Origin of the sequence: Microbispora sp. H10836 (genome assembly GCF_012999525.1) — a bacterium.
In the GTDB taxonomy this organism is placed as follows: Bacteria; Actinomycetota; Actinomycetes; order Streptosporangiales; family Streptosporangiaceae; genus Microbispora.
Genome location: NZ_JABBWU010000008.1, coordinates 1 through 230686, shown reverse-complemented (window position 1 = coordinate 230686; position 230686 = coordinate 1). Strand labels below are relative to the sequence as shown.

206 protein-coding genes and 1 other RNA gene (1 of these 207 cut by a window edge) are annotated in these 230686 nt (G+C 71.3%); 100 read left to right on the top strand and 107 right to left on the bottom strand.

The window, feature by feature from the left end:
- Window positions 1–443, top strand: the final stretch of a protein-coding gene (locus HHX30_RS17360; RefSeq protein ID WP_169982992.1) for a LacI family DNA-binding transcriptional regulator. Its footprint begins 553 nt before the window's first position; 443 of the gene's 996 nt are visible here — the last part of the coding sequence; the start codon falls outside the window, past its left edge; it ends in the stop codon at window positions 441–443.
- Window positions 444–470: 27 nt separating this feature from the next.
- Here HHX30_RS17360 and HHX30_RS17355 read toward each other — a convergent pair whose 3' ends face one another.
- Window positions 471–809 carry a rhodanese-like domain-containing protein gene (locus HHX30_RS17355; protein WP_169982991.1) on the bottom strand — a complete coding sequence of 113 codons (339 nt, stop codon included), beginning with the start codon at window positions 807–809 and terminating at the stop codon, window positions 471–473.
- 96 nt (window positions 810–905) lie between these two features.
- Here HHX30_RS17355 and HHX30_RS17350 point away from each other — a divergent pair, with 96 nt between their 5' ends.
- The 4 genes from HHX30_RS17350 (at window position 906) to HHX30_RS42725 (ending at window position 4776) form a co-directional block, all read left to right on the top strand.
- The gene (locus tag HHX30_RS17350) at window positions 906–1484 is read left to right on the top strand and encodes a TetR/AcrR family transcriptional regulator (protein WP_169982990.1); all 579 of its coding nucleotides are present in this window, start codon (window positions 906–908) and stop codon (window positions 1482–1484) included.
- A 244-nt stretch (window positions 1485–1728) separates the two neighbouring features.
- Window positions 1729–1998 (top strand): hypothetical protein, encoded by a 270-nt coding sequence (locus tag HHX30_RS17345; protein ID WP_169982989.1) that lies wholly within the window; start codon window positions 1729–1731, stop codon window positions 1996–1998.
- Window positions 1999–2388: 390 nt separating this feature from the next.
- Window positions 2389–3717 carry a S8 family serine peptidase gene (locus tag HHX30_RS17340; RefSeq protein WP_169982988.1) on the top strand — a complete coding sequence of 443 codons (1329 nt, stop codon included), beginning with the start codon at window positions 2389–2391 and terminating at the stop codon, window positions 3715–3717.
- Window positions 3718–3732: 15 nt separating this feature from the next.
- Window positions 3733–4776, top strand: a complete 1044-nt coding sequence (locus tag HHX30_RS42725; protein WP_283246799.1) for a hypothetical protein — start codon at window positions 3733–3735, stop codon at window positions 4774–4776.
- A gap of 151 nt (window positions 4777–4927) precedes the next feature.
- On the opposite strand, the gene HHX30_RS17330 is transcribed toward HHX30_RS42725, so the two are convergent.
- The 3 genes from HHX30_RS17330 to HHX30_RS17320 are packed head-to-tail and all read right to left on the bottom strand — an operon-like array spanning window position 4928 to window position 7692.
- Window positions 4928–6124, bottom strand: a complete 1197-nt coding sequence (locus HHX30_RS17330) for a hypothetical protein (protein WP_169982987.1) — start codon at window positions 6122–6124, stop codon at window positions 4928–4930.
- Between the two features lie 2 nt (window positions 6125–6126).
- A complete protein-coding gene (locus HHX30_RS17325) occupies window positions 6127–6513 on the bottom strand; it encodes a Rid family detoxifying hydrolase (RefSeq protein WP_169982986.1) in 387 nt (128 codons plus the stop codon).
- A gap of 18 nt (window positions 6514–6531) precedes the next feature.
- The gene (locus tag HHX30_RS17320) at window positions 6532–7692 is read right to left on the bottom strand and encodes an alanine racemase (protein ID WP_211592167.1); all 1161 of its coding nucleotides are present in this window, start codon (window positions 7690–7692) and stop codon (window positions 6532–6534) included.
- 419 nt (window positions 7693–8111) lie between these two features.
- Between HHX30_RS17320 and HHX30_RS17315 the strand changes: the two genes are divergently transcribed.
- Together HHX30_RS17315 and HHX30_RS17310 are read left to right on the top strand one after the other, a co-directional pair.
- A complete protein-coding gene (locus HHX30_RS17315) occupies window positions 8112–8753 on the top strand; it encodes a tetratricopeptide repeat protein (RefSeq protein ID WP_169982984.1) in 642 nt (213 codons plus the stop codon).
- A gap of 266 nt (window positions 8754–9019) precedes the next feature.
- Window positions 9020–9892 (top strand): alpha/beta fold hydrolase, encoded by an 873-nt coding sequence (locus HHX30_RS17310; protein ID WP_169982983.1) that lies wholly within the window; start codon window positions 9020–9022, stop codon window positions 9890–9892.
- Between the two features lie 100 nt (window positions 9893–9992).
- Here HHX30_RS17310 and HHX30_RS17305 read toward each other — a convergent pair whose 3' ends face one another.
- The 3 genes from HHX30_RS17305 to HHX30_RS17290 are packed head-to-tail and all read right to left on the bottom strand — an operon-like array spanning window position 9993 to window position 16129.
- Entirely contained in the window at window positions 9993–11534 is a 1542-nt protein-coding gene (locus HHX30_RS17305) for an amidohydrolase family protein (RefSeq protein ID WP_169982982.1), read from the bottom strand.
- A 13-nt stretch (window positions 11535–11547) separates the two neighbouring features.
- On the bottom strand, window positions 11548–15411 hold the full coding sequence (locus HHX30_RS40680) for a DUF4153 domain-containing protein (RefSeq protein ID WP_211592132.1): 3864 nt from the start codon (window positions 15409–15411) through the stop codon (window positions 11548–11550).
- Window positions 15412–15439: 28 nt separating this feature from the next.
- A complete protein-coding gene (locus HHX30_RS17290) occupies window positions 15440–16129 on the bottom strand; it encodes a response regulator transcription factor (protein WP_169982981.1) in 690 nt (229 codons plus the stop codon).
- Between the two features lie 97 nt (window positions 16130–16226).
- Here HHX30_RS17290 and HHX30_RS17285 point away from each other — a divergent pair, with 97 nt between their 5' ends.
- From HHX30_RS17285 to HHX30_RS17275, 3 genes are all read left to right on the top strand, one after another.
- Window positions 16227–17111 (top strand): arylamine N-acetyltransferase, encoded by an 885-nt coding sequence (locus HHX30_RS17285; RefSeq protein WP_311922515.1) that lies wholly within the window; start codon window positions 16227–16229, stop codon window positions 17109–17111.
- Between the two features lie 151 nt (window positions 17112–17262).
- A complete protein-coding gene (locus tag HHX30_RS17280; RefSeq protein ID WP_249350140.1) occupies window positions 17263–17856 on the top strand; it encodes a hemerythrin domain-containing protein in 594 nt (197 codons plus the stop codon).
- A gap of 394 nt (window positions 17857–18250) precedes the next feature.
- Complete coding sequence (locus HHX30_RS17275) at window positions 18251–18445, top strand: hypothetical protein (RefSeq protein ID WP_169982980.1); 195 nt, start codon at window positions 18251–18253, stop codon at window positions 18443–18445.
- A gap of 190 nt (window positions 18446–18635) precedes the next feature.
- On the opposite strand, the gene HHX30_RS17270 is transcribed toward HHX30_RS17275, so the two are convergent.
- Together HHX30_RS17270 and HHX30_RS17265 are read right to left on the bottom strand one after the other, a co-directional pair.
- Window positions 18636–18947 carry a DUF3817 domain-containing protein gene (locus tag HHX30_RS17270; protein ID WP_169982979.1) on the bottom strand — a complete coding sequence of 104 codons (312 nt, stop codon included), beginning with the start codon at window positions 18945–18947 and terminating at the stop codon, window positions 18636–18638.
- 84 nt (window positions 18948–19031) lie between these two features.
- Window positions 19032–19835 (bottom strand): SURF1 family protein, encoded by an 804-nt coding sequence (locus tag HHX30_RS17265; RefSeq protein ID WP_169982978.1) that lies wholly within the window; start codon window positions 19833–19835, stop codon window positions 19032–19034.
- 150 nt (window positions 19836–19985) lie between these two features.
- Here HHX30_RS17265 and HHX30_RS17260 point away from each other — a divergent pair, with 150 nt between their 5' ends.
- Entirely contained in the window at window positions 19986–20159 is a 174-nt protein-coding gene (locus HHX30_RS17260) for a hypothetical protein (protein ID WP_169982977.1), read from the top strand.
- Between the two features lie 293 nt (window positions 20160–20452).
- Window positions 20453–21916 carry an NAD(P)/FAD-dependent oxidoreductase gene (locus HHX30_RS17255; protein WP_169982976.1) on the top strand — a complete coding sequence of 488 codons (1464 nt, stop codon included), beginning with the start codon at window positions 20453–20455 and terminating at the stop codon, window positions 21914–21916.
- A 17-nt stretch (window positions 21917–21933) separates the two neighbouring features.
- Here HHX30_RS17255 and ggt read toward each other — a convergent pair whose 3' ends face one another.
- Window positions 21934–23709, bottom strand: a complete 1776-nt coding sequence (gene ggt / locus HHX30_RS17250; protein ID WP_169982975.1) for a gamma-glutamyltransferase — start codon at window positions 23707–23709, stop codon at window positions 21934–21936.
- Between the two features lie 308 nt (window positions 23710–24017).
- On the opposite strand from ggt, the gene HHX30_RS17245 reads away from it, so the two are divergent.
- Both HHX30_RS17245 and HHX30_RS17240 read left to right on the top strand, forming a co-directional pair.
- Window positions 24018–25175 carry a sensor histidine kinase gene (locus HHX30_RS17245; protein ID WP_311922514.1) on the top strand — a complete coding sequence of 386 codons (1158 nt, stop codon included), beginning with the start codon at window positions 24018–24020 and terminating at the stop codon, window positions 25173–25175.
- A complete protein-coding gene (locus tag HHX30_RS17240; RefSeq protein WP_169982974.1) occupies window positions 25172–25834 on the top strand; it encodes a response regulator transcription factor in 663 nt (220 codons plus the stop codon). The genes HHX30_RS17245 and HHX30_RS17240 overlap by 4 nt, the downstream gene beginning before the upstream one ends.
- On the opposite strand, the gene HHX30_RS17235 is transcribed toward HHX30_RS17240, so the two are convergent.
- The gene (locus HHX30_RS17235) at window positions 25829–26275 is read right to left on the bottom strand and encodes a MarR family winged helix-turn-helix transcriptional regulator (RefSeq protein ID WP_169982973.1); all 447 of its coding nucleotides are present in this window, start codon (window positions 26273–26275) and stop codon (window positions 25829–25831) included. The two genes, HHX30_RS17240 and HHX30_RS17235, sit on opposite strands and share 6 nt — an antisense overlap.
- A gap of 115 nt (window positions 26276–26390) precedes the next feature.
- On the opposite strand from HHX30_RS17235, the gene HHX30_RS17230 reads away from it, so the two are divergent.
- Window positions 26391–27305 carry an alpha/beta hydrolase gene (locus HHX30_RS17230; protein ID WP_169982972.1) on the top strand — a complete coding sequence of 305 codons (915 nt, stop codon included), beginning with the start codon at window positions 26391–26393 and terminating at the stop codon, window positions 27303–27305.
- A gap of 146 nt (window positions 27306–27451) precedes the next feature.
- Here the strand turns inward: HHX30_RS17230 and HHX30_RS17225 are convergent, their stop codons facing one another.
- The 3 genes from HHX30_RS17225 to HHX30_RS17215 are packed head-to-tail and all read right to left on the bottom strand — an operon-like array spanning window position 27452 to window position 30245.
- A complete protein-coding gene (locus tag HHX30_RS17225; protein ID WP_169982971.1) occupies window positions 27452–28270 on the bottom strand; it encodes a MerR family transcriptional regulator in 819 nt (272 codons plus the stop codon).
- Between the two features lie 21 nt (window positions 28271–28291).
- The gene (locus tag HHX30_RS17220; RefSeq protein WP_169982970.1) at window positions 28292–29581 is read right to left on the bottom strand and encodes an anhydro-N-acetylmuramic acid kinase; all 1290 of its coding nucleotides are present in this window, start codon (window positions 29579–29581) and stop codon (window positions 28292–28294) included.
- A 19-nt stretch (window positions 29582–29600) separates the two neighbouring features.
- Window positions 29601–30245, bottom strand: coding sequence for a TetR/AcrR family transcriptional regulator (locus tag HHX30_RS17215; RefSeq protein WP_169982969.1), 645 nt, complete (start codon window positions 30243–30245; stop codon window positions 29601–29603).
- 82 nt (window positions 30246–30327) lie between these two features.
- Between HHX30_RS17215 and HHX30_RS17210 the strand changes: the two genes are divergently transcribed.
- Complete coding sequence (locus HHX30_RS17210) at window positions 30328–31041, top strand: carboxymuconolactone decarboxylase family protein (RefSeq protein ID WP_311922513.1); 714 nt, start codon at window positions 30328–30330, stop codon at window positions 31039–31041.
- Between the two features lie 72 nt (window positions 31042–31113).
- On the opposite strand, the gene HHX30_RS17205 is transcribed toward HHX30_RS17210, so the two are convergent.
- Window positions 31114–31986, bottom strand: a complete 873-nt coding sequence (locus HHX30_RS17205; protein WP_169982967.1) for an aldo/keto reductase family oxidoreductase — start codon at window positions 31984–31986, stop codon at window positions 31114–31116.
- A 132-nt stretch (window positions 31987–32118) separates the two neighbouring features.
- On the opposite strand from HHX30_RS17205, the gene HHX30_RS17200 reads away from it, so the two are divergent.
- Entirely contained in the window at window positions 32119–32562 is a 444-nt protein-coding gene (locus HHX30_RS17200) for a helix-turn-helix domain-containing protein (RefSeq protein WP_169982966.1), read from the top strand.
- A gap of 161 nt (window positions 32563–32723) precedes the next feature.
- Here the strand turns inward: HHX30_RS17200 and HHX30_RS17195 are convergent, their stop codons facing one another.
- Window positions 32724–34280: a glycoside hydrolase family 10 protein gene (locus HHX30_RS17195; protein ID WP_211592130.1), complete on the bottom strand. Its 1557-nt coding sequence runs from the start codon at window positions 34278–34280 to the stop codon at window positions 32724–32726.
- A 243-nt stretch (window positions 34281–34523) separates the two neighbouring features.
- On the opposite strand from HHX30_RS17195, the gene HHX30_RS17190 reads away from it, so the two are divergent.
- Entirely contained in the window at window positions 34524–35423 is a 900-nt protein-coding gene (locus HHX30_RS17190) for a MurR/RpiR family transcriptional regulator (RefSeq protein ID WP_169982965.1), read from the top strand.
- Between the two features lie 100 nt (window positions 35424–35523).
- Here the strand turns inward: HHX30_RS17190 and murQ are convergent, their stop codons facing one another.
- The 6 genes from murQ to HHX30_RS17160 form a co-directional block, all read right to left on the bottom strand.
- On the bottom strand, window positions 35524–36492 hold the full coding sequence (gene murQ, locus HHX30_RS17185) for an N-acetylmuramic acid 6-phosphate etherase (RefSeq protein ID WP_249350139.1): 969 nt from the start codon (window positions 36490–36492) through the stop codon (window positions 35524–35526).
- A 44-nt stretch (window positions 36493–36536) separates the two neighbouring features.
- Window positions 36537–37589 (bottom strand): ABC transporter ATP-binding protein, encoded by a 1053-nt coding sequence (locus HHX30_RS17180; protein WP_169982964.1) that lies wholly within the window; start codon window positions 37587–37589, stop codon window positions 36537–36539.
- Window positions 37586–38617 (bottom strand): ABC transporter ATP-binding protein, encoded by a 1032-nt coding sequence (locus HHX30_RS17175; protein WP_311922512.1) that lies wholly within the window; start codon window positions 38615–38617, stop codon window positions 37586–37588. The genes HHX30_RS17180 and HHX30_RS17175 overlap by 4 nt, the downstream gene beginning before the upstream one ends.
- A gap of 2 nt (window positions 38618–38619) precedes the next feature.
- Window positions 38620–39522 (bottom strand): ABC transporter permease, encoded by a 903-nt coding sequence (locus tag HHX30_RS17170; protein ID WP_169982962.1) that lies wholly within the window; start codon window positions 39520–39522, stop codon window positions 38620–38622.
- Window positions 39523–39625: 103 nt separating this feature from the next.
- Window positions 39626–40633, bottom strand: coding sequence for an ABC transporter permease (locus HHX30_RS17165; protein ID WP_311922511.1), 1008 nt, complete (start codon window positions 40631–40633; stop codon window positions 39626–39628).
- Window positions 40634–40636: 3 nt separating this feature from the next.
- Complete coding sequence (locus HHX30_RS17160) at window positions 40637–42451, bottom strand: ABC transporter substrate-binding protein (RefSeq protein WP_169982961.1); 1815 nt, start codon at window positions 42449–42451, stop codon at window positions 40637–40639.
- A 256-nt stretch (window positions 42452–42707) separates the two neighbouring features.
- On the opposite strand from HHX30_RS17160, the gene HHX30_RS43270 reads away from it, so the two are divergent.
- From HHX30_RS43270 to HHX30_RS17145, 3 genes are read left to right on the top strand one after another with little or no spacing between them, the layout of a single operon-like run.
- Window positions 42708–42908, top strand: a complete 201-nt coding sequence (locus HHX30_RS43270) for a hypothetical protein (protein ID WP_143737724.1) — start codon at window positions 42708–42710, stop codon at window positions 42906–42908.
- A 2-nt stretch (window positions 42909–42910) separates the two neighbouring features.
- Window positions 42911–44047 carry a sulfite exporter TauE/SafE family protein gene (locus HHX30_RS17150; protein ID WP_169982960.1) on the top strand — a complete coding sequence of 379 codons (1137 nt, stop codon included), beginning with the start codon at window positions 42911–42913 and terminating at the stop codon, window positions 44045–44047.
- 59 nt (window positions 44048–44106) lie between these two features.
- The gene (locus HHX30_RS17145; RefSeq protein ID WP_169982959.1) at window positions 44107–45594 is read left to right on the top strand and encodes an SEL1-like repeat protein; all 1488 of its coding nucleotides are present in this window, start codon (window positions 44107–44109) and stop codon (window positions 45592–45594) included.
- Window positions 45595–45661: 67 nt separating this feature from the next.
- On the opposite strand, the gene ald is transcribed toward HHX30_RS17145, so the two are convergent.
- A complete protein-coding gene (ald, locus tag HHX30_RS17140; RefSeq protein WP_169982958.1) occupies window positions 45662–46777 on the bottom strand; it encodes an alanine dehydrogenase in 1116 nt (371 codons plus the stop codon).
- 67 nt (window positions 46778–46844) lie between these two features.
- On the bottom strand, window positions 46845–48227 hold the full coding sequence (locus HHX30_RS17135) for an aspartate aminotransferase family protein (RefSeq protein WP_169982957.1): 1383 nt from the start codon (window positions 48225–48227) through the stop codon (window positions 46845–46847).
- Window positions 48228–48473: 246 nt separating this feature from the next.
- Here HHX30_RS17135 and HHX30_RS17130 point away from each other — a divergent pair, with 246 nt between their 5' ends.
- Complete coding sequence (locus HHX30_RS17130; RefSeq protein WP_169982956.1) at window positions 48474–49826, top strand: M20/M25/M40 family metallo-hydrolase; 1353 nt, start codon at window positions 48474–48476, stop codon at window positions 49824–49826.
- A gap of 264 nt (window positions 49827–50090) precedes the next feature.
- Here the strand turns inward: HHX30_RS17130 and HHX30_RS17125 are convergent, their stop codons facing one another.
- Window positions 50091–51380, bottom strand: coding sequence for a pectate lyase (locus HHX30_RS17125; RefSeq protein ID WP_249350137.1), 1290 nt, complete (start codon window positions 51378–51380; stop codon window positions 50091–50093).
- Window positions 51381–51803: 423 nt separating this feature from the next.
- Here HHX30_RS17125 and HHX30_RS17120 point away from each other — a divergent pair, with 423 nt between their 5' ends.
- Genes HHX30_RS17120 through HHX30_RS17110 form a run of 3 tightly spaced genes read left to right on the top strand, consistent with a single transcriptional unit; the run spans window position 51804 to window position 55599 of the window.
- Complete coding sequence (locus tag HHX30_RS17120) at window positions 51804–52631, top strand: ATP-binding cassette domain-containing protein (protein ID WP_169982954.1); 828 nt, start codon at window positions 51804–51806, stop codon at window positions 52629–52631.
- Window positions 52628–54976, top strand: coding sequence for a YhgE/Pip domain-containing protein (locus tag HHX30_RS17115; RefSeq protein ID WP_169982953.1), 2349 nt, complete (start codon window positions 52628–52630; stop codon window positions 54974–54976). The genes HHX30_RS17120 and HHX30_RS17115 overlap by 4 nt, the downstream gene beginning before the upstream one ends.
- Window positions 54973–55599 carry a TetR/AcrR family transcriptional regulator gene (locus HHX30_RS17110; RefSeq protein ID WP_169982952.1) on the top strand — a complete coding sequence of 209 codons (627 nt, stop codon included), beginning with the start codon at window positions 54973–54975 and terminating at the stop codon, window positions 55597–55599. The genes HHX30_RS17115 and HHX30_RS17110 overlap by 4 nt, the downstream gene beginning before the upstream one ends.
- A gap of 124 nt (window positions 55600–55723) precedes the next feature.
- Here the strand turns inward: HHX30_RS17110 and HHX30_RS41690 are convergent, their stop codons facing one another.
- Window positions 55724–56197, bottom strand: a complete 474-nt coding sequence (locus HHX30_RS41690) for a hypothetical protein (protein ID WP_249350135.1) — start codon at window positions 56195–56197, stop codon at window positions 55724–55726.
- Between the two features lie 166 nt (window positions 56198–56363).
- On the opposite strand from HHX30_RS41690, the gene HHX30_RS17100 reads away from it, so the two are divergent.
- Entirely contained in the window at window positions 56364–58190 is a 1827-nt protein-coding gene (locus tag HHX30_RS17100) for a substrate-binding and VWA domain-containing protein (RefSeq protein ID WP_311922510.1), read from the top strand.
- A 16-nt stretch (window positions 58191–58206) separates the two neighbouring features.
- Window positions 58207–58959 (top strand): hypothetical protein, encoded by a 753-nt coding sequence (locus HHX30_RS17095; RefSeq protein WP_169982950.1) that lies wholly within the window; start codon window positions 58207–58209, stop codon window positions 58957–58959.
- A gap of 9 nt (window positions 58960–58968) precedes the next feature.
- On the opposite strand, the gene HHX30_RS17090 is transcribed toward HHX30_RS17095, so the two are convergent.
- From HHX30_RS17090 to HHX30_RS17075, 4 genes are read right to left on the bottom strand one after another with little or no spacing between them, the layout of a single operon-like run.
- Window positions 58969–59346, bottom strand: a complete 378-nt coding sequence (locus HHX30_RS17090; RefSeq protein ID WP_169982949.1) for a hypothetical protein — start codon at window positions 59344–59346, stop codon at window positions 58969–58971.
- The gene (locus HHX30_RS17085) at window positions 59340–59882 is read right to left on the bottom strand and encodes a thioesterase family protein (RefSeq protein ID WP_169982948.1); all 543 of its coding nucleotides are present in this window, start codon (window positions 59880–59882) and stop codon (window positions 59340–59342) included. The genes HHX30_RS17090 and HHX30_RS17085 overlap by 7 nt, the downstream gene beginning before the upstream one ends.
- Window position 59883: 1 nt before the next feature.
- The gene (locus tag HHX30_RS17080; protein WP_169982947.1) at window positions 59884–60516 is read right to left on the bottom strand and encodes a TetR/AcrR family transcriptional regulator; all 633 of its coding nucleotides are present in this window, start codon (window positions 60514–60516) and stop codon (window positions 59884–59886) included.
- A 33-nt stretch (window positions 60517–60549) separates the two neighbouring features.
- Window positions 60550–61500 (bottom strand): threonine/serine dehydratase, encoded by a 951-nt coding sequence (locus HHX30_RS17075; protein WP_169982946.1) that lies wholly within the window; start codon window positions 61498–61500, stop codon window positions 60550–60552.
- 75 nt (window positions 61501–61575) lie between these two features.
- Here HHX30_RS17075 and HHX30_RS17070 point away from each other — a divergent pair, with 75 nt between their 5' ends.
- Both HHX30_RS17070 and HHX30_RS17065 read left to right on the top strand, forming a co-directional pair.
- Window positions 61576–62454 (top strand): LysR family transcriptional regulator, encoded by an 879-nt coding sequence (locus HHX30_RS17070; protein WP_169982945.1) that lies wholly within the window; start codon window positions 61576–61578, stop codon window positions 62452–62454.
- An 88-nt stretch (window positions 62455–62542) separates the two neighbouring features.
- A complete protein-coding gene (locus HHX30_RS17065; protein WP_169982944.1) occupies window positions 62543–63649 on the top strand; it encodes an ABC transporter substrate-binding protein in 1107 nt (368 codons plus the stop codon).
- 82 nt (window positions 63650–63731) lie between these two features.
- Here the strand turns inward: HHX30_RS17065 and HHX30_RS17060 are convergent, their stop codons facing one another.
- The gene (locus tag HHX30_RS17060) at window positions 63732–64556 is read right to left on the bottom strand and encodes a cellulose binding domain-containing protein (protein WP_169982943.1); all 825 of its coding nucleotides are present in this window, start codon (window positions 64554–64556) and stop codon (window positions 63732–63734) included.
- 278 nt (window positions 64557–64834) lie between these two features.
- Here HHX30_RS17060 and HHX30_RS17055 point away from each other — a divergent pair, with 278 nt between their 5' ends.
- The gene (locus HHX30_RS17055; protein ID WP_169982942.1) at window positions 64835–66019 is read left to right on the top strand and encodes a hypothetical protein; all 1185 of its coding nucleotides are present in this window, start codon (window positions 64835–64837) and stop codon (window positions 66017–66019) included.
- On the opposite strand, the gene HHX30_RS17050 is transcribed toward HHX30_RS17055, so the two are convergent.
- Window positions 65989–66264 carry a helix-turn-helix domain-containing protein gene (locus tag HHX30_RS17050; RefSeq protein ID WP_169982941.1) on the bottom strand — a complete coding sequence of 92 codons (276 nt, stop codon included), beginning with the start codon at window positions 66262–66264 and terminating at the stop codon, window positions 65989–65991. The genes HHX30_RS17055 and HHX30_RS17050 overlap by 31 nt on opposite strands.
- 54 nt (window positions 66265–66318) lie before the next feature.
- On the opposite strand from HHX30_RS17050, the gene map reads away from it, so the two are divergent.
- The 4 genes from map (at window position 66319) to HHX30_RS17030 (ending at window position 69573) form a co-directional block, all read left to right on the top strand.
- On the top strand, window positions 66319–67086 hold the full coding sequence (gene map / locus HHX30_RS17045) for a type I methionyl aminopeptidase (RefSeq protein ID WP_169982940.1): 768 nt from the start codon (window positions 66319–66321) through the stop codon (window positions 67084–67086).
- Window positions 67087–67142: 56 nt separating this feature from the next.
- A complete protein-coding gene (locus HHX30_RS17040) occupies window positions 67143–67781 on the top strand; it encodes a LysE family translocator (protein ID WP_169982939.1) in 639 nt (212 codons plus the stop codon).
- Window positions 67782–67861: 80 nt separating this feature from the next.
- A complete protein-coding gene (locus HHX30_RS17035) occupies window positions 67862–68575 on the top strand; it encodes a VC0807 family protein (RefSeq protein ID WP_211592128.1) in 714 nt (237 codons plus the stop codon).
- A complete protein-coding gene (locus tag HHX30_RS17030; RefSeq protein WP_169982938.1) occupies window positions 68572–69573 on the top strand; it encodes a hypothetical protein in 1002 nt (333 codons plus the stop codon). Before HHX30_RS17035 ends, HHX30_RS17030 begins: the two co-directional genes overlap by 4 nt.
- Here HHX30_RS17030 and HHX30_RS17025 read toward each other — a convergent pair.
- The 5 genes from HHX30_RS17025 to HHX30_RS17005 are packed head-to-tail and all read right to left on the bottom strand — an operon-like array spanning window position 69546 to window position 75829.
- Entirely contained in the window at window positions 69546–71156 is a 1611-nt protein-coding gene (locus HHX30_RS17025; RefSeq protein ID WP_169982937.1) for an acyl-CoA synthetase, read from the bottom strand. The two genes, HHX30_RS17030 and HHX30_RS17025, sit on opposite strands and share 28 nt — an antisense overlap.
- Before the next feature lie 18 nt (window positions 71157–71174).
- Window positions 71175–72323 carry a thiolase domain-containing protein gene (locus HHX30_RS17020; RefSeq protein ID WP_169982936.1) on the bottom strand — a complete coding sequence of 383 codons (1149 nt, stop codon included), beginning with the start codon at window positions 72321–72323 and terminating at the stop codon, window positions 71175–71177.
- Between the two features lie 8 nt (window positions 72324–72331).
- The gene (locus HHX30_RS17015) at window positions 72332–73372 is read right to left on the bottom strand and encodes a thiolase domain-containing protein (RefSeq protein ID WP_169982935.1); all 1041 of its coding nucleotides are present in this window, start codon (window positions 73370–73372) and stop codon (window positions 72332–72334) included.
- Window positions 73372–74292, bottom strand: coding sequence for a Zn-ribbon domain-containing OB-fold protein (locus tag HHX30_RS17010; protein WP_169982934.1), 921 nt, complete (start codon window positions 74290–74292; stop codon window positions 73372–73374). Before HHX30_RS17010 ends, HHX30_RS17015 begins: the two co-directional genes overlap by 1 nt.
- Complete coding sequence (locus HHX30_RS17005) at window positions 74282–75829, bottom strand: acyl-CoA synthetase (RefSeq protein WP_169982933.1); 1548 nt, start codon at window positions 75827–75829, stop codon at window positions 74282–74284. The genes HHX30_RS17010 and HHX30_RS17005 overlap by 11 nt, the downstream gene beginning before the upstream one ends.
- A gap of 207 nt (window positions 75830–76036) precedes the next feature.
- On the opposite strand from HHX30_RS17005, the gene HHX30_RS17000 reads away from it, so the two are divergent.
- The gene (locus HHX30_RS17000) at window positions 76037–76852 is read left to right on the top strand and encodes a crotonase/enoyl-CoA hydratase family protein (RefSeq protein ID WP_311922508.1); all 816 of its coding nucleotides are present in this window, start codon (window positions 76037–76039) and stop codon (window positions 76850–76852) included.
- A 4-nt stretch (window positions 76853–76856) separates the two neighbouring features.
- Here the strand turns inward: HHX30_RS17000 and HHX30_RS16995 are convergent, their stop codons facing one another.
- Together HHX30_RS16995 and HHX30_RS16990 are read right to left on the bottom strand one after the other, a co-directional pair.
- Window positions 76857–78080, bottom strand: a complete 1224-nt coding sequence (locus HHX30_RS16995; RefSeq protein WP_249350134.1) for a damage-control phosphatase ARMT1 family protein — start codon at window positions 78078–78080, stop codon at window positions 76857–76859.
- 47 nt (window positions 78081–78127) lie between these two features.
- A complete protein-coding gene (locus HHX30_RS16990; protein ID WP_169982931.1) occupies window positions 78128–79243 on the bottom strand; it encodes a nitronate monooxygenase family protein in 1116 nt (371 codons plus the stop codon).
- Between the two features lie 229 nt (window positions 79244–79472).
- On the opposite strand from HHX30_RS16990, the gene HHX30_RS16985 reads away from it, so the two are divergent.
- Both HHX30_RS16985 and HHX30_RS16980 read left to right on the top strand, forming a co-directional pair.
- The gene (locus tag HHX30_RS16985; RefSeq protein ID WP_169982930.1) at window positions 79473–80435 is read left to right on the top strand and encodes a LysR family transcriptional regulator; all 963 of its coding nucleotides are present in this window, start codon (window positions 79473–79475) and stop codon (window positions 80433–80435) included.
- A gap of 272 nt (window positions 80436–80707) precedes the next feature.
- Complete coding sequence (locus HHX30_RS16980; RefSeq protein WP_169982929.1) at window positions 80708–81862, top strand: S1 family peptidase; 1155 nt, start codon at window positions 80708–80710, stop codon at window positions 81860–81862.
- A gap of 43 nt (window positions 81863–81905) precedes the next feature.
- On the opposite strand, the gene HHX30_RS16975 is transcribed toward HHX30_RS16980, so the two are convergent.
- Genes HHX30_RS16975 through HHX30_RS16960 form a run of 4 tightly spaced genes read right to left on the bottom strand, consistent with a single transcriptional unit; the run spans window position 81906 to window position 85915 of the window.
- On the bottom strand, window positions 81906–82706 hold the full coding sequence (locus HHX30_RS16975) for an SDR family NAD(P)-dependent oxidoreductase (RefSeq protein WP_169982928.1): 801 nt from the start codon (window positions 82704–82706) through the stop codon (window positions 81906–81908).
- A 10-nt stretch (window positions 82707–82716) separates the two neighbouring features.
- The gene (locus tag HHX30_RS16970) at window positions 82717–84054 is read right to left on the bottom strand and encodes an FAD-binding oxidoreductase (protein WP_169982927.1); all 1338 of its coding nucleotides are present in this window, start codon (window positions 84052–84054) and stop codon (window positions 82717–82719) included.
- Entirely contained in the window at window positions 84051–84965 is a 915-nt protein-coding gene (locus HHX30_RS16965; RefSeq protein WP_169983064.1) for a decaprenyl-phosphate phosphoribosyltransferase, read from the bottom strand. Before HHX30_RS16965 ends, HHX30_RS16970 begins: the two co-directional genes overlap by 4 nt.
- Before the next feature lie 50 nt (window positions 84966–85015).
- A complete protein-coding gene (locus HHX30_RS16960) occupies window positions 85016–85915 on the bottom strand; it encodes a DUF3068 domain-containing protein (protein WP_249350133.1) in 900 nt (299 codons plus the stop codon).
- 212 nt (window positions 85916–86127) lie between these two features.
- Here HHX30_RS16960 and HHX30_RS16955 point away from each other — a divergent pair, with 212 nt between their 5' ends.
- Both HHX30_RS16955 and HHX30_RS16950 read left to right on the top strand, forming a co-directional pair.
- Window positions 86128–87381, top strand: coding sequence for an acyltransferase (locus tag HHX30_RS16955; protein ID WP_311922506.1), 1254 nt, complete (start codon window positions 86128–86130; stop codon window positions 87379–87381).
- A gap of 1901 nt (window positions 87382–89282) precedes the next feature.
- Window positions 89283–90053, top strand: coding sequence for a bifunctional 2-polyprenyl-6-hydroxyphenol methylase/3-demethylubiquinol 3-O-methyltransferase UbiG (locus tag HHX30_RS16950; RefSeq protein WP_169982925.1), 771 nt, complete (start codon window positions 89283–89285; stop codon window positions 90051–90053).
- Here HHX30_RS16950 and HHX30_RS16945 read toward each other — a convergent pair.
- From HHX30_RS16945 to HHX30_RS16925, 6 genes are all read right to left on the bottom strand, one after another.
- Complete coding sequence (locus HHX30_RS16945; protein ID WP_169982924.1) at window positions 89994–90977, bottom strand: DUF3068 domain-containing protein; 984 nt, start codon at window positions 90975–90977, stop codon at window positions 89994–89996. The genes HHX30_RS16950 and HHX30_RS16945 overlap by 60 nt on opposite strands.
- On the bottom strand, window positions 90974–95119 hold the full coding sequence (locus tag HHX30_RS16940) for an alpha-(1->3)-arabinofuranosyltransferase (RefSeq protein WP_311922505.1): 4146 nt from the start codon (window positions 95117–95119) through the stop codon (window positions 90974–90976). Before HHX30_RS16940 ends, HHX30_RS16945 begins: the two co-directional genes overlap by 4 nt.
- An 8-nt stretch (window positions 95120–95127) precedes the next feature.
- Window positions 95128–96414, bottom strand: a complete 1287-nt coding sequence (locus HHX30_RS16935) for a glycosyltransferase family 4 protein (protein ID WP_169982923.1) — start codon at window positions 96412–96414, stop codon at window positions 95128–95130.
- 184 nt (window positions 96415–96598) lie between these two features.
- On the bottom strand, window positions 96599–96730 hold the full coding sequence (locus tag HHX30_RS42720; protein WP_256862666.1) for a hypothetical protein: 132 nt from the start codon (window positions 96728–96730) through the stop codon (window positions 96599–96601).
- Window positions 96731–96867: 137 nt separating this feature from the next.
- On the bottom strand, window positions 96868–98475 hold the full coding sequence (locus tag HHX30_RS16930; RefSeq protein WP_169982922.1) for a hypothetical protein: 1608 nt from the start codon (window positions 98473–98475) through the stop codon (window positions 96868–96870).
- A 140-nt stretch (window positions 98476–98615) separates the two neighbouring features.
- On the bottom strand, window positions 98616–100823 hold the full coding sequence (locus HHX30_RS16925) for an acyl-CoA dehydrogenase (protein ID WP_169982921.1): 2208 nt from the start codon (window positions 100821–100823) through the stop codon (window positions 98616–98618).
- Window positions 100824–100992: 169 nt separating this feature from the next.
- Between HHX30_RS16925 and HHX30_RS16920 the strand changes: the two genes are divergently transcribed.
- Together HHX30_RS16920 and HHX30_RS16915 are read left to right on the top strand one after the other, a co-directional pair.
- Entirely contained in the window at window positions 100993–102081 is a 1089-nt protein-coding gene (locus tag HHX30_RS16920) for a S1C family serine protease (protein ID WP_169982920.1), read from the top strand.
- A 78-nt stretch (window positions 102082–102159) separates the two neighbouring features.
- The gene (locus HHX30_RS16915; protein ID WP_211592126.1) at window positions 102160–103200 is read left to right on the top strand and encodes an adenosine deaminase; all 1041 of its coding nucleotides are present in this window, start codon (window positions 102160–102162) and stop codon (window positions 103198–103200) included.
- Window positions 103201–103302: 102 nt separating this feature from the next.
- Here HHX30_RS16915 and HHX30_RS16910 read toward each other — a convergent pair whose 3' ends face one another.
- From HHX30_RS16910 to ftsE, 9 genes are all read right to left on the bottom strand, one after another.
- The gene (locus tag HHX30_RS16910; protein WP_169982919.1) at window positions 103303–103719 is read right to left on the bottom strand and encodes a VOC family protein; all 417 of its coding nucleotides are present in this window, start codon (window positions 103717–103719) and stop codon (window positions 103303–103305) included.
- Window positions 103720–103822: 103 nt separating this feature from the next.
- A complete protein-coding gene (locus tag HHX30_RS40675) occupies window positions 103823–104068 on the bottom strand; it encodes a hypothetical protein (protein ID WP_211592125.1) in 246 nt (81 codons plus the stop codon).
- Window positions 104049–104246, bottom strand: a complete 198-nt coding sequence (locus tag HHX30_RS40670; RefSeq protein WP_211592124.1) for a hypothetical protein — start codon at window positions 104244–104246, stop codon at window positions 104049–104051. Before HHX30_RS40670 ends, HHX30_RS40675 begins: the two co-directional genes overlap by 20 nt.
- 133 nt (window positions 104247–104379) lie before the next feature.
- Entirely contained in the window at window positions 104380–104934 is a 555-nt protein-coding gene (locus HHX30_RS41685; RefSeq protein ID WP_311922503.1) for a UTRA domain-containing protein, read from the bottom strand.
- A gap of 289 nt (window positions 104935–105223) precedes the next feature.
- Window positions 105224–105609, bottom strand: a transfer-messenger RNA (tmRNA) gene (gene ssrA, locus HHX30_RS16895).
- A 325-nt stretch (window positions 105610–105934) separates the two neighbouring features.
- A complete protein-coding gene (locus tag HHX30_RS16890; protein WP_169982917.1) occupies window positions 105935–107842 on the bottom strand; it encodes a penicillin-binding transpeptidase domain-containing protein in 1908 nt (635 codons plus the stop codon).
- A gap of 3 nt (window positions 107843–107845) precedes the next feature.
- The gene (smpB, locus tag HHX30_RS16885; RefSeq protein ID WP_169982916.1) at window positions 107846–108328 is read right to left on the bottom strand and encodes an SsrA-binding protein SmpB; all 483 of its coding nucleotides are present in this window, start codon (window positions 108326–108328) and stop codon (window positions 107846–107848) included.
- A gap of 56 nt (window positions 108329–108384) precedes the next feature.
- The gene (gene ftsX / locus HHX30_RS16880; protein WP_169982915.1) at window positions 108385–109284 is read right to left on the bottom strand and encodes a permease-like cell division protein FtsX; all 900 of its coding nucleotides are present in this window, start codon (window positions 109282–109284) and stop codon (window positions 108385–108387) included.
- A gap of 14 nt (window positions 109285–109298) precedes the next feature.
- Entirely contained in the window at window positions 109299–109988 is a 690-nt protein-coding gene (gene ftsE, locus HHX30_RS16875; RefSeq protein ID WP_079315626.1) for a cell division ATP-binding protein FtsE, read from the bottom strand.
- Window positions 109989–110167: 179 nt separating this feature from the next.
- On the opposite strand from ftsE, the gene HHX30_RS16870 reads away from it, so the two are divergent.
- Complete coding sequence (locus tag HHX30_RS16870; protein WP_169982914.1) at window positions 110168–110356, top strand: hypothetical protein; 189 nt, start codon at window positions 110168–110170, stop codon at window positions 110354–110356.
- 5 nt (window positions 110357–110361) lie between these two features.
- Here HHX30_RS16870 and prfB read toward each other — a convergent pair whose 3' ends face one another.
- A complete protein-coding gene (gene prfB / locus HHX30_RS16865) occupies window positions 110362–111483 on the bottom strand; it encodes a peptide chain release factor 2 (RefSeq protein WP_169982913.1) in 1122 nt (373 codons plus the stop codon).
- Between the two features lie 83 nt (window positions 111484–111566).
- Between prfB and HHX30_RS16860 the strand changes: the two genes are divergently transcribed.
- On the top strand, window positions 111567–112643 hold the full coding sequence (locus tag HHX30_RS16860) for a hypothetical protein (RefSeq protein ID WP_169982912.1): 1077 nt from the start codon (window positions 111567–111569) through the stop codon (window positions 112641–112643).
- A gap of 12 nt (window positions 112644–112655) precedes the next feature.
- Here HHX30_RS16860 and HHX30_RS16855 read toward each other — a convergent pair whose 3' ends face one another.
- Together HHX30_RS16855 and HHX30_RS16850 are read right to left on the bottom strand one after the other, a co-directional pair.
- Window positions 112656–117599, bottom strand: coding sequence for an NAD-glutamate dehydrogenase (locus HHX30_RS16855; protein WP_169982911.1), 4944 nt, complete (start codon window positions 117597–117599; stop codon window positions 112656–112658).
- Window positions 117600–117625: 26 nt separating this feature from the next.
- A complete protein-coding gene (locus HHX30_RS16850; RefSeq protein WP_169982910.1) occupies window positions 117626–118447 on the bottom strand; it encodes a tryptophan 2,3-dioxygenase in 822 nt (273 codons plus the stop codon).
- A 288-nt stretch (window positions 118448–118735) separates the two neighbouring features.
- Between HHX30_RS16850 and HHX30_RS16845 the strand changes: the two genes are divergently transcribed.
- The gene (locus HHX30_RS16845; RefSeq protein WP_169982909.1) at window positions 118736–119317 is read left to right on the top strand and encodes a hypothetical protein; all 582 of its coding nucleotides are present in this window, start codon (window positions 118736–118738) and stop codon (window positions 119315–119317) included.
- On the top strand, window positions 119314–121569 hold the full coding sequence (locus HHX30_RS16840; RefSeq protein WP_311922499.1) for a bifunctional polysaccharide deacetylase/glycosyltransferase family 2 protein: 2256 nt from the start codon (window positions 119314–119316) through the stop codon (window positions 121567–121569). The genes HHX30_RS16845 and HHX30_RS16840 overlap by 4 nt, the downstream gene beginning before the upstream one ends.
- A gap of 93 nt (window positions 121570–121662) precedes the next feature.
- On the opposite strand, the gene HHX30_RS16835 is transcribed toward HHX30_RS16840, so the two are convergent.
- Window positions 121663–122064 carry a DoxX family protein gene (locus HHX30_RS16835; protein WP_211592123.1) on the bottom strand — a complete coding sequence of 134 codons (402 nt, stop codon included), beginning with the start codon at window positions 122062–122064 and terminating at the stop codon, window positions 121663–121665.
- Between the two features lie 64 nt (window positions 122065–122128).
- Between HHX30_RS16835 and HHX30_RS16830 the strand changes: the two genes are divergently transcribed.
- From HHX30_RS16830 to HHX30_RS16815, 4 genes are all read left to right on the top strand, one after another.
- Complete coding sequence (locus HHX30_RS16830) at window positions 122129–122737, top strand: TetR/AcrR family transcriptional regulator (RefSeq protein ID WP_169982908.1); 609 nt, start codon at window positions 122129–122131, stop codon at window positions 122735–122737.
- Between the two features lie 82 nt (window positions 122738–122819).
- Window positions 122820–124445 (top strand): FAD-dependent monooxygenase, encoded by a 1626-nt coding sequence (locus HHX30_RS16825; RefSeq protein WP_169982907.1) that lies wholly within the window; start codon window positions 122820–122822, stop codon window positions 124443–124445.
- A gap of 127 nt (window positions 124446–124572) precedes the next feature.
- On the top strand, window positions 124573–124800 hold the full coding sequence (locus HHX30_RS16820; protein WP_169982906.1) for a ferredoxin: 228 nt from the start codon (window positions 124573–124575) through the stop codon (window positions 124798–124800).
- Between the two features lie 75 nt (window positions 124801–124875).
- Window positions 124876–126336 (top strand): FAD-binding oxidoreductase, encoded by a 1461-nt coding sequence (locus tag HHX30_RS16815; RefSeq protein WP_169982905.1) that lies wholly within the window; start codon window positions 124876–124878, stop codon window positions 126334–126336.
- Between the two features lie 18 nt (window positions 126337–126354).
- Here the strand turns inward: HHX30_RS16815 and HHX30_RS16810 are convergent, their stop codons facing one another.
- Window positions 126355–126690: a transposase gene (locus HHX30_RS16810; RefSeq protein ID WP_211592155.1), complete on the bottom strand. Its 336-nt coding sequence runs from the start codon at window positions 126688–126690 to the stop codon at window positions 126355–126357.
- A gap of 94 nt (window positions 126691–126784) precedes the next feature.
- Between HHX30_RS16810 and HHX30_RS16805 the strand changes: the two genes are divergently transcribed.
- Genes HHX30_RS16805 through HHX30_RS16790 form a run of 4 tightly spaced genes read left to right on the top strand, consistent with a single transcriptional unit; the run spans window position 126785 to window position 130949 of the window.
- Entirely contained in the window at window positions 126785–127432 is a 648-nt protein-coding gene (locus HHX30_RS16805) for a hypothetical protein (protein ID WP_169982904.1), read from the top strand.
- 3 nt (window positions 127433–127435) lie between these two features.
- Window positions 127436–128089: an ABC transporter ATP-binding protein gene (locus HHX30_RS16800; RefSeq protein ID WP_169982903.1), complete on the top strand. Its 654-nt coding sequence runs from the start codon at window positions 127436–127438 to the stop codon at window positions 128087–128089.
- A 35-nt stretch (window positions 128090–128124) separates the two neighbouring features.
- On the top strand, window positions 128125–128889 hold the full coding sequence (locus tag HHX30_RS16795; protein ID WP_169982902.1) for an ABC transporter permease: 765 nt from the start codon (window positions 128125–128127) through the stop codon (window positions 128887–128889).
- Window positions 128886–130949: a polyprenyl synthetase family protein gene (locus tag HHX30_RS16790; protein WP_169982901.1), complete on the top strand. Its 2064-nt coding sequence runs from the start codon at window positions 128886–128888 to the stop codon at window positions 130947–130949. Before HHX30_RS16795 ends, HHX30_RS16790 begins: the two co-directional genes overlap by 4 nt.
- Before the next feature lie 31 nt (window positions 130950–130980).
- On the opposite strand, the gene HHX30_RS16785 is transcribed toward HHX30_RS16790, so the two are convergent.
- A complete protein-coding gene (locus HHX30_RS16785; RefSeq protein WP_169982900.1) occupies window positions 130981–131703 on the bottom strand; it encodes a TetR/AcrR family transcriptional regulator in 723 nt (240 codons plus the stop codon).
- 84 nt (window positions 131704–131787) lie between these two features.
- On the opposite strand from HHX30_RS16785, the gene HHX30_RS16780 reads away from it, so the two are divergent.
- A complete protein-coding gene (locus HHX30_RS16780) occupies window positions 131788–132627 on the top strand; it encodes an NAD(P)H-binding protein (protein ID WP_169982899.1) in 840 nt (279 codons plus the stop codon).
- 87 nt (window positions 132628–132714) lie between these two features.
- Here HHX30_RS16780 and soxR read toward each other — a convergent pair whose 3' ends face one another.
- Window positions 132715–133179 carry a redox-sensitive transcriptional activator SoxR gene (gene soxR / locus HHX30_RS16775; RefSeq protein WP_169982898.1) on the bottom strand — a complete coding sequence of 155 codons (465 nt, stop codon included), beginning with the start codon at window positions 133177–133179 and terminating at the stop codon, window positions 132715–132717.
- A gap of 54 nt (window positions 133180–133233) precedes the next feature.
- Between soxR and HHX30_RS16770 the strand changes: the two genes are divergently transcribed.
- The 5 genes from HHX30_RS16770 (at window position 133234) to HHX30_RS16750 (ending at window position 138099) form a co-directional block, all read left to right on the top strand.
- Entirely contained in the window at window positions 133234–134727 is a 1494-nt protein-coding gene (locus HHX30_RS16770) for an MFS transporter (RefSeq protein ID WP_169982897.1), read from the top strand.
- 163 nt (window positions 134728–134890) lie between these two features.
- Window positions 134891–135598 carry an N-acetyltransferase gene (locus HHX30_RS16765; RefSeq protein ID WP_211592122.1) on the top strand — a complete coding sequence of 236 codons (708 nt, stop codon included), beginning with the start codon at window positions 134891–134893 and terminating at the stop codon, window positions 135596–135598.
- 97 nt (window positions 135599–135695) lie between these two features.
- Window positions 135696–136127 carry a hypothetical protein gene (locus HHX30_RS16760; RefSeq protein WP_169982895.1) on the top strand — a complete coding sequence of 144 codons (432 nt, stop codon included), beginning with the start codon at window positions 135696–135698 and terminating at the stop codon, window positions 136125–136127.
- On the top strand, window positions 136124–137752 hold the full coding sequence (locus tag HHX30_RS16755) for a hypothetical protein (RefSeq protein ID WP_169982894.1): 1629 nt from the start codon (window positions 136124–136126) through the stop codon (window positions 137750–137752). The genes HHX30_RS16760 and HHX30_RS16755 overlap by 4 nt, the downstream gene beginning before the upstream one ends.
- A gap of 209 nt (window positions 137753–137961) precedes the next feature.
- Window positions 137962–138099, top strand: a complete 138-nt coding sequence (locus HHX30_RS16750; RefSeq protein WP_169982893.1) for a hypothetical protein — start codon at window positions 137962–137964, stop codon at window positions 138097–138099.
- Window positions 138100–138194: 95 nt separating this feature from the next.
- Here the strand turns inward: HHX30_RS16750 and HHX30_RS16745 are convergent, their stop codons facing one another.
- The gene (locus HHX30_RS16745) at window positions 138195–138872 is read right to left on the bottom strand and encodes a TetR/AcrR family transcriptional regulator (protein ID WP_169982892.1); all 678 of its coding nucleotides are present in this window, start codon (window positions 138870–138872) and stop codon (window positions 138195–138197) included.
- Between the two features lie 102 nt (window positions 138873–138974).
- Here HHX30_RS16745 and HHX30_RS16740 point away from each other — a divergent pair, with 102 nt between their 5' ends.
- The 3 genes from HHX30_RS16740 (at window position 138975) to HHX30_RS16730 (ending at window position 142989) form a co-directional block, all read left to right on the top strand.
- Window positions 138975–139952, top strand: a complete 978-nt coding sequence (locus HHX30_RS16740; RefSeq protein ID WP_169982891.1) for an NAD(P)-dependent alcohol dehydrogenase — start codon at window positions 138975–138977, stop codon at window positions 139950–139952.
- 236 nt (window positions 139953–140188) lie between these two features.
- Window positions 140189–142210, top strand: coding sequence for a glycoside hydrolase family 6 protein (locus HHX30_RS16735; RefSeq protein WP_169982890.1), 2022 nt, complete (start codon window positions 140189–140191; stop codon window positions 142208–142210).
- 89 nt (window positions 142211–142299) lie between these two features.
- Window positions 142300–142989, top strand: coding sequence for an alpha/beta hydrolase (locus HHX30_RS16730; protein WP_169982889.1), 690 nt, complete (start codon window positions 142300–142302; stop codon window positions 142987–142989).
- 35 nt (window positions 142990–143024) lie between these two features.
- Here HHX30_RS16730 and HHX30_RS16725 read toward each other — a convergent pair whose 3' ends face one another.
- Both HHX30_RS16725 and HHX30_RS16720 read right to left on the bottom strand, forming a co-directional pair.
- On the bottom strand, window positions 143025–143654 hold the full coding sequence (locus tag HHX30_RS16725; protein ID WP_169982888.1) for a TetR/AcrR family transcriptional regulator: 630 nt from the start codon (window positions 143652–143654) through the stop codon (window positions 143025–143027).
- A 93-nt stretch (window positions 143655–143747) separates the two neighbouring features.
- The gene (locus tag HHX30_RS16720) at window positions 143748–144944 is read right to left on the bottom strand and encodes an RNA-guided endonuclease TnpB family protein (RefSeq protein ID WP_169982887.1); all 1197 of its coding nucleotides are present in this window, start codon (window positions 144942–144944) and stop codon (window positions 143748–143750) included.
- A 22-nt stretch (window positions 144945–144966) separates the two neighbouring features.
- On the opposite strand from HHX30_RS16720, the gene tnpA reads away from it, so the two are divergent.
- Window positions 144967–145416 (top strand): IS200/IS605 family transposase, encoded by a 450-nt coding sequence (gene tnpA, locus HHX30_RS43725; RefSeq protein WP_396704256.1) that lies wholly within the window; start codon window positions 144967–144969, stop codon window positions 145414–145416.
- Here tnpA and HHX30_RS16710 read toward each other — a convergent pair.
- Both HHX30_RS16710 and HHX30_RS16705 read right to left on the bottom strand, forming a co-directional pair.
- Window positions 145362–146036, bottom strand: coding sequence for a DUF4166 domain-containing protein (locus HHX30_RS16710; protein WP_169982885.1), 675 nt, complete (start codon window positions 146034–146036; stop codon window positions 145362–145364). The genes tnpA and HHX30_RS16710 overlap by 55 nt on opposite strands.
- Complete coding sequence (locus tag HHX30_RS16705) at window positions 146033–146716, bottom strand: hypothetical protein (RefSeq protein ID WP_311922494.1); 684 nt, start codon at window positions 146714–146716, stop codon at window positions 146033–146035. Before HHX30_RS16705 ends, HHX30_RS16710 begins: the two co-directional genes overlap by 4 nt.
- Before the next feature lie 334 nt (window positions 146717–147050).
- On the opposite strand from HHX30_RS16705, the gene HHX30_RS16700 reads away from it, so the two are divergent.
- Genes HHX30_RS16700 through HHX30_RS16690 form a run of 3 tightly spaced genes read left to right on the top strand, consistent with a single transcriptional unit; the run spans window position 147051 to window position 151929 of the window.
- Window positions 147051–149573: an ATP-binding protein gene (locus HHX30_RS16700; RefSeq protein WP_169982884.1), complete on the top strand. Its 2523-nt coding sequence runs from the start codon at window positions 147051–147053 to the stop codon at window positions 149571–149573.
- Window positions 149573–151330 carry a DEAD/DEAH box helicase family protein gene (locus tag HHX30_RS16695; protein WP_169983058.1) on the top strand — a complete coding sequence of 586 codons (1758 nt, stop codon included), beginning with the start codon at window positions 149573–149575 and terminating at the stop codon, window positions 151328–151330. The genes HHX30_RS16700 and HHX30_RS16695 overlap by 1 nt, the downstream gene beginning before the upstream one ends.
- 29 nt (window positions 151331–151359) lie before the next feature.
- A complete protein-coding gene (locus HHX30_RS16690; protein ID WP_169982883.1) occupies window positions 151360–151929 on the top strand; it encodes a hypothetical protein in 570 nt (189 codons plus the stop codon).
- Window positions 151930–151961: 32 nt separating this feature from the next.
- On the opposite strand, the gene HHX30_RS16685 is transcribed toward HHX30_RS16690, so the two are convergent.
- A complete protein-coding gene (locus HHX30_RS16685; RefSeq protein ID WP_311922492.1) occupies window positions 151962–152456 on the bottom strand; it encodes a very short patch repair endonuclease in 495 nt (164 codons plus the stop codon).
- A gap of 88 nt (window positions 152457–152544) precedes the next feature.
- Between HHX30_RS16685 and HHX30_RS16680 the strand changes: the two genes are divergently transcribed.
- Both HHX30_RS16680 and HHX30_RS16675 read left to right on the top strand, forming a co-directional pair.
- On the top strand, window positions 152545–153816 hold the full coding sequence (locus tag HHX30_RS16680) for a DNA (cytosine-5-)-methyltransferase (RefSeq protein WP_311922491.1): 1272 nt from the start codon (window positions 152545–152547) through the stop codon (window positions 153814–153816).
- Window positions 153817–154036: 220 nt separating this feature from the next.
- On the top strand, window positions 154037–154957 hold the full coding sequence (locus HHX30_RS16675) for an NgoMIV family type II restriction endonuclease (RefSeq protein WP_169982881.1): 921 nt from the start codon (window positions 154037–154039) through the stop codon (window positions 154955–154957).
- On the opposite strand, the gene HHX30_RS16670 is transcribed toward HHX30_RS16675, so the two are convergent.
- On the bottom strand, window positions 154947–155594 hold the full coding sequence (locus HHX30_RS16670) for a 2'-5' RNA ligase family protein (protein WP_169982880.1): 648 nt from the start codon (window positions 155592–155594) through the stop codon (window positions 154947–154949). The two genes, HHX30_RS16675 and HHX30_RS16670, sit on opposite strands and share 11 nt — an antisense overlap.
- Window positions 155591–156850: a helix-turn-helix domain-containing protein gene (locus tag HHX30_RS16665; RefSeq protein WP_169982879.1), complete on the bottom strand. Its 1260-nt coding sequence runs from the start codon at window positions 156848–156850 to the stop codon at window positions 155591–155593. Before HHX30_RS16665 ends, HHX30_RS16670 begins: the two co-directional genes overlap by 4 nt.
- 147 nt (window positions 156851–156997) lie before the next feature.
- Here HHX30_RS16665 and HHX30_RS16660 point away from each other — a divergent pair, with 147 nt between their 5' ends.
- The 5 genes from HHX30_RS16660 (at window position 156998) to HHX30_RS16640 (ending at window position 158687) form a co-directional block, all read left to right on the top strand.
- On the top strand, window positions 156998–157207 hold the full coding sequence (locus HHX30_RS16660) for a hypothetical protein (protein ID WP_169982820.1): 210 nt from the start codon (window positions 156998–157000) through the stop codon (window positions 157205–157207).
- A gap of 19 nt (window positions 157208–157226) precedes the next feature.
- Window positions 157227–157484 (top strand): hypothetical protein, encoded by a 258-nt coding sequence (locus HHX30_RS16655; protein WP_311922489.1) that lies wholly within the window; start codon window positions 157227–157229, stop codon window positions 157482–157484.
- A 54-nt stretch (window positions 157485–157538) separates the two neighbouring features.
- Window positions 157539–157751 carry a DUF397 domain-containing protein gene (locus HHX30_RS41680; protein WP_169982877.1) on the top strand — a complete coding sequence of 71 codons (213 nt, stop codon included), beginning with the start codon at window positions 157539–157541 and terminating at the stop codon, window positions 157749–157751.
- 61 nt (window positions 157752–157812) lie between these two features.
- Complete coding sequence (locus tag HHX30_RS16645; protein WP_169982876.1) at window positions 157813–158232, top strand: hypothetical protein; 420 nt, start codon at window positions 157813–157815, stop codon at window positions 158230–158232.
- 173 nt (window positions 158233–158405) lie between these two features.
- A complete protein-coding gene (locus HHX30_RS16640; protein WP_169982875.1) occupies window positions 158406–158687 on the top strand; it encodes a Fe-S cluster assembly protein HesB in 282 nt (93 codons plus the stop codon).
- Between the two features lie 118 nt (window positions 158688–158805).
- On the opposite strand, the gene HHX30_RS16635 is transcribed toward HHX30_RS16640, so the two are convergent.
- Window positions 158806–159561 carry an SDR family NAD(P)-dependent oxidoreductase gene (locus tag HHX30_RS16635; protein ID WP_169982874.1) on the bottom strand — a complete coding sequence of 252 codons (756 nt, stop codon included), beginning with the start codon at window positions 159559–159561 and terminating at the stop codon, window positions 158806–158808.
- 144 nt (window positions 159562–159705) lie between these two features.
- Between HHX30_RS16635 and HHX30_RS16630 the strand changes: the two genes are divergently transcribed.
- The gene (locus tag HHX30_RS16630) at window positions 159706–160566 is read left to right on the top strand and encodes a helix-turn-helix domain-containing protein (protein ID WP_169982873.1); all 861 of its coding nucleotides are present in this window, start codon (window positions 159706–159708) and stop codon (window positions 160564–160566) included.
- Between the two features lie 425 nt (window positions 160567–160991).
- Here HHX30_RS16630 and HHX30_RS16625 read toward each other — a convergent pair whose 3' ends face one another.
- The 3 genes from HHX30_RS16625 to HHX30_RS16615 form a co-directional block, all read right to left on the bottom strand.
- On the bottom strand, window positions 160992–161405 hold the full coding sequence (locus HHX30_RS16625) for a prevent-host-death protein (protein ID WP_169982872.1): 414 nt from the start codon (window positions 161403–161405) through the stop codon (window positions 160992–160994).
- 88 nt (window positions 161406–161493) lie between these two features.
- Entirely contained in the window at window positions 161494–162306 is an 813-nt protein-coding gene (locus HHX30_RS16620; protein WP_169982871.1) for an alpha/beta fold hydrolase, read from the bottom strand.
- A gap of 9 nt (window positions 162307–162315) precedes the next feature.
- A complete protein-coding gene (locus HHX30_RS16615) occupies window positions 162316–162879 on the bottom strand; it encodes a GNAT family N-acetyltransferase (protein WP_169982870.1) in 564 nt (187 codons plus the stop codon).
- Window positions 162880–163079: 200 nt separating this feature from the next.
- Between HHX30_RS16615 and HHX30_RS16610 the strand changes: the two genes are divergently transcribed.
- Window positions 163080–163775: a DUF4328 domain-containing protein gene (locus HHX30_RS16610; RefSeq protein WP_169982869.1), complete on the top strand. Its 696-nt coding sequence runs from the start codon at window positions 163080–163082 to the stop codon at window positions 163773–163775.
- Between the two features lie 3 nt (window positions 163776–163778).
- Here the strand turns inward: HHX30_RS16610 and HHX30_RS16605 are convergent, their stop codons facing one another.
- From HHX30_RS16605 to HHX30_RS16595, 3 genes are read right to left on the bottom strand one after another with little or no spacing between them, the layout of a single operon-like run.
- Window positions 163779–164384, bottom strand: a complete 606-nt coding sequence (locus HHX30_RS16605; protein ID WP_169982868.1) for a response regulator transcription factor — start codon at window positions 164382–164384, stop codon at window positions 163779–163781.
- Complete coding sequence (locus HHX30_RS16600) at window positions 164381–165841, bottom strand: histidine kinase (protein ID WP_211592119.1); 1461 nt, start codon at window positions 165839–165841, stop codon at window positions 164381–164383. Before HHX30_RS16600 ends, HHX30_RS16605 begins: the two co-directional genes overlap by 4 nt.
- Entirely contained in the window at window positions 165838–166572 is a 735-nt protein-coding gene (locus HHX30_RS16595; RefSeq protein ID WP_169982867.1) for an ABC transporter ATP-binding protein, read from the bottom strand. The genes HHX30_RS16600 and HHX30_RS16595 overlap by 4 nt, the downstream gene beginning before the upstream one ends.
- Before the next feature lie 293 nt (window positions 166573–166865).
- Between HHX30_RS16595 and HHX30_RS16590 the strand changes: the two genes are divergently transcribed.
- The 4 genes from HHX30_RS16590 (at window position 166866) to HHX30_RS16575 (ending at window position 170811) form a co-directional block, all read left to right on the top strand.
- Window positions 166866–168194, top strand: coding sequence for an endo-1,4-beta-xylanase (locus HHX30_RS16590; protein WP_169982866.1), 1329 nt, complete (start codon window positions 166866–166868; stop codon window positions 168192–168194).
- A gap of 97 nt (window positions 168195–168291) precedes the next feature.
- Window positions 168292–169290, top strand: coding sequence for an ATP-binding cassette domain-containing protein (locus HHX30_RS16585; RefSeq protein WP_169982865.1), 999 nt, complete (start codon window positions 168292–168294; stop codon window positions 169288–169290).
- Entirely contained in the window at window positions 169287–170132 is an 846-nt protein-coding gene (locus HHX30_RS16580; RefSeq protein WP_169982864.1) for an ABC transporter permease, read from the top strand. The genes HHX30_RS16585 and HHX30_RS16580 overlap by 4 nt, the downstream gene beginning before the upstream one ends.
- A 229-nt stretch (window positions 170133–170361) precedes the next feature.
- A complete protein-coding gene (locus tag HHX30_RS16575) occupies window positions 170362–170811 on the top strand; it encodes a hypothetical protein (protein WP_169982863.1) in 450 nt (149 codons plus the stop codon).
- Between the two features lie 13 nt (window positions 170812–170824).
- Here HHX30_RS16575 and HHX30_RS16570 read toward each other — a convergent pair whose 3' ends face one another.
- The 3 genes from HHX30_RS16570 to HHX30_RS16560 form a co-directional block, all read right to left on the bottom strand.
- Entirely contained in the window at window positions 170825–174019 is a 3195-nt protein-coding gene (locus tag HHX30_RS16570) for an AAA family ATPase (protein ID WP_169982862.1), read from the bottom strand.
- Between the two features lie 61 nt (window positions 174020–174080).
- On the bottom strand, window positions 174081–174872 hold the full coding sequence (locus tag HHX30_RS16565) for an alpha/beta fold hydrolase (protein WP_169982861.1): 792 nt from the start codon (window positions 174870–174872) through the stop codon (window positions 174081–174083).
- Window positions 174873–174893: 21 nt separating this feature from the next.
- Window positions 174894–175538 (bottom strand): dihydrofolate reductase family protein, encoded by a 645-nt coding sequence (locus tag HHX30_RS16560; RefSeq protein ID WP_169982860.1) that lies wholly within the window; start codon window positions 175536–175538, stop codon window positions 174894–174896.
- A 98-nt stretch (window positions 175539–175636) separates the two neighbouring features.
- On the opposite strand from HHX30_RS16560, the gene HHX30_RS16555 reads away from it, so the two are divergent.
- The 4 genes from HHX30_RS16555 to HHX30_RS16540 all read left to right on the top strand — a co-directional run bounded on the left by HHX30_RS16555 (window position 175637) and on the right by HHX30_RS16540 (window position 177563).
- Window positions 175637–176134 carry a helix-turn-helix domain-containing protein gene (locus HHX30_RS16555; protein ID WP_169982859.1) on the top strand — a complete coding sequence of 166 codons (498 nt, stop codon included), beginning with the start codon at window positions 175637–175639 and terminating at the stop codon, window positions 176132–176134.
- Between the two features lie 18 nt (window positions 176135–176152).
- The gene (locus HHX30_RS16550; protein WP_311922487.1) at window positions 176153–176830 is read left to right on the top strand and encodes a cyclase family protein; all 678 of its coding nucleotides are present in this window, start codon (window positions 176153–176155) and stop codon (window positions 176828–176830) included.
- Between the two features lie 105 nt (window positions 176831–176935).
- Window positions 176936–177193 (top strand): type II toxin-antitoxin system Phd/YefM family antitoxin, encoded by a 258-nt coding sequence (locus HHX30_RS16545; protein WP_169982858.1) that lies wholly within the window; start codon window positions 176936–176938, stop codon window positions 177191–177193.
- Window positions 177165–177563 (top strand): type II toxin-antitoxin system VapC family toxin, encoded by a 399-nt coding sequence (locus HHX30_RS16540; RefSeq protein WP_283246797.1) that lies wholly within the window; start codon window positions 177165–177167, stop codon window positions 177561–177563. Before HHX30_RS16545 ends, HHX30_RS16540 begins: the two co-directional genes overlap by 29 nt.
- 122 nt (window positions 177564–177685) lie before the next feature.
- On the opposite strand, the gene HHX30_RS16535 is transcribed toward HHX30_RS16540, so the two are convergent.
- The 3 genes from HHX30_RS16535 to HHX30_RS16525 all read right to left on the bottom strand — a co-directional run bounded on the left by HHX30_RS16535 (window position 177686) and on the right by HHX30_RS16525 (window position 181517).
- On the bottom strand, window positions 177686–179599 hold the full coding sequence (locus HHX30_RS16535) for an acetoacetate--CoA ligase (protein WP_169982857.1): 1914 nt from the start codon (window positions 179597–179599) through the stop codon (window positions 177686–177688).
- A gap of 62 nt (window positions 179600–179661) precedes the next feature.
- On the bottom strand, window positions 179662–180561 hold the full coding sequence (locus HHX30_RS16530) for a serine hydrolase (protein ID WP_169982856.1): 900 nt from the start codon (window positions 180559–180561) through the stop codon (window positions 179662–179664).
- An 8-nt stretch (window positions 180562–180569) separates the two neighbouring features.
- Entirely contained in the window at window positions 180570–181517 is a 948-nt protein-coding gene (locus tag HHX30_RS16525) for a LysR family transcriptional regulator (protein ID WP_169982855.1), read from the bottom strand.
- A 108-nt stretch (window positions 181518–181625) separates the two neighbouring features.
- Here HHX30_RS16525 and HHX30_RS16520 point away from each other — a divergent pair, with 108 nt between their 5' ends.
- Window positions 181626–183173, top strand: a complete 1548-nt coding sequence (locus HHX30_RS16520) for a penicillin-binding transpeptidase domain-containing protein (RefSeq protein WP_169982854.1) — start codon at window positions 181626–181628, stop codon at window positions 183171–183173.
- A 6-nt stretch (window positions 183174–183179) separates the two neighbouring features.
- On the opposite strand, the gene HHX30_RS16515 is transcribed toward HHX30_RS16520, so the two are convergent.
- Both HHX30_RS16515 and HHX30_RS16510 read right to left on the bottom strand, forming a co-directional pair.
- Window positions 183180–184667: an SMP-30/gluconolactonase/LRE family protein gene (locus tag HHX30_RS16515; protein ID WP_211592116.1), complete on the bottom strand. Its 1488-nt coding sequence runs from the start codon at window positions 184665–184667 to the stop codon at window positions 183180–183182.
- Window positions 184668–185124: 457 nt separating this feature from the next.
- Window positions 185125–185844: a haloacid dehalogenase-like hydrolase gene (locus tag HHX30_RS16510; RefSeq protein ID WP_169983053.1), complete on the bottom strand. Its 720-nt coding sequence runs from the start codon at window positions 185842–185844 to the stop codon at window positions 185125–185127.
- Window positions 185845–186263: 419 nt separating this feature from the next.
- On the opposite strand from HHX30_RS16510, the gene HHX30_RS43265 reads away from it, so the two are divergent.
- From HHX30_RS43265 to HHX30_RS16495, 3 genes are all read left to right on the top strand, one after another.
- Window positions 186264–190403, top strand: a complete 4140-nt coding sequence (locus HHX30_RS43265; RefSeq protein WP_169982853.1) for a LamG-like jellyroll fold domain-containing protein — start codon at window positions 186264–186266, stop codon at window positions 190401–190403.
- 66 nt (window positions 190404–190469) lie between these two features.
- Entirely contained in the window at window positions 190470–196802 is a 6333-nt protein-coding gene (locus HHX30_RS16500) for an RHS repeat-associated core domain-containing protein (RefSeq protein WP_169982852.1), read from the top strand.
- Window positions 196795–197244 carry a hypothetical protein gene (locus tag HHX30_RS16495; protein WP_169982851.1) on the top strand — a complete coding sequence of 150 codons (450 nt, stop codon included), beginning with the start codon at window positions 196795–196797 and terminating at the stop codon, window positions 197242–197244. The genes HHX30_RS16500 and HHX30_RS16495 overlap by 8 nt, the downstream gene beginning before the upstream one ends.
- A gap of 74 nt (window positions 197245–197318) precedes the next feature.
- On the opposite strand, the gene HHX30_RS16490 is transcribed toward HHX30_RS16495, so the two are convergent.
- The 10 genes from HHX30_RS16490 to HHX30_RS16445 all read right to left on the bottom strand — a co-directional run bounded on the left by HHX30_RS16490 (window position 197319) and on the right by HHX30_RS16445 (window position 205154).
- Window positions 197319–197951 carry an HAD family hydrolase gene (locus HHX30_RS16490; protein ID WP_169982850.1) on the bottom strand — a complete coding sequence of 211 codons (633 nt, stop codon included), beginning with the start codon at window positions 197949–197951 and terminating at the stop codon, window positions 197319–197321.
- A 51-nt stretch (window positions 197952–198002) separates the two neighbouring features.
- Window positions 198003–198509 (bottom strand): DUF6912 family protein, encoded by a 507-nt coding sequence (locus HHX30_RS16485; protein ID WP_169982849.1) that lies wholly within the window; start codon window positions 198507–198509, stop codon window positions 198003–198005.
- A 38-nt stretch (window positions 198510–198547) separates the two neighbouring features.
- Entirely contained in the window at window positions 198548–199219 is a 672-nt protein-coding gene (locus tag HHX30_RS16480) for an HAD family phosphatase (protein WP_169982848.1), read from the bottom strand.
- 55 nt (window positions 199220–199274) lie between these two features.
- Window positions 199275–200603, bottom strand: a complete 1329-nt coding sequence (locus HHX30_RS16475; protein ID WP_311922486.1) for a glycoside hydrolase family 3 protein — start codon at window positions 200601–200603, stop codon at window positions 199275–199277.
- A 59-nt stretch (window positions 200604–200662) separates the two neighbouring features.
- On the bottom strand, window positions 200663–202408 hold the full coding sequence (gene ptsP / locus HHX30_RS16470; RefSeq protein WP_169982847.1) for a phosphoenolpyruvate--protein phosphotransferase: 1746 nt from the start codon (window positions 202406–202408) through the stop codon (window positions 200663–200665).
- 5 nt (window positions 202409–202413) lie between these two features.
- Window positions 202414–202671: an HPr family phosphocarrier protein gene (locus tag HHX30_RS16465; RefSeq protein ID WP_169982846.1), complete on the bottom strand. Its 258-nt coding sequence runs from the start codon at window positions 202669–202671 to the stop codon at window positions 202414–202416.
- Window positions 202672–202695: 24 nt separating this feature from the next.
- Window positions 202696–203331 (bottom strand): HAD family phosphatase, encoded by a 636-nt coding sequence (locus tag HHX30_RS16460; RefSeq protein ID WP_169982845.1) that lies wholly within the window; start codon window positions 203329–203331, stop codon window positions 202696–202698.
- A gap of 6 nt (window positions 203332–203337) precedes the next feature.
- A complete protein-coding gene (locus HHX30_RS16455; protein WP_169982844.1) occupies window positions 203338–203784 on the bottom strand; it encodes a PTS glucose transporter subunit IIA in 447 nt (148 codons plus the stop codon).
- A gap of 80 nt (window positions 203785–203864) precedes the next feature.
- A complete protein-coding gene (locus HHX30_RS16450) occupies window positions 203865–204101 on the bottom strand; it encodes a glucose PTS transporter subunit EIIB (RefSeq protein ID WP_169982843.1) in 237 nt (78 codons plus the stop codon).
- 18 nt (window positions 204102–204119) lie between these two features.
- A complete protein-coding gene (locus HHX30_RS16445; protein ID WP_169982842.1) occupies window positions 204120–205154 on the bottom strand; it encodes an SIS domain-containing protein in 1035 nt (344 codons plus the stop codon).
- A gap of 153 nt (window positions 205155–205307) precedes the next feature.
- On the opposite strand from HHX30_RS16445, the gene HHX30_RS16440 reads away from it, so the two are divergent.
- The 3 genes from HHX30_RS16440 (at window position 205308) to HHX30_RS16430 (ending at window position 208128) form a co-directional block, all read left to right on the top strand.
- Window positions 205308–206048, top strand: a complete 741-nt coding sequence (locus tag HHX30_RS16440) for a GntR family transcriptional regulator (protein ID WP_169982841.1) — start codon at window positions 205308–205310, stop codon at window positions 206046–206048.
- A gap of 28 nt (window positions 206049–206076) precedes the next feature.
- Window positions 206077–207411, top strand: coding sequence for a PTS transporter subunit EIIC (locus HHX30_RS16435; protein ID WP_169982840.1), 1335 nt, complete (start codon window positions 206077–206079; stop codon window positions 207409–207411).
- 261 nt (window positions 207412–207672) lie between these two features.
- A complete protein-coding gene (locus HHX30_RS16430) occupies window positions 207673–208128 on the top strand; it encodes an Rv3235 family protein (RefSeq protein WP_169982839.1) in 456 nt (151 codons plus the stop codon).
- Window positions 208129–208193: 65 nt separating this feature from the next.
- Here HHX30_RS16430 and secA read toward each other — a convergent pair whose 3' ends face one another.
- Window positions 208194–210995 (bottom strand): preprotein translocase subunit SecA, encoded by a 2802-nt coding sequence (gene secA, locus HHX30_RS16425; RefSeq protein ID WP_169982838.1) that lies wholly within the window; start codon window positions 210993–210995, stop codon window positions 208194–208196.
- A 219-nt stretch (window positions 210996–211214) separates the two neighbouring features.
- On the opposite strand from secA, the gene HHX30_RS16420 reads away from it, so the two are divergent.
- Both HHX30_RS16420 and HHX30_RS16415 read left to right on the top strand, forming a co-directional pair.
- Window positions 211215–211487 carry an HGxxPAAW family protein gene (locus tag HHX30_RS16420; protein ID WP_169982837.1) on the top strand — a complete coding sequence of 91 codons (273 nt, stop codon included), beginning with the start codon at window positions 211215–211217 and terminating at the stop codon, window positions 211485–211487.
- Window positions 211488–211556: 69 nt separating this feature from the next.
- Window positions 211557–212810 (top strand): DNA glycosylase AlkZ-like family protein, encoded by a 1254-nt coding sequence (locus HHX30_RS16415; protein WP_311922485.1) that lies wholly within the window; start codon window positions 211557–211559, stop codon window positions 212808–212810.
- Window positions 212811–212862: 52 nt separating this feature from the next.
- Here the strand turns inward: HHX30_RS16415 and HHX30_RS16410 are convergent, their stop codons facing one another.
- The 6 genes from HHX30_RS16410 to mtrA all read right to left on the bottom strand — a co-directional run bounded on the left by HHX30_RS16410 (window position 212863) and on the right by mtrA (window position 219892).
- Window positions 212863–213567: a response regulator transcription factor gene (locus tag HHX30_RS16410; RefSeq protein WP_169982836.1), complete on the bottom strand. Its 705-nt coding sequence runs from the start codon at window positions 213565–213567 to the stop codon at window positions 212863–212865.
- 162 nt (window positions 213568–213729) lie between these two features.
- Window positions 213730–214398: a ribosome hibernation-promoting factor, HPF/YfiA family gene (gene hpf / locus HHX30_RS16405; protein WP_169982835.1), complete on the bottom strand. Its 669-nt coding sequence runs from the start codon at window positions 214396–214398 to the stop codon at window positions 213730–213732.
- 527 nt (window positions 214399–214925) lie between these two features.
- Complete coding sequence (locus HHX30_RS16400; RefSeq protein WP_169982834.1) at window positions 214926–215648, bottom strand: ComF family protein; 723 nt, start codon at window positions 215646–215648, stop codon at window positions 214926–214928.
- A 44-nt stretch (window positions 215649–215692) separates the two neighbouring features.
- On the bottom strand, window positions 215693–217459 hold the full coding sequence (locus tag HHX30_RS16395; RefSeq protein WP_169982833.1) for an LpqB family beta-propeller domain-containing protein: 1767 nt from the start codon (window positions 217457–217459) through the stop codon (window positions 215693–215695).
- Entirely contained in the window at window positions 217449–219197 is a 1749-nt protein-coding gene (mtrB, locus tag HHX30_RS16390) for an MtrAB system histidine kinase MtrB (RefSeq protein ID WP_169982832.1), read from the bottom strand. Before mtrB ends, HHX30_RS16395 begins: the two co-directional genes overlap by 11 nt.
- Window positions 219198–219214: 17 nt before the next feature.
- Entirely contained in the window at window positions 219215–219892 is a 678-nt protein-coding gene (gene mtrA, locus HHX30_RS16385; protein ID WP_030509347.1) for an MtrAB system response regulator MtrA, read from the bottom strand.
- Window positions 219893–220175: 283 nt separating this feature from the next.
- Between mtrA and HHX30_RS16380 the strand changes: the two genes are divergently transcribed.
- From HHX30_RS16380 to HHX30_RS16360, 5 genes are read left to right on the top strand one after another with little or no spacing between them, the layout of a single operon-like run.
- On the top strand, window positions 220176–221477 hold the full coding sequence (locus HHX30_RS16380; RefSeq protein WP_169982831.1) for a glycerophosphoryl diester phosphodiesterase membrane domain-containing protein: 1302 nt from the start codon (window positions 220176–220178) through the stop codon (window positions 221475–221477).
- Complete coding sequence (locus HHX30_RS16375; RefSeq protein ID WP_169982830.1) at window positions 221474–222112, top strand: DUF4129 domain-containing protein; 639 nt, start codon at window positions 221474–221476, stop codon at window positions 222110–222112. Before HHX30_RS16380 ends, HHX30_RS16375 begins: the two co-directional genes overlap by 4 nt.
- A complete protein-coding gene (locus HHX30_RS16370; protein WP_169982829.1) occupies window positions 222109–223248 on the top strand; it encodes a DUF4350 domain-containing protein in 1140 nt (379 codons plus the stop codon). The genes HHX30_RS16375 and HHX30_RS16370 overlap by 4 nt, the downstream gene beginning before the upstream one ends.
- The gene (locus tag HHX30_RS16365) at window positions 223245–224204 is read left to right on the top strand and encodes a MoxR family ATPase (RefSeq protein WP_169982828.1); all 960 of its coding nucleotides are present in this window, start codon (window positions 223245–223247) and stop codon (window positions 224202–224204) included. Before HHX30_RS16370 ends, HHX30_RS16365 begins: the two co-directional genes overlap by 4 nt.
- A gap of 7 nt (window positions 224205–224211) precedes the next feature.
- Window positions 224212–225537, top strand: coding sequence for a DUF58 domain-containing protein (locus HHX30_RS16360; RefSeq protein WP_169982827.1), 1326 nt, complete (start codon window positions 224212–224214; stop codon window positions 225535–225537).
- Window positions 225538–225600: 63 nt separating this feature from the next.
- Here the strand turns inward: HHX30_RS16360 and HHX30_RS16355 are convergent, their stop codons facing one another.
- Window positions 225601–226593: a stage II sporulation protein M gene (locus HHX30_RS16355; protein ID WP_169982826.1), complete on the bottom strand. Its 993-nt coding sequence runs from the start codon at window positions 226591–226593 to the stop codon at window positions 225601–225603.
- Window positions 226594–226655: 62 nt separating this feature from the next.
- Here HHX30_RS16355 and HHX30_RS16350 point away from each other — a divergent pair, with 62 nt between their 5' ends.
- Window positions 226656–227585 (top strand): RDD family protein, encoded by a 930-nt coding sequence (locus HHX30_RS16350; protein WP_169982825.1) that lies wholly within the window; start codon window positions 226656–226658, stop codon window positions 227583–227585.
- A gap of 192 nt (window positions 227586–227777) precedes the next feature.
- On the opposite strand, the gene HHX30_RS16345 is transcribed toward HHX30_RS16350, so the two are convergent.
- Complete coding sequence (locus tag HHX30_RS16345; protein WP_169982824.1) at window positions 227778–229193, bottom strand: LVIVD repeat-containing protein; 1416 nt, start codon at window positions 229191–229193, stop codon at window positions 227778–227780.
- Between the two features lie 173 nt (window positions 229194–229366).
- Here HHX30_RS16345 and HHX30_RS16340 point away from each other — a divergent pair, with 173 nt between their 5' ends.
- Complete coding sequence (locus tag HHX30_RS16340; protein WP_169982823.1) at window positions 229367–229993, top strand: DUF305 domain-containing protein; 627 nt, start codon at window positions 229367–229369, stop codon at window positions 229991–229993.
- A gap of 194 nt (window positions 229994–230187) precedes the next feature.
- Window positions 230188–230686 (top strand): hypothetical protein (locus tag HHX30_RS16335; protein ID WP_169982822.1); only part of this gene is annotated, 499 nt, incomplete at its 3' end.

Sequence of the window (230686 nt, the reverse complement as noted above, 5' to 3'; positions counted from 1 at the left end):
GCATCGCCACGATCGCCGGGCCGCAGGACATGATCGGCGGCCAGGACCGGCTCACGGGCTACCGTGACGCCCTGCGCGAGTCCGACCGGCGGTCGATCGTCGCCGTCGGCGACTTCACCCGGGAGTCCGGCGCCGTCGCGATGCGTCATCTGCTGCAGGACGACCCGAACCTGGACGCCGTCTTCGTCGCCAACGACCTCATGGCCATCGGGGCGCTGCAGACCCTGCGTCAGGCGGGCCGCCGGGTGCCGGACGACGTGGCGGTCGTCGGGTTCGACGACATCGAGGCGGCCCGCTACACCGAGCCCCCGCTGACCACGATCAGGCACCCGATCATCGAGCAGGCCGCCGCGATGGTCCGGCTGCTGCTGGGGCTGTTCCAGGGCGGCCCGGCGGACCCCGTGATCCTCCCGACCGAACTCGTCGTCCGGGGCTCCGCCTGAGCGATCCCGGTGGTCAGGACGCCGTGGTCAGGACGCCGTGGTCAGCGACTCGACCGGCAGACCGGCCTCGACCCAGTCCTGGATGCCCTCCCGGTACTTGCGCACGTCGGTGTACCCGAGCGCGGTCAGCCGGTTGGCCACGGCCTGACTGTTGGCGCAGGACGGGTTCGAGCAGTAGGTGACGATCGGCGCGTTCTTGTCCGGCAGCAGTTCCGCGGCCCGCTCGGCGACCTCGGACTCCGTCAGCGGGATCGCGCCCGGAAGGTGCTGCCGGGCGTAGTAGTCGCCGCCGAGCGCGTCGACGACGGTGACGGCGCCCGCGTCGATGGCGGCCTTGAGCTCGTCCCTGCCGATGAGAGCGGTCATTGCGTCCTCCAATTAACTGGACTACAGTCCGTTTGCGTGAACACTCCGGAAATTACCGGACCGCAGTCCGGTTCGTCAAGAGACCTCACCTCCCTGATGGCGGACCCGCCCCGCGAGCGCGCGGACGCGGCCCGCAACCGGCGACGGGTGCTGGAGGCGGCGGCGAGGCTGTTCCGCGAGCACGGAGTCGAAGCGGTCTCGATGGACGCGGTGGCGGCGGAGGCCGGGGTGGGCAAGGGCACGCTGTTCCGTCGGTTCGGGGACAAGTCGGGACTCGCGGCGGCCCTGCTCGACGACAAGGAACGGGAACTGCAGGAGCGCATCCTGTCCGGGCCGCCGCCGCTGGGGCCCGGCGCCTCACCCGCCGACCGGGTGCGCGCGTTCGTGGCGGCCTACGCCGGCTATCTCTTCGGGCACCTCGACCTGCTGCGCGTGTCGGAGACCGCGAGCCCGGGCGCCCGCTATCGGATCGGCGCCTACCGTTTCTGGCACCGCCACCTGGCGATCCTGCTGGCCGAGGCGCGACCGGACGCGGACGCCGACTACCTCGCCCACGCGCTGCTCGCCCCGCTCGCGGCCGAGCACGTCACCGCCGTGCTGCGGGAGTGCGACGCCGCGCGGGTCGCGGCCGGCCTCGCCGTCCTCGCGGACGCCCTGGTCGCCGACCGGCCGTAACACCCGGGGCACCGGCCGCCGGCCGGCCCGGTCCTCGCCGGGAGCCGGACCGGGCCAGACCCGAGCGATCCATGGTGCCGGCAGAGCAAGCGTGTGATCGCGGCGGCCTGCTCGGAGATGACCCCTGCGACAAGGCGCCTGTGGCACCCTTGCTCACACAAAGCTGTGCCCCGGCTGCGTACCGTAGCAGAGGCAACACCGGGGCTTATGTCACTCACAGTAGCACAGGGGGCACGAGCGCGAAATGGAAGAGGCCGAGGCCATACAGCTGCGGGAGGTGCTGTCGATCGCTCGTATCGCCGAGTACGAGGCACGATGCGACGGACAGACCATGGCCGCGCTGCGCCTGCACTGCTGGAACACGGAGATCTGCGCGGCCTTCTACGGCCCACTGCAGTACCTGGAGGTCGCGCTACGCAGCGTCCTCAGCCGCGAGTTGGTGAGGCTGTTCCAGCGGGCCGGCCGGTGGGAGGATGCCGACCTGCACTTCGGTGGCTCAGCACAAGATCGGTGAGGTGCGCGATCAACTGCGCAGGATGCCGCGCAACAAGATCGCTCACCACCGCCCGATCTACCACCGCCATCTGCGGGCCGATCGCCACACCATACTGCAGCGCCTCGGCCCTGCAGCGCCTCGGCTACATCGACGCCGGGCTCGCCAGCCGGATCGACCGGTACATCAGGGTCCCCGCCGTCCTTCCCGGCCGCCCGTGACCTTCGAGCGGAAAATCCACACCGTCGGGATTGCTCGCAAATCGCGGCATACAGCCTCTTTGGCCCTTTCGGCTCCTCCTACCACTATGAATCAAACGGGCCGAAGTATTACGTGTCACTCGCCGAGAACCCCGCCTGCGCCGACGCATCATGAACGCGCTGGATATCACGTTACGGCGTAGGAGGGCGCGTGGAGTCCAACATTCCATTGTGGCGAACGAGGACGGTATTCGCCATTGCGCTGGTCACTCTTCTATGGGTGCTGACACCGGCTTGGACAGCAGCAGCGCGATCAGGCAGGGCGCCCTCGAAATGGGTCGTGACACTGAAGAGTTCTGTCGTCAGCGCAACAGCGGTCGCGCAAGAACATGCTCGGCTCTACGGCATCAAGGTGACCCGGGTGTATGACGCCGCCGTTGGCAGCGCAGCCTTGAAGGGGTACGCGGCGGACGCCGACGAGGCACAGGTGGCGGGCATCCGCACAGATGCGAGGGTCAAGTCCGTCGAACCTGACGCTATCGTCCAACAAGGATCCATCGAAGCTCCTTCTCGACGAGGCGATTGGTCGACAAAACCATCGCTGTTCCGAGGGGACCCGCTGCGTGCGGAACAATGGGGTGTTTTCAGGGTTCATGCGAGCACGAGAACGTTGGTGCCCGCTCCAGCGACAGTAGGTGTGGCAGTTGTCGACGGTGGCATACAGATGGGCCATCCGGATCTGCCGAACGTGAAAGGCTGGGTGAACTTCTCTTCAAGTCCGACTGCCGATGATCGCAGCGGCCACGGCACCCACGTGGCCGGAATCATTGGCGCGGCGAACAACGGGGTCGGCGTTGTCGGGGTTGCCCCCGGCACGCCCCTGTGGTCCGTCAAGGTATTCGATGACTATGGAGTCTCATGGTTGTCTCAGCTCATCGCTGGACTTGAGTGGGTGGCGGAGAACGCAAGGGCGAAAGGGATAAAGGTTGCCAACATGAGTTTTGGCATTCGCAACGTTGATTACCCTGCAGAGCGAGACGCCATCCGCCTTCTCATCGCCGCGGGGGTTATCCCTGTAGCGGCCGCCATGAACTCCGGGGAAGCAACGCCGTGGTACCCTGCCGCCTACCCGGATGTCATCTCTGTCGCTGCGACGGACGAGAGTGACCAAAGGGCATTTTTCTCGAATTACGGCGCCGATTGGGTTGATATCGCCGCCCCCGGACTGCCCATTCTGTCCACTTGGGTAGAAAACGGCTACGCCGAAAATTTTGGCACAAGTATGGCCGCGCCATTTGTGGCCGGCACGGTTGCACTATGCCTTACCTCTCACGTCTGCAAGGACCCGAGCCAGGTCCTGCCCAGGATCGGACAGGACTCCAAGAACATCCCAGGCGTCGGCGTCCTGTACCGCTACGGGCTGGTTCAGGCGGACCGTTACTGGCTCGGCAAGTATCCGGCGGAGTGGCAAGGGCTGGGAGGGGCGAGCGAAACGGCATTGCTTCAGTTGCGCTCACCGGGCGTGCGTTTCCACATTTGACGAACAGCGGTAGACATGATCCAGCTTCAATCGAACTGCAAAAGCGAAAAAACAAAGGGTGGCGACTTGTCCGACTCGCCCAGTGCGCTGCAACTCTGCACAATTGGCGCGTTCACCATGAGTGCCGTCTTGACCGGCGTGGTCTCGGCCGTGCCTGCCGATGCGGCCGCGGATGGGTTGTCCACATCCAGCCGCTTGAGCCACATGGACCACGCGACCTCTCCCACACCGAATCCCTCCGGAAGCAAGAACAATCATGGGCGGAACAAAGCGGGTAACAAGAACAAGATCAAGCAAAAGCAGCATCAGCGTGGACATCAGGACCAGCATCAGCACCTGCTGCGGGATCTCACCCACGTATTGACACCGGTCCAGCAGGCCTCGACGGACTCAAGGGCGCTGCCCTACAACTGGCAGGCCGCAGACGGGAAGACACTCAGTTGGACCGACCAGCGCGGTACGGCGAACAGTCAGGCATTGGGGCAGCAGGGCTCGAAGAACGGAGTCGGGCCACAGGTCGCGAACGGACAGGAGTCGCATTCTCCGATGCGCCCTTCAGGCTCCGAAAAGGACAAGGAGTCGCAGGGTACGCCAGGGCCTGCCGGGCCGCCCGGCGCACGCGGATCACAGGGACCCGCCGGGCCGCAGGGTCCGGCAGGCCCTCGCGGACCACAAGGTCCCGCAGGCCCGGAGAGCCAGGCGTCATCGCTCGATTCGACCTACGTGCCGCTGGCCGCCTCTGCGGACTTTCCCGGGCGAACCTTCGCCGTCGCCGTGAATGACGGTGTCCCGTCGGTCTACGACCCTCGGGCTGCCGCTGGACGGAGGTGGCAAAGCCTGAGAAGGGTACCCGGAGGTCTCAACGGTCGCGTGCTGAGCATCACCGCGAGCGGCGAGGTCACCACGGCGGCTGTCAGCCAGATGAGGATCAAGGCGCGGACGAGCGCAGGCATCCATGAGACGGTGTGCCAGGTGGAGACCGGAGCGGGAGTGCCGGTGTCGTTTCCTGCCACAGGCGACCTGACCAACTGCACAGCATGGTCGCCTCTCCCGAACTGACACACCATCGCTAACGAGTACGCCCATGTAGACGGCATCGCCGGGGTAACCAGTTTGCCACCCGCCACACCTGACCGCGCCGACGGCCACCGGCAGCGCGGTCAGGTGTGGCGGGCGGGTGACCGGCGCGTCGAGCGCTCCGGCTCCGGTGTCAGGCGAGCGCCTCGGTGATGCGGCCGAGCGCGTCGAAGGGCGCCAGGCCGTACGCGGAGAAGTCGACGGCCCCGGCCCCCGCCGTACGGGCGGCGCGGACCTTGGCGGCCAGCCGGTCGGCGGAGTCGGTGTCCGGGGCGCCGGGGCGCAGCACGACCCTCAGCTCGGGGTTCTTGCCCACCGACCGGCGGTAGGCCGCGACGTCGTCGGCCACCCGGGCGGAGTCCCTGGCGTACCCGAGGACCGCGAACGACGGGACCAGGTCGCCGAGCGCCACCAGGTCGATCCCGAGCTGCCAGGAGTCGTGCGCGGCCAGACCGGCCGAGGGCAGTCCGTGGGCCTGGCCCTTGACCGCGCCCGTCGCGTCCGTGAACGTCAGCCGTGCGCCTTCGGCCCTCACGGCCGCCGCCACCTCGCCGACCAGCGACGTGACGCTCTCGGAGCGGGCCCGCGCGTACGCCACCGCCTCCGGGCCCGCGTAGGCCGTCAGCGCCGCCCGCGTGACCTCGCCCTCCGCGGGAGGATCGCCGTCGAGCACGCCTGCGACGATCCTGGCGCACTCCTGCCTGGCCACCTCGGCGTTCACCCCGAGGTCGGCGGCCCGGCGCATGCAGTGGGCGCAGAAGCACAGGCCGAACAGGAAGGCGTCCATCGGGCCTAGCGCCACGAAGCACCGATCGCTTGAGAAGGGCCCGAAGTGCAGCGACTCCGCGACGACCGTGTCCACCCCCTGCCGCGCGACGGCCCGCGCCAGCGCCACCGCGTACGCCCGCACGTCGGGGTGCGAGGGGCACAGGTCGGCCGGGGAGCCGTGGTCGCCGAAGCAGTTCTCCACGGTCACGTCCGGGCAGGCCAGGCCGAGCGTGGCGTTGCGCAGGAACACCGTCCAGCCGTGCAGCCGCATCCCCCGGTCCGCGCAGGCCCGGCGCAGCTCGTCGAGGGGCCGGTCCTCCGCTCCCGGTTGCACGGGCGGGGTCAGGCGCAGCCCGCCGAACAGGTCGTCCGGCGGGGGGAAGTGGACGCCGTCGCGGCGCAGCGTCAGCCGCGAGGCGCCGTGCGGGGTCACATCCCTGGCCTGGTGGTAGGCCGCGGCCACCGCGACGCCTCGCACGCCGTACGCCGAGGCCCGGTCGAGCAGCCCGCGCACGCCCTCCGCGCGCAGGTCCTCGACGAAGACGTACAGGGCGCTGTCCATCGTCAACGGCCCGTGTACGCCACGAAGTCGATCTCGACGAGGATGTCCAGGAGATCGGAGCCCACGGTGGTGCGCACCGGGTAGGGCCGGGTGAAGTAGGTCTGGTAGGCCTCGTTGAACGCGGCGAAGTCCTCCTTCACATGCTGCAGGTGGACCGTCGCCTTCACCACGTCGTCGAACGTCAGGCCGTGAGCCTCAAGCACGGCCCCCAGGTTGCGCATGGTCCGGTGTGTCTGGGCCGCCACGTCGTCGCCCACGACCTCGCCGGTCCGCGGGTCCAGCGGGCCCATCCCGGAGGTGTAGAGGAAGTCGCCCACCACCACGCCCTGCGAGTACGGCCCGACCGGCGGGGCGCCCTCGGCCGTACGGATCTCCTGCTTGCCAGCCATAGTCACCGCTCCGGAAGATCAGAAATACGTATTGATCAAATCAATCACGACGTCGTCGTCGTCCACCACGGGGATGACGCGCCACTTGTCGAAAGCCGTGCACGGATGGGAGAGCCCGAACGACACCAGGTCTCCCGGGCGCAGTCCGGCTTCGCCGCTGAGATAGGCGTGCTGGTCCCACAGCTTGACGACCGTCACCCCGGCCAGCGGCTCGGCCGGTTCCTCGCCCCCACCGCGCCGCACGGCCTTCGGCGAAGGCAGGTGCAGGTCGTACGGCACGTCCCGCTTGCCCATGCCGACCAGCACGAGGCCGGGCTCCGGCACGGACAGGACCTGGGCCCAGACCTCCAGCGCCGGCCGCAGTTCGCCCGTCAGCCGGTTGTACGGCGTGGTCTCGCGGTAGAAGCCGTCGTCGTGGGCGATGTAGGCGCCGCTGCGCAGCACCACGGTCGCGCCGAGCTCCGCGGTCAGCGGCGCGAGCTCCTCGGCCACCAGGTCGAACCACGAGCTTCCCCCGGCGGAGACCACCAGGGGACCGGCCACCCGCGGCGCCAGTGCCCGCGCCGCGCGCGCCAGGTCGCGCAGGTACGCGCGGACCTCGTCGGCCGTCCGCAGGGTGCCCTCGTATCCGGCGACCCCGGCCAGTTCGGTCCCCGGCGCCTCGCGCAACGCCCCGGCCACCTCGAGCAGCTCGTCCTGACCGCGGCAGCCGGTCCTGCCGCCCGGGTGGCCCAGCTCGACCAGCACCCGGAACGGCAGCTCGCCGGCCGTCTCGTCGAGCACGCGCACGCCCTCGATCGAGTCGGCGTAGCAGAGGAACTCGAAGCGGCCGATCTCGCCGGCCAGCAGGCGCAGGGCGCCCCGGTCGAGGATCTCGTTGGCCAGCAGCACACGGGGGACGCCGAAGGAGCGGTGGACGAGCACCTGGCTCGCCGTGGCGGCGGTGACCCCCCAGGCTCCGGCGTCGAGCTGGGCCCGGACGAGCTGGGGCGACATCGTGGTCTTGGCGTGTGGCGCGAGGGCGAGCCCGTGCCGGCCGGCGAAGTCGGCGAGCGTCGCGATGTTGTGGTCGAGGGCCGAGCGCCTCGCCACCATGACCGGCCAGGTGAACGAGCCGTCGAACAGGGAGTGCCCCGCCGCGGCGAACTCCCGTCCGCTGCCCGGCTCGCCCGGCCACAGGAAACCACGCGTACGCGCGTCGACGACGATCTCCGGGAGCTCCCGCGGCCGCGCCGTGTCCTGCTCGGACTGCTCGGACTGCTCGGACTGCTCGGACTGCTCGGAGTGCTTGGAGCGCTCGGGGTGCTCCGAGGAGTGCTGCGGGGCGCGCTCCGGGGGGCCGTCCGCGAAACCCACGCCGCCCCCTCGCTGTCCCGGTTCAGACCACCTCGTGGATCGTACTGGACCACGCCTGCGGTGGCGGACTCCGCGCCGTCTCCGCGCCGTCACCGCGCCGTCTCCGCGCCGTCACCGGGCCGTCACCGGGCCGTCCGGAGCAGCGGCGCACGAACTGGAACGCGCCGAATCGTCGTAGGGGATCGCTACAGTGCCGTCCGGCAGTGCGCACGAGTTCCGCGACGATCACGGATGGGACCGAAATGAGCGAGGATCCACGACTCGCACGGGCCGGCGCTCTCTATGAGCAGGCGGTCTTCGGCGGCGACGCCTCGGGTCTTCCCGAGGCCGAACGGGGGTTGGACGCAGTGGAGGCCGACCTCGCCCTGGCCCGCGGCCGGGTCGCCCATGCGCGGTTCCTGGAGGACCGCGAGGAGGACCCCCGCGAGCTCGAGCTGTTCGAGCGGGCCGCCGATCTCTACCGGCGGCTCGGCGACGTACGCGGCGAGGGCGAGGCGCTCTTCTGGGTCGGCTGTTTCCACCAGGTCGTGCGGCGTGACGACGAGGCGGCCGGGGCTCCGTTGCGGCGGTCGCACGAGCTCGCGGCGGCGGCCGGCGACACGCTGACGATGTCCTACGCGCTCAGGCATCTGGGCATCGCCGAGCACGTGGCCGGGCGGCTGGAGGCGGCGCGGGAACGGCTGGAGGAGTCGGTGCGGCTGCGCCGGGAGATCGGTTTCCTGCCGGGTGTCGCCGCCAACCTGGTCGGGCTGGCCCACATCGCCGCCGCGGAGAACCGCCGGGACCACGCCATGCGGCTGCTCGACGAGGCGGCCGACCTCGCGGAGGCGAGCGGGGCCCGGGGCATCGCCCGGCACGTGGAACAGGCGCGCACCGCCCTGTGAGCACGGACCTGTGACCACGGACCTGTGACCACGGACCTGTGACCACGGACCTGTGACCACGGGCCGGCCGGACGGCCCGGCGGCCGGTGGGTCGCGCCGCACGCCGGGCGGTCCCGCCGAATGACCATCGTTCGATGACATGTTCGAGATAAGGTGTGATGGCCGTCACAGGGGAGTCCGACCGGGCCCATCCCCAGCGCCGGCGGGCTTCACGTTCCGCAGGCGGATCGAGCAGACAGATCACCCGTGTCGAGGAGGAACCACCCATGACCGAGCCCAAGACCTACACCCTCGAGGTGCCCGGCTGCGTTCTGCACTACGACGTGCGCGAGGCCGAGGAAACGACGGAGCCGGCTCTGCTGCTGATCGGATCACCGATGGACGCCGCCGGATTCGCCGCCCTGGCGCGGCACTTCCCGGACCGTACGGTGGTGACCTACGACCCGCGCGGGAGCGGGCGGAGCACGCGGACCGGCGACGCCGGGGAGTCGACGCCCGAACTGCACGCCGACGACCTGCACCGGCTGATCGACGCGGTCGGAGGCGGACCGGTGGACATCTTCGCCAGCAGCGGAGGCGCGGTCAACAGCCTCGCGCTGGTGACCCGGCATCCGGAGCAGGTGCGCACGCTCGTGGCGCACGAGCCCCCGACCGCCCAGGTGCTGCCGGACCGGGAGCAGGCGCTGGCCGCCGTGGCCGACATCCGCCGGACGTACGACCGGGAGGGTTTCGGCCCGGCGATGGTGAAGTTCTTCGCGATCGTGGGTCACCAGGGCGAGATCCCGGCGGACTTCGCCGACCAGCCCCGGCCGAACCCGGCCGAGTTCGGGCTGCCGGCGGAGGACGACGGTTCGCGGGACGACGTGATGTTCGCGCAGAACCTGATCACCTGCACGCACTACGAGCCCGACTTCGAGGCGCTGCGCGCGGCCCCGACCCGCGTCGTCCTCGGCGTGGGCATCGAGTCGGAGGGACAGCTGGCCAGCCGCGCGGGCACGGCGATCGCCGAGCGGCTCGGCGGCAAGCCCGTGACCTTCCCGAGCAACCACGGCGGGTTCCTCGACGACACGTACGGCGTGCCGGGCGACCCGGACAACTTCGCCGTCACGCTGCGCCAGGTCCTGACCGAGCAGGCGTAGGCGGCCACGCTGCGCCAGGTCCTCACCGAGCAGGCGCAGGCGACCCAGGAGCGCAGGCGGCCACGCTGCGCCGGGTTCTCGTCGAGCAGGCGTAGACGGCTCAGGGGCGCAGGGCGCGGCCGGGGGTGGCCCCGGTGAGTGCGCCGCCGCGCAGCACCGGCACGCCGCCGACGAGCACGTCGTCCACGCCCACGGCGAGCGACCGGGGCTCGTCGTAGGTCGCCGTGTCCGCCACCGTGGCCGGGTCGACGACGATCAGGTCCGCGACCTGGCCGGCACGTACGAGGCCGCGGTCGGGCAGCCGGAAGCGGCGCGCCGGGTGGGAGGCCAGGTGCACGGCGGCCTGTTCCCAGGTGAGGTCGCCGAGCTCGCGCACGTGCCGGCCGAGGTAGCGGGCGAACGCGCCGAAGCCGCGCGGGTGCGGATGGCCGCCCACGTAGATGCCGTCGGAGCCGCCGGTGTGGGCGGGGTGGCGCATGACCGCCCGCACCGACTCCTCCCCCGCCGGTCCCTCGTCGGGGCGCGCCCGCACGCAGCCCGCCTCGAGCCGGGTCTCGGCCAGCAGCACCCGGCAGAACTCCGCCGCCGTCGCGCCGTACTCCGCCGCGGCGGCGGGCAGGGTCATCCCCTCGGCCCACTCGAAGCCGGGGGCGTGCGAGAGCGTGATACGCGGCCACAGGTCGTCGCGATCCGCCCACTCCGCGGCGAGACGTTCGCGTTCCGAGGACAGCATCGCCACGGCCCGGCCGGGATCGGCGGCGGGCACCCACGGCGGCAGCGTCACCATCGCCAGGATCGTGCTGGCGCGCAGGTAGGGATAGGTGTCGAAGGTCAGGTCGACGTCCTGCCGCCGGGCGTCCTCGACCAGCGGCAGCAGGGTGGACGCCGGGCCGTGGAGATGCGAGACGTGCACGGCCGCCCCGGACCGCCGGGCGATCTCCACGACCTCCGCCACCCCCACCGGAGCCGACGCCCCGTAGGCGCGCATGTGGGTCACGTACGGCAGGCCGCCCAGCGGCGCGCACAAGGCGGCCAGCTCGGCGGCGTCGGCGTACCGGCCGGGGGCGTACTCCAGGCCCGACGACAGGCCGGCCGCCCCTTCGGACAGGCCGGTCTCGACCCTGCGGAGCATGGACCGCGTCTCATCCTCGTCCGCGGCCCGCTCCGCGGGACCCATCACGTCGAACCGGATCGTCGCGTGCGGGAGCAGGTAGACGGTGTTGAGCGCGGTCCTGCCGTCGTATCCGGCGAGCAGGTCGGCGACGCTCACCGGCCCGTCCACGTGCGGGTGCGCGCCGTTGACCGCCGCGAAGTAGCGGCTCGCGTACGCGAAGGCGGCCGGGGTGGTGGCCGGTGCGAACGACAGGCCGTCCTGCCCGAGCACGAAGGTCGTGACCCCCTGCCGCAGCGCGGCGTGCTGCACGAGAGGGTCGAACACGACGGCGTCGCCGTGCGCGTGGCAGTCGACGAGCCCCGGCAGCACGTGCCTGCCCGCCGCGTCGATCCGGACACGGGCCTCGGCCGGGTCGAGGCGGCCCACCGCCTCGACCCGGCCCCCGCGCACGCCGACGTCGGCGCGGAACGCGGGGGCTCCGGTCCCGTCCACGACACGGCCGCCGCTGATCAGCACATCGAAGGTCACGTTCCCGATTAGATCAGTCGTACGGTCCGGGCACACGCGACGAAGCGGGGCAGTCGTCGGGCCGCACGACGGGCCTGCGCTCCAGCACCTCACGGGCGCGGGCGCGGGCGAGGTTCCAGCCGTTCCAGGGGTCCGGCTCGCGGAGGCCGTTGACCGCGACCACGTCGCTCAGCACGCAGCTGCGGTCCGGTTCGGGCAGGCGGTCCAGGATCGGCACGGCCTCCGCCCCGAGATCGCCCAGGTAGCCGTGGTCGAGCCGCTCGACGCCCCGGATCGTGAGCTGGGTCTCGGCCACCCGCGCGTCGGGGTCCCAGACCGCGAACGCCAGCAGCGACACCCCGGTGAGCAGCACGAGCCCCCGGAAGAACCAGGACGTGCCGCCGCCGAACAGCCGCACCGCCCCGGCCGCGAGCACCAGCACGAACACCGCGCCGAGCCACCAGATCGTCGCCACCACCGAGGCCCGCAGCCGCGACAGGCCGTACGCGTCGGTGTAGAGGCCGATGCGATGCAGCGCCGAGGCGAGGATGACCAGCGTGAACGCGCACAGCAGGCCGAGCAGCACGGCGAGCACCCAGCGGTCGGCCCGGCCGCGCAGGCGCAGCAGGGCGACCGCGGCGGCCACGACGCCGAGCACGAAGAGACTGACCGTGACGAGTTCGAAGAAGCCCGACCTCGCGTACTCCGCGTAGGTGAGCCCCGCCGTCGACAGCACCCTGCGGCTTCCGCCGAACAGCACCGTGATCTGCACGGTCACGAACGCCGCGAACAGCAGGTTCAGCCCGGCCAGCGGGATCACCCACACCTGGCGCCCGAGGGACATCCGCAGGTCGGGCGCGGCGGGCTCGGCCACCGGGCGCAGGCCCACCAGCACCGCCGCCGCGGCCAGCACCGCGAACACGCAGAACACGAAGACCCGGTACGGCAGGCTCTGCGCCCATTCCGGCGTCCGCAGCAGGTCGCTGAGGAAGGCCGAGAAGACGGCGTCGGCGGAGGAGAACAGCAGGCCGAAGACGGCCAGCAGCACGACGGTCACGGCGGCGCTGACCAGCGTGGGCAGCATCCGCCGCCGCCGCGCCAGGGTACGGATCGGCCCGGCCAGGAACCACGGCGTCGGCAGCGCCGCGAGCGCCACCGAGATCCCTCCCCTGATCACGGCGAGCCAGCCCCGGCCACCGCCCGACAGCGCGAGGGATCCCACTCCGAACGCGGCCAGCAGCACCGGCCCGACCAGCCACTCGGCGTCGCGGAAGAGCGCCACGGAGACCAGCGCGTACGCCAGGAGGCCGAAGGCCAGGGTCCACGGGGTGACCCGGCCGCGGCGGAGCGGCAGCACCGCGGGGAACGCCGCCGCCCCCAACGCGACCGCCGTCAGTACGAGGCCCAGCCCCGCCGACGTGTAGGGCAGGGTCACGGCGGCGACCAGGCCCGCCGCGGCGGCGGCCGGTAGCAGCCAGCGGGGGGCCTCCGGCAGGTCCGGCCTCGGGAACAGCGGCGGCGGCACGTAGGCGGGCGGCGGGGGATACCGCCCCGGCGCGTGCGCGCCGGGCACGGGGGGCACCGGCGGCATGGACGGCGTGAACGGCATTGACGGCACGGACGCCTCCGGGGAGACCTGCCGCGGCTGCGCGTGCCCCTGGACACGCGGGCCCGCCGGGTTCTCCGGAGGAGTGCCCCCCGGCGTGGCGGGAACCGGAGGCGGCGAGACGCTCACGCTGTGGACGGCCGCGGCCACGGTGGGGACGGACGATCCCGGTGGCCCCGGACGCGAACCGGGTTCGGTGCTCATGGTGACCGCCACCGGCACGGATGCCCCCTCGGGGGAACCGGACGCCGGCACGGCGGAACCGGACACGGTGCCTGTCGCGGGCGTGGGCCGGGTGGTGTACCACGGCGGCGGGGGCGCGCTCGCGGCCGTCGCCGCGGCCCGCCGGGCCGTCGACGAGCCGCGCGCCGCTCCCACGATCGCCCCGACGGCGGTGAACAGCGCCAAAGAGACGATGCCCAGGCTCCCCACGCCGAGGAAGACCGGGGCGATCAGCCCGGCGAGGAATCCCGCGAACATGCCGACGCCCGCCCCGAGAGCCGCCCGCGCCACCTGCCCGGCAGGGTCGTAGGGCACCCCGGCCCGCGGTGCGAACACCTGCCCCGGCACACCGGCGCCTCCGGCCGATGGAACCGGGTACGGCTGGTCCGCCCGGGTGCGGACGAGTCCCTGCCGCCGGGGATCCTCCCGGTCCTCGCCGCCGTCGCTGCCGGCGATGCCGTCCGGGGAGATGCCGAGGTCCCCCGCCCGATCGTGACCGGTCTCCGCGGTCCCGGTCCGCCGAGGCGGAGCCGGGGCCTCGCGGGAGGGCTCGAAGCTCTCCACCTGCCGCTCCCCGGATCGCCCATCACCGTCGGCGGTCACGGGCGAGGACGGCCACGCGTCCTCGCCCCGCGTGCCGAGGGCGTCCCCGTCACCCGTGCCGTCGCCGGAGGGGCGGTGCTCCCCTGCGCCGAGGTGACCGGCTTCGGCGCGTCCGGGCGGCGAAGAGACGCCGGCGGCCCGGAGAGGCTCCGGGCTCTCCGTGTGGCCGGCCTCGGGGCGCTCGTCCTCCTCGGCTCGCGCCCGGCCACCACGGGTTGCTTCGTGGGGGTGACCGTCCGCGTCTTCGCTTCCGGATGACCCTCCGGCCGCGGTGGCGCCGGCCCGGGCCGGGCCGATCCCGGCGGCTGCGGGTGAACCGACGACGTCGCCGTCGTGTCGTCCGGCGGTGTGACCTCCGCCCGCCTCGATTTCCATGTTCCCCCTTCGTTCGCCGACGTGGACGGGTCCGTCCACGCTCTCCCCCGCCGCCGGCTCCCCCTGACGCGGCAGCGCCACGACCATCCGGCACCCCGGGGCCGTCCCCCGGCCTCTCCCCGCGGGCCGTCTCGCGACCGGGAGCGGGTCCGCCACCGAGATCGACCCGCCGTGCAGCTCGACGATCTCCTTGGCGATGGCCAGCCCGAGCCCGGCCCCGCCCGCGTCGGCGGCCCGCCCGGCGTCGAGGCGCGAGAAGCGCTCGAACACCCGGGCCCGCTCCGCCGGCGGGATGCCGGGGCCCTCGTCGGTGACGCCGATCTCCAGATTCGGCCCGGCGGCCCGCGCCTCCACCCGGACCGTGCCGCCGGACGGGCTGTGCCGTACGGCGTTGTCGAGCAGGTTGGCCAGCACCTGGGCGAGCAGGGCCGCGTCGGCCGACAGCGCCGTCCCCGGTGGGACGGCGCTCACCACCGTCACGTCGTCGCGCGCGAGAGCCGCCTCCGAGACGGCCTGGCGGCACAGCGACGCCAGGTCCAGCTCCTCCGGCTCGATCAGCCGCGCCCCCGAGTCGAGCCGCGACAGGTCGAGGAGCTGGGCCACCAGGCGGCCGAGCCGCTGCGTCTGGGCGAGGGCCGTGCCCAGGGTGTCGAGGTCGGGCGGCGTGACGCCGTCCACGACGTTCTCCAGCACGGCCTGCAGGCCGGTGATGGGCGTGCGCAGCTCGTGGCTGACGTTGGCCACCAGCTCGCGCCGTTGCCGGTCGACCTCGGCGAGGTCGGCCGCCATGGCGTTGAACGCCCGTGCCAGCTCCCCCACCTCGTCGCGGGACGTCGCCGTCACGCGCAGGCCGTACCGGCCCTTGGCGATCGTCTGCGCGGCGGCGGCCATCTCGCGCAGCGGCCGGATCATGCCGCGGGCGAGGAGCTGCACCATGATCAGCGCGAGCACGACGGCGATCGCGATCCTGAGATCCCTGGACAGGCCGGAGTTGATGCCGACCTCGTTGACGACGAACGCCGCGACCACGGCGAGCACGATCACGATGCCGAGCTTGACCTTGATCCGGCCGAGGAAGTCGAGCGGCCTCATCGCCTGGCTTTCTCCGTTGCGGTGCGCGTCACGGACGGACGAGCGCGTATCCAACACCATGGACGGTACGGACGACCTCCGGGCCGAGCTTGCGGCGCAGCGCGCGGACGTGGCTGTCCACGGTCCGGGTCGCGGCGGCCTCGGAGAAGCCCCAGATGTCCGACAGCAGCCGCTCGCGCTCGAATACGTGGCCGGGCCGCTCGGCGAGACGCCGCAGCAGGTCGAACTCGGTCCGGGTGAGCTGGGCCTCGGTCCCCCGGACGAACACGCGGCGCTCGGCCGTGTTGATCTCGACGTCGCCGATCCTGATCACCGTGTCCTCGTGGGCCAGCAGGCTCGCCCGCTCCACCCGCCGCAGCAGCGCGTGGATCCTCGCGACGAGCTCCCGCATGCTGAACGGCTTCGTGATGTAGTCGTCGGCGCCCACGCCCAGACCGACCAGCACATCGGTCTCCTCGCCGAGCGCGGTGAGCATGAGCACCGGAACCGGCCGGGCCGCCTGCATCCTGCGGCACACCTCGAGCCCGTCCAGGCCCGGCAGCAGCCGGTCGAGGACGACGACGTCGGGCTCCGCCTTCGCGTAGGCCGCGAGCGCCGCCTCGCCGTCGCTCACGACGCGGACGTCGAAGCCCTCCGCCACGAGCCGGAGCCGTACGGCGTTGGCGATGGTGTCGTCGTCCTCGACGACGAGGACACGGCGTTGCTGCGGGGTTGCCATGCACGGAAGCGTAGATCCCCCCTGTGCAGAGCTGCCGTCCGGAAATGTGCAGATCCCGTGCACCGGAAACGTCGGCCGCCCGCGCTAGCGTGGCCATGTGGATCGGACGCTGCATGCGGAGGACTACCTGCGACGGCTCGGCCTGCGGTCGAGCGGCCCGCCGAGTGCTGAGGAGCTGTTCCGGCTCCAGGCGGCGCACGTCGAGCGGGTTCCGTACGAGAACCTGGAGATCTGGCTGGGCCGGCCGACCACGATCGACCCGGCCGAGTCGTGGCGGCGGATCATGCGCGGACGCGGCGGATACTGCTGCCACCTGAACGGCGCGTTCTCGGTGCTCCTGCGGCTGCTGGGCTACGCGGTCACGCCGCACTTCGGCGGCGTCCAGGGCACGCCCGAGGAGCCCGCCGGGGCCACGGGCAACCACCTGGCCCTGACGGTGAGCGGCCTGCCGACGGACGCCAATCCCGGCGGGCGGTGGCTGGTCGACGCCGGGCTGGGCGACGCGATCCACGAGCCGATCCCGCTGGTCGAGGGCGTCTACCGGCAGGGCCCGTTCCGGTACGCCCTGCGCCGGTCGGAGGCCGAGCCGGGCGGCTGGCGGTTCGACCACGATCCGCGCGGCAGCTTCAGCGGCATGGACTTCCGTCCGGGACCGACGGAGATGGGCGCCTTCCAGACCACACACGAATGGCTGTCCACATCCCCCGAGTCGGGATTCGTCCGGGTCGCGTCCGTGCAGCGGCGCGACGCGGCCGGGGTCGACCTGCTCAGGGGGCTCGTGCTCACGCGCGTCGGTCTCCCGCCCACCGGAGGCGGGCCGGACGCCTCGGTGACGCTGGAGCGCCGGGAGGACTACTTCGCCGCGCTCTCGGACGTCTACGGCATGACGCTGGACGACGTCTCCGCCGCGGAGAAGGACGCGCTGTGGTCCCGGCTACTCGCCGCCCACGAGGAGTGGCTGGCCGCCCGGCAGTCCGCCTGAGCCGGGGACGGCGCCCCGCCCGCACGATCCACGCCGGGTGCGCGCCCGTCCCACAAGGCCGTGTCAAGCGCCCTCGCGCACCGAATCCGCAGGTCATGGGTTTCGCTCCCGGGTTACGGGTAGCCCCGATATGACCAGGAAGGAGGCGCTAATGGACCGCCAGTCAAGGCCGGAGACCATGCGGGAGAACGACGTGATCGATCTCCTGATCCACCAGCACGCTCTCATCCGGGAGCTGTTCGACGAGGTCGACAGGTGCCAAGGGGAGGAGCGCAAGGAGGCCTTCAGCCGCCTCGTCCGCCTGCTCGCCGTTCACGAGACGGCGGAGGAGGAGATCGTCCACCCCTACGCGCGGCGCAAGCTGGTCGGCGGCGACACGATCGTGGACAACCGTCTGCAGGAGGAGGAAGAGGCGAAGGAACTGCTCAGCCGCCTCGACGACATGGACGTGACGACGGCGGAGTTCTCCCGGGAACTGGAGAGACTGCGGGCCGCCGTGTTCGCCCACGCCGCCGCCGAGGAGCGCTACGAGTTCTCCGAGCTCAAGGCGAGCACGTCGGAGGCCGAGCGCAAGGCCATGGGCGTGGGCGTCAAGGCCGTCGAGGCGATGGCACCCACGCACCCGCACCCCGGGGTCGAGTCGGCGACCGCGAACATCCTGATCGGGACGCCGATCGCGATCATGGATCGTGCCCGCGACCTGATCCGCAAGGCGATGGGCAAGCAGGAGTCCGGCGAAGGCTGATTTCCGGGCGTTCCGCCGCAGGGGGCGCGGCGGAACCGCCGGGGCCGGGGTCCGTGCCTCCGGACCGGAATCCCGGCCCACGTGAGTGCGCGGCCGGGGCCGTCCGGGGCGCGCCCTCTGCACCGACCCGCGCCGCGGCGCCGGATGGGAGACGATCAGTCCTTCCCCGGCGCCGCGGCGCGGTCGCCTCAGCGGGGGGCCAGGGCCGATGCTCCGGTCGCCACGGCCCGGGACCACCACACGCGGCACGCCTCGGCGACGGCGTCGTTCGACGGACGACGAGGCCGTGCGTTTCCTCCCGGCGGCCGTTCGCGGAACTCGGCCCGGACTTCGGACGTTCTCCCAGCGACGCGGGACGACGCCCCGCGCGGGACCCGACACGAAAGGCCTGACGATGTCGCCACTGGGCAAGTACTACGTGGGCGCGGCGGTGGTGGCCGTGCTGGTCTTCATCCTTCCGGTGCCGGCGCTCCTGGCCTGGCTGATCGCGATCGGCGCGCTGGGAGCGCCGATCGTCGCCTACTTCATGCTGGACGAGTCACAGCGGGCACGGCTGCGGCGCATCCGCCGGCGCCAGATCGGCGGCTGAGCGGCCTGTCCCACTGAGCAACTGTTCTACTGGGCAGCTGTTCTACTGGGCGGCTGCTCTACTGAGCGGCCTGCTCCAGACCTCGCGCACACCCCCGGCCGGGCGCCGTCACGGCGCCCGGCCGGTCGCGTTCAGGAGCCGGTGTTCAACGAGCCGGTGTCCAACGAGCCGGTGTCCAACGAGGCGGCGCTCACGAGGCGGTCGCGATCCTCCTGCGGACCCGGTCGGTGACGTTCCGCTCCAGGACGAACGACAGAAACGGGATCGTGCCCGCGACGAGCACGAGCAACAGGTAGCCGACCGACCAGCGGGCCTTGATCAGGCCCAGGTTGATCGCGGCCACCAGATAGACCATGTACAGGAAGCCGTGGATCGGCCCGACGACCGCGACCATCGTGTTGTTGTCGAAACCGTACTTGACGACCATGCCGGCACACAGCACGAGCAGCATCACGCCGACGATGTAGGCCATGACGCGGTAGAAGTTGAGCGCGGATTCCACGTCGATCAATACCTCTGCTGGGTGCTGGGGAAACGGTCACCACACGATATCCGTGCGAGGCGGCGGTCCGGGCTCCAGGGCCCGTCAGGCCTCGGCGTGCGCGGCGGGCCCGGCCGGCTCCGCCTCCCGCCGCTCCTCCCGGTTCCGCCGCCCGCGCAGGGCATCGCGGACGAAGTGGAACCACATGTACACGGCGAACAGCGCGAAGATCCACCACTGGAGGGCGTAAGCCAGGTTCCGCCAGGTGAAGCCGCCGCCCTGGGTCGGCGCGGACACGGCCACCGGCGTCGCGCGGGACGGCGGCTCCTGGGCGGTCACGACGACGAACCCGTCCCGCACCCGCGCGTCCGGCCACACGTTGATCAGCTCCGCCGTCGACACGGTCGCCACCTGGCCGCGCGGCAGGTTGCCGCTGCGCATCACGTCGTCGGTCTGCTCGGCCGGCCGCAGCCGTCCGGTCACCGTGACGGCGCCCTCGGGCACGGCCGCGGCGGGGTCGGCCGCCGTCGCGACCCAGCCGCGTACGACGGGGACGACCGTGCCGTCGGCGAGCCGCAGCGGGGTGAGCAGCCAGAATCCGCCCCCCCGGGCCGCCCTGCCGCCGGGGGCGTCGACGTCGGCGACCCGATCGGCCACCAGCAACTGGTTCGCGGCGTCGAAGGTCCCCGTGGCGGTCACTTTGCGGCTGATCGCGGCACCGCTGACGTGCCGGCCCACCTGGGTCAGTTCGGTGACGGCGACGGGCGCCGGGTCGGGGGCCCGCCGTGGGGCGCCCGACGCCTCGAAGACGCCGAGTTGCCAGCGGCCGAGGAAGGTGAAGGACACGAGCACCCCGATGACCAGCAGGTGCAGGGCCACCAGCCGGGGAGCCAGGAGGGTGCGGAGCATGGATACAACGCTATCCGCCGGTCGCACCGGTCCGGTATTCGCGCCGGTGTCACGGGCGACGGCGAGGAGGAGCCGCAAGTCAGCGCCACCAGAGGGCAAAATCCGACAAATCACAGCCGGGGCACATCGTGTGTCGCTAGAGTCTTGGTCATGTCCGACCCTCAGATCGACCCGGCCGGAAACACCCAGGCTTTCCGTGCCTTCGCGCAGCAGCAGGACACGGCGGCTTCCAGCGAGCAGCCGTCCCGCCTGCCGATTTGGATCGCCGTCGGCGCGGCGGTCGTCGTGATCCTCGCTGTGGTGGCCTACCTCCTGGTTCGCTGACATACCTGTACCAGCCGCCGACGACCGCGCCCGTCGGCGGCTTTGTCATGCCCGCGCGCCCCATCCAGGCGAACGGCCGGCCCGAAAACCGCCCGATGCGGCGTAAGGTGACGGAGAGCCACAAACGTCCCCACAACGGCCAAGTGCCTTCTCCGGCCGTCACCGGATAGGCGCCACCACCGCGGGCTTAAGCCGGACTGTGCTGCTGGACTGTGTTGCTGGGCTGTGCTGCTAGACCCCGGCGTATGGACGCGAATATATTGGACGAAGTTCCAATAGGACGGGGAGGACGCATGCCCAGTCCGGGCGTCACGATCATCGGTTCCGGGTTCGCCGGGCTCTGCATGGCCATCAAGCTGAAGGAGGCCGGCTACCACGACTTCGTGATCCTGGAGAAGGCCGGCGAGCTCGGCGGCACCTGGCGGGACAACACCTATCCCGGTTGCGCCTGCGACGTCCCCTCGCCGCTGTACTCCTTCTCGTTCGAGCTCAACCACGGCTGGTCGCGGCTGTTCTCCCCTCAGGAGGAGATCTGGGACTACATGCGGGCCTGCGCCCGCAAGTACGGCCTGGAGCCCCACCTGCGGTTCGGCACCGAGGTCTGCGGGCTGGAGTACGACGACGAGCGGGCCCTGTGGCGAGTGTCGACCGGCGACGGGGAGACCTTCGAGACCCACGCCGTCGTGTCCGGCATCGGCGCCCTGCACGTGCCGTCGCTCCCCGAGATCCCCGGCCGTGAGCGCTTCACCGGCACCGCGTTCCACTCCGCCCGGTGGGACCACTCCGCGGACCTGAACGGCAGGCGCGTCGCGGTCGTCGGCACCGGCGCGTCGGCGGTCCAGTTCGTCCCGGTCGTCGCCGAGCAGGCGAGCCGGCTCACCGTCTTCCAGCGCACCCCGCCGTGGATCCAGCCCAAGCCGGACCTGCCGATCGACGGGCGGCTGAAGCGGGCCATGGAGACGCCGGTCGGCGCCCGCCTGCTGCGCGACGCCGTCTACTGGCTGCTGGAGACCCGGGCCGTGGGCTTCACGATCAGCCCCCGGCTGATGAAGGCCCACCAGGCGTTGGCCGAGCGGCACCTGGCCCGGCAGGTGCCCGACCCCGCGCTGCGCGCGAAGCTGACGCCCGACTACACCATCGGCTGCAAGCGCATCCTGCAGTCCAGCGACTACTATCCCGCGCTGACCAGGGACAACGTCGAGCTGATCACCGACCGGATCACCGAGATCAGGGAGCGGTCGGTCGTGGACGCCGCGGGGCGCGAGCACGAGGTCGACGTGATCGTGTACGGCACGGGCTTCCGGGTGGTCGACTCCCTCAACGAGCAGCGGATCGTCGGCAGGAGCGGCGTCAAGATCCAGGACGCGTGGCGCGACGGCATCGAGGCCTACCACGGCGTCACCACCGCCGGCTTCCCCAACCTGTTCTTCCTGCTCGGCCCCAACACCGGCCTCGCGCACACCTCGGTCGTCTTCATGATCGAATCGCAGGTCCGGTACGTCATGGACTGCCTGCGGCTGCTGTCGAAGACCAAGGCGAAGGCCCTGGACGTACGGCCGTCGGCGCAGCGGGCCTACAACGACCGCCTGCAGCGGCGGCTCGACCGGCTGGTCTGGAGCGAGGGCGGCTGCACCAGCTGGTATCTGGACGAGCACGGCAAGAACCGCACGCTCTGGCCTGGCTTCACCTTCGAGTACTGGGCACGCACCCGGAAGGTGAAGCCGGAGGCCTACGAGCTCATCGGCGCCCGAGGCTGACTAGAGGGCTGACCTGATCAGCGACGTGTGCTGACCACGAGGGCGCTGCCTCCGCCGCGCCGCGCGGGCTCGGCGACCGCCTGGACACGGCCGTTCCGCAGGAACTCCAGGCCGGTCGCCGCGCCGATCTCCCCCGCCGGCGGCCCGGGGACGTCCGTCAGCGTGTGACCGAGCGCGGTCAGCTCCGCGCCGTACCGCTCGGTGAACGCGGGCTCGGCCTGGGTGGCGGCGGTGTTGCGCTGCGAGGCGCGGGGCGCGGCCACGGCCTCCGGGAGCGACATGCCGAAGTCGAGCCGGTTCACCAGGATCTGCAGCACGGTCGTGATGATCGTCGCGCCGCCGGGTGAGCCGACGGCGAGCAGCGGCCTGCCGTCCTTGAGCACGATGGTGGGGGCCATGGACGACCTCGGGCGCTTGCCGGGCGCGGGCAGGTTCGGGTCGCCCGGCGCCGGGCCGAAGGTGAAGTCGGTCAGCTCGTTGTTGAGCAGGATGCCCCGGCCGGGCACCACGATGCCGCTGCCGCCCGTCTGCTCGATCGTGATGTTGTAGGCCGCCACGTCGCCCCAGCGGTCGGTCACCACGAGGTGGGTGGTCTCCGGCCCCTCCTTCTTCTCCTCGGGCGCCGAGGCCGCCGGAGCCGCGGAGGCGCACGAGGAGTAGGACCCGTCGGGCGACCCGGGCGCGGCGGGGTGCGCCATCGCCCGCGGGCCGGTCAGGCAGGCGCGCTCCTTGGCGAACCCGTCGGAGAGCAGCTGATCCAGCGGCACGTCCACGTACGCCGGGTCGCCGACGTAGGCGTTGCGGTCGGCGAAGGCGAGCCGGGACGCCTCCAGGTATTCGTGCAGGCCGACCTTCGGGAGGGCCTCCAGGATCTTCAGCGCCTCCCCCACGGTCGATCCGCCGGACGACGGCGGCGCCATGCCGTACACGTCGAGGCCCTTGTACGTGACCTTGGTGGGCGGCCGTTCGAGCGCCCGGTAAGCCGTAAGGTCGGAGACCTCCATCAGGCCGGTCCTGACGTTCCTGGCGGCCCCCTGGCGCACCGGCGGCTTCTTCACCGTGGCGACGATCTCCTGCCCGAGCGCGCCGCCGTACAACCAGGCCGGGCCGCGGATGCCCAGCTCACGGTAGGTGCGCGCGAGGTCGGGGTTACGGAAGACCGAGCCGACCGGCGGCGGCTGCCCGCCCGGCAGGTAGAGCGAGGCGGTCGAGGTGAAGTCGGCGAAGCGGCCGGCGTTCTGCTGCGTCTGGTCGTGGAACGTCTGGTCGACGACGAAGCCCTTCTCGGCGATCTCGATCGCGGGGCGCAGCGCCTGCCGCAGCGGCATCGTGCCGTACCGGCGCAGCGCCATGTCCCACTGCGCCACGCTGCCCGGGACGCCGACCGACAGCCCGCTGGTGACGGCCTCGTCGAACGGGATGCCCTCGAACGCCGTCGAGGTCATCGCCCGCGGGGCGGTCTCCCGCCCGTCGATCGTGGTCACCTTCCGCCTGCGGGCGTCGTAGTAGACGATGAAGCCGCCCCCGGCCAGCCCGGCCGAGTAGGGCTCGGTCACGCCCAGCGCCGCCGCCCCCGCCACCGCCGCGTCCATCGCGTTGCCGCCCTGGCGCAGCACCGAGAGCGCGGCCTTGCTCGCGTCGAGGTCCACGGTCGCCACGGCCCCGCCGTACCCTTCCGCGACCGGCCGCTTGACCTCCTGCGGAGGTGGAGGATGCACGTCGGCCCGGGCGGGCGGGGCGAGGAGGCCCGCCAGCGTGACCAGTCCCAGCGAAGTGACGACGACGCTCCTCATGCCTGGCACCTCCACCACACGCGCGATCAGTCCAGCATGACTCACGGAGGTCAGAATCGCTGCGAGATTGTCCGCATTTGGACGTCCGGCCACTGCGCGGCCGGCCTGAGGAACGGGACTGAGGAGTGAGCGGGGAAACGAGCCGCCGTTCGCGGGAATGATGTTCGTCTCGCAGTGCCGACCACGATGAGGCAGGGCGACGGGCGACACGGGGAGACCAGGCGAGCGGAACATACTCCGTCCGTCGTACGACCGACTGCGGCGGCCGGCGGATGCGGCCGCCTGCGGCGATGGCCTAGCGTGCGGGTGTGCGCCCCGGTTCCGCGTTGTATCACCGCATCGATCCCGTCCTGCCGGTCATCGTCGGGATCGCCCAGGTGTTCCTGTCGATGGGCGCCCAATACTGGCAGCTGCGCAATCCCGACCTCGGGCGGGTGCCGCTGACATGGTGGGGTTACGCGCTGCTGCTGGTGGGGGCGTTCGCGATCGCGCTGCGCCGCCGGTACCCGGTCGCCGCGCTGACCGTCACGCTGACGGCGACCTCGGTCTACATGCTGTTCGACTACGCGTACGGGCCCGTGTTCCTCAGCCCGATCATCGTGATTTTCAACGCGGTGCTGTCCGGGCACCGCCGCGCGGCGTGGCTGTCGTCGACGGCGTTCTTCCTGTTCGTGGTCGCCTACGCCACCTGGCTCATCCCCCATCAGGCGAGTCTCTTCCACCACACCGCCGTCGCGGCGTACCTGCTGCTCACGCTGACCGTCGCGGAGTTCTACCGCGTGCGCCGCGAGCGCCTCGCCGAACGCGAGCGGGTCGAGCGGGAGGAGGCCAGGCGGCAGGCGAGCGAGGAACGACTGACCATGGCCCAGGAGCTGCACGACGTGCTCGCCCACAACATCTCGCTGATCCACGTCCAGGCGTCCACCGCACTGCACCTGCTGGACGACCACCCCGAGCAGGCCCGCACCGCGCTGAGCACGATCAAGCAGGCGTCCAAGGACGTGCTGACCGAGATGCGCGGCGTGCTCGACCTGCTCAGGGACGGCGCGCCGCGCTCCCCCACCGCCGGGATGGCCCACCTGGCCGACCTGACCGGGCGCAGCGGCCTGCCGGTCACGCTGGAGGTCGCCGGGCGGGAACGCCCGCTGCCCGCGAGCGTCGACCGGGCCGGCTACCGGATCGTCCAGGAGTCGCTGACGAACGTCTCGCGCCACGCGCCCGGTTCGCGGGTGACCGTCCGCGTCGCGTACGCGCCGGAGGAGCTGGTCGTGGCGGTCGAGGACGACGGCGCGGGCGCGGCACGGGCCGAGACAAGCCTGGGCGGCGGCAACGGCATCCCCGGCATGCGGGAGCGGGCCGCCGCGCTCGGTGGGTCGCTGACGGCCGGCCCCCGGCCGGGCGGCGGCTTCCAGGTGCAGGCCCGCCTCCCCCTCCCCCCATCCGCCGGACAGAAGGAGCCGAATTGATACGCGTCCTGCTCGCCGACGACCAGGCGCTGGTACGGGCCGGGTTCCGGGCCCTGCTCGACGCGCAGGAGGGCATGACCGTCGTGGGCGAGGCCGGGGACGGCGAGCAGGCCGTCCAGCTCACCCGGGACCTGCGCCCCGACGTCGTGCTGATGGACATCCGCATGCCCGGCACCGACGGACTCACGGCCACCCGCCGCATCGGGGACGACCCCGCCCTCACCGACGTGAAGATCGTCATGCTCACCACGTTCGAGCTGGACGAGTACGTCTTTGAGGCCCTGCGCGGCGGCGCGAGCGGCTTCCTGGTCAAGGACACCGAGCCGGCCGAGCTGATCCAGGCCGTCCGGGTGGTGGCCTCCGGCGACGCGCTGCTGTCCCCCGGCGTGACGCGCAGGCTCATCGCCGAGTACGTCGCCCGCGCCAAGGAGCCGGGCATCGCGACCAGCCTCGACGCGCTGACCGATCGGGAGCGGGAGGTGCTCGCGCTCGTGGGCACCGGCATGACGAACGACGAGATCGCCACCCGGCTCTACATGTCCCCGGCGACGGCCAAGACCCACGTGAGCCGGACGATGACCAAGCTCCACGCCCGCGACCGGGCCCAGCTCGTGGTCATCGCGTACGAGTCGGGCCTGGTCAAGCCCGGCTGGCTATGAGGACCCGTCCTGAGGGCGCTCCTCCAGCACCGCGCGCAGGGCGGCGAGCGTCACGGCGGTCCGGGCGAGGTCGGCGGCGGGGACGGTGGCCGTGCGGGCGGCCAGCTCGTCCGCGACGGTGGGGCGTGCGGCGGCCAGGATCCGTGCGCCCTCCGGCGTGAGGCTGAGCACGGAGGACCGCCGGTCCTCCGGATGTGCCGCACGCACGCACCAGCCCGCGCTCTCGAGCCGGTCGACCGCCTTGCTCACGGCACCGACGGTGATGCCCACCTCGCGCACGATGTCGAGCACCCGGCACCCGGGGCGGCGGTCGATGATCTCCAGGAACTCGAACTGACCCAGGCTGACGCCGTGCTCGGCGCGCAGCCGGTCGCTCACCGCGTTGTACAGCCGGGTCTCCACGCGGACGAGGTCGACGAACAGGCGAGTGACATCCGTCACAGATACCGCTTTCATGGATTCCAAGGAATCATCTTCTCTGGAATCAGGTTGAGGGGTCACACAAGTGCATTACAAGTAATGCATTCTCTCACCCTCGATCCCCATGGAGGTCCGGATGACCCGCAAGCAGCGTGAGGCCGTCGACGCCCTGCACCGCAACGCTCCCGTCCACCCGAACCCGACGCTGGCGGAGCAGCGCGCCGGATTCGCCGGCGCCCTGTCCCGGCCCCGGCCCGACGACGTCGCGGTGCGCGAGACGGTGCTCGGCGGCCGTCCCGCGCTCGACCTGACACCGGCCACCGCCACCGGTCGCGGGCGGCTGCTCTATCTCCACGGAGGCGGCTACGTCGTGGGGTCGCCCGGCACGCACACGGGGATCACCGCCCAGTTGGCGTCTCGTGCCCGGCTGCGCACGACGTCGCTGGACTACCGGCTGGCCCCCGAACACCCCTTCCCCGCAGCGGTGGACGACGGTCTCGCCGCCTACCGGGCACTGCTCGACGAGGGCGTACGACCGGAGGAACTGGTGCTCGCCGGAGACTCCGCCGGTGGCGGGCTCGCCGTCGCCACCCTGGTCGCGGCCCGCGACGCCGGCCTGCCTCAGCCGGCGGGCGCGGTCGTCTTCTCCCCGTGGGTCGATCTGACACTCGGCGGGCAGAGCATGAGCACGAAGAAGGAGGCCGACCCGATCTTCACCCCGGAGGCGATCCAGGCGTTCGCCACCCACTACCTGGCCGGCCAGGACCCCGCCCACCCACTGGCGAGTCCCGTGTTCGCCGACCTGCGGGGCCTGTCCCCGTTGCTGGTACAGGCCGGCTCGAACGAACTCCTGCTGGACGACGCCGTCCGGCTCGCCGCACGCGCCGCCGCGGACGACGTGGACGTCACGCTGCGGGTCTGGGCGCAGGTGCCGCACGTGTTCCAGAACCACTTCGGCCACCTCGACGAGGCCGACGAGGCGCTCGACGAGGCCGCCCGCTTCCTGTCCGTACGGGTGGAGGCCGGGCACGAGACACCTGGAGTGGGCTGACGTCCGGGCCCGACGGCGCCGCAGCGGGCCGCCGGGGCGCGCGGACCGGCGGTTCCACCGGCCCGCGGCGGCCCGGGCCGGCGGAACCGAGGGGGTGGCCTCGATCCGCGCCGACGTACGTGGAAGGCGGCCTTCACGTGGCCCTTCTAGCCGGCGAGCGGCTCCTGGAGTTCGGTGACCCACCGGGCGGGGTCCTCCCCGGCCTCCAGGTAGAGCTCCCTGGCGTACCCGGCGGAGCGGTCACCGCCGTCGGCGATCCACTGCGCCAGCGTCTGCGCGGTCGGGAGGACGTCGTCCATCGGCCCCCGGTGCACGATCGTGGCCGCCCGTTCGATCGCGGGCAGGTCCACGACCGCGAAGTCGTGACCGTCCTCCGGCGCCACCGCGACCGGCATCGCGGCGTGCGCGAGGATGCCGTCGCCGCCGGGGACGTCCTCGTAGTAGGCGATCCCCGGCCCCACCGGGGTCACCCCGGCCTCGGCCAGCCTGCGGCACAACTCGTCGAACAGCGGACCCACGACCGGGCTGATGTCCTCGGGCTCGTAGCTGCGCGCCACGGCGCTCAGCTCGGCCACCCGGACGGCCGGGATGCGCTTGACCACCACGTCGTCGGTGTTCATGTGTCCCTCACTCTCGATCGTCCGGAGCCTCGCCTCGACCTGGGCCAGCCGTGCCGTCGCGGCGGCCATCGCCGCCTCCAGCTCCGCCTGCCGCAACCGCAGCATCCCCCGCAGTTCCTCGGCGCTCACCCGCTCGTCCAGGACTTCCCGCACCTGGCGGAGCGTGAAGCCCAGGTCCTTGAGCGCGGTGATCCGGTTGAGCCGGGCGAGCTGGCCCGCCTCGTAGAACCGGTAGCCGCTCGCGGGATCGACGTGGGCCGGGCGGAGCAGCCCGATCGCGTCGTAGTGGCGCAGCATGCGGACCGACACGCGGCCGTGCCTGGCGAAGTCTCCGATGGTGAACATGGTGTGGCCGATTCCAGCGCCTCACACCGTGTCAGGGTCAACAGTGCCCATGCGGATGCTCCGAGGCGGCGCGTCCAGCGGTCCGGGCAGCCGCAACGGGCCGCGCCCGGGGGTGATCGTGCCGAGCACCCGCGATCCGGACGCGCCGGTGCAGGCGGGCACCGTGCCGGGCAGGCCGTGCGCGGTCAGCCAGCCGAGGTAGGAGAACGCGATCGCCTCCTTCGCGTCCGAGGGCACGCCGAGGTCGTCGCTCGGCAGCAGCCGCGCACCTGCGACCCGCTCGCGTAGGGCGCGCATCAGGGCCGGGTTGCGCACCCCGCCGCCGGACACGACCACCGTGCCGAGCCGGTGCCGCCGGATCTCGGCCGCGACCGTCTCGGCGGTGAGCGCCGCGAGCGTCGCCAGCAGATCCGGCAGCCCCAGCGCGTACGGCCCGGCCACCCGTTCCAGGTAGCCCGCGTGGAACAGCTCCTTGCCCGTCGTCTTGGGCGGCGCCCGGTGGTAGTAGGGCTCGGCGAGCAACTCGGCCAGCAGCCCCTCGTGCACCCTCCCCGCCGCCGCCAGCCTGCCGTCCTCGTCGTACGGCCTGCCGGTGGCGTCGAGCACCGCCGCGTCCAGCAGCGCCGAGGCCGGGCCGGTGTCGTAGGCGAGCGGCGGCTCGCCGGCCGTGGGAGCCACAGTGAGGTTGGCGATGCCGCCGAGGTTGAGGGCGCCCGCGCGACCGGGCGAAGCAGCCGGCCCGCGCGATCCGGGCAGCCCCCGCGGCCCCTGCGGCTCAGGGGGTTCGGTGGGCTCGTGCAGATCAGGGGGTTCCGGCGGCTCGAGCGAGCCGTGCGGCTCGGAGGGCTCGCGCAATCCGGCGAGCAGCGGCAGGTCGAAGGCGGACACGAGCGGCGCGCCCTGTCCTCCGGCCGCCACGTCGCGCACCCGCAGGTCCGACACGACCGGGACGCCGAGACGTTCGGCTATCCAGGCGGGCTGGCCGAGCTGGAGCGTCCCGCGCACACGCCCCTCCTCGACCCAGTGATACAGCGTCTGCCCGTGCGAGCAGACGAGGTCGGCGGCCGGGCAGCCCGCCGCCGCCTCGGCGAACGCCTGTCCGACGAGCGTGTCGAGACGGCAGACCTCACCCATGTCCGTACGGTTCGGCGGCAGCGCGGCGACGATCGCGGCCCGCAGGCCGGGCGGGTACGGCACCGTGCCGGTGTGCTCCACGACGCCGGTGAGCAGGTCGCCGTCCGCCGACCAGCGGACGAGTGCGCAGTCGATCCCGTCGTGGGAGGTCCCCGAGATCAGCCCGAGCACGCGCATGCCCACCTCGCGAGAACTGCTAGCCGGCTCTCGGCGGAAGGCCGACGAGCTTGGTGAGGAATCGGTCGATCTGCTCCTCCGCGGGCGGCCAGGGCAGGTCGGGCTCGTTGATCCGCTGCGACAACATGCCGTTCACGGCGGTGCGCAGGTCGATGGCGACCGTGGCGGCGTCGTCGCGCGGGACGATCCCGGCGTCCATGCAGCGCTGGACCGCCTCCGTGGTCCTGGCCACCAGCACCTCCTTGAACGGCATGCCGAGCCGGCGGTGGACCGCGCTCTCGTGCAGCACCTTGTACAGGCCCGGATGTTCGTGTGCCCAGGCGGCCTGCGCGAGGATGCGCGCCCGCAGCCGCCCCGCGGGGTCCTCCTGCGCCGCGTCGGCCTCGTCGCCGGCCCGCACCAGTTCCTCGTGGCAGCGCCGCAGCACCGCGAGCACGAGCGCGTCACGGTCGGGAAAGTGCAGGTAGACCGAGGTGGCCGCGATCGACACCTCGCGCGCCACGGCCCGCAGCGACAGCGCCTCGTCGTCGGCGAGGTCGTCGAGCATCCGCATGGCCGCCGCGACGATCTCCTCGCGCAGCCGCTCGCCCTGCCCGCGCGCGTTCGGACGGCGGCGGGCGGCGGGAGTCGGGGGCCCGGTTGTCGGAGTCGGGGTGGCTTCCATGACCGGCCCATTGTACGAGGAGGGTCATCACGCTACAGTCGTAGCGCTACAGCCGTTCACAAAGGGAGCGAATCCTGTGTCCGTGGAAACTCCGACCGACTTCGACGTGATCACCGGGCTGGACCCGGTGTTCGCCCAGATGGCCGCCGCCAGCGTCGGGCACTGCTGGGCGGTGCCCGAGCTGTCCGACCGCGAGAAGGTCTTCCTGGCCCTGGTGGCGGACGTCTGCCAGCCGGCCCTCGGCCTGCCGTTCGAGACGCACGTCCGCGAGGGCCTGCGGCGCGGCCTGTCCACCGCGGACATGCGGGCGCTGCTGCGCCTGATCTCCTACGACAGCGGGTACGCCGCCGCGCTGGCCGCACTGGAGCGGCTCACCGAGATCGAGGCCGCGGCCGGGCTGCCCCGCCCGGACGCCGAGTCACTGCCCCGGGAACTGGTGGAGACCGGCCCCGGCGCCGCGCCGACCCCGCTGCCCGAGCCGGTGCGTGCCGAGCTGAGCGGGCTCGACCCGTACTTCCTGGAGTACTTCGACCTGCAGTCGCGCATGCGGGGTGTCCAGGGGCCGGGCACGTTGAGCGTCCGCGAGCGGGCGTTCATGACGATGAGCGTCGACGTGCACTACCAGACGCTGGACGAGACGTTCCGCATCCACGTGGGCCGCGCCCTCGGGGCCGGCGCGTCACACGAGGACGTGCGCGCCGTGCTGCGCTTCAACGCGCAGTTCGGGGCGACACGGGCATGGCAGGCGTGGAAGGCGCTCAACGCCTGCCTCGCCGAGCCCGCTCCCGCCCGCTGATCCCGTACGCCCCGGCCCGCACCGCCTGACCGTACGGGCCGGCAGAACGGGCGCGACCGATAGAGCGGGCTCTCAGCGGCCGATCTTGTCCAGTTCGGCGAGGTCCTCGTCGGAGAGCGAGAGTCCCGCGCCTGCGACGTTCTCGCGCAGGTGCGCCACCGACGAGGTGCCGGGGATCAGCAGGATGTTCGGCGACCGCCGCAGCAGCCAGGCCAGGGCGACGGACATCGGCGTCGCGTCCAGCCGGGCCGCCACGGCCGACAGCGCCGAGGACTGCAGCGGGCTGAAGCCGCCGAGCGGGAAGAAGGGCACGTAGGCGATGCCCTGCTCGGCGAGCTCGTCGATCAGCTCGCCGTCCTGACGGTGGGCGAGGTTGTACATGTTCTGCACGCACACGATCGGCGCGATCGAGCGTGCCTCGGCGACCTGCTCCGCCGTCGCGTTGCTGACGCCGAGGTGGCGGATCAGGCCCTGCCGCTGAAGGTCGACGAGCGTCTCGAACGCCTCGGCGAGCGAGCCGGGCCGGGGGCCCTGGGCGTCGCCGAGCCGGAGGTTGACCACGTCCAGCGTCTGGAGGCCGAGAGCTTCGAGGTTCTCGTGGACGGCGCGGCGCAGGTCTTCGGGCCGGCGGGCCGGGGGCCAGCCTCCCTGCTCGTCGCGGATCGCGCCGACCTTGGTCACGATGTGCAGCGAGTCGGAGTACGGGTGCAGCGCTTCCCGGATCAGCTGGTTGGTGACGCGCGGCCCGTAGGCGTCGGCGGTGTCGATATGGGTGATGCCGATGTCGACGGCCTCGCGCAGGACGGCCAGCGCGCCGTCACGATCGGCGGGCGGGCCCATGACCCCGGGGCCGGCGAGCTGCATGGCGCCGTAGCCGAACCGGGTGACGGTCAGGTCGCCCAGAGTCCAGGTGCCGCCGGGAAGCGAAATGGAGAGCGTGCTCATGCCTCTGTCTTTCGTGGTGAGCGGAATGGTGGTGCCTCTCGGCCCCCCTGCTGCAGTATGGATAGGCAACTTCCTGACGGGAAGTACGCACTTCGGAGTGCGTAGGGCACCCCCGGGTTAGAGGAGCGGTCGATGGCGACGATGACGGCGGCCCAGAAGAGGGAGCAGGCCAAGGCGGAATATGACGCTTTCCTGGCGGCGTGTCCAAGCCGCAAGCTGCTCGACCGAATCTCCGACAAATGGGTCACGCTGGTCCTGGCCGCGCTGGGCGGCGACAGCGCGCGTCAGCGAGGCGCCGACTGCGGCGGTGAGCCCCGGCCGATGCGCTACTCCGAACTGTCCCGCCTGCTCGCCGGCGTCAGCCAGAAGATGCTCACCCAGACGCTGCGCTCCCTTGAGCGTGACGGTCTGATCACGCGCACCGCGACGCCGACCGTGCCCGTCACGGTCACCTACGAGCTGACCGACCTCGGTCTGTCTCTGCACCAGATGATGCGCGGCCTCAAAACCTGGGCCGAGGCGCACATGGACGACGTGCTCGCCAACCGGGCGACGTACGACACCCGCACGGCCTGACAGCCCGTACACCGCCCGGCAGTCCGGACACCGCCTGACAGCCCGGACACCGTCTGCCGGGAGCCGTGGCGCGCCGAGCCGCACGCCCCGCCCAGGGCGCCCCGACCCGTGGGCCCCGCTCAGGGCGCCCTCCTCAATTCACCCTGCTCGGTGCACCCTGCTCAATTCACCCTGCGTTCGCGGCTCGGCTCGCTCTGCCGGGACGCCCGGTCCACCGCCGTGACGTGGTAACGGTGGCCGGGCGCGCCGTCGGGGTCCACCCAGCGGACGTGCCTGCCCGCGGGCACGACGGCGACCAGGTGCGCCGCGTCGGCGAAGTCCTGCCGGCGGGCGGGCCGGTCGAACCGGAAGACGGCGAACTGGAACGGGGCGCGGGGTCCCGTCGCCTCGACGTGCAACTCCACGCCCCCGCTCACGCGCCGGGCCGAGGCGAGCACGGGACGGCGCGGCGGCTCGCCGCCCGCGAGTCTGGGCAGCAGCGGCGCGAGCGCGGGCCGCGTGTAGTGCCCGCTCACGACCGCGCTGATCGAGCCGAGCCGGTCGTCGCGGACGTCGGCCGCGTTGTACCAGATGTCTCCCCCGACCTCCGGATGGTCCCGGTTGAGCGTGAGGTGCCGGGCGAGCTCGTCCGGCTGGAACCACTCGGCGGGCTGCCCCGCCGTCCCCGCCTTGTACGCCGCCTGGCCGATCCACAGCTGCACCCCGGTGCCGGCGGCCACGTCGGACCACCAGGGGACGAGCTTGGCGTAGTCGGCGTTCGACTGGCCGATGTACCAGTAGAGCTGCGGCGCGACGTAGTCGAGCCAGCCCTTCTTCACCCAGCCCCGGGTGTCGGCGTGCAGGTTGTCGTACGACTGGCCGCCGCTGGTGTCGGAGCCGAGGGGGTCGGTGGCCTTGTTGCGCCAGATGCCCGAAGGGCCGATGCCCCAGATCACCTCGGGCTTGGCCCGCCGCACACGCCGCTGCATCTCCCGGACGAGCAGGTCGACGTTGTTCCGCCGCCAGGCGGCCAGGTCGGGGAAGCCCGCGCCGTACGCCGCATAGGCCGCGCTGTCGTCGAACGCCGTGGTGTTGACCGGGTAGAAGTAGTCGTCGAAGTGCACACCGTCGATGTCGTAACGGGTGACGGCGTCCATCATCGCGTCCTGCACGAACGCGCGGACCTCGGGGATGCCGGGGTTGTAGTAGAGCTTGCCGCCGTACGGGACGATCCACTCGGGGTGGCGGCGGCCGGGGTGATCCGGATGCAGCGCGGCCGGGTCCGCCTGCATCGACACGCGGTACGGGTTGAACCAGGCGTGGAACGCGAGCCCTCGCCGGTGGGCGGCCTCGACGGCGAAGCCCAGCGGGTCGTAGCCCGGGTCCTGCCCCTGGACGCCGGTCAGATACTGCGACCACGGCTCGTACGGCGACGGCCAGAAGGCGTCGGCCGTCGGCCTGATCTGCACGAACACCGAGTTGAGCCGGCGCGCCACGGCCAGGTCGAGCCAGGCCGCGAGCTCGGCCTGCTGCCGCTCGGGCGTCAGCCCCGGCTTGGACGGCCAGTTGATGTTGACGACCGAGGCGATCCACATGCCGCGCATCTGACGCAGCGGCGGGACGTACCCGGCGGGCGAGGCGGAAGCGGGGGATGCGGCGAGGGCGGGCAGCGGGACGCTCGCCGCCGCGGCGGCGAGGGCCAGGCCGCGCAGCATGGAACGCCGGGAGGGGGAGCTCAATCGGACCTCCGAAAGCCGGGGGGATGCGGCGATCACGACACTGGCAGAAACTTACTTTCAGATCAATGCCGATAAAAGAAAGTGTCATAGACGTGTAATCTGCCCCAGGAGGTCCTCGTTGGAGACGCGCCAGACGTGCCGGTCACGTCGCACATGTCTCGACATGTGGACTTCTGATCCCGTTGTCCCGCGCCGGCGGGCGGGTGGATCTAAGCTGATCGCGCAATGGAGAGGCTGCAGGTGATGAACGAGAACGAGGGCGCCGCACCGGTCAACCCGATCGCGACGGTGCGTGCGGTGCTGCCCTCGCTCACCCCCGCCGCCCAGACCATCGCGCGTCTCATCCTCGACGACCCCGCCATGGTGGCCCGCAGCACGATCACGGAGATCAGCGCGGTCTCGGGGATCAGCGAGGCGACGATCGTGCGGACCGCACGGGCGCTGGGCTTCGCCGGCTACTCACAGCTGCGGTTCGCGCTGGCCGCGGCCGTGGCCAGGGACACCCCCGAACGGCTCGTGCCGGGCGACCTCGCCCCGGACGACCCCCTGACCGACGTCATCGCCAAGGTCACCCGGGCCGAGTCGCAGGCGCTCGCCGACACGGCGGCGCAGCTCAGTCCCGAAGGGCTCGGCGCGGTGGTGGACGCCGTCGCCGGCGCCCGCCGCGTGGACGTGTACGGCGTGGGCGCCTCCGGTCTCGTCGCGGCCGACATGGCGCAGAAGCTCATGCGGATCGGGCTGCCCGGCCACTACTTCACCGACGCGCATCTCGCGCTCACCAGCGCCGCGCTGCTGCGCGAGGGGGACGTCGCCGTCGGGGTGAGCTGCACCGGCGAGACACCCGACGTGCTCGGCCCGGCACGGGTCGCCCGCAAGGCCGGTGCGACGGTCGTGGCGATCACCAACAATCCGCGCTCGTCGCTGGCCGGGATCGCCGGCCACGTCCTGGTCTCCGCCGGTCGCGAGACGGCGTTCCGGCCGGGCGCGCTGGCCAGCCGGATCAGCCAGCTCCTCATCGTCGACTGCGTGTTCGTCGGCGTCGCGCAGCGCACGTTCGACACCTCCGACGCCGCCTTACGGGCGACCCGCGACGCGCTCGCCGACTACCTCGGCGACGCCCACCGCCGCGTCCGTAGCGCCTGACCACTCCGCGAGCGCCCGGCCGGCCCGCCCACGGCCAGGCCCCGACCGCCCGCTCCCCCGCCCGGCCGGCAGGCCCCTCCTGGCGGAAGGCCGGAGCTCGTCAGGCGGCGCCGCCCGCATGGCGGGCGGCCTCCAGCCGGTCGCCGTTGGCCCGCAGAAGCGCGCGGGCGTCGTCAGGGCCGAGGTCGTGCTCGATCATCAGCACCGCCGCCTTGATGTTCCAGTCCGCCGCCTCCAGCGCGGCCCGCGCGGCGGCGGGCCCGGCGCCGGTGAGGTCGCCGACGATCCGCGTCGCCCGGCGCGCGAGCTTCGCGTTCACCGCCGAGACCTCGATCATGGTGTTCCCGTACGTCCGGCCGAGCCGGATCATCGCGATCGTGGAGATCATGTTGAGCACGAGCTTCTGGGCGGTCCCCGCCTTGAGCCGGGTCGAGCCGGCCACCACTTCGGGGCCGACGACCACCTCGATCGGATGTTCGGCCCGCTCCGACAGCGGCGACCCCGGATTGCACGACAGGCTCACGGTCAGCGCCCCGCGGCGGGCGGCCTCGCCCAGCGCGCCGAGCACGAACGGCGCCCGGCCGCTGGCGGAGATCCCCACGAGCGAGTCGAGCGGGCCCAGGGCCCGGTCGGCGACGGCCGCCATTCCTCCGTCGTGGTCGTCCTCGGCACCCTCGATCGACCGGGTCAGCGCGGCCTCGCCGCCCGCGATGACGCCCTGCACGAGCTCGGGGTCGGTGCCGAAGGTCGGCGGGCACTCCGACGCGTCGAGGACGCCGAGCCTGCCGGACGTCCCCGCGCCCACGTAGAAGAGGCGTCCGCCCCCGCCCATCCGGGCGACGATGGCGTCGACGGCGGCCGAGACGGCCGGGATGGCCCTGGCCACCGCGCCGGGCACCGTGGCGTCGGCCGCGTTCATCAGCCGGGCGATCTCCTCGGTCGGCAGCCGGTCGATCTCGCGATAACGCGGATCACTCTGCTCGGTGAACAGCTCGCTCTGCTCGGTGAAGAGCTGCTCGGTGTACATCTCGCGCTGCTCGGTGGACAGGCCCGCCAGTGGGTCAGTCATCTCGTCCCCGTCGTTGGAATCCGTCTCCCTCGTGCCGCCCGGGCTCACCGGTGGCTCACCGGCACGGCGACCACACTGCGGCGTTCGGGATGGAAGCAGGCGTGCCGCTGCGGCGTGCCGCCGTCGTGGCCGAGCACGGGCCGCTCCCGCTCACACCGCTCCGTACGGAACGGGCAGCGCGGCGCGAACAGGCAGCCCCCCGTGTGGTCGCTCGGGCGGCCGCCCGGGTGGCCGCTCGTGTCGTCGCTTGGGTGGTCTCCCGACGCCTCCACCGGCACGACCCGCTGCTCGCCCGGCGACTCCAGCCCGTGCAGCACCGGAATGGCCGACAGCAGCGCCTGGGTGTAGGGATGCACCGGCGCCGAGATGACGGTCTCGACCGGGCCGCGCTCGACCACCTGGCCGCGGTAGATGACGTACAGCTCGCCGTCCGTGCCGATGTAGCGGGCGGTCGCCACGTCGTGGGTGATGAACAGCACGCTCACCCCGAGCCGCTCGCGCAGGTCCTTCAGCAGCGCGAGGATGCCCAGGCGCAGCGACACGTCGATCATCGAGACGGCCTCGTCGGCGACCAGGACCTCGGGATCGACGGTCAGCGCGCGGGCGATCACCACGCGCTGGCGCATGCCGCCGGACAACTGGTGGGGATAGCGCGGCAGCACGTAGCCCGGGTCGAGCCCGACCATGCCGAGCAGTTCCCCGGCCCGCTCGTCCGCCCACGCGCGCGGCCGGCCCGTCTGCCGCGCCCGCAGCGCGAGCGGCGCGGCCAGCGCCTGGTGGATGGTGCGCGTCGGGTTCAGCGCGGAGTACGGGTCCTGGTGGACGAGCTGGACCCGGCGGAAGTACGGCTGCCGCCGCCGGTGGCTCAGCGACGACATCGCCACGCCGTCGATGACGATCTCGCCCGCGTCGCAGGTCTCCAGCCCGGCGATGATCCGGCCGAGAGTGGTCTTGCCGCAGCCCGACTCGCCGATGAACGAGACGGCCCCGCCCTTCGGGATCGCGAAGTCCACGCCGCGCAGCGCCGGGACCTCCCGCGCGCCGAGCACGCCGCCGCGCTGCCGGAACGTCTTCGTGATGCCGGTCCCGCCGATCATGCCTGGTCCTCTCCCGTCGCGGCGGCCACGGCCCGCCTGTCCCCCTCGTCGTCCCGTACGGCATGGCAGGCCGCCCACCGGGAGCCCCGGGTGACGACGGGCGGGCTGCCGGTCTCGCACACGTCCATGCGCAGCGGGCAGCGGTCGCGGAACACGCACCCGTCGGCCGGGACGTCGGCCAGCGTCGGCGGGCGGCCCGGCAGGGCCCGCGCCTCGCCGATGTCGCCGACCAGGCGCGGGATGGCCCCGAGCAGCCCCCGCATGTACGGGTGGCGCGGCCCGGCGAGCACCTCGCGGGTCGGGCCGTGCTCGACCACGCGTCCGCCGTACATGACGGCGAGCCGGTCGGCGACCTCGGCGACCACCCCGAGGTCGTGGGTGATGACGAGCGTGGTGAGCCCGCGCTCGGCGTGCACCTCGCGGACGATCCGCAGGATCGTCGCCTGGGTGATCATGTCGAGGGCGGTCGTGGGCTCGTCCAGCACGACGAGGCGGGCGTTCAGCACCAGGGCCAGCATGATGCCGACCCGCTGGCGCATGCCGCCGGACAGTTCGTGCTGGTAGGAGTCGAGCACCCGGGCGCCGTCCAGGCCCATCCGGCCGAGCAGGCCCCGGGCGTCGGCCAGCAGGCCGCGCATGTCCTCGACGCCGTGCGAGCGCCCCAGGTCGAGCACCTGCTTGCCGACCGTCTTCAGCGGGTTGAGGGAGTTCTGCGCCGCCTGGAAGACGTACCCGACGTGCCGGCCCCGGGCCCGCCGCAACCCCTCGCCACCGAGCGCCACGACGTCGCCGAGGCCGTCGATCTCGACGCTGCCCGCCGCGATCCTGCCGGGCGGCTGGACGGCGTTGAGCAGCGACAGCGCGAGCGTGGACTTGCCAGAACCCGACTCGCCGACCACGCCGGTGATCGTGCCGGGCGCCAGATCGAGATCGACGCCGGACACCGCCGGGAGCTCTCCCGCCGGGGTGCGGTAGACCACGGTCAGCCCGCGGATCCGCACACCGGGAGGACCCTGCTCGGAGGCCACGTTCACTCCTCCCGCAGCCGGGGGTTGAAGATCTCGTCCATCGCGTCCACGATCAGCACGATGCCGAGCGTGAGCAGCAGGATCGCCAGCAGCGGCGCCAGCAGGTACGGCAGCGCGGCCGTCGTGGTCAGCGCGCCGCCGCCGAAGACGGCGAGGTTGAGCATGACCCCCCAGTTGTTCGCCTCGAACGGCAGCACACCCAGGAAGAACAGGCCCACCTGCGCGTAGACCGCGCCGGTCACCGCGATGAGCGCGTTCATCGCGATGTACGGGGCCATGCCGGGCAGCAGCTCCCTGCCGACGATGTGCGTGGTGGACAGGCCGAGCCCCCGGGCGGCCTCGATGAACCCGCGCTCGCGCAGCGACAGCGTCTGCGCCCGCACGGCCCGGGCCACGCCGCCCCAGCCGAGCAGCCCGAGCACCAGGCCCATCTCGACGGCGCCGGTGAACTTCCACACCGTCGACAGCACCAGCAGCAGCGGCAGGCCGGGGATCGTGAGCTTCATGTCGGTGAACCGCATGAGCACGGTGTCCCAGCGGCCCCGCCGGAACCCCGCGAACAGCCCGATGCCCGCGCCGACCACGACCGTGATGACGGCCGTCACGACGGCGGTCAGCAGGACGTACCGGGTTCCGGTCACGACGAGGGCGAGCACGTCCGTGCCCTCGAAGTCCGTGCCGAACGGATGCCGCAGGCTCGGCGAGGCGTAGAGCGCGCTCGTGTCGCGGGGCAGCGGGTCGGGGTAGAGCAGCGGCCCGAAGATCCCCATGAACGCGAACACCACGAGGATGACCGCCCCGGCCATCCGGCTCGGCTTGCGCCGCATGACCCGCCAGACACCCCGCCAGAAGTTGCGCCGCACGGCCGCGGCGGCGCCCGTCTCCGGCACGATCGTGCTCGTCATGCGACCCCCTCGCCTGGCGGCTCGGCGCGACGTCGTGCCGGAGGCGCGCAGGTGACCCTGACGGGCAGCTCGCTGTGTTCACTGATTCGCTCGCTTCGCTCGCTCATGCCGTCTCCCCTCCACTGCGCACCCGGGGGTCGATGACCGTGTAGAGCAGGTCGGCGGCGATGTTCGCGACGACGACCGCCGTCGTGATGAGCAGGAACGCCCCGCCCATCAGGGAATAGTCGCGGTTGTTGACGCTGTCGATCAGCATCAGCCCCAGGCCGGGATAGTTGAAGATGCGCTCGATGAAGATCGCGCCGCCGAAGAGCAGGCCCAGCGAGAGCGCCAGGATCGTGAACAGCGGCAGGATCGCGTTGCGCGCGACGTAGCGGAAGATGATCGACCGTTTCATGCCGCGCAGCTCGGCCGCCAGGATGAAGTCGTCGCCGAGCACCGTGACCACGCTCGACTTCATCGCGAGGATCCACCCGCCGTAACCGGCCAGCGCGTACGTGACGACCGGCAGGGTGGCGTGCTCGACCAGCGAGCCGATGTAGTCGGCGGTGAAGCCGGGATCGATCACGATGTCGGCCGTGCCCCCTGCCGGAAGGATCGGGATCAGCGTGGTGAAGATCGCTCCCAGCAGCAGCGCCAGCACGTACTGCGGGACGCCGTGCAGCAGGGATCCGGAGATCGCGAGGAGGTCGCCGAGCACGCCGGTCCGTTTGATCGCGGCGTAGACGCCCATGACGACGCCGGCGAGGAAGCTCAGCAGCGTCCCGGCGAGCACCGGGATCACGGTCCACTTGGCCGCCGAGAACAACACGGTCGACACCCCGGCGCCGGGCACGGACAGCGACTGCCCGAGGTCGAGGTGGGCCAGGCCGCCCATGTAGTCGAGGTACTGCTCCCACAGGCCGCCCTTCGGCGTGAAGCCGTACAACGCCTCGACCGCGCGCTGGGCGGCGTCGGGGGCCATGCCCTGCTCGACGAGCTTCTGGTAGCGCGCCGCGAGCGGATCGCCGGGGACGCTCCTGATGATCAGAAAACTGATCGTCGTGACGACCAGGATCATGACGAGCCCGCGGGCCACATGGCCCGCGAGCCGCCGGAGGAGAACCGTCACGGACTACTGCTTCTTCTTGATCAGGCCGAGCTGGATCCAGACGCCGGAGGGCTGGCGCAGCAGGTCGCTCTCGTCCTCGGGGAAGCCGGTGAAGCGGTTGGTGTTGACGAACTGGGTGTTCACGTAGTCCCACAGCTGGATGACCGGGAGGTCCTGGTTGGCCGCCTTGGCGAGCTTGGCGATGACCGCCTTCTGCTCGTCGCCGCTGACGCTGTTGAGCTGGGCGGTCAGCTCGCCGGGGTTGACCGTGCCGACACCGTCGACGTCGATCGTCTCCGGGCCGCCCATCCAGTTGCCGTCCTTGCCGGGCGCCGAGTGCTTGACCTTGCCGCCGAGGATGTTCCAGCCGTTGGATGTGCCGTACAGGCGCTGGAAGATGTTGTACGGCGCGGGGCCGAGCGCGATGAGCCAGAAGCCGAGGTCGTACTTGCCCTCGGAGAGCTCGGACAGGTAGAGCGGATAGTCGGCGGTGGTCACCACCTCGGCGTCGACGCCGGCCGCGGTGAGCTGGCTGGTGATGGCCTTGGCCGCGGAGACCCAGTCGGAGAACGGCGCCGGGATGTGGATCGTCACCTTCCAGGGCTTGCCGTCGGGCAGCGCCCACTTGCCGTCCTTCTTCTGCAGACCGGCCTCCGTGAACTCCTTGTCGGCCTTGGCCGGGTCCAGTTTGTACGGCTCCAGCGCGTCGAGTCCGGCGCCGAGCCACTCCCTGGCGGCCTTCTGGTGGATGCCCGAGGTGGTCACGGCCGCCGTGCCGCCCTCCGGCGAGGCGATCCGCGTGACCTCCTCACGGTTGACCAGGGAGGCCAGCCCGCGCCGCACGTGCACGTTGTCGTACGGCTTCTTCGCCTGGTTGAACGCCAGCGAGACGGCCACCGGGGAGTAGCCCTTGATGACCTGGTTGCCGGGCGTCGCCTTGATGCGCGTCATCACGTCGGCGGGCACCGCGGTGAACGGGGCGTTGTCGAGCGTGCCGGAGGTCAGGTAGTTCCAGATCTGCTCGTTCCCGGTGGTGTTGAGCAGCTTGAGCTGGTCGGGTGCGACGTTGGCGGCGTTGTAGAAGTTCGTGTTCTTCACCAGCAGCGCCTCGCCGGGGTTCATCCGCTTGAGGACGAACGGCCCGGCCGACACGTCCTGAGGCGGGGCGAACGCGAGCACCTTCTCCGACAGCGCCTTGATCTGCCCGCGCGCCGCCTCCGCCTCCGGGCCGTCGCCGCGGGCGGCCTTGAGCATGTCCCAGAAGTCGGCGGGGACGACGCTCTGCCACACGTGCTGGGGCACCACGAAGGCGTCCATGACCCCGCGCACGAACGTGACGCTGGGGTTCTTCATGTCCTGGGTGATCTTGATGGTCGTGTCGTCGACGACTTCGACGTCCGAGGCGGCGCCGGCCGCGCCGGGATCGACCGCGAAGGCGGTGCTGCCCTGGGTGTAGGCCAGCGCGATGGAGAACTTCACGTCATCGGCGGTGACGGGCTGCCCGTCGGACCACTTGTTGCCCGGCTGCAGGTGCAGGGTGATGGAGGAGTTGTCCGGCGCGATGTCCCAGCTCGCCGCGATGCCCGGATAGAACTGGTTCGGGTCGGTGAGGGTGTTCTTCGCCCAGGCGATCCTCATCGCGTTGTAGCCCCAGAACGCGTTGCCCTTGGGGTTCCACGGGTTGATCGGCGCGTTGACGTCGAGCGACGGCTTGTTGATATCCACCGTGGTGTAGACGCCGCCACCGCCGCCTGTGGAGTTCCCGTTCGTGCCGCCGCCGCTGCATGCCGCGACGGCCGCGAGGCTGAGCAACGCCGCGATCGCTGTCAGACGTTTCATTGACCGCTCCGGGGGGTTGTTCTGATGCGGATCTTGTCCGGACCTTAAGCACGGACCCACAGGCGGGTCAATAATCTGCAAAACTCGTGAGGGTTCTGCAACTTTCCTTCATTCGGGTCACGGCGAAACCGAGCACCGCGACCGCCCGCCGGGAGTGGCGGACTTCTCTCCGGCCGGTCAGCGAACTGTTACTGGTCGCCTCCACGCGATCACATTACGTTGCGAGCAAAGGCCCCGCCGTACGAGGAGGACTGGCGTGAAGTCCATCGCCCGATTTTGTGGCAACTGCAGCTGCGGCTGCCCCGAGCTGTTCGTGGACGCCTCCGCCCCGGCCGAGCGTCAGGTCGTCATCACCGACGACTTCGGCCAGAAGGTGGAGATGAGCCTCGACCAGCTCGGCTCGCTCGTGGAGGCGGCGAAGACCGGCGCGCTGGACGACCTCGCGCTCACCGGCTGACCGTGAACCCGGCCGCCCTGTTCGCCGGGGGCCTCGCCGCCGGCCTCGCCGCGGGCACGGCGTCGTGCGCCGCCGTCCAGGGCGGCCTTCTCATCGGCCTCGTCTCCGGGAACGCCTCCGGGAACGCGGCCGGCCCGTCCCGTGCCCTCCCGCCGGTGGCCGCGTTCCTGACCGGCAGACTCGCCGCCCATACCGCCCTCGGAGCGTTGCTCGGGCTGGCTGGCGCGGCGGTCCAGGTCGGCCCGGGCACCCGGGCGGCGCTGCTCGTCGCCGCCGGAACCGTGGTGGTCGTCCTCGCCGTACGGATGCTCCGCCGGCGTCACGAGGCGGGCTGCGCACCGGCGAGGAAAGTGCCCGCACGCACCCCGGGCGGGCGGCCTCCACCGGACCACGCGTCCGTCGGCATCGGGCACGACTGCGCGCCGCGCGCCGCACCCGGCCGCGCGGCCTCCGCCGCTTGCGGGACCGCATCTCCCGGTACGGCCGCCCCGCTGAAGAGCACGCGGGGCGGCACTCGCTCCCCCACTCTCGTACGGGCGGCCGGGCTGGGCGCGGCCACGATCTTCGTTCCCTGCGGCGTCACGGTCGGCATGGAGGTCGTGGCCGTCTCCATGGGTTCCGCGTCCGGGGGCGCGGCCGTGCTCGCGGGGCTCGCCCTCGGCACCGCTCCCGCCTTCGCCGCCCTCGGGCTGCTGGTGCGCACGCTCGCCTCGACCCGGCTGGCCGCCCTGGCGGGGATCGCGGCCCTGGCCGCCGGCCTCTTCACCGTCGGCTCCGGCCTGCGGCTCGGCGGCTGGCTGCCGGACTTCTCCCAGGCGCAGTTCGGCTCCCCCGCCGCCGCCGCGGGACGCGCCCTCACCGGGACCGACGGCGTCCAGCGGCTCACGGTCTGGGCGACCGCCGAGGGTTTCCGGCCCGGCATCGCGGTCGCCGCCGCCGGGCGGCCCGTCGAGATCGCCTTCAGGACGAGGGACAACCGGGGCTGCACGCGCACGCTCGCGATCGACGACCGCGACGTCGTGCTCCCCGTGACCGGCGAGCGCGTGGTGCGGCTCGCGGCCCGTCCGGAGGGGCGGCTGCGCTACGCCTGCGGGATGGGAATGTACGTGGGCTTCGTCAGGTTCGAGCGCGTCCCATGACACCAACGTCTTACCAATAACCCTCCGTGACGACTCGGTTACGTGTCACCCTGTCTCCCATGACACTAGTGGGAGCGACGGAGGCGACCGCGTGGCCCGGGATACCGGTCCCGCGTACCCCTGAACTTCTGGACCCGGCCGAGGCGAACCTGCTCGACAGGGCCCGCGACGGCGACCGTGACGCGGCGCACCGGCTGGGCCGGCTGTGCGCGGAGCGCGACGACCGACTGGGCGCCCGGCACTGGTGGGAACGGGCGGCGCGGGCGGGCAACGTCGACAGCGCCTACAACCTGGGGCTGTGGCACCGCACGCACGGGACGACCGAGGAGGCCATCGGCTGGTTCGAGCTGGCCGCGGCCACCGGCGACGCGGACGCGGCGACGAACCTGGCCTCGCTGCTGCTGGAGCGGCGCGGCGACACCGACGCGGCGCGCACGTGGTTCGAGCGGGCGGCCGAGGACGGCTCCCGCCACGCGGCCCGGCGACTGGCCCTGCTGTGCGAGGACCAGGGCGACGGCATGGGCGCCCGGCGCTGGCACTTCAGGGCGGCCGTGGACGGCGACCTGCGCTCGGCCCACGACCTGGGCTTCCTGGGCTACGCCGCGGGCGACGAGGCCGAGGCGCTGCACTGGTGGGAGTACGCGGCACGCGGCGGCCACGCGGAGGCCGCCTATCACATGGCTCTGCTCCTGCACACGGCCCGCGACGAGAAGGGCGCCGAGGCGTTCTACCGGCTGGCCGCCCGCGCCGACCACCCCGGGGCCGCCTTCCGCCTCGGCGACCTGGCGCTGGGCCGGGGTGACTTATCCACCGCGCGTGCCTGCTTCGAGCGGGCGGCGCGGACCGGGCGGCCCGACGCGCGGCGGATGGCCGGCCTCGTCTGCGCCCGGATGGACGACAGGCAGGCGGCCGCCCACTGGTACGAGCGGGCCGCGGCCGACGACCCCGAGGCCGCCTTCCGCCTCGGGCTGCTGCTCGTCGCGGAGCACAACGACCTGAAGGGCGGGCGCCACTGGTTCAGGCGGGCGGCCGAATTCGGGCACCACGGCGCGATGGTCGAACTGCGGACACTGCTGCCCCTGCTCGGCGCGTCCCCGGACGCCGAGGACTGCCTGCTCGACCCGCCCCCGCCCCACTGGAACCGGCCCGCGGAGCCCGGGCAGGCCGCGCGCGCCGAACTCGCCGTGGCGGCGGCGCGCAGGCGCGGCGATTCGGCGGCGGAGCCCGCGGACCTGGTCGAGATCCTCGGCACGTGGGATCTGGTCACCGGAGACCTGGTCACTGGGAACCTGGCCGCCGGGAACCCGCTCATGAGCGATCCGGCCGCCGGCGGCCTGCCGGACGCGGACGAGACCGGTCCGGCGGACACCGTGGGGCGGCTCGCCCGGGCGAGCGGACTGCACCGGGCCGCCATCGAGCATCTCGGCCTGGTGCGCGCCACGCTGCTGCGGCCGGGCACGGCCCCCTGGCCCACTCCGGCCGAGGTCGAGCATGTGCTCGGCACCGCGAGGGACCTGCGCAGACGCCTCGATCTCGGTCGTACCTGACAAATCACGCCACGTTCGCGACGGGCAGCGCTTGCCAGCACTCCCGCGCTGATCCCCCACGTGTCGGTCAGGCGGCGAGGATCTCCGCGACCGGCGTGTACGACAGGTCGTGCGCCGCCGCGACCGGCTCGTTGGTGAGCACGCCGGCGTGGGTGTTGAGGCCGAGGCCGAGCGCCTCGTCGCCGCGCAGCGCGTCCTTCCAGCCCCTGTCGGCGATCTTGACGACGTAGGGCAGGGTGGCGTTCGTCAACGCGAAGGTGGAGGTGTTGGCCACCGAGCCCGGCATGTTGGCCACGCAGTAGAACACCGACTCGTGCACCGGGAACGTCGGGGCGTCGTGCGTGGTCGGGCGGGAGTCCTCGAAGCAGCCGCCCTGGTCGATGGCGATGTCGACGAGCACCGAGCCCGGCTTCATGCGGGAGACCAGGTCGTTGGAGACCAGCGTCGGGGCCTTGGCGCCCGGGATGAGCACGGCGCCGACGACCAGGTCGGCCTCCAGCACGGCCCGCTCGATCGCGTACGACGTGGAGACCAGCGTCTTCAGCCGGCCCTGGTAGATGGCGTCGATGAAGCGCAGCCGGTCGATGTTGACGTCGAGGATCGTCACGTCCGCGCCCATGCCGACGGCGACCTGCGCCGCGTTGAGGCCGGAGACGCCGCCGCCGATCACGACGACCTTGGCGGGGGCGACGCCGGGCACGCCGCCGGGGAGCACGCCGCGGCCGCCGTTGAAGCGCATCAGGTTGTACGCGCCGACCTGGGGCGCGAGCCGGCCCGCGACCTCCGACATCGGGGCCAGCAGCGGCAGCCCGTTGCCGACCTGGACGGTCTCGTACGCGATGGCGGTGGTGCCGGCGGCGAGCAGCGCGTCGGTGCAGGGCCGGGAGGCGGCCAGGTGGAGGTAGGTGAACAGGATCTGGTCCGCGCGGAGACGGTGGTACTCCTCCGCGACCGGCTCCTTGACCTTGAGGATCATCTCGGACTCGGCCCACACCTCGTCGGCGCCCTCGACGACCTTGGCGCCGGCCGCGAGGTACTCCTCGTCGGTGATGGAGGAGCCGAGGCCGGCGCCGCGCTGGACGCCGACCTCGTGACCGTGACGGACGAGCTCGTGGACGCCGGCCGGTGTGGCGGCGACGCGGTACTCGTGATTCTTGACCTCGGCGGGCACGCCGATCTTCATGAGTTGTGTCCTTTCAGGCGGTCACTCGTCACGGTCGCCCCCTACCCGGCCGAACGAGCTCCACGGTCTACAGGCGGGCCCACGCCTCGGTGAGCACCGAACGGAGAATCGACTCGATCTCGTCGAACTCCTTGGGGCCGCAGATCAGCGGCGGGGCGAGCTGCACGACCGGGTCCCCACGGTCGTCCGCCCGGCAGTACAGGCCGGCGTCGTACAGCGCCTTCGAGAGGAAGCCGCGCAGCAGGCGCTCCGACTCCTCCTCGTTGAAGGTCTGCTTGGTGGACTTGTCCTTGACCAGCTCGATTCCGTAGAAGTAGCCCGAGCCGCGGACGTCGCCGACGATCGGCAGGTCCAGCAGCCGGTCGAGAGTGGCCTTGAACACCGGCTCGTTGGCCGTGACGTGCTCGATCAGGCCCTCCCTCTCGAAGATGTCGAGGTTGGCCAGGGCGACGGCGGCCGACACCGGGTGGCCGCCGAAGGTGTAGCCGTGCGCGAAGGTCTCGGTGCCGTTCTTGAACGGCTCGAACAGCCGCTCCGAGGCGATCATCGCGCCAATGGGCGAGTAACCGCTGGTCAGACCCTTGGCGCAGGTGATGATGTCCGGCAGGTAGTCGAACTTCTGGCCGCCGAACATCGTGCCCAGGCGGCCGAAGGCGCAGATGACCTCGTCCGACACGAGCAGCACGTCGTGGGCGTCGCAGATCTCACGCAGCCGCTGGAAGTATCCGGGGGGCGGCGGGAAGCAGCCGCCGGCGTTCTGCACCGGCTCGACGAAGACGGCGGCCACGGTGTCCGGGCCCTCCATCTCGATGGCCTTGCCGACCTGGTCGGCGGCCCAGCGGCCGAACGCCTCGGGGTCCTTTTCCAGGCCGGGGAAGCCGGAGATCTCGTCGGCGCGGTAGAGGTTCGTGTTGGGGGCCTTGATCGCACCGGGCACCAGCGGCTCGAAGACCTGCTTGAGCGCCGGGATGCCGGTGATCGACAGTGCGCCCTGCGGGGTGCCGTGGTAGGCGATGGACCGGCTGACGACCTTGGTCTTCAGCGGCTTGCCCTTGATCTTGTAGTACTGCTTGGCCAGCTTCCAGGCCGACTCGACGGCCTCGCCGCCGCCGGTGGTGAAGAAGACGCGGTTGAGGTCGCCGGGGGTGAGCTCCGCGAGCCGCGCGGCCAGCTCGGCCGCCTTCGGGTGCGCGTACGACCACAGCGGGAAGAACGCGAGCTCCTGGGCCTGCTTGGCGGCGGCCTCGGCCAGCTCGGCGCGGCCGTGGCCGACCTGGACCACGAACAGTCCGGCGAGGCCGTCGAGATACCGCTTGCCGTGGATGTCGTAGATGTAGGCGCCCTCGCCGCGCACGATCATGGGCACCTCCCCTCCCTCGTAGGAGGAGTGGCGCGTGAAGTGCATCCAGAGATTGTCCTGTGCGGCCTTGAGTACGTCGGGGCGCGTCATCGCAACCTTCCCTCAGGTGATCCGTCGCTGGGGACAGTTTGCATGCCACTTCGGCGTTTTGCCAAGTGATTACGTGGCTGCACTGTGGAAGAAGTTCGGATTCCGCTACATCGACATGTAACAGCAACGAAATCCGTCAAGGTAGATTGAGGCCGACCAGACGTGGAAGATGGGCCCGCCGGACCGTGTGGTCAAATGGGGTCCACCGAACGCCGGGAAGATCCACGCACATCCGGGGAGAACGCCGTGACACCTGAGGAGATCGAGCGCGCCGTCGAGGAGGGCATGCCGCAGACGGTCGAGGATCTCAAGCGCCTGGCCGCCATCCCGTCCGTCGCGTTCCCCGGCCACTCCGAGGCCCCGGTCCTGGAGGCCGCCGCGCTCGTCGAGCGACTGCTGCGCGCCGCCGGTCTCCCGCACGTCCGGCAGATTCCCATCGAGGGCAGTTTCCCCGCCGTGTTCGCCGAGGCGCCCGCGCCGGACGGGGCCCCGACCGTGCTGCTCTACGCGCACTACGACGTCCAGCCCGCCGGCGACCTCGCCCTGTGGCGCACCCCGCCGTTCGAGCCCACGATCGTCGACGGGATCATGTACGGCCGGGGCACGGCCGACGACAAGAGCGGCGTCATCACCCACGTGGCCGCGCTGCGCGCCTTCAACGGCCGGTTCCCGGTCGGCGTGAAGGTCATCATCGAGGGCCAGGAGGAGTACGCCGGCGAGCGTCTGGAGGCGTTCGTCGAGGCCAACCCCGACCTGCTGCACGCCGACGCCATGGTCATCGCCGACGTCGGCAACCCCGAGGTGGGCGACCCCGCGCTCACCACGTCGCTGCGCGGCATGGCCGCGTTCACCGTGGAGGTCCGCACGCTCGCCGAGGCCGTGCACAGCGGCGCGTTCGGCGGCGCCGCGCCCGACGCGCTGGCCGCGCTCATGCGCATGCTGACCGCCCTGCACGACGACCAGGGGAACGTCCGGGTGCCCGGCCTCGAACCGGGGACCTTCCCCGGCGTGGCGCCGTCCGAGGAGGAGTTCCGCTCGCTCGCCGGGGTGCTCGACGGCGTCTCGCTGGTCGGGGACGGCTCGCTCTCCGACCGGCTCTGGGCGTCGTACGCGATCACGGTGACCGGGCTGGACGTGCCGACCGTGACCGGCGCGATCAACGCGGTGCAGGCGGTGGCCCGGGCCCGCGTCACGATCCGCATCCCCGCGAGCGGGAACGCCAGGCAGGCGCTGAACGACGTGACGGCCTTCCTGGAGAAGGTCGCGCCGTGGGGGGTCGAGGTCTCCTTCGGCGACTTCGTCAGCGGCTCCGGCTTCCAGATCGAGCCGGGCGGCCCGGCCATGAACGCCGCGGAGCGGGCGCTGGAGCGCGCCTTCGGCCGGGCGCCGCGCCAGGTCGGCCAGGGCGGCTCGATCCCGCTGGTGGCGGCCCTCGCCCGGCAGTTCCCCAAGGCCGAGATCCTGCTGTACGGCGCCGAGGACGACGGCGCCTCGATCCACGCCCCGAACGAGCGGGTCGTGCTGGAGGAGCTGCGCCGCGTCGTCACGACCGAGGCCCTCTTCCTCGCCGACTACGGCGGCTGGCACGGCGCGGCCTGAGCCGCCGCGCCGGCTCGGGGCGCCGGAGGCGCGGCAATTCAACCACGAGGGGCGCGGCCGTGGTCTGGACTGAGGAGCGCGCGGGAGCGAAGCGACAAGCGCGACGAGGGAAGCGTTCACCGCGCGCCTCCGGCACGACCAGCGGCATTGAAGCGCCCCGAGCCGCCGCGCCGGAGGCGCGGCAATTCAACGCAGAAGGCCCGGTGGCTGGGGGGACCACCGGGCCTTCCGTTCGTTCCCGCCTGCGCGCGGTGCGCGGGGCGGTTACCTGTAGGTGATGTCGGAGGAGTTGTAGAGGCAGTTCGTACCGTCGGGGCCCTCACCGATCTTGGAGGGCTCGCTGCCCTTCGGCACGCCCTTGTACTTCTCGCAGATCACGATCTTGTGGCTGGAGTCGTTCACGATCGTGATGTTGGAGAAGCGCGCGGTGTCGCCCCAGTTGGTGTTGATGCCGGCCAGCGTCTTGCCGGGGGTGGTCGCCACGATGTTCGACATCTGGACGTGACGCTGGTAGGAGTTCGTGCAGTTGCCGCAGGCGCGGTAGAGCTTGCCGAAGTCCTGCACCTGGAAGTTCTTGATGATCATGGTGCCGGGGCCGTTGTGCTGGAACACCTTGTCGGATGCGCTCTTCGCCCCGCCGCCGTCGATGGTCATGACCTGGGACGACGAACTGCCCAGCAGGGTGGCGGCGTCCTCGCCGACGTCCTCCCACCAGACGTTCTGCAGCGTGCAGCTACCCAGGCAGTGGATGCCGTCGGCGCCGGGCGAACCGATGATCACGTTCCTGAGCGTCGCGCCGTTGGCCAGCTCGAAGATCGGCTTCTGGCTCTCGCTCTGCCCGCCGTCACCCATGTCGCCGCTGGCGTAGTAGCGCTTCAGGCCGCCGTCGAGGGTGCCGGAGACACTGATCGTGCTGGTGACCGCCTGCGAGCCCTGCGGGCTGGGCCAGCCCGACGGCGGCGTCGGGTTGGTCGTGGGGGTCTTGGTCGGTGTGGCGGTGGGAGTCGACGACGGCTGGGACCCGGCCGACTGGAGGGTCCACTGCTTGGTGGCCGCCGAGTCGCAGGAGTTCTGCTGCACCAGTGCGCCTGAGGACGTGGAGTTGTCCTTGGTGTTCAGGCACTTGTCGCTGTTGGCGTTGACGACCCGGTAGTTGGAGCCCGAGGCGACCAGTTCCCAGGTCTGCGACGAGGAGCCGGTGCACGACTCCTGCTGGACGGCCTTGCCCGCGGAGGTGGAGGCGCCGGCGACCCCGGCGCACTTGCCGCTGTTGCCGGCGGCCAGGCGGAAGCCGCTGCCCTGGGCCGACAGGTTCCAGGTCTGGTTGCTCGCGCCGTTGCAGCTGGAGAGAGTGAGCTGCACGCCGTCGGAGCCGCTGCTGCCGGGAACGGTGAGGCACAGGCCGCTGGCGCCGTTCACGATCCGATAGGCACCCGCACCGGGCCCCGCACTGGGCGCCGCGTTGGAGACGCCGGTGAAGACGCCGCCGACCAGGGCGGCGACCCCGACGACGGTGCCGATCACCCCGACTCCGGTTCTGGTACTCCTTCTCAAAACCGAGCTCCTCGCAGATCGTGCAGGACCCCTGACCGAGGCCGTGGCGCGTGGGCCACTCCTGATCCCGCTGGGGGGCAATTCATGAATGTGAACAACATCCATGAACCCGAACGCGGCCTAAGTTACGGACCACGGGAACCCGGGTCAATGCTCCGTGTCGGAGAGTTGACGGCCCGATTCGGGCACCCGCCGGTTTGGCCAGGTGAGAGCCGAAGCGCCGAGGTCTCCTCGGTGAAATTTTCATGAAACACCTGCGCCGGGCGAGTGTCTCGCGAGCGTGGGCGGCACCCGCGAGGGCCGGTCACGGCCGGCCGGGCCTCACCTCGTGTAGGTGAAATCACACCGTGCCGGGACACAGGGCGGCGATCCCTCGGCGTTACTGTTTTGTACCGACTGGTCAGTGCAAAGAATGGAGCAGACGTGGATGCCCAGCGGACCGTGGATGCCACACCCGCTGCCGGAGCTCCCGCCACACCGTCCGGCGGCATCTCCGGCGGTGCTTCCGGCGGTGCTTCCGGCGGTGCTTCCGGCGGTGTCTTCGCGGGTGTCGAAGTGGTGGCGCGGGAGCTGGGCGTTCGGGGTGGTCACGGCTGGGTCTACCGGCACATCTCACTGCACGCGGCTCCCGGGACGCTCACCATCGTCACAGGTGAGGCGGGCAGCGGCCGTACGAGTCTGCTGCTCACCCTCGCGGGGCGGATGAAGCCCACCGAGGGGACGCTCACCGTGGGCGGCCTGGTGGCACCCCGCAGGATCGGGCAGGTGGCCGCCCTCGGGCTCTTCCCGCAGGTGAACCCCTTCGACGACGCCCTGTCCGTGCGGGAGCACCTGCGGGAGCGGCTGCGCCCGCACGGGTTCCTGTGGCGCAGGCGGCACCCCGGCGCCGCGCGGTCGGCCCTCGCCCACGCCGGGCTCGATCCGGGCGCGCTGCCGCACGGCGATCGGACGCTGGCCAGAGAACTGACCCGTGACCAGGCGGTCCGGCTGGGCGTGGCGCTCGCGCTGCTCGACCAGCCGGGCCTGCTCCTCGTCGACGACGCCGGCACCGGCATTCCCGCGGGCAGGCGCCACGCGTTGTGGGACACGCTCCGCGGCCTGGCCGACGAGGGCCTCACGGTCGTCGCGGCGTGCACCGATGCCGAGGAGGCGGCCGGCGTGGCCACCACGCTGCTGCCGCTGCCCGTCGAGCGGGTGGCGGCGCGCCGCGACGACGCCCGTCAGGACGCCGAGGAAGGGACACGCCGATGAGGGCCTCCCTCCCCGGCCGGTTCGAACTGCGCAGGTTCATGCGCTCGCGGCTCACCAGGGCCGCACTGGTGGCCGTCGTGATGTTGCCCCTGCTGTACGCCGGGCTGTACCTGTGGTCGTTCTGGGATCCGCAGGCGAACCTGAGCCGCGTACCCGTGGCCCTCGTGGTGGAGGACCGTCCGGCCACCGTCGCCGGCGCCACGGGAGGCCCGCCGAGCACGGTGGACGCCGGCCGCGAGCTAGCCGCCGAGCTGGAGGAGCGCAGGGTCTTCGCCTGGCACCGGGTCGGCGCGGCCGAGGCCGACAGTGGCGTCCGCGAGGGGCGTTACTACCTGTCGCTCACGATCCCGGCCGACTTCAGCGCCGACCTCGCCTCGCCCTCCGGTGACGGCGCACCGCACCCGGCCCGGCTCGGCGTACGGGTGGACACCGGGCGCAGCTACATCATGGGGACGATCTCGGACGCCGTGTTCCGCGAGGTCAAGGAGGCGGCCGGGCACAGCGCGGTCAAGGACTACCTCGACCAGATCTTCCTGTCCTTCGGCGAGCTGCACGACAAGACCGCCCAGGCGGCCGACGGCGCCGACCGGCTCCACGACGGGGCCGCCGCCGCGAGCGACGGCGCCGCCTCACTGGCCAAGGGGCTGGGGTCCGCGCAGGACGCGACGGGCCGGCTGTCCTCCGGGGCCGACACCCTGTACGGCGGGTCGAAGCAGCTGACGAGCGGGCTGCACCAGGCAAGGAGCGGCTCGGCCTCCTTGTCCGCCGGCCTGTCGAAGGCGGCCTCCGGCGCGGCCGACCTGCGCGAGGGCCTGTCCGCGCTCGACAAGGGGGCGGCCAAGCTGGCAGAGGGCAACCGCGAGGCCTACCGCCAGGTGCACGCCCTGTCTGCGGCCGTCAACCGCGCGGCCGACACGTACGTCCCCGTGCTGGAGCAGAACGGCGACCGCATCCGGCGTGCCGCGCTCACCCTCGCGGAGGGCGCCGACGGCTTCGCCGACGCGCTCGACGGCCTGCCCCGGGAGGTGCGGAGCTCGGCCGGCACGGCGCGGCAGGACCTGCGTGCCGTCGACCGCTGGCTGGACGCCCATCCCGACGCCGACCCCGAGCTGCGCGCGCTGGTGCAACGGGCCGCGGGGTCGGCCGGCGACCTCGCGTCGGCCGCCGGACGGCTGCAGGACCGCCTCGGCACCCAGGAGGGCAAGCTCGACGACCTCGCCCGTACGGCGCGGACGGTGGCGGAGGACGCCCGTGAGCTGGCCGCCGCCGCACCCGGCCTCGGCACCGCCCTGGACGACGCCCGCGACAAGTTCAACGAGCTGGACAAGGGTCTCAGGCGACTGGCCGACGGAGCGTCCGGCCTCCGCGACGGCGCGGGCAAGGCATCGAACGGAGCCTCCACACTGTCGCGCGGCCTCGGCACGCTGAACGCGGGCGCGCGCGGCCTGTCCACCGGCCTGGCCAGGCTCGACAACGGAGCGAACAGCCTCACCACGGGCCTCGCCTCTCTCGCCTCCGGCGCGGGCACGCTCGACAACGGCATCGGCACGCTGCGGCGTGGGGCCGGAAAGCTCGACTCCGGGCTGGTCAAGCTCACCGACGGCTCGGGCGAACTGGCCGGCGAGCTCGGCGACGGGGCGTCCCAGATCCCCGACTACGGAGCCGGGGAACGCGACAGCCGTACGGACATGATGAGCGACCCCGTCCGGCTCGCCACCGAGGTGGACAACGAGGTGCCCAACTACGGGACCGGATTCGCGCCGTTCTTCGTGCCGCTGGCGCTGTGGGTCGGCGCGATGGTGACGTACATGGTGCTGCGGCCGGTCAACCCGCGGCTGCTCGCCGGGTCGGCGCCCGCCTGGCGCACGGCGCTCGCGGGCTGGTTGCCGGGTCTCGCGATGGGGACGCTCCAGGTGGCGGTGCTGCTCGCCGTGCTGCGCTTCGGGCTCGGGCTGCGGGCCGGCAGCTGGCCGGGTGTGGCGGCCTTCCTCGTGCTCGTGACCGCGGCGTTCCTCGCGATCGTGCAGGCGGTCAACGCGCTGCTCGGGCCGCCCGGACGGGTCGCGGTGCTGGCCCTGCTCATGCTGCAGCTCACCTCGTCGGCGGGCACCTATCCCATCGAGACCTCCCCCGGCTTCTTCCAGGTGATCTCGCCGTGGCTGCCCATGAGCTGGGTGGTGTCGGCGATGCGCCGGCTCATCAGCGGCGGCGACACCGTCGTGGTGTGGCAGGCTTGCGGCGTGCTGTCCGCGTTCGTCGCCCTCGGTCTCGCGCTCACCGTGCTCGCCGTCCACCGCGGCCGCACCTGGTCGATGCGCCGCCTCAAGCCGGAGCTGGCGCTGTGAGCCGCCCAGCGGACGGCCCAGCGGACGGCCCGGCGAAGGACCAGGGCGGCAGGCGTGCCGAGACGCGGCAGCGGCTGTACCGGGCCGCGGCCGACCTCATCGCCGAGCAGGGCTTCGCCGCCACGACCGTCGACGCGATCGCCGAACGCGCCGGAGTGGCCAAGGGCACCGTCTTCTACAACTTCGGCAGCAAGGAAGCGCTGTTCGCCGGGCTGCTCGACCACGGGATCGAGCGGCTCGCCGACGCCCTCGCCGAGGCCGCGCGCGGTCCCGCCGCCTCGCCGGTCGCCGTGCTCGACGCGCTCATGCTCGCCCAGCTCCGCTTCTTCGACGAGTACGGGCCCTTCGCCCGGGTGCTGCTGGCCGAGTTGTGGCGGGCGGCGTGGCAGGACGCCGTCCTGCGGCTGCGTACGAGCGTGCTCGCGATGTACGAGCGCGTTCTCGCGGACGCGGTGGAGGCCGGCGAGCTGCGCCCGGGGTTCGACACCGGCACCGCCGCCACGGCCGTCTTCGGCATGGTGCTCACCGTCGCCATCGAACGCCGTGCCCTGCGTCCCGACCAGCCGGTCGAGGACGTCCACGCCACCCTCGCCGAGCTCGTCCACCGCCGCATCTCGCCCTGAACGGGCGCGGGGAGAAGGGCGCGGGATCATCCGCCCCGTCGGCGTGGGCCGAACGCCGGTCGCGCCAGCGCTGAGCCCGCTCGGCCACTCCCAAGGGCCCCCGGCATTCGCGGAGGCGGGGACCTCAGGAGAAAAGGTCGTCCACGGACTTCGCCGTTGCCGCCCGGCGGATCCACTTCTCCAGCAGATGCAGGTCGGAGCATCGGCTGATCCGCTCACGCGCTTCGGAAGGAATGTCCAGGCCCCGGGCGTCGAGCACGGCGAGGATCGCCTCGATCTCGCCCTCCGCGCGGCCCTCTTGGCGACCCTGTTCCAGACCTTGTTCCAGGCCCTTGTTCACCCATTCGGAGAAATAACGGTCACCGATGACCTTCTCGTAGTCGGCTGACGCTGTCATCAAGAGCTCCTTCAGTCGCTCGCCCGCTACAGCAGGTATCCGGCCGAACACGTAGTTCAGTTGCGTGGCGTCCACCGCCTCTGCCGTGGCCATGGCGAACTGGGGCGGATTGATGCCGCCGACCGCGCGCAGCAGCTCCACGGCGGCGGCGGGCCGATCGTGGAAGAAGTCGACGGTCTGCTGATGGATGAGCTTCGGCACGGGGTGAACTTTACTTAATGTGTTCGAGTCGTTACGGAGAATCATCGGAATCTGTGGATGGCGTGGGAACGGGGCTGATGCGTTAGCGAGACGAGATGATCGGCAACTAACGTGAACCGCCGTTCGTCGGGATGAATACAGACATCCCGGAGCAATGGAGGAGATCGTGTACCCCCCACCGCAGCAGAAGCGCCGTCGCAGCGTGGCTCCGTTCATCGTCGCGGTCGTCTTCGCGGGAGCGCTCATCGTCGGGTTGAAGCTGCTGTTCGGCGGGGTGTCCGGCGGCGGGAACGCCGGTGACGACCAGGGTGGGAACGCGACCAGACGCGCCTGCGACGACAACGGGATCACGCTGACCATCGCCGCCTCCAGCGAGAAGGCCGAACTGCTGCGCACGATGGCCAACGGCTACAACGGCCACAAGGTGGACGGGCAGTGCGTGGACGTGGTCGTGAACTCCAAGGCGTCCGGCGGGGCGATGCAGGCCCTGGCGCGCGGCTGGGACGAGCGGCAGGACGGCCCGAAGCCGGACGTGTGGACGCCGGCGAGCACCGGCTGGATCACCCTCCTGCGGCAGCGCGTCGAGGGCGGCGACCAGGCGTCCCCGGTGTCCGCGGACAACCCGACGATCGCCATGTCTCCACTGGTCATCGCGATGCCCAAGCCCATGGCCCAGGCGCTCGGCTGGCCGTCGAAGAAGGTCGGCTGGTCCGACATCCTGGACCTGGCCAACGACCCGAAGGGCTGGGCGAGATACGACCACCCGGAATGGGGGCAGTTCCGTCTCGGCAAGACGAACCCGAACTTCTCCACTTCGGGCCTGAACGCGACCGTCGGGGCGTACTTCGCGGCCACCGGCCTGTCGGGCGACCTGACGGAACGGGACGTCGCCGCGGCGAAGACGCGTGACTTCGTCAAGGGGGTCGAGCGGTCCATCGTCCACTACGGCGACACCACCCTGACCTTCCTGTCCAACCTCCAGCACGCCGACGACTCCGGGACGGCCATGTCGTACATCTCCGCCGTGACGGTGGAGGAGAAGTCGGTGTGGGACTACAACCAGGGCAACCCGACGGGCGACCCCAAGACGCTCGGCGACCACGCCAAGCCGAAGGTTCCGCTGGTGGCGATCTACCCCAAGGAGGGCACGCTCTTCTCCGACCATCCGTACGCCGTGTTGTCCTGGGCGGACGCCACGAAGAAGGCCGCGGCGGCGGACTTCCTGAAGTACCTCCAGGCGCCCGAGCGGCAGCGGGAGTTCGAGAAGTACGCCTTCCGGTCCTTCGACAACAAGCCGGGCGCCCTCGTCACGACCGCCAACGGCCTCGACCCCAAGCAGCCGGCCACCACTCTCAGCACGCCGACTCCGCAGGTGCTCGACCGGATCCTTGCCAGCTGGGCCGAGCTGCGCAAGCCCGCCAACGTACTGATGGTGATGGACGTCTCCGGCTCGATGGGCGCCGACGTCGCGGGCACCGGCAAGACCAAGCTCGACCTCGCCAAGCAGGCCGCGATCAACGCGCTGCCGCAGTTCGGCCCGAACGACCGCGTCGGCCTGTGGCTGTTCAGCCTCAAGCAGGACGGCGACAAGGACTACCGCGAGCTCGTTCCCCTGGGCACGAACAACCAGTCGCGGCTCAAGAGCCGCATCAACGGCCTCATTCCCAGCGGCGGCACGGGGCTGTACGACACGGCACTCGCGTCGTACCAGCACGTGATGCGGCACCAGAGCGGCGAGGCGATCAACGCGGTCGTGTTCCTGACCGACGGCAAGAACGAGGACAACAACTCCATCTCGCTCGAGAACCTGCTGCCCGAACTGCGCAAGGAGGCGGGGCAGGAGACCGTGCGGATGTTCACCATCGCGTACGGCGCCGACGCCGACCTCGGCGTCCTGCGGCAGATCTCGCAGACCACCGACGCGGCGGCCTACGATTCGCGCAAGCCGGGGAGCATCGACGAGGTGTTCACCGCCGTGATCTCCAACTTCTGACCGGGAGCCCCTGCCTGTGTCCCGCTTCACCGACGAACTGCGCGATCCCTGGGCGCTGCTCCTGGGCGCCACAGCCGCCGGCGCGGCCTGGGCCGTCAACCTCCCCCCGGCGGGCGCGGCCGTCGCCGGGGTGGGGGTGTGGCTCATCAAGGCGTTCGCCTCCGCCTGGCAGGCCGCGGGGGGCGAGAGCCGTACGGAACCCGAGGCCCCGCCGGTCGCGCGCGGCAGCGTGGAGGAGGCGTGGCTGCGGCGGGCGGAGCAGGCCGCCGCGTCCTTCGCCGACCTGGCCGCCTCGATGCGCGGGCAGATCCTGCTCGACCGGATCGCCGCCATGCGCCCGCAGGTGGACGACACCGTCGCGACCCTGCGGCGACTGGCCGGGCACGCCACCGTCACCGGCTCGGCGCTGGCCCGCTTCGACCCCCGGTTCCTGGAGCAGGAACGCGCACGGCTCACGCAGGCCCGGCGGACGGCCCGGCAGGAGGTCGCGGGCGAGCTCGACCGGTCGATCGCCGCCCTGGACGCCCAGCGCGAGGTGTACGACCGGTTGTCGGGCGCGCGGGAGCGGGTGCTGGCCCGGCTGCAGTCGGGCGCCATCAGCCTGGAGGGCCTGGTCGCCCGGGCCGTCGAGATCTCCGCCATGACCGCGACCGCCGACGGCGCGGGCGGCGGCGCCCGGGCGCTTGACGACCTGACCTCGGAGCTCGAACTCACCCGGCAGAGCCTGCACGAGGTCGAGGAGGCCACCCGCAACGACCTCGGCCCCTGATCGCCCCGCTCAGGCGGAGGACGCGGTCGCGGCGTGCCACAGGCCGGCTCTGTCCAGTTCGCCGACCTGCCAGGTGCGGGAACGGAGCGTGCCCCGATGCCGGTAGTCGCGCATGATCTCGACGTGCGCACGCAGCCGTACGAACTCCCGGAGGTCGCTCTCCCCGCGCCACACCGACAGCGAACCGACCCGGCGGCCGCGGAGGTCCGCCCACAACCACATGCCGACCGCGCCGGGCAGCGACGGCCACAGGCGGCCCAGCGACAGGCCGCGCCGCGCGATGCCGGGCAGGTCGAGCATCCGGTCCATCCGGAAGTCCGTCAGCGCGGCCACCAGTGGTCCCCGCTGCTCCGCGTCGGGCCCGGCGATCCAGCGCGACCTCAGCACGGCGTCGCCTCCGCGAGCACCGCGGGCGCCGTCTTCAGCAGGGGCGCTGCGGCGACGCGGATCTCGTCACTGAACGGCGCCGGCCGGAAAGTGGCCGGATCCAGGTTGACGTTGACGCGGTAGCCCTCGGCGTGCACGGTGGCTTGATCCGGGGCTTGATCCGGGGCCTGGTCCGGGGCGCGGTCGGCGGACAGCACGCGGAAGCCGTACACCCCGCCGTCCGGGGCGCGGTCGGCGGACAGCACGCGGAAGCCGTACACCCCGCTGGTGCGCCCCATCCGCTCCAGCCAGAAGTGCACCAGCCGCTCGCCCGGCTCCGCGATGGGCGCGTGGTAGGTCACCTTGAACTCGCGTACGGCCATGAGCACGTCGGGGAATGCCGACCTGGCGGGGTCGGGCGCCCAGCCGAGCCGGTGCCAGTACGCCCCGATGGCCCGCTCGACGAGCACGGCGTAGCGCGAGTTGTGCAGCAGCCCCATCGCGTCGAGGTCGTCGAAGTGCACCTGGACGGGCTCGTAAACGCCACCTGCGGTCATGTCAGTCCTCCGGGAGAAGCGCGGGGTCGGAGCAGAGCGCACGCAGGCGCTGCAGCACGCCACGGCGGGCGTGAACGAGGGCCTGCGCCCCGTCGTACAACCGGGAGTGGATGATCACCATCTCGCCGAGCGCGTCGATCTCGTAGGCCAGCTGGGCCGGATCGACGGCGCCGTCCACTTCGCCCAGCGTCACGGCCTCCGCGACCAGCCGGCGGATCAGCCCCTGCCACTCGCGCATGGCCCGCGCGAGCCGGTCGCGGACGGCTCCGGGGCGATCGTCGAACTCGGCCTGCACGGCGAAGAAGAAACACCCGCCGGGCAGCACACCGGCGCCGTAGAAAGCCAGCCGTGCCTCGTGCAGCGTGAACAGGCGCCGCACGCCCGCGGGAGCGCGCAGCGCGGGCCCCACAACCTGCTCGGTCCACTGCCGGGCGGCCCACTCCACGGCGTCGAGTTGCAGTTGCTCCTTGTCCCGCCAGTGGGCGAAGAGCCCGGACTTGCTGACGCCGGTCGCCGTCGCCAGCCGCCCGAGGGAGAGCCCGTCCAGCCCTTCGACCGAGGCCAGCTCCACCGCCTGCCGGAGGATCGTCTCGCGGCTGCGCAACCCGCGCAGCCGCCGGCCGTCTTGTGTCACTCGCCCAAACTATAAGACCGATCGGTCGGTCGTCTAGTCGGCCGAGGCGAGGAGACGGGAGAGTTCGGCCGGGCCCGCGTTGCCGCCCGTGCAGACGACGGCGACCTTCCGCCCGGCGAACTCCTCGCGCCGGGCCAGCAGCCCGGCGAGGGCGGCGGCCCCCGCGCCTTCGGCCAGGGTGTGGGCCTCGGTGAGCAGCAGGCGCTGGGCCCGCAGGATGTCGTCGTCGTCCACCAGGACGAAGTCGGTCAGCCCGTCCCGCATCACGGCCTGCGGGGTCGCGAACGCCGACCCGGTCGCGAGCCCCTCCACGACGGTCTTCACGGGCCGGGTCACGAGCTCTCCCAAGCGCCAGGAGTCGTACGCGGCCGGGGCCTGGGCCGACTGGACGGCGATCACCCGGCAGCCCGGCGCGAGCGCGGCGGCGGCGAGGCACGCGGCGGCGGCCCCGCTGCCGCTGCCCACGGGCACGAACACCGCCTCCAGGTCCGGCCGGGCGGTGAACATCTCGACGTAGAGCGTGCCCACCCCCGCCAGGATGTCCGGCTCGTCGGCCGGGCTGATCAGCCTGCGCCCGGCTTCGGCGGCGAAGACCCGCGCGTGCTCCCCGGTCTCCACCATCGTCGCGCCCCGGACCTCGACGGCCGCCCCGAGCGCCTCGACCGCCGCGACCTTGGCGGGGTTCGGGTTCTCCGGCATCAGGACCGCGCAGGGCACGCCGTACAGGCGGCAGGCGTACGCGATGGACTGCGCGTGGTTGCCGGTCGAGTAGGCGACGACCCCGCGGGCGCGGTCGGCCATGCGGGCCAGCAGCGCGATGCCGCCGCGGACCTTGAACGCCCCCGTCGGCTGGACGTTCTCGTGCTTGACGTGGACCTCGGCGCCGACGGCCGCGTCGAGCACGGGATAGGACCACATGGGAGTTTCGGGCAGGTGGGGGGCGATGAGCCGCCGAGCGTCCAGGATGTCGCGGATGTTCGTCATAGCTCCAGCCTGGCCCGCGGCCCGACAATAGGTCCAACTGAAGTTTTCAGGCGAATCCATAGACGGGATCGATGAATGCCGCTCGACGTCGTACGCCTGCGGGTTCTCGTGGCCGTGGCCCGGACCGGCACGGTGACCGCGGCGGCGCGGGAGCTGCACTACTCGCAGCCCTCCGTGAGCCACCACCTCGCCCGGCTGGAGGCGGAGACGGGCGCGAAGCTGGTGCAGCGGGTGGGCCGCGGCATCCGCCTCACCGAGGCCGGCCGCCTGCTCGCCGAGCGCGGCGCGGAGATCCTCGGCCGGCTCGACGCGGCGTCCGCGGAACTGTCCGCGCACGTCGGGCTGCGGGCCGGGCGCGTACGGCTGGCCGCGTTCCCCTCGGCCCTCGGCACGTTCGTCCCGGCCGCCGCCGCGCGGCTCGCGCAGGACCATCCGGGGCTGGACCTGCGGCTGATGGAGGCCGAGCCGCCCGAGGCACTGCGCCTGCTCCGGGCCGGCCGGGTGGACGTCGCCGTGGTCTTCCGCTACGGCGAGACCGCTCCCGAGGACGACGGCGTCCGCCTGGTCCACCTGCTCGACGACCCGAGTCTCCTCGTCACCCCCGCGGCGTACGACGATGCCGGGGACCTGGCGGCGTACGCGGACGGGCCGTGGATCGCGGGGTGCGAGCGGTGCCGCGCGCACCTGCTCGCACTGTGCGCCGAGGCGGGCTTCGAGCCGCGTGTCTCGTTCACCACGGACGACTACGTGGCCATGCAGGCCATGGTCGCGGCAGGGCTGGGCGTGGCACTCCTCCCCCGGCTGGCGCTGGCGGCCCACCGCCACCCGGACGTGCGGGTGTCCGAGCTGCCGGGATCGGACCGCCGGGTCTACGCCGCGACGTACGGCGAGCCGCCCGACCCGCCCGCCACCACGGCCCTGGTCGCCGCGCTCCTGTCCCGCAGAGACGCGTGATAGGCCCGCCGATGATCTACCACCTGACCCGACGGTGGGCCCGCGATACTTCGATCGTCCCGACACGTCGTAGAGGAGACACCGACACATGAACACGCCCCCATCGCCGCCCAGGGTGGAGCGGACCGACCGATCATCCGTCCGGATCGGCGTTCTCGTCCCGCTGACCCGGCCCGGCTGGGTCGAGGCGGGGCGGCACCTGCTCGCCGGGCTCGAGCTGGCCGCCGGCGACGTCAACGACACCGGTGGGATCGCCGGAAGACCGCTCGATCTGGTGGTCCGGGACACGGCGGCCGATCCGCACAGGGCCGCGGCGGCCGTGGACGAACTGGCTCACCTGGGCGTGGCCGCCCTGGCGGGGGAGTATCACAGCGTCGTCGCCCGCGCCGCCGCCGCCAGGGCCGACGCCCTCGGCCTGCCGTTCCTCTGCTCGTCGGCGGTTCTCGACGCGCTCACAGAACGGCCGACGCGATGGGTCGCGCGCCTGGCCCCGGCGCAGTCCCATGGCTGGCGGATGTACGCGGACTTCCTCCTCGGCGCGGGCCACGGCCGAATCGCCGTAGCCGCCGACTCGAGTGTCTACTGGGCGTCCGGGGCCCGCATCCTGCGGGACCACCTCGCTCCACGGGGCGGCACCGTCATCGAACTCGACGTGCGCGCGCTCACCCCCGCGGCCGTGTGCGACGAACTCGCCACCAGTGGCGCGACGGCCCTCCTTCTTCTGGCCGGCCACCCGGAGCCGGCCGTGTCGATCGTCAGGTCGGTCCGCCGCGACCGGCGCCTGACCGAGATCATGATCGGTGCCCCGGCCGGGCAGCCGGAGTTCGCCGAATGGGCGAGGTCGCTGGGCGGCGACGGCGCCGGGGTCCCGTTCCTGCGCTACCTGCCCGAACGTCTCAGCCCACTCGGCGCGCGAGTCGAGGCGGACCTGCGCGAACGGCTGGCCCAAGCGCCCTCCTTCGTCGCCTTCGAGGGCTACGACACGATCGCCGTCCTCGCCGACGTGCTGCGTTCCGGCGGCGCGGATCGGGCGGGCATCGCCGCGTCCTGGCCACACGTCGCGGTCGAAGGCACCCGCGGGCTGATCCGGTTCTCCCGTACGCCGGGCGTCGACGTATGGCAATGGGCATGGCCGCCGGTCCAGGTCGTCGACAGGGATCCGGCGGAGCCCGCTCGCCTGCGAATTAGGAAGTGAGGAACCCGCGGACAGCTCCCGGCGCTGAGCGGAGGTCGGCAGGGTGACCACCCGGCGGCCCCTTCCCGCGCTGCGCGACGGTTCAGCTCGGGCTCGGTGCGGGCGACGGCGTGGCGACGTCGTTGTCCAGCTCCCTCGCGGTCCACAGGGCGACACCGCTGCCCGGCAGCTGACTGATCCGGGACAGGAACGTGGCGGTGCCGTCCGTCGTGTCGTCGTCCTCCGCCGCGAAGACGGTGAGGGACTGCCAGGTGTTCCACTGGTCGGCGGGGAAGAGCAGCCGGGGGCCGATGGACAGGTCCGGGTCGCCGAGCAGCCGCTCGCTGTCGACGGTCACCCAGCCGTACGACGGCTTCTGGCTGAGCCGCACGTGGATGAGCGCCGAGCCGCCTTCGGGCACGACGATGTCCGCGGGCGAGACGACGACGCTCGGCGTGGCGCTCGGGCTCGGCGACGGGACGGGGGTGGGAGCGGCGGAGGGGGGCGGGCCGACCACGCACGGCACGCCGTTGACGGCGAAGTCCGTCGGCGGCGGATTGCTCCCGCGCCAGGTGCCGGCGAACCCGACGGCGGCCGACGCGCCGGGCGAGATCGAGCCCGCCGGGACCGAGGCGGCGACCAGGCGGCCGGTCTGGGCCCACTGCGCGGACCAGCCGTACGTGAGCCGCTGCGAGCCGGGGAAGGTGAACGTCAGCGTCCAGCCCGCGATGTGGTCACCGGTGTTGGCGACGTCCACACTGGCCGTGAAACCGCCCCCGTCCTCTCCCCACTGCGAGGTCGCGTACGTGACCCCGCAGGAGACCGCTGCGTCGGCCGTGCCCGGGACGAGCCCGGTCGTGGCGGCCGCCGCGGCCATGACGGCCACGAGGACGGCCGAGCGACGTAACCGGCCGTGGGGGAATCGCATCCGGCACCTCCATGGTGAGCTGACCACACCGCCCGGGCCGGCTGCGACTGATCGCCGGCGATGCCCCCAGCGTCAGGTCTCCTTCGCCCGCTGTACAGGAATTCCGGCGGCCCGTCCTCTCCTTGGGTGGCCGGACGCGTGGCGGCCCGTCCCCGCTCACCTCGGCGAACACCGGCGACGGCGGCCGGGGCCGGGAGGCCGCCACACGTGACGAGCGGTGAAAGATTCAGCGGAGACGATTTCACGACGGATTCCGGCCCTCATGCGATCATCTCCGGGTGCGCACCAGTAGGGGGGTACTCGCCGCGCTGATCCTCGTGTGCGCATCCGCGCTGATCGCCGACACGGCCCGGTACGGCGCGGGGCGGACGGCCGGCCACGCTGTCGAGTCGTCGTCGCGGTGGACGCTGAGGTACGCCGCCAAGGATCACGAGGACTTTCCGTTGTCGATGGTCCCCGCGGCGGACGGCGGAGTGTCGCTGTTCGTCAGGAAGAGACCGGGCCCCGGCTGGTCGATGCTGCGGTGGAACGGGACCTTCTGGAGACGCGCGAGCCTGCCCGCGCAGTTCGGCAAGGCCTGGGGGCTCGAGATCGGCGGATCTCCGTCCGGGGGAACGATCTGGGCGGCCCTGAGCGTGCCCCAGGAGTACGACAGCGTGACAGAGCACCTGTGGCGGTTTTCCGCCGGGCGCTGGACGCGCCTGCTCTCCCACGACGCGACGTGGAACGGAGTGGTCGACATCTCCGTCGACGCGCGGGGCGGCGCCTGGTTCGTCACCGGCATGGACCCGGACGGGGCTCCCTCCACCGTGCTGCGCTGGAGGGACGGCACCTGGCGTCGGCAGCCGTCGCCCCCGCAGTTCGACCTCATCGCGGTCGCCGCCGCGAGCCCGGACGACGTGTGGATCGTCAGCCGGGAGCGGGGGGACAGATTGCTGCACTGGAACGGCGCGTCATGGCAGGACGTGCCCTACCCGTGCGCGATCGGCTCCGCTCGTCCGCCCTGCCGCGGACGCGCTCACCTCGGCGACCTGGACCTCGCCGCGCGGCCGGACGGCCAGGCGTGGGCCGCCGGGCCCTACTGGCCGGACGGCGGCAGCGCCGTCGTCCTCCACTGGAACCGCACCCGATGGGTGCAGGTAGGCACGGACCTGACGAGGACGGGCCTGACTGCGGTGCGTGTCGACCCCGAAGGCGGCGTGTGGATGGCGGCTCATCCCGCCTCCGGCGCGCCCTATGTCCTCAGCCTGCGCGACGGCGGCTGGACCAGATCCACCCTGCCGGCGGGTGGCCCCGGCGAGCGCATCGTCGACATCGTGCCCGTGAGGGGCACGACGCGGCTCTGGGTGCGCACACGGCGGCCCGACCCCACCGGTGGCGGGACGACCTCGCTGGTGTACGAGCTCTCCTGGGAGACGGCGTGGCCGGGGCGTCAGCCGGCTTGGCGGAACTCGGCGGCCTGAGGACCCTCGGCGCAGGCGGCGGCCAGCTCGTCCAGCGACAAACCCAGCGCGGCGGCGAGCGCGGCGACCGTGAAGAAGGCCGGGGTCGGGGCCCGGCCGGTCTCGATCTTGCGCAGCGTCTCGGCCGACAGCCCGGCCGCCGCCGCGACCTCGACCATGCTGCGCTCGCCGCGCGCCTGCCGGAGCAGGGCGCCGAACCGCTCCCCCCGCAGGCGTTCCTCGGGGGTCAGGGGCACTCTCACCATGACCGTGATACTAATACCGGTATAGTTATTGGTGCCACTCGGGAGGACCGTGTCATGGTGGAAATCAAAACCGACGCCGCGCTGGACGCGATGCGGGAGGCGGGGCGCGTGGTGGCCCGCACCCTCGACGCCGTGCGGAAAGCCGCGGCCATCGGGGTGCGGCTGACGGACCTGGATGAGACGGCGCGGGCGGTGTTGCGCGAGGCGGGGGCGAGCTCGCCGTTCCTCGGCTACCGGCCGCACTTCGCGCCGACCCCCTTTCCCGCCGTGATCTGCGTGTCCGTCAACGACGCGATCGTGCACGGCATCCCGACGGACTACCGGCTGCGTGACGGTGACGTCGTGGGCGTCGACTGCGGCGCGGAGCTGGACGGCTGGACGGCCGACGCCGCCGTCACGTTCATCGTGGGCACGCCGCGGCCCGGCGACCTGGAGCTCGTCGACACCACGCGCCGGGCCCTGGAGGCCGGGATCGCCGCCGCGACCGTGGGTAACCGCATCGGGGACATCTCGGCGGCGATCGGGACGATCGCCCAGAAGGCCGGGTACGGCATGCCCAGGGACTTCGGCGGCCACGGCATCGGCCGCCGCATGCACGAGGACCCGTCGGTGCCGAACCACGGCCGGCCGGGCCGGGGCTATCCCCTGCGGCACGGCCTCGCGCTGGCCATCGAGCCGATGTTCATCGCCGGAGGCCGGGACGGTTACCTCACGGCGGGCGACGGCTGGACGCTGAACAGCGTGGACGGCAGCCGGGCCGCCCACATGGAGCACACGATCGCGGTCACCGAGGACGGCCCCCGCGTGCTGACCGTGCTCTGATCAGGAGCGCTAAATAGGAGTGCCTGAACAGGCCCGTTGTCCGTACCATCCGAGCCATGCCGACTCTGCCCACACTCGCCCTGTTCGCCGCCGCCACGCTGGCGCTGCTCGTGGTCCCGGGACCCGCCGTGCTCTACATCGTCACCCGCAGCGTGGCCCAGGGCCGTTCGGCGGGGCTGGTGTCGGTGCTCGGCGTCCACGCCGGCTCGCTGGTGCACATCGCCGCCGCGGCGCTCGGGATCACCGCGCTGCTCGCCGCCTCGGCCACGGCCTTCGCCGTCGTGAAGTACCTCGGTGCGGCCTACCTCGTCTACCTGGGGGTTCGCAAGCTCATGCGGCGGCCGGAGGCGGAGGACGCGGAGGTCAAGGTGGCCTCGAACGCCCGGCTGTTCGGCGAGGGGTTCGTGGTCAACGTGCTGAACCCCAAGACCGCCATGTTCTTCCTGGCGTTCCTGCCGCAGTTCGTCGATCCGGCGCTCGGCGCCGTGGCGCCGCAGGTGCTCGTGCTCGGGGCCGTGTGGGTCGCGCTCGGCATGGCCAGCGACGGCACGTACGCGCTGTTGGCCTCGGTCCTCGCCGGCCGGCTGCGCTCCTCGGCCCGTGCCCGGCGGCGGCTCGACCGGGGCAGCGGCGTCGTCTACCTCGGTCTCGGCGCGGTGGCGGCTCTGGCCACCGAGGGCGCCAGGAAGCTCTGACGACTACCGGGACATTTGTACTGCCGTAATCGGGATCGCTGAATCTGCCCGGCTCCTCCGGCTTTCGAGACGCTTGATGCGTGCGGAGAGACGACCTGGAGGAGCCGATGACGCAGACCCTGACCGCGCCGCCGCGAGCCGGGCAACCTCAGCGCAACAACCTCGGCCGGTTGCTCACGCCGCTGGCGCTGGACGTCGCCGCGCCGCTCGTCTGCTACTACGTCCTGCACGGCGCGTTCGGCGTGAGCGAGGTCGCCGCGCTGGCCGTGAGCGGCGTGATCCCGGCCGTCCGGGTGATCTCCGGGATCGTCCGCGACCGGACCCTGAACGGACTCGCCGGGCTGACGCTGGCGGTCAACCTGGCCGGCATCGCGCTGAGCTTCGGCACCGGCGACGCCCGCATGATGATCGCCAAGGACTCGGCCCTCAGCGCCGTGATCAGCCTGGTCATGATGCTCTCGGCGTTCACCGCGCGCCCGGTGATGACCCCGGGCATGCGCGCGTTCATCACCCGTGGGAACGCGGCGAAGGAGGCCGCCTGGGAACGGCTCGCGGCGGGCTCCGCCCGGTTCCGCCGCGCCGAGCGCCTCTTCAGCGGCATCTGGGGCGGGGTGATGCTCGCCGACTGCGTGGCCCGGCTGATCGGCGCGTTCACGCTGCCGGTGTCCACCATGGTCTGGCTGTCCAACGTGATGCTGATCGTCGCCATCGCGTTGGGGCTCGTGCTCGCGGGCGCGTTCGCCTCCGGGCCGATCATGATGATGGTCAAGATGGAGGCGGGGGGCGCGCGATGAGGGGCAGGGGCATCAACTACGACACCGGTTTCCTGCCCGGCGGGCACATCAGCCGGGAGACCTTCGACTCCGAGACGGTCCGCGCGGAGATGCGGGTCATCGCCGAGGAGCTGCACTGCACGGCCGTCCGCATCACCGGCGGCCACCCGGAGCGGCTCGGCGTCGCCGCGCGGCACGCCGCCGACGCCGGGCTGGAGGTGTGGTTCGCGCCCTTCCCCTGCGAGATGACCACGCGGGAGCTCGCGCCGTTCTTCGCCGAATGCGCCGGGCGGGCCGAGGAGCTGCGGCGCGACGGCGCGGAGGTGGTGCTCGTCACCGGATGCGAGCTGAGCATGTTCGCCGCCGGCTTCCTCCCCGGCGACACCGTCTTCGACCGCATCTCCGGGCTCATGAAGGGCGGCCCCGAGGTGTACGCCCGGTTCGCCGGGATCCCCGCTCTGCTGAACCCTTTCTTGACGGAGACCGCCCGGGCGGCGCGCGAGGTCTTCGACGGGCGGGTGACGTACGCCTCGGGGGACTGGGAGGGGGTCGACTGGAGTCCGTTCGACATCGTCGCGGTGGACGCCTACCGCGACGAGCGCAACGCGGCGACCTACCGCGAGGGGCTGCGCTCCCTCTTCGGACACGGCAAGCCGGTCGCGGTCACCGAGTTCGGCACGTGCGCCTACACAGGGGCGGGCGCACGCGGCGGCATGGCGTGGGCCATCGTGGACCGGTCGCGAAGGCGGCCCCGGCTGACCGGGAACTTCACCCGCGACGAGGGCGAGCAGGTCCGCTACCTGCGCGAACTGCTCGCCGTGTTCGAAGAGGAGGGCGTGGACAGCGCCTTCTGGTTCACCTTCGCCGGGTACGGCCTGCCGTACGACCCCCACCCGCGCAGGGACCTCGACATGGCCTCCTACGGCGTGGTCCGGCTGCTGAAGGACGGCGGCAGGGAGCCGAAGGAGGTCTTCCACGCCCTCGCCGCCGCCTACTCCGGCGGACGCGCGGCCGGCTGAGGTGCGGCGGCGGCCACCTGACCGGCCCACCGGTAGTCGGCCTTGCCCGCCGGGGAGCGGACGATCTCCTCCACGAACGCGTAGGTCCGCGGCACCTTGTAGCCCGACAGCCGGGTACGGCAGTGCGCGTCGAGCTGCTCCGCCGTCGGCGCGGTCCCGCCGTACGGCTGGACGACGGCCGCGACCCGCGAGCCCCAGCGTTCGTCGGGGATGCCGGTGACCACGGCGTCGAACACGGCGGGATGGCCCTTGAGCACCGCCTCGACCTCCTCGGGGAAGACCTTCTCCCCGCCGGTGTTGATGCACTGGGACCCGCGTCCGCAGAACCGGATCGTGCCGTCCTCCTCGACCGTCGCGAGGTCTCCGGTGAGAAGCCACCGCACGCCGTGGGCGTCGGTGACGAAGGTGCGGGCGGTCTTGCCCGGGTCGTTGTGGTAGCCGGACGCGATCCGGCCGCTCCTGGCCACCGTGCCGATCCGCCCGGAGCCCGGCTCGACCGGGGTCAGCGTCTCGTCCAGCACGGCCACGGCGGCGCCCGCGTTGGGCCGGTAGCGCAGGCCCGACTCCGGCGACGACCCGTCGACGCCCGACGCCGTGTATCCGGACTCGGTCGAGCCGAAGTTGTCGAGGATCATCCGGCCCGGCAGCAGCTCCTCCAGCCGCGCGCGCACGGCGCCGCTGAGGATCGCCCCGGTCGAGCTGAGCGCGAACAGCGACGACAGGTCGTAGGACCCGGCGGCCATCTCCTCGGCGAGCGGACGGGCCATCGCGTCGCCGGTGATGTTCAGGCTGACGACCTTCTCCCGCTCGATCGCGCGCAGCACGGCGGCCGCGTCGAACCTGCGGACGTACACCATCGTGCCGCCCATCCACCAGGCGATGAAGGTGCCCACCTGCGCGGCGCCGTGCATCAGCGGCGCCGCCGTCATCATGACCACCGGGGACGCCGCGCCGCGCGCCTGCTCGATCACCGCCTCGGGCGTCTTCAGCGGGTCGCCGTACGGGTTGCCGCCGCCGAAGGCGTAGAAGAGGTCCTCCGACCGCCACATCACGCCCTTGGGCATGCCGGTCGTGCCGCCGGTGTAGATGACGTACACGTCGTCGCCGGAGCGGGGCGGGAAGTCCCTGCTCTCGGACTGCCCGGCCACCGCCTCCTCGTACGGCACCGCGCCCGGCACGGCCGTGGGGCCGCCGACGGCGACGAGGTGGCGCAGCCCGGGGACCTCGGGCGCGGTGGCCGCGACGCGGTCGTCGAACTCCACGTCGAACAGCAGGGCCGCGATGCCGGAGTCCCGGTAGAGGTAGAGCAGCTCCGACTCGACGTACCGGTAGTTGACGTTGACCGGGACGGCCCGCAGCTTCAGCGTCGCCAGCAGGGCCGCGACGTACTCCACCCCGTTGTAGAGCTGCATGCCCACGTGCGTGCCGTGGCCGACGCCGTGCGCGGCCAGGTGGTGGGCCAGCCGGTTGGCGTGGGCGTCGAGCTCGGCGTACGTCGGGCGGTCGTCGCCGCAGACCACCGCGACGCGGTCCCCGATGGCGTCGGCGAGACCCTCGAAAAGATCGGCGTGGTTGAACTCCATCCGGCGGACCTCCCGCGCTCAGGGTTTACTGCTGCCGACGATCCACATGGCGAAGAACTGCGCGCCTCCGCCGTACGCGTGTCCGAGCGCGAGCCGCGCCCCCTCGACCTGGTGCTCCCCCGCCGTGCCCCGCACCTGGAGCGCCGCCTCGGCGAACCGGATGAGCCCGGAGGCGCCGATCGGGTTGGACGACAGCACTCCGCCGGAGGCGTTCCACGGGGTGTCGCCGTCGAGCGCCGTGCATCCGGCCTCGGTGAGCTTCCAGCCCTCCCCCTCGGCGGCGAAGCCCAGGTTCTCCAGCCACATCGGCTCGTACCAGGAGAACGGCACGTACACCTCGGCGACGTCGATCTCCCGGCGCGGGTCGGTGACGCCGGCCTGGCGGTAGACGTCGGCGGCGCAGTCGCGGCCCGCGCGCGGGCTCACGACGTCGCGGCCGGCCAGCATGATCGGCTCCGAGCGCATCGCCGTGCCGTGGATCCAGGCGGGCGTGCCGGTCACCTTGTCCTCGGCGGCGAGCACGATCGCGCAGGCGCCGTCGGACGACGGGCAGGTCTCCAGGTAGCGGATCGGCTCCCACAGCATCGGGGTCGACTCGACCATCTCCCGGCTGATCCCGGGGATGCGCAGGTGGGCGTAGGGGTTCTTCAGCGCGTTCAGCCGGTCCTTGACCGCGACCAGCGTGCCGATGTGGTCCGGCGCGCCCGACCTGCGCATGTACTCCCTGATGTGCGGCGCGAAGTAGCCGCCCGCGCCCACGACCAGGGAGGCGTTGAAGGGCAGGTGCGTGGACAGGGCCCAGGTGGCGTTCGACTCCGACTGTTTCTCGAAGGCGACGACCAGCACCCGCCCGTGCACGCCGCCCTGGACAAGAGACGCGCCGACCAGCGCGGTCGAGCCGCCGACCGAGCCCGCCGTGTGCACGCGCATCACCGGCTTGCCGGCCCCGCCGAGCGCGTCGGCGAGGTACGCCTCCGGCATCATCACGCCCTCGAACAGGTCCGGCGCCTTGCCGATGACGACCGCGTCGATGTCGGCGAACGTCAGGCCCGCGTCCTCCAGCGCCCGCAGGGCGGCCTCGCGGACCAGCCCGGCCAGCGACACGTCCCGCCGTCTGGTCTGGTAGCGGGTCTGGCCCACGCCGACGACGGCACAGCGGTTTCCCACGGCGACTCCTACAGAGACTGGTCGAGGACGGCGCCTTCGAGCACGGCGACGAGGTTCTGCTGCAGGCACGGGCCCGAGGTGGCGTGCGCGACCGCGCGGGCGGCCGAGCCGTCGAGGATCCGCAGGGCCGCCTCACCGAGGCGGATCAGGCCGGTGGCCATGACCGGGTTGGCCGCGAGCGGCCCGCCGGACGGGTTGACCGTCACGTCGCCGGACAGGCCGAGCGCCGCGCGCAGGATGGGCTCCTCGTGGCTGAACTGGGTGTGCAGCTCGGCCACGTCGACCGAACCATTGCCCACGCCGGCCGCCCGGCCCGCCTCGCCCGTGGACACCGATCGGGACAGGTCGCGCATGCCCAGGTAGTGGGGCTCCGCGCGGTGCGCGATGCCGGTGATCCAGGCGGGCCGCCCGGCCAGCTCGCGGGCGCGGTCCCCGGCGGCCAGCACCACGGCCGCCGCTCCGTCCGTGACCGGCGCGACGTCGTACGGCCGCAGCGGCTCGACCTCGAACTCCTCTCCCGAAGGGTCGGGCAGGTCGAGGGCGTAGGGGTTGGCCCGGCCGTCGGCCCGGCTGCGCCGTACGATCTCGTCCAGCGCCGCTCTGTCCGCGTTCACCGCGCAGGCCTGCAGGGCGGCGTACGACACCTGGTCGAGCCCGAGCGGCGCCAAATAGTAAGGATCGAGCTGGAGCGTCATGATCTCCCGGATGTCCGACATCGACGACTTGCCGAAGCCGTAGACCAGGGCGGTGTCGATGTCGCCGTGCTGGAGCCGCACCCACGCCTCGTAGAGCGCGAACGCGCCGTCCATCTCGACGTGGCTCTCGCTGATCGGCGGCCAGGCGCCGACCGCGTCGAGCGCCGAGACGAACGAGAACGGCGCCCCGGCCAGGTAGTCGCACGAGCCGGAGCAGGTGAAGCCGAACCTCTTCAGCCCGGTCGCCCGCTTGACCTCGTCGATGACCGGCAGCAGCAGCTCCGGCTCGGCCAGCCCGGTGTCGTGGCCGGTGTGGACGGTCTGGGCGAAGGCGACGACCGCGACCTCCCTCATCACGACCCCCCGATGGAGTCGTCGAGGTCGGCGTCCGGCTCGCCGGTCGGCTCGAACCACTTCACGTTGGTCATCGACGGCGTCCGCTCCTCGGGTGGCACCCACACGGCGCGCACCCGCATGCCCTGCCGAACCTCGTGCGCCGGGATGCCGCCGATCAGCGCGATCATCGGCGTGTCCGCGCCGTCCAGCAGCACGTACGCCGAGACGAACGGCACCTCGGGGGCCCGGGGATCGGGCAGGTTGTTGATCGCGTAGGTGGTGACGGTGCCGGTGTCGGCGACCTCCACCTCCTCCTCCACGACGGAGCCGCACGCGGGGCAGGACACCCGGTAGGGCACGTAGACGGCGGCGCATTCGGCGCACCGGCCGCCCAGGAACCTGCCGTCGCGCACGCCTTCGAGGAAGCGGGTGAGCGCCCGGCCCGGCGTGACGCGATACTCGGCCCGCACCGGCGCGACGAGCGAGGTGACCTCGGGCAGGAAGCACTCGATGTCCGTGATGTGGCCCGTCGTCGCGGCCCGCCAGCGCGGGCGGACCCGCAGGCCCGGCCGCAGCTCCTTCGGGCTTCCGGCGTCCACCGCGTGGACCAGGGCGGTGTCCGCGCCGTCGAGTTTGACCAGCGCCCAGGCGAACGGCCGGTCGAGCGGATGGCCGGGGCGCGGGGAGCCGACCCAGGCCCACGCCTGGACGGTCCCGGCCGGTCCGACCTCCACGTACTCCTCGGTGACCGGCTCGCCCGTGTCCGGGTCGTACTCCAGCGGCGGCACCAGCACCCGCCCGCCGGCCGTACGGACCCCGACCAGCCGCCGGTCGCGCAGCTCGGTGAGGAACCGCCCGATGACCGGACCGGTCGTCCGCGTGTAGCCGCCGGGAAACTCCAGAACGTGGGTGGCGACCGGCGATTCCTCAGATGGCACGATCCCTGCCTTCCCAGTAGGGGGCGCGGAGCTTGCGTTTGAGCAGCTTGCCGTTCGGCTCGCGGGGCATCTCGTCGATGAAGTCGATCACGCTCGGCCACTTCATGCGGGCCAGGCGGCCCTCCAGCGAGAGGACGATCTCCGCGGCCAGCTCCTGCCCGGGGACGGCGCCGGGCGCGGGCTCGACGACGGCCATGATGCGCTCGCCCCACTCGTCGTCCGGGATGCCGAAGACGGCCACGTCGGCCACCTTCGGGTGGACCATGATCTCCTTTTCGATCTCGGCCGGATAGATGTTGGCCCCGCCCGAGATGATCATGTCGGCCTTCCGGTCGCAGAGGAACAGGAAGCCGTCCTCGTCCAGGTAGCCGATGTCCCCGACGGTGAAGTAATCACGCAACCGGTTGGCCGCGGTCTTCTCCGGATCGCCCTTGTACTCGAAGGAGATGCCCATCTTCATGTAGACGGTGCCGGGCGTGCCCGCGGGCACCGGGACGAGCTCGTCGTCCACGATCAGCAGCTCGCTGCCCGGCCAGGCCTTCCCGACCGTGCCCGGCCGTTTCTTCCAGTCCTCGGGGGTCGCGATCGTGCCGCCGCCCTCGGTGGCGGCGTAGTACTCGTAGATCACGTCGCCCCACCACTCCAGCATCTGCCACTTGACCGGCACCGGGCACGGCGCGGCGGCGTGGATCATCCACCGCAGCGACGACAGGTCGTAGGACCGCCGCGTCTCCTCGGGCAGCGACAGCAGCCGCTTGAAGTGCGTGGGGACCATGTGGGAGTTCGTCACCCGGTGCCGCTCGCACAGGCGCAGGGTCTCCTCGGCGTCCCATTTGTCCATGAAGACCAGCGTGTGGCCCATGTGCAGCGCCATACCGGCGAACTGGGTGACGGCCGTGTGGTAGCCGGGCGAGGTGACGAGGTGGGCGTTCGGCCGCCCCGGCGTCACGCCGAACAGCCGCAGCAGGCCCGTCATCAGCTCGGCGGCGTCGTCGGGGTCGAGGCCGGTGAGCGCGCGCCGCACGCCCTTCGGCCGTCCCGTCGTGCCGGAGGTGTAGTGCATGGTGGCCCCGGCCGTACGGTCGCCGGGCAGGGTCTCGGGCATGCCGCCGGTCAGCTCGGCCACCGGGCGGAAGCCCTCGATCTCGCCGTAGGAGAAGCACCGCTCGGCCGCGATACCGGCCTCCCGGGCGCCCCTGACGGCCTCGGCGGCGTACCGCTCGTGGACGAGGAACGCGGCGGCCTCGCTGTCGGCGACGATGTAGCCGATCTCCGGCCCGGTGAGGTGCCAGTTGACCGGCGTGTAGTACCACCCCGCCTGCAGGGCGGCGAGGTAGAGCACGAGGCCGTCCGCGCCGTTGGGCAGCAGGCCGCAGATGCCGTCGCCCGGCCGCAGGCCCAGCGCACGCAGGCCGTGGACCATGCTGTTGGCCCGGGCGAGCAGTTCGCCCGCGGAGTGTTCCGTGCCGTCGGGATCGACCGCCGCGATCCACGCGGGGTCGGCCTGCGCGAGCCTCCAGAAACCGAGTGAGCCCATGTGCCAGCTCCCTATGGGGGTGCGCCACAAAGCCCGGGCGTCAGCGGCCGCGAAGTGAAGCACGCCGGCACGACGCTGACAAGATCTGGCAATGCGGAGCGACTCAGATGAGAATCGGTTCTAGTTCTTGCGGGCAGACTAACCCCGCGCGCGATGTCTAACAAGCGCTTGATCGAACCGGTGACGCCGTCCCGCTGGAGGACACCTGTGGAGCTCCTGCCCATCAGCACCCCGCACTGCCGGATCGAGCGCGACGGTCACGTGGTGGTCGTCACAATGGACCGCCCCGAGGCCAGGAACGCGCTCTCCCAGGACATGCTGGTGGGGCTGGCCGAGGCCTGGCAGTACATCTCGGACGAGCCCGAGGTGCGGGTCGGCGTCCTGACCGGGGCGAACGGCACGTTCTGCGCCGGGGCCGACCTCAAGGCGATGGGCACGCCGTCGCAGGACGAGCGGGTGCGCCGCCGGGCCGCCGAGATCCCCGACTACCACTGGAAGGGCCTGCTGCGCGATCCCGAGGCGCTGCCGTCCAAGCCGATCGTGTGCGCGGTCGAGGGCTACGCCGTGGCGGGCGGCACCGAACTGCTCGTCGGCACCGACCTGCGCGTCGTCGCCGAGAGCGCCACGCTCGGGCTGTTCGAGGCCAGGCGGGCGCTGTTCCCGATGGGCGGCAGCGCCATCCGGCTGCCCCGCCAGATCCCGTACGCGTTCGCCATGGACGTGCTGCTCACCGGCCGGGCGGTCACGGCCCCCGAGGCGCTCGCGATGGGCATGGTCAACCGGGTCGTGCCGGACGGCCAGGCGCTCGCGGCGGCCCGCGAGATCGCCGGCCAGGTGGCCGCCTGCGGGCCGCTCGCCGTACAGGCGATCCTGCGCGCCTACCGCGAGACACTGGGCATGCCGGAGGCCGACGCGTTCAAGGTCTCCGACGCGATCGGCTGGCCGGTCATCGGCTCCGAGGACGCCAAGGAGGGCGCGCGCGCCTTCCGCGACAAGCGCCCACCCGTCTACCAGGGCCGATAGCGGGTCAGGGGCGGGCCTGGACCATGGCGTGGGTGCCGGTGGTGCGCCACGGGCGGCCGGTCGCGTCCAGCTCCGCCAGCGTCCGCTCCGGCACGCCGACGAGCGCGTCCGACTTCAGCGTGCGCAGCGCGACGACGGGCCCGGGGAAGTAGCCGGTGACCGCGGCGAACGGCGTGGTCGCCGGCCACATCCGGTCGCCGACGAGCCGCCGGTAGTTCAGGTCGCCCTTCATGACGGTCAGCGAGGCCGAGGCGAACTCCTCGCGCAGGTCGTCCGGCATGTCCGAGTAGGGCAGCGGAGCGCAGGCGAAGGGATGCGCCCGCAGTCTGAGACGCCCCTCCTCCGTCGCGGCCCACAGGCGGGCGCCGGCCTCCCCGGCCCGGCCGGGGGCCTCGGCGAGCCGCCGCAGGCACGCGAGCACGTCGGCCGGGGTCGCGTCGGACACGAAATACGGGACGGGTTTCACGTGGATGACGACCTCGCCCGCGAGCCCGCGCGTGAGGAGATGGTCGACGAGCACGAGGTCGGGCAGCAGTTCGCGCCCCGCGTTGTCGGCGACCAGGCAGATCCGCCCCGGCGCGGCGGCATCGAGGAGCGACCACAGCAGTGGGCCGTCGTCCACGACCAGGCCGGTCGCCCTCTCGTGGTCCCCGTCGAGCGTGACGCCGAAGGACAGGTCGGCACGGTTGCCCCAGAGCGAGCCGAGCAGGAGCGCCCGGGCCTGCTCGTCCCGGGACAGCGTCGCCGTCTCGTCGAGCGCCGCGAGTTCCCCGTCCACGACCGGGCCCTCGAGCTCGGCCTGCTTCATCGGGCCGAACGGGTCGACCCCGCGCCACGGGCCGTCGCCGAAGTATCCGGTGGCCTCCAGCAGCTTGCGGTAGAAGTAGCTCTCGCCCCACAGGAACGGCACGTCGACGTAGCGGCGGCCGATCTTCCCGCGTCCCCACTCGGCCCAGGCGGCGCCGTCGTGCGCCGACGGCTCCAGCGGCGCCATGACGTCACGCACGACCTCGTCGAGCAGCCGGTCGAGCGCGCGCCGCCGGTCCGGGTCGTACGGCAGCGCCCGCGCGACCTGGCGGACGAGCACGGGATGCCGCTCCCTGAAGACGCTCAGGGCGTAGGCACCGGGGACGTTCCCCATGATCGGCGGCGGGATGGGCGGGGCCTCCGCCACGGTCTCGTCACCGGCACGGCTCATCGCGGCGTCCTCCCCCAGCTCGCGGGACATCCCCAGCAGTAAAGCAGCAGGGCGTCACGCGAGCGGGGGGCGGGGCCTCACTCGTCCCGGGTGATGCGGCCGAGGCGTTCCATGGCCTCGACGTACTCCTCCACCATCTCGAAGACGACCTGTTTCGCCGGCTTGACCTGGTTCATCGCGCCGATGATCTGACCGGCGGGGAACGTGGCCAGCTCGGTCGCGTCCGACCTGCCGATCCGCCGCAGCGCGTCGGAGATCAGCATGAACTGCAGCGGCATCGGCAGCGTGCCGGGCGACTCCGCCGACTCCCAGGCGTCGGTCCACTCGTTCTTCAGCAGGCGGGCGGGCTTGCCGGTCCAGCTCCGCGACCTGACGGTGTCGCGGGAGGTGGCCGCGATGATGCGCCGCCGTACGGTCTCGGAGGTGTCGGCCTCCTCCACCGCCAGCCAGATCGAGCCGGTCCACACGCCCTCGGCGCCGAGCGCCATGCCCGCGGCCATCTGACGGCCGGAGCCGATGCCGCCCGCGGCCAGAACCGGCACGTCCACCGCGTCCACGACCTGCGGGATGAGCACCATCGTGGAGATCTCGCCGGTGTGGCCGCCCGCCTCGGTGCCCTGCGCCACGACGACGTCCACGCCGACCTCGACCTGCTTGACGGCGTGGCGCGGCGTGGAGGCGAGCGCGGCCACCTTCACGCCCTTCGCGTGCGCCTGCTCCACGACGTCGGCGGGCGGCGGGCCGAGGGCGTTGGCCAGCAGCGCGATGGGGTGCCGGAGCGCGACCTCGACCTGCGGCCGGGCCGTCGCGTCGGTCCAGCCGAGCAGCACCTTGCCCGAGTCGGATCCGTCCAGCGGCGGCACGCCGTGCCGGGCCAGCAGGTCCTCCACGAAGGCCCTATGCCCCTGCGGGATCATCCCCTGCAGCCGTGCCACCAGGTCGGCCGGGGAGTCCACGTCGAGGTCCGACCCCGCGTAGGAGGCGGGCATCACCACGTCCACGCCGTACGGGCGGCCGTCCACGTGGTCGTCGATCCACTTGAGCTCGATCTCGAGCTCCTCGGGGGTGAAATACAGGGCGCCGAGCACCCCCATGCCGCCGGCGCGGCTCACCGCGGCGACGACGTCCCGGCAGTGGCTGAAGGCGAAGATCGGGAACTCGATACCGAACATGTCGGTGACACGTGTCCGCATGCCTTCGAACGTACGACGGCCTAAAGCGAACTGCAACGCGTTCTAGTGACCTGCGTTCGGCGCGTTCCTACCAGCCGGTAACTCGACGGCCACGGACGCGACGGGAACTCTCACGAGAACACGTTCCAGCGCGCCGGGGCGGCGATCACCCGGCGATGACCACCGTTAAAGTCAGATTTCATGACAATGCGGGATTGCGGCCATACCACGGGAGTCGTACCTTCCCCCTATGGATCTGGAGATCCGCCACCTCAGAATCGTGCACGCGGTCGCCGAAGCCGGGAGCGTCACGAAAGCGGCCACCCGGCTCGGCCTCGCCCAACCGTCGCTCACCGCTCAGCTCAAGCGCATCGAGCGCTCACTCGGGGGTCCGCTGTTCGAACGCGACCGCAACGGCGCCCGTCCCACTCCTCTCGGCGAGATGGTGCTGTCCCGCGCCCGGGTGCTGCTGCCCGCCGTACGGGACCTCCAGGAGGACGCGGTACGGTTCGCCAACACCTCGGTCAAACTGCCCGGCTATCGCATCGGCGCGACGAACGGGCCCATACTCGGCGGGCTGGTCGAGCGCCTGACCGCCGACCAGCCCGGCATCCCGGTCACCACCCGCACGTCCTGGTCGGCCGGTGAACTGACCTCGCTCGCGGTGGCCGGCCGGCTCGACTTCGTGCTGCTCGGGACGTGCGGCGACAGCCCGCCTCCCCCGGCCGAGGCGATGAACTGGACCACGGTCGGCACCGACCCGGTCTTCGTGCTCCTGTCGGAGGACCACCCGCTCGCCGGGGAGAGGGAACTGCAGTTGTCCAGCCTCGCCGACGAACACTGGACGGTCGCCCCCGGCGACGGCTGTTTCGCCGACTGCTTCGCCGCCGCCTGCGCCCGGGCCGGGTTCGTCCCCGACTCCATCTACGAGACGGACGTGGCGACCTGCCTGCACCTGGTCGGGGTGGGCAAGGCGGTCGCCCTCTGCCAGGCCACCTTCCGGCTCACCGCCGGGCTGGTCATGATGCCGCTGGCCGGTGCGCCGCTGCGCTGGCGGCACCTGCTCGGCTGGCACGCCGACTCGATGGGCGCGCGGGCCGCCGCCCCCGTGGTCGCCGCCCACGCCCGGGCCGCGTACGCCGACGCGGTCCGCCGCAGCGCCCGCTACGCGGACTGGCTCGTCACCAACCCCGAATACGGCACCGTCCCCTGACGCGGCGGCGGGCGCACCCCGTCCGCCGCCGCAGGTCTGTCCACGCGTTCCGGCCGAGGCTGAGCGCCCGCGCGCTCGCCGGCGTACGCCGCGGCGCCTTCTCTTCTCGCGCTCGCGCACGCCCGGAGGTCCGAGGGCGGTTATTTCCGGGCCAGCGAATCCCCCAACGAGGGCGGTTCCATAACTCGGTGATAGGGGCGAATTGATAGATCCACGTGACAGCGGAGGTCGGTTACGTTGACGGCACCCCCCAAAGACAAGGAGAGCCCCACATGCTCCACAGACGCACCGTACTCGCCGGATGCGCTCTGGCCGTCACGGCCCTCGCCACGGTCGCCACCCCCGCCATGGCCGAGCCGAACAACTCTCCCGCCTCCTCCGCCGTCAAGCCGCCGCCCGCGATGGTGGAGGCGATGCAGCGCGACCTCGGACTCACCCCCGCCCAGGTCGACGCCCGCCTCGCGAACGAGGCGAAGGCCATGGCCACCGAGGCCAAGGTGCGCGCCACCATCGGTGACGCCTACGCCGGATCCTGGGTCTCCGGCACCACCTCCGAGAGCTTCATCGTCGCCACCGCCGACGCGTCCAAGGCCGGCGCGATCCTGTCCGCGGGCGCGCAGCCGAAGATCGTCGGCCGCAACCTCGCCACGCTCGAGTCCGCCGAGGCCGCGCTGGACCGGGCCGCCGCCGGCGCGCCCGCCTCCACGTCCGTCTGGTACGTCGACGTGCTCAGCAACAGCGTCGTCGTGCTGTCCTCCAACACCGCCGAGGCCGAGGCGTTCGTGGCCGCGAGCGGCGCCGACAAGTCCGCCGTACGCGTCGAGCAGTCCAACGAGCAGCCGCAGACCTACTACGACGTGCGCGGCGGCGACGCCTACTACATCAACAGCTCGGCCCGGTGCTCGATCGGCTTCTCCGTGCGCAGAGGAACCACGAACGGCTTCGTCAGCGCCGGCCACTGCGGCCGCGCCGGCAACAGCACGACCGGCTACAACCGGGTCGCCCAGGGCACCTTCCAGGGCTCCTCGTTCCCCGGCAACGACTACTCCTGGGTCGCGGTCAACAGCAACTGGACGCCCAGGGGCTGGGTCAACAACTACAGCGGCGGAAACGTGGCCGTGAAGGGCTCCACCGCCGCGGCCGTGGGTTCGTCGATCTGCCGGTCCGGCTCGACCACCGGCTGGCACTGCGGCACCGTCCAGCAGCTCAACGCCAGCGTCCGCTACTCCCAGGGCACGGTGAGCGGGCTGACCCGGACCAACGTCTGCGCCGAGCCCGGTGACTCCGGCGGCTCGTTCATCTCGGGCAGCCAGGCCCAGGGCATGACCTCCGGCGGCTCGGGCAACTGCTCCTCCGGAGGCACCACCTACTTCCAGCCCGTCAACGAGGCCCTCTCGGCGTACGGCCTCACCCTCGTCACCGGCTGATCCAGCCGATCGGAGGAGGCTCCCCCGCCGGCCCGGCACAGGGTCAGCGGGGGAGTCTGCGCCATATGGGGCGGGGAAGCAGGCGCATGACGGCGAACGCGAGCCGCAGCCGCGCGGGGACCCACACGGTCCCCTGCCGCGTGTCCAGGGCCTCCACGACCGCGTCCGCGACCTCGGCCGCCGTCACCGACATCGGGGCGGGGGTCATCCCCCGCGTCATCCGGCCGATCACGAAACCCGGCCGGACGACCACGACCCGGGCCCCGGAGCCGTGCAGCGCGTCGGCCAGTCCCTGGGCGAAGCCGTCGAGCCCGGCCTTGGCCGAGCCGTACACGAAGTTGGCCTTGCGCACCCGCACCCCGGCCACCGACGACAGCACGACGAGCGTGCCGTGTCCCTGCTCGCGCAGCCGCCCGGCGGCGGCCAGCCCGATCGAGACGTGGCCGCCGAAGTTGACCGCGACGTCTCGGGCGGCGGCCACCGGGTCGGCGTCGTAGACCGCCTGGCTGCCGAGCACGCCGAACGCCGGGATCACCACGTCGAGGTCGCCGGCCCTGGCGGCGGCCTCCTCGATCAGGGCGGCGTGCGTCTCCGGGCGGGCGGCGTCGAAGTCCAGCACGTGGACCTCGGCCCCGAGCCGTTCGAGGTCCTCCACCGGCACGGCGGCGCCGCCGTCCTTCACGGACGCGGAGGCACCGTTTTCCCTGGGTGCGGAAGCACCGCGGACGGCGAGCACGACCCGGCGGGCGCCCCGCCGGACCAGCCGTTCCACGATCGCGAGGCCGATCTCGCTGCGCCCGCCGAGCAGCAGGACGGTGTCGACCGAACCCAGTGCGTTCCTCACAACCACTCCTTCAGCACAGGCGCAGCCTACGGGCGAGGTCGGAGACGAAGACACCGTCCGGGTCGGCCCGGCGCCGGATCTCCCGCCACTCCGGCAGCCGGGGGTACGTCGCGGCCATGGTGGCGGCGGACATGCGGGAGTCCTTGGCCAGGTAGAGGCGGCCCCCGGCCGCGGCGACCCACTCGTCGAACTCGGTCAGCATCGCGGCCAGCCCGCTCTGCCCGGCCGGGATGTCCAGGGCCAGCGTCCACCCCGGCATGGGGAACGACAGCATGCCGGGGGTCCCCGCCCCGAACCTCTTCAGCACCGTCAGGAACGACACGACCCCCGCGCCGGACAGCCGCTCGACCACCCGGCGCAGCGTGTCCTCCGCTCCGATCGGCACCACGAACTGGTACTGCACGAAGCCGCGCGGGCCGTACATCCGGTTCCAGCCGTCCACGCCGTCGAGCGGATGGAAGAACGGCGCGATGCCCTGGACGATCCGGCGCGGGGCGGCGGGGGCCTTGCCGTACCAGGCGGCGTTGAAGGCCCGGACGGTGCCCCGGTTGAGCAGGCCGCCGGGCACCCGGGGCGGGGCCGACAGCAGGGGCCGCGGCGCGAAGGCGAGCGGGTTCCCGCGCGCGCGGGCGGGCAGGTCGCCCGGCACCGCGTGGTCGCCCCGGGTGAGCACGCCCCGGCCCATCCGCCCGCCCCGCGCCAGCAGGTCGATCCACGCGACCGTGTAGCGGTGACCGTCGTCGGTCGCGGTCATCGTCGCCAGGGTCTCGTCGAGGTCGCGGGTGCGCTCGACGTCCACCCGCACCCACGCGGTCTCGACCGGCACGCACCGGAACGTCGCCTCGGTGATCACCCCGGTCAGCCCCATGCCGCCCACGGTGGCCCAGAACAGGTCGTCGCCGGGGCCGAGCGTCCGCAGGCTCCCGTCGGCGGTGAGCAGGCGCAGCGAGCGCAGGTGGGCGCCGAAGGAGGAGTCCACGTGGTGGTTCTTGCCGTGCACGTCGGCCGCCACGGCCCCGCCGACCGTGACGTACCGGGTGCCGGGGGTCACCGGGACGAACCAGCCGCGCGGGACGAGCGCGGTCATGAGGTCGTGCAGGCTGATTCCCGCCGACGCGGTGACGAGCCCCGTGGAGTCGACCTGCCACGACCGCTCCAGCGCGGTGCAGTCGAGCACGAGCCCGCCCGCGTTCTGCGCGGCGTCGCCGTACGCGCGGCCGAGGCCGCGGGCGACGACGCCACGGCTCCCCGCCTTCGCCAGCAGCGCGGCCGCCTCCTCGGCGGTGCGCGGGCGGGCCACGGTGGCGCGCGTGGGCGCCGTGCGCCCCCATCCCGTCAGCAGAGTCATGCCAGTTGGATACCGCACGCCAGCAGGACCAGCATCAGCGCGAGGAAGACCTGGAGCGGGCGGTCGCGCAGCACCAGTTCCTCGGGTTCCTCCCCCACTCCGCGGTCGACCAGCAGCGCGTGCCGCAGCACGACCAGCACGAACGGCACGATGCTGAGCGCGCAGAACGCCCTGGCCGGCCCGGTGTGCTCCTGGAGCGCCCACAGGCAGTAGGTGACGATCATCGCCCCCGAGGCCATGACGCGCACGTGGCCGAGGTAGCTCGCGGTGTAGGTCTCCAGCGTGGCCCGGGCGATCGGGCCGTCCCCGGACCGGGCGCGGAGCTCGGCCTCCCGCTTGCCGGTCACCAGCAGCAGCGAGCCGAGCGAGACGACGACCAGGAACCAGCTCGTCACCGGCACGGCCACGGCGACCGCCCCCGCGTACGCGCGCACCACGTGACAGCCGGCCACCGCGACCAGGTCCACCACGGGCTGGTGCTTGAGCCAGAGGGTGTAGGCGAAGGTGAGCGCGAGATAGGCGGCCACGACGGCGGCGAGCGGCCACCCGCCCGCGAGCCCGGCGAGCAAACCGGCCGCCAGCAGCACCGTGCCCGCGGTCCGCGCGAGCCGTACGGACACGATCCCGGCCGCGATCGGGCGCAGCCGCTTGCGCGGGTGACGCCGGTCGGCGGCCACGTCGGCCGCGTCGTTGAAGAGATAGGAGCCGCCGGCGGCCAGGCAGAAGGCGGCGAACGCGACGAGCGAGCCGCGCAGGCCCGCCCCGGTGGTCAGCACCCCGGCGGCGGCCGGCGCGGCGAAGACGAGCGCGTTCTTGAGCCACTGCCGGGGCCGGCAGGCCCGCACCAGCCCGGCCGCGCGTGCGCGCCGGGAGGGCGTGCCCGCCGGAAGCGTCGCCACCGGCGGGCCCATCGGCGGGTTCAGCGCGCTCTCCCGCTTCACGGACAGGTCCGCTTCCCGGGTCAGTTCACGCGGCGGGGCCGCAGCAGCCACGCCCCGACGACGGCGAGCGCGAGCCCGAGGATGAGCGCCACCAGCGGGAGCGTCGTCCTGATCAGCGTGATCTGGGCCATGTTGTCGCGTGCCGTCTGCACCAGGTTGCCGACGGTCTCCGGGGTGAACGACGCGGTGGCGATGAAGGCGGGCAGGCGCTCGACGCCGTCGGACGTCTTCAGCACCTCGTGGCGCTGCTGCTCCTGCTTGACCGCCACGCCGGTGTTCGGCTCCACCCAGAACGTGATGGTGCCGTCGTAGACGCGCTCGACCTGGATGTCCCCGGTGCCCTTCATGCCGAGCACGGAGGCGGGCGCGCTGAGCGTGTCGGTGACGGTCGGGGGGATCTGCTGCGTGAACTTGTAGACCGGCAGCCCGTTGACCGTGTCCTCACCGGCGAACGTCGCGTCGTACGCCTTGCGGGCGTCGGCGTTGAACACCTGGTAGGTCTTCTTCTCGACGCCGAAGGGGAACAGGAAGACCTGGCCCTGCAGCTGCACGGGCTGCGCGCCCTCCCCGTTGTCGACGCTGGTGCCGCAGCAGGTGACGCCCTGGCCGTTGAACTTGTTGAACGCGCTGCGGAACTGCGTCATCGAGATCCGCGGGTTGTTGTTGGTGACGTCGCTGGCGGCGGTGAACTGGTCCCACACCACGTGGTCGTCCTTGGACTCCTTGACGTCGCCCCGGACGGTGACCGTGATGTCGAGGTCGCCGGTGAGGACCTTCAGGTCGCGCATGCTGAAGTAGCGCGCGTTGGGAGCGGTCAGCTTCGCGACGCTGTACTGGTCGGCCGGCGCCTGCACGAGCTTGTCCGCCACCTGGAACCGCAGCAGTGGCGCGAAGACGACCAGGAACGCCCCGATTGCCAAGAGAACAACTCCCACTCCGCGGCGCATCGCTCCTCCTGGGGCAGGCCAGTTGATGCCTATTTATCCTGAAACAGGTTTCTATTTCGCTGTATGTTAGACGGGGCAGTGACCGACGTCACGAGGGATATGGAAAAGTGACCGAAACAGGTTCTAGCTCGTCGGTGACTCGTGACATGTTACCCGCCGGTTCGCAACCCGTTCGTGACACTGCCGTGCCTGTCGGCCACGTCGACGCCCTCGACGGCGTGCGCGCGCTCGCGGCCCTCGCCGTCCTCGTCTTCCACGTCGCGATCGAGTCGGCGGCGGCGCTGCACGACAACTTCTTCAGCAGCCTGCTCGCCCGGGGAGACGTCGCGGTCCCCATCTTCTTCGCGCTGTCCGGGCTGCTCCTCTACCGGCCGTACGCGCGTGCCGCGCTGCTCGGCGGGCGTCCCCCGGACACCCGCGTCTACCTGGTCAAGCGCGCCCTGCGCATCCTCCCGGCGTACTGGCTGGTCGTGGTCGTGGCGATGGTGCTGTGGTCCAAGCCGCACCTCGGCGACGTCAAGACGTGGCTGCAACTGCTGCTGCTCGGCCATACCTACGAGATCCACCCCTGGTGGTTCGGCCTCGGGCCACGCGGGCTCGCCCAGATGTGGAGCCTGTGCGTCGAGGCCGCCTTCTACGTGCTGCTGCCGCTGGTCGCCGCCGTGCTCGCGGCGTTCGCGCGGCGCGGCGGCCCCGGCCTCGACGCCCGCGCGCGGCGGCTGCTGACCGGCGTCGCCGTGCTCGCCGCGTCGTCGTTCGCGTGGGCGCTGCTCACCTACTACCCGGTCTACCGGCCCTACCTGAACGCCTGGCTGCCCCGGGCCTGGGTGTTCTTCGCGGTCGGCATGGCGCTGGCCGTCGTCTCCGAGTGGGCGCGGGAGGAACGCGACCCCGACGGCCCGGCGCATCGCCTCGTCCGGGCGGTGGGCGCGTCGGCGGGCTCGTTCCTGCTCGTCGCCGCGCTCGCGTACGCCGTGGCGGCCTCGCCGCTGACCGGCACGCGCTTCAGCGGCGTGGACGGCGTCTGGGCCGACCTGTCGGAGCTGGCCCTGTACGCCACGGTGGCGGCCGGACTGGTGACCCCGGCCGCGCTGCTGCCGGCCGGGGGCTCGCCGTACGGCCGCTTCCTGGGCAGCCGCGTGATGCGCTTCCTCGGCCGGGTGTCGTACGGCGTGTTCCTGTGGCAGTTCGTGGCCCTCTATCTCTGGTACGACTTCACCGAGCAGCAGGCGTGGAGCGGGAACTTCGCCGGCAACCTGGTCGTGGTCGGCGCGCTCACGCTGCTGCTCGCCACGCTCACCCACCGGTACGTCGAGGAGCCGGCGAGGCGCCTCGCCCGCCTGGCGACCTCGTCACGGAAGCGGACGGAGACGGAGACACCGACGGAGACACCGACGGAGACACCGACGGAGACGGCCGCGGCGTCGCCGCGGCCGTAGGGGCGGGCGCGCCGGGCACGGGGTCGCCGTAGGCGAAGCCCTTCAGGCAGACCCCCGACGGGTCGTCCAGCCGGATCAACAGCCCCTTGCCGACGGCCGTGACCGGGAAGCGCACCAGCGCGCCGCCGGAGCCGGTGGCGTGGAACCGCAACTGTCCCCGCTGGCCGCTCATCTCGTAGTCGCCGGTGCCCGCGCGCTCGGCGGTGTAGGCCAGCCCGGCGATCGGCCCCGGCCCGCCGAAGGACACGACGTCGGGGAAGAAGATCGCGTCGCCGAAGAGCGGGAAGCACGAGCGGTCCTCCGGCGGCACCACCCCGACCGACGCCTTGACCTCGACCGGCGCGAGCCCGCCCTTGTCGTCGAAGACGAGCGCCTGCTCCGACGGCTCGGGCACCCGCATCCGGGCGCGCAGCGCGGGCCGGGCGAGCGGGGCCAGCAGGTGGTGGCTGAGCCTGCGGTTGCCGTTCCAGGGCAGCACGATGTCCTCGGGCAGCGGGCTGGAGTAGATGACCGCCGTGTCCGGCACCCGGGCGAGCGAGGCCCGCACCGCGGCCAGGTAGGCCCGCACGCGGTCGCCCGACAGCGTGTCGCGGTAGTTCTGGATCGAGACGATCGACATCGCGAGGTAGGCGCCCGCGAGGAGTCCCGCCGCCGTCGGCAGCCCGCTCCCGGCCGGAATCGGCCGCCGGTAGGGCTCGGTCTCGTCCCGCATGGGCAGCAGCGCGAGCCCCAGGCAGACCGCGAACACGATCGCCGCGTCGGCGACGTACCGGGTCTCGGAGCCGACGACCTGGGCGAGCCCGGTGCCCCGCGCGATCGCCGTGGGCACGCCGTCCGCGGCGACCAGGTAGCCCGCCAGGATCAGCCAGGCCCGCACGGCCCGCCGCCGCCACAGCACGGTGGCGGCCACCAGTGCGGCGAGCACGGCCCATCCGGCGGCCACCAGCAGCGGGCTCGGGTCGGCCAGCCCGCCGTTGGGCAGCACCGGGCCCCACGACAGCGGCCCGCCGACCACACCGGCGGGGAAGACCTCGCCCAGCAGGCGGCCCAGCAGGTCCGCCGCGTCGCCCGGCGCCGGGACGGCCGCGCCCTCGCCCGGCGCGGTGCCGCGGCGGGCCAGGTACAGCGCCGCGTATGCGCCCGTCAGCAGCGCGTACGACCCCCACAGCCGCCAGTGGGCGCGCGCTTCGCGGAGCATGAGCGCCGGCCACGGGCCCGCCCACGGCCGCAGGTGCGACGTGGTGAGCGCGAACAGCAGGAACGGGACGAAGACCCCCTTCGTGCTGAACGCCATGCCGGCGAGGACCCAGAAGAAGGCCCAGCGGGCGTGCCGCGCCCCGCCCTCCCTGACGTACCTCACCTGGGCGGCGAGGGCCATGACCATGGCGAGCTGGAGCGGCACCGCGTTGATGGCGGCCGACCACCACCCGAAGGCCGGGATGGTCAGCGGCGAGAACAGGGCGAGGGCGAGCGGCAGCAGGATGCCGGGCCGCGTGCCGAACAACCGCACGAGCAGCCGCAGCAGCATGACCGCCGCGGCGGCCTGGACCGCGAACGTGACCGCCGAGACCAGCAGCCAGTCGTACGGCGACAGCCGCGACAGCACCCAGGTGAGCCCGAGCGCCCCCGGCATCAGGTGACCCTTGTGGACGCGGAACAGGAAGTCGAACGTGAGGGAGTGCTCGTAGGCGTCACCCACGAACAGGAAGTCGTCCTCGACGAAGGAGGACGACGTGAGGACGGGGACGCGAACCGCCAGCGACGCCGCGACCAGCAGGACCGCCGCGATCATGACAGGATTCGCCAGGCCCGCCCGCCATGCCGGCGCCATGCCGGGCTGTCCGGTACGCATGATCTGACTCATCGGGATTCTCCCAGCGCAGTGGGACAAAAGGGGTGTTATGCTCCGGCGCACCCGACAGGAGAGGGACGTCGTGCACGCCGAGCCGTTCCGCGCCGACCTGGCCCGTTCGATTCGCCTGTTCAGCGCCTTCCGCAAGGAGCAGAGCGACCCCGACTTCTTCTACGGCCTGCTCGCCCGCGACACCGTCGCCCAGCTCGCGGCGTACGCCGACCTGGACGGCGCGCTCGTCGCGGACGTCGGCGGCGGGCCCGGTTACTTCACCGACGCGCTGCGCGCCGTGGGCGCGCGGCCGGTGTGCGTGGACTGCGACGCCGGGGAGATGAGCGCGCGCACCGGCGCGATCCCCGACGGCGCGGTGCTCGGCAGCGCCCTCGACCTGCCGCTGAAGACAGGCTCCGTGGACGTGTGCTTCTCCTCCAACGTGCTGGAGCACGTGCCCGACCCGTGGCGGATGGGCGACGAGATGGTGCGGGTGACGCGGCCGGGCGGCCTGGTCTACCTGTCGTTCACCAACTGGCTGTCGCCCTGGGGCGGCCACGAGACCTCGCCGTGGCACTACCTGGGCGGGCACCGCGCCGCGCGCCGCTACACGCGCCGCCACGGCCACTCTCCCAAGAACGTGTACGGCACGAGCATGTACGCCGTGTCGGTGGCCCGGGCGCTCGCGTGGGCCCGGCGGCACCCCGGCGCCGACCTCGTCGACGCCCTGCCGCGCTACCACCCTCGCTGGGCGACCCCGGTGATCCATCTACCCGGCGTTCGCGAGATCGTGACGTGGAACCTGCTGCTGGTGCTGCGCCGCCGCTGACCTCCTCGTCCGGGTGCCGATCCGGTAGACCACGGCGAGCACGACCGCGAGCAGGCCGCACGCCAGCGGGATCCACTCGCGCGTCAGCAGGATCCACCGGCGGAACCGGGCCGCCTCGTCGGCGAACGCCCGCACCTCGGCGGCGCTCGTCCTCAGGTCGGCGTCGAAGGCGACCTGCCGCTCGACCTGGTCGGGCGTGCGCAGGGTGTCGCGCCGCCGCTCCTGCGTGCGCACGGTCAGCCCGCTCTCCGGCTCGACCCAGATCGTGCGGGTGATCTCGGTGTATCTCGCCACGGTGACCCGCGGCTCGCCGGGCATGCCGACCGACCTGCCGGGCACCGGGCCGGGCAGGTCTGCCGTCTTCACCGGCCCGGCCGCGTAGGTGTAGCGGTAGGTCCGCAGGCCCTCGACGGTCTCCTCGCGCTCGAACCGCATCGGCGCCTCCCGCCGCAGCACCGGGTCGAACATCCCGTACGAGCGCGGCTCCGCCCCGGCGGGCAGGCGGAAGGCGAGCCCGGTCTGCCGTACGCCGGGATCCTCGTCGACGTACCCCCCGCAGCAGTCGACGGCGAGGCCGGTCCGCCGGTCGAAGGCCGTGCGGCGCTCGTGGTAGTCGACGCGCTCGCCGTCCCGGGTGTCGAGCGAGGAGAACTCCACCCACACGGCCGTGCTGTCGTCCCCGGCCCGCGGATCGCCGTAGACGGCCACCGTGTTCTGCACGGGCACGCCCCGGTGGAGGCGGAACGTGGCGGTGTCGAGGTAGGTGGCCGAGGGCGAGACGAGCCGCTGGATCCTCGTCAGCTCAAGTGGCAGCACCGTGGTCCGCGGGGAGACGTAGAAGTGGAACAGCACCCCCACGGTGACCAGGAAGGCGATGCCCGCCAGGAGCAGCGGGCGCGGCGACCGCGGTAGAGCGCTTGTCATCGGCTCACCTCTCCCTGATCCCCTACGGCGGCCAGCAGCCGGGCGAGCACGACGAGGCAGAGCGCGTCGGCGGCCGGGCCCTGCCCCGCGGCCTGGGCGACGCCGGCGAGGCCGAGCGCGACGAGCACCACCCACGCGGAGGCGCCGCGGCGGGCGAGGGCCCGCAGGCGGCTCGGACCCGCGTGCTGGGCGCCGGCGATCGCGCGCAGCCACAGGAACGCCGCCAGCGCGACGGCGACGACGGCCACACCCGCCACGCCCCAGGCCCACAGCCCGGCGAGCGGCGCCGCGATCCACACCCACAGCGCGCGGACGCGGCCCGGCCCTGCGGCGCGCAGCCGCGACCGGCCGCGCACCAGCGCCAGGGCCACCACCGCGAGGGCCAGGCCCAGCCCGGCGAGCAGCGCGGTGCGGTAGGCCGGGTCGGGCTCGTAGCGCAGCACCACCTCGCCGCCGCCGGCCGGCAGTTCCCACGCCTGCCGCCAGCCGTCGAGCCGTGCCGGGGTCAGCCGCGCTCCGTCGAGGTACGCCTGCCAGCCGGCGTTGAAGTTCTCGTTGACGACCAGATAGGACGGGGCTGCGGCGGCGACCCGGAGGCGGCGCTCCTGCGGCCCCCACGACGTCACCGTGGCGGGGGCGGCCGTCACCGCATTCCGCTCCTGCCCGCTTCCGTCGTCCAGCACCACCGAGCGCACCCGGAAGGCGTCGCCCGGCGCCACGCTGACCCTGCTGCGGCCCTCGGTCAGGTGCACGGGCGCGCAGCCCGAGTAGGTCAGCGGGCGGCCGTTCAGCACGTCGTCGAGGGTGCCCTCGACCACCCGGGTCGGCACGTCGTCGCCGTCCACCCGCAGGGTGGGCCCATAGCCGCAGGGCAGCCGCAGGGGGATCGCGCCGAGGCCGCCGAGGGGTTTCACCCCGGGGACGGCGATCTCGGCGACCTCGATCGCGCGGGAGGCGGGCGCGGTGAACTCGATGGAGAACGTCCGCGTCCTCAGCGTGGGAAAGGTGAACACGCCGTCGCGGTCCACCCAGCCCTGCACGGCCCGTGTTTCTGTGAGCGCTGTCCCCGCGCGCAGTGTGAGCTTCACCGGCGGGATGCCCTGCGCCGAGTCGGGGAACAGCACCCGGATCCGCGAGAAGCTCCGGGTCGTCCCCAGGTCGATCGACAGCGTCGGGTGCCGGTCGAACGGCTGGGCGAACCACAGCGTCGAGGGGTCGCCGTCCATCGCCTGGCGGCCGAGCACGGCGCCGTGCTCGGCCGCCGTCGAGGACGCGCTCACGTGCGGGTACTGCTTCGGCAGCGTGGTGAGCAGGTCAGTCGCCTTGGGGTCGGTGAGCACGGCCTGCCCGCGCAGCGTGCGCACGCCGTCGCGCGCCACCGGGACGAGCCGGTCGAACCCGTTGCCGTCCTCACCCAGGATCTGGAGTCGCGAGGAGCACGTCCAGGTGACCGAGCCCCGCATGCACGCGTCGGCGTCCCCCTGCTTGGTCAGCAGCATCGTGCCGGGGTCGCCCGCGCCGGTGTCCGGCACCGAGATCGTCCGCACCGCCCGCACGCCCGGGACGCGCAGGTCGGTGATGCCGACCCGGCTGCCGAGCGCCGTCTTCGGCTCGTACGCGAGCCTGGTCACCCGGATACGCAGCCACTGGCTCTTCCCCGGCACCGGCAGCAGCGGCTGGAGCGCGTCGGTCCGCGCCACCGCGACGCGCCGCACGCCGCGCTCGGTCTCCAGCGCGACCTCGGCCACCGGTGGCCCGACCGCCTCCTGCTCGAACGCCGCCGAGATCTCGGTCAGGTCGACCTGGCCGGTGAAGCGCACCTCCAGCCACTCCCCGACCGCGCCGTGCCAGCCGTCCGACCGCCACCCCGTGCGCGGGTCGTCGTCGAGCGCGGCGTACGGCTGCCGCCCGGGGTCGCGCTGGCCCACGGCGGCCGTGACGCCGGAGTCCGCCGACGAGGCGGTGACGTCCTTCACGTCGAGATAGCGGGCGGTCGAGGTGGCCGCCGACCAGGCCGGGTCGGTGAGGTCGGTGGTCACCGGCGCCTGGTCGTCGGGCAGCGTGGCCGACGCGATGCGCCGTACGTCGCCGAACACGATGTCCCGTTTCCGCAGCGTGTCGGTGAGGATCGTGTCGCGGGGCGGGATCGCCGCGGCGCCCGGCTCGTCGCCGACGAGCACCGGCCGGTCGTCGGTGAGCAGGCCCTCCTCGGCCAGGTCGAGCACGGCCTCGGGGGCGCCCTCCACGTGCAGCGTGCCCGCACGGGGCACGGTAGAGGCGAGCGGGGCCGTCCCCGGGATCGTGTAGACCTCCAGCGCCGGGTACGGCTGGTCGAGCCAGCCCGAGGCGGTGCCGCTCGCCGTCAGGCCGACCAGCGGCCCGAACTCGGCGGTCCTGGACAGCCCGGAGTCCTGCAGGGTCTGGTGCACCCGGGCGGGCCAGGCGGTGCCGAGCGTCTCCCTGATCAGGTCGTTGCGGATGAGCAGGTGGCTCACCCCGGCGCGGCGCAGGGCCTCGGTCAGGCCGGGCGAGCCGCGCCCGGTGGCGAAGCGCTCGTCCACCGCCTGCACGAGCCGGGCCAGGCCGGGCGAGCCCCACGGCACGTTGGCGTGGGTGGCCCAGCGCACGGTCAGCAGCGACTGCATGGGCTCGTCGAGCGGCCGGCCCCACAGATACTCCCCCCGGGCCGAGCCGGGCATGGCGAGGACCATGCCGTCGCCCGCGTTGCGGTTCAGCCAGGCCGCCGCCTCCCGCCAGTAGGTGGGGAGGTCCGCGAAGGAGCCGCGGGCGGTCATCCCGGCCGTCCCGACCGGCACGAGCGTGAGCGCGAGCAGCCCGGCCGTCGCGGCGGTGACCGGCCCGCGCAGGCGCGCCGGTCCTGTGCTCGGCAGGGCGACGGGGAGCGCGGCCAGACCGAGCGCCAGCGGCAGCCGGATCAGCGCGTCGAACTTGTGCAGGTTGCGGAAGGGCGCGAGCGGCCCGTCGAACAGGTCCCTGACCTGGCCGGTCCAGGGGTGGGCGAGGTCGCCCGCGTGGCCCGCGGTGACGATCAGCAGGCCGGCGACCACGCTCAGGACCAGGAACGTCCGCTCCGGGGTCGCCCTGCGCACGACGCCGGTCAGCCCGAGCCCGGCCACCAGCGCCGTCGCGGCGACCAGCCACGGCACGGTGGCCTGGTCGTAGGCCGCCGGCAGCCACGGCTGCCCGTCCACCGGCAGGAACGAGATCCAGCTCGACGTGCCGCGCAGCGCGTTCACCAGCGAGGTGACGCTGGTGGTCGCCGACGCCGTCTCGATGAACGGCAGGAACGAGAAGATGTAGCGCCCGAGCAGCAGCAGCGGGACGACCCACCACATCGACACGAGGCCGACGAACAGCAGCCACCAGCCGAGCAGGGCCCATTTGCGCCCGCCGTGGCGGCGGCTGAGCAGGTAGACGAGCGGGACGACGAGCACGGCCAGTTCCGCCGCCGCGTTGACGCCGCCCGCGAACAGGAACGCGACGGCCGAAAGCGCGGCGGCCCGGCGCGGGCTCGCGCCCTCCCGGGTGCCCCGGACCAGCGGCAGCAGCACCCACGGCAGCACGGCACTCGGCTGGAACTCCGAGGAGTTGATCCCGATCAGGGCCAGCGCGTGCGGGGCCAGGGCGTAGGCGAGCGCGCCGAGGATCCGGGTGCCGGGCGAGCCGATCCCCATCGCCCGGGCCAGCCGCTCGGTCCCGAGGAACGCCGCGCACAGCACGAGCGACATCCAGAGCCGCTGGATGTCCCAGGCGGGCATGTCCATGGCCCGGAAGAGCACGTAGAACGGCCCCATCGGGAAGAGATAGCCGTACGCCTGGTTCTGCAGGTGGCCGAAGTAGGCCGGATCCCACAGGTGCAGCGCGCGCGACAGGAACCCCAGGGGGTTCACCGCCATGTCGAGCTTGGTCTCGGAGATCACCGCGCCGGGCGCGGTGTTGAAGGCGACGGCCGCCAGCAGCAGGCAGCCCGCGAGCAGCCGGAGCCGGTGCCGCAGCGTCCGGCCGGGCGGCGCGGGACGGGCGGCGGGGGCAGGCTCCGGGGCTCCGGCGCTCTCGTCGGGCGCGCGGGTCACCTCTTCCCGCGCGGGCTCCCGCGGCTGGACCGGGACGTCGACGGACACGGGCGCGCTCAGGCCTCCTGCTCATGGCGGCTGCCCGGCGGCGGTGCGGCCGGCCGTGCGGGGAGCCGGCCGAGTTCGCCCGCGACCAGCCTGGTCATGGCGGCCCCGGTCTTCCCCCAGGTGAACTCGCCCGCCCAGCGCCGGCACGCCCGGGCCATCCGGGCCCTCGTCAGGGGGTCGTCCAGCTCCCGCAGGGCGTGGTCGACCACGTCGGCGAGCCGCTCGCCGTCGCGGACCAGCCAGCCCGTCACGCCGTGCCGTACGGAGTCGCGCAGGCCGGCCACGTCGTAGGCGACGGTGGGCACGCCGAGGGCCGCCGCCTCGATCACGGTCAGCCCCCAGCCCTCGAACTCCGAGGCCGTGACGTTGAGCCTGGCGCGGCTCAGCACCGCGTTCTTCTCCGCCTCGGGCAGGAATCCGTGCAGGTGGACGCGTCCGGCGACGTCGGGCCCGCCCACCCGCTCGGCCAGCCGGTCGTGCTCGGGCCCCCTCCCGACGACGTGCACATGCAGGCCGGGGCGGGTGGGCGCCAGCTCGGCGGCGAGCTCGACCACCCGCTCGACGCGCTTGTGCCCGACCAGGCGTCCGAGGTAGACGACGGCCGGGGCGCCCGGCACCGGCTCGCTCGCGACGGGCCTGACGGTCGGGCTGCCGTTGGGCACCACCTCGATCGGGGCCAGCCAGCGCAGGCGCTCGCGCAGTTCGTGGCGGGAGGACTCGGAGACCGTCACCGTCGTGCACCGGCGATACAGCAGCCGCGCCACCGGCCCCTCGATGAAGCAGCCGATCCGCGCCAGCCAGCGCGGGAAGAAGGCGTAGAACTGCCGGTCGTGCACGTGGTGGACCACGCAGATCACCCGCGTACGGCGGCGCGCCACGAGCGGGGAGAAGAACGGGATGCCGTTCATGCAGTCGACGACGACGTCGAACCGGCGGCGGCGCAGCAGCAGCCAGAGCGGGACGAGGAGATAGACGAGGTATTTGCCGCCCATCCTGCGCAGCCGGATGCCGTCGCGCGACTCGGCGCGGGTCTGGTACCGCTCCCGGCTCGTGAGGAAGCTGACGCTCGCGCCCTGGCCGACGAGGTAGGCGGAGACCCGCCAGGCGTACTCCTCCGCGCCGCCGGCGACCGTCTGGCTCGGTTCGCGGAAGTTCAGCACGGCCACGCGTACGCCGTCGAGCAGGGGAACGGCGGCCGGGGCGGCACCGGCGGCCGCCAGGTGCGGCCTGTCGGGCGGCTCGGGAAGGGGGGCCGGGCGCCCCGAGGGCTTCGCCTTCGCACCCTGTGCGACCACGACCACTCCTTCGGGTGACACGTCTCGGCGGGAGTTCGGGGAGCACCGCGTCGCCGGAACGGGGCGGGCACGGCGGTGCGGGCGAATCGGGGCACAGACGCATGAGGGCGTGGCGAAACCACGCCCCCTGACGGGCTCGGTCTTCGCGGAAGTCCTTATGGAACGGGGGTCAGGTCTGCCGCGTTCACCTGTCGCCGTAGTTGTAGAGCGGCTTGTTCGGCGGCTCCGCGGTGGGCGCTGCCACGTTGACGACCGCCACGGAGGCGACGCCGGCGAGCACGGCCCCGACCGCGAGAGCAGCCAGCACCTTCAACACGGGATGCTTCCTCCTTGCCGGAGCGGGCGATAGAGGCCGAGAGTAGAACGTGATACAGGTCCTACACCATAGCCTTGGTCAAACCGTGATAAAAAGACTTACTGTCCAGTATGCCACAGGTCCCCGATCTTGGCTGGTCACAGGCGTACCAGCAGTAGCTCACGGCCCCGGTAGACGGGGGTCGCCCCCGGCAGTCGAGACAAGAACGTGTTCTCATCAAGCCCGGCCGTGAGCACGTAGCGCACCCCCTCCCGCCGCAGCCCGTCCGCCGCGGACGAGGCCGGAGGGCCGACGTGCGGCGCGCCCCCGGCCGCGGTGAGCGCGGACGCCACCGCCTCGATCCGGCGGATCCGCGGGCTCTCGGCCGCGACCCGGATCCGCCCGCCGCCGGGCACGCCGACGACGAGCGTCTCGTCCCACAGCACGGGCCGGGAGAACATCTTGGTCGCGGGGTCGAGGACCACCCGTCCCGAGTTCCAGGAGAAAGCCCGGTAGGCGCTCCAGGGCAGCGACAGCAGCGCGCCGGGAGCGGGGTCGCCGTTGACGACGGCCTGGACGCGGCGCCATTCGCCGGGGTACTCGGCCGTCCCGAGCCTGCCGAACGCGCCCAGCGCGAAGGTCGGCAGCACGAGCACCGGCACCGCCACGGCGGCCGCCGCCACCGGAGCGGGCAGGTTCCGGCGCAGGGCCGCCGCCACGACCGCGACACCCACCGCCTGTGCGAGCGCGAACGGCGCGACGTACACCTGGCCGTCGCGGAGCGGGCCGAAGCCCGCCCACCATCCGATGAGCTCCCGCAGCAGACCGGACGCGAAGGCCCCGGCGCAGGCGGCCAGGACACCCGCGCACGCCGCCACCACCAATCCCCGCCACCACGCGGGCCTGCGGGTGGCGCCACCGAGCCGTACGAAGCCGGCGACCGCGACGAGGGTCAGCGCGAGGCGCGCGGCGGCGAGCCCCGGGCTGCCCTGGCCGGGCACGACGGCGTGAGAGTTCCAGATGCCGCCGAGGGTGAGCAGGCTGCCCAGCGTCCCGAACGGCCCGTCCGCCCGGGGCGCGAACGCGGCCACCCCGGCGGGATCGGTCACGGCGTCCGACCGGAGGGCGGGGACGAGCCACGGCAGGCTGAGCACCACGACCACGGCCGACGCCTGGAGCGCCGCGCGCGCCCGCCCTTTCCCGGCGCGCAGCGCGGCCACCGGGAGCACGGCCACGGCGCTGACCAGCATGGCCTGGAATCCGCCCACGGCGGCGGGCAGGAGGGCCGCGGCGAGCCGCCCGGGCCCGCCGCGCGCCGCGGCACGCACGGCCCAGGGCAGTCCGGCGTACCCCAGCAGCAGCGCCCAATGGCCGATGAGCAGGCGCTGCGCGAGATAGGCGTTCCAGGCGTAGAAGGCGGCGGCGGCCAGCCGGGGCACGAGCATCGCCCCCGGCGTCCCGGCTCTCTCCCCTGCGCCCCCGCCGTACGCCGGGAGCGCGTCGCCGGCCAGGGACGCCGCTCCGGCGGCGGCCAGTGCGAACAGCCCGAGCAGGATCGCCTTCTGCACGATCTCGGCCGGGATCACGGCGGACAGCAGCGCCACGACCTGGTCGCTCGGCACGGCGCGGGGGAAGCCGTCGCCGAGGCGCAGCGGCGGGTCCGGCACGAAGACCATGTCGTAGCGCAGCGTGAACCCCGGCCCCAGGGCGGGCCCGAGCGCGAGCACGCCGAGCGCCAGGCCGAGCAGGGCCGGTCCGAACCGCACGGCCGCCGGCCCCCGCGCGGCGCTCTCACGCCTCAAAAGGCCAAGCCGCACAAACCGGAAGGGCCGCCACATGTCGTACAGGCTATTGGGCCGGTCACACGGGCTGACGGCACCCGCGTGACCGGTGCCTTCGGACGGGGCTACTTGCCCGGCTCGGGGTCGCGGGGCAGGCCGAGCATGCGCTCGGCGACGATGTTGAGCTGCACCTCGGTGGTGCCGCCGTAGATGGTCATCGCCCGGGTGGCGAGCACGGCGCGGTTCCAGTAGCCGGCGTCGCCGAGCTTCCAGTCGGCGGCGGTGACGGCGGCCGGGCCGAGCAGGGAGACCGCCACCTCGGAGACGTGCTGCGCGTGCGCGGTGGACAGCAGCTTGCGCACCGAGGCGTCGGCGCCCGGCTCGCTGCCCGCGAGCTGCTTGAGCGTCACCCGCAGCGACAGCGCGTTGATCGAGTGGGACTCGCAGACGACGCGGGCGAGGTCCTGCCGCTCGGCCGCGGTGAGCTCGCGGCCCAGCCGGCCCGCCAGGCCGAGCAGGTCGGGCACCGAGGCGCCGGTGCCGCCCGAGCCGGACGACAGCGAGACCCGCTCGTTCGACAGCGTGTTCCTCGCGACCCGCCAGCCCTCGTCGACCTCGCCGACGACCATCTCGTCCGGCACGAAGACGTCGTCGAGGAACACCTCGTTGAACAGGTTCTCCCCGGTCATCTCGGTCAGCGGCCGCACGGTGACGCCGGGCGCCTTCATGTGCACCAGGAAGTAGGTGATGCCGTCGTGCTTGGGCTTGGAGGTGTCGGAACGGGCGATGCAGATGGCCCACTCGGCGACGTGCGCCACCGACGTCCAGATCTTCTGGCCGTTGAGCTTCCAGCCGCCCTCGACCTTCTCCGCCTTCATCTGCAGCGACGCGAGGTCGGACCCGGCCCCCGGCTCGGAGAAGAGCTGGCACCAGATCAGCTCGCCGCTCAGCGTCGGCGGCAGGAACCGCTCCTGCTGCTCCGGCGTGCCGTACGTCACCAGCGACGGCACCACCCACGCGCCGATGATCATCTGCGGCGGCTTGATCTTGGCCGCCCTGACCTCCTGGTGGATGAGCACCTGCTCCAGCGGGGAGGCCGCCCGGCCCCAGGGCCTGGGCAGGTGCGGCATGACGAAGCCCGCCTTGGCCAGGGCCCGCTTCTGCTCGGCGCCCTCCAGGGCGGCGATCTCGGCGAGCTCCGCCCGGATGGACTCGCGCTGCGGCTCCGACTCCTCCGGCAGGTCGATCTCCATCTCCCGCGCGACGCCTCCCAGCGCGAGCGCGGACACCCGGTCGGACCACTCGGAGGACGAGCCGAGCAGCGCGCGGATCGTCAGCGCCCGGCGGTAGTACAGGTGCGCGTCGTGCTCGAAGGTGTAGCCGATGCCGCCGAACGTCTGGATCGCGTCCTTGGCGCACTGCACGGCCGCGTCGGGCGCCATGACGGCGGCGATCGCGGCGGCGTAGTCGCGCTCGGCGTCCTCCGCCCGGGTGGCGTCCCAGACCGTGGCCCGCGCCTGCTCCAGCGCCACCAGCATCCGCGAGATCTTGTGCTTGATGCCCTGGAACTGGCCGATCGGGCGGCCGAACTGCACCCGGACCTTCGCGTAGTCGGCGGCGGCGGCCACGCACCACGCGGCCACCCCGACCGCGTCCGCGCCGAGGACGATCGCGGCGATGTTGCGCACTTCGGCGCCGGTCAGGCCGGTCAGCAGCCGCTCGGCGGGCACCCGTACGCCGTCGAGCTCGACCTTGGCCACGCCCCGGGTGAGGTCGAGCGGCTTGACCGCGGTGACCGTGGCCTGGGCGGCGTCGATCACCACCCATTCCTCGCCGGCGTCCGTGACCACCGGCAGGACAAGCACGTCGGCGACCGCCGCGCCGAGGACGTACGCGGCCGTGCCGCCGATCGTCAGCGCGTCGCCGTCGCGCGCACCGGTGACCGCGCCGTCGAGCGCCACCGCGCCGGTCAGCGATCCGTCCGCGAGCCCGGGCAGCAGGTCGGCCTGCGCCTTGCCCTCCGAGGCGAGGATCGCGGCGCTCGCGAGCACGGTCGGCACCATCGGCCCGGGCGCCACCCGCTCCGACAGCGCCTCGATCGCCACCGCGGCCTCCAGCAGGCCGTAGCCGGAGCCGCCGTACTCCTCGGGGACGTGCAGCCCGAGCAGCCCCTGGCCGGCGAGAGCGGGCCAGAAGGCCGGACGCTCCTCCGTGCCCGGATCGGCGAGGACGCCCACCGCGCTCCGCACGAGGTCGGCGGGCACGGCCCGCTCGGCCCATCCGGTCACCGACTCGCGAAGCGCCTCGTGCTCCTCGCTCAGCCCGATCGCCATAAGATCCTCCAGCGCTAGGTCCTTGTAGAACCATATTCTAGAGGAATATTCGCTGGCTAGGCCGGGGTTCGCGGGCTCCGGTATCGGCCGTCCCCGGCACCCGTCATGACCTGCGCCGGTCCCGGCGCGCCGCCTTGCGGCGGCCGTTCGCGCAGGTAGACAGGGGGTTATGCAGCTCTCACGGAAGGTCCTCCGTACGGTCGCCGGCCCGGCCGTGGCCGCGCTCGTCGCGGGGGGATGCGCGTCGGGAACCACCCCGGGCGAGACCGCCACCCCGGCCGCGACCCCGACGGCGGGCACGGCCACGGCGGCGCCCGTGCCCAGCCGCCCGATCGAGCTCGAGACGACCTACGAGCAGGTCATCAAGAGGGTCCTTCCGTCGATCGTGCAGATCACCACCGGCCAGGCCCTCGGCTCCGGCATCGTCTACGACACCCAAGGCCACATCCTGACCAACGCCCACGTCGTGGGCGACGCGACGGAGTTCCAGGTCACGCTGGCCACCGGCGGCAAGCCGAGGAGGGCCCGGCTGGTGAGCTCCTTTCCCCCCGGCGACCTGGCGATGATCCAGGTCGAGAACGCGACCGGGCTCACGCCCGCCACCTTCGGCCGCTCCGCCGACCTCAAGGTCGGGCAGATCGTGCTCGCCATGGGCAATCCGCTCGGCTTCTCCGGCAGCGTGACCCAGGGCATCGTGTCGGCCCTGGGCCGCACCGTGACGGGCGAAAGGCACGCCGGCGGCGGGGCCGCGACCATCACCAACGCCATCCAGACCTCCGCGCCCATCAACCCCGGCAACAGCGGCGGCGCCCTGGTCGACCTGTCCGGCCGGGTCATCGGCATCCCGACGCTGGCGGCCGTCGATCCGCAGCAGGGCACCGCGCCCGGCCTCGGCTTCGCGATCCCGAGCGACACCGCGACCGACGTGGCCCGCCAGATCATCCGGTACGGCCAGGTCGTCAACAGCCGCCGGGCGGCCCTCGGCGTACGGGTCGGCACCGCGGTCGACGCGAGCGGCGAACCGATCGGCGTGGCCGTCGGCTCCGTGTCTCCCGGCGGCGGTGCGGACAAAGCGGGCATCCGCCCCGGCGATGTGATCGTCAAGGTCCAGGGCACTGCCACCCCCACCGCCAGCGACCTGGCGCAGATCCTGGCCACTCTCAAGCCGGGCGACAGGGTGCGGGTGGAGCTGATGCGTCCGGACGGCACCAGGAGGACGGTCGCCGTGGTGCTCAGCGAACTGCCGGCCGGGGGATGAGCCCGATCCTGACAAACTCGTGTGAGATACCGCGATTTGGCTTGGAGAGGGCTCCCAGCTGGTTGTTACGGTCGGACCGTGATCTCCCCGGAACTCACCCGGTTCATCGCCGGGCTGCCCAAGGCGGAACTGCACGTGCACCACATCGGTGCGGCGTCACCGCACATCGTCGCCGAGCTCGCCGCCCGCTATGAGGGGGCGACGCCCGTGCCCGCCGACCCCGCACTGGTCGAGACGTTCTACGACTTCCGCGACTTCTCTCACTTCCTCCAGGTCTATCCACAGATCATGGACCTGGTGAGGGCGCCCGAGGACCTGTGGACGCTGATCCACGGCGTGGGCGGCGACATGGCCGCCCAGCAGGTGCGGTACGCCGAGCTCACCATCACGCCCCAGCCCCACCTGGCCCGGGGATTCGCCCCGCAGGAGTTCTGCGAGGTGATCGAGGACGCCCGCCGCAGGGTCGAGGCGGACTTCGGCACCGTCCTGCGCTGGTGCTTCGACATCCCCGGCATCCCGGGTCCGCCCGCAGAGCAGACCCTCGCCATCGCGCTCGACCAGCGGCCGGACGGCCTGGTCAGCCTGGGTCTCGGCGGCGCGGAGACCGGGGTGCCCCGATCGTGGTTCGCCCCGCACTTCGCCGCGGCCCGCGCCGCCGGGCTCCACTCGGTGCCGCACGCCGGTGAGGTCGCCGGCGCCGAACACGTCTGGCAGGCCGTACGCGACCTCGGTGCCGAACGGATCGCCCACGGGATCCACAGCGTGCAGGACCCGGCGCTGCTGGAGCACCTGGCCGAGCACGAGATCACGCTGGAGGTCTGCCCCACCTCCAACGTGTGCACCGGGGCCGTGCCCAGCCTGGCCGAGCATCCGCTGCCCGCGCTGGTCGCGGCCGGAGTGCCGGTGACGGTGAACACCGACGACCCGCCGATGTTCGGCACCGACCTCAACCGGGAGTACGCCGTGGCGGCCGAGCTGCTCTCCCTCGACGAGAAGGGCGTCACCGACCTGGCCCGCGCCGCGGTGGAGGCGTCCTTCCTCGGCGCCGAGGGCAAATCGGCCCTGCTCGCGGAGATCGACGCCTACGCCGGTCAGAACTCGTCGGCGCCGCTCACCTAGATGATCGATTCCAGTGTGGAGCGACGATGTATGGATCGTGGACTGCGGCCGCTCACGCGAGACGCTGCCGGACCTGCTGAACGCCGAACCGGAACTCGACCACTAACCCTCCGGGCCGATCATGTACTTGGCCGGTGCCAGGGTGCGCAGGACATCGAACTCGTTGCCCTCGGGGTCGGCCATGACCACCCAGCTCCGGCCGGAGCCCTGCCCCACGTCCATTTTGGCGGCGCCGAGGCCGAGCAGCCTGGCCACCTCGTCTTCGGTACTGCCGTCGATCGGGCTGACGTCGAGGTGGAGCCGGTTCTTCACGGTCTTGCCCTCGGGCACCCGGATGAACATCAGGGTGGGCGGCATCTGGCGGGCCCGGACCTCCTCGACGGTCGGCTCCCAGGAGCCGATCTCGACCTTGCCCTCGCTCCGATCGATCACCTTGAAGTCCAGGACCGCACACCAGAAGGCCGCGAGCCGCTCCGGATCGTGGCAGTCGACAACCAACTCGGTGAACCTACTGGTCATGACTCCCCCAGACAGTGCGGACGGGGGGCTTAGCCTATGGGGCCGCGCCACCCGTCCGGCAAGTCCGGGATCGCTACGACCACTGACCCTTGGAACTGATCATTTAGGCCGTCGCGTCCGGAGGCCGCGATACGGCCACTACCTCCACGATGCCGTCGAGACCGGCGAAGCCCTTCGGATTGGCGGTGTAGAGAGGAAGCCCGTTGCCGGCCGCGATCGCGGCGATCACCAGAATTGCCACCCTGCCGCGTGGCTGGCGGCCAGAGATACGGACCGCAGCGCATATCTGGCCGTACATCCGGGCAGCCTCGGCGTCGTAGGGCAGCGCGTCAAAAAGTCGCCTCGACATGCTGCAGGACCGCGATCCTCCGGGCCCGCTTGATCGGGTCGGTGGTGGCATGCGGCGCGTCCGACAACTCTCCGAGCGTCACAGCGGTGATCAGAGATGCTTCCGGGAGCTCGGCGGCGTCGAACAGGGGCAGGACGGCCACGACGTTGGTGTCGAGCACACCCTCCGTATGCCTCACAGGCCGGTCCCCTCCAGCGGATCGGCGGGCAACTGCTGATCGATCGCGGCGTCCAGGTCCGCACGGAGTTCGTCGGCGTCGAGAACCGGCGCGGTGGCGGCCGTACCACAGCTCTTTGAGGCTCCCGCGCCGGTCAGAACTCGTCGGCGCCGCTCACCTGAACGATGTCGAAGACGTGGCGGGAGGCCGCGCAGACCGTCTCCAGCACGTGGATCGGTACGTCTTCGGCCGAGTAGGCGGCCCGCACGATCTGGACCACCCACTCTCCGGGATCAAGGTGCAGCGTGGCCGCCTCGTCGTCCCGGGGCGGCCGGGCGACCAACTGCTCCTCCGCCCGCCCGAACCGGTGGCCCAGCTCCTCGATCCGCGCCTGCAGGCTCGGCGACAGGAAGCCCGGCTCGCACAACGGGGTGTCCGCGAAGAGATCGAGCCGCAGGAAGCTCGTGGCGACCCGCACCGGCACGTCGCCGGCGAGCAGCAGCTTGCGCCGGGCCAGCACCGGCGTGCCCGGCTCGACCCGCAGCCCGGCGGCCACGTGCTCCGACGCGGGCTCCGGGCCGACGTACAGCATCCTGCGCCCGGCCCGCACCCCCTGCCGCTCCGCCTCCGTCAGGAACAGCGAGGCCGATCCCCGCACGGCCGGCTCGGACGGCAGCGACCGCCGCACCACCACTTTCCGCTCTCCCACGACTTTTGGCTCCCCCACGGCAGACCCCTCCCACATACGCCCCGACTCTAGGTACTCGTCATGCCTGAGAGCCACTCCGCGGTTGGGCTCCCCAGGGTGACGCGGGTCACGGACGCCGATCCATAACTTCCTGTCCAGATCAGGCATCTGGAAGGGAGCCTCGCGATGACGATCCCCGCGCACCGCGTCCGGGCCGGACGCGCGCCGGCCACACGACCACCTGACCCGGCCGGGAAAAGCAGAAGGGGCGGGGAGGAAGCATGCGCTTCCTCCCCGCCCCTTCTGACAGACGTGGAGGTGGCGGGAATCGAACCCGCGTCCTTCAACACCAAGACAGGGCTTCTCCGGGTGCAGCCTGTTGCGATTTTCTCGGCCCCGGCAATCTCACAGGCGAGTCGCCGACGGGCCCAGTCACTGTTTGATTTCCCGTACGGCCCCGTGACCGGGCCGGACGGTTGAGCCTTCTAGCGATGTCAGTTCCGGGCCGAAGGCACTCCCGGGCTGACAGAGGTTTCTCGCTGCTTAGGCGGCGAGAGCCAGGGAAGCCTGGCTGACCTCAGTGCTCTTGTTATTGGCACTTATTTGTTTGCGGTCACAGTGTTGACGGGGTTATGTCCGCAGTCCCCGACCCGCTTCCCCTGACTTGCAATGTCGAAGTCGAAACCGGTCACCCCCTGTGCAGTTGTCAACCCGGCCCCGGAGGGCCGACGTCACAAGCTTACTCATGACAACACGGACGACGCGACTCCAATTCCTCCCCCCCGGTCCGGCAGCCGGCGAACCGGTGGGCCGGGGGACGCCGAAGCCCCCGGGACGCGGCCTCTGGCGCACGCCCCGGGGGCCGACCGGCAGGGTCGAGCCGGTCCGGACGGCAGGGCTCCCCCCGAGATGGAGCCCTGTCCTCATCACGGCGACTGGGCCCGCAACCCCCCAAGCGGGTCCCAGTCACCTAGAAAGACGCCGGTCACCGCCCGGATGGTTGCTCGCCCTCACGCCTTTTTCAGGTCTGGGGCTGAGCCCCGCGAAAGAAGCTCCCCGCGATCGCCGGAGCGGCCGACAGGTCGCCGCTCTGCGCCAGCACGGCGACCGCGACGTCCCCCTGCCAGCCCACGAACCACGAGAGCTTCGTGCGCTCCTTCTTCTCCGTCTGGGTGACCTCGGCGGCCACGCCGTACACGGGATCACCGGGGGCGGAGGCGGCGGAGGCCGCGCCGGACGACACACCGGCCCGCATGAGCGTGCGCAACTTCGCGGTGACCGCGGGGTCGAGCGTCACGGGCCGCGCGGTGGCCGGGGTGGTGCCGCCCTCGGCGCTCGGATCGGGCGCGAGGGGCGAGACCACCAGCACCGGCGGCCGCCACGTGCCGGACCTGACGGCCCCGGCGACGAGGGCCATCGCCAGCGGGCTCACCCGCGCGCCCTGCCCGGCGATGATCTTCGCGATGGCCGCGTCGCCGTCGGGGGCGGCGATCGACCCGCTGAAGGTCTTCAGCGGCAGCTTCCAGTCGCTGCCGATGCCGAACTGGGTCGCGCTGGCGGCGAGCCGCTGGCCGCTGATCCGCCGGGCCAGCGACGCCAGCGCGGTCACGCAGCCCTGCGCGAAGTCGGTCTGGAAGGTGGGCGTCGTCACACCGTCGACGCCGGGCTGCTGGAAGCGCGCCCCGCCCACGGTGCGGTCGGCGCTGCACGGCACCTTCTGTTTGGGGTCGAGGCCCGACTGGAGCAGTCCCTCCGCGGCGATGATCGAGAAGGCGCTGCCCGCCACGTATTTGCCGGCCAGCGCGTCGTCCTCCTGGTGCAGCTGGTTGGTGGAGACGGCGAGCACCTCGCCGGTGGAGGCCTGCACCGCGACGAGCGCGGCCGGGCGGGGCCCCGCGACCGCGGCGTCCCCGGCGCTCTGGAGCCGGCTGTCGATCGTGGTCTGGACCGACGAGTTCTCCCGCCCCGGCCACGCCTTGAGCTCCTTGACCTGTTGCCCGGTGGCGTTGTCGAGGACGACGACCCGGGTCTCGGTCGAGCCGGTGAGCTGGTCCTGGTAGGCCTGCTGCAGGCCGTCCCGGCCGAGCGTGTCGCCCGCCCGCTGCGGTCCGCCGAGCCGCTGCTCCGCCTCCGGGGTGATGGCCGAGACCACGCCGACGATCTGGGTGGGCGACTTGGGCGCGACCGGCGGGTTGTCGGTCTGGAACTCCAGACCTCTGATGGCCTCCAGCTTGGACCTGATCTGGGCGAACTTCGTCCGCCCGAACGTCGCGAGGGGGACGAAGTCCTGCGGGGGCGACGACAGGATGCGGCTCAGCAGGCGGTCCTGGGCGAAGCCGGTGACCTTCGACAACTGCTCGCAGAGCCGGCCGGGATCCTTGACCTTGGCGGGGGTGACCCCGGCGACGTGCAGCACGGTCTCGTCCTGCAGCGCGTTGCCGTTGCGGTCGAGGATGGGCTTGCGGCCCTTGGGGACGGTGGCGACCGCGAGCCGCTGCCCGGGGTGCAGGTCGGGGTGGATGACGCTCGGCGACCACCGCACCTTCCACTGGCCGCCGACCAGGTGCAGGGGCAGGTTGCCGTCGTACTGCCAGAGGGGGTTGTTCTCCCCGAGGTCCACCTCGGCGTGGTAGCCGGCCTGCGCGGCGTCGCCGTCCTGGTCGATCCCCCGCAGGGAGAAGCGGACCGAGGCGGCGTCCAGCTGCAGGCGGGCGTTCTCCAGCGCCTTGCGCACCGCCGCCTGGTCGCCGTCGGCCCGCCGCGCGGCGGCCGCGTAGTCCCCCGTCTGCCAGCCGACGAGGAAGTCGCGCACCGCCTCGTGCGGCGACGGCTCCTCGAAGCAGCCGGTCAGCAGGGGCGCGGTCAGGCCCAGCGCGAGCGCGGCCCGTACGGCTCTCGCCCGGACGGCCCCGAATCTTCGGAAGGACACGGCCTAACGGCCCCCCCGGCGGCGGACCGCGTTCGACATGGCCCGCGCCATCTCCCGGTTCGCCTGCTTCTCCATCAGCGTCTGCCGCTTGTCGTAGTCCTTCTTACCTCTGGCGATGCCGATTTCGATCTTCGCCCGGCCGTCCTTGAAGTACATCGACAGCGGGATCAGCGTGAGGCCCTTCTCCTTCAGCGACGCTTCGAGCTTGCCGATCTCCTTGCGGTGCACCAGCAGCTTGCGCGTGCGCCGCGCGGCGTGGTTGGTCCAGGTGCCCTGGCTGTACTCCGGGATGTACACGTTGATCAGCCAGAGCTCGCCGCCCTCGACCGAGGCGTAGCCGTCGGTCAGGTTGGCCTTTCCCGCCCGCAGGGACTTGACCTCGGTGCCGGTCAGGACGAGCCCGGCCTCGTAGGTGTCCTCGATGAAGAAGTCGTGCCTGGCACGCTTGTTCTGGGCGATCAGCTTGCGCCCGGTCTCACGTGGCATAAGGGGAGCCTACCGTCGCCGCGAGGGGCGGAAACGAGCTGCGCGGCAGTGCGGGATCACACCCGCAGGTAGCGGCGCAGGGTGACGAACGAGGCGAGCACACAGATCAGCACACCGATGGCCATGGTGCCCGTGATCACACCGGCGACCGTGTCCCAGCCGAGGGGCGCGGCCATGTACGTCTGGATCGACTCGAAGATGAAGACCTTGACGATGATCAGGATCACGCCGGACAGGACGCCGCCGATGAGGCCGGCGATCAGGCCCTCCATCACGAACGGCAGCTGGATGTAGATGTTGGACGCGCCGACCAGTCGCATGATGCCGGTCTCCCTGCGGCGGTTGTACGCCGACAGCCGGACCGTGTTGCCGATCAGCAGGATGGCCGCGAACAACATGAGGGCGGCGATGCCCAGCGCCATGTAACGCAGCTTGTCCATGAAGCCGAAGACCGATTCGAGCAGGTCGCGTTCGTTGACGACGTTGGAGACCCCGGCCTGCCCCTTGAGGCTGGCCGCGACGGCCGCCGCCTTGTCCGGGTCCTTCAGCTTCACCCGGAACGACTCCGGCATGTCCTCGGCCTTGGTCACCGACAGGAGGGTGCGGTTGCTCTCGGTCTCCTGGAAGTGCTTGTACGCCTCGGCCTGGTTCTCGAACTGCACCCGCTCGACGTCCGGAAGCGCCTCGATCGTCTGCTTGAGGTTGGCCTTCTCCTCCTGCGTGACCGCGCCCTTGTTCTTACAGGGCTCGAAAGGCGCGTTCTTCGTGCACAGGTAGACCGACAGTTCGACCTTGTCGGTCCAGAAGCCGGTGAGCTTCGAGACCTGGGAGTTGATCATCATTCCGACGCCGAGCAGCGCCATGCCGACCGCCACGGTCACGATCACCGCGATGGTCATCGTGAGGTTGCGCCGAAGGCCGATCCAGACCTCGGAGAAGATGAAGTTGGCCCGCATGGTCCCAGTTACTCCTAATACGCCTGGCCGTACACGCCGCGCGACTGGTCGCGGACGATCTTGCCGTCCTCGAGCTCGACCACGCGCTTGCGCATGGAGTCGACGATCGCGGCGTCGTGCGTCGCCATGAGGACGGTCGTGCCGGTCCTGTTGATTCGGTCGAGCACCTTCATGATGCCGATGCTCGTGGCGGGGTCGATGTTTCCGGTGGGCTCGTCCGCCAGCAGGATCATCGGCCGGTTGACGAACGCGCGGGCCATGGCGACCCGCTGCTGCTCGCCACCGGACAGCTCCTCCGGCATGCGATGCGCCTTGCCCTCCAGGCCGACGAGCTCGATGACCTCGGGCACGACCTTACGGATGAACCGGCGCGGCTTGCCGATGACCTCCAGGGCGAACGCCACGTTCTCGTAGACGTTCTTGTTCGGCAGCAGCCGGAAGTCCTGGAACACGCAGCCGATCCGGCGGCGCAGGTGCGGCACCTTGAAGTTGGACAGCTTCGACAGGTCCTTGCCGGCCACGTGGATGGAGCCGCTGTTGGGCCGCTCCTCCTTCAGGACCAGCCGGAGGAAGGTGGACTTCCCCGACCCTGAAGGACCGACCAGGAAGACGAACTCGCCCTTGTCGACGTCCACGCTCACGTGGTCGAGGGCAGGCCGGTTTTGGTTCGCGTAGACCTTGGTGACATTATCGAAATGGATCACGGGCGCATCACGGCTAGCCAGTCTAGGGGGTGGGACGGCCGGTCCGGGGGTCGCCGGTCACTTTGCTCGGGATCGACGTTCCGTTTGGCCGAAGGCCAGTCTAGGGGTAACACTGGCATGGAACGTCCATAACGGAAACAAAACGATTAGCCCTTGGGCGATGGGGCGGTAAAGCTGCTATGAGCTGCGAACATCTGATCTGCGCCGCGTGCGCGGGCCCCGTGGTGGAGGGGCGCTGCCCCGTCTGCCGGGAGGGCCGCGCCAAGGTTCACCACCACGGGTTCATGGGGCTGTCGCCCCTCGTCATCGCGCTGATCGTGCTGCTCGTCGTGGTGCTGGTGGCAGTCGGTCACATCAGCGGTTACTGATACGCCTACTGGGCGGCGTCGCCGGACTCCTGGCGGCGCATCCAGCGGATCTCGCCCTCGATGAACTCGTCGAGGTCGCCGTCCAGCACGGCGGTGGGGTTGCCCGCCTCCACGCCCGTGCGCAGGTCCTTCACGATCTGGTACGGGTGCAGCACGTAGTTGCGGATCTGCGTGCCCCACGACGTGGTCGCCTCGCCGCGCAGCTCGTTCATCGCCGCGGCCTCCTCCTGCCGCTTGCGCTCCAGCAGCTTGGCCGAGAGGACGGCCATCGCCGTCGCGCGGTTCTGCAGCTGGGACCGCTCGTTCTGGCAGGAGACCACGATCCCGGTCGGCAGGTGGGTGATCCGCACGGCCGAGTCGGTCGTGTTCACGCCCTGGCCGCCCGGCCCGGACGACCGGTAGACGTCGATGCGCAGGTCGTCCTCGTTGATGTCGATGTGGTCGGTCTGCTCGACCACGGGCACCACGTCCACGCCCGCGAACGAGGTCTGCCGGCGACCCTGGTTGTCGAACGGGCTGATCCGCACCAGCCGGTGGGTGCCGTGCTCGCCCCTGAGCGTGCCGTACGCGTAGGGGGCCTTGACCGCGAAGGTGGCGGACTTGATGCCGGCCTCCTCGGCGTAGGAGGTCTCGTAGGTCTCGGCCGGGTAGCCCTTGCGCTCGGCCCACCGCAGGTACATGCGCAGCAGCATCTGGGCCCAGTCGGCCGCGTCGACGCCGCCCGCCTGCGCGTTGATGGTCACCAGGGCCTCGCGGGCGTCGTACTCGCCCGACAGGAGCGTGCGGACCTCCAGCGCGCCGACCTCGGACCTGAGCGCGGCGAGCTCCTTGTCGGCCTCGGCCAGCGCGTCCTCGTCGCCCTCCTCGGCGGCCAGCTCGAACAGGATCGGCAGGTCCTCCAGTCGGCGGCCCAGGCCGTCCACCCGGTTGACCTCGGCCTGCAGGTGCGAGAGCCGGCTGGTGACCCGCTGAGCCTGCTCGGGGTCGTTCCACAGGTCGGGCGCGGCAGCCTGCTCCTCCAACTCGGCGATCTGCTTGCGCAGGGCGTCGAGGTCGAGCACGTCCTGAATGCTCTTCAGCGTGCCGCCAAGCTCGTTGATCTCTTCGGCTGGATCGATGACTGCCACGTCTGTAAAGGGTACGCGAATCGGAGACCCTGTCAGGCAGCGCACCTCGATAGCATGTGAATCGATTGCATGGGGAGGCTGGCGTGAACGGGGTCGTTCGGAGCGCGCTGGCCCTTGCCCTCGTGACGTGTGCGACCGTCGCCTGCTCGGGCGGGGAGCCCGCCCGGTCGCCGGCCAGCCCGGCGGCGGCCACCTCCGCGCTGCCGAGCCCCGGCGAGGAACGCGGCCCGAGCCCGTCGCCCAGCCCCCCGGCGGTGACGCTGGAGGAGGCCTCCCGGGCGCTCGACGCGTTCCTGGACACCGACGACGTGCTCAGGCAGGCCGGGGCCGGCCGGTGGGCGCTCCTGCTCACCCAGGACGGCCAGCGGCCCATCACGATCGCCGAGATCCACTCCCGCGAGGGCAAGCCGGCCCACTACACCTGGGACAACCGTGAGGTGCTCGTGCCCCGGCAGAGCGCCCGTCCGGCCGTCTGGTTCGCGGCCACCGCGGAGCGGCGCGACGCGTCCGGCGACGTCCGCACGGCCGTGTTCACGTTCGTACGGCAGAGCAAGGACGGGCCGTGGCGCAACAGCTTCGCGTCCCTGCTCTACCCCGGCGAGAAGGCGCCCTCGGTCGCCCTGGACGCGGACGGGTTCGCCACGGCGCTGGAGTCGCGCGACGCCACGGTCGCCATCAGTCCCAACCTGATGGGCCCGCTGCACGCCACGGTCGCCGAGGAGGGCCCCAAGGGCTACGCGTCCGGGCTGATCGCCCCGGGCCCGCAGACCACCGGATTCTTCGACGAGATCAGCGAGACCAAGAAGTCGGCGAAGGCCGACGACTGCATGAACTACGAGTCGATCTTCGCCTCGGCGCCCAACTACCCGATCTTCGCGCTGCGTACGCGCGACGGCGGCGCGGTGATGCTGTACACGCTGATCCGCACGTCCTCCTGGACGCCCGTCCCGCAGGGGCTCAAGTGCGGCGAGGGGCGTCCCGTGACGGTCCCCGCCGCGGCCCGCTGGCTGCTGAGCCCCGCCAAGGACCTGTTCATCCGGCAGAAGCGGCAGATCGTCGAGACCCAGCAGTACGTGAGCGCGGTGCCGCCCAAGGCGTCCACCGCGCCCGCGCACGTCGTCGGCTACGAGGGCATCGTCACCGGCGGCTCCAACCGCTGATCGCCGGACACGTCACGCCTCCGCGTGGGGGAGGTTGCTGGTGGAGACCAGCGTCCGCACCGCGCGCAGCGCGACCGACAGCGTCGCCAGGTCGAAGGTGTCGCTCTCCCAGATCTCCGACAGCGTCTGCCGCGACCGCGTCACCGCGGCCTGGTTGGCCTCCGTCCAGCTCGCCAGCCGCTCCTCCGGCGACAGGCCCGGCCGGCTGTGGATCAGCACGTCCCTGGTCAGCGTCGCGTGGGCGGCGTACAGGTCGTCGCGCAGCGCGGACCTGGCCATCGAGTTCCACCGGCTGTCGCGCGGCAGCGCGATCACCCGTTCGCGCAGCCGGGCGAGCTGGAGCCGGTCGGCCAGGTCGAAGTAGACCTCGGCCACCTCGCTCACCGGCCTGCCGGTGTACGCCGCGATCTCCACGAGGTCGAACGTGGAGTAGGCGGGCACCATCGCCGCGACCCGCTCGGCCAGCTCGCCGGGCACGCCCCTGGCCACGAAGGAGTCCCTGCGCTCCTCGTACGCCAGCAGGTCGGGGCCGGTCAGCAGCTTGGGCAGGTGCGGCAGCAGGCCGCTCGCGCCCTCGACGAAGTAGCGGACGGTGGAGGCGAGATCGAGCGGCGGGCGGCGGTTGCCGAGCAGCCAGCGGGTGCCGCGCTCGGACAGCTTGCGGCCCTCCAGCAGCATGGCGAGCTGGGTCGCGGTGTCGACCTCGTTGTCCAGCTCCTCGACCTGCCGCACGAACGACGGCAGGTCGAAGACCTCCCGGGTCACCAGGTAGGCCCGCACGATGTCGGGCGCCGACGCGCCGGTCTCCTCGCCGAAGCGGTAGACCAGGCTCGTCCCGCCGAAGTTGACCAGGTCGTTCACGATCCGGGTCGTGATGATCTCCCGCCGCAGCGGGTGGGAGTCCATGTACGCGCGGAAGCGGTCGCGCAGGGCCGAGGGGAAGTACGACACCAGCCATGACGCCAGCGACGGGTCGTCGGGGATGTCCGACTGCAGCAGCTCCGCGTCCACCACGAGCTTGGTGTAGGCGAGCAGCACCGCGAACTCGGGGTTGGCCAGCCCCAGCCCGGCCTGGCGGCGCTCGGCGAGCACCTTGTCCGACGGCAGGAACTCCAGCTCCCGGTTGACCAGGCCCTCGCGCTCCAGCTTCCGCAGGTAGCGGGCGTGGATGTGCAGCATCTCCGGCGCCTGGGTGCGGGCCGCCGCGAGCACGACGTTCTGGGCGTAGTTGTCCTCCAGCACCAGCCTGCCCACCTCGTCGGTCATGTCGAGGAAGAGCTCGTTGCGCTGCTTGTCGGTCATGTCGCCGTCGCGGACGACCTGGTCGAGCAGGATCTTGATGTTCACCTCGTGGTCGGAGGTGTCCACACCGGCCGAGTTGTCGATGAAGTCGGTGTTGATCAGGCCGCCGTTCAGCGCGAACTCGATCCGCGCCCGCTGGGTGAAGCCGAGGTTGCCGCCCTCGCCGACGACCTTGCAGCGCAGGTCGGCGGCGTTGATCCGGAGCACGTCGTTGGCCTTGTCCCCCGCGTCGGCGTGGGTCTCCGACGACGCCTTGACGTACGTGCCGATGCCGCCGTTCCACAGCAGGTCGACGGGGGCCCGCAGGATCGCGCTGATCAGGTCGTTCGGCGCGAGCGCGGTGACGCCGTGCGGCAGGCCGAGCGCGGAGCGCGTCTGCGGCGAGACGGGGATCGACTTCGCGGTGCGCGGCCACACGCCGCCGCCCGCCGAGATGAGCGACCTGTCGTAGTCGTCCCACGAGCTCCTGGGCAGCTCGAACAGCCGCCGCCGCTCGGCGAAGCCGCGCGCGGCGTCCGGGTCGGGGTCGATGAACACGTGCCGGTGGTCGAAGGCCGCCACGAGCCGGATGTGCTCCGACAGGAGCATGCCGTTGCCGAACACGTCGCCGGACATGTCGCCGATGCCGACCACGGTGAAGTCGGTGGTCTGCACGTTCACGCCGAGCGTGCGGAAGTGGTACTTCACCGACTCCCAGGCGCCCCTGGCGGTGATGCCCATGGCCTTGTGGTCGTAGCCCACGGAACCGCCGGAGGCGAAGGCGTCGCCGAGCCAGTAGCCGTACTCCTTGGCCACCTCGTTGGCGATGTCGGAGAACTTCGCGGTGCCCTTGTCGGCGGCGACCACGAGGTAGGTGTCGTCGCCGTCGTGCCGCACGACGTCGGGCGGCGGCACGACCTGCCCGGCGACCAGGTTGTCGGTCAGGTCGAGCAGACCGGAGATGAAGTGGCGGTAGCAGGCCACGCCCTCGGCCAGGACCTCGTCGCGTCCGCCGGCCGGGGGCTGCTTGACGACGAAGCCGCCCTTCGAGCCGGTCGGCACGATGACGGTGTTCTTCACCATCTGCGCCTTGACCAGGCCGAGGATCTCCGTGCGGAAGTCCTCCATGCGGTCCGACCAGCGCAGGCCGCCACGGGCGACCTTGCCGAAGCGCAGGTGCACGCCCTCGACCCGCGGCGAGTACACGAAGATCTCGTACTTCGGCCGGGGCAGCGGCAGCACGCTGATCGCCTGCGGGTCGACCTTCAGCGAGATGTACGGCTTGCGCCTGCCGGTGACGAACTGGCTGCCGGCGGCCCCCACCTCGCGCCCGTCCTCACGTGCGGCCTGGAAGACGTTGGTGCGCAGCGTCGCCTGGATCATCTCGAGGTAGGCCCGCAGGATGCGGTCCTCGTCGAGCGACGCCACCTCGTCCAGCGAGGCGAGGATCTCCTCGGTCAGCGCGTCGCAGACCTCCGCCCTGGCGTCGTCCGGCCGGCGCGGGTCGAGCCTGGCCTCGAACAGCCGCACCAGCAGCCGGGCCAGCCGCACGTTGCCCTGCAGCACCCTCTCTATGTACGTCTGGCTGAACGTGGTCCCGGCCTGCCGCAGATACTTGGCGTACGCCCGGAGGATCTCGGCCTGCTCCCAGGTGAGCCCGCCGGCCAGCACGAGCGCGTTGAAGCCGTCGTTCTCCACCTCGCCGCGCCACAGCACGGCGAACGCGTCCTGGAACAATCGCTTGAACTCGTCGCGGTGCACGTCCTCCGAGGGGGTGTACCGCAGGCCGAAGTCGTAGATCCAGGCGTCCTTGGTCTGGGGATCGTGGTCGCGGTCGATCTCGTACGGCCGCTCGTCCACCACCTCGACGCCCATCCGCGTGAGCAGCGGAAGCACCCGCGACAGCGAGATCGGCGCGCCCAGCCGGTAGAGCTTGAAGCGCCGCTCCCCCTCCGCCGCGCCGTACGGCTCGTAGAGGTTCATGCCGATGGCGTTCGGGTCCTCGCCGAGCGCCTCCAGCCGCTTGAGGTCGGCCACGGCCGTACGGGCCGGGAAGTCCGCCTTGTACCCCTCGGGGAAGGCGGAGCCGTAGCGGCGCAGCAGCCCTGGCGCCTCCTCCTCCGGGCACAGCTCGCCGATCGCGGCGGCCAGGTCGTCCTCCCACGTGCGGGTGGTGGCGGCCAGCCGCGCCTCCAGCTCCTCGACGTCGACCGGCGTCTCGCCGAGCGGCTTGCCGCGCTCGCCGCGGATCACGATGTGCAGCCGGGCCAGCGCCGACTCGCCGATCATCGTGCTGTAGTCGAGCGAGGTGCCGCCGAGCGCCTTCATCAGGATCCGCTGCATGTGCAGGCGGACCTTGGTGGTGTAACGGTCGCGCGGCAGGAAGATCATGCAGGAGATGTAGCGGCCGTAGTCGTCGCGGCGCAGGAACAGCTTGACCTGCTTGCGCTCGCGCAGCCGCAGCACGCCGAGCGCGATGGGCAGCAGCTCGTCCACGGAGATCTGGAAGAGCTCGGTGCGCGGGTAGGTCTCCAGGATCTCCATCAGATCCTTGCCGTCGTGGCTGTCGGGCGACAGCCCCGCGCGCTCCAGCACCTCGGCGAGCTTGCGCCGCAGGACCGGGATCCGGGAGATCGACTCGTTGTACGCCACGTGGGTGAACAGCCCGAGGAACCGCCGTTCGCCGATCACCTCGCCCTCGGGCGAGAAGACCTTGATCCCGACGTAGTCGAGGTAGTGGGGCTTGTAGACGGTGGCCCGGCTGTTGGCCTTGGTGACGATCAGCAGCTGCTTCTCCCGCGCCTTCGCCCGCACCTTCGGCGGCAGGGCGGCGAAGCTGGCCGATCCGGCCTTGTCGGCCCGCAGGATGCCGAGTCCGGTGCCGGGCAGGCCGCGCAGCGCGGCGCCGCCGTCGGTGTCCTCCAGCCGGTACTCCCGGTAGCCGAGGAAGGTGAAGTGGCCGTCGGCCAGCCACCGCAGCAGCTCCATGCCGTCCTCGACCTGCGCGGGGTCGAGCGGCGGCGGGTTGACCGCCAGGTCCTCGGCGGTCTGCACGGCCAGCGCCCGCATCTTGGCGAAGTCCTCGACCGCGCAGCGCACGTCGAGCAGCACCCGCTGCAGGTCGCTCTCCAGTTCCTTGAGCACGTCCTGATCGGCCTGCCGGTCGATCTCGATGTGCATCCACGACTCGCGGACGACCTGCCCGGTCACGTCCTCCTGGCCCGCGCCGAGCAGTTCGCCGGTCATGTCCCGGCGCACCCGCATCTGCGGGTGGACGATCAGGTGGGTGCCGATCTCGTGCCGGTCCAGCTCGGTCGTCACCGAGTCGACCAGGAACGGCATGTCGTCGGTGACGATCTGGACCACGGTGCGGCCCGGGTCCCAGCCGCACTCCTCGAGGGTGGGGGTGTAGACGCGGACCAGCGCGCGTCCCTGCGGCCGGTGCTGGGCCAGGTGGCGGTGGGCCATGGCGGGGCCGTACACGTCCACCGGGTCGCGGTCGATCAGGTCCTCGACGGGGACGTTGCGGTAGTACCGCCTCAGGAAGGCCAGGGGATCCTCGCCCTCCACCTGCAGCGCTCCCGGCGCGTGCGCGCACCTCTCGGCGGCGAGACGGAGAAGCTCATCCAACGCTTCGTCCGATTCCTGCCGATCTAGCGCCATTTCGAGCGGCATGTCGCTACTCACTCCCTTGTGAGGATTCAAAGCCAGGCCCGGAGTTCCCACAACAGGGGAAAGAAGTGCAAACGCGTCCGTCCCCTCAAATACGGTGCCCCGGACGAGCCTCCCGTACCGGATTTCGTGCCGATCTGGCGCTCCACCATCTGCACGTGCCTCATCCGCCAGAGTGCGGTGGTCTCGTCGTGCGTGAGGAGATCTTCGGCCAGGTCCCACAGATCGTCGTACGACCCCCGGTCACGGGCCACGGCCAGCAGGGATTCCATGATCTCTTCGTCGGAGACCGGCAGGCCCCGCTGGGAGAGGGCGATGAGGTAAGCATCCCACAGGGACGGTTCGGCGAGCCGCCGCCGCAACCTGGCGATTTCCGCGTCGTCGGCGTCCCTGAGCCGGCCGAGGTACGAGGGGTCCTTGGCGCCGGAGAGGAACTCCAGCTCACGGAACTGGACCGACTGGAAGCCGCTCGCGGGGGCGAGGACCGACCGGAACTCCAGGAAGTCCTGCGGCGTCATCGTCTCCAGCACCTGGACCTGGTCGACCATGACCTTCTCCACCGCGTGGACGCGGCGGAACAGGTGCCTGGCGCGCCACAGCGCGCCCTCGACCATCGCGTCCCTGATCCGCTCCAGCTCGTGCAGCAGGAGCTTGAACCACAGCTCGTAGACCTGGTGGACGGTGATGAACAGCAGCTCGTCGCTGGCCCCGGACCGCTGCTCCTGCTGGGCGAGCAGCTCGGGCAGGCGCAGATAGCCGCCGTAGGAGAGGCGTCCGCCCTCCTCGCCGAAGCTACGGGGCGGGGGCAGCACGTCCCCCGATCCAGCTCGGCCGTACGGCGTCGCAGGCATGCGCCACTCCTCCACGATGGGCGCGTCCCTTCCGATCCCCATTGACCGAAAGCCCGGCACCACCGCACCTGATATCACCCCATAACAGCACAAACGTCAACTTCGTCCGTGCGTTCACACCAGGGGCCGGTGCTGCGCCCATTTAACCAGCCCCACCCCCGCCGGGAGCCTCAACCGAACGCATCCCAGGGGTTCTCCGCACGAGGCATCGGGAAAGCCGGAACCCTCGGATCACGAAATGGTTCGAACTTCTCGAAGCTGCTTTCGACTCGCGTACGATCATGCTTCGTGGAAGATCATCACCCGGCGCGTACGGCCGTCTTCGTGGACCAGAGCGGACGCCGGGCCAAGATCTTGACAGCCGCCGCGGTCGGCGGGGCGATCGTCGTCCTCGCGCTGACGCTCACCCTGGTGAGCGGAGCACTGACAGGCCCCGAACTCCCCCCGATGGGCTGGGTCGGCACGCGGGGACAGCAGGTGGTGGAACGCTCCCCCACGGGCTCCCCCACCGCGTCCCCCAGCTCCGAGCACAGATCCGAGCACAGGCGTGTCCCCCGGGCGAGCGGCACGCCGCACTCGACGGCGGCCGCGCGGCGGGCGACCTCCGGCCGCGGCCTGCCGAGCAGGGTCCCCTCCGCCTCGCCTTCCCCACGCGGGAGCCTGAAGCCGAGCACGACGCCTCCGGCGGGCCGTGAGCCGGACGTGGAGATCTCCTCGTCCGGGCAGTCCGCGCCCGCGCCGTCGTCCGAACCGGAGGTCCCGCCGGCCACGGCGCCGTCCGGAGAGCTCACACGGACCCCCGCGCCGGGGCCCAGCGCGGTCCAGACGCCCCCCGGGCAGCCCGGGCAGACTCCCGGCACGACCCAGTGAGGCGTCCGCGCGGACCGGCCCAGCGCAGACCGGCCCAGAGCGGACCGGCCCAGCGCAGACCTCCCGAGCCGCGCGGTCACTGGTTCCTCGTCGCGATCGCCGCGCTGCTCATGTCCGGAGCGCTGCTGCTCAACGCGTACGCGCACAACGTCGTCGGCGAGACCCGGCCGCCCCCGGCCGACTACGGCGACTCCGCCGAGCTCGAACGGATCCGCTCCGGCGGCCCTCTGGTCAACGTCTCGGAATCGCGGCCGCTCAGCGCGCGGCCCAAGCCGCGCACGGTGGCGCTCACCTTCGACGACGGTCCCGATCCCCGCTGGACTCCCCGGCTGCTCGACCTGCTCCGCGAGCACCACGCGAAGGCGACCTTCTTCGTGCTGGGGGCGCACGTGGCCGAGCACCCCGAGCTCGCCCGCCGGCTGGTCGCCGAGGGGCACGAGATCGGCAACCACACCTACACCCACGCCGACCTGGGCGCCGTGCCGGCCTGGCGGGCCCGCGTGGAGATGTCCCTGACGCAGAAGACGCTGGCCGCGGCGGCCGGGATCCACACCCGCCTCGCCCGCATGCCGTACTCCTCGGCCCCCGGCGCGGTCGGGTACGGGCAGCTCGCGGCGATGCGGCTGCTCGGCGACGAGGGATACCTGGTGACGTTCACCGACGTGGACACGGGCGACTGGAGCCGCCCGCCCGTGGACGAGATGGTCCTCGCGTCCCTCGCGCGCACGGTCGAGGGCGAGGGTGCAGTGATCATGTTCCACGACTCGGGCGGCGACCGCACCCGGACGCTGGCCGCCGTCGACCGGCTGCTCACCCGGCTGGAGAAGAAGGGATACACCGCGACCACGCTCACGGACGCCGTCGGGCTCCCCACGGCGCACACGGCCGCCGCCCCCGGCGAGCGCGTCCTCGGCACGGTCCTGTCATTCGCCCAGCGCGCCTCCTTCGCCCTCGTCGAGGCGCTCGGCTGGTTCCTCGCCGTGGCCGGCGCGCTCACCCTGCTGAGGTCGGCCCTGTTCGCCGCGCTGGCGTGGGCGCACGCCCGCAGGACGCGCCGACGGCCCGCGAACACCGGCGTCCCCCCATGGGCGGTCCCGCCGCCGGTCTCGGTGATCGTCCCCGCGTACAACGAGGAGGTGGGGATCGAGGCGACGGTGCGGTCCCTGGTCAGGACCGACTACCCCGGCCGGGTCGAGGTCGTCGTCGTGGACGACGGCTCCACCGACGGGACGGGACCGATCGCCGCCTCGCTCGGACTGCCCGGGGTCCGGGTGATCCGGCAGCCGAACGCCGGGAAGCCCGCCGCGCTCACCACCGGGATCGCCCACGCCGCCCACGACGTCCTGGTCATGGTCGACGGCGACACCGTCTTCGAGCCCCCGACCATCGGCCACCTCGTACGACCGCTCGCGGACCGGACGGTCGGCGCGGTCAGCGGCAACACCAAGGTCGGCAACCGGCGAGGGCTGATCGGGCGCTGGCAGCACATCGAGTACGTCGTCGGGTTCAACCTGGATCGCCGCGCGTTCGACCTGCTCGGCTGCATGGCGACGGTGCCGGGGGCGATCGGCGCGTTCCGCCGCGAGGCGGTGGCCTCGGCCGGGGGCGTCAGCGCGGACACGCTCGCCGAGGACACCGATCTGACCATGGCGATCTGCCGCAGGGGCTGGCGGGTGGTCTACGAGGAGCGGGCCCGCGCGTGGACCGAGGCGCCCGCCTCGCTCAGCCAGCTGTGGCGGCAGCGGTACCGGTGGTGCTACGGCACGCTGCAGGCGATCTGGAAGCACCGCGGGGCGATCGTGGAGCGCCGGCCCTTCGGCCGCCGATGCCTCGGATATCTCGCGCTGTTCCAGGTGATCCTGCCGCTGCTGGCCCCCGTCGTCGACGTCATGGCGATGTACGGCCTGCTCGTCGGCGACCCTCTTCCGGTGGTCGCGGTGTGGGCCGGCTTCGTCGCGCTGCAGGCCCTCACCGGCTGGTATGCGTTGCGCCTGGACGGCGAACGCGCCTCGGTGCTGTGGGCGCTGCCGCTGCAGCAGTTCGTCTACCGGCAGCTGATGTATCTGGTCGTCATCCAGTCCGTGGCCACGGCGGTCCTGGGCGCGCGGCTGCGCTGGCACACGGTCCGCAGGGAGGGCACGTTCGCCCTGGCGGGCCAGGCCGTGGCGATACCGGCCGCCGGGAGACCCGCGGGCCGCCGGCGCCGGGCGGTCAGGGGTGCGAACGCTCCGAGGAGACGGAGCCGTCCTTGATGGCGTCGAGCATCGCCTTGACTGGGCCCAAATGGCTCCAGCCACCACCCCGACGTGCCCTGGGCTGAACTGTGCTGTCACCGCGCTCTTTGCTCAGGAAGTCGCGAGCAACAAGGCCATGGTCGTTCCGGTGACCACGGCCAGCACCACGGGCGCCACGGCGTGGGAGCGGTGGCGCCGGTGCGCGAAGTCGCGGGCGCGGAGATGGAACCCCACTGCGCCGATCAACAGCAGCGTGAGACCGGCCGCGGCCGCGACGGCGAGCGGCTTGAACCAGAGGCCGGCCGCGAGCCCGAGCGCGCCGGCGATCTCCAGGGTGCCGATCGACCGGGTCATCGTCGAGCCTACGCCGAGCCTGAGCAGGTTGGCCGTCACGGGATCCCGTAACAGAACCTTCTGGGCGCCGGCAAGGAGGAAGACGAGGGCGACCAGAGCGCTCAGGGTGCTGGCGGCAAACGACATGGTGCGACCTTTCACAGCAAAGAGAACGAACATTCTTTTTTTAGGAGAGAGGCGGCAAAGTTGTCAAGTACGAATGTTCGTTCTACGTTGTGATCCCATGGCACGCATGCCCAAGGAGCACCTCGAAGCCCGCCGCCGCCAGATCCTGGACGCCGCCCGGCGCTGCTTCATCCGCAACGGCTTTCATGCGACGTCCATGCAGGACGTGCTGACCGAGGCCGAGTTGTCGGCCGGGGCCGTCTACCGCTACTTCAAGAGCAAGGACGACATCATCGCGGCGATCGCCGCCGAGGCTCTGGCCGAGGTCGCGTCGGCGTTCGAGGCGGACGACGCCGCGCGGCCGCCGGATCTGGACAACATCGTCGATCTCGTACTGGGGGTCGAGCGCCCGCCGCTGTCCGGATCGCAGGAGTCGGCCCAACTGCTGGTCCAGGTCTGGTCGGAGGCTCTGCGATCGCCGTCGCTGGGCACGAAACTGAAGGAGGTCATGGCGGAGGCCCGCGGCGTGGTCGGCGGCCTTGTGGCGCGGCATCAGCAGCGCGGGCTGCTTCCCGCCGACGTCCCGGCCGAGCATGTGGCCGATGTCCTGATGGCTCTGGTCGACGGGTTCCTGGTGCGCCGCGCGGTATACGGCCACGCGGATTCGGTGACCTTCAGGAGCGGCATGCGAGCCCTGATGTCGGCGCCCACGCAAGCCGCCCGATAGAGAAGGAAACTCGCTCTTGACGACGATCGGAGGATCATGCTCTTCTAAAAAGAACGATCATTCGTTCTAAGAAGGTGAGTTTGTGACTACGAAAGCGGACGTTCTCATCGTCGGCGCAGGGCCGACCGGCCTGGTGCTGGCCATCGACCTGGCACGGCGGGGAGTGATCCCACGGATCATCGACGCCGGGCGCGCGGACCACCGGGAAAGCTGGGCGGTGTCGATCGCGGCGAGATCGCTGGAGATGCTGGACGATCTCGGGCTGGCCCAAGCCGCCATCGAACGAGGCGTCCCGCTGCACACGCTGAACTTCTACCAAGGCACGACGGCCCTGGCCGAGATGGACGTGACGGCCGTGGACTCCCCGTTCCCGCTGGACTTGTGCATCCCGCAGTGGCAGACGGTCGCGCTGCTGCGCGAGCGCGTCGAGGAACTTGGAGTCACCATCGAATGGGGCACTCGCCTGGTCGGGCAGCAGGCCGGTGAGCACAGCGTCAGCGTGGAACTCGGCCACGAAGACGGTCGCGGCGAACGGTGCGAGACCGGGTGGCTGATCGGCGCCGACGGCGCCCACAGCACCGTGCGTGAGACGGCGGGCATCACCCGGGAGAGAGCCGACCTGAAGCGGGGGTTCATCCTGGGCGACGTCGCCGTGGACTGGCCGCTCACGCGGGACCGCTTCCATGTCTACTTCGGCAAGTCCGGCCTCGTGGCGGTCTTCCCCATGATCGGGGGCTACTGGCGCATCCTGGCCAGCACACCGGACGACCGGCCGCCGCAGAGCCCAGGGCTGGACGACTTCGCCGCCTACGTCGCCGAACGCACTCCTTTGGACTCTGGCGTACGCGATCTGCAGTGGAGTTCATCGTTCGTGGCCCGCGAGAGCCTGGCCGACCGGCTTCGCCAGGGCCGGATCCTCCTGGCCGGCGACGCCGCGCACAGCCACAGCCCGGTGGGCGGCCAGGGCATGAACACCGGCATGCAGGACGCCTACAACCTGGGCTGGAAACTCGCGCTCGTCGTCACCGGGCGTGCCGAGGAGTCCCTCCTGGACAGCTACGAGGCCGAACGCCGGCCCGTGGTCAAGGCCGTGGTCGAGGCGACCTCGGCCACCACGAAGGCCGCCACCGGCAGCACGCTGGTCGCCCGCAGAGTCAGGCGGCACGCGCTGCGCCTGTTCGGCCGGCTCAATCCCGTGCAGCAGCGGCTGTCGAACGCCTTCGGCGAACATCTCGTCCACTATCGCGACAGTGACCTCGTCTTCGAACGCTGGCACGAATCACAGGCCAGAGCGTGGAGTGATGTCGCCTGCACCGGACCGGAAGCCGGCGAGCTGGTACGGGACGTCTACGTGGAGAACCGTGAGGGGCCGGTGGCGCTCCGTCACATCCTCCGGACGCCGGGCCACCACCTCGTCCTGTTCGCGGCGGACACGACGGACTCCGCCACCCTGGCTGCCTGGCATGCCTCCGCACACGAGGCGATGGCCGGGCACGGCGAGGCCCATGTCATCACCCGCGGCCACCTGCCGCACGACCCCCTGGACGGAGTCTTCGCCGACCTGCGCAGCGAGGCGCACAACCGCTACGGCGTGCGCCGCCCCAGCCTGTACCTGATCCGCCCGGACAAGTACATCGGCTTCTGCGGCGACAGCGTCGACTTCGCACCCGTGAGCGACTACTTCCGCGCCCTGGGCGCCCGCCCGTGAAACCGCCTGCCATGAAGAGGAGCCGGACAACCTCGTGACACAGCCAGATTCGTGCTGTCGGCCCTCGACGCGTTCGCCGAAGACGTGGAGGAGCACCGCTTCCGCGGCGGCTGCGGGCCACAAAGGCGTGCCGCCCCTGCCGGTCGAGGACGCGCGGGACACCAGGCTCGTCGTCGACCGGACCCGCTGCCAGGGGCACGGCCTTTGCGCGCACCTCGTGCCCGAGCTGGTCAAGCTCGACCGCCACGGCTTCCCGGTGTTCATGGACACCGGCGTGCCCTCCTGGCTGCTCGGCGAGGCGCAGAAGGCCGTGGAGAAGTGCCCCGCACTCGCCCTGCGGATAGGAGGAGCGTAGTGATGGCAATGTGACCAACCAGACCAGATCCACAGGCGTCTCAACGAGGTAGATCACCACCTCGGGAGTACGACCATGATCGACAGACGGAGTTTCCTTCGAGTCTCGGCGCTGGCCGGGGCCGGCGCGTTCGCGGGCACGGCTTTCGCCCCCGCGGGTCCCCGTCCCGCCGACTGGTCCGCGCTCGGCCGGGGGCTGGACGGCAAACTGATCCGCCCCGGCGACACGTCGTACGACAACGCGCGTCGCGTGTTCAACTCGGCCTTCGACTCCGTACGGCCGGCCGGGGTGGCCTACTGCAGAACGGCGGCGGACGTGTCGGAGTGCCTGGCGTTCGCCCGGCGCTACGGCGTGCCGGTGACCTCCCGGTCGGGCGGCCACAGCTATGCGGGTTGGTCCACGGGCAGCGGCCTCGTGATCGACGTGTCGCCGATGAGCGGCGTTTCGTATTCGGGCGGCCACGCCACGGTCGGCGCCGGGGCGCGGCTGGTCGACGTGTACGCCAAGCTGGCCGCGCACGGCGTCAGCATCCCGGCGGGCTCCTGCCCGACGGTCGGGGTGGCCGGGCTCACGCTGGGCGGCGGCATCGGCGTGGTGTCGCGGCAGTACGGCCTGACCTGCGACGTGCTGGAGTCGTTGAAGGTCGTCACGGCCGACGGGAAGGTGCTGACCTGCTCGCCGGGCTCGCACCCCGACCTCTACTGGGCCTCGCGCGGCGGCGGTGGCGGCAACTTCGGCGTGGCGACGTCGTTCACGTTCCGGACCCATCCGACGCGTCCCGTGACCCTGTTCTTCCTGCACTGGCCCTGGGCGAAGGCCGCGGCCGTGCTGAAGGCCTGGCAGGCGTGGGCGCCCGCCGCGCCCGACGCGATGTGGTCCAACTGCCACCTCGGCCACGACCCGTCGCCCGACGTGATGGTCGGCGGGCTGTATATCGGCGGCAAGGCGGCGTGCGAGAACCTGCTGCAGAAGCTCGTCGACCGCGTCGGCTCCGGCCCCTCGAACCGGTACGTCGCGGTCTCGGCGTACGACCACGCGATGATGGTGGAGGCGGGCTGCGCGTCGATGTCCGTGGCCCAGTGCCACCGTCCCGGCACCCTCCCGGGGCAGAATCCGAGCGGCAGGCTCGTCCGTGACTCGTTCTCGGCCAAGTCGCACTTCGCCTACACCCCGCTGTCGTCCGCCGGGATCAAGGCGCTGCTGGCCCAGGTCGCCGCGCCGGGACGGCACACCGTGATGCTCGACGCGATGGGCGGCGCCATCGGCCGGGTCCGCCCCGACGCCACCGCGTTCCCGCACCGCAAGGCGCTGTTCAGCGTGCAGTACTTCTCGCACTTCGGCGGCGCCGCCGCCTGGGCCCGGGCCGCCCACGCCGCCATGCGGCCCCACTTCGGCGACCACGCGTACGTGAACTACGTCGACCCCGAGCTCAAGAACTGGCGGCAGCAGTACTACGGCGCGAACGCCGCCCGTCTGGCCCAGGTCAAGGCGGCGTACGACCCGGGCCGCCTGTTCCGCCTTCCCCAGGGCGTCTAGGGCCTGTATCAAAGTCGATCAGAGCCATCCGTTGATCGCGGCGATCAGTATCGTGGCTTCGTAGCGGACGGCGAGTTTGTCGTACCTGGTGGCGACAGCACGGTGGCGTTTGAGCCGGTTGATGCCGCACTCCACCGCGTGGCGCCGCTTGTACATCTCGGGATCGAAGGCGGGTGGCCGCCCGCCCTTGGAACCTCTGGCGCGGCGGTTGGCATCCTGATCGGCCTTGCTGTGGATAGTGGCCTTGATCCCGCGCCGCCGCAGGTAGGCGCGGTTGGCCGCAGAGGTGTAGGCCTTGTCGGCCAGGACGCGATCACCCCCGCGAACGCCTGACGCCGGCCACCTCGCGTCCAGGGGTGCCCGCTCGTCGGACGCATTGACTCGCCACCCTCGCCGTTGCTGATTGTGATAGTTAGATTACCGTCAGCAATCATTCGGGGGGATGTCCATGAGCGTTTCTCGATCTCGTACGTACCTGGCCTGTGGTCTCGGCGCCGCGGGAGCGGCCGTGCTGGGCCTGGCCCTGACGGTCGTCCCGTCGGTGGCCGAAGGCGCGTCGGGCGGCGGCGCGCGCACCAGACCTGTCGCCGACCCCTCGCCGAAGCAGCCGGGCGGCCACACCGTGCTGACCTGCGCGGTGAGCACCGGCGGCGGCCAGCCGATCACCAGCGACCCGGCCGTGGGCAAGGAGGCCCGCACGGTGACCGCCAAGGGCGTCCTGACGCTCACCGGCTGCGTCTCCCCCGACGGCAGTTTCCCCAACATCCGCTCGGGAACGGCCACCCTTCAGGGCAGCGCGCAGGCGTCCTGCACCGGCGTCCAGAACGTCACCGGCACGGGCATCGTCAGCTGGAAGGACGGCCAGGGCCAGTCGCTGGGCAGCTCCACGATCCGTCCCAACCTCGACGCGATCAACGCGTACAACCCCGGCGACATGATGCTCGTCGGCGAGGTCACCGACGGGAAGATGAAGGGCAGGCGGATCGCCGGGAAGGCGGCTCCCACCTCGGACGTCAGCCAGTGCTCCAGCAAGGGTGTGAGCAGCGTCCAGGGCAGCGGCACGGTCGCCTTCGTCACCGTCGACGCGCCGAAGTAGTCGATGCCGTCGGAAGAGCCCGTGCTGCGGGTGCGGGACGTGCGGAAGGGCTACCGGGGCGGCCCGGTCCTGTGCGGGGTGGATCTCGATCTGCCGCCCGGCCGGGTGATGGGGATCGTCGGGGAGAACGGCGCGGGCAAGACCACGCTGCTGCGCGTCCTCGCCGGCGACCTGCGGCCGGACGGCGGGTCGGTGCGCCACGGCGGGCGCGTGGGTCACTGCCCGCAGGAGACGGTGCTGCACGACGCGTTCACGGTCGAGCAGCACCTGCGGTTCTTCCAGGTCGCCTACGGCCTGGAAGACCTGCGCGGGGCCGAGGAGCTGATGGAGGCGCTGCGGTTCTCCGGCTCCCGCCGGGCCCGCCCCGCCACGCTGAGCGGCGGGACGCGGCAGAAGCTGAACCTCGTCCTGGCCCTGATGCACGACCCGGACGTGCTCCTGCTCGACGAGCCCTACCAGGGCTTCGACTGGGAGACGTACGTGCGGTTCTGGGACCTGGCCGGGGAACTGCGCGCGCGTGGCCGCTCGGTGCTGGTGGTCTCCCACCTCGCGTACGACGCGGCGCGCCTCGACATCCTTCATCGGCTGGAGGGCGGCGTGCTGCGGGTCGCGGACAGGGCTGCGGACAGGGCCGCGGACAGGACCGGTGCCTTATGAGGGGTCATTGGACCTGTTACGCCACCGCCGTGCGCATGACGTTCGTGGAGCACCTGCGCAACCGGCTGGCACTGGTGATCGTCGTGGTCTTCATCCCGGTGTGGGCGATCCTCATCTACGCCCTGTCCCTGGAGATCGCGCTCCCCTTCCACCTCCGGGCCGCCGGCCGGACCGTCACGCTGCCGGCCAACGTCCTCAACCAGCTCGCCGGGGCGCTGCAGATCTCGGCGCTGATCACCGGGTTCATGATGTTCGTGACCACCCTGGGCTCGGCGTCCTTCGACCGCCGGCTGGTGCGGGCCGGTTTCCCGCGGCTGTCCCTGATCGCGGCGAAGCTCACCGCCCTGGTGGTGGTCGCGCTCTGCGTCGCGCTCTACGCCACCGGCCTGATCCGCCTGACCCACCCGACCGCGCAGCCCTTGCTGCTCACCGCCGCCCTCGCCGGGGGAGCGCTGATCTACGGAGGGATCGGCATCGCGCTCGCCGCGGTGCTGACCACCGATCTGGCCGGTCTGGTCCTCGTCACCGTGATCTGCTCGATCGACCTGGCCCTGCAGAGCCCGCTCGCCACTCCGGCCGCGGCCAGCGTCGTCGTGCGCTACCTGCCCGATTACGGGCCGATGCAGTGGGCCGTCTCGTCCGTGGCCCTGGACACGGTGCCCTGGAACGCCGCGGGCCCGGCCGCGTGCTGGGCGCTGGTCACGGCGGCCCTCGGCATCTCCGCCTTCGCCGCCCGTACGCGTGTCCACCGGCCGCTCGCTGAGCCGGTGTCCGTGAGTCCCGTCAGGAGCCACCCATGACAACGCAGTCTTTCCCCGCCGTGGAATCCGACCTGGGACGGGTGCGGGAGATCCTCGGTCTGGCCGGGGTGCCGGGCCGGCCGGATCTGGCCACGCTGACCAGGCAGCCGCCGGGCGGCCACGGCCGCCTGATCCGGCCCACTCTGGCGCTGCTGTCGTACTACCTGCTCGCCGGTGCGGACCGGGCCGCCGGCGTCCGCGCCGTACGCGCCGCGGCGGCCGTCGAACTGCTGCACATGGCGTCCCTCTACCACGACGACGTGATCGACGACGCACGGCAGCGCAGGGGCAGGCCGAGCGTCAACAGCGTGTGGGGCGCGCGCATGGCGGTCCTGGCCGGTGACCTCCTGGTCGTCAACGGCAGCCGGATCCTCGCGGAGCTGGGCGAACGCGAGGTGCTGATTGCCGCGGAGGCCGGCGAACGCGCCTGCGCGGGGGTGATCGCCGAGACGGCCGACCGCTTCCTGCTCTCCCGCACCGAGGAGGCCTACCTGGAGGTGACCGGCGCCAAGACCGCCGAGCTGCTGTCCCTGGCCTGCCGCCTTAGCGCCATGCAGGCCGGGCGGGGCCCTGAGGAGGAGGACGCGCTGGCGCGGTTCGGCTGGCATCTCGGCATGGCCTATCAGGTGCGCGACGACATCCTCGACCTGACCGCGACGGCCGGGAGCCTCGGGAAGCCGGCCAACTCCGACATCGTGGAGGGCGTCTACACGCTCCCCGTGATCAGGGCCCTGGCCCGCGAGCCCGCGCTCGCCCGGCTGCTGCGCCGCGGCCTGACGGCGGCCGAGGCCGAGACCGCCCGGCGCCTGGTCCTGTCGTGCGGAGCGGTGGACGAGGCCCGGCAGGTCGTCGACGTTCACATGGAGGCGGCTCTCGGCCGGCTTGAGGGCCTCGGCGATCCGCGGTCACGCGACGCGCTGGCCGGTTACGCGCTATCGATCATGAACACGGACAGGCCGGCCGGTCCGGCTCCCGTCACCGTGCCCGCGCCGTCCCCCGCGTCGTCCCCCGCGTCGTCCCCCGCTCTGGCAGGCGTCGCCGGGCAGCTGCGAGAGCGGGTGCAGGAGCGGCTGGACGCCTGGTTACTGCAGACCGGGCTCGCCGCCACGCCGGAGGAGGCCCGCCATCCGCGGTGGAGCGGCATGGCCTCGGCCGCCGCGCGGTTGTGGCCGGACGCCGACGCCGGGCAGGCCGAGACGCTGGGCCGGTGGATGCTGGTGTGCTACGTGCTCGACGACCTCCTGGAGGACCCCGAGCTCACCGACCCCGGGGAGGTCGTCCGGCTGCGGCACAGGCTCACCGTTCTCATCCACGAACTCGGCGAACTCGGCGAACTCGGCGAGCTCGGTCAGCTTGGCGACGCTCGGGAGGCCGGTGGGGCGGTCGCCACCGCTCTCGCCCAGGCCTGGGCGGGGATCCGCGCGACGCAGCCGCCCTCGTGGCGGGCACGCGCCCTGGACCACCTCGCCGAATGGCTGGAGGCCTGCGAGCGCGAGGCGTGCCATCGGCTCAGCGGGTTCGTCCCCAGCCTGCGCGACCAGCTCCCGCTGCGCCTGCGCAGCGCCGGGCCCGACCTCGCCCTCGACCTCTTCGAGGTGACGTACGGCAGGCAGATCGACCCGGCCGTCCGCGACCATCCGCTCTTCCGCCGGGCGCTGGACCTCGGGCTGGCCACCGCGCTCACCGAGAACGACCTGCGGACCCTGGAGCAGGACGAAGCCATCGGCGCCCCCTACAACCTGGTCAGGGTGCTCCGCCACGAGACCGGCCGCACCAGGCAGGAGGCGATCGACGAGGTGACCCGGCAGGTCGAGGACGGCCACGCCCAGCTCGACGCCATGCTCGCCTCCGCCCCCGCGTTCCTGCGGGCCGCCGCGGGCGGCACCGCCTCCGGACCGGACTTCGGTCTCATGCACCTCATCCAGGAGCGGCTGCCCGGTTGGCGCGGCCTGCACGGCACCGACCGCTACAGCCGTACGGCCACCGGAGGCGGACCCGACCTGGCCCGGCTGCGCCGGGAGCTCCTGCTGGAGTACGCCGAGACCGGCGCGGCACGCTGACGCCGCCTTGTCGAGCGCTCCCGCCGAGATCTCAGCCGGATCGGTCGGCGGCGAGGCGGTCGAGCCATTCGCCGAGCACGTGACGTTCACCGTCGGTGAGAGCCGAGGCGTCGGGCAGCGCGGCGCGCAGTGCCACCGCCGCCGCGGCGGGTCCGGGGGTCTCGACCACGGGGGCGTCAGTGGTGATGGCGGCTATCGCCGCGTCGCGGGCCACCTCGGACAGGCGCGGGTCACGCCGTTCCTCGGGCATGGCGAGCAGCGTGAAGACCGTGCCGCAGCCGGCGGCGTGCACGAGGTCCGCCGCCAGGCGCTCGCCGACCTTCAGCCGGCCGGCGGCGGCGATGGCGCGGATGCGCTCCCCCAGCATGCGGAAGGCGGCGACGGCGGCGGGCGACTGCCGGCCCGGTGCGGGATCGCCGTACATGAGCGAGAACAGGGCGGGGTTCGCCAGCCCGAACCCGACGTGCAGGTCCCACCCGGCGCGCAGCCCTTCGACCGGGTCACCGGCGGGCGGGCTCGCCTTCTTGTCCCGCAGGTATGAGCCGAAGCCGTACTCGGCGACCGCGTCGAGCAGGCCCTCCTTGTCGCCGAACAGGCGGTAGATCGTCGGTGCCTGCGTCCCCGCCGCGGCGGCAACCGCCCTGGTCGAGAGGGCGTCGCGCCCGCCGCTCGCGAGCAGTCGCGCCGCGACCGACACGATGTGCGCCCGCGTCCTGTCGCGGCCGCTCGCCGTCTCGCTCTCAGAGTCGCTCATGCTTCCAACGATATCAGTAAGTTGCTATCACTGAATTTCCAGTGTTAGCGTGAAGTCAATATCAGCGATAGCACTGGGTGGACCGTGATCATCATCACCGGAGCGACCGGTCAGCTCGGCCGCGGCGTCGTCGAGCGGTTGCTCGCGCGCGTTCCCGCCGACCGGATCGGCGTCAGCGTCCGCGACGTTTCGCGAGCCGAGGACCTCGCCCAGCACGGCGTCCGCGTACGGCAGGGCGACTTCGCCGACCCCGCGAGCCTGGCGTACGCGTTCGAGGGCGCCTCGCAGGTGCTCGTCGTCTCCGGCCCGGCCGACGCCCGCCCGCACCGTACGGCGATCGAGGCGGCCAGGGCTGCGGGCGCCGGGAGGATCGTCTACACCAGCCACATGGGCGCGAACCCGGCCTCCCCCTTCCTCCCGATGCCGTCCCACGCCGAGACGGAGCAGGACCTGCGCGCATGTGGGGTGGCGTTCACCGCGCTGCGCAACGGCTTCTACGCGACCACCGCGCTCCACTTCGTGCGGCAGGCGCTCGAGACCGGCGCGCTCGCCGCGCCCGAGGACGGCCCGGTCTCCTGGACCGCCCACGCCGACCTCGCCGAGGCGGCCGCCGTCGCGCTGACCGAGGAGGGCCGGCTCGACGGGGTCACGCCGCCGCTGACCGGCTCCGAGCCGCTCGACCTCGCGGACGTCGCCGCGATCGCCTCCGACCTGACGGGTCGCGAGATCACCCGCGTCACCGTCCCGGACGACGAGTGGGTCGCGGGCATGGTGTCGCGCGGCGTGCCCGAGCAGCAGGCCCGGTTCCTGCTGGGCATGTTCGAGGCCGGCCGTCAGGGGGAGTTCGCCGAGGTCGGACCGGCGCTCGGCGACCTGCTCGGCCGCAAGCCGACCGCGCTCCGCGACGTGCTCGCGAACCGATGAGGGGTTGCCTGCCGGGCCGGGGCCGCGCGCTCCTTCGGCGTATGGGCGACGAGCGGCGAAGCCTCACCGGCGCTGCCGGCATCCCGGTCATGAGCTACCGGCCTCCGCCTCGCGGACCAGCAGTCGGCGCGGGCCGGACCCATCCGCGCCGAGGCGGTCGTCGGGGTTGCGCAGGACGCAGCGGTCGATGGACAGGCAGCCGCAGCCGATGCAGTCGGACAGGTCGTCACGGAGCTTGACCAGTTGCTCGATGCGGGCGTCGAGCTCCGCCCGCCAGCCGGAGGACAGCCGCTCCCAATCCTCGCGCGTCGGCGCGCGTCCCTCGGGAAGCGTGGCCAGGGCCTCGCCGACCATGCGCAGCGGGATGCCGACGCGTTGCGCCACACGGATGAAGGCGACCCGGCGAAGCGTGTCACGGGGGTAACGGCGCTGGTTGCCGGGCGTGCGCCGGCTGCGGATCAGCCCCTTCTCCTCGTAGAAGTGCAGCGCGGTCACCGCGACGCCAGACCGGGCGGAGAGCTGTCCGACCGTGAGTTCCTTCGCGATCGTCATAGCCGGAGACTAAGGCTTGACCTCGACCATAGTCGAGGTTTGATCCTGGGTTCCATGCCCCAGACGCACCTGGTCGCGGGGAGGCGGGAATGGATCGGCCTGGCCGTCCTGACACTGCCCGCCCTCCTCGCCTCTCTGGAACTGACCGTCACGAACCTCGCATTGCCCGCCATCGGCACGGGCCTGACGGCGAGCAGCACCCAGTTGTTGTGGATCGCCGACGTCTACGCCTTCCTCCTCTCCGGAGCGCTCATCACGATGGGCGCTCTGGGTGACCGGATCGGCCGCCGCCGCGTGCTGCTCATCGGGGCCGCCGCGTACGGCGTGGCCGCGGTTCTCGCCGCGTACGCCCCGAGCGCCGGGAGCCTGATCGCCGCCCGCGCGCTGATGGGCGTCGCCGGATCGACCCTGATGCCGTCCACGCTGTCGCTGACCACGTCGATGTTCACCAATCCCCGACAGCGGACGGTGGCCATCGGCATCGTCGTCTCGGCCGTCTCCGCGGGCACCGCGATCGGCCCGCTGGTGGGCGGCTGGCTGCTGGAGCGTTTCTGGTGGGGGTCGGCGTTCCTCCTGGCCGTACCCGTGATGACGGCGCTGCTCGTCGTGGCGCCGTTCACGCTTCCCGAGCACAGGGACGCCGGCGCGGGCCGGCTGGACTGGCTGAGCGCGGTGCTGTCGCTCGCGGCGGTGCTGCCGGTCGTCTACGGGCTCAAGCAGATCGCCGCCGACGGCGTCGAGCCGATGTCCCTCATCGCGATCGCGGCCGGAATCGCGGTCGCCGGCGCGTTCGCGCGCCGACAGCGCCGCCTCGCCAACCCCCTGGTGGACCTGCGGCTGTTCACCGACCGCACGTTCGCGGTCGCGGCCGCCACACTGGCGCTCGGCATCTTCGTCCTGTGGGGCTCCAACTACGCCGTCGCGCAGTATCTGCAACTGGTGTACGGCAAGTCACCGCTGGAGGCGGGCCTGTGGACGTCGCCGGCCGCCCTGGGGGTGATAGCCGGATCCACGCTGGCGCCGAGGATCGCGCGCAGGACCGGCAGCGCGATCGTCATCGGCACGGGCCTGGCGATATCTGCCGCCGGATATCTCATTCTCAGCCAGGTGTCCGGGAATCTCGCCGTCCTCGTAGCCGGAACCGTCGTCGTCTCCGCCGGTCTGGGGCCGATGATGGCGCTGGCGACCGACCTGGTCGTGAGCTCGGCCCCGCCCGAGCGGGCAGGCGCGGCGGCGGCGATCTCCTCCACCGCCCCGCAGGTCGGCGGAGCGCTCGGCATCGCCGTGCTCGGCAGCCTGATCACCGCGATTTACCGTGCGGACATGTCCTCGGCCCCAGAAACCGTCCGAGATAGCTTGACCGCAGCGGTGGCCGCGGATCTCCCCTCGCTCCTGGAGAGGGCCCGCGCGGCCTTCGTTCACGGATTCCACCTGGCCGCGGTGGTGAGCGCGGTCCTGATGGCGGCCCTCGCCGGTCTGGTCGTGTCCCTGCTCCGCCCGGCGAGACGCATCGACCAGGAAAGCACGCCGGATGCACGAACCCGGTGAACGAAGTGTCTACATGACTCCGACCGGAAGCTGGTACATCTACGACGTGACGGTGTCCGCTCTCTGCGTGCAATAGCGCCTCTCGGCAATCTCGGGGCGCGATGGTTGCCTGCCGGGCCGCGACTGCGCGACCCTTCGGCGTATGAGCGAGGAGCGGCGGAGGTTGACCGACGCTGAGGGCGTCCCGGTGATGAGTTACCTGGAAGGCGTCCGTGACGGCCTTCCCTGGGCCTACGCGGTCGAGGACATCGGCCCGGACGCCGCTGCCGTGATCATGTCACGGCTCGGCGGCTGGGCCGTATCCGCGCCGGTCGAGCTCGGCCGGGAACTGATGGAGCGAGGCGCCCGCCTGCAGCGGCACGCCTTTGTGATGCGGTGTGATCTGCCGATCGCCCGGCCCGTCGAGGGCGCCGCTCCCGACGGCTTCCAGATCACGCCCTGCGACCGGGCGCCCGCCGACATCTTCCCCGCGTGGTTCGCGGCCTACCCGCCCGGCCATCCCGACCACCGCCCCCGGGACGCCGGGAAGGCCCTGCGGGAGGAGCTCGTTCCGCTGCTCAACGGCGAGGAGATCGGCCCGCTGCTTCCGTGCAGCGTGCTCGCCGTACGGGACGGCTCTCCCGGCGAGGTGGTGGGCGGCGTCTTCGTCAACGACTCCAACCGGGGGCCGGGGATCGCGGACGTGTTCCGGCACCCCGAGCGGTCGCCGCGGGGCCTCGGCGCGCTCATGCTGTCGACCGCCTTGGTCCGTGCAGCCGCGGACGGGCTGACCACGATCGGCCTGGCGGTCACCGAGGGCAACCCCGCCCGTCGCCTCTACGAGAGGCTCGGCTTTCAGGTGGTCGACGAGTCCATGACGGTCCTGATCTGAATCAGGCGGCCTCGCTTCACCGGTCGATTTCCAGACATCCGGCGACCTCGTCAAGGCCAGATATACAGTGTCATCAGATCTTGTAAGGAGGCCGGGAATGCTCGTCGAATGGCTGGCAGCGGTGGCCGCGGCGGGCGGAACCGCCGTGGTGCAGGCCGCGGGCACGGACGTGTGGGTGAGTGTGCGGCAGCGGGTGGCGCACGTGCTCGGCCGCGACGATCCCGAACGTGAGCAGGCGGAACTGATGCGGCTGGATCAGACCGCGACGGACCTCGCCTCGCTCGCCCCGGAGGAATCGGCGCTGATACGGGCACGGCAGGAGGCGTCCTGGACGGCCCGATTCGAGATGCTGCTGGAGAGTCTCGGCGAGGCCGAACGCGAACGGGTCGCCCGCGAGCTGAACGACATCGCCGACCAGGCTCGTCAGGCATCGGTGGGGGGAGTGTCGGCGAACGTCTTCCACGGACCGACCGCATTCCAGGTCGGGAACGACAACCGTCAAGACAACCACTTCGGGCCGAGGGCATGACCCGCGACGCCGAATCGGGAAGAGACGGAGTATCGGGAAACGTCTTCCACGGCCCGGCCCCTTTCCAACTCGGCGATCGCAACGTCCAGATCAACCACATCCACCATCCGGCGCCGCAGCGCCGGCCGCTGGTCCTCGCAGGTGCGGCGGTCACGACCCGGGAGGAACTGGCCGCCGCCGTCCGCCTCGACTGGGCTGCCGCGAGGCGTCAGTTCTTCGAGGGCGCGGGCACGACAGGCACCCCCTCCGACGGGTGGCTCGGACTTCTCGCCTGGCTGCACGAGCTCGACGGTCTCACCGCCGACGACCTGACCGCCCAGATCGAACTCGTCGACCATCGGCTCCGCGACGACGGACTCCCGGCCGACCTCAAACTGCTTCACCTGCTGGGCTGGCTCGATCCGCAGGGCGAAGCCGTCTGGCGAGGAACGGTCGTAACCCCGCAGTCGCTCTCCGAGGCATGCAGGATCGGTCGTCTGGGGGAAAGCGGCCCGGAATGGGAGCTCTACCGCGACCTCTGCGATGGCGGCTTGCTGGAAGCCCTGGCCGGGTTCACCGGCCTGAGCGCGCTGCGGGGAACGCAGCGGGCATGGGACGAGGCCTGGCATTCGTGGCGACGGTTGGCGGCTCGGGTTCCCGGACTGCCGCCGGAAGCCCGGGAATGGGCCGAGAGCGGGGCGCGCGGGCTGCTGCTGGCGGCCCTCCTGCCCTATCCGGAGAGCAGGACGTGGTTGCGCGCCGGCTGCGAGCGCGTGACGCCTCCCCCCACTGGTGAGATCGGCTGGTACGACTGGTTGCGCGCGCGGGACGGCGGCTCGGACACCCCTGTCGGATGGCTCGTGCGCGCCGACTTCACCGCTTTCGCCGCGGCGCAGGCGGAACAGCAGCGTCACCAGGCGGCGGTCGACCGGCAGAACCAGCGGATATCGACCGCGCTGGACGCCGCCTCCACCCTGCGCGACCGGCAGTGGGCCGACTACGAGCGCCGCCGGCTCTCGCCCAGCGCTCGATCGGGAGCGGCCGTCCGCGCGGCGCTGTGGCTCGGGGCCTGGGGCGCGGCCACGATCCCGGTGCCCTGGATCATGTGGGGCTGGGCGCGTCCGGACATCGCCGCGACGGTGTCCTGGTATGTCATCGCGCTGACCCTGGCGGCGTACGCGGGCCGGCTACCGCGAGTCGTACAGCTGGGCGCGGCGTACCAGCCTCCGCTGCGGCGCGTGCGCGCGTGGGCCGAGGAGGCCCGGACCGACCGCGCGAGCGTCCGGAGGGGTCTGATCAGAGCCGGCAGCGTGGTCGGGGCCGTCCTGATCCTCGGGGTGCTCGTGCACGACATCGGCGCTGTCGCGACGACGGTTCTCCTCGTGCCCCTGCTGGCCGCGGCGTTCTACTTCGCCCGCATCGGGGCGCTGCACGACTGGGCGGACGAGCATCGGGAACGACTGCGGGACTACCAGTCCAGGCGGGCCGGTTCCGGCGGCCTCCCCCAGAACATCGCCCGGGATGTTCGATCGCCGTCGGCCAGGCTTCGGGCCGACGCCTATAACGCGTACATCCGTCAGTTCACCGGCCTCGACCACAGCGGGAAGGACGAGGACCGCGACAACGGCCGTCGCGACCGGACCTGACGGGCAGGAAGGGCTCGGGGCGAGGGCGCCGAAACTTACATCGGCCGTGATCGCCCACCAGCATGTCCGTGCCGCCCACGCGGCCGAGGATGGCCGCCGGGAAACGGCGAACCTACGATGACTTCACGCCCCGAGATCATGCGCATAAGCGGGGATCAGAGCACATCCTGCACGGTCGATGCACAAGGCGCTGATCAAGGGAGACGCGAATGGCCCGGCACGATGGACCGTACGGCGGGAACCGGCGCGGACGGCTCGCCGGGCGGTCGATGCTCCTGGGAGCGGTCGTCGCGGCGGCGATCGGCCTCAGCCCGGCAGCGGCCGTCGCGCTGCGCGGCACCGTGTAGGAGGGTCCCGGTGGCGTCGGCGCGCACAGACCGGTCGCCGTCCCGCCGCGCTCTGCGTGCAGTAGCGCCACCACCGGGCGTCGCCCGCTCTCGTGTCAGGCCCTGGAGGGGCGCTGTCTCTGGGAGCCGTCGGCGGCGATCGGGAAACCGCGCAGCGACAGGGCGCTCGGCGGCGGCAGGGCCCCGTGAGCCGCCTCGGCGCGGAACGACTGGAGCAGGTACGCCACCAGGCGCCGGGACGCGGCACTGTCATGCGGCAGCGCGGCGACCAGACCGCAGTGGGACAACACGGCCACGGCGAGGTCGGACGGGTGGAAATCGGCCCGCAGCGCGCCCGCTGCCTTGGCTCTGCGGACCAGGGTCGTGAGGTCCCGCTCAGCCCGTTCCCGGGCCTGGGCGTGTTCCGCCGTGCTGTCCGGGAAGGCCGCGACGAACGCGGCCGGGAAGCCCTGTTCCTGCCGCTGAAGCTCGCAGATCGTCTCGAACAGCCGCTGGAAGCCCCGCCAGGGGTCGGGGTCGGCCAGTGCCTCGGTGAGCGCTCGGGCGCAGGTCTCCATCTGCTGCGCGAACGCGGCCCGCACCAGGGCGTCCCGGGTCGGGAAACGCCGGTACAGCGTCGCCACACCGACCCCGGCCCGCCGGGCCACGGTCGCCATGGGCGCGTCGATCCCGTGCTCGGCGAAGACCGCACGGGCGGCGACGAGAATGCGGCCCAGGTTGCGCCGGGCGTCGGCCCGCAGCCCCGGGTCGGCGATCCGAGAGGATTCCTCCACCACTGTCTCTCACTTCCGGTCCAAACGGACGGTGCCGTCCGTTTGGGAGCCTACGCTCGGGCCAGATCCCCCGCACGGCCACTGGTGGCGAAGGTGAGAACGATGGACGACCGCATGATGAGAGCAGTGCTTTTCGACCGCTACGGCGGCCCCGAGGTGCTGTACGTGGGCCGGGTGCCGCGCCCTGAACCGGCGCCCGGGGAGGTGCTCGTGCGGGTGCGCGCGTTCAGCGTCAACGGCGGCGAAACGGCGGCCCGTTCCGGCAGCCTCCGTCTCCTCACCGGACGGAGGTTCCCGCAACGCGCCGGGTTGGACTTCACCGGCGAGGTCGCCGCGCTCGGCGCCGGCACGACGGACGTCGTGGTCGGCGACCGGGTGTGGGGCATCGTGGGCCGCACCGGATTCGGCAGCGCCGCCGAGTATGTGACGGTCCGGGCCGAGCGGCTCGGCCGGGTCCCGGACGGGCTGGACCTGGTGGAAGCCGCCGCGCTGCCCGTGGCGACCACGGCCATCACGGCGCTGCGCGACAAGGCCAAACTGCGCCCCGGCGAACGACTGCTCGTACGCGGCGCCGCGGGCGGCGTCGGCAACGCCGCCGTCCAGCTCGGACGGGCCTACGGCGCCGAGGTCACGGCCCTGGCCCGCGCCGCCAACCTCGACTTCGTCCGTACGCTCGGCGCCCACCACGCCATCGACCACCACGCCATCGACCACCGGACCGTCTCGCCGGCAGAACTGGGCCCGTTCGACGTGGTCCTCGACACCGCGGGCACCGACCTGCGGGCCTTCCGGCGCCTGCTGTCGCCCGGCGGTCGCATGGTCACCATCGCCTTCGACCTGACACGGCTCGCCGCCTCACTCGGCTACATCGCCGCCAGCGCCGTACACGGACGCGGCCGGGTGCGCTTCTTCAGCGGCAACCCCAAACGGGCACTCTTCGACGACCTCGCCCGTGAGGTGGCGGAGGGGAGACTGCGCCCCGCGGTGGACACGTGCTTCCCGTTGGAGGAGACGGCGGCGGCACACCGGGCGCTGGAGGCGGGCGGGGTGCGGGGCAAATACGTCGTCAAGGTCGATTGAAGGCGGTTCGCGGCCCGGACGCCCGGGGCGGGAGGGCCGACGCCGCTTCGTTCCCCTTCACGGCCTCACCGTGATGGCACGCGTCCGGCCATGGCCGCGCCCGGCGGCGGTCAATAAGATCCGTAGTGACCTGACCTTCCGGACATCCCAGCGGGGGCGATGTGAACGGCGGCGGCGAGGCTGGGGGCTTACCGGGGCAGCACGAGTCCGGCCTGCGGGCGGGTGACCCGGCCCAGGTGGGGCCTTACCGGCTGCTGCGCAGGCTGGGCGAGGGCGGGATGGGCACCGTCTACCTGGGCGAGGCGCCGGACGGCACGCACGTGGCGGTCAAGCTGCTCCACCACACGATCGCCGCCGACCCCGGCTTCCGCCGCCGGTTCCGGCGCGAAGTGGAGGCGGCCAAGCGGGTCGCCCGTTTCTGCACCGCCGCCGTGCTGGACGCGGAGGTGGACGGCGAGACCGTCTATCTGGTCACCGAGTACGTGCCCGGGCCGACCCTCCGCGAGGCCGTCGAACGAGACGGACCGCTACGCGGCTCCAACCTGGACGGGCTCGCCGTCAGCATCGCGACCGCCCTGCGCGCCATCCACGCCGCCGGGATCATCCATCGCGACCTGAAGCCCGGCAACGTCCTGCTCTCCCCCGTCGGCCCCAAGGTCATCGACTTCGGCGTCGCCCACCTGACCGACATGGCCGGGCACATGAGCAGCGCGGTCGTCGGCACGCCCTCGTTCATGTCCCCCGAGCAGTTCGAGGGCGGCTCCCTCACGCCCGCCTCGGACGTCTTCGCCTGGGCGAGCACGATCACGTACGCGGGCACGGGCCACGCCCCCTTCGGCCACGGATCGCTCCCCGTCGTGCTCAACCGGGTCGTCAACGGGACGCCCGACCTGACCGGCCTCGACGGACCGCTGGGCACGCTCGTCGCCCGCGCCCTGGCCAAAGACCCGGCGCAGCGGCCGACCGTGCAGGACATCCTCGACGAGCTCACCGGTTCGACGACACCGTCCGCCGTCACCCTGCCCGGGGCCGGCGGGCGACGCCGCGGCCTGATGATCGGGACCGGGGCGGGCGCGCTGGCCCTGGTCGCGGCGGTGACCGCCGCCTGGTTCGGCACCTCGCCGGGCCCGGCCACGTCCGCCTCGTCCGCCACCGCATCCGCCACCTCTGCGGCCTCCGTGGCCTCCGCGCTTCCGTCCGCTTCCGCCGCCGGCACCGGCGGCAATCCGCTGCGTGAGCCCGGCGTACGGTTCGCGTACAAGCAGGAGCCCGACCCGCTGCACCAGGCGGACGTCTGGGAGGCGCAGGGCAAGAAGGCCGATGCCGCGCTGATGCGCGCGCTGGCCGCGGTGCCGCACTCGGTGAACCTGAACGGATCGACCACTGAGGTCGAGACCACGGTCACGTCCACGATGCGGCTCGCCGCGGCCCACGATGCCGTGCCGGTGTTCCTCACGGACAACGTCCCCCTGCTCGACTGTTCCGATCGGGGGGCGCCGGACGAGCGGGCGTACAAGGACTGGATCGACCAGATCGCGGCCGGCATCGGCGCGGGCCGGGCGGTGGTCGTGCTCGAACCGAACAGCCTCGCCGAGCTCCCCGGCACCGACGACTGCCCGTCGGGCGGGAAGGCGGGGATGACCCAGCGTTACCGCGAGCTCGGCTACGCGGTTGACCGCCTGGGTGCGCTCGCGCACACGGCCGTCTATCTCGACGGCGGCATCCTGGGCTGGCCCGACTTCGTCCAGATGGCCGACCGGCTGGTGAACGCCGGGGTGGGGCGGGCCGACGGCTTCTACCTGAACAGCTCGGACTTCCAGACGACCAAAGATCTCCTCTGGTATGGGAACAGGCTCTCCCGCTGCGTCTATCTGTTGACCACCGACGGCGGCGGCACCTGTCCGGACGCCGCGATCGACGCCGTGCCGGCCAGGGCACCGCTGACCCACTTCGTCATCGACACCAGCCGCAACGGCAAGGGCACGTGGGAGGCGCCCAAGGGCAAGTACGCCGATCCCCAGCTGTGGTGCAATCCTCCGGGGCGAGGCATCGGCCTGCGCCCGACCACCGACACCGGCGACAAGCTGGCCGACGCTTTCCTGTGGATCCGCCACCCCGGCGAGTCCAACGGCCGGTGCCTGCGGGGCGGCTCCGGGCCGGAGGATCCGGTGCACCATCAGGTGGACCCCGTCGGCGGCACCTGGTGGCCCGCCCTCGCCCTCGAACGCGCCCGCAACGCCGTCCCGCCGCTGCGCTGACCCACTTCTCTGCGGAGCCGGCCTTGCGGGAGGCGAGCGCGGACGGTACGCCGTACGAGTAGATCGACAACTTGAGAGGATTCTGTCTAATGGCGACTTACGTGTTGATCCACGCTGCGGCGGTCGATTCCTGGTATTGGGGACCGCTCTCGGCCGCCCTGCGAGACCGGGGCCACGATGTGGTGGCGCCGGACCTGCCCTGTGATCAGGAGTCGGCCGGGCTCGCGGAGTACGCGGACACGGTGGTCGAGGCGATCGGCGGGCGCACCGGTCTGGTCGTCGTCGCCCACTCGTTCGGTGGGTTCACCGGCCCGCTGGTGTGTGACCGGGTGCCTGCCGACCTGCTCGTGATGCTCCAGGCTCAGATCCCGGCTCCCGCCGAATCGCCCGGCGAATGGTGGGGCAACACCGGCTACTGGGCGGCACGGGAGGAAGCCGACCGGCGCCGAGGCGCCCCGGGCGGCACGGAGGAGGACACGCTTTCCCTCGTGCTGCACGACACCCCGGCAGACCTGGCCGCCGAGTTCGTAGCCCGACACCAGCGGCACCAGGCGCCTACCCCATTCGGCAACCCGTGGCCGCTGGCATCCTGGCCGGACGTGCCGACCAGGTTCCTGCTGGCCGCCGGCGACCGCTTCTTCCCGGCCGAGTTCATGCGCGGGATCGTCACCGAGCGTCTCGGTTTCCAACCGGACGAGATGCCTGGTGATCACTGTCCGATGCTCGGTCACCCGAAGGAACTGGCCGACCGCCTTGAGGCGTACCGCACCGGGCTCTGACCGGGGACAGGCACTACTCAAGCGGTGCCGGCTCGTCAATCGCCGTTGGCCTTGCGGAGGCGGGAGCGTACGGTGCGCCGGACGATCGGGCCCATGTCCTCCAGCACGGTGACCAGGCCGGCGAGCTGCTCCAGGCTGTCGAACGCCTGCTCCGCGCCGGCCTTGTCGACGCCCTCGTACAGTTCGAGGCCGACGAAGGCGGCCGCGGTGGCGCGGGCGAGCCCGGCGACGTCCACGAACTCCGCGAGCGGGCTGCCGGCCAGCACCCGTCGCAGCACGTCCTCGACCTCGGCGACCCACAGGGCGAGCCCCCCGGCGGTGGCGGGGGCGAGCCGCTCATCGGCCTGGCTCCCCGCGAGCATCTGGGCGAGCACGGCCAGATTCCCCGCGGCGCGCTCGTCGGCGTGCAGGGAACGGCCGAGATCGAGCAGCTCCTTCAAGGAGGTCACGGACGCGAACCGCTCCCGATAGACGGCGACCCGCTGCTCCGAGCCGTACCGCAGGGCCGCCGCGAGCAGCTCGTCGACGCTGCCGAAGTGATAGAAGACGAGCGCCTGGTTGACCCCCGCGGCGGCGGCGATGGCCCGCGCCGAGGCCTTGGCGATGCCCTGGGTGCGCAAGGTCTCCAGAGCGCCTTCGAGCAGCCTCGTCCGGGTGTCGCCCATCGTCCCCTCCCTCAGCGGCGTACCTCTTCGCGCCGCGGCCTCACCTTGACGCGCTCCCGGCCCGAGGGCCGGGATTCAGCCCGTGCCCCGCGTTCACGCGGCACCTCTGAGGCTTCCTGCTTCCTCGCGCTGTGCCAGACCGGGGCCTGGTCTTACCTGCGCTCCACAGGCGTTTAGCCTCTCCGCCCGTCCGGCGGCGAGGATGTTCTTCGCGGCGTTGACGTCCCGGTCGTGGACCGCCCCGCAGGGGCAGGTCCACTCCCGGACGTTCAGCGGCATCGACTCGGCCAGTGTCCCGCATTGCGAGCAGAGCTTGGAGGAGGGGAACCACCGGTCGATCCGGTGGAAGACGCGCCCGTACAGGCGAGCTTTGTACTCCAGCATCCCGGCGAACGCCGACCAGCCCGCGTCGTGCACGCTCTTGGCGAGCCGGGTGCGCGCCAGTCCCGCCACGGCCAGGTCTTCCACGTAGATCGCTTGGTTCTCGCGGATCAGCTTCGTGGATTCCTGGTGGTGGAACTCGCGGCGCGCGTCGGCGACCTTCGCGTGCTGGCGGGCAACTGCCAGCCGGGCCTTGGCCCGGTTGTTCGACCCCTTGGCTGTACGGGACAGCGCCCGCTGGAGCCGCTTGAGTTTCTTCTCAGCCCGGCGCAGGAAACGCGGCGAGTCGATCTTCCGGCCGTTCGACAAGACCGCGAAGGCTGAAAGCCCCAGGTCGATCCCGGCCTCTGGCGCGACCTGTGAAAGAGGCTGTTGGGCGACCTCGACCACGAACGAGGCGAAGTACCGCCCGGCCGCGTCTTTTACCACGGTCACGCTCGAGGGGTCGGCGGGCAGTGGCCGGGACCAGCGCACCGGCACGTCGCCAATTTTCGGCAGGCGCAACTTCCCGCCCGTGGTGATGGAGAACCGAGCGTTCTTCGTGAAGCGGATCGCCTGCCGGTTGTCCTTGCGGGACCGGAACCGGGGCGGGGCAATCTTCGGCCCTTTCCGCTTCCCGTTGATCGAGTCGAAGAAGTTGCGGTACGCGGTGTTCAGGTCCGCCAGCGCCTGCTGCAACACCACAGCCGACACCTCGCCCAGCCAGGCCCGCTCGGGCGTCTTCTTCGCCTCGGTGATAACCCGCTTGGACAGGTCGCCGTCCGAAACGTACGGCAGGCCGTTTTCGCGGGCTTCCTGCCTGATGCGCAGCGCGTCGTTGAACACCATCCGAGCGCACCCGAACGCGCGAGCCAGGGCTTGACGCTGGCGCGGCGTCGGATAGAGGCGGAAATTGTACCTGAGCTGCACACCATGATCCTACCCTTGATCCATAACCGAATATGGAGACATTAGAACCGGCAGGCACTGCGTTTTCGTCCTGCGCGCCCACTTGGTTTTCGTGACCAAGTTCCGGCATCGGATATTCACCGGCGCCCACTTGGAGCGCAGGGAGCAGATCATGCGGGACCTCTGCGCGGACTTCGAGTGCAAACCGGCCGAGTTCAACGGCGAAGCCAACCACGTTCACCTGCTGGTGAACATCGCCCAAGGTAGCCCTGTCCCGCCTCGTCAACTCGTTGAAGGGGCGTCCTCCCGCAGGATGCGGCAAGAGTTCCCCGAACTCGCCCGCCACTATTACCGGGCGAACAAGCTGTGGTCGGACCCCTACTTAGCGGGCGAAATCTGCTCCCAGGGCACGTTCGAAGATCGAGCTCGGTGTGGGATTCATATGCGTGCCTCTTCGCGCCGCGGCTTGATGACAGCGGGCACGCCGTGCTGAGTGACGTCGACATAGCGGGCCCGGAAGGCGCCCCAGTAGCCGAACATCGGCCCCAGCCTGGGGTGGGAGACCGTCACTCCGACGCGGAACTCCTCGGCGTCGTCGTCGTACGACTCCCGGACCACGGCGGTGCCGGTCATGAGTGCGGGGAGGCGGCAGGACAACCACCCCTCGTGGAAGCGGAACCCGCCGGACCGGATGACCATGCCCCCGCGCTCGTCCACCTGGAGATCCAGGTCCACGGCCAGGTGCTGGTGCGAGCCCAGGTAGTCGACGATGCCTCTCGCGGGGTCGTACACCATCTGCGCGTCGAACCTTCTGGGGCGGCCGGGCAGGTCGAAGGTGCGGACGAAGCTGACCGTCTCCCGCCCGTACGAGTCGACGTACGGGTAGTTCTCGATGGTGAAGGGCACCTGCCGGCCCTGCTCGGGGACCAGGATGTTGCGGGTTCCGCCGAGGGCCAGGAACGGCCGGGTGAACCCGGCGTGCCAGATCTGCTCCATCACTCCCGTGCCGACGCAGGCCTGCCCGCCGGCGACGCTGACGCCGAAGCGTCGTTGGAGTTGCGGGTGCAGGCGGACGAACTCGGCGCCCAGGGCACGTTCGAAGATCGAGGTCATCGGGTCTCCATCAGGGTGTGCGGGGGTTGTGCCGTCTGCCGGTCGGGCGGGCGGCGCAGGCATCGGCGGGCCGCCGGGGTCGACGGAAGCGGCGGCAGGAGGATCGCTGCCGCTCCTATCAGGCAGGCGACGGCGGTCGGGGTGGTTGTCATGGCGATGGCGGTCGCGAGGGTGCGCAGGCAGAGTTCGGCGAGGGCCTGCCACAGGGAGCGCTCGGGCGCCTGGCCTGTCTCCAGCCAGAGGCGGAGCCGGTCGAAGGACCAGGCCGTCGCCCTGCCGATGAGCGGCCGGAACACGAGGTCCACGGCCCTGCCCCAGCCGGGGCGATAGCCGTACCGGGTGATGAAGCGGACGCCGTCATGGGTCTGGACGTACCGCCAGTAGCCGGAGCCGGATCGGATCTGCGAGAGCGGGTGGTCCGAGGCGAACCGCAGCGCCGACGTCCTTTGTTCGGGATCGTGACGGTCCCCGGCCGTGACGCCGGCCCCAGTGATGACCAGCCCGGGCAGGAGCTGGAAGGCATACCGGAACCGCTGCGGCTCTCCGTCGGCACGTGGCAGGTAGTCGATCTCCGTGAACCGCAGATCCCACCGTTGATGCAGCTCAGGCCGCTGCGTCCGCTCCCATAAGGCCTCCATATCGGCCCGGACCAAGCACTCCACATACACGAACCGCGCCACGCACACCTCCGGGTCTTGAGCGATCGCTCAAAACCGAGAGTAAGCCGAATTAAGCGATCGCTCAAGTCATGGACGGTTGCGAGGGAAGGAGTAAACCGCCTCGGAGCCGACCGGCTCACGCAAGCCGAGGTGGGTCTTCCGCAGGCTGCACGAGACTCACGGCCTGAACTAGCGGGAGGAAGCCCCGGCGGTACAGCCAGCAAGCGTCTGCGCAGGTGAGGGTAACCGTCCCAGCATCTCAAGCGTGAGTGTTTGCATATCGTGACGGCATTTGCCCCAGGGGATACGTAACCTGTGCATGATCTCCTCTGAGTTGCACGGTTAAGGAGCAGTCGTGAGCACGCACAAGCTCTTGGACATCCAGCCCACACCCAACGTCCTCTTGGCACTCACGCGGACCCCTATCACTCCCCTGGATGCGCTATGCGAGCTCATCGACAACGCACTCGACTCCTTCCGTGCTGCGGAAGCCCTAGGCCAGCCTTCCGCCTTCCGGCAGGTCTTCGTTGAGGTGCCTGGGGCTTCCGAGGTCAATCGGGGCGACGGCTTTGTGCGCGTGCGGGACTCGGGGCCGGGCCTGACTGAGGAGCAGATCGCGAATGCGTTACGTGCTGGCTATTCGTCAAAAAACGCGTTCGACACTCTCGGGCTGTTCGGCATGGGCTTCAATATCGCTACCGGCAAGCTCGGGCGAGTCACAAAGCTCATCTCCGCGCGAGCTGAGGACTCGTACGCTCTCCAGGTGACCGTGGACTTGCCGAAGCTACTCGAACAGGGATCGTTTGAGGTGCCGGCAGATGTGGTCGCCAAGCCTCACGGGCTGGAGCACGGGACAATCATTGAAGTTCGCAACTGGTGGCCGGAGGGTGACCCGAACAACGCATTCATACGCAAGCTCGCATCACTGGGAAAGAATGTTATTCGCCAGCAGCTAGCCCGTAGGTATGCGACTATTCTGCGCGGCGAAGGCGGTAGCCGCACCAAAATTCTTCTCAATAACGACTCATACCCGGCCTTTGAGCACTGCGTCTGGGATGCCAGCCGCTTTGTTGAGAGAGCAGGGCATGGCCGCATCCCTGCCCGCATCTCCTTCGATAAGGAGCTTACGAAAAACATTCGCTGCCTGCGAGACGGGACGTTGATGGAGTACGGTCAACCCTGTGGCCGGTGCGGCGGTTCAGAGGCACGGGAAGTCGTCGAGCGAGTTTGGGGCTGGGTTGGTATCCAGCGGTACGACGACCAGAACGACTACGGCATTGACTTGATTCGTAACGGCCGCGCGATCCGCATTGGAGAAAAGGCCGCCTTCTTCGAGCATGTGGACGAAAACACAAAGAAGGCGGAGAAAGAATACCCAGTCGACCAACAGTACGGGAGAATTGTTGGCGAGGTACACCTTGATCATGTTCCGGTTGACTTCTCCAAGCAGGACTTTCAGCGAACAAGCGACGAATGGTACGCGGCAATGCAGTTCCTTCGCGGCAGCTCACTGATCCCGAGCAAATGGGGCCCAGGCGAAACAAATCCATCCCCGGTATCCAGACTCTTTCAGGGATATCGCAAGGTACGTAACTTCGGCCGCGCTGACATGTACATGGGTCAGTACAACCCAGCCAAAGGAAAGGCCGAACGAATCCCCCGCGAGATCGAGCGGGAGTACCTTTCTAGATTTCAGAGCCAAGAAGCTGGCTACTATGACGATACCAAGTGGTGGGAACTTGTCGAGAGCGCAAATGACAAGCCAATTGAGGAGCTCTTAGAGTGCCCGGTATGCGGCTTTCAGAACGTCCCTCGAGTGGAAACCTGCGAGGAATGCAATTGCGTCCTTGTTGGCAAGAACTGCTTGAACTCTGACTGCGGCGCCGAGATCCCTAAGTCGGCCGTCAGCTGCGACGTGTGCGGCAGCTCTCAGATACCCAAAGTAATCACCCCGTGGAATTGCACATTTTGCGGTCAAACCAACGAGGCCAGCGAAGACGCTTGCCGGAATTGCGCCCTCGTTCGCGGTGCGGCACATCCGGCTAGCGAAGAGGAACTGCTTACCGCCTCCGAAGAGTGGACCGATCTGTCGATAACAGGACTGACTATCAGCCTGGCAGACGGGACAACCAGCTCTCCAGTGGACGTCACTACCCGGATGATGCAACGTCCGATCGTCCCCCGGTACGGCCGGGAACCGATACCGGTGCTCAGCCATAAGAAAATCGGAAAAATTGCGGTCTTCGTCGACCGTATGCACCCGGCCTTCTCGGAATTGGGTATGCGGCCAGAGGATATGGTTGCGGCAGAGACCGCGCAGTTCTTCTACGACAACTATTCGTCTCTGACCGGGCAGAGAGGCCACTCGCCTGGGGTTCTCATGGCTGAGGTCCTCCGGAGAGCATGGGGTGACCTGGTTGCCGAGACACCCGAAAGCGTTCGCGAGGAGATCAAGCAGGTCTTCCGACTGATCGCCGAGCGTCTCGTCGGAATTCCTGAAGCGGAGGACTTCTATGCGGACCTGGACGAGAAGCAGCAGCGAGCACTGGCGGAAGGGATGATTTCTTCGGGGGTGGACCTCAGCGAACTCAACCGCATGAAGCAGTCCGGCGAGTACCTGCGTTACTGTGATCCGGCCGCCCTGGTGATGTTTTTTCAGAAATTCCCGCAGGTGTGGTTCGACGGGCAAGTGTGGCGGGATCCCTGGCCAAGTGACGATCTGGGGCCTACCGTTGCTGAAGGCCTGCGAGAGGAACTATCAATCAAGTACCTACGCTGCCTTGAGGACTGCGCCTCCTATCTACGCTATCAGCGGCCGGAACCACTGCTTGTGACACGCGCACGCGCGGCGGCTGATTTCCTAGACAGCAGACTGTGATGGCTCAGCGGATAGTGAGTGACCTCCTGCTGAGCGGGACCAGCTGGCAGGCATTCGAGCGCATGGTGATGCGACTGGTCTTAGCTCGTGGGTTCGAGCATGTACGTCTCGCGGGTACCTCCGGTGATGGCGGTGCTGATGTCATTGCCACCAAGTCAGGCAAGCGATGGCTCTTCCAGGTCAAGCGCTGGCGGACCGCAGTGGGTCCGGAAGTGGTCGCTGAGACTCTTGCCGCTACCAGGAGATATGAGGCTGATATCCCTGTCATTGTAAGTAAAAGTGGGTTCGCGCCCGCGGTGCTGCAACAACAGCGTCAACTCCTCGCGCAGGGAATCAAGCTACAGCTTTGGGACTCCCGGAAGCTCATCAAACAGGCAGAACTCGCTGAGCCCGAGCCGACCGCTCAACGCTGCCTGGATAATTACGAGCTACGCAACTACCAGTCTGACGCCGTCGACCGAATGATGGGAGAACTCGTTCGAGGTGCTAGAAGCGCCCTCGTGGTACTTGCGACAGGCCTAGGAAAGACCTTTGTTGCAGCGGAATTCTACCGCCGTTTCTCGCTCTTACGGCCCACCTCAAAGACACTTGTACTCGCTCACCGTAACGAACTCGTCTATCAGTTGGAACGTTCGTTCTGGCCGATGCTATCCACCTTTCAGTCCACAGGAGTTTGGAACGGTTATGAGCGACCCGACTTTGATGTGTTGAGAGATCTGGACCTAGTCTTCGCATGCGTGGACAGCGTTGCCTCCAGCCTAGAGTCAGGCCGAGCACTTCCGCATTTTGATCTGGTGATCGTAGATGAGTGTCATCATCTAGGCACTCTTGCATATAACTCCGTACTAGGCGAGCTGTCGGCCGGCGACGGGGGGGCATTCCTTGTCGGTATGACCGCTACGCCCTGGCGCCCGGATGGCAGCGCCCTCGGAAAGTGGTTTGACCACCCTGTAGTGAACATCGATCTCGTCAGAGGACTACGCGAGGGGTACCTCGCCAATGTTGACTACCGCATGTACACAGACAACGTGAATTGGGAGGCTCTCCAGGAACTTCACGGCGACCAATTTAGCCCAAGGGGAATCAATAGAACTCTATTCGTCGACGAGTGGGACGATGCTGTCGTGCAGAGACTGGCCGAGGCTTGGAAGGAGCAGACGAACCCTCGCGCCATTGTCTTTTGCGGGACCATCGACCACGCAGAGAAGACTGCAGCCAGGATCAACGCTCTGGCGATCACCCGAGCGCAAGCGATTTACTCCAGGTCCGTGAGCGGAAGGGCAATGAAGCCCGTGGAGCGCAACAAAGCGCTCTGGGATTTCGCCGAGGGCCGTATCGGAGTCCTGTGTGCGGTCGATGTACTTAATGAGGGCGTTGACGTTCCCGACGTTAATATCGTCGTTTTTCAGAGAGTCACCCACAGCCGCCGGATCTTCGTACAGCAACTTGGCCGGGGCCTCCGTCTTGCACGAGGCAAGGATCGGGTGATAGTTCTCGATTTTGTCTCGGATATCCGGCGCTTCGCCGCCGGTTTAGACCTGCATAGTTCACTCGAAGCTCCGCAGAGCCGATCTGGGTCACGGGTCAAACTTGGCAGTAAGGTGACCTTTTTTCACGCCAACGAGGAGGACAAGCCCGGTGCCCAGTTCCTACGAGAGTGGCTAGGTGATCTGAAAGCTGTAGAAGAAGCAGGCGAAGACGTACACATCCTTCGATACCCGCCGGAGTATGACCACAGTGACTTCAGGCGAGGTTAGGGGCGGTTATGCATAGCGACAGATCGGTGATGGAGAAGTGGCTGCGTCAGCGCCCGGAACTCGTTGACGCGTATAGCGAGCTTGTTGAGCAACTCAAAAATTCCGCATCCCATCAAGATCTACTTGATGCCTACTTGACAGCGAAAAGGGCCTCCGCCGTCGCGTTTCAATCGCTACTCAGGGCCAATATCCCTAAGCAGGAGACAGCCTGGCACACAATCCGGCATACGCTGGAGTACGAGATGGATCGAGAGTACGGGCGCGTCCTTCCCGACTGGGCAAGGAAGATCCCGTATAGCTCCCGGACGCACCAGGAACTTTTCAGCTTGCTAGCCGATCGCCTCGGCGAGCCCGTGCCGGCAGATTATCTGCGAGTAATCACTGCGGATGCTGTCCATGCCGAGCGGCGGGTACGCGAGCTGCGAGAGCTTGGGCTACCTGTGATCCCGGCCAAGGTGGCAGATGCCGACACGTACACTCTTCGTTCACTCGAGCTCGACAAGTCATACATTCATAGCATTGCGAGAAACACCATCAAGGCCAACAAGAACATTCCCGATTCGGAGAGGCAACGTCTGTTGAGCTTCCTACAGTCATGACCTGGCATGAGTCGCTGCCCAGAGTGTCAGTGCTATCCGCTAGGGTCGCGCACGTGTTCGCTCTCGGCTCCCAGAGCAGCGACGACCGCTGCAACGGCGCTCGTCAGCGGCTCGTGCTCCCACAGACGCACCACCTGCCACCCAGCGGTGGCAAGCGCCGTGTCAGCCGCGCGATCCCGCTCCATGTTTCGCCGCAGCTTGGGCGTCCAGTACCACTCGTTGACAGTTGGCTGCCGCCCGTGCTCAGGGCAGACGTGCCAGAAGCAACCGTCGACGAAGACCGCGACCTTGCGTGCCGTGAAGACGATGTCTGGGCGGACCTTGACTCCACCGCCCAGGTCGAGACGAAGATCCTTACGGTACCGGTAGCCCAGCCTGTGCAAGGCGCTACGCAACGCCACCTCAGGTTTGGTGTCCGTCCGCCGGTTGGCACGCATGTTTCTGGAGCGGCCCTCATTCAGCGGAGCTGGGTAGCTACCTCGCTCATGGGCCTGCTCTCGGGCATGGCTTCTCTTAAGGTCAGACACACTCGTTCCGAACGACTCACTGTCTCCTCCGCGAAGATACCTCTGCTGGCTCCCCAGCGTCGCCCCAGAACCCCCGAAAGGAGATCTTGTGACCACCCAGAAGGCACTTCGGGTCATTGAGATCTGCGCCGGCGCCGGCGGCCAAGCTCTTGGCCTAGAGCAGGCTGGCTTCGAGCATGAGCTAGCCATTGAACTGGACGAGAACGCGGTCAACACCCTGCGACGCAACCGGCCGGGCTGGAAGGTCGCACAGGGTGACGTCGCCGACCCTTCCGTGTGGGACCCGAAGGACTACGCCCCTCGGGATGGGTGGCGACTCGATCTCCTTGCTGGCGGAGTTCCCTGCCCACCCTTCACCATCGCGGGCAAGCAGCTCGGCGCCACCGACGAACGTGACCTGTTCGCCTGGGCCGTGGAGCAAGTCAGGCTAGTTCGGCCTCGGGCGCTCCTTTTGGAGAACGTCCGCGGCCTGAGCATGCCTCGCTTTGCCGGCTATCGGCAGCACGTGCTGGACCGCCTTCGCGAGTTCGGCTACGCCGCCGAATGGAAACTCCTTCAGGCATCCGACTATGGAGTCCCTCAGCTACGCCCGCGCTTCGTGCTCGTCGCCATGGAGCCGGATGACTTCGCCCACTTCCACTGGCCGCAGCCAGTAGGACCCGCACCTACCGTGGGCGAAATCCTTCTGCCCTTGATGTCGGTCAACGGCTGGAAGGGCGCGGAGGATTGGGCCGATAAGGCCGACGGCATTGCCCCCACTATCGTCGGAGGCTCCAAGAAGCATGGTGGTGCTGACCTCGGCCCCACCCGAGCCAAGCGTGCATGGGCCGAGTTGGGCGTAGATGCTCTGGGCATCGCGAATCATGCCCCTGGCCCGGATGATGAGTTTGTCATCGGCCCGAAACTCACCTGTGAGATGGTCGCACGCATCCAAGGTTGGAATGACCGCGAATTCCAGTGGGAATTCACCGGCAAGAAGACATCGAACTATCGGCAGATCGGCAATGCCTTCCCACCCCCCGTTGCCAAGGCCATCGGAGTAGCCATAGCCGCTGCACTGAACCGTACGGCCGAGCGGCGTGAACTCGATCCCGAACCGGAGCACGACCCGATCTACCGGGCGCTTCGCGCCAAGGGCGACTTCATGACGGCCACCCAAATCGAAAAAGCCGTCGGAATCAAGCTGGAGCCAAACGAACTGGAGCGCCGCATCAGTCTCCTACGCCGCGACTTCGATATCGAAGTCCGGGACGGCAATGCCCTCACCGCATACAAACTCGGAGAGTTCAAGGCATTCCTTGGCCAAGAGACCCATGCGCGCCACGAGCAGTTCCAGCAATTGCGGACTAAGATCAGCTAGGCGCCTCTATAGCTCACGAATAGCTCCGCATAACGGCTGAGATATCTGCCTGAGCGGGATAGCACTTCGAGCCGAGCACGGCGGGCTGCTCCAGATATTTGAAGGAGTGACACTGCCGTCTTATCGCCTTTATTGAGTCGCACCTTGCCTGCCTGGCCGACCCGTCAGCGAGATTGATGCGAATAGCGAAGCATTAGCAGCACTCCCACCGGATGGCGACATGGCAATCGAAAACAACGCCGCCACAGGCGAATTAGGTCGCCTTCGAGCTTCTGGTCAGTCCCATCTGCGCAGCCAAGCAAGACTGCCACCCAAAGAACAAATAGCTTTCCGTGGAGATCGCATGACGGCCCCCAGCTCGCTCACAGAATTGTTTTTATGGCAAGAGCTAGACAAAGGTACCAAAGCTGCGGCGCGACAGAAAGTTACTGATATCTGCGGACGCCCTTGGCGTCCCAATATCGCAGATATTCATAGCACTACCAGCCTGAGGATAGCAAACTACGTATACACTAAACTGGGAGTATCTCGCGAACTGGCCTCAGGGGAGCAAAAGGGCAGCGCGGGGAACGCCCTGGAAAGAGCTGCCGAGCAACACCTACTGCAAAACCTCGATACTAGCAAGTGGACAGTAAAGCGTAATGCAAAGCTTGATGATTACGTCCAGTATGAACATCTCGGTAAGCTTCGAAGTTTGCTCGCGAATGATGAAATTCTCCGGGATGTAGTGGGCACGGAGTACACCACAAACCCCGACGTTGTAGTCGGCCGCCTCGACGGAGATGCAGTCATGCTGCACGCGGTAATCTCTTGCAAATGGACTATCCGTAGTGACCGAGTACAGAATGTTCGCCACGAGTCCAATACCTTGATTGCGGCGCGACGAGGCCGCGCACCGCACATTGTGGCCGTTACCGCGGAGCCACTACCTTCGCGCATAGCGGCACTTGTCGGCGGAGTAGGCGGGGTGGATACCGTCTATCACGTAGCCTTCACTGAGACAGGAGAAGGAGTAACTGAATTTGCAGACGAAAGGACGAACAGAGATCAGCCGTCACAGCTAGAGCAGTGGGATGAGATGGTCAAACAGAAGAGATTGAAGAGCTTCGATAATTTGGTTACTGACCTCATCAACCACTGAGCGAATTCGAAGGACTGGCGCCAAAGGGTATCCCTGCAAGCGGATGCCAGTCCCAGAGGTATTCGGGGCCATCTTGGACGACCAGGCTGATGTGGTCGATGGCTACCTCGCAGTCCGGTAGGTGACGGCCCAGGGCCGCGATGACGGGCTCGGCGGGCTGCTCCGCGCTGCTGTAGGCGACCGTGATGTGCGGTATCCAGGGATTGGTGCCCAGGATGCCTGCACGACCGGTCGCAGTGCGCGTTGCGGTCCGTACCGCGTCGAGCATCGGCATTAGGGCCTGCGCAGGACGCGCTTCTAGGGCAATAGCTTCGGGGTGGTAGAGCACGCGGCCAAGCGTTACGGTGGCGGGCTGTACGTCCGTCAGGCGCTTGCGGGCCTCGGCGATCAAGGCGGAGATCTGCTCCTCCGGGATCTCGTCCGTCAGGCCGACGACGAGGATCGTCAGGTGCAGCCATTCGTACGGCACAGGGTCCAGCCCACTGATCCCGTCCAGTCGTCGATGGGCCTCGCTCGCTATCGCCCGGACCTCTGGGTGAGCGCGGAACAGGACGTGCCAGTAAATCCGGCCCTTTCCAGGAGGGAGCATCTCCCGTCTCCCCCAGCGGTCAGCCATGAAGTTCGGCAGAGGGCTCACGCGTCCTCCCCGGCACCGACCGCCGACAGGGCGGCTGAGGTGAAATCGCGGATCTGCTCCCGGAGGGTCGCTGCCGCGTCAGAGCCATGGAAGCGCCGGTCGTCCAACCGCGCGTCCAACTCCACCAGGTAGTTCGTCACAGTGGACGTGCGGAACTCTGGCGGCATGCTCATCACGGGCGCGATCTGCTCGGCAGCACCATGAAGGTCACCCATCATCGCGTAGGCGTTGGCCGCACCGAACCTGATCTGCGCCCAGGTGGCGGGCACGCGTGGATCACCCGACGCCCACGCGGACTCCGCCATACGAGCGGCCTGAAGAGCCTCCTCCGGATTCCCGGACTGAAGGGCAACCGAGAGCGCGTACAACGCCTGCCGTGGGCGCGGGCACGACCAGGGGGAAACGCCGGAATCCTGTGAGAGCCCGCCCTGGACAGCCTCTTCGGCGCGCTGGAGTGCTTCTCGTGCCCGGACCCTGTCCCCAAGCAGTCCTGAGGCGTTGGCCTCTTGACTCGCGAGCAGAACGCGAAGCTGGGTCGGCGGACTGCACTCGTACCCTCGCCGCGCGAGGTCGGCCGACGCGGCGAACCTCCCCCGCCATCGTTCGGTCTTCGCCTGGGCGCTTAGCGCGGCGGCCGGGCTTGCGCCGGCTTCGTCGGCGCACATGGCAGCGGCCGTGCCGTGACTCAGGGCGGGACCGTTGCGGTGAAGGTCCCCGAAGAGGATGCAGGCGTGGGCCAGCAGATCGGCCTCGATGCGGAACAGTTCGCGGGTCTGGCGAAGCCTCTGCCTGCCACCCGACAGCAGCACGCGAGTGTGCCGTTCGAGGCGGACGACATCAGACAACACCCGCGCGGGAGGGACGTGGGCGTGGCTCTCACCGAGGCGTTGCGTCTCCTCCGCGAGCATGCCGATCGTGCCGTCGCCCACGTTGGTCTGTTCGACCCAGGCGACGAGATCGATCACACCGTCCTCGCGCGCCGGGACACCAACCGGTTCTCCGAATAGTTCCGCCTCCGCGAGCCCGAAGGCTCGGGCGTACAGGACGCGGTAGGGGTCGCCGGGGCGGTTGTGTCCGGCTTCGTACGCCTTGATGCGCCGGACCATGGTCTCCCGAGAGGGCAGGCGGGGACGGATGTCCTCGTCGGCGGCCTCGACCAGGCGACGGGCCATCTCACGCTGGCTCCACAACCGGTTGCGCCGCTCGGCGCGCAGCCGTACGGCCCATGCGGGTAGGTCGTCGCTCATCGCCTGCACCTCTGCTCGGATCCGGGGGTGATCCCTGGGCGCCCTCAGTTTCCCTCATCCGCACCTGTGCCGGGAAGGTTACGCAGCGCTGTCATAGCAGGTAGCACCGAACGAGGTCCGGCACAGGACCTCTGATCAGGAATCGAGGTCCGAGCTGTGACAGACCGGAGAAGCACCACGCCGACCGAGGGCTGGCGGGTGATGACGAGCGATCGCGGCCGACTGTGGGCCACCCGCGAACGACCTTTTCCCGCGGCGGCCGAGGACGCGGGCGCCGCCCGGACCGTCGACGGTGATGACCTGGCCGAGCTCTGCCGGGTCATCGCCGAGCAGGAACACCTGGCCGCCCTTGCCTCGGCTCCCTGAGAGCTGCCCGGGGTTGCACGTGGCTCCGGAGCAGCCGGGGCGCGTCGCGGTTCGGTGGATGCGCGAGACCGGGCGCACTGTCCGGGCCCGGGTCGTTGCGCACACCTGCGACCACTGCTCGCCGCTGGCGTACGAACTCTGCGCGTCGGGCGGGCTGCTGTTCGTCCGCCGTACGGACCGGAGCGGCAACAAACCGGAAATCCGGGAAACCGAACGCCTGCCGGACGCGCGGGCGCGCCGGATGTGGCTGGACCTGCTGCTCGGCCGAGCCCGATGAAGACGCCCGCCCGGCGACCCGCCGAGGCGGGACCACCGAACAGGAAGGAACGCGATGGACCTGTACGACCACGACATCGCCGGAGTGCGCTTCCGGCGGCTGTGCGGCGGCAACCAGCAGGAGGAGGACATGGAGTCCTGCGTCGAGCTGGCCCCGATTCCGGGCGAGGCCGACGCCTTCGCCCTGCGTGACAGCAAGAACCCGGATGCCGGGACTCTCCGGTTCACCGGTGCCGAGCTTCGCGCGGCCGGCCTGACCACACTGTAGGAGCACGGTGGCCCCTGCCCGGTGATAGCGAGCGGGGGCCACCCCCACTGTACGGAGCGTCATGCACCTGCACTGCTACGTGTGGAGCGGAATCGGGGCAGACCTGCGCAACGAGGCCGAGCGACGGCCGCCGCTGCCGCCCGCCGACCCCGGCCCGTTCACCGGCTCCCCGCTGCCACCGATGCGTACCTGCGACTGGCTGCTGAAGCCGGCCCGCCGGATCGACGCCAGTCCGGCCACGCTCGACGACGCTGTCACATGGCTGGCGGAGCGCTACCGGTCGATGCAGAGCTCATTCCTCCGCCCGGCCGACGAGGCCCGGCTCGGGCTGGACTTCCGGCTGGAGACCGCCCGCGAGGCGCTCCGCAACGGCGTGGACGTGCAGTGGGGCATCTGGCTGACCGGCGGCCGGTTCCTCACCTGCGGCGTGGTCTGCTGCTCCCCCAACCGCCACGCCGCCTACCGCTGCCCCGCCTCCTGAATCGGTCTACGAGCCTTCAGGCGGTTTCCCGCCCGGATCGGGGGTACGGCGTTACGAGGTCAGGGTGGCCGGGTCTCACACTCGCCGTCGGGCCGCCCGGCATACAGACGGTGCCCGTGGTTCCCCCCGGGCGTCCGGAAAATTCGTACCCCCACTGGTGAAGGAGCATTTCAATGCTGACGCTGACCGACAACGCCGTCATGGCGATCCGTGATCTGACGGTCGGTGAGAACATTCCCGACCAGGCGGGCCTGCGGCTGGCGTCGAAGCCCGGCGAGGAAGCCTCGCTCGAACTGTCTCTGGTGAGTGCGCCGCAGGCCGGCGACCAGGTGATCGAGAAGGCGGACACCCGGGTCTTCGTCGAGGCGGGGGTGGCACCCGCGCTCGACGACAAGACGCTGGACGCCGACATCGGCGCGGAGGGTGGGCACACCTTCAAGCTGATGCGCCAATAGATCCACGTCGCCAGCGGTACGACACCGCACCCAGGCCGTGTGGGCCCGCAGGCCGTCCGGCATCAGGCCGGCCGGCGGCCATCGCGGGCTCGCATCAGGCCGCCACCGCGAACAGGCGTCAGGCCCCGCCGGTCACTTTGATCGCCTGTCCGGTGATGCCGGTGTTGGCGGCCGAGCCCAGGTAGACGACGGCGCCCGCGACCTCGGCGGCGTCGAGCAGGCGGCCGATCGGAGCCAGCGCGCTGTAGTGCCCGCCCGCCTGCTCGACCATCTCGATGTTGGTCTCGGTCCTGGTGAAGCCGGGCATGACGACGTTGGACAGGATGTCTCCGGCCTTCCCGAGCCCGAACGCGGCGGACCTGCTGAAACCGTGCAGTGCCGCCTTGGCCGCGCCGTAGTACTCCCCACCGGGCATGCCGTCGACCGCGATGCTCGACGAGATGTGCACCATCCGGCCCCATCCGCGCTCCCGCATGGGCGGGACGACCGCACGGCTGAGCCGCAGCGTGCCCTCGACATTGGCCCGGATCATCTTCTGCCACCTCTCGTCGGACACGGCCTCGAAAGGGAGATCCGGCTCCGGCTCGGCGGCGCCCCAGTGCACGGCGTTGTTGACCAGCACGTCGACCCGGCCGGACCACTCCAGCACGGTCTCGACCAGGCCTTGGGCCGATCCGTCGTCGTCCAGCGCGTACGGCGCGACGAGCGAGCGTCCGTCGATCTCCTTGGCGAGCCGCTCGGCGCCCTCCTGGGAGCGGTGATAGGTGAGCACCACATCGGCCCCTTCGGCGGCGAACCCGCGGGCGATCTCGCGGCCGATGCCGCCGGAGGCCCCCGTCACGATGACCGTACGGCCGGTGAGTCCCAGATCCATTTCGGCGCTCCTCACGAAACGACAGTGGAAAACCTTGAGCAGCGCCAAGGATCCGGTGACAGGGACCGCCGGAGGGAGGCCGGGCCGAGACTGGCCCCCGCAGGGCCACGATCGGAACCGAGGCCACTCGGTAGCCTGCGAATCGTGAGCGACAACACCCTGGGCGAGTTCCTCCGGGCCCGCCGCGAGGCCGTCACCCCCGCCGAGGTCGGGCTGCCCGGCGGCGGACGACGCCGTACCCCCGGCCTTCGCCGTTCCGAACTGGCCACGCTCGCCGGGATCAGCGTCGAATACCTCACCCGGCTGGAGCAGGGACGTGATCGTCATCCCTCCGTACCGGTGCTCGCCGCCCTCGCCGACGCGTTGCGCCTGTCCGCCGACGACCGCCTCCATCTGCTCCACCACTTCAAGGCGGCCGACGGCGCCGGCCGGCTCGTCGGCCCGTGCCAGGGACCGCCCACGCAGTCCGTCCGTCCCACCGTCCTTGCGCTGCTCGACCGGCTCGAACCCGCCCCGGCTGTGGTGGTCAACCGGCTCGGTGACGTGCTCGCCCACACGGACGGCTACGAACGGCTCATCGGCCCCATCGGGTTGCTGGACCGCCGGCCGCCCAACCTGGTGCGATACGTCTTCGCCGATCCCCGGGCCAGAGCCGCCTATCCGGAATGGGACCGCGTCGCCGACGAGCGGCTCGCCGGGCTGAAACTGGGCATTTCCCGCGCGGACCCGCACATCGCGCATCTCGTCGACGAACTGACCCTCGCCGTCGGCGCCCCCTTCACCGACCGGCTGACGACCCCGCCCGGCCCGTCCAGGCGCACCGGCCTCGAACGGCTGACGCATCCGGATGTGGGCGAGCTACGGCTCGCCTACGAGACCCTCGACCTGTCCGGCGACGACAGCCAGCTCCTGATCGCCTATCTCCCCGCGGACGATGTCACCGCCGCCAGGCTCGACCGCCTCACCGGCCGCCACCCCGGCTCCCTTCGCGCCGTCACCGGCTGAGGGCTATGCGCCTTCGGTCCAGTAGCGCTGGAGACGGGCGAGAGCCTGGTCCTTCGACATCCCCGCGACCTCGGCATCGGTAAGCCCCACCCGGTGAATGAGGAGGTGCACGAGATCCGCGGGAAGCGCCTCTTGCGGTGTCTGAGAGCCTCCCCTGTCGGGCACGACCCCGTCTCGGAGACAGTCCCAGAACTCCTCCTCGGAGACCTGAAGCTGGTCCCGCAGGATATGAGCCCAAAGGCTGGGCCCATAGGTCGTACGGTCAGGCGGATGTGAGATGCGCGTCCGCAGGATGCCACCCGTAGGAAGGTCGAGCTCATATGTGACGTGATGAGTGCCCGTCCGTCCCCTGGCGTCCCGGATTCGCCGCCAGCCCGCGGCCTTGCAGAAGCGCTCGTGATCCTCTCAGGTCGGCTGGGGCCACGTCATGGAGCTACTCCGGTCAGCCACTCGCGTAACTGGTCGTCGCTGCTCAGGCAGATCATCTGCACCAGACCCCAGTTGTCCCTGTGGTTGGCCGCGTTCAACAGGTGGTCCTGCCAGTCCTCGGCGTACTCCCGGAGGGCGTCGATCATCTCGTCGATGGCCTCGTCGAACGTCCGCCCGTCCGCGGCGACCGGCAACCCTGGAATGAACACCGACCACCCGCCATCCTCGGGCACCATTCGAGCGTGGGATGGACACACCCGGGTGAGGGAGCAACGGAGGCGCTCGCCGTCCACCACAGCGGCAGTCCGGTCATCACGGCTGACGGTCGCGCTGCGGCCTCGCTCCGCCGCGTCGAGAAGCTCCTTCAGCTTCGCGCGAGCCTCGCTGTAGCTGGCAAAATGCACTCCCATACCAATCCCCCTCGCTCTCCCTCAGCATCCGATCCGCCGTCGAGTACGTCGAGTACGTCAAGTACGCAGCTGCAGGGGCTTCGGCCACTCAGGCCGCGCGATGCTCGTTCACCCGGTCGAGCCACTCGGTGACGAGCGCGGTGAACAGCCCGGGCTGCTCGTGCGGCAGCGCGTGGCCGGCGCGGTCCAGGACGGCGTACGTGGCGCGCGGATACCGCTCCGCCAGCTCCCATGGACCGGCGTACCCGAATGTGGAGTCCTGGCGCCCGGCCAGGATCAGAGCCGGGCCCGTGTACGGAGGGGTGTCCGAGGGGACGTCGCTCAGCCGCCAGCGTTCGGACATCCGCCCGAGGCCGTCCCAGTCGACGAGGGGCAGGGCCGGAGCCACGTGCTCCCGGAAGCGCCTCAGCGTGTCCGGCGTCTGCACCACGAAGTAGTCCCGGAACTGCCCCTGCTCGGCCGGGCTCAGACCTTCGGCCACGTCGGCGGAGGCGTGCAGCACGACATGTGGGGGCACGTCACGGGTCTCCTCAGAGAGAGGGCAGATCAGCGCCAGCCCCACGACCTGGGACGGACGCCGGTCGGCGACGGCCGCGGCGAGGTATCCGCCGAAGGAGTGGCCGACGACGGCGAACTCCTCATCGCCCACAACGGCGTCGATCAGGCCGAGCAGGAGATCGAGGACGTCGTCGGAGCCGCGAAACCGCTCCGGCACTGGAGTGCGCCCCATTCCGGGCAAGTCCGGATAGACGCGCCGACAACCGGGCCGGTCGCGGAACACCGGCTCCAGCGCGCCGGCCATCTCGCGGTGGTCGACCCCCGAGCCGTGCAACGCCACCACCGGGAGTCCGCTTCCGTGCTCGGCGTAATGCACCGCCACGCCGCCGATCTCTGCCTCCATGGCGACAACCTAATGGGCCGCGAGCCACTGCTCGCGGGTGATCGCGTACTCGACCTCGCCGAGGTCGCTGCCGGGGAGCGGTTCTTCCCAGTCCGCATGGAACGTACGGACGTACCGCATGCCGATCGCGGTCATCGTCGCGCGGGAGGCGGTGTTGACCGCCATGGTTTCGGCGAAGACGCGGGTCAGTCCGAGATCTTCGAATCCGTGCCGGAGGAGCTCGCGGGCGCCCTCGCTGGCCAGGCCCTGGCGCCAGTAGCGCCGCAATAGCCGGTAGCCGAGCTCGGCCTGTCCTTCGACCGGGCCCTGGTCGGCACGCGAGGGCGGCTCCAGGATCCACCAGCCGACGAACCGCCCGTCCACGAGACCGGCCCAGAAGCCGAGCCCCGGCACGCGCTCCGCGGCGGCGAGCCGCCCGCGATGGAACTCCTCGACTTCCTCACGGGTACGCGCTCGGCCGGTGAGGTAACGCATGACCTCGGGATCGGCGTCCAGCTCGATTTCGTGTTCGAGGTGCTCGTCGGACAGCGGAACGAGCTCGATGCGGTCGGTGCGCAGTGTGGCCTGGGACATGGGACGCATTCTTGCCCTCGCACCGCTCGCCGGTCATTCGCTTTTTCCCGGAGGTCGCCGCCGGGCGGCGCACCGCACGCGATATTCCGAATTAGCGGATTCCGACGTGATCACAGAATCATCCCGGGTGAGAAACGCGCACAATCAGGTTCCGCGCCCTATCGCATGATGACCTGTCGGCCTATTGTGAGGAGTCTTTTGTGTACCCCACACCACCACCCGCTCCCCTGCGACCCATTCGGGGCCTGGGGACGGCGGCCGTCATGATGCTGGCCGCCGATTCCGTGGTGTGCCTGATCTCCTCCGGCATCGACGCGCAGCGGGCCGTGCTCGTCGACAGGTTTCTGGCCGACACGAATTCCGTCCCGATCAGCGCTCTCGAGACCAATGACGTGCTCTACGCCCTGTCCGGGCTGGTGGAGACCGTCGTCTACGTCGCCACCGCCGTCATGTTCCTGGTCTGGCTGTTCCGGGCCCGGGCGAACGCCGAGACGCTCAGCCCGTGGCCGCACCGGCGCGCCACACCCTGGCTGATCTTCGGGTGGGTCGTGCCGATCGTCAACTTCTGGTTCCCCAAGCAAATCGTCGACGACATCTGGACGTCGTCCAAGCCCGGCGCGATCGAGGAGAGCGGAAACCTCGCGACCGCACGCCGTTCCGGCCTTGTCTGGGCCTGGTGGCTGGCGTGGGTGCTTGTGACCATCGTGACCCGGGTGGTGAGCCGCAGGTACGCGGATGCCGAGGAGTTGCCGGAAATCCGGGACGCCGCGCTTTTCGACATGGTCGGCAACGTCCTGACCATCGGCGCGGCCGCCCTGGCCGTCGCGGTCATCCTGGCGATCACCCGCTTCCAGGAGGACCGCCGCCGGGCCGCCTTCTGGTCGTACGCGCAGTAACCGCTAAAGCCAGCCCTGCTCGTCGGCTCTCAGGGCGGCCTCGGCGCGGGTGCTCGCCCCCGTTTTGCCGATGGCCGCCGACAGGTGGTTGCGTACGGTCCCGGCGGACAGGTGCAGGCTCCGGGCGATCTCCGCCACCGTGCCGCCCTGCCGGGCCGCGCGCAGGACGTCGCGCTCCCGCGCGGTCAGCGGGCTCGACCCGCTGGCGAGCGACTCGGCGGCCAGGGCGGGATCGACCACGCGCAGGCCCGCGTGGACCCGCCGCACCGTGTCGACCAGGTGCTCGGGCGGCGCGTCCTTCACGACGAAGCCCGAGGCGCCGTTCTCCATCGCGCGGGCGAAGTAGCCCGGCCGCCCGAAGGTCGTGCAGATCACCACCCGGCAGGACGGCAGCGCGGCGCGCAGGTCGGCGGTGACCTCCAGCCCGTCCTTGCCCGGCATCTGCACGTCCACCAGCGCGACGTCCGGCCGGCTGCGCCGCGCCGCCTCGACGGCCTCCTCGCCCGAGCCGACCTGGGCGACCACCTCGATGTCGGGCTCCAGCGCGAGCATCGCCGCCAGCGCGCCGCTTACGAGCGCCTGGTCGTCCGCGAGCAGGACCCTGATCACGGGCGGCTCGCCCGGAGCCGGAAGCCGCCGGAGGGAAGCGGGCCCGCCTCGATCCGCCCGCCGACCGCGCGCAGCCGCTCGGCCAGCCCGGAAAGGCCGTTGCCCGGTGGCGCCGCCTGCCGCCCGGGGCCGTTGTCACGCACCTCCAGCCAGGAGTCCCCGAGCAGCACGTCGCATCGGGTCGCGCCGCTGTGCCGGATCACGTTGGTGACCCCTTCTCTCAGGACGTACGCGAAGGGCTCGGCGAGCTCGGCCGGGACGTGGCCGGCGGACGACGGCAGGACGGCGGTGATCTCGGCGGCCCGCAGTGCGGCGCGGGCCCCGGCGAGCTCGGCGGCGAGGGAGGGCCGGCGGCGGCCGGACACGGTCAGGCGCACCTCGCCGTGCGCCTGCCGCGACAGCCGCTCGACGTCGCGCAACTCGGCCAGCGCGCGTTCCGGGTCGCCGCCGCTCTCCAGCACCCGGCGGGCCAGGCCGCTCTTCACGGTGATCGTGGTGAGGCTGTGCCCGAGCACGTCGTGGAGGTCCCTGGCCAGCCGGTCGCGCTCGGCCGCCGCCGCCAGCGCCTCGATCTCCCGGCGGGCCTGGCCGAGCTGGACGACGAGCCGGATCAGCAGCGTCACGGCCACCGGGATCACGATCCCGGGGATGAGCCCGCCCACAAGCCCCCAGGAGATCGGACCGGGCGCCGCCCACTGCACGAGCGCCTGGGCCACCCCGAGCACCGACCCGAGGAGCACGGCCCACAGCGCCGGCAGCAGCCAGGCCGCCGCCGCGAGCGCGAAGCTGAAGACGCCGGCGTGCCCCAGATAGGCCGGGCCGTTCTGCGTCAGTGCCGCCGCGCCCGCCAGCGCGGCGTGCCCGACCTGCGCGAGCCAGTAGCTCGGCAGGACCTTGGCCACCGTCGCGAGCGCCTGCGGGAACGTGCTCACCGGGATGAACAGCCCGCCGACGAAGCTGAGCACCAGCACCACCGCCCCCTGGTACGCCTGCAGGTTCTGGGCGGTGGCGAACTGTCCGATCAGCAGGCCCAGCAGAGCGAACGGCACCGTGCCCGCCCACACGCCGAGCACCGCGAGCGCCCATCCGCCGGGAGACAGGCGCACCCCGCTGACCAGCGCGGCCACCAGCGACACCCCGGCCACCGGCGGCAGCGCCACGACCATCGCCACCGACGCCTTGGCCAGCAGGTAGCCGCCGCCGCTGAGCGGGGTCAGCCGCAATTGGCGCTGCCAGCCGATGCCGCGCTCCACCGCCGTGCGCGCACCGACGTCGAGCGCCGACTTGATCGCCCCGAACACCGCGACGCCGCCCATGACGTACGACGCGGGGACCCCCTGGTCGATGAAACGGTCGGCCATCAGCAGATACAGCCCCACCGGCAGGGCGACCGCGAACAGCAGGAACTTGGCGTCCCGCAGCGTCCGCCGGATCTCGAACGTGAGGTACGCGGTCATCGCACGGCCTCCGAATCTCCGGTCAGGCGCAGGAACGCGTCCTCCAGACCCAGCGCGCCCACCTCGGCCATGACCGCGGACACCGGCCCGTCCGCCACGATCCGGCCCGCGTGCATGAGCACCACCCGGTCCGCGTACGCCTCGGCCTCATCCAGGTAGTGGGTGGAGAACAGCAGCGTGCGGCCGGTCGCGGCGAAGGCGTGCATCGACCGCCAGAACTCGCGCCGGGCCGTGACGTCCAGGGCCGCCGTCGGCTCGTCGAGCACCAGCAGGCCGGGGCCGGACACCAGCGCCATGGCGAACCGGACGCGCTGCTTCTGGCCGGCGGACAGCCGCGCGGCCCTCCGGCCGGCGAGGCCGGCCACCCCGGCCCGGCGCAGCGCCTCCTCCACCGGCAGGGGGGCGCTGTGGAGGGACGCGATGAGCGCCACGGTCTCCCCCACGGTCGCGTCGTCGAGCAGCGCGCCCTCCTGCGGCATCACGCCCACCATGCCTTTCCGCACCGCCTCGCGGGGGGTCACGCCGAACACGGCGATCTCCCCGGCGTCCGGGCGGGCGAGCCCGGCGACCATGTCGATCGTGCTGGACTTGCCCGCGCCGTTGGGGCCGAGCAGGGCCACCACCTCTCCCCGGCCCACGACCAGGTCGACTCCGTCGACCGCGCGGGTCTCGCCGTACGTCTTGCGCAGCCCCGCCGCGGACAGGGCGGGGGCGCCCTCGTGAATGTCCATGCGGCAAGCCTCCGCCGCCGCCCCGGTCCGGGCCTGCGCCGTCTGTCACGACCCGGCCACGACAGATGTCACGGTTCTCTGAAACTTTCCCGCTCCGGAGAGGTCCCTGCCGCGCTATCCGTGATCTCTACACCCGCGGAGGAGCAGCGTACGGGCACGTCTTGTCAGTCGCAATGTTTCGGTGAAATATCGAAACATTCGCTGCAAGGACCCTCAGGAGGAAGGACGGACGCCTTGGAACGCCTCAAGGTCATGGCACAACCCGCGGGTCGGCCCTCCCCCGGAGGAGGCCGATGACCGGCCGTCTCCTCGCCGGGAGCCGAGTCGTCCGCCGTACGCTCGTGCTCGGCGCCGTCGCGGCGCTGGCGACGGGCCTCGCGGTGGCCGGGACCCCCCGGGCGAACGCCGCCGCCGACACGCTGGGCGCGGCGGCGGCCCAAACCGGGCGCTACTTCGGCACCGCGATCAGCGCGAGCAAGCTCGGCGACCCGGTGTACACCGCGATCGCCGGGCGCGAGTTCACCATGGTGACGCCCGAGAACGAGATGAAGCTCGACGCCACCGAGCCCCGGCAGGGCGTGTTCAACTTCGGCCCGGGTGACCGCGTCTACGACTGGGCGGCGCAGAACGGCAAACAGGTGCGCGGCCACACCCTGCTCTGGCATTCGGGGCAGCCGCAGTGGCTGCAGAACCTGTCCGGCAGCGCGCTGCGCCAGGCGATGATCGACCACATCGACGGCGTGATGGCCCATTACAAGGGCAAGATCTACGCCTGGGACGTGGTCAACGAGGCCTTCGCCGACGGCACCGGAGGCCGGCGCAACTCGAACTTCCAGCGCACCGGCGACGACTGGATCGAGCACGCCTTCCGCGCCGCGCGGGCCGCCGACCCGGCCGCCAAGCTCTGCTACAACGACTACAACATCGAAAACTGGACCTCGGCCAAGACACAGAGCGTCTACACCATGGTCAAGGACTTCAGGTCCCGCGGCGTGCCCATCGACTGCGTCGGCATCCAGGCGCACTTCACCAGCGGCAACCCCTACCCCGGCGACTTCCGCACGACGCTGCGGAACTTCGCCGCCCTCGGCGTCGACGTCCAGATCACCGAGCTGGACATCCAGGGCGCCCCGCCCGCGACGTACGCCGACGTGGTCACCGACTGCCTGACCGTCCCCCGGTGCACCGGCGTCACCGTGTGGGGCGTCCGGGACACCGACTCCTGGCGCAGCGGCGACACCCCGCTGCTGTTCGACGGCGACGGCGACAAGAAGCCGGCGTACACGGCGGTGCTGGACGCCCTCAACGCCGCCGTTCCCGGCCCCTCGCCCAGCCCGACGCCGTCCCCCGCTGGGAGCTGCACCGCGACCCTCTCCGCGGGCGCGAAGTGGCCCGACCGGTACAACCTCGGCGTCACCGTCACGGGTTCGGACGACTGGATCGTGACCATGACCGTGCCGCGTCCCGCGAAGATCATCGCGACGTGGAACGTCAGCGCCAGGTGGAACCCCACCACGAACGTCATGACCGCCCGGCCCGACGGCCACGGCGACAGCTGGGGCGTGACGATCAAGCACCACGGCAACCGGACCTGGCCCACGGTCTCCTGCCGTCACGCCTGACGACACGCTCCCCCGGGGCCCGCTAGATCCGATCTAGCGGGCCCCGCCCGTCGATCTGGCGCCTGTTGGGTGAACGGACAGAAGGAGACGACAGATCATGCGGGACCGGACGACGGACCTGGCGATAGAGACATCGGGCCTGGTCAAGATATTCGGCGAGAACCGCGCGGTGGACGGGCTCGACCTCACCGTGCCCGCGGGCACGGTGTACGGCGTGCTCGGCCCCAACGGGGCGGGGAAGACCACCGCGGTCAAGATGCTGGCCACCCTGCTGCGCCCGGACGGCGGCGAGGCCAGGGTGTTCGGCCACGACGTGCTGCGCGAGCCCGACGCCGTACGCACCCGGGTGAGCCTGACGGGCCAGTACGCCTCGGTGGACGAGGAGATGACCGGGATGGAGAACCTGGTCCTGCTCGGCAGGCTGCTGGGCCACAAGAAGCCCGCCGCCAAGGACAGGGCCATGGCACTGCTGGATGCCTTCGGGCTGACCGAGGCCGCCGGCCGGCAGGTCAAGACCTACTCGGGCGGCATGCGCAGGAGGCTGGACATCGCGGCCAGCATCCTCAACACCCCCGACCTGCTGTTCCTGGACGAGCCCACGACCGGGCTCGACCCGCGCAGCCGCAACCAGGTCTGGGACATCGTCCGGATCGTGGTCGCCCACGGCACGACCGTGCTGCTCACCACGCAGTATCTGGACGAGGCCGACCGGCTGGCCGGGCGGATCGCGGTCATCGACCACGGCAGGGTCATCGCCGAGGGCACCCCCGGCGAGCTCAAGTCGTCGGTCGGCTCGGGGTCGGTGCACGTGCGGCTGCGGGACGCCGCGCAGCGGCCGGAGGCGGAGCGCGTGCTGGCCAGGGAGCTGAACACGCAGGTTCACCTCGAAGCCGATCCCGTGGCCCTGACCACCCGCGTCCCCGGCGACGACGCGGACGCCGGAGCGGAGCGGGCCTCGCGCGCCCTCGCGGCGCTGGCCGCGGCCGGCATCGTCGTCGACGACTTCTCCCTCGGCCAGCCCAGCCTCGACGAAGTCTTCCTGGCCCTCACCAATCGCCCGGCGACCGACCAGAACGCGCAGGAGGAGGCGGCATGAGCACCACGACCACCGAGAGCGGCACGTCCTTCGTCCCCGCGGCCGAGACGCTGGGCGCGGTCCTGGCGCCCGGGGCGCGCCCGCCACGCCCCAGCGCGCTGTCGGCCTCGCTGACGTTCGGCTGGCGGGCGATGCTGAAGATCAAGCACGTGCCCGAGCAGCTCTTCGACGTCACCGCGTTCCCGATCATGATGACGTTGATGTTCACCTACCTGTTCGGCGGCGCGCTGGCGGGGTCGCCGACGGAGTATCTGCAGTTCCTGCTGCCGGGCATCATGGTGACGAGCGTCGTGATGATCACGATGTACACCGGGGTCGAGGTCAACAAGGACATCGAGAAGGGCGTCTTCGACCGCTTCCGTACGTTGCCGATCTGGCGGCCGTCGACAATGGTCGGCTATCTGCTCGGCGACGCGCTCCGCTACACGATGGCGGCGACGGTCATCCTCGTGGTCGGCCTGGTGCTGGGCTTCCGCCCGCAGGGCGGCGTCGTCGGCGTGCTGGCCGCCATCGCGCTGCTGGTGGCCTTCTCGTTCGCGTTCTCGTGGATCTGGACGATGTTCGGGCTGCTGCTGCGCAGTGAGAAGTCGGTGATGGGCACCAGCATGCTGGTGCTGTTCCCGCTCACCTTCCTCAGCAACGTCTACGTGGACCCGCAGACCATGCCGGGCTGGCTGCAGGCGTTCGTCGGCGTCAACCCCATCTCCCACCTGGTCAGCGCGACGCGTTCACTGATGGCGGGCAGCCCGGACAGCGGGGAGATCATCTGGGTGCTGGTCTGCGGCGCGGCCTCGATCGTGGTCTTCGGCGCGCTGACCATGCGCCTCTACAACCGCAAGTAGCGACAGCACGCCTGCCAGGCAGGCGCTTCCACCGATCACCCTCGTAGCACGACGGGGGCGCTCGGCCACCGCCCAGGCCCGCGCGGCGACGGGCCTGGACACCGGCCCCGCCGGGGGAAGCGCCTGGTTTGGCAGACAAATGGACACCAAGGCCAGCCCAAGTGGCGTCCAAGCTGTATTCGGCACGCTCCTCTAGGAAACCGAAGCAGTCGATCCCCTGGGAGGAATCGTGTCTCGAATCAGAACGCGTCTCGCGCTCGCGACCATCGCGTCGGCCGTGGCGGTGCTGGGCGTCTCCGGGGCCACAACCCCCGCTCACGCGGCGGACGAAGAGTGGCCCACCCTGGTCCTGCGCGGCGACGCGGGGTACGAGGGCTCGATCAGGGTCATGCGCGAGCTCGTGTCGAACCCCTACTACGGCTGGGTGTACGTGCCGACCTCCAGTCCCGACCTCGGCGGCTTCAGCGACAAAACGAGTTCCCTGTCCAACAACGACGCGGTGGCCTGGGTGCTGTATGACGACAAGTACTACTTTGACCGGCACTACTGCATTCGTCCTGGTGAGACGGTGCCCAACCTCAGCTCGTCACGGTGGAAGTTCAACGACAAGATCTCGTCGGCCAAGCGGCTGGCCACCGCCAGTTGCGCCGGATACCCGGCGTTCTACAGCACCAGCTGAACGGCGTGAACCGTCACAGGCGCCAGGTGAGGTCGTGCTCGGGCTGGTAGCGGCAGGTGGCGCCGGTGGAGACGGCCGCACGCAGATGGGCGGCCATCGCGGGATGAAGCGGGTCGAGTTTGCGCAGCACGTCACGGATCCGGGCGGTGACGGCCTTGCGGGCACGCTCGGCCTCGTCACCGAGGCGGCGGTCGCGCCCGCCGAGTCCCGAGGCGGAGCGCAGCTCGGCCAGCAGGGCCGCCCGCTCCCGGTCGAACTCGGCCGCCCTGCCGTCGTCTCCCCGCTCGGCCGCCCGGTCGATCTCCTCGTCCAGCAGGGCGAGCCTGCGCCGGTAGCGCGCCTTGGCCTCCTCGTCGAGGACCGCGTCGCCGCCCATCGCCCGGGCGGCGACGACGAGCTCCCCGCCCTCGGGGTCGAGCAGTCGTACGGCGGGCAGGTCGGCCCCGGGATGGCTCAGCAGGCTGTGCAGGTCGCGCAGCCCCTTGGCGTCGGGCAGGTGGACGGTGTGGCCGCCGAACCCCAGCGCCCAGACCGCGCCGTCCCGCCGGAACTCGGCCGCCTTCGGCATCACCGGGCGGCCACGCACGGACGCGCGTTCCCGCAGGCGAGCCAGCCGGACGCGCTCCACGACGTGCCGCATGCCGAGCTGGGCCGCTTCGCCCTCCGCGTCGTCCAGCAGCTTCCCGGCCTCCTCCGCGTCGCCCGGGCGGCCCCGCCGCAGCAGCGCCTCGCCGAGATGGGCCCGCGCCTCGACGGACCACGGGCGGGCGAGGAGCAGGTCGGCGGACTGCCAGGCGGCGGTGAACCCGTCGACCGCCTCGTCCCAACGCTCCTGCGCCGCGTCGATCAGAGCGCGCTGGAGGACGACCGGGCCGCCGACGTCCCAGCCGTACATCGAGACCGCCCAGCCGCCGACGTACGGCTCGATCGCGGCCCTGGCCTTCTCGCACAGCTCGGGGTCGCGCGACCAGGCGGCGACCATGGCCTGGAACCGCAGCCACAGAGGCTGTATCGAACGCCGTGGCTCGCCTGCGGCCATCGTGTCGCGCAGGTGGCGCAGCGCGGCGCCGCCGTCTCCCCTGTGCAGCGCGGTCATCGCCTCCAGCAGGCCCGGACAGGGGTGCCGGCTCCTGCGCAGCGCGCGGTGGATCTCGTCCAGGTCGTCGTAGCGGCCCTGGAGCATCCGCACCGCCCAGCGATGGTGATCCAGCATGTACGCGAAGTGGTCGTGCCCGTGCTCGAACCCGTTGAGCTCGTCGAGCAGGGTCTCCGCCTGGTCGAAGTCGCCCATGAGGGCGGCGATGATGCTGCGGTCGCTGACCGTGGCCATGTCGATGCGCGGCAGTTCGGCGCGGCCGCCGAGCACGACGAACTCGCGGAACTGGCCGAGATAGGCGGGGTCGCCCTGCTCGAGGAGAGCCACCCAGCGCAGCGCGGCGGCGATGCTCTCCATCTCCGCGTCGCCCGTGCGGTGGGCCAGGGTCAGCAGTTCCCCGGTGAGCGCCGCCCTCTCCGGCGCGGTGCCCGGCCCCCAGATGGTGTCGTGGTAGGCCCACAGGCTGAGCGCCAGCGCCTCGTCGTCCTCGCCTCGCCGGGCGAGCACGGCGACGTGGATGGCCAGGTCCCGCGCGAGGCGGTCGAGGGAGAGCTCGCCGTCGGGGAACCGCCCGTCGCGGACCAGCTCGCCGTGCGCCTCCCGCAGCAGGTCGGCGGCCGGCAGGCCGCTCTCGGCGACGCCGGTCGCGTAGACGGTCAGTGCCACCCGCGCGATCAACTCGGGATCGGCGCTCGCCCGCGCGACGGCGGCCGCCTCCTCGAAGGCACGCCGGCCGCCGTCGTGGTCGTCCCCGCTGTAGAGCTCGCGGCCGAGCTCGAGTGCGATCAGGACACGCCGGCGGGGCTCCCCGGCGACGGCGGCGCGTTCGAGCGCCCTGCGGTAGTGCCCGTGCGCCTCTTCGAAGGCCAGGCGGGCGGCGGCGTCACGGGCCGCGGCGAGCAGCCGGTCCACCGCGTGGCTCGGCTCGACGTGGTCACCGGCGAGGTGGGCGTGCCGGGCCATGTCGGCGGGGAGCACATGCTCGGCGAGGCCGGCGGATCGGTCGACGGCGTGGACGACCGCGGCGTGCCGGCGGGGCGCCGCCTTCTCGTCGAGAGACTCGTAGAGCGTCTGGCGGACCAGGTCGTGCGCGAACGCGAACACCTCCCCGCCACTCGCCCCCTTCGCCACGACGAGCCGGGCGGCCACCGCCTGGTCGAGCAGCCGTTCGACGTGGAGCACGGGAGCGGCGGCGACGGCGGCCAGCACCTGGCGATGGAACTCGCGGCCGAGCACCGCGGCCGTGACGAGAAGGTCCACGACCGGCGCGGGCAGCAGGGACAGCCGCCGCAGCAGCGTGTCGCGGACACCGGGGGCGATCGTGGTGACGGAACCTCCGCTGCGCCACAGGCGCGCCGTCTGCTCCACGAAGAAGGGGTTGCCGCCGGTGCGCCGGTGCACCTCGGCCACGAGGTCGGCGGACGGGTCGCGGCCGGCCGCGCGGGCCATCAACGCGCCGACCTCGTCCCGTTCGAGCCCGGTGAGGGTCACCGTGGTCGCCCGCGCCGCCAGCGGCAGCACGAGGGGCCGCAGCGGATGGTCGGCCGCCTCCACCTCCACGTCCCGGTAGGTCCCCACCAGCAGCACCCGCTCGAACCAGGTGTGCTGTGCCGCGAACTCCAGCAGCCTGAGCGACGCGGTGTCGGCCCAGTGCAGGTCTTCCAGCACGACCACCAGGGGACGGCTCTGCGACACCGCGACCAGCGCGCTCGTCACGGCGTCGTACAGCCGGAAGCCCTCGGCCGCGTCGCCGCCGGGCGACTCGCCGAGCAGCGCGGCGAGGCCGGCGCCCCCGGCCTCCTCGGCCGCCGCCCACTCCCCCGGCGCGGCACACCGCCGCATCCCCCGCAGGACCTGCACCCACGGCCAGTAGCCCGGGGCGTTGTCGGAGTCCCAGCACGATCCGCCGAGGACCAGCGCGCCCAGGCGCCTGGCCTCCTCCGCCGCGCTGGTGACGAGCGTGGTCTTGCCGATCCCGGCCTCACCGGCCACCAGCATCAGGCCGCCGTGGCTGCCGACCGCGCGGGCGATCTCGGCGCGCAGCATCGCGGCAGGATGCTCCCTGCCGATCAGCCCAGTGGTGAGCTCATTGGTCGCGCCATCGATTCGCATGCCGTCTCGAAGGTATCCGTCCGCTCCGACAATTTCCCACCGCCGGGTGCGGGCACGTGCCTCAGCCGAAGAACTTCGTCAGGATCTCCGCCAGTGCGGCCGGCCGCTGCAGCACGCCGTGGTCCTCTCCGGGCATCACGGTCAACTCGGCGCCGGGCACGGTCGCCGCGACGGCCTTCGTCCCCTCCGCGAGGTTCGGCGCGGTCCGGTCGCCGTAGACCGCCAGCACCGGCACGCCGATCCCGGAGAGCCGCTCGTACGGCATGACCTGCCAGGGCGCGCTGACCAGCACGTCGTACGGCAGGCTGGGCGCCTTGTCGGCCAGAAACGCCCACTCCGGCCCGGCCTTCATGCCGGCGACCATCTCGGCCGGGACGCCGACCGCCTCGACGAGGAACAACTCGGCCGCGCCGTCGCGGTCCCCGGCGGCCACCAGGGCCTTGAGCCGGTCGTACAGGTCGGCCGGCGGCCTCGGCTGGTTCTCGTCGGCGCAGTACGGCGGCTCGTAGACGGCGACCCGGTCGACCGGCAGCCCGCGCATGGCCCCCTCGAGCACGAGGACGGCGCCGGAGGAGTGGCCGAACACCGAGGCCCGGCCGCCGGCGTGCTCGATGACGGCCGCCAGGTCGTCGACCTCGTTGGCGACCGCGTAGTCCTCGCTCCTGTCGTCGCTGCCCACCCGGCCGCGCCGGTCGTAGGTCACGACGGTGAACGCCGAGGCGAGTTCGGCGCCGAGCCCGGCCACGGTCGAACGGTCGTTGAACGCGCCGCCGACGAGGATGACCGGCGCGCCCTGGCCGATCGTGTCGACGGCGAGGGTCGTGCCGTCCGTGGTAGTGATGTTCTCGGTCATGTCCGCCAGCCTTTCAGGGAGCTACCGTCGTGTGAAGGTCATGTGGGTGACGCCGCTCGGGCCGGTCACCGATTCGATTTGGAAGCGCTTCTCGAGTCCTTCGAGCCCGTCCCACAGCCGCTCGCCGCGGCCCAGGACGATCGGGACGACGGCGATGTGCATGTGGTCGACCAGGTCCGCGGCCAGGAACTGGCGGACGGTGGTCGGCCCGCCGCCGATCCGCACGTCCAGGCCGCCGGCGGCCTCGCGGGCCTGGCGCAGCGCCTCCTCGGGGGTGGCGTCGACGAAGTGGAACGTGGTGCCGCCCTCCATCTCCACCGTAGGCCGGGGGTGATGGGTCAGGACGAAGACCGGCGTGTGGAACGGCGGGTTCGGCCCCCACCATCCGGTCCACTCCTGGTCCTCCCACGGGCCGCGCTGGGGCCCGAACTTGTTGCGGCCCATGATCTCCGCGCCGACGCCCTCGTTCCACGTGCGGGCCACGGCGTCGTCGACCCCGGCACCACCGCCCTTCTTCCCGAGCATGTCGCGGAAGATCCGGGTCTCGAAGAACCACTCGTGGAGCCGCCCGCCGGCGTGGCCGAACGGCTCTTCGAGGGTCTGACCCTCGCCGGTGGCGAAGCCGTCCAGGGAGACGGAGAAGTTGTGCACTCTGACGCGGGACATGGCTGATCTCCTGGTTCCGACTAGTGATTGCGGATTGCAATCACTGGGGATGAGCGTAAGCTAGGTGGTAGCAAAACGCAATCACTTCGGAGGTGGCCGTGCGAGAAGGACCGCGATCCGGCTGTGCGATCAACGCGGCGGTGGAGGCGCTCGGGGACCAGTGGAGCCTCATCGTGCTGCGGGACGTGATCTTCGGCGGGCGCCGGTACTTCCGTGACCTGCTCACCAACTCCGAGGAGGGGATCGCGTCGAACATCCTCAGCAGCCGCCTCAAGGCCCTCGTCGCCGGTGGTCTGCTGACGCACGAGGAGGCCGGGCGGGGGCGGCGGGGCACCTACAGTCTCACCGAGGCCGGCATCCAGACGGTTCCCGTCATGGTCGCGCTCGGCTCGTGGGGGCTGCGGCACCGGCCGACGACCCCCGCCCTGGCCATCCGGGCGCGGCTGCTTGAGGAGGGTGGCCCGCCCCTGTGGGACGACCTCATGGACGAGCTGCGCGAGGAGCACCTGGGCATCCCCCGTCCCGACCCCGATCGCCCGCGCGCGTCCCAGTTGCTGCAGGAGGCGTACGAACGCGTCCTGGCGACGTCGTCCTGATCACATAGGGTGATCCACGTGACATCTCACCCGCGCGGCCGTGTCGTCGACCTCAGTCATGTGGTCCGGCACGGAATGCTCACCTACCCGGGCCTGCCCGGGCCGGAGATCGGCGACTATCTGACGCGCGAGGATTCCCGCGGGCGCTACGCCCCGGGCACCGAGTTCCACATCGGCCGCATCACGATGGTGGCGAACACCGGCACCTACCTCGACACACCGTTCCACCGCCTCGCCGACGGCGAGGACCTGGCCCAGGTCGACCTGTCCCGGCTGGTCGACGTCCCCGGTCTGCTGGTCGACGTCTCCGGCTCCCCCCGGCGCGGCATCGGCCCCGACGCGTTCGAGGGCCATGACGTCACGGGGCGCGCGGTCCTGCTGCGTACGGGCTGGGACAGGCACTGGGGCGGCCCGTCCTACGGCGACCCGGGCCACCCCTTCCTGACGGCGGACGCGGCCGCCCTGCTGGCCGACCGGCGACCGGCCGTCGTCGGCATCGACAGCGTCAACATCGACGACATGGCCGACGGACTCCGCCCGGCCCACACCGCCCTGCTCACCGCGGGCGTTCCGATCATCGAGCACCTGCGCGGGCTCGACCGGCTGCCGCACACCGGGTTCCGTCTCCACGCGGCGCCCGTCGCCGTGTCCGGCATGGGCACCTTCCCCGTCCGGGCGTACGCCCTCGTCCCGTAACCGCTTCGTCCGGGCCACATCAGCCGGACCAGCCTCACGCTGAGCCGTACAGCATGGGCAGGAGAGATAGGTCGGGCTAAGCTAACTTAGCTAAGGAGGTCGGCGATGTCAGAGGGCGCTACCGAGCAGTACAACATTCACGAGGCGAAGACGAACCTGTCGCGCATCATCGACCGGGTCGAGCATGGCGAGGAGATCGTCATCAGCCGTGCCGGTCGTCCCGTTGCCAAGGTCATTCCCTTCCCGACCAAGGTGAGCCGCTGCGGCAGAGGCTCTTTGAAAGGTCAGCTTCACATGGCCGACGACTGGGACTCGCCCGAGGTCAACGACGCCATTGCCAGGGATTTCGGTCTGCTGCCGTGAAGATGCTCCTCGACACACACGTTGTCCTTGGTGGCTGAGCGACGACCCGACGCTTGCCGACGAGGTCAAGAGCATGATCGACCAAGAGCCGGAGGTCTTCGTGAGCCCGGCCACTCTGTGGGAGGTGGCCATCAAGCAGAGCATCGGCAAGCTGGTGGCACCCGATGACCTGGTTGAGAAAATCCGCGACAGCGAGTTCCGGGAACTGCCCGTTCGGTTCGGCCACGCCATCGAGGCGGGCAGGCTGCCGCTCCTTCATCGCGATCCCTTCGACCGGCTGCTGATCGCTCAGGCCCGGTTTGAAGGACTCTCCTTGGTTACCAGGGACGGCCAGATCCCCAAATACGACGTCCACGTAGTGGCGGTCTGAACGTGGCCCATCCCCGGCACGAAGGAAGCCGTTTAAGACACCGGCAGCCTTCATGACGACCCCGTATAAGTGCACTTCTAAGAAGTCGACTTCTTAGAAGTGCACTTATACAGGAAGCCGTCCTACTGCTCCGGCGCGAAATGGGAGAGGACCTCCGGGTTGGCCATGGCGTCGGGGTTGGCGGCCTTCTCGACCGGGGTGCCGAGCAGGATCTTCCGTACGGGGACCTCCAGCTTCTTGCCCGACAACGTCCTCGGGATGCCGGGGACGACGTGGATCTCGTCGGGCACGTGCCGGGGCGACAGCTCGGTGCGCAGGGCCGTACGCAGGCGGGACACCAGGTCGTCGGACAGGGACGCGCCGTCGGCGAGGGTGACGAACAGCAGCAGCCTGCCCTCCTGGCCGAGCTGCCCGGTGTCGATGACGAGGCTGTCGGCGATCTCGTCGAAGCGCTCCACGACGCGGTAGAACTCGCTGGTGCCCATGCGCACACCGCCGCGGTTCAGGGTCGAGTCGGAGCGCCCGTAGATGACGCAGCCGCCGTCGGGGAGGATCTTGATCCAGTCGCCGTGCCGCCAGATGCCCGGGTAGTCGGCGAAGTACGACTCCCGGTAGCGGTCGCCCATGGGGTCGTTCCAGAACATGACGGGCATGGACGGCATCGGCCGGGTGATGACGAGCTCCCCCACTTCGTCCACGGTCGAGGCTCCCGAGGGGTCGAAGGACTCGACGGACGCGCCGAGGCAGCGGCACGGGATGACGCCGGCCCGGATCGGCAGCAGCGGCACCGCGCCGACGAACCCGGTGCACACGTCGGTGCCGCCGGAGAACGAGCCGAGCTGCACGTCGGGCTTCACGTCGGAGTAGACCCAGGCGAACCCCTCGGGCGGCAGCGGCGAGCCGGTCGAGCCGATCCCACGCAGCCGGTCGAGACCCTCCGGCTTCACCCCGGCCTTCATCGACGCCGTGATGTACGGCGCGCCGGTGCCGAAGTAGGTCACGCCCTCCTCGGCGGCCAGCCGCCACAGCGCGCCGGTGTCGGGGTGGGCCGCGCTGCCGTCGTACAGCAGGACGGCAGACCCCACCAGCAGGCCGCCGATGAGGTAGTTCCACATCATCCAGCCGGTGGTGGTGTACCAGAAGAACACATCGCCCTCGCCGAGGTCCTGGTGGAAGGACAGCGACTTGAGGTGCTCCAGCACGATCCCGCCGTGACCGTGGACGATGGGCTTGGGCAGGCCGGTGGTGCCCGACGAGTACAGCACCCACAGCGGATGGCCGAACGGCACCCGCTCGAACTCCAGTGGCGCGGTCTCGGCGCGCAGGTCGTCCCAGCTCGAACCGTCGTCGATCGCATCGGCGCCGAGGGTGGGGATCCAGACGGTCGCCTCCAGCGTCGGCAGCTTCCCGGCGATCTCGCGCACCACCGCGGACCGGTCGTACGCCTTGCCGCCGTAGCGGTAGCCGTCCACCGCGACCAGCACCTTCGGCTCGATCTGGGCGAACCGGTCGGTCACGCTGGGCGCGCCGAAGTCGGGCGAGCAGGAGGACCAGATCGCCCCGAGCGAGGCGGTGGCCAGGAAGGCGATGAGGGCCTCGGGGATGTTCGGGACATAGGCGGCGACCCTGTCGCCGCGCCCGACACCGAGCCGTACGAGCCCCGCCCGGACCCGGGCGACCTCCTCGCGGAGTTCGCCGAGCGAGTACTGCCAGCGACTGCCCGATTCGTTGCGGAAAATCACCGCCGTCCGGCCGGGGTGGCCGCGCAGGGCGTTCTCGGCGTAATTCAGCGCCGACCCCGCGAACCATTCGGCGTCCGGCATCGTTCCCTGGATGACGGGCCCGTCACCACGTGTACCGACCACACCGAAGTAGTCCCATATCGATGTCCAGAAGTCGGCCGGCGACTCGACCGACCACTTCCATACGTCCTCGTAGTCCCCCGTACGACCCAGTCGTTCCAGGTAACGGGTGATCCGAGCCGCACGTACGACGTCGGGCGTGGGTTCCCAGAGCAGAGCGCCTTCCTCGACCATGCCCCCATCTTGGCGACGCTTGAGCAGCATGTCACCCTTCCGGCCCACATAGAAAGGGTCTGTCATATGTGGGTCCTGAGCTGGTCGATCACCGTCCGGGCAGCGGTCCCGATCGCGGCGTCGGCGCGCGGCTGGTTCTGCGCCGTGCTGAGCGACCGGGTGAACACGGCCACCGCGTAGCGCCCGCCGTCGGGATACTCCACCACCCCGACCTCGTTGCGGAGCGTCGGCAGCGTGCCCGTCTTGCCGCTGACCGCGACGTCGTCGAACGGGAAACCGGAGGCCAGCCGGTGCGGCCACACCTGCAGCGCCATGAGGCGGCGAACCGCCGCGCAGGAGGCCCCGCCCGCCGCCTCGTCCCGCCAGATCATGGCCAGGAGCCGGGTCATCTCGCGCGGCGTGCTCCGGTTGCTCCGCGCCGGGTCGAGCGCGCGCAGGCGCGCCACCACCTCGGGGTCTGCGCACGCCTGGGTCACCGCGGCCTGGTCCGCCACGCCCGCGTCCGCCCACAGGCTGGTGAGCATGTCGCGGCAGTCGTGCACCACCCGGCTCGCCGTCAGCCCGAGGCCGTCGAGCAGCGTGTTGACCGCCTCCCGACCCACCCGGGCGAGCAGCACGTCGGCCGCCGCGTTGTCGCTCACCGCCATCATCAGGTACGCCAGGTCGCGCAGCGACAGTGTGGCGTCGTCCAGCATCGCCGCCAGCCCGGTGCCCCCACCCGTACGGTCCGCGGCCGGCACCCGGACGCGCTCGGCGAGGTCGAGCAGCCCGCGCTCGGCCTGGCGGTGCAGTTCGAGCAGCAGGGGCACCTTGAAGACCGACGCGAGCACCACCGGCTCGTCGGCCCGCAGGCCCACCTCGCGCCCGCTGTCGATGTCGACCGCGTGCAGCCATCCGGTGACCCCCGCGTTGCGGAAGACGCGCTCCACGGGGTTCGTCGCGGGGTTCGTCGCAGAGTTCATCGCGGGGTTCATGCGAGGAATCCGGTCGCCGGGCGCGGCGCCACCCGCTGCGGAGGCGGGGCGCCTTCGTCCACCATGCCGGCGCCGCCTTTCAGCACCTGTACGGCCACTGTGGTGAAGTCCCGCACGTACGGGCCCGGCTCGGCCCGCCAGGCCGGGGAGCAGCGCCAGGCCAGGGGCGTGCCCGCGAGGGGCCGCCACACCACGCCCGGCACCTCCGCGGGGACGCCGAACGCGACGGCCGTGCCGGACAGGACCAGTCCGAGGGCGAACTCCGCGCGGTCGGTGCAGATGATGTCGGCCGGGACGAAGCCGCCGCGGCGGCAGGTGGCCAGCGTGTCGTCGTACAGGCCGGGCTCGGCGTCCCTAGGGAACAGCACCAGGTCCCGCCCGGCCAGGTCGCCGAGGTGCACGGTCGCCCAGGCGGTCAGCTCGTCGCCCTCGGCCAGGAGTACGCCCGGACGCCGGACGAGCACCGGCCCGTAGGCGAGGCCGTTCGCGGCGACCGGATGCCGCAGCAGACCGACGTCGAGCCTGCCCTCCAGCAACGCGGCGACCTGCGCGGCCGTGCCCATCTCGGTCACCGACAGCCGTACGTCGGGGCGGCGCTCGCGGAACCCCGCGATGAGCGCGGCGAGCACGGCGGCGCCGAGATCGGCGGGAACACCCGCCCGTACGACGGCGGAGTCGCCGCGCGCCAGATCGGACATGAGGTCGCGCGTTCGCTCCACTCTGGCGACGATCTCACGGGCCTCCGGCACCAGCAGCCGGCCCGCCTCGGTCAGCGCGACCCGCCGGCTCGACCGATCGAACAGGCGCACGCCCAGTTCCTCCTCCAGACGCCTGATGCGCTGGCTCAGCGGCGGCTGGGCCATCCCCAGCCGCGCGGCCGCGTTCCCGAAATGCAGCTCTTCCGTGACGACGAGGAAGTAGCCGAGATGCCGGACAAGGTCCACGAGCTGGGAGCATATCCGAACCGCACATGAAGCACGTTGATATCCATATTGGACATACTCCCGGCGCATCTGCTGCTCTTGGCGTGCACTCGATTCGAAGGGGGACGCATGCGAGAGCGGAGGCGCTGGCCGTACGTGACCGCGGCGGTGCTCGTGCCGGTGGTGGCCGCGGGGGCCGCCGTGTGGGTGCTGCGCACGAAGGGCTCACCGGAGGAGACCACGCGGGACTTCCTCGCGGCATGGTCGCGCTCGGACTACGCGGCGATGCGCGCGCTCACCGCCGATCCGCCGGCCGGTTTCGAAAGCACCTACCGCCGATTCCACGACGACCTGAAGCTCACCGGGCAGCGCTTCCAGGTGACGGGCGTACAGGAGGAGACCGTACGGTTCCGTGCCCGGCTGACCGGCCCGCTGCCCGTCTCCTACGACGGCAGGCTGCGGCTGGTCGAGCGCGACCGTTCCTGGAAGGTGGCCTGGACCCCGGCGGCGGTCCATCCCCGGTTGACCGGCGACCTGCGCGCGAAGCTCATCACGGTGCCCGCCGAGCGCGCCCCGATCACCGCCGCCGACGGCACCCGCATCGACACACCCGAGACCCCCGGCTCCGTGCAGCAGATCGTGGAGGGGCTGCGCGAGCAGTACGGCTCCCGCCTGAACGGCACCGCGTCCGCCCGGGCGGACCTGGTGGACAGCCGGACGGGTTCGAGGGTCGTGACGCTCGCCGAGGGCGGCGCGAAGCCCGGCACGCCGCTGCCGACCACGCTCGACCTGCGGGTCCACCGGGCGGGGGCACAGGCCCTGGAGGGTGTGGACAAGCCCGCGTCGCTCGTCGCGCTGCGCCCGTCCACGGGCGAGGTCCTCGCGGCGGTCAACAAGCCGGGCGGCTACAACCGCGCCCTGCTCGGCGCGTATCCGCCCGGGTCCACCTTCAAGATCGTGACCGCGTCGGCGCTGGTCGCCGGAGGCGTCACACCCGGCCAGACCGTCGAGTGCCCGGCCGAGAAGACGATCGGCGGCTTCCCGTTCCACAACTCCGAGTTCCACGACTACGGCACGCTGCGCTTCGTCGACGCCTTCGCCCACTCGTGCAACACGACGTTCGGCGACATGGCGGTGCGACGCCTCGGCGCGGACCGCCTGGCCAAGGTGGCCGCCGACTTCGGGTTCGGCGCCCGCATCAAGATCGGGGTGCCCGCCGTGGACGCCGCCTTCCCCGCGCCGCACGACGACACCGATCTCGCGTCCGCCGCCATCGGCCAGGGCCGCGTCCTGGCCAGCCCGCTGAACATGGCCGCGGTCGCCGGCGCCGTCGCCGCGGGCACCTGGCGGCAGCCCCGCCTGGTCCCGGCCTCGCTCGTCCCCGAGGGCGGCACGCCCCCACGCGCGCTGGAGCCCGCGGTGGTGTCCGCGCTGCGCCGCCTCATGCCCGCCGTCGTCAGCGAGGGCACGGCGAGCGGCGTCTCCTTTCCCGCGGACACGGCCGGCAAGACCGGGACGGCCGAGTACGGCTCGGCCGAGGACGGCGAGAACCCGCCCACGCACTCGTGGTTCATCGGCTACAAGGGCGACCTGGCCTTCGCCGTCGTGGTCGAGGGCGGCGGCACCGGAGCACAGGTGGCGGCCCCCGTCGCGGCCCGCTTCCTCAAAGCGCTGTGACGACGCTCAGTACGGCCAGCCGGGGACGTTCAGCCGGACGCGGTAGAGGCCGAAGTTGCCGCTGTTCCCGCCGCGGGAGGGTGTGCCCGAGGTGATGTACAGCGTCCGGCCGTCAGGGCCGCCGAAGGCGACGTTGGTGGTGTTCAGCCCGGCGGCGATCGTGCCGAGCTGTACGCCGGACGGAGCGTACACGTGGACCTTTCCGTCGTTGAAGGAGGCCTGGTAGAGGTTGCCGGCACAGTCGATGGTCGCGCCGTCCGAACCGTTCAGGGACGCGAAGTCGGCGCGGGTGCCGACGCTGCCGTCGGGGTTGACGGGCCACTTGTAGACCCGGCCCGTGCCGTTGCCGCCGACGTAGAGCGTCTTGCCGTCGGGGGACAGCACGATGCCGTTCGGCTCCCGGATGGTGTCGTCGATCAGCGAGACGACGCCGTTCTTGACCCGGAACACGCCGGTGCGGCCGGACATCTGGTCGGGCCGGTTGGCGCGCTGGAAGTCGGGATCGGTGAAGTAGACGGTGCCGTCGGCGCCGACGGTGAGGTCATTGGGTGAGTTGAAGGCGCGGCCCTGGTAGGACGAGGCGACCACGCCGCGTGTCCGGTCGGGCAGGCGGAAGGAGGAGACGCTGCGCTGGTCGTGCGTCGCGGCCAGCAGGGTGCCGCCGTCCCGGCTGAGGGCCAGGCCGTTGCTGCCGGAGCCGGGGATGAAGGTCTCGAAGGTGCTCGGCTCGGTGAACCGCAGGACGTCCGCGGGCTGGACGCCTTCCGATCCGGTGCCGTCGCGCATGAGCGACAGCAGCAGGGTCTGGGTGGTGGCGTCCCAGACCGGGCCTTCCAGGAAGTTGAACCCGTCCCGGATCTTGGTGGCGGTCACCGACGACGACGGCAGCGGGTCGGGGTAGGCCGCGCCCGGCGTGCACGGCCCAACGCCGGGGCGCGGCGTGCCCGGTGTGGGGGTGACGGTCGGCGAGGGGGTCGGCGTGGGTGTCGGTGACGGCGTGGGTGTCGGCGACGGACTGGGCGTCGGCGACGGGCTGGGTGTCGGCGACGGGCTGGGCGTGGGGCTGAGGGTCACGGGACCGCTGCACATGACACCGTTGAGCCAGAAGGTGGTGGGCACGGGGTTGGCGCCGGTGAGGTTCGCGGTGAATGCCATACCACTGACCGTGGCGTTGGTGGCGATGGAGCCGTTGTAGGACATGCTGGTAGCGGTCACATGCCTGCCGGACTGCGTCCAGGTGGCGTTCCAGCCGGACGCGATCGTCTGGCCGGAGTCGGGGAAGTCGAACTCCAGCTTCCAGTTGCTGACCGGGTCGCCGAGGTTGGTGATGGCCACGTCGCCCTGGAAGCCGCTGCCCCACTGGTTGACGATTTTGTAGGTCACCTTGCATCCGGCGGCGGCCGCGGCCGGCATCGTCGTCATCGCGACTCCACCGGCGGCGACCAGCGCGGCGGCCAGTCCGGTGGCCGCGACGGTGGCGAGACCTCGTCTCATCGGGAAGTCCTTTCGCGAGACGACGACGGGCGACTGCCGCCCACGTCCAGGTGCCGGCCGGGGGCGGGAGGCCACCGGCACGCCACGCGGCGCACCGCCGGCCGCGCGTTCTCGAAATTAGGCGACCGAGTGGGCGACCGCGATCGGTCGCCGGGTACGGCGTTCGCGGTGTGAGACCCGGTGTGATCACCGTTGCGGCGGTGACCGGTCGTGCGCCGCGCCGGTGACCGCCTCAGCCTGGGCGAACGCCACCGCCCGCCCACTCGGCGAGCCGATCGGCGGCCGAAAGGAACCCCGGCCCCGGCGCTGAAACGTTCAGCCCGCGTCGAGCGGCGTCGGGCGGGTGCCCGGGCGGACTTTCCGACGCCCCTGCTGCCAGAGTGGCCGTCCTGCTCCCGCGGCGCGGGCGTGGTGTCATCGCCCGCGCGGTACGGCCGGTGCTCGCCGAGTCCTGGGGTCAGCGGGCCGTACGGTCGGCCGGGCTGGTGAGGCGGGCGACGGCGGCGACGACCTCGGAGGGGTTGGACAGGTCGGGCAGCACGATGTCGGCGCCCGCCTCCTGCAACTCGGCGGTGGTGGACCGGCCCGACGCCACCGCGATCATGGCCGCGCCGCCGATCTTCGCCGCCTGGACGTCACGGGTGGAGTCGCCGATGAGCACGGTGTTGCCGGCGGTGAAGGCGACGCCGTACCCGGCCTTCGCCCGGCCCTGGGCCACCTGCAGCAGGGTGGCCTTCGGATAGACCTCCTCGCCGTAGCCGCCCACCTCGACGTCGATCCACTTGTCCAGCCCGAACGCCTTGAGCTTGTGCACGGCGTTGCTCTTGATGGTGCCGGTGAGCACCGACTGCACGACGCCGTCGAGGCGGGAGACGGCCTTGAGCGCGTCCTTGGCTCCGGGCAGCGCACGGCCGTCCTTGGCCAGCCGGCCGCGCCGCTCCGCGAAGCTGACGGCCAGCGCGTCGATGAACCTGGGCAGGTGATCGTCCTCGACCGCGATGCCGTTGACGGCCAGCGTCTCGAAGATGATCTCCGAATCGGGGCGGCCCGCCGCCGGTGCGAGCTTCACCAGCGGCCGCCCTGTCACCAGCCGGAACGCGTCCGCGTAGGCGTCACGGGTGACGATGGCGACGTCGACGAGCGTGAGGTCGACGTTCCAGAGAACGAGGCGGTTGATCGCGGCCTCCGTGGGGGTGCGGTGTGGATCGTGCTCAGCGTACGGCCCACGCAGGGGTGCCCGCTGTACCCACAACCACCTGGATGACCCCGCCCAGAGCGGACAGAGCGCTAGGCACCGGCCGAAACACGCCCTCACGCCCTCTCCGGGCACCCGTTACACCGGTAGGCGCCGTAACCGGAACCCGGCCCGTGCGGCATGTGGAGTGTCCGCAAATCCACCGCGGGTTCGGCCCGAACCCTCCTCCCCCCCTTCCGCCCGCGCCCCGGGGATATTAATCGTCCACCACTGCGCGAACAAGATATTGACAAGATCTGTCACCGGCGGTTCTCTTAACGATCAGCACCTGTAAACGTTTTTTGCTCCCTCCGCGCGGTTCTTGGCACTCGTCCCACCCTGTCCAGAATGAGGCAGACGTCGTGTACCGAAAGCTGGGTTCTACAGTGCTGGCCGTGGTCCTCGCGGCCGGCCTGACCGTAACTGTCGAAGTGGGACGGGGCGGGACCGCGGCGTACGCCGCTCCCCCTGCCGCCGAGCCCGACCCTCCGGCATCGGCGGAGGAAGCGCCCACGGACGAGGCGGCCGGGCGGGCCGCCCGCGAGACCGGCCGCCCGGTCGAGGTGCTGGCCAAGCGCGGCGAGGATCGGGAGACCTACGCCAACCCCGACGGCACGTTCACCACGGTCGAACATCTGCGCCCCGTGCGGGTGCGGCAGGGCGACTCCTGGGTCGGGCCCGACATGACGCTGGTCAAGCGCCCGGACGGCTCGATCGGGCCTCGCGCGAGCACGGTCGGGCTGTCGCTGTCCGGCGGCGGCGACGCGCCGCTGGCCCGCGTCGCCAGGGCCGGCCGCGAGATGTCGCTGAAATGGCCAGGAGGACTCCCCGAACCCGAACTGCGGGGCGACTCGGCCGTCTACCACGACGTCATGAAGGACGTCGACCTCGTCGTACGGGCCGACGTGGACGGCTTCTCCCACACCCTCGTCGTCAAGACCAGGGAGGCCGCCGCGAACGGCGCGCTGACCCGGCTCACGCTCGGCCTCGGCGGCGCGGGGCTGGGCGTGCGGACGAAGGACGGCGGCGCCGTCGAGGCGGTCGACGCCGCCGGCGGCGGGGCGCTGTTCGAGGCGCCCGCGGCGGTCATGTGGGACTCCGGCGCCCCGGCCCCCGCGCTGAAGGCGGCGACCTCGGCTCCGCTGGAGCGCGGCCCGTCCGACACCTCGAAGGTCGCCAATCTCAACGCGGCCGTGGAGGGCGGCAACCTCACGCTCACCCCCGACCGTGCGCTGCTCGACGATCCCGGCACCCGCTATCCCGTCTACATCGACCCGGTGTGGAAGACGGTCAAGGCGTCGGCCTGGGCGTACGTGTCACGCACCTATCCCAGCCAGCCGTACTACAAGTTCGGCGGCAAGGCCGACTCGGGCCTGGGCCTGTGCTCGGGCGACTCGAAGTGCGCGCCGTCCGACGTCAAGCGCATCTTCTACCGCATGCCGACCAGCGCGTACGCCGGCAAGTACATCATCTCGGCCGATTTCGTGGCCAAGGAGACCTGGTCGTACTCCTGCGACGGCCGCACGGTGCAGCTGTGGCGGACCAAGGGGTTCGTCGAGGGCTCGACGTGGAACTCCACCAAGGACAACTGGCTGGAGCACCTCGACACCCGTGACGTGGCCAAGGGCTGGTCGTCCAGCTGCCCGGCGGGCGACGTCGAGTTCAACGCGACGAAGGCCGTCAAGGACGCCGCGGCCGGCAAGTGGTCGACCACGACGTTCGGCCTGCGCGCGGGCTACGAGACCGACGCCTACGGCTGGAAGCGCTTCGCCGACGACGCCTACCTGCGGGTCAACTACAACACCCCGCCCCCGCAGCCGAAGATGTCGAACCTGTCGATGAACCCCGGCGGCACCTGCGTCTACTCCCCCGCCCCCGCCGTGCGTGTGCCCCCCACCATCTCGGCGGTCCTGCACGACGCCGACTCCGCCGACGCCAAGAAGGTGTACGCCGAGTTCGGCGCGACCTGGGACGGCGCGCAGAAGTGGTCGTCGGGCAAGATCGGCCCGAAGACCACCGGCTCGACCTTCCAGGTCACGCTGCCGGCGTCGATTCCCGAGAAGAAGACCATCAACTGGTACGTCCGCACCTGGGACGGCTACCAGTACAGCCCGTGGAGCTACGCGGGCGACGCGACCGCGTGCTACTTCACCTACGACAAGAGCGTGCCGGCGGCTCCCACGCTGTCGTCGACGGCCTACCCGCAGTCGGACCCGGAGAACGAGGCCGACCCCTGGTACGACGGCGTCGGCCGCTACGGCCGTTTCACCGCGGCCTCGTCCTCGGCCGACGTGGTCAAGTACTGGTTCGGCATCAACTCCAACCCGACCTCCGCGAACGAGCGCAAGCCGTCCAGCGCGGGCGGGGCGGTGACCATCGACATCGCGCCCGACCACGCCGGGCCGAACTACCTCACCGTGAAGGCGTTCGACGCGGCGGGCAACTCCAGCGAGATCGGGCGTTACGTGTTCCGCGTGAAGGCGGGCTCGCCGGCCAAGGCCGAGTGGGCCCTGGACGAGCCGATCGACTCCACCCAGGTGGCCGACGCCTCGGGCGCGTACCCCGCGACCGTGTACGGCGGGGTGACCCTCGGAGTGGACGGCGTGTCGAAGACCGCGATGCAGACCAACGGCACCACCGGCTACGCCAAGACCGCCGGGCCGGTGCTCGACACGCGCAGCGGGTTCGCGGTGTCGGCCTGGGCGCGGCTCCCCGCGACCAAGCCCACGCACGCCGGGATCGTCGCGACCCAGATCGGCAGCCTGCGCAGCGGGTTCGAGCTGTACTACTCCTCCAGCTACGACCGGTGGGTGTTCAACCGCTACAACAACGACACGACCGACGGCACGATCACCCGGGCCGTCGGCACGGCGGCGCCGCAGGGCGCCGAGTGGACCCATCTGGTCGGCGTGTACGACGCGGTGGCCAAGAACATCAAGCTGTACGTCAACGGCAGCCTCCAGGCCACGACGGCCTACACGACCCCGTGGAACGCCACCGGCCCGGTGCAGATCGGCACGGGCTGGTACGGCAAGCTCGACGCCTTCTTCCCCGGCGAGATCGACGACGTGCGGCTGTTCGACCGCATCGTCACGCCCGAGGAGGTCGGCAACCTGTTCACCCAGCACCCGGTGGTGGCGGCGCGCTGGAAGCTGAACGACTCCGCCTCCGCCGTAAGGGCCGCCACCGCCTACTGGAAGATGGACGAGGCGGCCGGGGCCCCGCGCGCGGAGGAGGTGGGCGGCGCCTACCCGGCCGGTCCGCAGGGCGGCGTCACGTTCGGCGCGGCGGGGCGGTTCGGCAAGGCCGTGCGCCTCGACGGCACGACCGGCTATCTCAAGACCGGCGGCCCGGTCCTGCCCGACACCACCAAGAGTTTCTCGGTGTCGGCCTGGGCGAAGCTCCCGGCGACCAAACCGACCCACGCCGCGATCATCGCGACACAGGCGGGCTCCCGCCGCAGCGGGTTCGAGCTGTACTACTCGTCGTACTACGACCGGTGGATCTTCAACCGGTACGACAAGGACAACGACGACGACGTGATCACCCGGGCGCAGTCCTCGGCCGTGCCCGAGGGCGGTGTCTGGACCCACCTCGCCGGTGTGTACGACGCGGCGAACAAGCAGATCAGGCTCTACGTCAACGGCAAGCTCAACTCCACGACGGCCTTCACCACGCCGTGGAAGGCCACCGGCCCGGTGCAGATCGGGGCCGGCTGGTACGGCACGCTGAAGTCCTACTTCCCCGGCGACATCGACGACGTGCGGCTGTACGACCAGATCGTCAGCGACTCGGAGATCGCGACGCTGGCCTCCGGCGCCTCGCTGACCATCGCCGCCGACGACGGCCCGTCCGGGCGCCACGTCACGCTGAACGGCAACGCCAGGATCGACCAGGGAGCCGGCTGGGTCGGCACCCCGCCGGGCGGCCTCGCGCTGGACGGCGACGGCGACTACGCCGCCACCTCCGTCCCGGTCGTCCGCACCGACGAGAGCTTCACGATCGCGGGCTGGGTGACCACCGCGGGACGGCCGTCCAGGGCCGCGGCGGTCTTCAGCCAGGAGGGTTCGGTCAACAGCGCGTTCACCCTGCGCTACCGGCCCGACCCGGCCGACCCGGCCAACGCGGGCGGATACCAGATCGAGATGCCGGACAAGGACGCGACCGGCGCGGCCCGGCCGACCGCCGAGCACTCGGCCTTCCAGTCCGGCTTCGACTGGGACCACGTGGCGATCGTGTACGACGCCTTCCAGGACGAGATGCGGCTCTACGTCAACGGCGAGCTCGAACAGGTCGAGGACACGGTGTCCTGGCGCCACAACGTGCTCGGCTTCAACGCCGGGAAGGGGCTCCAGCTCGGCCGCACCAAGGCGGACGGCGCGTGGGGCGAGTACTGGCCGGGCGTGATCGACGACGTCTGGGCCTTCCAGGGCATCGCGACCGAGGAACAGATCCAGATGCTGGCCGGCGGCACCGAGCTGGCCACCGACACCGGCCTGTAGAGAACCGGCGACTCGAAATCGAAACCAGGCCCGGCCGCCACGCGGCGGCCGGGCGGGAGGTTGCGCATGTACGGGTTCCCCCACCCGAAGCGGTTCAGCCAGCGGTTCAGGCAGCGGTCGAGGCAGCGGTTCAGACGCGGGGTCGCCGTGGTCACGGCGCTCGCCACCGTCGCGGCGTCCCTGGTCGCCCAGCCCGCCCAGGCGGCGGCCCCGGACGCGGGACGCCCGGAGGTGAACAGCGCCGAGCGCGTGGTCCGCGGCGAGACGCTGGGCGTCAAGCCCCGCCGCCCCGACCCGGCCGGCACCCCCGCCACGCGGCCACGCCCGTCCGGCGAGGTGAAGGTCACCTCCCCCGGCGCCGTGCGGATGATCGACCGCGCCGCCGCCGAGCGCGCGGGCGTCGACGGCGCCCTGTTCACCCTCGCGCCCGCCGAAAACACGGCCGCCAAAGACACACCGACCAAGGACAGTGCCGCCAAAGACAGTGCCGCCAAAGACGTCGCGGCCGGCGGCACGACGAGCGTCACGGTCGACTACTCGGCCCTCGCCGACGACTTCGGCGGCTCGTACGGCAGCCGGCTGCGGCTGGTCCGGCTGCCCGCCTGCGCGCTGACCACCCCCGACCAGCCCGCCTGCCGTACGGAGACGCCGGTCCGCGCGCGCAACGACGCGGCGAAGGGCACGCTCACCGCGACCATCCCGGCCGCCCCGGAGGCGGGGACGGCGGCCCTCGCGGGAGAGCAGGCGACCGTGCTGGCCGCGGTGTCCGGCGACTCCAGCGACAAGGGCGACTACAAGGCCACCAAGCTGTCGCCGTCGGCCACCTGGACCGTGGCCGAGCAGTCGGGCGACTTCTCCTGGTCCTATCCCCTGCGGGTGCCGCCCGTCCCCGGTGAGCTGACGCCCAAGGTGGAGATCGGCTACTCCTCGGGCGCGGTGGACGGCCGCACGTCCAACACCAACAACCAGCCGTCCTGGGTGGGCGAGGGCTTCGACTACTGGCCCGGCTACATCAAGCGCGCCTACAAGCCCTGCGCGGACGACGGGGCGCCGAAGGACCAGTGGGGCACCCCGCCCGGCGACCAGTGCTGGGCGTACGACAACGCCGTGATCAGCTGGAACGGACGCGGCGGCGAGCTGATCCAGGCCTCCGACGGCACGTGGCGGATGAAGAACGACGACGGCACCCGGGTCGAGCGCCTGAAGGACACGGCCAAGGCCAACGGTGACGACGACGGGGAGTACTGGAAGCTGACCACCCCCGACGGCGTGCAGTTCTTCTTCGGGCTCAACCGGCTGCCCGGCTGGAGCAGCGGCAAGCCGGAGACGAAGTCGGCCTGGACCCATCCCGTGTTCGGCGACGACGCGGGCGAGCCGTGCCACGCCTCCACCTTCGCCGCCTCGTGGTGCCAGCAGGCCTACCAGTGGAACCTCGACTACGTCGTGGACCCGCGCGGCAACGCAATCACGTACTACTACCAGCAGGAGGGCAACCACTACGGCCGCAACCTCAAGCCCGAGGACGAGACGCCGTACGTGCGCGGCGGCTGGCTCGACCGCATCGAGTACGGCCAGCGCTCCGACACCCTCTTCACCGCCAAGGCCCCGGCGCGCGTGGTGTTCGGCGTCTCCGAGCGGTGTCTGAAGACCGACGCCTTCGACTGCGACCCGAGCAAGATCGGCTCGAACCCCACGAAGTGGCCGGACGTGCCGTACGACCTGAACTGCACCGCCGGCACCGAGTGCAAGGCGACCCACGGAACGCTCGCGCCCACGTTCTGGTCGCGCAAGCGGCTGACCGGCGTCACCACACAGGTGATCAAGGCCGACGGCGGCTACCGTGACGTCGACAACTGGACCCTCGACCACCTGTGGGGCGACGCGGACATCGACCAGGCCCTGCTGGTGAAGTCGATCGCGCACACCGGCCGCGCGACCGGCAGCCCGGTGACACTGCCCTCGGTCACTTTCAACCACGTGCAACTGCCCAACCGCGTGGACAAGCAGGGCGACGACATCCCGCCGTTCGTCAAGTACCGCCTCGGGGCGGTCTACGACGAGTCGGGCGGGCAGATCGACGTCAACTACTCCGACGCCGACTGCGCGCTCGGCTCGCTGCCCACCCCGGAGACCAACACCCGGCGCTGCTTCCCGGTGAAGTGGACGCCCGCCGGGTACGAGGACCCGATCACCGACTGGTTCCACAAGTACGTCGTCACCCAGGTCGTGCAGAGCGACCGCACCGGCGGCTCCCCCGACGCGCTGACGACGTACGAGTACCTCGACGGCGCCGCCTGGCACTACGACGACGACGACGGCATGACCAAGGAGAAGTACAAGACCTGGTCGCAGTGGCGCGGCTACGGCCGCGTACGGGTGCGGACCGGCGGCTGGAACGACCTGCGCTCCCAGGTCGAGACGCGCTACCTGCGCGGCATGAACGGCGACCGGGCCGGGCCCGGCGGCGGGACCAAGAAGGTCACGGTCTCCGACGGCGAGGGCGGCAGCGCCGTCGACGAGGACCCGCTGCAGGGGTTCGAGCTCAAGCGGACCGAATACGAGGGCGTGGACGGCGCGGTCGCGGTCAAGACCGTCAACACCCCGTGGTACCAGGAGACGGCCAAGCGCACCCGAAGCTGGGGCACCGTCACCGCCAACATCGTCAACGTCGCCAAGACGCACACGTGGACCGCGATGGACGGCGGCGGCTGGCGGGAGACCGAGAGCGCGACCAAGTACGAGCCCGTCGCCGGTCTCACCACCCAGGTGGACGACAAGGGCGACCTGTCCACCACCGCCGACGACCGGTGCACCCGCACCACCTACGCCCAGAACACCGGCGCCTGGATGCTGAGGTATCCGTCCAGGGTGGAGACCGTCGCGGTGGCGTGCTCGGCCACCCCCGACCGGTCGAAGCAGGTCGTCGAGGACGACCGCACCTTCTACGACAACGGCGCCTTCGGGGCCGCGCCCACCAAGGGCGACATCACCCGTGTCGAGACGATCGCCGCGCACGACGGCACCACCGCGACGTACGTCGCCAAGGAGATCTCCACGTACGACGCCTACGGCCGCGAGCTGACCACCAAGAACGCGGCCGGCCACGTCACGACCACGGCCTACACCGACACCGGCGGGCTGAACACGGGTGTGAAGGTCACCGGGCCGCCGGTGGTCCCCGGCGACTCCTCGACGGCCCACGTCACCAGCCAGGAGAAGGACCCGGCGTACGGGTTCGAGACCGTCAAGATCGACGCCAACGGCAAGCGCACCGACCTGGAGTACGACGCGCTCGGCCGCCTGCTGAAGGTGTGGATGCCCGACCGGTCGAAGGCCGCGAGCCAGACGCCGAACCTGGAGTTCGGCTACCGCATCGTGGACGGCGAGATCGTCGCCATCGCCACGAAGAAGCTGGACGCCGAGGGCGGCCAGACCCCGCCGACGTACGAGCTGTACGACGGGCGGCTGCGGCTGCGCCAGACCCAGGAGCCGGGGCCGGACGGCGGCCGCCTGGTCAGCGACAAGTTCTACGACTCCCGGGGCAACGTGGCCCGCGAGTACGGGCAGTACTACTCGACCGCGGCCCCCTCGACCAAGCTGTTCGGCGCGTACGACGGCGACGTCGAGTCGCAGAAGGTGTTCGACTACGACGGCCGCAACCGGGTCACGCTCGAACGGTTCCTGGTCGGCAACGGCGAGACCAAGGAGAAGTGGCGCACGGTCACCAGCTACGGCGGCGGCCGGGTCACCGTGGACCCGCCGACGGGCGACACGCCGGTGACCACGCTGACCGACGCCCGCGACCAGATCGTCGAGCTGCGTCAGTACAAGGGCGACTCGCCGACCGGCGACTACGACAAGACGACCTACACCTACACGCCCGCCGGCAAGCTCTCCACCGTCAAGGACCCCGCGGGCAACGTGTGGACCCACTTCCACGACCTGCGCGGGCGTGAGATCGAGGTCCGCGACCCCGACAAGGGCACGACGAAGACGACGTACGACGACCTCGACCACGTGCTGACCACCACCGACGCGCGCGGCAAGAAGATCTTCAACGTCTACGACTCCATGGGCCGCAGGACGGAGACCCGCGAGGGCTCGGCGACCGGACCGCTGATGGCGTCGTGGACCTACGACACCGTGCGCAAGGGCCAGGCGTCCAGCGCCACCAGGTACGTGAGCGGCCAGGCGTACACGACCACGTTCAACGCCTACGACAACCTCTACCGGGCCATCCGGACGACCGTGACGATCCCGTCCGCCGAGGGCGCGCTCGCGGGCAGCTACGTGTTCGACACGCGCTACAAGCTGGACGGCACCGTGCAGTCGGCCACCTATCCCGACGCCGGCGGCCTGCCCGCCGAGACCGTCGTCTACTCCTACGACGACCTGCGCCGGCCCACCACCATGTCGGGCCTGTCGCCGTACGTCACCGACTCGATCCACAGCCTCACCGGCAAGCCCGAGCAGTACGAGCTGTCGACCGGCGGCAAGAAGACCTGGTTCACCTACTCCTACGAGTACGGCACGCAGCGCCTCCACTCGTCGCGGGTGGACCGCGAGGACGTGCCGGGCGTGGACCGCGACGCCACCTACACCTACGACGCCGTGGGCAACGTCGTGTCGATCTCCGACGTGTCCCGCGGCGGCACCGACACCCAGTGCTTCGGCTACGACTACCTGCGCCGCCTCACCGAAGCCTGGACGCAGGGCACCCGGTCGTGCGCGGGCACGCCGAGCGCGAGCGTCATCGGCGGCGTCGCGCCCTACTGGCAGTCGTTCGGGTACGACGTCACCGGCAACCGTACGAAGGAGGTCGAACACGGCGTCGGCGGCGCGGCCGACACGACCCGGGCCTACGACTACCCGGCCCCCGGCTCGCCGCATCCGCACGCCCTGTCCGGCGTGACCCAGACCGGCGGCGCGGGCGCCCGCACCGAGTCCTACGCCTACGACGAGACCGGCAACACCACCGGCCGCACGATCGGCGCCACGGCCCAGACGCTGGAGTGGGACGTCGAGGGCCACCTCGCCAAGGTGACCGAGGGCACGAAGGTGACCTCCTACCTGTACGACGCCGACGGCAACCGGCTCGTCCGGCGCGACCCCGGCGGCACCACGCTCTACCTCCCGGGGCTGGAGCTGCGCCTGGACAAGGCCACGGCCAAGGTCCAGGCGACCAGGTACTACACCCACGACACCGTGACGGTCGCGGTGCGCACCACCGCGGGCGTGAAGTTCCTGGCCGCCGACCAGAACGGCACGGCGGAGCTGGCGATCGACGCGGCGAACCAGTCGCTGACCCAGCGCCGGTTCAAGCCCTTCGGCCAGCTGCGGGGATCGCCCCCGGGCTCCTGGCCGGGCGAGAAGGGCTTCGTCGGCGGCACCGTGGACGACTCCACCGGGCTCACCCACCTCGGGGCGCGCGAGTACGACCCGGCCACCGGCAGGTTCATCAGCGTCGACCCGATCATCGATCCGCACGACCCGCAGCAGATGAACGGCTACGCCTACGCCGGCAACAACCCCGTCACCTTCACCGACCCCGACGGCAAGTTCTGGGGCAGCTGGCTGGCGATCATGCTGGCGCTCCTGCGGGCCCTGCTGGCCGTCCTCAACCACGGCGGCGGTGGGGGCGGTGGAAACCACCACGGCGGTGGCGGCGGTGGGAGCCACGGCGGCGGCGGTGGATACACCGGCGGTGGGGGCGGCGCCCCGCACCGCTCCGGCCCGAGCTTCGGCTCCACGGTGAAGAGCAACACCCTGGCCAGCGTCGACCCGCGCAAGTTCACCGCCCTGGGCTGGCTGGCGTACGGACTGGGCGGCCCCGCGGACATGCTCAACACCTGGGGGGAGAACTTCAAGGAGAGCCGCCGCGTCATGGCCGGCCTCTACAAGCTCAAGTCGGTCAGCTATCCGGAGGGCAACTGGCTGACCAAGTGGCTGTGGAAGGGGCTCAGCAAGTGGTACGACGCGAAGGCCAACCGGATCGAGGCGCGCGGCATCAAGTGGGGCGGCCGGCTCGGCAAGGCGGGCAAGTTCGTCGGCAGGTTCGGCGTCGTCGCCACCTTCGCCGACGGCGCGCTCACCCAGTGGAACAGCGACTCGGGCAAGGACGTCAACACCGGTGAGAAGATCGCGCGGGCGACCATCCGCGGGGCGGCGGTCGCGGGCGGCTCCTACGCGGGCGCCACGATCGGCGCGGCGGCGTGCAGCCCGGGCGTCGTGCTCGCCGCCGTCTGCGGCGCCGCGGGCGCCTACATCGGCGGTATGGTCGGCGGCGTCGTCGGCGACACCGCGATCGCCGCGTACGACCACATGCGCAAGCCGGTGGTGAACACCGTCAAGTCGGTGGGGTCGGGTATCAAGAAGGGATGGAAGAGTCTCTTTGGTTAGCATGACGGGCGCCCTGGCCGACACGGCCGGCCTGGTGGCCGCCCCGGACGAGGTCGCGGGCTACCCGCACGCGCCGGTGTGGGCGGTGCTCGCCGCCGCCCTGCTCGCGATCCTCGGCTTCGTCAACCACGTCAGGTTCGTCCGAAGCGGGGCCGGCAGCACCTGGGCGGCACGCTACTTCGACACCGACAACCCGAAGGAGCTGCGCAACCTGCCGTTCGCGCAGCTCCCCGGGGCCGTCATGCTCGCGATGTGGGCCGTGATGCTCGCCTACACCCGGGTCTCCGGTCAGGAGACCTGGGACGCGATCATGGGCCTGTTCCTGTTCGCCTCGTTCGTCGTCGGCGGTGTGGCCGTCAAGCGGCTCTACCGGCCGCCGCGCAGGGCCAAGCCCCGATGGCTGCTGGAGGAGGAGGAACGCCAGGCCCGCCGGGACGCGTGAACCCGAGTGGCTTTCCGGCGGCTCGCCGTCGGAAGCCACCGGAAGCCGCCGGGTAGCGGGCCGGGTGGCGGCCGTCAGACGAGGTCGAGGGCGTTGGCCAGCGAGTCCACCACCGGGACCCCGACGCCCTCCAGCTCCGACCGCCTGGTCATGCCGCCGGTGTAGAGGATCGCGCGGGCGCCGACGTGCTGGGCCGCGTGGGCGTCGTCCACGCTGTCACCGATGACGACGACCTTCGCCGAGTCGACACCGAGCGCGCGCAGGTGCTCGACCATGTGCTCGGCCTTGTGGCCGCCGGTTGCCGAGCGCGAGCCGTCGATCCTGGTGAAGTGGCCGTCGATGCCGAACTCGCCGGTCTTGCGGACCAGCCTCTCGTGGCCCCACATGGACAGCAGCGACTGCGTGCGGCCCGCCTCACCCCAGGCGCGCAGGCTCGACAGCGCCCCCTCGGCGAGGCTGCACGCCTCCATCAGCCGGTGGTAGTGGTCGTGGAAGCCCGCGTCGAGCAACTCCCATTCGCCCTCCCTGAGCGGCCGGCCGAGCATCCGCTCGTACGCCACCCAGATGGGGCGGGTGTACACCTCGCGGAAGCCCTCCGCGTCGTACGGCCCCAGGCCGTACGACTGGAAGAGCTCGTTCGTCGCGCCGACGACGGCGTCGATGTCGTGGAAGAGCGTGCCGTTCCAGTCCCAAACAATGTGTGTCATCGTGTCTCCCAGCTTAGACGCCGGGTGTGACATATCCATGAACGCCGTGGGTCAGGTGAGCAGATCCGGGATCTCCTGTGTGGCGTACCACAGCAGTTCGTGGTCCTCCGCGCCGTCCACGACGAACCGCGCGTCGTCGTCCCCGGCGTCGGCCGACGGCAGCGCGGCGATCGCGGCCTCCACGTCCGGCACGGCGTCCGGGTCGTCCACGTGCACCGCGGCGACCAGCCGCAGCGGGACCGGCTCCAGCACCCGCACGCGGGCGCGCTCCTCCAGCTCGGCGCCGGCCTTCACGGTCTCGTCGGGCACCTCGGCCGCGATCACGATCCGCCGCGCGGCCACCTCGACGCCGTCCTTGCGGTCGGCGGCCAGCATGCGCAGGGAGGCCCGGGCGGCCTCGGTCAGCGCGACGTACTCCAGTTCCTCGGTGTCCCCCGAGACGTACCACTCGATCAGAGCGGGGGTGACCGCGAAGCCGGTCAGCGGGGCCGGACCCAGCTCTCCCGCGGCGACGACGCGCGCCAGCGCGGGAATCGTGGACGGCAGATACACGCGCATGCGTTCCTCGACTCGGTGTGAATGTGCGGGCGGGCGAACTACAGGCGGGCGGTGCCGGTCTCGCGGAGAGGCAGGCCGAACAGGCGCTCCAGCTCGGCGATGGTCGCCGCGGGCTCGTTGTGGTGGACGCCGACCAGGCCGATCGCGCGGGCGGCCAGGATGTTCGCCTCGATGTCGTCGACGAACACGCACTGTCCCGGCTCCAGCCCCAGCAGGCCGAGCGCGTGGTGGAAGATCCGCTCCTCGGGCTTGCGCATGCCGACCTCGCCCGAGATGACGACCGCGTCGAAGATGGCCTCCCAGCCCTCACGCGCGTAGTGGTCGCCCCAGGAGTTGGACAGCAGACAGGTGCTGTAACCGCCCGCGCGAGCCAGGCGCAGCATCTCGTTCATCTCCTCGACCGGCCGGAAGCCGGCGAACATCCGGGCCAGCAGGCCGTCGGCCTCCGGCGGCCCGCCGTCGAGGGTCACCAGCCGGGCCGCCAGGGCGCGCTCGAACTCGAGGACGGGGATCTCGCCCCGCTCCAGCGCGTGGATCGGGTTCTCCACGCCGGGCTCGGCGCCCGCCCGGTACGCCTGCGCGACCAGGGCGCGCATCACCTCCCGGTAGTGCCGGGGGTCGATCCGGTCCGCCTCGATCCACTCCGCGACGGACTCGGCCAGGCTCGTGGTCAGAACCCCGCCCCAGTCGATCAGCACACCCTTGAGCACCGCGCCTCCCAGCCGACGTGCCTCAAATACTAGGCCGCCCGGCCCGCCCGTCTGCTCATCCGGCGGCCGCGAAGACGCGTTCGGCGATCCTGAGGTGGGCGGCGGATCTCAGCGCGCCGGGATCGGTGTGGATCGGGCCGAAGACGCCGCGTTTGTCCTTCAGCCGCAGGATCCGCAGCACCGACTCGTCGATCCTGCGCTCGGAGATCCGTCCCGACTTCACCGCGTCGAGGACGGCGTCGTACGCCTTGGGCAGGTTCGGCGGCATGAGAAGGATGTCGGCCCCGGCGAGGACGGCCCGTACGGCGACCTCGGTGTCGCCGTACTTCTTCCGCACGCCGGCCATGTCGAGCGCGTCGGTGCTGATCACGCCGTCGAAGCCGAGCTCCTCGCGGAGCAGGCCGGTGAGGATGCGGGGGGACAGCGTCGCGGGGTCGCCCGACGGGTCGAGCTTCGGCATCACCACGTGCGCCGACATGATCGCGTCCACGCCGTGCTCGATCGCCGTGCGGAACGGCGGCGCGTCCAGCTTCCGCCACTGCGCCTTCGAATGCGTGATCACCGGCAGGCCCGTGTGGCTGTCGACCGAGGTGTCCCCGTGGCCGGGGAAGTGCTTGGCGACCGAGGCCACGCCCGCCTCGTGGAAGCCGTCGACGGCCGCCCCGACCATCGCGGCCACCTTCTTCGGGTCGGAGCCGTACGCGCGGGGGCCGATGACGGGGTTGCGGGGGTTGATGTTGACGTCGGCGACCGGCGCGAAGTCGAGCGAGATGCCGAGATCGCGCAGTTCCGTACCGGTCACCCTGGCGACGTCGCGTGCGTTCGCCGTCTTGCCGGTCGCGCCGATCTGCGACGCGCCGGGGAGCTTGGTGACGAGCGGCTTGAGCCGGGAGACGAGGCCGTTCTCCTGGTCCACGCCGATCATCAGGGGCGCCTCGCCCGACCTGGCCGCCGCCTCGCGCAGGCCGGTGGTGAGCGCGGCGACCTGGCCCGCGCCGGAGACGTTGCCCGCCCAGTCGAACAGGATCACCCCTCCGGGGCGGAACTTCTCCACCACCTCCGCCGGTGTCGCCACGCCGTATCGTGCCTCGTTCTCCTTGCTCGCCGCCCCGGCCTTCGGGCCCCAGACGACGATGGTGAACAGCTGCGCGACCTTGTCCCGCAGGCTCATGGCCGCGAGCGTCCGTTCGGCCCGGTCGGCGGAGGGCCGGGCCGCGGGCGACGCCGACGGGGACCCGGCCCCGGACGGCGACGGCGCCGCCGACGACGCTGCCGCCGACGACGCTGCCGGGGACGCTGCCGGTGACACGGCCGCGGGGGACACGGACGAGCACCCGGTCACGAGAAGGGCGAGCATGACGACACCGTGTCTGATTCGTGGCACGTTCTTTACCGTATCCGTGCCCCGGGGGCGACCGGGCCCGGACCGGGTATGCCGGAGAGTCAGAGCGCGAGCGCGTCCAGGCCCGGCAGCTGCGTGCGAGCTGCCGCTTTGGCGTCCGGCGCCGAGGTGGCCGAGCGCGCCGCGGCGGCGGCGTCGCGGCACTGCGCGAGCGTGTGCCGCGACAGGGCCGCGCGCACCCAGGGCAGCGCGGGGGCGCCCATGGACAGCGAGGTGACCCCCATGCCGACGAGCACGCAGGCGAGCACCGGATCGGCCGCGGCCTCGCCGCAGACCCCGCAGCCCTTGCCCGCCGCGGAGGCCGCCGAGGCCGCCATCGCGATCAGGTCGAGCACCGCGGGATGCCACGGGTCCTGCAGCCCGGCGACGGCGCTGACCTGGCGGTCGGCCGCGAGCGCGTACTGCGTGAGGTCGTTGGTCCCGATCGAGAAGAAGTCGACGGCCCGGATGAGGTCCGCCGCCCGCAGCGCCGCCGACGGCACCTCGATCATGATGCCCGCGCCGTCGAGCCCCGCCGTACGGCAGGCCTCGGCGAACCACTCGGCCTCCTCCACGGTGGCCACCATGGGCGCCATGACCTGCACCTTGGCCGAGACGCCCGCCGCGGCCCCGGCCAGCGCGCCCAGCTGTGCGGCCATGATCTCCGGATACCGGCGGAACATGCGCAGGCCGCGCTCGCCGAGCGCCGGGTTCGGCTCCTCCTCCGGAGGCGGCAGGAACGCCAGCGGCTTGTCGGCGCCGGAGTCGAGCGTGCGCACCACCACCCGGCCCTCCGGGAACGCCTCGAACACCGCCCGGTAGGCCTGCTCCTGCTCGCTCCCCGACGGCGCGGTCTCCCGGTCGAGGAAGAGGAACTCGGTGCGGTAGAGACCGACGCCCTCGGCGCCGTTGGCCAGTGCGCTCTCCAGATCGCGGGGGCCGCCGATGTTGGCGAGCAGGGGCACGGGGTGGCCGTCGGCGGTCGCGCCGGGGCCGGTGGCCGCCGACAGCGCCGCGCGCCGTGCCTCGTCGGCGGCGCGGGCCTCGGCCACGCGGGCCGGGCCGGGCGCGAGCAGCACCTGCCCCGAGGCACCGTCGACCAGCACGGAGGTGCCGGGGGCGATCGCGGTCGCGCCGGCGCAGCCCACGACGGCGGGCACGCCCATCGAGCGGGCGAGGATCGCCGTGTGGCTGGTGGGCCCGCCCTGCTCGGTGACGAACGCGGCGACCACGTCCTTCGACAGCAGCGCGGTGTCGGCCGGGGCGAGGTCCTTGGCGACGAGCACGAACGGCTCATCGGCGCCCGTCGGCACGCCGGGCATGGGCAGGCCGGTGAGCACGGCGATCACCCGGTCGCGGATGTCGTCGAGGTCGGCCACGCGCTCGGCCAGGTAGCCGCCCGCCGCCGCGAGCAGGTCCCGATACTTGCCGAACGCGTCGAAGACGGCGCGCGGGGCGGCCACGCCGCGGTCGACGAGCTCGCCGACCTCCATGGCCAGGCTCGGGTCGCGGGCCATCAACGCCTGCGCGCCGAGCACGTCCTGTGCCTCGCCGCCCGCCCTGGCGCCGCGCGCCTCCAGGTCGGCGGCCACCTCCTCGACCGCCCGTCCGGCGCGGGCGCGTTCGGCGGCGGCGTCGCCGTCGTGGCGCGCGTCCTTGTCGGGCTCGGGGATCTCACCCACGAGCACATGGACCGGGCCGTACCCGGCGCCGGGGCTGACCCCCGTACCGGCAAGCACAGTGCCGGCCAGCGACCGCGTGCCGTCGTCGTCCCCCACCGTCGTCCCCGTCTTCCGCTGCCCGTCCATCGGCGTCAGGAGGCCGAGGCGATCTGGGCGAGCTCGTCGAGCAGCTCTTCGGCGCCCTCGCCATCCGCGCTGATGACGATCGACTCCCCCTGCCGTACGTCGAGCGCCAGAACCGACAGGATGCTCTTCGCGCTCACCGGCGCGCCGCCGGCCTTCGCGATGGTGACGTCGAAGGGCACCTTCGCCGCGGTCTGCACGAACGTCGCCGCCGGCCGGGCGTGCAGCCCGACCTCGGACGCGACGCTGACTGTGCGTTCGGCCACGTTTCCTCCTCCTGGGGCGGTGGTCTAGACCGCCGGTAGTTCCGTCAAAGGCCAGTCAATACCCGACATATCGGGGATTACCAGATCCGCGTGCGACAGTTCATCCGGATGATGGGTGGTGGCCACCGCGACGCAGGTCATACCCGCGGCCCGGGCCGCCGCGATTCCGGCGAGCGAGTCCTCGAACACCACGCACTTCGCCGCGTCCACCTGGAGCAGGTCGGCCGCCAGGAGATATCCGGACGGATCGGGCTTGCCCACGCTCACGTCCTCGGCGGAGACGATGGTCCGTACCACCTCCACGACGCCGATGTCGGTGAGCCGTTCCACCGCCCACCATCGCTGGGCCGAGGTGACCAGGGCCAGCGGAGCCCCCTGCTCCGCGACCCGGGACACCAGCTCGGCCGCCCCCGGGACCGGCACGATGCCGGGCAGATCCGGATGGTCGTAGTAGGAGCGGATCTCCTCCATCACGACCTCCGGATCCGTCCCGGGCAGCACCTCGGGAACGACGTCCACCCCGCGGCGGCCCATGACGCGCCGCAGCAGCGTCTCGTCGTAGAAGATCCCATGGTTGTCCAGGAGCATCCGCCACAGGGCCAGGCTGCGGATCTCCGTGTTGATCAAAGTGCCGTCCAGGTCGAAGAGCGCGGCCTCCATCACTGGTCACGACCACTCGAACAGCGCGTCGCCCGCGTTAACGCCGCCCTCGGCGACCTTCCCGACCGCGCCGGCCGGCGCGTCGAGCGCCACCACCGGGCAGACCGGCGAGCGGCCGCCGGCCTCGATCGCGGCGGGGTTCCAGGCCACAACGGGCTGCCCCGCGCCGACGCGGTCCCCCTCGGCCGCGAGCAGGCGGAAGCCCTCGCCCTTGAGTTGCACGGTGTCGATGCCGAGATGCACCAGCACGCCCCTGCCGTCATCCCCCACCACGACGTACGCGTGCGGGTGCAGCTTCACGATCGTGCCGCTGATCGGGGCCACCGCCTCGACGGGCCCGCGTACGGGGTCGATCGCGGTCCCCGGACCGACCATCGCCTGGGAGAACACCGGATCCGGCACGGCGGCCAGCCCGATGGCCGCCCCCGCGACCGGGGCGAGAACAGTCGTCAATGAAGCGCCCTTCCCTGGGACCGGGCAGGCGTCACCGATAGGTCCGCCGGATACCGGCGGACCTGCCGTGACCTCCCGGATCAGCCGATGATGTCCTCGATGTCGCTGGCGATGGTGTCGGCCTCGGGGCCCACCACGACCTGGACGACGTTGCCCGCCGCCATCACTCCGTGGGCGCCGGCCGCCTTGAGCGCGGCCTGGTCCACCCTGGAGGCGTCGTGCACCTCGGTGCGCAGCCGGGTGATGCACGGCTCCACCTCGATGATGTTGTCGGCGCCACCGAGCCCGGCGATGATCGCCTCGGCGTCTGCAGCCATGGGGGATCCTCCTGTTGTTCAGTCGGTCTGGGTGACCTTCTTCAGACCGCGGGGGGAATCGGGGTCGATTCCGAGCCTGCGCGCGAGCGCTTCGGTGAGCAACTGCCCGGGGACGATGAGTCCCAACGGAGCCACCCACTCGGGCAGGTCCGGACCGTTCAGTGCGGCGGTCGAGGCGGCGGCGAGCCGTTCGCCGCCCCCGACGCCGAAGGCGGCGGCGCCCGCGCCGGTGACCCGCTCGGCCAGCGCGACCGTGCCCGCCAGTGTCGGGCCCTGCCCCGCCGCCACCAGGATCGCCGGGGTCTCGGCGTCCACGACCGCGATCGGGCCGTGCAGCAGATCGGCGTACGACAGGCCCATGGCGTGCAGGTAGCACGCCTCCTTGAGCTTGAGCGCCAGCTCCAGCGCGGTCGAGAACGCCAGGCCGCGGCCGGAGACGACGACGCCGGGCTTGTCGGCCAGGCCCTCGACCACGGCGTCCAGGTCGCCGGGGTCGGAGACCAGCTTCTCCACCGCGTCCGGCACCCTGCGCAGGTCGTCGGCGTCCACGTCGGCGCCGAGGCCGATCGCGAGCACGGCCAGCGCCGCGAGCTGGGTCGTGTAGGTCTTCGTGGCCGGAACGGCCTTCTCCTCGCCGGCGAGCGTGCACAGCGCGAGGTCGGCGGCCTGGGCCAGCGGCGACTCCTCGCCGCCGTTGGTGATCGCGACGGTCTTCGCGCCGCAGTCCTTCGCCCACTGGAGGGTCTCGACGATCTCCTCCGTACGGCCGGACTGGGACAGGCCCACGGCGAGCACCCCGTCGAGGTCGAGCCTGCGGCGGTAGGTGGTGGCCACGGAGGGCGCGCCCATCGCGGCCATCCGGCCCGCCCGCGACTCGATCAGGTAGCGGCCGTAGACCGCCGCGTTGTCCGAGGTCCCGCGGGCGACGAACAGCAGGTGCCGGGTGCCGCGCGCGACCGCCTCGACGTCGCCGGTCCTCGGGAGGAGGGCGTCCAGCGTCGCCCGGATCGCCGCGGGCTGCTCGGCGATCTCACCGCGCATTCTGGTCGTCATCGATGATCATCCCTTGCTTGGCGAGATTTGTCCGTTATCGATCCGTCGCCGGCCCATACATTGACACACATTTCCCGGCTGTGGTCTAGTCCGGACTAGACCAGTAAGAACCTTAACTTATTCGGACGATCCAGAGCGAGAGGGGAGGGATCAGTGGCCCAGATCGATCCGGACAGCCCGGTGCCCAAGTATTTCCAGCTACGGGAGATCCTGCTCGACCTCATCGAGAGCAACGAGCTGCCGATCGGCGCGGCGATCCCCTCCGAGCGTGACCTGAGCCAGCGTTATGACCTGTCCCGTATGACGGTACGGCAGGCCGTCGACCACCTGGTGTCCGAGGGCCGGTTGCACCGGGTCCCCGGAAAGGGCACGTTCGTGGCCCGGCCGAAGATCGAGCTGGCGCTCCAACTCACCTCCTTCACCGACGACATGCGGGCGCGCGGCATGGAGCCGGGCTCCCGTGACCTGGACCGGCGGGTGGTCCGGGCCAGTGCCCACCTCGCACGGCAGCTCGGCATCCAGCCGGGAGACGCCGTCCACTTCATCGAGCGGCTGCGCACGGCGGACGGGGAACCGCTGAGCATCGAGCGCGCCCACATCCCGGTCGCGCTCGCGCCCGATCTCGACACCTACGACCTGACCGGACGATCCCTGTACTCCCTGCTCGAGTCGCGCTACGGACTCGTCATGGACGCCGGGGAGCTGACCATCGACGGCGGCGTCGCCGATCCGAGCGACGCCGACCTGCTCAAACTGCCCCGGGGCGGGGCCGTGCTGCTGCTGCAGCGCCGGTCCTTCGCCGGCGGGGTCTGCGCCGAACTCGGCGTCTCCACCTATCGCGCCGACCGCTACCAGCTCCGGACGCTCCTCGGAGCCCCGGCCAGACGCCTCTAGTAGTCCCCCCACCCTGGAGGAACACCCGATGAGTTCCACCTCCGCCGACGCGGGCCTGCCGGCCGCGCCCTCGAACCAGAACGCGGTGATGACCGCGCTGTCCCGTATCGGCCGTTCCCTGATGCTCCCGATCGCGGCGCTGCCCGCCGCGGCTCTCCTTCTCCGGATCGGCCAGGACGACCTCCTCGGCCGTACGGACAACGCGACGCTCGACAAGATCGCACAGGTCATCGGCGGCGCGGGCGGCGCCCTGTTCGACGCGCTGCCACTGCTGTTCGCGATCGGTGTGGCGGTCGGCTTCGCCCGGCGGGCCGACGGCTCGACCGCCCTGGCGGCCGTGGTCGGCTACCTCGTCTGGGACCGGGTCACCCACCTGATGTTCTTCGACGCCTCCGCGGACGCGGCGGTGCACAAGAAGGTGGCGCAGACCGTCCTGGGAGCGGACGGCAAGCCGGCCGAAGCGCTCAACCTGGCGTCGGCCAACCCGACCGGAGTGCTCGGCGGCATCCTCATGGGCCTCGTCGCGGCCATCCTCTGGCAGCGGTACTACCGGACCAAGCTGCCCGCCTACCTCGCGTTCTTCGGCGGCCGCCGCTTCGTGCCGATCCTCACCGCGCTGGCCGGACTGATCCTCGGCGTCGTCTTCGGCCTTGTCTGGCCGCCGATCGGGCAGGGCCTGACCAACTTCGGCGACTGGCTGGCCACTCACTCGACACTCGGTGCGGGCATCTATGGGATCGTGAACCGGGGCCTCATCCCCTTCGGTCTGCACCACTTCGTCAACTCGATCGTCTGGTTCACCGTGCCGGAGTGCACCGTCGGCGCGACCCAGGCCGCCGGCGACCTGAACTGCTACTTCGCCGGTCAGGACGGCGCCGGAGCTTTCATGGCGGGCTTCTTCCCGGTCATGATGTTCGGCCTGCCGGCCGCCGCGATCGCCATGTGGCGGGCCGCGCCGCCGAACCGCCGCGCCGCCATCGGCAGCATCATGATCTCCACGGCCCTGATCTCGTTCGTCACCGGCATCACCGAGCCGATCGAGTTCGCCTTCATCTTCGTGGCCCCGATCCTGTTCGCGGTGCACGCGCTGCTCACCGGCGTCTCGATGGCCCTGGTCGCCGCTCTCGACGGACGGCTCGGCTTCGGGTTCTCCGCCGGTGCGATCGACGCCGCCCTGAACGCGACGAAGGACAACACGCACAACTTCTGGCTGATCATGCTGATCGGCGTCGTCTACTTCGTCCTCTACTACGTGGTCTTCAGCTTCCTCATCAAGAAGCTGAACATCATGACGCCCGGCCGGGAACCGGAGCCCGACGTGGACTCCGGGGAGAGCGCCGAGACGGCGCGGGCCCGCGCCTGACGCGTCACGTCCCCTCTCAGGGAGCAGGGGCGCCCGGTGATCCCGGGCGCCCCTGTTGTGTTTCCCGTGGTTGCGGATGCCGTTAATCGTCGATCAGACCATGTGCGAATCCGAGAGGCTCACGCCAACCCGAGGGGATTTCCCGGACGAACCTCGGCACAAAGGCCCGCCACGCTGCAAAGTTGGCGTGCCCGGTATCAGGAGGGATGACCGCAACCTCTATTAGGCGTCAGGTTCACTGCGCACGAGAGCGGAGTCCCGATGCCCAAGCCCGTCCCCCTGCCACGGCTCACGTCCGTCCCCCCGGCCGATCCTCCGTACGACGAGCGCGACGGCGGCGGCCACATCACGCCGCGCCCCGGCACGTACGGCGCGCTGGCCCTGGCCCCGGTCCCGCGCCGTACGGGCACGCCCACGGACGAGCGCCGCCTGCGGGGGCTCGGCCAGGCGCTCGCGGAGGTCCTGGCGGGCCGCAGGCCTCCGGAGACCGTCGCCGGACGGCTCACCGAGCGGGCCTACCGCGAACTGGTCCGGGCCGGGAAGATGATCGACGCCGAGCGGCCGCCGCTGACAGGTCTTCCCCATGTACAACGCCCCCGCGACGGCGCGATCGAGATGTGCCTGCTCGTCCACTGCGGGCCGCGCAGCCACGTGCTCGCCGTACGACTGGAGCGGCAGGGCGTGCAGTGGCTCGTCACCGAGTTCGAGACCGCGTGACCGGGGCCCTCGTGACGCGAAGGACCCCGCCGGGCAGGCCCGGCGGGGTCCGTTCTCAGGTCACGTCACGCCTGCTGGTTGCGCGGGTCCCCGTGGCAGCGCTTGTACTTCTTGCCCGAGCCGCAGGGGCAGGGCGCGTTGCGCTCGGTGTCGCCGTAGGCGGCGCGCTGCTCGGGGGTCGACCGCACCCGGCTGACCTCCACGTCGCCGCTCTCGCCCGGCGCGCTGTAGACCATCTCGGTCGGCCGCGACGGCTGCCGCAGGGCCCGGGCGATGATCGAGCCGGTCTCGGAGAGCGCCGTGTCGTCCTCGGCGTTCTCCTCGACGATCGGGTTGGCCTGCACCTCGACCTCGAGGTTGAACAGGTAGCCGGCCGACTCCTCCTTGATGCCGTCGAGCATCGCGGTGAACATCTCGAAGCCCTCGCGCTGATACTCGATCAGCGGGTCCTTCTGGGCATAGGCGCGCATGCCGATGCCCTCCTGGAGGTAGTCCATCTCGTAGAGGTGCTCGCGCCACTTACGGTCGAGCACGGAGAGGATGACCCGGCGCTCCAGCTCGCGCATCGCCTCGGAGCCGAGCTGCTCCTCGCGGCGGTCGTAGGCCGCGAGCGCGTCCTCCTTGACCTTCTCGGCGATGAGCTCCGCCGACAGGTCCTCCCGGTCGCCGCCGATCCGCTCGATGAGCTCGTCGACGGTGAAGGAGATCGGGTAGAGCTGGCCGAACGCCTTCCACAGCTTCTCGAGGTCCCACTCCTCGGCGAAGCCCTCCGCGGTGGCGCCCTTGACGTAGTCGTCGATGACGTCGGTGACGAAGCCGCGGACCTGCTCGTGCAGGTCGGCGCCCTCCAGCACCCGCCGCCGCTCGGCGTAGATGACCGTGCGCTGGCGGTTCATCACCTCGTCGTACTTCAGGACGTTCTTGCGGATCTCGAAGTTCTGCTGCTCGACCTGGTGCTGCGCGGAGGCGATGGCCTTGGACACCATGCCCGACTCGATCGGCACGTCGTCCGGGATGTTGAGCCGCGTCATGATCATCTCGACCCGGGCCGAGTTGAACAGCCGCATGAGGTCGTCCTCGAGCGAGAGGTAGAAGCGCGACTCGCCGGGGTCGCCCTGACGACCGGAACGACCGCGGAGCTGGTTGTCGATGCGCCGCGACTCGTGCCGCTCGGTGCCCAGCACGTAGAGACCGCCGGACTCGGTGACCTCCTCGTGCTCGGCCTTGACGGCCTCCTTCGCCTTCTCCAGCGCCTCGGCCCAGGCCTTCTCGTACTCCTCCGGAGTCTCGGAGGGCGACAGGCCGCGCTGCTGAAGCTCCAGGTCGGCGCGGAACTCGGGGTTGCCACCGAGCATGATGTCGGTGCCTCGACCGGCCATGTTGGTCGCCACGGTGACCGCACCCTTGCGGCCCGCCTCGGCGACGATCGCGGCCTCACGGGCGTGGTTCTTCGCGTTCAGCACCTCATGGGGCACGCCCTGGCGCTTGAGCATCCGCGACAGCTTCTCGGACTTCTCGACGCTGGTGGTGCCGACGAGGACCGGCTGGCCCTTCTCGTAGCGCGCCTTGATGTCATCGACACACGCCTGGAACTTGGCGTCCTCGGTCTTGTAGACGACGTCGGGCTGGTCCATGCGGACCATCGGCCGGTTCGTCGGGATCGGGACGACGCCCAGCTTGTAGGTCTGGTGGAACTCGTTGGCCTCGGTGGCGGCCGTACCGGTCATGCCGGCCAGCTTCTCGTAGAGGCGGAAGTAGTTCTGGAGGGTGATCGTGGCGAGAGTCTGGTTCTCGTCCTTGATCTTCACACCTTCCTTGGCCTCGATGGCCTGGTGCATGCCCTCGTTGTAGCGGCGGCCGTGCAGGACGCGCCCGGTGAACTCGTCGACGATCAGGACCTCGCCGTCGACGACGATGTAGTCCTTGTCCTTCTTGAACAGTTCCTTGGCCTTGAGAGCGTTGTTGAGGAACTGCACGAGGTGGGTGTGCTCGGGCTTGTAGAGGTTGTCGATGCCGAGCCAGTCCTCGACCCTCTCCACGCCCGCCTCGAGGATGCCGACGGTGCGCTTCTTCTCGTCGACGACGTAGTCGCCGGTGCTCTCCTCGCCGTCCTTGCCCTCGGTGCCACGCCGCAGCCGCGGCACGATCTTGGCGAACTCCTGGTACCACTTGCCCGACTGCTCGCCCGGGCCGGAGATGATGAGCGGAGTCCTGGCCTCGTCGATCAGGATCGAGTCGACCTCGTCCACGATGGCGAAGTTGTGGCCACGCTGGACGCACTCCTCCATCGACCACGCCATGTTGTCGCGGAGGTAGTCGAAGCCGAACTCGTTGTTCGTGCCGTACGTGATGTCGGCGTTGTACTGCCTGCGGCGCTCCTCCGGCGGCATGTTCGCCAGGATGACCCCGACCTCCAGGCCGAGGAAGCGGTGGACGCGGCCCATGGTCTCGGCGTCGCGCTTGGCCAGGTAGTCGTTGACCGTGACGACGTGGACGCCCTTGCCGGAGATGGCGTTCAGGTACGCGGGAAGCGTACAGGTGAGCGTCTTGCCCTCACCGGTGCGCATCTCGGAGATGTTGCCCATGTGCAGGTTGGCGCCACCCATGAGCTGCACGTCGAAGTGGCGCTGCCCGAGGACTCGACGGGCGGCCTCGCGGACGGTCGCGAACGCCTCCGGCAGCAGGTCGTCGAGGGACTCGCCCTCGGCGTGGCGCTGCTTGTACTCGGCGGTCAGTGCGCGGAGCTCGGCGTCGGACAGGCTCGTGAAGTCCTCTTCGATGGAGTTGACCTGCTCGGCGATGCGCTTGAGCTTCCGCAGAGTCTTGCCTTCGCCGGCGCGAAGGATCTTGTCGAGAATGGCTGGCACTTTTAGTAAAGCTCCTCGCAGGTCTACCCCGGCCGATCACCGGGGTGTGAGGACGAGACATACTTCCCCGCTAGCCATCGTAGGCGGTTCCAGTACCAGACACACCCACCTGCTATCGACGGAGCGCCGCGGCACAATCGCGTAACTCATAAGGGGAAAACCGCGCCCAAGGATCCCCCGATGTTCCGACCACCTCTGCCATCAGGTAGAAAACGGGGTATGGCACAGAGCGGACACCAGGGCAGCCACGCGGGTAGCGCCAAATCTTGGCTCGCCGTCTCCATCATCCTCATCGGCTTCACCGTCGGGGGCGTGGCGCTGACCCTCGGCCCGAGTTGGCTCTTCGTCTGGATCGGCGTGGGCATCTGCGCCGTCGGCGGGCTCCTCGCGCTCGCGTTCGACATCTTCTCGGACGTGATCGTGGACGCCCCCCGGGAGGTTCCGGTCCAGGAGCACCACTCGCCGTTCGAGCACCGGTCGATCACCTCCTGAGGTCGACCCGGACCCGAACCCGAACCACCGTAAGCGTTTTGTCGGTCACGGCGTCTAGCATCTGTGGCTGTGACCGACCTGACCGCCGATCTCACCGCTGACGAGGCCCGCAGGATCATCCTCCGGGCCCAGGGTTTCCTCGGCGCCGCAGCCCGCGGCGGCGGTGTCTCCGCCATGCTGCGGCGCGTCGGCGCCGTCCAGCTCGACACCATCTCCGTCCTCGCCCGCTCCCACGAGCTCGTCGCGTACGCGCGTCTCGGGGCGGTCGGGCGCGCCGCGGTCGAGCGGGCCTACTGGGACGACCCCGCCCGGGCCTTCGAGTACTGGTGCCACGCCGCCTGCGTCCTGCCCATCGAGCAGTGGCCGCTGTACGCCTTCCGCCGCCGGGCCTACCGGGAGCGGCGGTTCCGCTGGCACGAGGTGCCGCCGGTCGTCGACAAGGTCCTGGAGCAGGTGCGCACGGACGGCCCGCTGACGACGGCCGACATCGGCGGCGCCAAGAATGGGGGCCCGTGGTGGGACTGGTCGGACACCAAGATCGCCATCGAGTTCCTGCTCGACATCGGTGAGGTCGTCTGCACCCGCCGCGTCGGCTGGCGGCGCGTCTACGAGCTGGCCGAGCGCGCGGTCCCGGCGGACCTGCTCGCCCAGGACCTGCCCGACGAGGAGTGCGTGGCCCGGCTGACCGCGATCGCCGGGCGGTCGCTCGGCGTGGCGACCAGGGCGGACCTGGTCGACTTCACCCGCGTCAAGGGCGGGCACGCCGCCATGCTCGACGATGCGCTGCTGAGCGGCGCGGCCGGCCTCGTGCCCGTACGCGTGTCGGGCTGGCCCGCCCGGCGCGGCGCGGACGCGGGCGGGCCGAACGCCTGGGCCGATCCCGCGGCGCTGGAGAGCGAGCCGCGCGGGCGGCACCGCACCACGCCGCTGTCGCCGTTCGACTCGCTCATCTGGGAGCGGGCGCGGGCGGAGCGCGTGTTCGGCCTCAACCACCGCCTGGAGGCGTACGTCCCGAGGGACAAGCGGGTGCACGGCTACTTCGCGATGCCGGTGCTCGCGGGCGGGCGGATCATCGGCCGGGTCGACCCGGCCCGTGAGGGCGCCACGCTGGTCGCCCGGCAGGTCGGCTTCGAGCCGGGCGGCGGCCGCGGGCGGGCCGTGGAGGCGATGAGCGACGCCCTGTGGGAGGCCGCGAGCTGGGTCGGCTGCACCGACGTGCGGGTGGAGCGGGTCGCCGCGCCGGACCTGGAGGGCCCGTTGCGCGCCGCCGTGGCCCGCGGTCCCGAGCGGGCACCGGCCAGGCAGTCGCCAAGTGCCCCCTAAGGACCTGTTCCGGCGGTGGACGCCATGACGACGGACGACGCGGTCACCCCGCTCAGGTGATCTCCAGCAGCCGCTCGCGCACGGCATAGACCACGGCCTCCATGCGCGAGTGGAGCTGGAGCTTCTCCAGGATGTTGCGGACGTGGTTCTTCACCGTGTTCTCGGAGATGAACAGGTCCTTGGCGATCTCGCGGTTGTTCATGCCCTTCGCGACGAGGCGCAGGACCTCCATCTCCCGGTCGGTCAGGCGGGGAACCGGGAGTTGGGGAGGCCGCTCGGCCTCCTTGCGGCTCATGTTCGCGAACTCGCTGATCAACTTGGCCGCCATGGCGGGGTTGATGAGCGACTGACCCTCGTGGACGCCGCGCACGGCGTCGGGCACCTCGTCGATCTGGACGTCCTTGAGCAGGTATCCGGTGGCACCGGCCTTGATCGCCTCGAAGAGGTCCTCCTCCTCGTCGCTGACCGTCAGCATGATGATCCGGGTGCTCGGCACCGACTCCTTGATCTTCCGGGTCGCCCCGATGCCGTCCAGCCTCGGCATGCGGACGTCCATCAGGACCACGTCCGGCATCAACCGGTCCGCGAGCTCGACCGCCTCCTGGCCGTCGTTCGCCTCGCCTACCACCTCGATGTCCGCCTCCGCGGCCAGCGCGAGCTCCAGACTGCGGCGGATCAGCGCGTGATCGTCGACGATCAGCACACGGATCGGCTCGCTTCGACCGGCTGCTCGGGCCGCCTCGTCGGGTCGGGTCACGGAACCTCCTTGCGGGGGCCAAGGACGCTGGATCGCCATCATTACACGGGTGCCAGGGTGGTTAGGGATCTTGTTGCGCCCGTCCCGTCCCTCTCCGCCCGGTTTGTTCCCGGATGTGCGGAGCCCCGGCCCAGATGTCCGGGCCGGGGCGCCTCGCGGAAACTAGCTCTCGACGAGCCTGAGGACTCCGTAGTCATAGCCGCGCCGGCGGTAGACGACGCTCGGCTGGCCCCCTTCCTTGTCCCGGAAGAGGTAGAAGTCGTGACCCACCAGCTCCATCTCCAGGAGCGCCTGGTCGATCGTCATGGGGTCGGCCTTGTGGAACTTCTCGCGAACGATCAGCGGTCCTTCGCCGTCCATCTCGATGGGCACGATGGGCTCGAAGCTCGCGCCCCGCTCCGCTGCGGTCTCCGCCGGGATCTCGGCGACCGGTGCCGGCTCCGGTTCCTCCCGGAGGGTCTGGATCTCCCCCTGGACATCCGCCACCGCGGTGTACGAGGCGACCGAGCGAGGATAGTTCTTCCCATGGTGGATCTTGCGGCGGTCGGCCAGGCGCCTCAGCCGCTCCTCCAGCTTGCCGATGGCGATGTCCAGCGCCGAGAACCGGTCGTCCGCACAGGCCTCGGCGCGGATGGCGGGGCCCCGCGAGTGGATCGTCAGCTCCACCCGTTCACGTTGCCCACTTTGCCGGTGATTGGGCTCCTTTGAGACCTCTACGTCGATCTGGATGAGCTTGTTGTTGAGCTTCTGGATCCTGGCCAGCTTGGACGTCACTTGATCGCGGAACCGGTCACCTACAGTGGTGTGCCGTCCCTTGACGATGATTTCCACGCAAAGCCCCCCTTCGCACATCGACGGTGGTGCACGCGCTCCTTGGACACCCGTCCGGCCGACCTGGTCTTCGTCCCCACATTCGCCTGCTGAGAGATTCGCAGCTCACTCGCCACTACTACCCTTCTCCTCTGACGGGGGACATCTGGACCCCCGGGAGGGCAGGACTTACTCCTAAGCCGCACCGTGATCGGTCGACCAAGAGTCGCCTTACGTGGGCCGTTTCGCCTGCGGCTGGCATCGGCTAACCAGGCCGGACTCCGCGATGGAGTCGGCCCGGCGCAACCACGGACCCGAACGGGTGCCATGTCTGAACGCTAGTCGCTACCGCCTCGAATGTCAGCCAGGAGATCGGCTAAACGATCACTTTGCGTGATCCCGGTTGCCGTCTGGCCGATGGAAAATTCGCGGTCATGTTCTGGGAATCCCCGCCAGCGCGGCATCCACACCTGGATTGAGCAGGGAAGTCGCCGCAAATCCGGCAGCGATCCGCTCCACCGCGGGATGCCCCAGGCTTGCACGAGTCTTTACTGTCGGTGATGTTCACCAATCCGGCGTCTCCGGCGTGTCGCGGCGATCGTGACCGCCACGGCCGGCTCCGTGCCCGTGGCGCGCAGCGCCCTGGCCGCCTCCGCCAGCGTCGTCCCGGTCGTAACGACGTCGTCCACCAGGACCACGGCGACGGCCCCCGGACGGCGGCCGGAGGGCCGGAGCCGCGCCGCCGCGCCCGGCACGACCTCGAAGGCGCCCGACAGGTTGACGGCCCGCTCCGCCGATCCCAGCCCCGCCTGGTCGGCCACGCGCCGGCCCTGGCGGAGCAGGGGCGCGAGGGCGGCGGGACGGCCCCGCCGGCACAGCTCGCGGGCCGCCGCCGTGGCGAGGCTCCGCACGGGATCGTGCCCGCGGCGGCGAGAGGCGGCCCTGGCGCTCGGAACCGGCACCAGCCACAGCTCGCGGTCCGCTCCCCCGCCCGCCGCCCACGCGGCCACACAGGCGCTCACCGAGGCGGCCAGGGCCGGCACCAGGGCCGTACGGCCGCGTTCCTTGTGCGCGAGGATCATCCGGCGGGCCGCTCCGTCGTAGGCGGTGGCCGACCAGCAGTCCGGCAGACCGGCGGGCGGCGGGTCCGGCGGCCGGGGAGCCGGTTCCCGCAGCAACCCGGCCGTACAGGACGGGCAGGCCACCGCGCCCGGCGCGCCGCATCCGGCGCAGCGGGGCGGAAGGATCAGGTCGAGCAGGGCCGCCGGCACGCCCCCAGCATGCCGCCCGCCACCGACAATCCGCCCTGGGCGGCTCAGCCGAGGGGGTAAACGGGGTTGGTGGCGCCGTTGTACGCGCGCGGCGTCCAGGCGTGCTTGTCCATGCTGTAGGTGAGCACCTGGCCGTCGTCGGCCGCCGCGAGGACGTGGTCGGGGGCGGCGGCGACCGACTTGACCTTCGAGTCGAGCTTGATGGGCCCGTCGCCCGGGACGACGCCCTCCATCACCGACCACATGACCAGTTCCTGGCCGCTCCTGCCCTCGGACAGCACGAGCAGATCGGCGGCGTCCTGCCAGGCGATGTCCTTGATCTTCTGCGCGTCGCGCGGCTCGATGAGCGTCCGTACGGACTCGATCCGGGTCTGCTGGCCGTTGCGGACGATCGTGCCGATCTTCACGGAGGTGCCGAGGCCGTCGTCGAGGATCGCGGCGACACGGGCGCCGTCCCGGGAGACCCGCAGCTTGACGATGCGCCCGTACGACAGCTCCTCGTTGACGTCCACCCGGCGGGCCCGGCCGTTCTCGGCCACCCAGACCCGGCTCTCGTGCGGGTTGACCCTCTCGGCCGACCAGACGGCCCCGTAACGGTCCCAGGAGGGAGGGCTCATGTCCCCGCCCGCGATCCACCGCTGCCACTGGCTGCCCGGTGTCATCGGGGCGGCGTAGACTCCGTCGCCGTTGACCAGGGCGGCCACGAGGGGCGGGAACTCGCCGGGGTCGGAGACGGCCGGCTGGGAGAACTTCCCGGCCTGCTCGCCGGCCGCGCCTGGCACCGGCGTGCCGTCGCCCTTCTCCTTGAACTGCAGCAGCCTGCCGCCCTGCATGTAGTACGCCTGCACCGAGCCGGTCAGCACGCTCGGGTCGTAGCGGGCGTAGTCGGCGGGCCGGAAGCGCAGCCCCGAACTGCCGTTCGCGCGGATCTCGACGGTCCGGCCGGTCACCAGCTCGCCGAGCGTCCAGACGAGCTGGGCCTTCAGCGCGTCGAGACGGTCGGCGGGCACCGACTCCAGCTCCGAGGAGAAGTCGATCACGACCGTGTCGCCCTCGACCGTGATGCGGTTGAGCTGCGTTCCCGGCGGGAACGCGCTGCTGACCGCGTTCCTGATGGACGAGGTCGGTCCGGCGAGCAGGCGGCGGACCAGCGTCTCCGGCACCCCCCGGCTGGGCTCGACGGGCGCCCACACGCGGTCGGCCACGAGGCCGACCTCCCCGGTGGCCGGTGGGTAGTACAGGTCCACCTTCCGGTACGCGCGCCACAGGTCGTCGTACGACAGCAGGCGGGCGTCGGGCGGAACGTCGATCCGCCACTCGCCGTTCTGCTTGACCAGCGTGAACGGCTCGACGAAGTTGCCGGCGGACGGGGTGGACCTGCCCTCCTCGTCGATCGTGGCGACCGCCGTGCCCTTCAGCGTCACCGTCGTCCGCGTGACCTCCTGGAGGTTCTGCGCCCGGTCCGACTCGATCTTGCCCTCGTAGATCCGGGTCTGCCGCCACGGGTTCCAGGCCTTGGCCGCGCCGGGGGTGAGGTACTCCCTGGCGACGCTCAGCTCCCGGTCGTCGAAGGCCGCCATGGCCGCCTGGAAGCCCTTGACGATGTCCTCGGGCAGGGCGCCCTTCTTCGGCCGCGTGGCGATGAGCCGCACGTACGGCTGGCTGAGCGTGTCCTTGCCGTGGTCCTCCTGTGCCGGGCGGGGGCTGCCGCTCGTGGGCACGGTGGCGCACCCCGCCCCGCCGGTGACCAGGACGAGCGCCGCACCGGCGACAGCGGTGAGACGGCGGGCGCCGAGCCGCTCACTCCGCATCGAAGGCCCCCGCCTCCACGTTCTCCCTCGCCCGCGGCGCCGCCTCCGGCGCGACGCCGGCGGCCGGGGTCAGGACCGGCGTGGCGTGGCCGCGCCACGTGCGCCGCATCTCGACCTCCGGCGGCACGAGCGGGAGCGGCGACCCGCGCAGCGGGGCGCCCGCCACGCGCGGCAGCGACAGGCGGAACTGGCTGCCCTCCCCCGGAGCGCCCCACGCCTGGAGCCAGCCGCCGTGCAGCATGGCGTCCTCCCGCGAGATCGCCAGGCCGAGCCCGGTGCCGCCGATGGTCCGGGCGCGGGAGGGGTCGGCCCGCCAGAAGCGGTCGAACACCATCGTCTCCTCACCCGGCTTGAGGCCGACCCCGTGGTCGCGTACGGCCACGGCCACTGCGTCGCGGTCGGCGCCGAGCGTGACGACGATGTCCTTGCCCTCGCCGTGCTCGATGGCGTTGAAGAGCAGGTTGCGCAGGATGCGCTCGACCCTGCGGCCGTCCACCTCGGCCATGCAGGGCTCGTTGGGCAGGCGCAGCTCGAACCGGGTGGCCTGCCGCTCGGCGAGCGTCTCGGAGTCGCCCACCGCGCGCAGGACCACGTCGCGCATGTCGACGGGGTCCAGGTCGAGGGTGGCCGCGCCCGCGTCGTACCGGCTGATCTCCAGCAGGTCGGCGAGCATCGACTCGAAGCGTTCGAGCTGGTTCTGCATGAGCTCGGCGGCCCGGGCGGAGGCGGGGTCGAAGTCGTCGCGGCCCTCGTACAGCAGGTCGGCGGCCATCCGGACGGTCGTCAGCGGCGTGCGCAACTCGTGGGAGACGTCGGAGACGAACTGCCGCTGCACCTGCGAGAGCTCCTCCAGCTGGTGGATCTTCAAAGCGAGGTTGGACGCCATCTCGTTGAAGGACGTCGCCAGCCGGGCGAGGTCGTCCTCCCCGCGCACCTTGAGCCGCTCCTCGAGGCGGCCCGCGGCGAGCCGCTCCGCGGCCTGGCGCGCGAGCCGTACGGGCGTGACCACCTGCCGCGTGACCAGGGAGGCGACACCGGCGAGCAGCAGCACGAGCGCGGCTCCCGCGCCGAAGACCATCCGCTGGACGGTGAGCAGTGTCTTCTCCTCGTCGCCGAGCGGGAAGACGTGGTAGATCTCGTAGGCGCCGTTCACCCGGGCGCCGACCACCATGCCGCTCTCGGGCTGCTTCGCGCCGATGTACCGGATCTTCGTGAACGCCTTGGTGAGCGACTGCTCCTCGCTGCTCTGGACCTTCTCCCGCAGGGAGGCCGGGATGCTCGACCAGTCGATCTGGCCGGACGCCCGGCCCTCGCCGATCGATGCGTCGTTGAAGACGACGACGTCGTAGCGGCCTCCGGAACGGTCGGTCAGGGCCTTGGCCGCCGCGTCGACCGGGTTGACCGTCTGCCCCTGGGCCGTGGCGTCCTGAGCGTTGTCGGTCACGTCCGCCGGTTGGGTGAGGTAGCCGCTCGCGGTCGCGACGTTCGCCCGGGACTCCTCGACCGCGGCCACCTCGCTGGAGGTCAGCACCGAGGCGCTGATCGACTGGTACAGGAAGACGCCGAGGACGGCCACGACGGCCATCGACAGCACGAGTGTGCTGGTGACGACGCGAAGCTGGAGCGAGCGCCGCCAGGCGCGCCGCAGCCGGCCCGCGAGGCGGCGCGCGCGTCTGCGGACCCCGCGGGCGATCTGGCCCGGGGTCCGGCGACGCAGTTTCCTCGCGGGGACCGGCATGGCGACGACGGGCGGGCTTAGGCCGGACCGGCCTTGTAGCCCACACCCCGGACCGTGACGACGATCTCGGGGTGCTCGGGGTCCTTCTCGATCTTCGCGCGCAGGCGCTGGACGTGCACGTTCACCAGGCGGGTGTCGGCGGCGTGCCGGTAGCCCCAGACCTGCTCCAGCAGCACCTCGCGGGTGAAGACCTGGCGGGGCTTGCGGGCCAGCGCGACCAGCAGGTCGAACTCGAGCGGCGTGAGGTTGATGGTCTCCTCGCCGCGCTTGACCGAGTGGCCGGCCACGTCGATGGTGATGTCGCCGATCTGCAGGATCTCGGGGGTCGGCTCGTCGGTGCGGCGCAGGCGTGCGCGCACGCGGGCGACGAGCTCCTTGGGCTTGAACGGCTTGACGATGTAGTCGTCCGCGCCGGACTCCAGGCCGAGCACGACGTCGATGGTGTCGCTCTTGGCCGTGAGCATCACGATCGGGACACCGGACTCCGCGCGGATGCGGCGGCAGACGTCGATGCCGTCGGCGCCGGGGAGCATCAGGTCGAGCAGGACGAGGTCCGGCCGGGTGTCCCTGAAGGCGTCGAGTGCCTTGTCGCCATCGGACACGAACGACGGCTCAAAACCCTCCCCGCGCAAGACGATGCCGAGCATCTCGGCGAGAGCGGCGTCGTCGTCGACGACCAGCACGCGTCCTTTCATGGCCCCTCATTCGTACGCGTATGGGAGATTTGGGCGTTTGTCACAGGTTCCCCCGCAGGCTACCGGTGGCCGCCACTTGGGTGTTACACGACCATGACAGAGGTTGGAGTTTAGGCGCAGCAAACGTAGCGCGCGATTATCTGACCAGATGCGGTCACACCGGCGGGAATCCCGTGGTGCGGTCACGTTCCAAGTGTGCTCTCGCACCCCCCGTTTCGGCCATCCCCTGAGAGCCTCGCGTACGATCGCGCGGCAGGCTCGTACATCATGCCAGGATTGGGACATGACAGACGGCCCCGGCTCCACCCCCGACGTGCCCTCCGGCTGGGCGGCCGAGCAGCCTCCCCCGTACGGCGGGGCCGCCGGATCCTGGGCCTCCCCCGGCGGACCGGGGGGTTCCGCCGGTCCTCCCCCCTCCGGTCCGCCGCAGAGCGCGTATCCGCCCGCCCCCCATGCCCCCGCTCCGGGCGGGCCGTACGCGTACCGGCCGCCGGACGCGCCGCGGCCGGGCATCATCCCGCTGCGCCCGCTGGCGCTCGGCGACATCCTCGACGGCACGATCAAGCTGATCCGGTCGAACCCCAAGGCCACGCTCGGCCTGTCGGCGATCGTGGCGGCGATCACCGCGATCCCGACCGCCGTCGGACAGGCCTTCTCCTTCGGTTCGCTCGGCGAGCTCCTGAGCGACCCGTACGCCGCCGACGCGGTGAGCGGGCCGCTCGCCGGAGGGACCTCCCAGCTCATCGGCGGGCTCGTCGGCTACGTCATGACGTTCGTGGGCACGACGATCCTCACCGGCATCCTCACCCGGGTGCTCGGCCGCGCGGTGTTCGGCGGGCGGATCACGGTGGGCGAGGCGTGGCGGCTCGCGCGGTCGCGGGTGCCCGCGCTGTTCGGGCTGGTGCTGCTGCAGGGGCTCATCCTCCTGCTGCCGCTGCTCGCGCTCGTCGCGGTGTTCGTGAGTCTGGCCGCGGCCGGCGCGTTCGACGGCACGGCGAACACCACCGCGGGGGCCGCGGTCGTCGTCGGCCTGCTGTTCTTCCTGGCCTACATCCCGTACCTGCTGTTCTTCTACACGCGCCTGTCGCTCGCGGCCCCCGCGGTCGTGCTGGAGGGTCGCGGGGTCACCGACGCCATGACCCGCTCGTGGCGGCTGGTGAAGGGCGACAGCTGGCGGGTGCTCGGCATCCTGCTGCTCACCTCCCTGCTCGCGGCCATCATCAGCAGCGTGCTGGCGGTGCCGTTCGCGTTCAGCGGCACGCTCATCGGGATGCTGAGCGGCGGCACGGCGGCCGGGACCATCGTCGCGGCGATCCTCCTGGCGGTCGGGCAGGTCCTCGCTTCCATGATCACTTACCCGTTCCAGGCGGGCGTGGCCGGTCTGCTGTACGCCGACCGGCGGATGCGGGCCGAGGCGTTCGACCTCGTGCTGCAGACGGCGGCGGCCCGGAACCAGTCGCAGGGCTGGGTGCACGCGGGGATCGACGACCTGTGGCACCCGGGCTACGGCGCCGGGCCGGGCTCCGCGCCCTACCACGGGGCTCCGCCGTACGGACCTTACGGGCCCTACGGCCCGCAGGCGTGACGGTCGTGCGGGCCGCCGCACTGCTCGCCTCACCCGTCGACGCCGGCCGCGACGAGGCCGCGCGGGAGGCGGCACGCGAGCTGTCCCGGGCGGGCTACCAGCACGAGCCGCTGTTCGACCGGCTGCGGCGGGAGATCTCGCAGTTCCTCGGCGACCTGCTGAGCGGCGGCGGCACGGGCGAGGGCGGCGTGGTGTCACTCATCGTGATCACCGTCCTCCTCGCCGTCCTGGCCGTGCTGCTCCTGTGGGCCCTGCGCCGCTTCTCCGGCGGCCGGCGCACGGAGAGCGGAGCCGTGTTCGGGCAGCGCGAGCGGTCGGCCGCCGAGCATCGCGCCGAGGCCGAACGCCTGGCGGCCGAGGGCGGCTGGGCCGGGGCCATCCAGGAGCGGCTGCGCGCCATCGCCCGCGAACTGGAGGAACGCGCCGTCGTCAGCCCGATGCCGGGCCGGACCGCCGACGAGCTGGCCGAGGCCGCCGGGCAGGCGCTGCCGCCCCACGCGGCCGGCCTGCGCGCGGCGGCACGCCTGTTCGACGACGTGACCTACGGCGGAGCGGGCGGCACCCGGGAGGGCTACCTGACGCTCACCGCACTGGACGAACGCCTGCGGTCGGCCCGCACGGGCGCGGCCGCATGACCGCCGGGACGTCGGGGCGCGCGCGGCAGACGGCCCGGGTCGCGCTGCTGGCGGCGCTCGTGCTGGTCGCGGCGGCGCTGCCCATACTGCTGTCGGGGGGACCGTCCGAGGGCCGTGCCCTCGATCCCGGGGACACCTCGCTGCAGGGCGGCGCCGCCCTCGCCCGGCTGCTGGAGGCGCACGGGGTGCAGGTGGCCCGCGTGGAGACCCCCGCCGCGGCCGTGGCCGCCGCCGGGCCGCATACCCTGCTGCTGCTCACCGAGGCGAGCTTCCTGAACCGCGACGCCGCGGGCCGCATCGCCGCGGCTTTCGGCGACCGGCTCGTCGTCGGCTCCGTGCCGTACCTCGACGTGCTCGCTCCCGGTGTGAGCAGGGAGGGCGAGGCGCGTACCCGGTCCCGGGCCCCGGAGTGCACGCTGCGAGAGGCGGTGCGGGCCGGCAACGCCTACACCGGCGGCGTGTCCCTCACCGGGCCGCCGGGAGCCACGGGCTGTTACCCGGCCGGCGACGGGCACGCCCTGGTCCGCTACGCCGCGGACGGGCACACGGTGACCGTGCTGGGCGACGCGTCGTTCCTGACCAACCTGCGCCTCGCGGAGGACGGCAACGCGGCGCTCGCGCTGAACCTGGCAGGTGCGCGGGCGAAACTCATCTGGCTCGCCGCGCCGGACGATTCCACCGAGACCGGCGGCGGGACGGACGAGGAGGCCCAATCGCTCGGCGACCTCATCCCCGCCGGCGTGGTGTGGGCGGTCATCCAGCTCACCGTCGCGGTGGCCGTGGTCGCCCTGTGGCGGGGACGCAGGCTCGGGCCCGTCGTGGTCGAGCGCCTGCCCGTGGTCGTGCGGGCGGCGGAGACCGTGGAGGGGCGCGGACGCCTCTACCGGTCCCGCCGGGCCAGGGACCGAGCCGCCCTCGCGCTGCGGGCCGCCGCGGCCGACCGGCTCGCCCCCCGCCTCGGACTGCCCCGCACCGCCACCCCGGAGGAGGTCGCCGTCGCGGCGGCCGCCCGTACCGGCCGGGACCCGGAGCCGGTGCTGACGCTGCTGTGCGGCCCGCCGCCCGGGGACGACACCGCGCTGGTGGCCCTCGCCGCCCACCTGGACACACTCGAAAGGCAGGTACGAGACTCTTGACCATTCCTGAATCGGACGCCGCGCGCGACGCGCTCGCGGCGCTGCGTGCGGAGGTGGCCAAGGCGGTCGTGGGCCAGGACCCGATCGTCACCGGCCTGGTCATCGCGCTGCTGTGCCGGGGTCACGTGCTGCTGGAGGGCGTGCCCGGCGTGGCCAAGACCCTGCTCGTACGCACGCTGTCGGCCACGCTCGCGCTGGACTTCAAGCGGGTGCAGTTCACCCCCGACCTCATGCCGGGCGACGTCACGGGGTCGCTGGTCTACGACGCGCGGACGGCGGAGTTCGAGTTCCGCGAGGGGCCGGTCTTCACCAACCTGCTGCTGGCCGACGAGGTCAACCGCACCCCGCCGAAGACCCAGGCCGCCCTGCTCGAGGCCATGGAGGAACGGCAGGTCAGCGTCGAGGGCGAGGCCCGCGCGCTGCCCGATCCGTTCATCGTCGTGGCGACGCAGAACCCCGTCGAGTACGAGGGCACCTACCAGCTCCCCGAGGCGCAGCTCGACCGGTTCCAGCTCAAGCTGACCGTGCCGCTGCCGCCGCGCGAGCAGGAGATCGCCGTGCTGGAGCGGCACGCGCTCGGCTTCGACCCGCGCGACCTGTCGGAGATCAAGCCCGTGGCGTCCGCGGCCGACCTCGAGGCGGGACGCCGGGCGGTCGCCCAGGTCCACGTGGGAGCCGAGGTGCTCGGCTACATCGTGGACGTCGCCCGGGCCACCCGGCAGTCGCCCTCGCTGCAGCTCGGCGTCTCACCCCGGGGGGCCACCGCGCTGCTCGCCGCCGCCCGCGCGTGGGCCTGGCTGTCGGGACGGTCCTACGTGACGCCGGACGACGTGAAGGCCCTGGCGCGGCCCGCCCTGCGGCACCGGGTGGGGCTGCGTCCGGAGGCCGAACTGGAGGGCGCCACCCCCGACGGCATCCTGGAGGGCATCCTGGCCACCGTCCCCGTTCCCCGGTGAGGGCCGCGTGGCGCTGACCGGACGCGCGGGACTGCTCGCCGCCCTCGCCGCGATCGTCGTGCTCCTCGCCCCCGAGCCCGGCCTGGCCGTGCTGGCCGCGCTGCTCGTGCTCGTCGTGCTCGTGGCGGCCGACCTGCTGCTCGCGGGGGCCGTGCGCGGGCTGCGGTTCGAACGCGACGGCGAACGGCGGGTGCGGCTCGGGCAGTCGGCGGCGATCGGCCTGATCGTGGACAACCCCGGCCGGCGGCGGGTCCGGGGCGTCCTGCGCGACGCCTGGCAGCCCTCGGCCGGGGCCGCCCCGCGGCGGACGGCGCTCGACGTGCCGCCCCGCGAGCGGCGGCGCCTGGTCACGACGCTGACGCCCACCCGCAGGGGCGACCGGGAGGCCGTCGCCGTGACGGTCCGTTCGGTCGGGCCCCTCGGCCTGGCGGCGCGGCAGCGCACGTTCCACGTGCCGTGGACGGTCCGGGTGCTGCCGCCGTTCCTCAGCCGCAGGCATCTGCCCGCGCGGCTGGCCCGGCTGCGCGAACTCGACGGGCGGCATCCCGCGCTGGTCCGTGGCCAGGGCACCGAGTTCGACTCGCTGCGCGAGTACGTGGTCGGCGACGACGTCCGCTCGATCGACTGGCGGGCGAGCGCCCGGCGCAGCGACGTCGTCGTGCGGACCTGGCGGCCCGAACGCGACCGCCGCGTGCTGATCGTGCTCGACACGGGCCGCACCTCGGCGGGCCGGGTCGGCGTGGCGCCGGTGCCCGGCTCCGGCCCTTCCGGATGGCCCCGGCTGGACTGGTCGATGGACGCGGCGCTGCTGCTGGCCGCCCTCGCCGCCCGGGCCGGCGACCGCGTCGACTTCCTCGCCTACGACCGGGCCGTACGGGCCCAGGTGTCCGGCGCGTCGCGGACCGAGGTGCTGTCGTCGCTGGTGAACGTGATGGCGCCGATCGAGGCGGAGCTGGTCGAGGCCGACGCGGCCGGAATGGTGGCGGCCGTGCTGTCCAGGGCGCGGCGGCGCTGCCTGGTGGTGCTGCTGACCGACCTGAACGCGGCGGCCATGCGGGAGGGCCTGCTGCCCGTGCTGCCCAGCCTGTCGTCCCGGCACATGGTCCTGGTGGCCTCGGTCGCCGATCCGCGGGTCGCCGGCATGGCGGCCGGGCGCGGCACCGCCGAGGCCGTCTACGACGCCGCCGCGGCCGAGCGGCTGCGCGGCGAGCGACGCGAGATCACCGCCGTGCTGCGCCGTCACGGTGTGGAGGTCGTGGACGCCCTGCCGGAGGACGTCGCCCCCGCGCTGGCCGACGCGTATCTCGCTCTGAAGGCCGCCGGCCGGCTCTGAGTTTCACGCGGCGGTTCACCCGGCGGTTCACGCGGCGGTTCACGCGGCGGTTCACGCGGTGGTTCAGGCGGTGGGCGCGAGGTCGGGGGCGTGCTCGATGTCCCCCGTCTCGTTCCGGCGCTCCGCCCGGCGGCCGAAGACGATGACGTACGCCAGGAAGAGCGCCTCCGCGAGCGCGCCGATCGAGATGCGCGCCCAGGTCGGCAGGCCCGACGGGGTGACCCCCGCCTCGATGAGCCCGGACACGAGCAGCACCACGACCAGGCCCAGCGCGACGCTCATCACGGCCCTGCCCTGCTCTGCCAGCGCCTCCGCGCGACGCCTCGGGCCGGGATCGATGACGGTCCAGCCCAGCCGCATCCCGGCGCCCGCCGCCAGGAAGACCGCGGTCAGCTCCAGCATGCCGTGCGGCAGGATCAGCCCCCAGAACACGTCCGCCTTGTCGTGCGCGTGCATCAGTCCGCCCAGGAGCCCCACGTTGGCGGCGTTCTGCCACAGGATCCAGGGAATGGGCAGGCCGAGCAGGATCGCCGAGACCACGACCTGCATGGACACCCAGGCGTTGTTCAGCCACACGTGGCCGGCGAACGACGCCGCCGGGTTCTCCGAGTAGTAGTCGGCGAAGTCGTGCTCGACGAGCTGGCGGATCTCCTCGGGTGTGCCGACGAGGTTCTGCACCGCGGGATCGCCCGCCACCCACACGCCCACGACGTACGCGACCGCGAGTGAGGCCACAGTCGCGCCGATCCACCACCGGCGTGCGCGGTAGGCCACCACGGGGAACGACACCGTGAAGAACCGGGCGACCTCCCGCCAGGCCGGGCTGTGGGCGCCGGTGACCGCCGCGCGCGCCCTCGCCACCAGCGACGACAGGCGACCGACGAGGAGGGCGTCGGCCGACCCCGACCGCACGATCGACAGGTGGGTCGCCGCCCTCTGGTAGAGGTCGACCAGCTCGTCGACCTCCGCGCCACGCAGCGTGCGCTGCCGCCGTACGAGGTCGTCCAACCGGTCCCAGGACGGCTTGCTCGCGGCGACGAACGCATCGATGTCCACGGACCGGACCCTATCGGCGGGAGCGGCGAGGTGCGGCAATCGAACACAGTAGGGTGCGCAGTGTGTCCGAAGTCGTGACCGGCGAGGCGGTCGTCGTCGAGGTTCGCATCGCCCAGCTCTCCAGCCGCGCCCTGGCCTTCCTCATCGACTGGACCGTCCAGTGGGCGGCGATCATCACGGCGTTCGTGCTGATCACACAGGTGTCCCTGGTGACCGACACGTCGCTGGCCACCGGTCTGCTCATCCTGTTCATCGTGCTGGTCACCGTGGGCTACCCCGTCGCGTTCGAGACGATCAGCAGGGGCCGTTCGCTGGGCAAGCTCGCCCTCGGCCTGCGCGTGGTGAGCGACGACGGCGGGCCGGAGCGCTTCCGGCAGGCGTTGTTCCGCGGGCTCGCCGGGTTCCTGGAGTTCTGGACGTTCTCCGGCGCCCCCGCGCTCATCACCTCGCTCGTCAACCAGCGCGGCAAGCGCCTCGGGGACCTGTTCGCCGGGACGATCGTCATCGGGGAGCGGACGCCGCGGCAGGCCCCGCCGCCGGAGATGCCCCCGCCGCTCGCGTCGTGGGCCGCGACGCTGGAGCTGTCCGGGCTGTCCGACGACCTGGCCAACACCGCCCGCCAGTACCTGTCCCGGTGGCACCAGCTCAGCCCGGGGATGCGGGAGGAGATGGGACTGCGCGTGGCCGGTCAGGTCAGCGCGCAGGTGGCGCCGCCGCCCCCGCCGGGAGTCCCGCCGTACGCCTACCTTGCCGCCGTGCTGGCCGAACGCAGGCGCCGCGAGGAGATCCGGCTCGCCCGGGCCCGTTCCGCTACCGCGTCGTACGGCCCGCAAGGGTACGGCGTCGGGGGGTACGGCGTTCAGGGGCACGGCGTTCAGGGGCACGGGGTTCAGAGCCCCGCCTACCACGCGCCGCCGGCCCCGCCACGGGAGCCGGAACCGCCGCGCGGAGAGGCTCCGCCGACATCGGGAGGATTTGTTCCGCCGATTTAGGTGTAGAGGCCGATTCGCGGGGCACCTGAGGTCATTGCAGGTCATGGGGCATACCTGCAGTGGGGTTGAGGCGGGCATCGCCGGTGCGTTGAGGGAGAGGTCGCACCGGAGATGCCCGCCTCCTTGCGTTGCGGGTTCGGATACCTCTGGTCAGTCAGACCCGGGCTTGGTTAGCTCTGGTCGGGCAGATCCTCAGCGGCCGCCGGGAACACCCTTGCCGTGCTCGGCGTACTCGCCCTGGTTCTGCGGGTTGAAGATGTCCATCTTCACGCTGTTGGCCTGGTTGGTGCGGGGGTCGTTGATCTTGAAGACGTCGAGCCCCAGGTTGAAGTCGCTGCCGTAGATGTAGCCGTTGTAGTAGTACGCCGACCAGTAGCCGCCGCTCAGGGGCTGCGACCACGGACCGCGCTCGAAGAAGCCGATCTCGTGCGGGTTCGCCGAGTCGGTGAAGTCCCAGATCGAGATGCCGCCCTGGTACCACGCCTGGACCATGATGTCGCGGCCCTTGACCGGGATCAGCGAGCCGTTGTGGGCGACGCAGTTCTCGGTGTCGGCCTGGTGGCGGGCGATCTTGAAGTAGCTCTTGAAGGCGAGCTTGTTGCCGGGGGCGATGTCGTAGATCGCGTCGGCACCACGCTTCGGGCCGATCGCCTCGTTGCAGGTGGCCCTGCTGCCGCCGCCGAGCTCGTCGGTGAAGATGACCTTGGTACCGTCGTTGTTGAAGGTCGCCGAGTGCCAGAAGGCGAAGTACTCGTCGTCGCGGACGACGTCGATGACCTTCGGGTTCTCCGGGTCGTTGATGTCCATCAGGATGCCGTCACCCATGCAGGCGCCGGCCGCGAGGCCCTTGGACGGGTAGGCCGTGATGTCGTGGCAGCCGGTCGTCGCCGACGTGCCGTTCGGGTACGACATCCCGTCGCCGGGGTTGCCGCCGTCCGGGAACAGGACCGGCGTCTTCACCACGGACGCCGCGGTGGGGTTGTCGAGCGGAATCTTGACGATCGAGATCAGGTCATGCGGCTTCTGGCAGTCGGGGAAGGAATCCGACGGGCTGTAGGACGAGACGTAGGCGTAGACGTTCTTGCCCGCCTTGTCCGGCACGAGCGTGTGCGTGTGGGAGCCACACGCCGTCTCGACCGACTTGACGTACTTGGGGTTGGCCTTGTCGCTGATGTCGAAGATGCGCACGCCCTCCCACGAGCTCTTCTGCGCGGCCGACTGCGCGACGCTGGAGCAGGAGTCGTCGTTGCGGGAGGAGTCGACGGACCCGATCAGCAGGTTGCCGTAGACGGACATGTCCATCTGCGAGCCAGGGCAGACGACCGAGCTGACGACCTCGGGCTTCTGCGGGTTCTTGATGTCGATGATGCTGAAGCCACCGTAGTTGCCCATGTAGGCGTAGTCGCCCTGGAAGGCCATGTCGGTGTTGATGGTGCCGGCGATCGCGCTGGGTGTCGGGACGTTCGCGACGTGCGTGACGTTCGGGCTCATCGCGATCTCGCCCGGGGCCAGCACATCGGCTGCCTGGGCGGGAGCGGCGGATAAAGCCAAGACGAACGCCGCTCCTGTTACGGCCAGGGCGCGGCCGCTGCGGCGCAGGGTGAACACTCGGTGTCCTCCTCTATAAGGGGGAGATAAATGATCGCATCGTCACGTCTGACCGGAGTGTCCCGCCAGTTATCACTATGTAAATAGAACTGCCACATGTTGCCCTTTGACCGCTTATCTCGGCCCGATTAGCGTCGTGACTCCCACACGCTCTACGCAGGGAGGCCAGCCGGGTGCGGTTCGCACTGATCGTCATGGCCGGTGCCGTGCTGGCTCTGAGCGCCTGTTCCGAGGACGTGAGTGGCAGCGCGCCCGTGTCGACCGCCCCCGTGATCGCGCCGGGCAGGCCCGGCGAGGAGGCCAGAACGCTGAGCCCCGCCGAGGCCGCGACGGCGGTACCCTCCCCAAGCGTCAACGCGGCCGACGTACGGTACGTCCAAGACATGATCGTGCATCACCGGCAGGCGCTGGACATGACGGCCCTGGCCCCCACCCGCGCCTCCTCCGCGAAGCTCAAGGCGCTCGCGGACCGCATCCACCACACGCAGGAGCCGGAGATCCGCGCCATGACCACGTGGCTGGACCAGGAGCGCCTGCAGCGACCGGGCCATCACGCCGAGCACGAGGGCATGCAGGGCATGGCCACCGCCGAGCAGATGGCCACGCTCAAGGCCGCGTCAGGGCCGGAGTTCGACCGCCTGTTCCTGCAGTTGATGATCGCTCACCACGAGGGCGCCATCGCCATGGCGACGACGGTGCTCACCGAGGGCTCTCATCTCACCATCGAGCAGTGGGCCACCGACGTGATCGCCGAGCAGACCGCTGAGATCCGGCGCATGCAGGCGATGCGGGACGCCTGACCTTCCCCGCGCTTCACCCCACCGGTAATCGACCCGAGCGGGCGGGGACGGGACCGGCGCCCGGATGTGGCGAAATATGAGCAGTCATATCCGTAACGACACTTTCTCTCCTTTCCTGTGACCCCAGGAAATCGTCCGGCGAACTTGTCTCCCGCCTCCTGGACGTGCCACGATTCATACAAGCTTTCGAATCGATGAGCGGGGGTGTGATGGATATGCCGAAATCCGATCCTGATCACCATGACCGTTCGAACGCTCCCGATGACGACTGGTGGGATCAGCTGACAGCCGGTTCGCCGTTGTGGTCGTCCGACGGGTCGCTCGCCCGCGACGACTGTCGCCCTGAATATTTCTCGATCGCGAGCGATAAAGCCGAATTCGCGGACAATACGCATAGCGATTGCGGAGCGACCGGCGCCGGCGCCAAGACGAATACAGACGATGCCGGAGCTCCGAATGCGACTACTGGCGCTGCTCGGAGCCGGTCGTCGTGGGTGCTGATCGGTTCTGTTCGTGAGTCGGCGCGGGCGTTGGCGCTGGCGCCGGTTCCGGACGATGTGGATGTCTGTCTGGCTGAGGCTGAGGAGTTGGTGTTCGCGCGGGATCGGATCACGTGTGCTCTGGCGGATCGGGTGGGGCGGGTGCATCGGGCGGGGCAGGCTCGGCGGCATGGGCATGCCTCCACCCGCAGTT

Excerpts from the sequence above, each read along its gene's own strand:
- HHX30_RS17355 (WP_169982991.1), bottom strand. The coding sequence starts at position 809 with ATGACCGCTCTCATCGGCAGGGACGAGCTCAAGGCCGCCATCGACGCG.
- HHX30_RS17350 (WP_169982990.1), top strand. The coding sequence starts at position 906 with ATGGCGGACCCGCCCCGCGAGCGCGCGGACGCGGCCCGCAACCGGCGA.
- HHX30_RS17345 (WP_169982989.1), top strand. The coding sequence starts at position 1,729 with ATGGAAGAGGCCGAGGCCATACAGCTGCGGGAGGTGCTGTCGATCGCT.
- HHX30_RS42725 (WP_283246799.1), top strand. The coding sequence starts at position 3,733 with ATGATCCAGCTTCAATCGAACTGCAAAAGCGAAAAAACAAAGGGTGGC.
- HHX30_RS17330 (WP_169982987.1), bottom strand. The coding sequence starts at position 6,124 with ATGGACAGCGCCCTGTACGTCTTCGTCGAGGACCTGCGCGCGGAGGGC.
- HHX30_RS17325 (WP_169982986.1), bottom strand. The coding sequence starts at position 6,513 with ATGGCTGGCAAGCAGGAGATCCGTACGGCCGAGGGCGCCCCGCCGGTC.
- HHX30_RS17315 (WP_169982984.1), top strand. The coding sequence starts at position 8,112 with ATGAGCGAGGATCCACGACTCGCACGGGCCGGCGCTCTCTATGAGCAG.
- HHX30_RS17310 (WP_169982983.1), top strand. The coding sequence starts at position 9,020 with ATGACCGAGCCCAAGACCTACACCCTCGAGGTGCCCGGCTGCGTTCTG.
- HHX30_RS40680 (WP_211592132.1), bottom strand. The coding sequence starts at position 15,411 with ATGAGGCCGCTCGACTTCCTCGGCCGGATCAAGGTCAAGCTCGGCATC.
- HHX30_RS17290 (WP_169982981.1), bottom strand. The coding sequence starts at position 16,129 with ATGGCAACCCCGCAGCAACGCCGTGTCCTCGTCGTCGAGGACGACGAC.
- HHX30_RS17280 (WP_249350140.1), top strand. The coding sequence starts at position 17,263 with ATGGACCGCCAGTCAAGGCCGGAGACCATGCGGGAGAACGACGTGATC.
- HHX30_RS17275 (WP_169982980.1), top strand. The coding sequence starts at position 18,251 with ATGTCGCCACTGGGCAAGTACTACGTGGGCGCGGCGGTGGTGGCCGTG.
- HHX30_RS17265 (WP_169982978.1), bottom strand. The coding sequence starts at position 19,835 with ATGCTCCGCACCCTCCTGGCTCCCCGGCTGGTGGCCCTGCACCTGCTG.
- HHX30_RS17260 (WP_169982977.1), top strand. The coding sequence starts at position 19,986 with ATGTCCGACCCTCAGATCGACCCGGCCGGAAACACCCAGGCTTTCCGT.
- HHX30_RS17255 (WP_169982976.1), top strand. The coding sequence starts at position 20,453 with ATGCCCAGTCCGGGCGTCACGATCATCGGTTCCGGGTTCGCCGGGCTC.
- ggt (WP_169982975.1), bottom strand. The coding sequence starts at position 23,709 with ATGAGGAGCGTCGTCGTCACTTCGCTGGGACTGGTCACGCTGGCGGGC.
- HHX30_RS17230 (WP_169982972.1), top strand. The coding sequence starts at position 26,391 with ATGACCCGCAAGCAGCGTGAGGCCGTCGACGCCCTGCACCGCAACGCT.
- HHX30_RS17225 (WP_169982971.1), bottom strand. The coding sequence starts at position 28,270 with ATGTTCACCATCGGAGACTTCGCCAGGCACGGCCGCGTGTCGGTCCGC.
- HHX30_RS17220 (WP_169982970.1), bottom strand. The coding sequence starts at position 29,581 with ATGCGCGTGCTCGGGCTGATCTCGGGGACCTCCCACGACGGGATCGAC.
- HHX30_RS17215 (WP_169982969.1), bottom strand. The coding sequence starts at position 30,245 with ATGGAAGCCACCCCGACTCCGACAACCGGGCCCCCGACTCCCGCCGCC.
- HHX30_RS17205 (WP_169982967.1), bottom strand. The coding sequence starts at position 31,986 with ATGAGCACGCTCTCCATTTCGCTTCCCGGCGGCACCTGGACTCTGGGC.
- HHX30_RS17200 (WP_169982966.1), top strand. The coding sequence starts at position 32,119 with ATGGCGACGATGACGGCGGCCCAGAAGAGGGAGCAGGCCAAGGCGGAA.
- HHX30_RS17190 (WP_169982965.1), top strand. The coding sequence starts at position 34,524 with ATGAACGAGAACGAGGGCGCCGCACCGGTCAACCCGATCGCGACGGTG.
- murQ (WP_249350139.1), bottom strand. The coding sequence starts at position 36,492 with ATGACTGACCCACTGGCGGGCCTGTCCACCGAGCAGCGCGAGATGTAC.
- HHX30_RS17180 (WP_169982964.1), bottom strand. The coding sequence starts at position 37,589 with ATGATCGGCGGGACCGGCATCACGAAGACGTTCCGGCAGCGCGGCGGC.
- HHX30_RS17170 (WP_169982962.1), bottom strand. The coding sequence starts at position 39,522 with ATGACGAGCACGATCGTGCCGGAGACGGGCGCCGCCGCGGCCGTGCGG.
- HHX30_RS17160 (WP_169982961.1), bottom strand. The coding sequence starts at position 42,451 with ATGAAACGTCTGACAGCGATCGCGGCGTTGCTCAGCCTCGCGGCCGTC.
- HHX30_RS17145 (WP_169982959.1), top strand. The coding sequence starts at position 44,107 with ATGACACTAGTGGGAGCGACGGAGGCGACCGCGTGGCCCGGGATACCG.
- ald (WP_169982958.1), bottom strand. The coding sequence starts at position 46,777 with ATGAAGATCGGCGTGCCCGCCGAGGTCAAGAATCACGAGTACCGCGTC.
- HHX30_RS17135 (WP_169982957.1), bottom strand. The coding sequence starts at position 48,227 with ATGACGCGCCCCGACGTACTCAAGGCCGCACAGGACAATCTCTGGATG.
- HHX30_RS17115 (WP_169982953.1), top strand. The coding sequence starts at position 52,628 with ATGAGGGCCTCCCTCCCCGGCCGGTTCGAACTGCGCAGGTTCATGCGC.
- HHX30_RS17085 (WP_169982948.1), bottom strand. The coding sequence starts at position 59,882 with ATGACCGCAGGTGGCGTTTACGAGCCCGTCCAGGTGCACTTCGACGAC.
- HHX30_RS17075 (WP_169982946.1), bottom strand. The coding sequence starts at position 61,500 with ATGACGAACATCCGCGACATCCTGGACGCTCGGCGGCTCATCGCCCCC.
- HHX30_RS17070 (WP_169982945.1), top strand. The coding sequence starts at position 61,576 with ATGCCGCTCGACGTCGTACGCCTGCGGGTTCTCGTGGCCGTGGCCCGG.
- HHX30_RS17065 (WP_169982944.1), top strand. The coding sequence starts at position 62,543 with ATGAACACGCCCCCATCGCCGCCCAGGGTGGAGCGGACCGACCGATCA.
- HHX30_RS17060 (WP_169982943.1), bottom strand. The coding sequence starts at position 64,556 with ATGCGATTCCCCCACGGCCGGTTACGTCGCTCGGCCGTCCTCGTGGCC.
- HHX30_RS17050 (WP_169982941.1), bottom strand. The coding sequence starts at position 66,264 with ATGGTGAGAGTGCCCCTGACCCCCGAGGAACGCCTGCGGGGGGAGCGG.
- map (WP_169982940.1), top strand. The coding sequence starts at position 66,319 with ATGGTGGAAATCAAAACCGACGCCGCGCTGGACGCGATGCGGGAGGCG.
- HHX30_RS17040 (WP_169982939.1), top strand. The coding sequence starts at position 67,143 with ATGCCGACTCTGCCCACACTCGCCCTGTTCGCCGCCGCCACGCTGGCG.
- HHX30_RS17030 (WP_169982938.1), top strand. The coding sequence starts at position 68,572 with ATGAGGGGCAGGGGCATCAACTACGACACCGGTTTCCTGCCCGGCGGG.
- HHX30_RS17025 (WP_169982937.1), bottom strand. The coding sequence starts at position 71,156 with ATGGAGTTCAACCACGCCGATCTTTTCGAGGGTCTCGCCGACGCCATC.
- HHX30_RS17015 (WP_169982935.1), bottom strand. The coding sequence starts at position 73,372 with ATGAGGGAGGTCGCGGTCGTCGCCTTCGCCCAGACCGTCCACACCGGC.
- HHX30_RS17005 (WP_169982933.1), bottom strand. The coding sequence starts at position 75,829 with ATGGGCTCACTCGGTTTCTGGAGGCTCGCGCAGGCCGACCCCGCGTGG.
- HHX30_RS16995 (WP_249350134.1), bottom strand. The coding sequence starts at position 78,080 with ATGTCCCGCGAGCTGGGGGAGGACGCCGCGATGAGCCGTGCCGGTGAC.
- HHX30_RS16990 (WP_169982931.1), bottom strand. The coding sequence starts at position 79,243 with ATGCGGACACGTGTCACCGACATGTTCGGTATCGAGTTCCCGATCTTC.
- HHX30_RS16985 (WP_169982930.1), top strand. The coding sequence starts at position 79,473 with ATGGATCTGGAGATCCGCCACCTCAGAATCGTGCACGCGGTCGCCGAA.
- HHX30_RS16980 (WP_169982929.1), top strand. The coding sequence starts at position 80,708 with ATGCTCCACAGACGCACCGTACTCGCCGGATGCGCTCTGGCCGTCACG.
- HHX30_RS16970 (WP_169982927.1), bottom strand. The coding sequence starts at position 84,054 with ATGACTCTGCTGACGGGATGGGGGCGCACGGCGCCCACGCGCGCCACC.
- HHX30_RS16965 (WP_169983064.1), bottom strand. The coding sequence starts at position 84,965 with ATGGGCCCGCCGGTGGCGACGCTTCCGGCGGGCACGCCCTCCCGGCGC.
- HHX30_RS16950 (WP_169982925.1), top strand. The coding sequence starts at position 89,283 with ATGCTCCGGCGCACCCGACAGGAGAGGGACGTCGTGCACGCCGAGCCG.
- HHX30_RS16945 (WP_169982924.1), bottom strand. The coding sequence starts at position 90,977 with ATGACAAGCGCTCTACCGCGGTCGCCGCGCCCGCTGCTCCTGGCGGGC.
- HHX30_RS16925 (WP_169982921.1), bottom strand. The coding sequence starts at position 100,823 with ATGGCGATCGGGCTGAGCGAGGAGCACGAGGCGCTTCGCGAGTCGGTG.
- HHX30_RS16920 (WP_169982920.1), top strand. The coding sequence starts at position 100,993 with ATGCAGCTCTCACGGAAGGTCCTCCGTACGGTCGCCGGCCCGGCCGTG.
- HHX30_RS16910 (WP_169982919.1), bottom strand. The coding sequence starts at position 103,719 with ATGACCAGTAGGTTCACCGAGTTGGTTGTCGACTGCCACGATCCGGAG.
- HHX30_RS40675 (WP_211592125.1), bottom strand. The coding sequence starts at position 104,068 with ATGTCGAGGCGACTTTTTGACGCGCTGCCCTACGACGCCGAGGCTGCC.
- smpB (WP_169982916.1), bottom strand. The coding sequence starts at position 108,328 with ATGCCACGTGAGACCGGGCGCAAGCTGATCGCCCAGAACAAGCGTGCC.
- ftsX (WP_169982915.1), bottom strand. The coding sequence starts at position 109,284 with ATGCGGGCCAACTTCATCTTCTCCGAGGTCTGGATCGGCCTTCGGCGC.
- HHX30_RS16870 (WP_169982914.1), top strand. The coding sequence starts at position 110,168 with ATGAGCTGCGAACATCTGATCTGCGCCGCGTGCGCGGGCCCCGTGGTG.
- HHX30_RS16855 (WP_169982911.1), bottom strand. The coding sequence starts at position 117,599 with ATGCCGCTCGAAATGGCGCTAGATCGGCAGGAATCGGACGAAGCGTTG.
- HHX30_RS16850 (WP_169982910.1), bottom strand. The coding sequence starts at position 118,447 with ATGCCTGCGACGCCGTACGGCCGAGCTGGATCGGGGGACGTGCTGCCC.
- HHX30_RS16835 (WP_211592123.1), bottom strand. The coding sequence starts at position 122,064 with ATGTTCGTTCTCTTTGCTGTGAAAGGTCGCACCATGTCGTTTGCCGCC.
- HHX30_RS16830 (WP_169982908.1), top strand. The coding sequence starts at position 122,129 with ATGGCACGCATGCCCAAGGAGCACCTCGAAGCCCGCCGCCGCCAGATC.
- HHX30_RS16815 (WP_169982905.1), top strand. The coding sequence starts at position 124,876 with ATGATCGACAGACGGAGTTTCCTTCGAGTCTCGGCGCTGGCCGGGGCC.
- HHX30_RS16805 (WP_169982904.1), top strand. The coding sequence starts at position 126,785 with ATGAGCGTTTCTCGATCTCGTACGTACCTGGCCTGTGGTCTCGGCGCC.
- HHX30_RS16800 (WP_169982903.1), top strand. The coding sequence starts at position 127,436 with ATGCCGTCGGAAGAGCCCGTGCTGCGGGTGCGGGACGTGCGGAAGGGC.
- HHX30_RS16795 (WP_169982902.1), top strand. The coding sequence starts at position 128,125 with ATGACGTTCGTGGAGCACCTGCGCAACCGGCTGGCACTGGTGATCGTC.
- HHX30_RS16790 (WP_169982901.1), top strand. The coding sequence starts at position 128,886 with ATGACAACGCAGTCTTTCCCCGCCGTGGAATCCGACCTGGGACGGGTG.
- HHX30_RS16785 (WP_169982900.1), bottom strand. The coding sequence starts at position 131,703 with ATGAGCGACTCTGAGAGCGAGACGGCGAGCGGCCGCGACAGGACGCGG.
- soxR (WP_169982898.1), bottom strand. The coding sequence starts at position 133,179 with ATGACGATCGCGAAGGAACTCACGGTCGGACAGCTCTCCGCCCGGTCT.
- HHX30_RS16770 (WP_169982897.1), top strand. The coding sequence starts at position 133,234 with ATGCCCCAGACGCACCTGGTCGCGGGGAGGCGGGAATGGATCGGCCTG.
- HHX30_RS16760 (WP_169982895.1), top strand. The coding sequence starts at position 135,696 with ATGCTCGTCGAATGGCTGGCAGCGGTGGCCGCGGCGGGCGGAACCGCC.
- HHX30_RS16755 (WP_169982894.1), top strand. The coding sequence starts at position 136,124 with ATGACCCGCGACGCCGAATCGGGAAGAGACGGAGTATCGGGAAACGTC.
- HHX30_RS16750 (WP_169982893.1), top strand. The coding sequence starts at position 137,962 with ATGGCCCGGCACGATGGACCGTACGGCGGGAACCGGCGCGGACGGCTC.
- HHX30_RS16740 (WP_169982891.1), top strand. The coding sequence starts at position 138,975 with ATGGACGACCGCATGATGAGAGCAGTGCTTTTCGACCGCTACGGCGGC.
- HHX30_RS16730 (WP_169982889.1), top strand. The coding sequence starts at position 142,300 with ATGGCGACTTACGTGTTGATCCACGCTGCGGCGGTCGATTCCTGGTAT.
- HHX30_RS16725 (WP_169982888.1), bottom strand. The coding sequence starts at position 143,654 with ATGGGCGACACCCGGACGAGGCTGCTCGAAGGCGCTCTGGAGACCTTG.
- HHX30_RS16710 (WP_169982885.1), bottom strand. The coding sequence starts at position 146,036 with ATGACCTCGATCTTCGAACGTGCCCTGGGCGCCGAGTTCGTCCGCCTG.
- HHX30_RS16695 (WP_169983058.1), top strand. The coding sequence starts at position 149,573 with ATGGCTCAGCGGATAGTGAGTGACCTCCTGCTGAGCGGGACCAGCTGG.
- HHX30_RS16690 (WP_169982883.1), top strand. The coding sequence starts at position 151,360 with ATGGAGAAGTGGCTGCGTCAGCGCCCGGAACTCGTTGACGCGTATAGC.
- HHX30_RS16675 (WP_169982881.1), top strand. The coding sequence starts at position 154,037 with ATGGCAATCGAAAACAACGCCGCCACAGGCGAATTAGGTCGCCTTCGA.
- HHX30_RS41680 (WP_169982877.1), top strand. The coding sequence starts at position 157,539 with ATGGACCTGTACGACCACGACATCGCCGGAGTGCGCTTCCGGCGGCTG.
- HHX30_RS16645 (WP_169982876.1), top strand. The coding sequence starts at position 157,813 with ATGCACCTGCACTGCTACGTGTGGAGCGGAATCGGGGCAGACCTGCGC.
- HHX30_RS16640 (WP_169982875.1), top strand. The coding sequence starts at position 158,406 with ATGCTGACGCTGACCGACAACGCCGTCATGGCGATCCGTGATCTGACG.
- HHX30_RS16635 (WP_169982874.1), bottom strand. The coding sequence starts at position 159,561 with ATGGATCTGGGACTCACCGGCCGTACGGTCATCGTGACGGGGGCCTCC.
- HHX30_RS16625 (WP_169982872.1), bottom strand. The coding sequence starts at position 161,405 with ATGGGAGTGCATTTTGCCAGCTACAGCGAGGCTCGCGCGAAGCTGAAG.
- HHX30_RS16620 (WP_169982871.1), bottom strand. The coding sequence starts at position 162,306 with ATGGAGGCAGAGATCGGCGGCGTGGCGGTGCATTACGCCGAGCACGGA.
- HHX30_RS16615 (WP_169982870.1), bottom strand. The coding sequence starts at position 162,879 with ATGTCCCAGGCCACACTGCGCACCGACCGCATCGAGCTCGTTCCGCTG.
- HHX30_RS16600 (WP_211592119.1), bottom strand. The coding sequence starts at position 165,841 with ATGACCGCGTACCTCACGTTCGAGATCCGGCGGACGCTGCGGGACGCC.
- HHX30_RS16595 (WP_169982867.1), bottom strand. The coding sequence starts at position 166,572 with ATGGACATTCACGAGGGCGCCCCCGCCCTGTCCGCGGCGGGGCTGCGC.
- HHX30_RS16590 (WP_169982866.1), top strand. The coding sequence starts at position 166,866 with ATGACCGGCCGTCTCCTCGCCGGGAGCCGAGTCGTCCGCCGTACGCTC.
- HHX30_RS16585 (WP_169982865.1), top strand. The coding sequence starts at position 168,292 with ATGCGGGACCGGACGACGGACCTGGCGATAGAGACATCGGGCCTGGTC.
- HHX30_RS16580 (WP_169982864.1), top strand. The coding sequence starts at position 169,287 with ATGAGCACCACGACCACCGAGAGCGGCACGTCCTTCGTCCCCGCGGCC.
- HHX30_RS16570 (WP_169982862.1), bottom strand. The coding sequence starts at position 174,019 with ATGCGAATCGATGGCGCGACCAATGAGCTCACCACTGGGCTGATCGGC.
- HHX30_RS16565 (WP_169982861.1), bottom strand. The coding sequence starts at position 174,872 with ATGACCGAGAACATCACTACCACGGACGGCACGACCCTCGCCGTCGAC.
- HHX30_RS16560 (WP_169982860.1), bottom strand. The coding sequence starts at position 175,538 with ATGTCCCGCGTCAGAGTGCACAACTTCTCCGTCTCCCTGGACGGCTTC.
- HHX30_RS16545 (WP_169982858.1), top strand. The coding sequence starts at position 176,936 with ATGTCAGAGGGCGCTACCGAGCAGTACAACATTCACGAGGCGAAGACG.
- HHX30_RS16535 (WP_169982857.1), bottom strand. The coding sequence starts at position 179,599 with ATGGTCGAGGAAGGCGCTCTGCTCTGGGAACCCACGCCCGACGTCGTA.
- HHX30_RS16530 (WP_169982856.1), bottom strand. The coding sequence starts at position 180,561 with ATGAACTCTGCGACGAACCCCGCGACGAACCCCGTGGAGCGCGTCTTC.
- HHX30_RS16520 (WP_169982854.1), top strand. The coding sequence starts at position 181,626 with ATGCGAGAGCGGAGGCGCTGGCCGTACGTGACCGCGGCGGTGCTCGTG.
- HHX30_RS16515 (WP_211592116.1), bottom strand. The coding sequence starts at position 184,667 with ATGAGACGAGGTCTCGCCACCGTCGCGGCCACCGGACTGGCCGCCGCG.
- HHX30_RS16500 (WP_169982852.1), top strand. The coding sequence starts at position 190,470 with ATGTACGGGTTCCCCCACCCGAAGCGGTTCAGCCAGCGGTTCAGGCAG.
- HHX30_RS16490 (WP_169982850.1), bottom strand. The coding sequence starts at position 197,951 with ATGACACACATTGTTTGGGACTGGAACGGCACGCTCTTCCACGACATC.
- HHX30_RS16485 (WP_169982849.1), bottom strand. The coding sequence starts at position 198,509 with ATGCGCGTGTATCTGCCGTCCACGATTCCCGCGCTGGCGCGCGTCGTC.
- ptsP (WP_169982847.1), bottom strand. The coding sequence starts at position 202,408 with ATGGACGGGCAGCGGAAGACGGGGACGACGGTGGGGGACGACGACGGC.
- HHX30_RS16460 (WP_169982845.1), bottom strand. The coding sequence starts at position 203,331 with ATGGAGGCCGCGCTCTTCGACCTGGACGGCACTTTGATCAACACGGAG.
- HHX30_RS16450 (WP_169982843.1), bottom strand. The coding sequence starts at position 204,101 with ATGGCTGCAGACGCCGAGGCGATCATCGCCGGGCTCGGTGGCGCCGAC.
- HHX30_RS16445 (WP_169982842.1), bottom strand. The coding sequence starts at position 205,154 with ATGACGACCAGAATGCGCGGTGAGATCGCCGAGCAGCCCGCGGCGATC.
- HHX30_RS16435 (WP_169982840.1), top strand. The coding sequence starts at position 206,077 with ATGAGTTCCACCTCCGCCGACGCGGGCCTGCCGGCCGCGCCCTCGAAC.
- HHX30_RS16430 (WP_169982839.1), top strand. The coding sequence starts at position 207,673 with ATGCCCAAGCCCGTCCCCCTGCCACGGCTCACGTCCGTCCCCCCGGCC.
- HHX30_RS16420 (WP_169982837.1), top strand. The coding sequence starts at position 211,215 with ATGGCACAGAGCGGACACCAGGGCAGCCACGCGGGTAGCGCCAAATCT.
- HHX30_RS16395 (WP_169982833.1), bottom strand. The coding sequence starts at position 217,459 with ATGCGGAGTGAGCGGCTCGGCGCCCGCCGTCTCACCGCTGTCGCCGGT.
- mtrB (WP_169982832.1), bottom strand. The coding sequence starts at position 219,197 with ATGCCGGTCCCCGCGAGGAAACTGCGTCGCCGGACCCCGGGCCAGATC.
- mtrA (WP_030509347.1), bottom strand. The coding sequence starts at position 219,892 with ATGAAAGGACGCGTGCTGGTCGTCGACGACGACGCCGCTCTCGCCGAG.
- HHX30_RS16380 (WP_169982831.1), top strand. The coding sequence starts at position 220,176 with ATGACAGACGGCCCCGGCTCCACCCCCGACGTGCCCTCCGGCTGGGCG.
- HHX30_RS16370 (WP_169982829.1), top strand. The coding sequence starts at position 222,109 with ATGACCGCCGGGACGTCGGGGCGCGCGCGGCAGACGGCCCGGGTCGCG.